This is a genomic window from Streptomyces hundungensis (genome assembly GCF_003627815.1).
GTDB lineage: Bacteria > Actinomycetota > Actinomycetes > Streptomycetales > Streptomycetaceae > Streptomyces > Streptomyces hundungensis_A.
The window spans coordinates 5317117-5544385 of sequence record NZ_CP032698.1 but is presented as its reverse complement, the minus strand read 5'-3'; the positions used below and the strand labels follow the sequence as shown (position 1 = coordinate 5544385).

The 227269-nt window shown below is 71.4% G+C and carries 201 protein-coding genes, 6 tRNA genes, 4 pseudogenes and 2 riboswitches (2 of these 213 running past the window's edge); of the genes and pseudogenes, 97 read left to right on the top strand and 114 right to left on the bottom strand.

Features of this window, described 5'->3' with window-relative positions:
• Both DWB77_RS24610 and DWB77_RS24605 read right to left on the bottom strand, forming a co-directional pair.
• On the bottom strand, positions 1–305 hold the 5' end (the start) of the coding sequence (locus DWB77_RS24610; RefSeq protein WP_120728200.1) for an ABC transporter permease. It extends 553 nt beyond the left edge of the window; 305 of the gene's 858 nt are visible here — the first part of the coding sequence; its start codon is at positions 303–305; the stop codon falls past the left edge of the window.
• Positions 306–313: 8 nt separating this feature from the next.
• Positions 314–2935: an alpha/beta fold hydrolase gene (locus DWB77_RS24605; protein WP_120723304.1), complete on the bottom strand. Its 2622-nt coding sequence runs from the start codon at positions 2933–2935 to the stop codon at positions 314–316.
• Between the two features lie 201 nt (positions 2936–3136).
• Between DWB77_RS24605 and DWB77_RS24600 the strand changes: the two genes are divergently transcribed.
• Positions 3137–4000 carry a hypothetical protein gene (locus tag DWB77_RS24600; protein ID WP_162952607.1) on the top strand — a complete coding sequence of 288 codons (864 nt, stop codon included), beginning with the start codon at positions 3137–3139 and terminating at the stop codon, positions 3998–4000.
• 42 nt (positions 4001–4042) lie between these two features.
• Here the strand turns inward: DWB77_RS24600 and DWB77_RS24595 are convergent, their stop codons facing one another.
• From DWB77_RS24595 to iolC, 9 genes are all read right to left on the bottom strand, one after another.
• The gene (locus DWB77_RS24595; RefSeq protein WP_120723302.1) at positions 4043–4813 is read right to left on the bottom strand and encodes a maleylpyruvate isomerase family mycothiol-dependent enzyme; all 771 of its coding nucleotides are present in this window, start codon (positions 4811–4813) and stop codon (positions 4043–4045) included.
• 135 nt (positions 4814–4948) lie between these two features.
• Entirely contained in the window at positions 4949–6346 is a 1398-nt protein-coding gene (locus tag DWB77_RS24585) for an APC family permease (RefSeq protein ID WP_120728198.1), read from the bottom strand.
• 341 nt (positions 6347–6687) lie between these two features.
• Entirely contained in the window at positions 6688–7254 is a 567-nt protein-coding gene (locus tag DWB77_RS24580) for a Fic/DOC family protein (protein WP_120723301.1), read from the bottom strand.
• Positions 7251–7610 carry a type II toxin-antitoxin system Phd/YefM family antitoxin gene (locus DWB77_RS24575; protein ID WP_120723300.1) on the bottom strand — a complete coding sequence of 120 codons (360 nt, stop codon included), beginning with the start codon at positions 7608–7610 and terminating at the stop codon, positions 7251–7253. The genes DWB77_RS24580 and DWB77_RS24575 overlap by 4 nt, the downstream gene beginning before the upstream one ends.
• 80 nt (positions 7611–7690) lie before the next feature.
• The gene (locus tag DWB77_RS24570) at positions 7691–9193 is read right to left on the bottom strand and encodes a CoA-acylating methylmalonate-semialdehyde dehydrogenase (protein WP_120723299.1); all 1503 of its coding nucleotides are present in this window, start codon (positions 9191–9193) and stop codon (positions 7691–7693) included.
• 14 nt (positions 9194–9207) lie between these two features.
• Complete coding sequence (gene iolD, locus DWB77_RS24565; protein WP_428985147.1) at positions 9208–11091, bottom strand: 3D-(3,5/4)-trihydroxycyclohexane-1,2-dione acylhydrolase (decyclizing); 1884 nt, start codon at positions 11089–11091, stop codon at positions 9208–9210.
• Positions 11088–11903 carry a 5-deoxy-glucuronate isomerase gene (gene iolB, locus DWB77_RS24560; RefSeq protein WP_120723298.1) on the bottom strand — a complete coding sequence of 272 codons (816 nt, stop codon included), beginning with the start codon at positions 11901–11903 and terminating at the stop codon, positions 11088–11090. Before iolB ends, iolD begins: the two co-directional genes overlap by 4 nt.
• Positions 11904–11919: 16 nt before the next feature.
• Entirely contained in the window at positions 11920–12807 is an 888-nt protein-coding gene (locus tag DWB77_RS24555; RefSeq protein ID WP_120723297.1) for a Cgl0159 family (beta/alpha)8-fold protein, read from the bottom strand.
• Positions 12804–13745 carry a 5-dehydro-2-deoxygluconokinase gene (iolC, locus tag DWB77_RS24550; RefSeq protein WP_120723296.1) on the bottom strand — a complete coding sequence of 314 codons (942 nt, stop codon included), beginning with the start codon at positions 13743–13745 and terminating at the stop codon, positions 12804–12806. Before iolC ends, DWB77_RS24555 begins: the two co-directional genes overlap by 4 nt.
• Positions 13746–14137: 392 nt before the next feature.
• On the opposite strand from iolC, the gene DWB77_RS24540 reads away from it, so the two are divergent.
• The 4 genes from DWB77_RS24540 to DWB77_RS24525 all read left to right on the top strand — a co-directional run bounded on the left by DWB77_RS24540 (position 14138) and on the right by DWB77_RS24525 (position 17015).
• A complete protein-coding gene (locus tag DWB77_RS24540; RefSeq protein ID WP_120723294.1) occupies positions 14138–15040 on the top strand; it encodes a sugar phosphate isomerase/epimerase family protein in 903 nt (300 codons plus the stop codon).
• A gap of 1 nt (position 15041) precedes the next feature.
• Positions 15042–16049, top strand: a complete 1008-nt coding sequence (locus DWB77_RS24535) for a Gfo/Idh/MocA family protein (RefSeq protein WP_120723293.1) — start codon at positions 15042–15044, stop codon at positions 16047–16049.
• Between the two features lie 242 nt (positions 16050–16291).
• Positions 16292–16492: a helix-turn-helix transcriptional regulator gene (locus DWB77_RS24530; RefSeq protein WP_120723292.1), complete on the top strand. Its 201-nt coding sequence runs from the start codon at positions 16292–16294 to the stop codon at positions 16490–16492.
• 211 nt (positions 16493–16703) lie between these two features.
• Entirely contained in the window at positions 16704–17015 is a 312-nt protein-coding gene (locus DWB77_RS24525; protein ID WP_120728195.1) for a heavy-metal-associated domain-containing protein, read from the top strand.
• Between the two features lie 637 nt (positions 17016–17652).
• On the opposite strand, the gene DWB77_RS24520 is transcribed toward DWB77_RS24525, so the two are convergent.
• Together DWB77_RS24520 and recD2 are read right to left on the bottom strand one after the other, a co-directional pair.
• Positions 17653–18951, bottom strand: a complete 1299-nt coding sequence (locus DWB77_RS24520) for a citrate synthase (RefSeq protein ID WP_120723291.1) — start codon at positions 18949–18951, stop codon at positions 17653–17655.
• A gap of 189 nt (positions 18952–19140) precedes the next feature.
• Positions 19141–21363, bottom strand: coding sequence for an SF1B family DNA helicase RecD2 (recD2, locus tag DWB77_RS24515; protein WP_120723290.1), 2223 nt, complete (start codon positions 21361–21363; stop codon positions 19141–19143).
• Between the two features lie 356 nt (positions 21364–21719).
• Between recD2 and DWB77_RS24510 the strand changes: the two genes are divergently transcribed.
• The gene (locus DWB77_RS24510; RefSeq protein ID WP_120723289.1) at positions 21720–22274 is read left to right on the top strand and encodes a DUF937 domain-containing protein; all 555 of its coding nucleotides are present in this window, start codon (positions 21720–21722) and stop codon (positions 22272–22274) included.
• A 141-nt stretch (positions 22275–22415) separates the two neighbouring features.
• On the opposite strand, the gene DWB77_RS24505 is transcribed toward DWB77_RS24510, so the two are convergent.
• Positions 22416–22658, bottom strand: coding sequence for a hypothetical protein (locus DWB77_RS24505; protein WP_120723288.1), 243 nt, complete (start codon positions 22656–22658; stop codon positions 22416–22418).
• Between the two features lie 194 nt (positions 22659–22852).
• On the opposite strand from DWB77_RS24505, the gene DWB77_RS24500 reads away from it, so the two are divergent.
• Positions 22853–24007, top strand: a complete 1155-nt coding sequence (locus DWB77_RS24500; RefSeq protein ID WP_120723287.1) for a CapA family protein — start codon at positions 22853–22855, stop codon at positions 24005–24007.
• A gap of 382 nt (positions 24008–24389) precedes the next feature.
• Here DWB77_RS24500 and DWB77_RS24495 read toward each other — a convergent pair whose 3' ends face one another.
• Positions 24390–25430 (bottom strand): LacI family DNA-binding transcriptional regulator, encoded by a 1041-nt coding sequence (locus tag DWB77_RS24495; protein ID WP_120723286.1) that lies wholly within the window; start codon positions 25428–25430, stop codon positions 24390–24392.
• Between the two features lie 213 nt (positions 25431–25643).
• Here DWB77_RS24495 and DWB77_RS24490 point away from each other — a divergent pair, with 213 nt between their 5' ends.
• The 5 genes from DWB77_RS24490 (at position 25644) to DWB77_RS24470 (ending at position 31092) form a co-directional block, all read left to right on the top strand.
• The gene (locus tag DWB77_RS24490) at positions 25644–26798 is read left to right on the top strand and encodes a Gfo/Idh/MocA family protein (protein WP_120723285.1); all 1155 of its coding nucleotides are present in this window, start codon (positions 25644–25646) and stop codon (positions 26796–26798) included.
• Complete coding sequence (locus tag DWB77_RS24485) at positions 26795–27949, top strand: dihydrodipicolinate synthase family protein (RefSeq protein ID WP_428985146.1); 1155 nt, start codon at positions 26795–26797, stop codon at positions 27947–27949. Before DWB77_RS24490 ends, DWB77_RS24485 begins: the two co-directional genes overlap by 4 nt.
• A gap of 44 nt (positions 27950–27993) precedes the next feature.
• Positions 27994–28791 carry a sugar phosphate isomerase/epimerase family protein gene (locus tag DWB77_RS24480; RefSeq protein ID WP_120728191.1) on the top strand — a complete coding sequence of 266 codons (798 nt, stop codon included), beginning with the start codon at positions 27994–27996 and terminating at the stop codon, positions 28789–28791.
• A gap of 126 nt (positions 28792–28917) precedes the next feature.
• The gene (locus DWB77_RS24475; protein WP_120723284.1) at positions 28918–29757 is read left to right on the top strand and encodes a VOC family protein; all 840 of its coding nucleotides are present in this window, start codon (positions 28918–28920) and stop codon (positions 29755–29757) included.
• A gap of 555 nt (positions 29758–30312) precedes the next feature.
• Positions 30313–31092: a sugar phosphate isomerase/epimerase family protein gene (locus tag DWB77_RS24470; RefSeq protein ID WP_120723283.1), complete on the top strand. Its 780-nt coding sequence runs from the start codon at positions 30313–30315 to the stop codon at positions 31090–31092.
• Between the two features lie 13 nt (positions 31093–31105).
• Here DWB77_RS24470 and DWB77_RS24465 read toward each other — a convergent pair whose 3' ends face one another.
• The 4 genes from DWB77_RS24465 to DWB77_RS24450 are packed head-to-tail and all read right to left on the bottom strand — an operon-like array spanning position 31106 to position 34993.
• On the bottom strand, positions 31106–32323 hold the full coding sequence (locus DWB77_RS24465; RefSeq protein WP_120723282.1) for an ABC transporter permease: 1218 nt from the start codon (positions 32321–32323) through the stop codon (positions 31106–31108).
• Positions 32320–33039: a helix-turn-helix transcriptional regulator gene (locus DWB77_RS24460; RefSeq protein WP_120723281.1), complete on the bottom strand. Its 720-nt coding sequence runs from the start codon at positions 33037–33039 to the stop codon at positions 32320–32322. Before DWB77_RS24460 ends, DWB77_RS24465 begins: the two co-directional genes overlap by 4 nt.
• A gap of 16 nt (positions 33040–33055) precedes the next feature.
• Positions 33056–33988: an alpha/beta hydrolase fold domain-containing protein gene (locus tag DWB77_RS24455; protein WP_120728189.1), complete on the bottom strand. Its 933-nt coding sequence runs from the start codon at positions 33986–33988 to the stop codon at positions 33056–33058.
• A 60-nt stretch (positions 33989–34048) separates the two neighbouring features.
• The gene (locus DWB77_RS24450; RefSeq protein ID WP_120723280.1) at positions 34049–34993 is read right to left on the bottom strand and encodes an EamA family transporter; all 945 of its coding nucleotides are present in this window, start codon (positions 34991–34993) and stop codon (positions 34049–34051) included.
• A 153-nt stretch (positions 34994–35146) separates the two neighbouring features.
• Here DWB77_RS24450 and DWB77_RS24445 point away from each other — a divergent pair, with 153 nt between their 5' ends.
• A complete protein-coding gene (locus DWB77_RS24445) occupies positions 35147–36052 on the top strand; it encodes a LysR family transcriptional regulator (RefSeq protein ID WP_120723279.1) in 906 nt (301 codons plus the stop codon).
• Here DWB77_RS24445 and DWB77_RS24440 read toward each other — a convergent pair.
• Positions 36042–36329, bottom strand: coding sequence for a DUF397 domain-containing protein (locus tag DWB77_RS24440; RefSeq protein WP_246033626.1), 288 nt, complete (start codon positions 36327–36329; stop codon positions 36042–36044). The two genes, DWB77_RS24445 and DWB77_RS24440, sit on opposite strands and share 11 nt — an antisense overlap.
• Positions 36316–37140 (bottom strand): helix-turn-helix domain-containing protein, encoded by an 825-nt coding sequence (locus DWB77_RS24435; RefSeq protein ID WP_120723278.1) that lies wholly within the window; start codon positions 37138–37140, stop codon positions 36316–36318. Before DWB77_RS24435 ends, DWB77_RS24440 begins: the two co-directional genes overlap by 14 nt.
• 114 nt (positions 37141–37254) lie before the next feature.
• On the opposite strand from DWB77_RS24435, the gene DWB77_RS24430 reads away from it, so the two are divergent.
• The 4 genes from DWB77_RS24430 to DWB77_RS24415 all read left to right on the top strand — a co-directional run bounded on the left by DWB77_RS24430 (position 37255) and on the right by DWB77_RS24415 (position 40939).
• Positions 37255–37476 (top strand): hypothetical protein, encoded by a 222-nt coding sequence (locus tag DWB77_RS24430; protein WP_120723277.1) that lies wholly within the window; start codon positions 37255–37257, stop codon positions 37474–37476.
• Positions 37477–37664: 188 nt separating this feature from the next.
• Positions 37665–38120: a carboxymuconolactone decarboxylase family protein gene (locus tag DWB77_RS24425; protein ID WP_120723276.1), complete on the top strand. Its 456-nt coding sequence runs from the start codon at positions 37665–37667 to the stop codon at positions 38118–38120.
• A 33-nt stretch (positions 38121–38153) separates the two neighbouring features.
• Positions 38154–38822 (top strand): NAD(P)-dependent oxidoreductase, encoded by a 669-nt coding sequence (locus DWB77_RS24420; protein ID WP_120723275.1) that lies wholly within the window; start codon positions 38154–38156, stop codon positions 38820–38822.
• 293 nt (positions 38823–39115) lie between these two features.
• Positions 39116–40939, top strand: coding sequence for a glycoside hydrolase family 3 protein (locus DWB77_RS24415; protein ID WP_174248615.1), 1824 nt, complete (start codon positions 39116–39118; stop codon positions 40937–40939).
• Positions 40940–41344: 405 nt separating this feature from the next.
• Here DWB77_RS24415 and DWB77_RS24410 read toward each other — a convergent pair whose 3' ends face one another.
• From DWB77_RS24410 to speB, 5 genes are all read right to left on the bottom strand, one after another.
• Positions 41345–42745, bottom strand: a complete 1401-nt coding sequence (locus DWB77_RS24410) for a S28 family serine protease (RefSeq protein ID WP_120723274.1) — start codon at positions 42743–42745, stop codon at positions 41345–41347.
• A 172-nt stretch (positions 42746–42917) separates the two neighbouring features.
• Complete coding sequence (locus DWB77_RS24405) at positions 42918–43304, bottom strand: hypothetical protein (protein WP_428985145.1); 387 nt, start codon at positions 43302–43304, stop codon at positions 42918–42920.
• Positions 43305–43643: 339 nt separating this feature from the next.
• Positions 43644–47387: an ABC transporter ATP-binding protein gene (locus tag DWB77_RS24400; RefSeq protein ID WP_162952606.1), complete on the bottom strand. Its 3744-nt coding sequence runs from the start codon at positions 47385–47387 to the stop codon at positions 43644–43646.
• A 97-nt stretch (positions 47388–47484) separates the two neighbouring features.
• Positions 47485–49161, bottom strand: coding sequence for a thiamine pyrophosphate-binding protein (locus DWB77_RS24395; RefSeq protein WP_120723271.1), 1677 nt, complete (start codon positions 49159–49161; stop codon positions 47485–47487).
• Between the two features lie 86 nt (positions 49162–49247).
• On the bottom strand, positions 49248–50213 hold the full coding sequence (gene speB, locus DWB77_RS24390) for an agmatinase (protein ID WP_120723270.1): 966 nt from the start codon (positions 50211–50213) through the stop codon (positions 49248–49250).
• 326 nt (positions 50214–50539) lie between these two features.
• Here speB and DWB77_RS24385 point away from each other — a divergent pair, with 326 nt between their 5' ends.
• From DWB77_RS24385 to tesB, 3 genes are all read left to right on the top strand, one after another.
• Positions 50540–52141, top strand: a complete 1602-nt coding sequence (locus DWB77_RS24385) for a helix-turn-helix domain-containing protein (RefSeq protein WP_120723269.1) — start codon at positions 50540–50542, stop codon at positions 52139–52141.
• Between the two features lie 68 nt (positions 52142–52209).
• Positions 52210–53367 carry an acyl-CoA dehydrogenase family protein gene (locus DWB77_RS24380; RefSeq protein WP_120723268.1) on the top strand — a complete coding sequence of 386 codons (1158 nt, stop codon included), beginning with the start codon at positions 52210–52212 and terminating at the stop codon, positions 53365–53367.
• Positions 53368–53404: 37 nt separating this feature from the next.
• A complete protein-coding gene (gene tesB / locus DWB77_RS24375; RefSeq protein WP_120723267.1) occupies positions 53405–54280 on the top strand; it encodes an acyl-CoA thioesterase II in 876 nt (291 codons plus the stop codon).
• Positions 54281–54582: 302 nt separating this feature from the next.
• Here the strand turns inward: tesB and DWB77_RS24370 are convergent, their stop codons facing one another.
• From DWB77_RS24370 to DWB77_RS24360, 3 genes are all read right to left on the bottom strand, one after another.
• On the bottom strand, positions 54583–55452 hold the full coding sequence (locus DWB77_RS24370; RefSeq protein ID WP_120728182.1) for an IS5 family transposase: 870 nt from the start codon (positions 55450–55452) through the stop codon (positions 54583–54585).
• A 600-nt stretch (positions 55453–56052) separates the two neighbouring features.
• On the bottom strand, positions 56053–56820 hold the full coding sequence (locus DWB77_RS24365; RefSeq protein WP_120728180.1) for a phosphatase: 768 nt from the start codon (positions 56818–56820) through the stop codon (positions 56053–56055).
• Between the two features lie 127 nt (positions 56821–56947).
• Positions 56948–57553, bottom strand: a complete 606-nt coding sequence (locus DWB77_RS24360; protein ID WP_120723266.1) for an SACE_7040 family transcriptional regulator — start codon at positions 57551–57553, stop codon at positions 56948–56950.
• 110 nt (positions 57554–57663) lie between these two features.
• On the opposite strand from DWB77_RS24360, the gene DWB77_RS24355 reads away from it, so the two are divergent.
• The 11 genes from DWB77_RS24355 (at position 57664) to DWB77_RS24305 (ending at position 71704) form a co-directional block, all read left to right on the top strand.
• The gene (locus tag DWB77_RS24355; RefSeq protein ID WP_120723265.1) at positions 57664–59271 is read left to right on the top strand and encodes a carboxyl transferase domain-containing protein; all 1608 of its coding nucleotides are present in this window, start codon (positions 57664–57666) and stop codon (positions 59269–59271) included.
• A gap of 86 nt (positions 59272–59357) precedes the next feature.
• On the top strand, positions 59358–61346 hold the full coding sequence (locus DWB77_RS24350) for an acetyl-CoA carboxylase biotin carboxylase subunit (protein WP_120723264.1): 1989 nt from the start codon (positions 59358–59360) through the stop codon (positions 61344–61346).
• Positions 61343–62281: a hydroxymethylglutaryl-CoA lyase gene (locus DWB77_RS24345; protein ID WP_120723263.1), complete on the top strand. Its 939-nt coding sequence runs from the start codon at positions 61343–61345 to the stop codon at positions 62279–62281. The genes DWB77_RS24350 and DWB77_RS24345 overlap by 4 nt, the downstream gene beginning before the upstream one ends.
• Before the next feature lie 2 nt (positions 62282–62283).
• Complete coding sequence (locus DWB77_RS24340; protein WP_120723262.1) at positions 62284–63444, top strand: acyl-CoA dehydrogenase family protein; 1161 nt, start codon at positions 62284–62286, stop codon at positions 63442–63444.
• Positions 63445–63536: 92 nt separating this feature from the next.
• The gene (locus DWB77_RS24335) at positions 63537–63734 is read left to right on the top strand and encodes a hypothetical protein (RefSeq protein WP_120723261.1); all 198 of its coding nucleotides are present in this window, start codon (positions 63537–63539) and stop codon (positions 63732–63734) included.
• A 136-nt stretch (positions 63735–63870) separates the two neighbouring features.
• Positions 63871–64905 carry an ABC transporter substrate-binding protein gene (locus DWB77_RS24330; RefSeq protein WP_120723260.1) on the top strand — a complete coding sequence of 345 codons (1035 nt, stop codon included), beginning with the start codon at positions 63871–63873 and terminating at the stop codon, positions 64903–64905.
• A 2-nt stretch (positions 64906–64907) separates the two neighbouring features.
• Positions 64908–65744: a siderophore-interacting protein gene (locus DWB77_RS24325; RefSeq protein WP_120723259.1), complete on the top strand. Its 837-nt coding sequence runs from the start codon at positions 64908–64910 to the stop codon at positions 65742–65744.
• 873 nt (positions 65745–66617) lie between these two features.
• Positions 66618–68066: a pyridoxal phosphate-dependent decarboxylase family protein gene (locus tag DWB77_RS24320; protein ID WP_120723258.1), complete on the top strand. Its 1449-nt coding sequence runs from the start codon at positions 66618–66620 to the stop codon at positions 68064–68066.
• Positions 68050–69345: a lysine N(6)-hydroxylase/L-ornithine N(5)-oxygenase family protein gene (locus DWB77_RS24315; RefSeq protein WP_120723257.1), complete on the top strand. Its 1296-nt coding sequence runs from the start codon at positions 68050–68052 to the stop codon at positions 69343–69345. Before DWB77_RS24320 ends, DWB77_RS24315 begins: the two co-directional genes overlap by 17 nt.
• Entirely contained in the window at positions 69342–69902 is a 561-nt protein-coding gene (locus DWB77_RS24310) for a GNAT family N-acetyltransferase (protein WP_120723256.1), read from the top strand. Before DWB77_RS24315 ends, DWB77_RS24310 begins: the two co-directional genes overlap by 4 nt.
• On the top strand, positions 69899–71704 hold the full coding sequence (locus tag DWB77_RS24305) for an IucA/IucC family protein (RefSeq protein WP_120723255.1): 1806 nt from the start codon (positions 69899–69901) through the stop codon (positions 71702–71704). Before DWB77_RS24310 ends, DWB77_RS24305 begins: the two co-directional genes overlap by 4 nt.
• 69 nt (positions 71705–71773) lie before the next feature.
• Here the strand turns inward: DWB77_RS24305 and DWB77_RS24300 are convergent, their stop codons facing one another.
• Positions 71774–73363, bottom strand: a complete 1590-nt coding sequence (locus DWB77_RS24300; protein WP_120723254.1) for a beta-N-acetylhexosaminidase — start codon at positions 73361–73363, stop codon at positions 71774–71776.
• Positions 73364–73721: 358 nt separating this feature from the next.
• Here DWB77_RS24300 and DWB77_RS24295 point away from each other — a divergent pair, with 358 nt between their 5' ends.
• Together DWB77_RS24295 and glmS are read left to right on the top strand one after the other, a co-directional pair.
• On the top strand, positions 73722–74003 hold the full coding sequence (locus DWB77_RS24295; RefSeq protein WP_100578421.1) for a hypothetical protein: 282 nt from the start codon (positions 73722–73724) through the stop codon (positions 74001–74003).
• A gap of 58 nt (positions 74004–74061) precedes the next feature.
• Complete coding sequence (gene glmS, locus DWB77_RS24290; RefSeq protein ID WP_120723253.1) at positions 74062–75879, top strand: glutamine--fructose-6-phosphate transaminase (isomerizing); 1818 nt, start codon at positions 74062–74064, stop codon at positions 75877–75879.
• Between the two features lie 104 nt (positions 75880–75983).
• Here glmS and DWB77_RS24285 read toward each other — a convergent pair whose 3' ends face one another.
• Positions 75984–76553, bottom strand: a complete 570-nt coding sequence (locus tag DWB77_RS24285; protein ID WP_120723252.1) for a GPR1/FUN34/YaaH family transporter — start codon at positions 76551–76553, stop codon at positions 75984–75986.
• Between the two features lie 166 nt (positions 76554–76719).
• A complete protein-coding gene (locus tag DWB77_RS24280; protein WP_120723251.1) occupies positions 76720–77241 on the bottom strand; it encodes a universal stress protein in 522 nt (173 codons plus the stop codon).
• 460 nt (positions 77242–77701) lie between these two features.
• Between DWB77_RS24280 and DWB77_RS24275 the strand changes: the two genes are divergently transcribed.
• The 4 genes from DWB77_RS24275 to DWB77_RS24260 all read left to right on the top strand — a co-directional run bounded on the left by DWB77_RS24275 (position 77702) and on the right by DWB77_RS24260 (position 80479).
• The gene (locus tag DWB77_RS24275) at positions 77702–78025 is read left to right on the top strand and encodes a hypothetical protein (protein WP_120728178.1); all 324 of its coding nucleotides are present in this window, start codon (positions 77702–77704) and stop codon (positions 78023–78025) included.
• 387 nt (positions 78026–78412) lie between these two features.
• On the top strand, positions 78413–79660 hold the full coding sequence (locus DWB77_RS24270) for a helix-turn-helix domain-containing protein (RefSeq protein WP_120723250.1): 1248 nt from the start codon (positions 78413–78415) through the stop codon (positions 79658–79660).
• A gap of 10 nt (positions 79661–79670) precedes the next feature.
• Positions 79671–80273, top strand: coding sequence for an oligoribonuclease (gene orn, locus DWB77_RS24265; RefSeq protein ID WP_120723249.1), 603 nt, complete (start codon positions 79671–79673; stop codon positions 80271–80273).
• Between the two features lie 133 nt (positions 80274–80406).
• A tRNA-His gene (locus DWB77_RS24260) sits at positions 80407–80479 on the top strand.
• An 86-nt stretch (positions 80480–80565) separates the two neighbouring features.
• Here the strand turns inward: DWB77_RS24260 and DWB77_RS24255 are convergent.
• Both DWB77_RS24255 and DWB77_RS24250 read right to left on the bottom strand, forming a co-directional pair.
• Positions 80566–81423, bottom strand: coding sequence for a helix-turn-helix domain-containing protein (locus DWB77_RS24255; protein WP_120723248.1), 858 nt, complete (start codon positions 81421–81423; stop codon positions 80566–80568).
• 14 nt (positions 81424–81437) lie between these two features.
• On the bottom strand, positions 81438–82193 hold the full coding sequence (locus DWB77_RS24250; protein ID WP_120723247.1) for a DUF6879 family protein: 756 nt from the start codon (positions 82191–82193) through the stop codon (positions 81438–81440).
• A 172-nt stretch (positions 82194–82365) separates the two neighbouring features.
• Between DWB77_RS24250 and DWB77_RS24245 the strand changes: the two are divergent.
• Positions 82366–82560 (top strand): annotated as a pseudogene (locus tag DWB77_RS24245) (hypothetical protein); the annotation flags it as partial.
• Positions 82561–82637: 77 nt separating this feature from the next.
• Entirely contained in the window at positions 82638–83123 is a 486-nt protein-coding gene (locus DWB77_RS24240) for a hypothetical protein (RefSeq protein WP_120723246.1), read from the top strand.
• Between the two features lie 6 nt (positions 83124–83129).
• On the opposite strand, the gene DWB77_RS24235 is transcribed toward DWB77_RS24240, so the two are convergent.
• Positions 83130–84161 carry a LacI family DNA-binding transcriptional regulator gene (locus DWB77_RS24235; protein ID WP_246033625.1) on the bottom strand — a complete coding sequence of 344 codons (1032 nt, stop codon included), beginning with the start codon at positions 84159–84161 and terminating at the stop codon, positions 83130–83132.
• 249 nt (positions 84162–84410) lie between these two features.
• On the opposite strand from DWB77_RS24235, the gene DWB77_RS24230 reads away from it, so the two are divergent.
• The 6 genes from DWB77_RS24230 to DWB77_RS37955 all read left to right on the top strand — a co-directional run bounded on the left by DWB77_RS24230 (position 84411) and on the right by DWB77_RS37955 (position 90094).
• Positions 84411–85733: an ABC transporter substrate-binding protein gene (locus DWB77_RS24230; protein WP_246033624.1), complete on the top strand. Its 1323-nt coding sequence runs from the start codon at positions 84411–84413 to the stop codon at positions 85731–85733.
• A 2-nt stretch (positions 85734–85735) separates the two neighbouring features.
• Complete coding sequence (locus tag DWB77_RS24225; protein WP_120723243.1) at positions 85736–86731, top strand: carbohydrate ABC transporter permease; 996 nt, start codon at positions 85736–85738, stop codon at positions 86729–86731.
• Positions 86732–86754: 23 nt separating this feature from the next.
• Complete coding sequence (locus DWB77_RS24220) at positions 86755–87570, top strand: carbohydrate ABC transporter permease (RefSeq protein ID WP_120723242.1); 816 nt, start codon at positions 86755–86757, stop codon at positions 87568–87570.
• A gap of 64 nt (positions 87571–87634) precedes the next feature.
• Entirely contained in the window at positions 87635–89038 is a 1404-nt protein-coding gene (locus DWB77_RS24215) for a GH1 family beta-glucosidase (RefSeq protein WP_120723241.1), read from the top strand.
• Positions 89039–89165: 127 nt separating this feature from the next.
• Positions 89166–89930, top strand: coding sequence for a MerR family transcriptional regulator (locus DWB77_RS24210; RefSeq protein WP_246033623.1), 765 nt, complete (start codon positions 89166–89168; stop codon positions 89928–89930).
• Complete coding sequence (locus DWB77_RS37955; RefSeq protein WP_162952605.1) at positions 89930–90094, top strand: hypothetical protein; 165 nt, start codon at positions 89930–89932, stop codon at positions 90092–90094. The genes DWB77_RS24210 and DWB77_RS37955 overlap by 1 nt, the downstream gene beginning before the upstream one ends.
• Before the next feature lie 161 nt (positions 90095–90255).
• On the opposite strand, the gene DWB77_RS24205 is transcribed toward DWB77_RS37955, so the two are convergent.
• The 3 genes from DWB77_RS24205 to DWB77_RS24195 all read right to left on the bottom strand — a co-directional run bounded on the left by DWB77_RS24205 (position 90256) and on the right by DWB77_RS24195 (position 94353).
• Positions 90256–91752: a cellulose binding domain-containing protein gene (locus DWB77_RS24205; RefSeq protein ID WP_120723239.1), complete on the bottom strand. Its 1497-nt coding sequence runs from the start codon at positions 91750–91752 to the stop codon at positions 90256–90258.
• A 535-nt stretch (positions 91753–92287) separates the two neighbouring features.
• Positions 92288–93667, bottom strand: coding sequence for a sensor histidine kinase (locus tag DWB77_RS24200; protein ID WP_120723238.1), 1380 nt, complete (start codon positions 93665–93667; stop codon positions 92288–92290).
• A complete protein-coding gene (locus DWB77_RS24195) occupies positions 93664–94353 on the bottom strand; it encodes a response regulator transcription factor (RefSeq protein ID WP_174248614.1) in 690 nt (229 codons plus the stop codon). Before DWB77_RS24195 ends, DWB77_RS24200 begins: the two co-directional genes overlap by 4 nt.
• 99 nt (positions 94354–94452) lie before the next feature.
• Between DWB77_RS24195 and DWB77_RS24190 the strand changes: the two genes are divergently transcribed.
• On the top strand, positions 94453–95031 hold the full coding sequence (locus DWB77_RS24190; RefSeq protein ID WP_120728174.1) for a hypothetical protein: 579 nt from the start codon (positions 94453–94455) through the stop codon (positions 95029–95031).
• Between the two features lie 54 nt (positions 95032–95085).
• On the opposite strand, the gene DWB77_RS24185 is transcribed toward DWB77_RS24190, so the two are convergent.
• Together DWB77_RS24185 and DWB77_RS24180 are read right to left on the bottom strand one after the other, a co-directional pair.
• Positions 95086–95943: a spermidine synthase gene (locus DWB77_RS24185; RefSeq protein ID WP_120723237.1), complete on the bottom strand. Its 858-nt coding sequence runs from the start codon at positions 95941–95943 to the stop codon at positions 95086–95088.
• Positions 95944–96185: 242 nt separating this feature from the next.
• Positions 96186–96635, bottom strand: a pseudogene (locus tag DWB77_RS24180) (hypothetical protein); the annotation flags it as partial.
• A 248-nt stretch (positions 96636–96883) separates the two neighbouring features.
• Between DWB77_RS24180 and DWB77_RS24175 the strand changes: the two are divergent.
• Entirely contained in the window at positions 96884–98389 is a 1506-nt protein-coding gene (locus DWB77_RS24175; RefSeq protein ID WP_428985144.1) for a hypothetical protein, read from the top strand.
• 567 nt (positions 98390–98956) lie between these two features.
• Here DWB77_RS24175 and DWB77_RS24170 read toward each other — a convergent pair.
• Complete coding sequence (locus DWB77_RS24170) at positions 98957–99562, bottom strand: histidine phosphatase family protein (protein ID WP_120723235.1); 606 nt, start codon at positions 99560–99562, stop codon at positions 98957–98959.
• 215 nt (positions 99563–99777) lie between these two features.
• Between DWB77_RS24170 and DWB77_RS24165 the strand changes: the two genes are divergently transcribed.
• From DWB77_RS24165 to DWB77_RS24135, 7 genes are all read left to right on the top strand, one after another.
• A complete protein-coding gene (locus DWB77_RS24165; RefSeq protein WP_120723234.1) occupies positions 99778–100677 on the top strand; it encodes a phosphatase PAP2 family protein in 900 nt (299 codons plus the stop codon).
• Complete coding sequence (locus DWB77_RS24160) at positions 100586–101887, top strand: hypothetical protein (RefSeq protein WP_246033622.1); 1302 nt, start codon at positions 100586–100588, stop codon at positions 101885–101887. Before DWB77_RS24165 ends, DWB77_RS24160 begins: the two co-directional genes overlap by 92 nt.
• A complete protein-coding gene (locus DWB77_RS24155) occupies positions 101878–103467 on the top strand; it encodes a hypothetical protein (RefSeq protein WP_120723233.1) in 1590 nt (529 codons plus the stop codon). Before DWB77_RS24160 ends, DWB77_RS24155 begins: the two co-directional genes overlap by 10 nt.
• Complete coding sequence (locus tag DWB77_RS24150; RefSeq protein ID WP_120723232.1) at positions 103464–104795, top strand: AAA domain-containing protein; 1332 nt, start codon at positions 103464–103466, stop codon at positions 104793–104795. The genes DWB77_RS24155 and DWB77_RS24150 overlap by 4 nt, the downstream gene beginning before the upstream one ends.
• A gap of 150 nt (positions 104796–104945) precedes the next feature.
• Positions 104946–105293: a hypothetical protein gene (locus DWB77_RS24145; RefSeq protein ID WP_120723231.1), complete on the top strand. Its 348-nt coding sequence runs from the start codon at positions 104946–104948 to the stop codon at positions 105291–105293.
• Between the two features lie 403 nt (positions 105294–105696).
• Complete coding sequence (locus tag DWB77_RS24140) at positions 105697–106296, top strand: bifunctional DNA primase/polymerase (protein ID WP_246033914.1); 600 nt, start codon at positions 105697–105699, stop codon at positions 106294–106296.
• Positions 106287–106360: transfer RNA gene (locus DWB77_RS24135), tRNA-Lys, on the top strand. Before DWB77_RS24140 ends, DWB77_RS24135 begins: the two co-directional genes overlap by 10 nt.
• Positions 106361–106431: 71 nt before the next feature.
• On the opposite strand, the gene DWB77_RS24130 is transcribed toward DWB77_RS24135, so the two are convergent.
• Positions 106432–107703: a M6 family metalloprotease domain-containing protein gene (locus DWB77_RS24130; protein WP_120723229.1), complete on the bottom strand. Its 1272-nt coding sequence runs from the start codon at positions 107701–107703 to the stop codon at positions 106432–106434.
• Positions 107704–108043: 340 nt separating this feature from the next.
• Here DWB77_RS24130 and DWB77_RS24125 point away from each other — a divergent pair, with 340 nt between their 5' ends.
• The gene (locus DWB77_RS24125; protein ID WP_428985143.1) at positions 108044–110077 is read left to right on the top strand and encodes a putative bifunctional diguanylate cyclase/phosphodiesterase; all 2034 of its coding nucleotides are present in this window, start codon (positions 108044–108046) and stop codon (positions 110075–110077) included.
• A gap of 78 nt (positions 110078–110155) precedes the next feature.
• Here DWB77_RS24125 and DWB77_RS24120 read toward each other — a convergent pair whose 3' ends face one another.
• On the bottom strand, positions 110156–111862 hold the full coding sequence (locus DWB77_RS24120) for a glycosyl hydrolase family 18 protein (RefSeq protein ID WP_120723228.1): 1707 nt from the start codon (positions 111860–111862) through the stop codon (positions 110156–110158).
• 429 nt (positions 111863–112291) lie between these two features.
• Positions 112292–113362, bottom strand: a complete 1071-nt coding sequence (locus tag DWB77_RS24115; protein WP_120723227.1) for an LLM class flavin-dependent oxidoreductase — start codon at positions 113360–113362, stop codon at positions 112292–112294.
• Positions 113363–113589: 227 nt separating this feature from the next.
• Here DWB77_RS24115 and DWB77_RS24110 point away from each other — a divergent pair, with 227 nt between their 5' ends.
• The 7 genes from DWB77_RS24110 (at position 113590) to DWB77_RS24080 (ending at position 119135) form a co-directional block, all read left to right on the top strand.
• Entirely contained in the window at positions 113590–114990 is a 1401-nt protein-coding gene (locus DWB77_RS24110; RefSeq protein WP_120723226.1) for an amidase, read from the top strand.
• Positions 114991–115066: 76 nt separating this feature from the next.
• Complete coding sequence (ehuB, locus tag DWB77_RS24105; RefSeq protein ID WP_120723225.1) at positions 115067–115945, top strand: ectoine/hydroxyectoine ABC transporter substrate-binding protein EhuB; 879 nt, start codon at positions 115067–115069, stop codon at positions 115943–115945.
• The gene (ehuC, locus tag DWB77_RS24100) at positions 115942–116601 is read left to right on the top strand and encodes an ectoine/hydroxyectoine ABC transporter permease subunit EhuC (protein WP_120723224.1); all 660 of its coding nucleotides are present in this window, start codon (positions 115942–115944) and stop codon (positions 116599–116601) included. The genes ehuB and ehuC overlap by 4 nt, the downstream gene beginning before the upstream one ends.
• Positions 116598–117248, top strand: coding sequence for an ectoine/hydroxyectoine ABC transporter permease subunit EhuD (gene ehuD, locus DWB77_RS24095; RefSeq protein WP_120723223.1), 651 nt, complete (start codon positions 116598–116600; stop codon positions 117246–117248). The genes ehuC and ehuD overlap by 4 nt, the downstream gene beginning before the upstream one ends.
• A 13-nt stretch (positions 117249–117261) precedes the next feature.
• A complete protein-coding gene (locus tag DWB77_RS24090) occupies positions 117262–118020 on the top strand; it encodes an amino acid ABC transporter ATP-binding protein (RefSeq protein WP_120728169.1) in 759 nt (252 codons plus the stop codon).
• A 211-nt stretch (positions 118021–118231) separates the two neighbouring features.
• On the top strand, positions 118232–118990 hold the full coding sequence (locus DWB77_RS24085) for an IclR family transcriptional regulator (RefSeq protein ID WP_120723222.1): 759 nt from the start codon (positions 118232–118234) through the stop codon (positions 118988–118990).
• A 71-nt stretch (positions 118991–119061) separates the two neighbouring features.
• Positions 119062–119135: transfer RNA gene (locus tag DWB77_RS24080), tRNA-Lys, on the top strand.
• A 133-nt stretch (positions 119136–119268) separates the two neighbouring features.
• Here DWB77_RS24080 and DWB77_RS37950 read toward each other — a convergent pair.
• Positions 119269–119565 (bottom strand): hypothetical protein, encoded by a 297-nt coding sequence (locus DWB77_RS37950; protein WP_162952604.1) that lies wholly within the window; start codon positions 119563–119565, stop codon positions 119269–119271.
• Between the two features lie 24 nt (positions 119566–119589).
• Here DWB77_RS37950 and DWB77_RS24075 point away from each other — a divergent pair, with 24 nt between their 5' ends.
• Together DWB77_RS24075 and DWB77_RS24070 are read left to right on the top strand one after the other, a co-directional pair.
• Positions 119590–120054: a group II truncated hemoglobin gene (locus DWB77_RS24075; RefSeq protein ID WP_120723221.1), complete on the top strand. Its 465-nt coding sequence runs from the start codon at positions 119590–119592 to the stop codon at positions 120052–120054.
• A gap of 102 nt (positions 120055–120156) precedes the next feature.
• The gene (locus DWB77_RS24070) at positions 120157–121764 is read left to right on the top strand and encodes an MFS transporter (protein WP_120723220.1); all 1608 of its coding nucleotides are present in this window, start codon (positions 120157–120159) and stop codon (positions 121762–121764) included.
• A gap of 154 nt (positions 121765–121918) precedes the next feature.
• On the opposite strand, the gene DWB77_RS24065 is transcribed toward DWB77_RS24070, so the two are convergent.
• The 5 genes and pseudogenes from DWB77_RS24065 to DWB77_RS24045 all read right to left on the bottom strand — a co-directional run bounded on the left by DWB77_RS24065 (position 121919) and on the right by DWB77_RS24045 (position 128026).
• Positions 121919–122857, bottom strand: coding sequence for an SGNH/GDSL hydrolase family protein (locus tag DWB77_RS24065; RefSeq protein WP_120723219.1), 939 nt, complete (start codon positions 122855–122857; stop codon positions 121919–121921).
• Between the two features lie 267 nt (positions 122858–123124).
• A protein-coding gene (locus tag DWB77_RS24060) for an IS5 family transposase (protein ID WP_246033784.1) occupies positions 123125–123933 on the bottom strand; the annotation gives its coding sequence in 2 pieces (ribosomal slippage) (positions 123125–123585 and positions 123585–123933; 810 coding nt in all).
• Positions 123934–124454: 521 nt separating this feature from the next.
• Positions 124455–125054 carry a lytic polysaccharide monooxygenase auxiliary activity family 9 protein gene (locus DWB77_RS24055; protein ID WP_120723218.1) on the bottom strand — a complete coding sequence of 200 codons (600 nt, stop codon included), beginning with the start codon at positions 125052–125054 and terminating at the stop codon, positions 124455–124457.
• A 249-nt stretch (positions 125055–125303) separates the two neighbouring features.
• Positions 125304–126653, bottom strand: a pseudogene (locus DWB77_RS24050) (SPFH domain-containing protein); the annotation flags it as partial.
• A gap of 29 nt (positions 126654–126682) precedes the next feature.
• Complete coding sequence (locus tag DWB77_RS24045) at positions 126683–128026, bottom strand: peptidoglycan-binding protein (RefSeq protein ID WP_120723216.1); 1344 nt, start codon at positions 128024–128026, stop codon at positions 126683–126685.
• 244 nt (positions 128027–128270) lie between these two features.
• Here DWB77_RS24045 and DWB77_RS24040 point away from each other — a divergent pair.
• Positions 128271–128344 (top strand) — tRNA-Lys (locus DWB77_RS24040).
• Between the two features lie 70 nt (positions 128345–128414).
• Here the strand turns inward: DWB77_RS24040 and DWB77_RS24035 are convergent.
• From DWB77_RS24035 to DWB77_RS23975, 13 genes and pseudogenes are all read right to left on the bottom strand, one after another.
• The gene (locus DWB77_RS24035) at positions 128415–129446 is read right to left on the bottom strand and encodes a glycoside hydrolase family 6 protein (RefSeq protein WP_120723215.1); all 1032 of its coding nucleotides are present in this window, start codon (positions 129444–129446) and stop codon (positions 128415–128417) included.
• Positions 129447–129799: 353 nt separating this feature from the next.
• Positions 129800–130483: a class F sortase gene (locus DWB77_RS24030; protein WP_120723214.1), complete on the bottom strand. Its 684-nt coding sequence runs from the start codon at positions 130481–130483 to the stop codon at positions 129800–129802.
• 1 nt (position 130484) lies between these two features.
• The gene (locus DWB77_RS24025; RefSeq protein ID WP_120723213.1) at positions 130485–131051 is read right to left on the bottom strand and encodes a hypothetical protein; all 567 of its coding nucleotides are present in this window, start codon (positions 131049–131051) and stop codon (positions 130485–130487) included.
• Between the two features lie 101 nt (positions 131052–131152).
• On the bottom strand, positions 131153–131932 hold the full coding sequence (locus tag DWB77_RS24020; protein WP_120723212.1) for an HAD-IIA family hydrolase: 780 nt from the start codon (positions 131930–131932) through the stop codon (positions 131153–131155).
• A gap of 203 nt (positions 131933–132135) precedes the next feature.
• Positions 132136–133212, bottom strand: a complete 1077-nt coding sequence (locus tag DWB77_RS24015; protein WP_120723211.1) for a 2-aminoethylphosphonate ABC transporter substrate-binding protein — start codon at positions 133210–133212, stop codon at positions 132136–132138.
• A gap of 135 nt (positions 133213–133347) precedes the next feature.
• Positions 133348–134145, bottom strand: coding sequence for an ABC transporter permease (locus DWB77_RS24010; protein WP_120723210.1), 798 nt, complete (start codon positions 134143–134145; stop codon positions 133348–133350).
• Positions 134132–134971, bottom strand: a complete 840-nt coding sequence (locus DWB77_RS24005; protein ID WP_120723209.1) for a 2-aminoethylphosphonate ABC transporter permease subunit — start codon at positions 134969–134971, stop codon at positions 134132–134134. Before DWB77_RS24005 ends, DWB77_RS24010 begins: the two co-directional genes overlap by 14 nt.
• A complete protein-coding gene (locus DWB77_RS24000) occupies positions 134964–136043 on the bottom strand; it encodes an ABC transporter ATP-binding protein (protein WP_120723208.1) in 1080 nt (359 codons plus the stop codon). The genes DWB77_RS24005 and DWB77_RS24000 overlap by 8 nt, the downstream gene beginning before the upstream one ends.
• Positions 136040–136750 (bottom strand): phosphonatase-like hydrolase, encoded by a 711-nt coding sequence (locus tag DWB77_RS23995; protein ID WP_281280028.1) that lies wholly within the window; start codon positions 136748–136750, stop codon positions 136040–136042. The genes DWB77_RS24000 and DWB77_RS23995 overlap by 4 nt, the downstream gene beginning before the upstream one ends.
• Positions 136751–136779: 29 nt before the next feature.
• Positions 136780–137910 (bottom strand): TIGR03364 family FAD-dependent oxidoreductase, encoded by a 1131-nt coding sequence (locus tag DWB77_RS23990; RefSeq protein ID WP_120723206.1) that lies wholly within the window; start codon positions 137908–137910, stop codon positions 136780–136782.
• A gap of 481 nt (positions 137911–138391) precedes the next feature.
• Positions 138392–139152, bottom strand: a pseudogene (locus DWB77_RS23985) (GntR family transcriptional regulator).
• Positions 139153–139223: 71 nt separating this feature from the next.
• Positions 139224–140039 (bottom strand): hypothetical protein, encoded by an 816-nt coding sequence (locus tag DWB77_RS23980; protein WP_120723205.1) that lies wholly within the window; start codon positions 140037–140039, stop codon positions 139224–139226.
• A gap of 272 nt (positions 140040–140311) precedes the next feature.
• Positions 140312–141412: an ROK family transcriptional regulator gene (locus DWB77_RS23975; RefSeq protein WP_120723204.1), complete on the bottom strand. Its 1101-nt coding sequence runs from the start codon at positions 141410–141412 to the stop codon at positions 140312–140314.
• A gap of 68 nt (positions 141413–141480) precedes the next feature.
• Here DWB77_RS23975 and DWB77_RS23970 point away from each other — a divergent pair, with 68 nt between their 5' ends.
• Positions 141481–142566, top strand: a complete 1086-nt coding sequence (locus tag DWB77_RS23970; RefSeq protein ID WP_174248613.1) for a Gfo/Idh/MocA family oxidoreductase — start codon at positions 141481–141483, stop codon at positions 142564–142566.
• Positions 142567–142688: 122 nt separating this feature from the next.
• Complete coding sequence (locus DWB77_RS23965) at positions 142689–143156, top strand: heme-degrading domain-containing protein (RefSeq protein WP_120728167.1); 468 nt, start codon at positions 142689–142691, stop codon at positions 143154–143156.
• A gap of 23 nt (positions 143157–143179) precedes the next feature.
• Here DWB77_RS23965 and DWB77_RS23960 read toward each other — a convergent pair whose 3' ends face one another.
• From DWB77_RS23960 to DWB77_RS23940, 5 genes are all read right to left on the bottom strand, one after another.
• On the bottom strand, positions 143180–144595 hold the full coding sequence (locus tag DWB77_RS23960) for a choice-of-anchor A family protein (RefSeq protein ID WP_120723202.1): 1416 nt from the start codon (positions 144593–144595) through the stop codon (positions 143180–143182).
• 375 nt (positions 144596–144970) lie between these two features.
• Complete coding sequence (locus DWB77_RS23955) at positions 144971–145828, bottom strand: fumarylacetoacetate hydrolase family protein (protein ID WP_120723201.1); 858 nt, start codon at positions 145826–145828, stop codon at positions 144971–144973.
• A gap of 133 nt (positions 145829–145961) precedes the next feature.
• Positions 145962–146717 (bottom strand): YidC/Oxa1 family membrane protein insertase, encoded by a 756-nt coding sequence (locus DWB77_RS23950; protein WP_120723200.1) that lies wholly within the window; start codon positions 146715–146717, stop codon positions 145962–145964.
• A 293-nt stretch (positions 146718–147010) separates the two neighbouring features.
• Positions 147011–147334, bottom strand: coding sequence for a DUF6412 domain-containing protein (locus DWB77_RS23945; RefSeq protein WP_120723199.1), 324 nt, complete (start codon positions 147332–147334; stop codon positions 147011–147013).
• Between the two features lie 46 nt (positions 147335–147380).
• Positions 147381–147914: a winged helix-turn-helix transcriptional regulator gene (locus DWB77_RS23940; protein ID WP_120723198.1), complete on the bottom strand. Its 534-nt coding sequence runs from the start codon at positions 147912–147914 to the stop codon at positions 147381–147383.
• Positions 147915–148022: 108 nt separating this feature from the next.
• Here DWB77_RS23940 and DWB77_RS23935 point away from each other — a divergent pair, with 108 nt between their 5' ends.
• Positions 148023–149405 carry an MFS transporter gene (locus DWB77_RS23935; protein WP_120723197.1) on the top strand — a complete coding sequence of 461 codons (1383 nt, stop codon included), beginning with the start codon at positions 148023–148025 and terminating at the stop codon, positions 149403–149405.
• Positions 149406–149466: 61 nt separating this feature from the next.
• On the opposite strand, the gene DWB77_RS23930 is transcribed toward DWB77_RS23935, so the two are convergent.
• Genes DWB77_RS23930 through DWB77_RS23920 form a run of 3 tightly spaced genes read right to left on the bottom strand, consistent with a single transcriptional unit; the run spans position 149467 to position 152006 of the window.
• Positions 149467–150966: a sodium:solute symporter family protein gene (locus DWB77_RS23930; RefSeq protein ID WP_120723196.1), complete on the bottom strand. Its 1500-nt coding sequence runs from the start codon at positions 150964–150966 to the stop codon at positions 149467–149469.
• Positions 150963–151175: a DUF3311 domain-containing protein gene (locus DWB77_RS23925; RefSeq protein WP_162952603.1), complete on the bottom strand. Its 213-nt coding sequence runs from the start codon at positions 151173–151175 to the stop codon at positions 150963–150965. The genes DWB77_RS23930 and DWB77_RS23925 overlap by 4 nt, the downstream gene beginning before the upstream one ends.
• Positions 151176–151184: 9 nt before the next feature.
• Positions 151185–152006, bottom strand: a complete 822-nt coding sequence (locus DWB77_RS23920; RefSeq protein WP_120723194.1) for a class E sortase — start codon at positions 152004–152006, stop codon at positions 151185–151187.
• Between the two features lie 116 nt (positions 152007–152122).
• Between DWB77_RS23920 and DWB77_RS23915 the strand changes: the two genes are divergently transcribed.
• The 3 genes from DWB77_RS23915 to DWB77_RS23905 all read left to right on the top strand — a co-directional run bounded on the left by DWB77_RS23915 (position 152123) and on the right by DWB77_RS23905 (position 154790).
• The gene (locus DWB77_RS23915; RefSeq protein WP_120723193.1) at positions 152123–153142 is read left to right on the top strand and encodes an SEC-C domain-containing protein; all 1020 of its coding nucleotides are present in this window, start codon (positions 152123–152125) and stop codon (positions 153140–153142) included.
• An 82-nt stretch (positions 153143–153224) separates the two neighbouring features.
• Positions 153225–154196 (top strand): NaeI family type II restriction endonuclease, encoded by a 972-nt coding sequence (locus DWB77_RS23910; RefSeq protein ID WP_120723192.1) that lies wholly within the window; start codon positions 153225–153227, stop codon positions 154194–154196.
• Positions 154197–154337: 141 nt separating this feature from the next.
• Positions 154338–154790, top strand: a complete 453-nt coding sequence (locus DWB77_RS23905; protein ID WP_120723191.1) for a very short patch repair endonuclease — start codon at positions 154338–154340, stop codon at positions 154788–154790.
• Between the two features lie 3 nt (positions 154791–154793).
• Here the strand turns inward: DWB77_RS23905 and DWB77_RS23900 are convergent, their stop codons facing one another.
• The 4 genes from DWB77_RS23900 to DWB77_RS23885 all read right to left on the bottom strand — a co-directional run bounded on the left by DWB77_RS23900 (position 154794) and on the right by DWB77_RS23885 (position 160078).
• The gene (locus tag DWB77_RS23900; protein WP_120728165.1) at positions 154794–155849 is read right to left on the bottom strand and encodes a DNA cytosine methyltransferase; all 1056 of its coding nucleotides are present in this window, start codon (positions 155847–155849) and stop codon (positions 154794–154796) included.
• Positions 155850–156101: 252 nt separating this feature from the next.
• Positions 156102–157937, bottom strand: a complete 1836-nt coding sequence (locus DWB77_RS23895) for a DEAD/DEAH box helicase (protein WP_120723190.1) — start codon at positions 157935–157937, stop codon at positions 156102–156104.
• Positions 157938–157943: 6 nt separating this feature from the next.
• On the bottom strand, positions 157944–159353 hold the full coding sequence (locus DWB77_RS23890; RefSeq protein WP_120723189.1) for a transcriptional regulator: 1410 nt from the start codon (positions 159351–159353) through the stop codon (positions 157944–157946).
• Positions 159354–159427: 74 nt separating this feature from the next.
• Positions 159428–160078 (bottom strand): hypothetical protein, encoded by a 651-nt coding sequence (locus DWB77_RS23885; protein WP_120728163.1) that lies wholly within the window; start codon positions 160076–160078, stop codon positions 159428–159430.
• 1108 nt (positions 160079–161186) lie between these two features.
• Between DWB77_RS23885 and DWB77_RS23880 the strand changes: the two genes are divergently transcribed.
• The 3 genes from DWB77_RS23880 to DWB77_RS23870 all read left to right on the top strand — a co-directional run bounded on the left by DWB77_RS23880 (position 161187) and on the right by DWB77_RS23870 (position 162487).
• The gene (locus tag DWB77_RS23880; RefSeq protein WP_162952601.1) at positions 161187–161636 is read left to right on the top strand and encodes a hypothetical protein; all 450 of its coding nucleotides are present in this window, start codon (positions 161187–161189) and stop codon (positions 161634–161636) included.
• A 186-nt stretch (positions 161637–161822) separates the two neighbouring features.
• The gene (locus DWB77_RS23875) at positions 161823–162107 is read left to right on the top strand and encodes a hypothetical protein (protein WP_120723187.1); all 285 of its coding nucleotides are present in this window, start codon (positions 161823–161825) and stop codon (positions 162105–162107) included.
• A 74-nt stretch (positions 162108–162181) separates the two neighbouring features.
• Complete coding sequence (locus DWB77_RS23870; protein ID WP_120723186.1) at positions 162182–162487, top strand: hypothetical protein; 306 nt, start codon at positions 162182–162184, stop codon at positions 162485–162487.
• 302 nt (positions 162488–162789) lie between these two features.
• On the opposite strand, the gene DWB77_RS23865 is transcribed toward DWB77_RS23870, so the two are convergent.
• From DWB77_RS23865 to DWB77_RS23845, 5 genes are all read right to left on the bottom strand, one after another.
• Positions 162790–164169 carry a DUF445 domain-containing protein gene (locus tag DWB77_RS23865; RefSeq protein WP_428985142.1) on the bottom strand — a complete coding sequence of 460 codons (1380 nt, stop codon included), beginning with the start codon at positions 164167–164169 and terminating at the stop codon, positions 162790–162792.
• 201 nt (positions 164170–164370) lie between these two features.
• Positions 164371–165048, bottom strand: coding sequence for a DUF1707 SHOCT-like domain-containing protein (locus DWB77_RS23860; protein ID WP_120723184.1), 678 nt, complete (start codon positions 165046–165048; stop codon positions 164371–164373).
• A 60-nt stretch (positions 165049–165108) separates the two neighbouring features.
• Positions 165109–166101: an ATP-binding cassette domain-containing protein gene (locus tag DWB77_RS23855; protein WP_120723183.1), complete on the bottom strand. Its 993-nt coding sequence runs from the start codon at positions 166099–166101 to the stop codon at positions 165109–165111.
• 18 nt (positions 166102–166119) lie between these two features.
• Positions 166120–167007, bottom strand: a complete 888-nt coding sequence (locus tag DWB77_RS23850) for an ABC transporter permease (RefSeq protein ID WP_246033620.1) — start codon at positions 167005–167007, stop codon at positions 166120–166122.
• Positions 167000–167800 (bottom strand): ABC transporter permease, encoded by an 801-nt coding sequence (locus DWB77_RS23845; protein ID WP_120723182.1) that lies wholly within the window; start codon positions 167798–167800, stop codon positions 167000–167002. The genes DWB77_RS23850 and DWB77_RS23845 overlap by 8 nt, the downstream gene beginning before the upstream one ends.
• Positions 167801–167961: 161 nt before the next feature.
• On the opposite strand from DWB77_RS23845, the gene DWB77_RS23840 reads away from it, so the two are divergent.
• Positions 167962–170667, top strand: a complete 2706-nt coding sequence (locus DWB77_RS23840) for a transglycosylase domain-containing protein (protein WP_120723181.1) — start codon at positions 167962–167964, stop codon at positions 170665–170667.
• 101 nt (positions 170668–170768) lie between these two features.
• Here the strand turns inward: DWB77_RS23840 and DWB77_RS23835 are convergent, their stop codons facing one another.
• The 3 genes from DWB77_RS23835 to DWB77_RS23825 form a co-directional block, all read right to left on the bottom strand.
• Positions 170769–171089: a DMT family transporter gene (locus tag DWB77_RS23835; RefSeq protein ID WP_120723180.1), complete on the bottom strand. Its 321-nt coding sequence runs from the start codon at positions 171087–171089 to the stop codon at positions 170769–170771.
• A 30-nt stretch (positions 171090–171119) separates the two neighbouring features.
• Positions 171120–171190, bottom strand: a riboswitch (guanidine-III (ykkC-III) riboswitch).
• A 56-nt stretch (positions 171191–171246) separates the two neighbouring features.
• Positions 171247–171579 carry a GroES family chaperonin gene (locus DWB77_RS23830; protein ID WP_114036654.1) on the bottom strand — a complete coding sequence of 111 codons (333 nt, stop codon included), beginning with the start codon at positions 171577–171579 and terminating at the stop codon, positions 171247–171249.
• 44 nt (positions 171580–171623) lie between these two features.
• Positions 171624–171944: a DUF3618 domain-containing protein gene (locus DWB77_RS23825; protein WP_120723179.1), complete on the bottom strand. Its 321-nt coding sequence runs from the start codon at positions 171942–171944 to the stop codon at positions 171624–171626.
• Between the two features lie 134 nt (positions 171945–172078).
• Here DWB77_RS23825 and bcp point away from each other — a divergent pair, with 134 nt between their 5' ends.
• From bcp to DWB77_RS23805, 4 genes are all read left to right on the top strand, one after another.
• Positions 172079–172546, top strand: a complete 468-nt coding sequence (gene bcp / locus DWB77_RS23820) for a thioredoxin-dependent thiol peroxidase (protein WP_120723178.1) — start codon at positions 172079–172081, stop codon at positions 172544–172546.
• A 141-nt stretch (positions 172547–172687) separates the two neighbouring features.
• Positions 172688–173347, top strand: coding sequence for an HNH endonuclease signature motif containing protein (locus DWB77_RS23815; RefSeq protein ID WP_120728159.1), 660 nt, complete (start codon positions 172688–172690; stop codon positions 173345–173347).
• On the top strand, positions 173344–173994 hold the full coding sequence (locus tag DWB77_RS23810) for an HNH endonuclease (protein WP_120723177.1): 651 nt from the start codon (positions 173344–173346) through the stop codon (positions 173992–173994). The genes DWB77_RS23815 and DWB77_RS23810 overlap by 4 nt, the downstream gene beginning before the upstream one ends.
• Positions 173995–174052: 58 nt before the next feature.
• Positions 174053–174136 (top strand) — tRNA-Leu (locus tag DWB77_RS23805).
• Positions 174137–174193: 57 nt separating this feature from the next.
• Here the strand turns inward: DWB77_RS23805 and rdgB are convergent.
• The 4 genes from rdgB to DWB77_RS23785 form a co-directional block, all read right to left on the bottom strand.
• A complete protein-coding gene (gene rdgB, locus DWB77_RS23800) occupies positions 174194–174796 on the bottom strand; it encodes an RdgB/HAM1 family non-canonical purine NTP pyrophosphatase (protein ID WP_120723176.1) in 603 nt (200 codons plus the stop codon).
• A gap of 37 nt (positions 174797–174833) precedes the next feature.
• Positions 174834–175208 (bottom strand): hypothetical protein, encoded by a 375-nt coding sequence (locus DWB77_RS23795; protein ID WP_120723175.1) that lies wholly within the window; start codon positions 175206–175208, stop codon positions 174834–174836.
• A gap of 116 nt (positions 175209–175324) precedes the next feature.
• Positions 175325–176074, bottom strand: a complete 750-nt coding sequence (rph, locus tag DWB77_RS23790; protein WP_120723174.1) for a ribonuclease PH — start codon at positions 176072–176074, stop codon at positions 175325–175327.
• A gap of 363 nt (positions 176075–176437) precedes the next feature.
• Positions 176438–176671, bottom strand: a complete 234-nt coding sequence (locus tag DWB77_RS23785; RefSeq protein ID WP_018517946.1) for a glucose PTS transporter subunit EIIB — start codon at positions 176669–176671, stop codon at positions 176438–176440.
• A 232-nt stretch (positions 176672–176903) separates the two neighbouring features.
• Between DWB77_RS23785 and DWB77_RS23780 the strand changes: the two genes are divergently transcribed.
• Positions 176904–178199 carry a PTS transporter subunit EIIC gene (locus tag DWB77_RS23780; RefSeq protein WP_120723173.1) on the top strand — a complete coding sequence of 432 codons (1296 nt, stop codon included), beginning with the start codon at positions 176904–176906 and terminating at the stop codon, positions 178197–178199.
• A 298-nt stretch (positions 178200–178497) separates the two neighbouring features.
• Positions 178498–179760, top strand: coding sequence for a PTS transporter subunit EIIC (locus tag DWB77_RS23775; protein WP_120723172.1), 1263 nt, complete (start codon positions 178498–178500; stop codon positions 179758–179760).
• A 69-nt stretch (positions 179761–179829) separates the two neighbouring features.
• On the opposite strand, the gene DWB77_RS23770 is transcribed toward DWB77_RS23775, so the two are convergent.
• On the bottom strand, positions 179830–181497 hold the full coding sequence (locus DWB77_RS23770) for an IS1182 family transposase (RefSeq protein WP_120728030.1): 1668 nt from the start codon (positions 181495–181497) through the stop codon (positions 179830–179832).
• 144 nt (positions 181498–181641) lie between these two features.
• Positions 181642–182394: an MBL fold metallo-hydrolase gene (locus DWB77_RS23765; protein WP_120723171.1), complete on the bottom strand. Its 753-nt coding sequence runs from the start codon at positions 182392–182394 to the stop codon at positions 181642–181644.
• 225 nt (positions 182395–182619) lie between these two features.
• Here DWB77_RS23765 and DWB77_RS23760 point away from each other — a divergent pair, with 225 nt between their 5' ends.
• Positions 182620–183072 (top strand): type II toxin-antitoxin system PemK/MazF family toxin, encoded by a 453-nt coding sequence (locus DWB77_RS23760; RefSeq protein WP_120723170.1) that lies wholly within the window; start codon positions 182620–182622, stop codon positions 183070–183072.
• An 87-nt stretch (positions 183073–183159) separates the two neighbouring features.
• On the opposite strand, the gene DWB77_RS23755 is transcribed toward DWB77_RS23760, so the two are convergent.
• The 10 genes from DWB77_RS23755 to clpS form a co-directional block, all read right to left on the bottom strand.
• The gene (locus tag DWB77_RS23755) at positions 183160–184110 is read right to left on the bottom strand and encodes a PLP-dependent cysteine synthase family protein (protein WP_120723169.1); all 951 of its coding nucleotides are present in this window, start codon (positions 184108–184110) and stop codon (positions 183160–183162) included.
• A gap of 1 nt (position 184111) precedes the next feature.
• Complete coding sequence (locus tag DWB77_RS23750; protein ID WP_120723168.1) at positions 184112–184390, bottom strand: MoaD family protein; 279 nt, start codon at positions 184388–184390, stop codon at positions 184112–184114.
• Positions 184391–184502: 112 nt separating this feature from the next.
• Complete coding sequence (locus DWB77_RS39320; protein ID WP_261710360.1) at positions 184503–184631, bottom strand: putative leader peptide; 129 nt, start codon at positions 184629–184631, stop codon at positions 184503–184505.
• Between the two features lie 66 nt (positions 184632–184697).
• Complete coding sequence (locus tag DWB77_RS23745) at positions 184698–185492, bottom strand: ABC transporter ATP-binding protein (RefSeq protein WP_120723167.1); 795 nt, start codon at positions 185490–185492, stop codon at positions 184698–184700.
• Positions 185489–186532 (bottom strand): FecCD family ABC transporter permease, encoded by a 1044-nt coding sequence (locus DWB77_RS23740; RefSeq protein ID WP_120723166.1) that lies wholly within the window; start codon positions 186530–186532, stop codon positions 185489–185491. Before DWB77_RS23740 ends, DWB77_RS23745 begins: the two co-directional genes overlap by 4 nt.
• A gap of 140 nt (positions 186533–186672) precedes the next feature.
• Positions 186673–187653, bottom strand: coding sequence for an ABC transporter substrate-binding protein (locus tag DWB77_RS23735; protein ID WP_120723165.1), 981 nt, complete (start codon positions 187651–187653; stop codon positions 186673–186675).
• Between the two features lie 38 nt (positions 187654–187691).
• Positions 187692–187817: riboswitch (cobalamin riboswitch) on the bottom strand.
• Between the two features lie 2 nt (positions 187818–187819).
• Positions 187820–188242: a Mov34/MPN/PAD-1 family protein gene (locus tag DWB77_RS23730; protein ID WP_120723164.1), complete on the bottom strand. Its 423-nt coding sequence runs from the start codon at positions 188240–188242 to the stop codon at positions 187820–187822.
• An 85-nt stretch (positions 188243–188327) separates the two neighbouring features.
• Complete coding sequence (locus tag DWB77_RS23725; protein ID WP_120723163.1) at positions 188328–189791, bottom strand: amino acid permease; 1464 nt, start codon at positions 189789–189791, stop codon at positions 188328–188330.
• Between the two features lie 320 nt (positions 189792–190111).
• Entirely contained in the window at positions 190112–190693 is a 582-nt protein-coding gene (locus tag DWB77_RS23720) for a DUF2017 domain-containing protein (protein WP_120723162.1), read from the bottom strand.
• Positions 190693–190998, bottom strand: coding sequence for an ATP-dependent Clp protease adapter ClpS (gene clpS / locus DWB77_RS23715; protein WP_053729472.1), 306 nt, complete (start codon positions 190996–190998; stop codon positions 190693–190695). The genes DWB77_RS23720 and clpS overlap by 1 nt, the downstream gene beginning before the upstream one ends.
• A gap of 236 nt (positions 190999–191234) precedes the next feature.
• Here clpS and DWB77_RS23710 point away from each other — a divergent pair, with 236 nt between their 5' ends.
• A complete protein-coding gene (locus DWB77_RS23710; protein ID WP_120723161.1) occupies positions 191235–192563 on the top strand; it encodes a nicotinate phosphoribosyltransferase in 1329 nt (442 codons plus the stop codon).
• A gap of 110 nt (positions 192564–192673) precedes the next feature.
• Positions 192674–193261, top strand: coding sequence for an isochorismatase family protein (locus DWB77_RS23705; RefSeq protein WP_120723160.1), 588 nt, complete (start codon positions 192674–192676; stop codon positions 193259–193261).
• A 30-nt stretch (positions 193262–193291) separates the two neighbouring features.
• On the opposite strand, the gene DWB77_RS23700 is transcribed toward DWB77_RS23705, so the two are convergent.
• Positions 193292–193591 carry a hypothetical protein gene (locus DWB77_RS23700; RefSeq protein ID WP_120723159.1) on the bottom strand — a complete coding sequence of 100 codons (300 nt, stop codon included), beginning with the start codon at positions 193589–193591 and terminating at the stop codon, positions 193292–193294.
• Between the two features lie 159 nt (positions 193592–193750).
• A complete protein-coding gene (locus tag DWB77_RS23695; RefSeq protein WP_162952600.1) occupies positions 193751–196141 on the bottom strand; it encodes an immune inhibitor A domain-containing protein in 2391 nt (796 codons plus the stop codon).
• A 419-nt stretch (positions 196142–196560) separates the two neighbouring features.
• On the opposite strand from DWB77_RS23695, the gene DWB77_RS23690 reads away from it, so the two are divergent.
• Complete coding sequence (locus DWB77_RS23690; protein WP_120723158.1) at positions 196561–196932, top strand: hypothetical protein; 372 nt, start codon at positions 196561–196563, stop codon at positions 196930–196932.
• Here the strand turns inward: DWB77_RS23690 and DWB77_RS23685 are convergent.
• Complete coding sequence (locus tag DWB77_RS23685) at positions 196918–197757, bottom strand: RDD family protein (protein WP_120723157.1); 840 nt, start codon at positions 197755–197757, stop codon at positions 196918–196920. The genes DWB77_RS23690 and DWB77_RS23685 overlap by 15 nt on opposite strands.
• Positions 197758–197902: 145 nt before the next feature.
• Positions 197903–199528 (bottom strand): RDD family protein, encoded by a 1626-nt coding sequence (locus tag DWB77_RS23680; RefSeq protein ID WP_120723156.1) that lies wholly within the window; start codon positions 199526–199528, stop codon positions 197903–197905.
• A gap of 384 nt (positions 199529–199912) precedes the next feature.
• Between DWB77_RS23680 and DWB77_RS23675 the strand changes: the two genes are divergently transcribed.
• Together DWB77_RS23675 and DWB77_RS23670 are read left to right on the top strand one after the other, a co-directional pair.
• A complete protein-coding gene (locus DWB77_RS23675) occupies positions 199913–201091 on the top strand; it encodes a glycosyltransferase family 39 protein (protein WP_120723155.1) in 1179 nt (392 codons plus the stop codon).
• A gap of 752 nt (positions 201092–201843) precedes the next feature.
• Positions 201844–202332 carry an SsgA family sporulation/cell division regulator gene (locus DWB77_RS23670; protein ID WP_120723154.1) on the top strand — a complete coding sequence of 163 codons (489 nt, stop codon included), beginning with the start codon at positions 201844–201846 and terminating at the stop codon, positions 202330–202332.
• A 187-nt stretch (positions 202333–202519) separates the two neighbouring features.
• On the opposite strand, the gene DWB77_RS23665 is transcribed toward DWB77_RS23670, so the two are convergent.
• Positions 202520–203887 carry an FAD-binding oxidoreductase gene (locus DWB77_RS23665; RefSeq protein WP_120723153.1) on the bottom strand — a complete coding sequence of 456 codons (1368 nt, stop codon included), beginning with the start codon at positions 203885–203887 and terminating at the stop codon, positions 202520–202522.
• 98 nt (positions 203888–203985) lie between these two features.
• Here DWB77_RS23665 and DWB77_RS23660 point away from each other — a divergent pair, with 98 nt between their 5' ends.
• On the top strand, positions 203986–205629 hold the full coding sequence (locus tag DWB77_RS23660; RefSeq protein ID WP_216826866.1) for a tetratricopeptide repeat protein: 1644 nt from the start codon (positions 203986–203988) through the stop codon (positions 205627–205629).
• Positions 205630–205747: 118 nt separating this feature from the next.
• On the opposite strand, the gene hppD is transcribed toward DWB77_RS23660, so the two are convergent.
• A complete protein-coding gene (gene hppD / locus DWB77_RS23655; protein ID WP_120723152.1) occupies positions 205748–206893 on the bottom strand; it encodes a 4-hydroxyphenylpyruvate dioxygenase in 1146 nt (381 codons plus the stop codon).
• A 121-nt stretch (positions 206894–207014) separates the two neighbouring features.
• Here hppD and DWB77_RS23650 point away from each other — a divergent pair, with 121 nt between their 5' ends.
• From DWB77_RS23650 to DWB77_RS23620, 8 genes are all read left to right on the top strand, one after another.
• Positions 207015–207500, top strand: a complete 486-nt coding sequence (locus DWB77_RS23650; RefSeq protein WP_120723151.1) for an Lrp/AsnC family transcriptional regulator — start codon at positions 207015–207017, stop codon at positions 207498–207500.
• Between the two features lie 25 nt (positions 207501–207525).
• A complete protein-coding gene (locus DWB77_RS23645; protein WP_120723150.1) occupies positions 207526–208173 on the top strand; it encodes an ABC transporter permease in 648 nt (215 codons plus the stop codon).
• Positions 208174–208273: 100 nt separating this feature from the next.
• A complete protein-coding gene (locus DWB77_RS23640; protein ID WP_120728155.1) occupies positions 208274–209476 on the top strand; it encodes an ABC transporter ATP-binding protein in 1203 nt (400 codons plus the stop codon).
• Positions 209473–210351 carry an ABC transporter permease gene (locus DWB77_RS23635; RefSeq protein WP_120723149.1) on the top strand — a complete coding sequence of 293 codons (879 nt, stop codon included), beginning with the start codon at positions 209473–209475 and terminating at the stop codon, positions 210349–210351. Before DWB77_RS23640 ends, DWB77_RS23635 begins: the two co-directional genes overlap by 4 nt.
• The gene (locus tag DWB77_RS23630) at positions 210351–211334 is read left to right on the top strand and encodes a glycine betaine ABC transporter substrate-binding protein (RefSeq protein WP_120723148.1); all 984 of its coding nucleotides are present in this window, start codon (positions 210351–210353) and stop codon (positions 211332–211334) included. The genes DWB77_RS23635 and DWB77_RS23630 overlap by 1 nt, the downstream gene beginning before the upstream one ends.
• A 138-nt stretch (positions 211335–211472) precedes the next feature.
• Positions 211473–212099, top strand: coding sequence for an ArsR/SmtB family transcription factor (locus DWB77_RS23625; RefSeq protein WP_120723147.1), 627 nt, complete (start codon positions 211473–211475; stop codon positions 212097–212099).
• A gap of 53 nt (positions 212100–212152) precedes the next feature.
• Positions 212153–212329, top strand: a complete 177-nt coding sequence (locus DWB77_RS37945) for a hypothetical protein (protein WP_162952599.1) — start codon at positions 212153–212155, stop codon at positions 212327–212329.
• Positions 212326–213663 carry an MFS transporter gene (locus DWB77_RS23620; protein WP_120723146.1) on the top strand — a complete coding sequence of 446 codons (1338 nt, stop codon included), beginning with the start codon at positions 212326–212328 and terminating at the stop codon, positions 213661–213663. Before DWB77_RS37945 ends, DWB77_RS23620 begins: the two co-directional genes overlap by 4 nt.
• Here the strand turns inward: DWB77_RS23620 and DWB77_RS23615 are convergent.
• From DWB77_RS23615 to DWB77_RS23600, 4 genes are all read right to left on the bottom strand, one after another.
• Positions 213596–214384: a S16 family serine protease gene (locus tag DWB77_RS23615; protein ID WP_120723145.1), complete on the bottom strand. Its 789-nt coding sequence runs from the start codon at positions 214382–214384 to the stop codon at positions 213596–213598. The genes DWB77_RS23620 and DWB77_RS23615 overlap by 68 nt on opposite strands.
• Positions 214385–214612: 228 nt before the next feature.
• Entirely contained in the window at positions 214613–215257 is a 645-nt protein-coding gene (locus DWB77_RS23610) for an IclR family transcriptional regulator (RefSeq protein ID WP_120723144.1), read from the bottom strand.
• Positions 215258–215746: 489 nt separating this feature from the next.
• On the bottom strand, positions 215747–217573 hold the full coding sequence (locus DWB77_RS23605) for a DEAD/DEAH box helicase (protein ID WP_120723143.1): 1827 nt from the start codon (positions 217571–217573) through the stop codon (positions 215747–215749).
• A 714-nt stretch (positions 217574–218287) separates the two neighbouring features.
• Positions 218288–219727 (bottom strand): MFS transporter, encoded by a 1440-nt coding sequence (locus tag DWB77_RS23600; protein ID WP_120723142.1) that lies wholly within the window; start codon positions 219725–219727, stop codon positions 218288–218290.
• A 203-nt stretch (positions 219728–219930) separates the two neighbouring features.
• On the opposite strand from DWB77_RS23600, the gene DWB77_RS23595 reads away from it, so the two are divergent.
• Positions 219931–220005 (top strand) — tRNA-Cys (locus tag DWB77_RS23595).
• Between the two features lie 12 nt (positions 220006–220017).
• Here the strand turns inward: DWB77_RS23595 and DWB77_RS23590 are convergent.
• From DWB77_RS23590 to DWB77_RS23570, 5 genes are all read right to left on the bottom strand, one after another.
• The gene (locus DWB77_RS23590; protein ID WP_162952598.1) at positions 220018–220407 is read right to left on the bottom strand and encodes a hypothetical protein; all 390 of its coding nucleotides are present in this window, start codon (positions 220405–220407) and stop codon (positions 220018–220020) included.
• A gap of 164 nt (positions 220408–220571) precedes the next feature.
• Entirely contained in the window at positions 220572–222869 is a 2298-nt protein-coding gene (locus tag DWB77_RS23585) for a hypothetical protein (protein WP_246033911.1), read from the bottom strand.
• Positions 222870–222904: 35 nt separating this feature from the next.
• Positions 222905–223297 carry a hypothetical protein gene (locus tag DWB77_RS23580; RefSeq protein WP_216826865.1) on the bottom strand — a complete coding sequence of 131 codons (393 nt, stop codon included), beginning with the start codon at positions 223295–223297 and terminating at the stop codon, positions 222905–222907.
• Positions 223298–223521: 224 nt separating this feature from the next.
• Positions 223522–225840 carry a xanthine dehydrogenase family protein molybdopterin-binding subunit gene (locus DWB77_RS23575; RefSeq protein WP_120723139.1) on the bottom strand — a complete coding sequence of 773 codons (2319 nt, stop codon included), beginning with the start codon at positions 225838–225840 and terminating at the stop codon, positions 223522–223524.
• Positions 225837–227269: the 3' portion of a 2Fe-2S iron-sulfur cluster-binding protein gene (locus DWB77_RS23570; RefSeq protein WP_246033619.1), read on the bottom strand. It continues 622 nt past the right edge of the window; only the last 1433 of its 2055 coding nucleotides appear in the window; its start codon lies off the right edge, out of view — the gene reads right to left on this strand; its stop codon occupies positions 225837–225839. Before DWB77_RS23570 ends, DWB77_RS23575 begins: the two co-directional genes overlap by 4 nt.

Genomic DNA, 227269 nt, shown 5'->3' with positions numbered 1-227269 from the left:
ACGGTGTCGCCGCAGAACAGCGCGACGGGCACCACCAGCAGGAAGCCGGCCGAGACGAAGAGGCAGGTCGCGGCGAAGTTGGCACCGGACGCGGTCGCCGTGTCCATCAGGGTGATGCGGCCGTTGCGACTGCTCGGGCTGCCGCCGATGGCGAATGCGACGATCAGGACGAACGGCAGCGCGCCGAGCACCGCGCCCATCACCAGGGTGCGCCGGCGCTTCAACTGCCGTACGGCCTCGACGCGCAGCGGCAGGGTATGCCGGGCGCGGTAGCCGGGGGCCGTCTCGCCCGCCGGGGACTCCATCAGGGTGCTCACGCGGAACCTCCGATCAGGGTGAGGAAGGCATCCTCCAGGCGGCGGTGCGGGCCGACACCGGTCAACTGCACGTCCAGGCGCAGGAGTTCGGCGATCAGCTCGGTGGTGGTGGCCCCTTCGAGGCGGACCAGGAGCCCGTCGTCGGTGCGCACCGCGGAGCCGACGCCGGCCAGCGCCGCCACCTTGTCCACGACGGCCTCGGCGACGGGTTCGGCGGTCGTGACGAGCACGGTGTCGCTCCCGCCCGTGATCTCGGCGACCGGTCCCGCCTGCACGAGCCGGCCGCGGTCCATCACCACCAGATGCGTACAGGACTGCTCGACCTCGGACAGGAGGTGGCTGGAGACGATCACGGTGCGGCCGCCCTCGGCGTAACGGATCATCACGTCCCGCATCTCGCGGATCTGCGGCGGGTCGAGCCCGTTGGTCGGCTCGTCGAGGATCAAGAGGTCCGGCATGGCGAGCATGGCCTGTGCGATGGCGAGCCGCTGGCGCATGCCCTGTGAGTAGGTGCGCACCGCGCGCTGGAGGGCGTCGCCGAGGCCGGCGATCTCCAGGGCCTCCTCGATGCGGGAGTCCTCTTCGGGGCGGCCGGTCGCCCGCCAGTAGAGCTCCAGGTTCTCGCGGCCGGAGAGATGCGGCAGGAATCCCGCGCCCTCGACGAACGCGCCGACCCGCGAGAGGACCGGCGAGCCCGGCCGGATGGCGTGGCCGAACACGCGGATCTCGCCGCCGTCGGGCCGGATGAGACCCATCAGCATCCGCAGGGTGGTGGTCTTGCCCGCGCCGTTGGGCCCGAGGAGGCCGAGCACCTGGCCCCGTTCGACGCGGAAGGACAGCTCGCGCACGGCGTACCTGTCGCTGGACTTGGCGTACTTCTTGCTCAAGTCGGTGATCTGGAGCGGCACTTGGGCAAGGTCCGGGTCGGGGGCCGGGGTGTGGGTGCGCCGGGTGATCAGGAGCGCGCCGCCGATCAGGGCCCCGGCGAGCGGCAGCCCCCACACCCACCAGGACAGGCCCGCCGACGCGGTGCGCGCGGCCGGCACGGTGGGCACGCTCAGACCGCCCGCGCCCAGGGCCACGGTGTACGTGGCGGGCGCGGCCGGGGAGGCGTAGCCGAGGTCGGTGGCGGCCACGACGAGGCGCAGCCGGTGTCCTGCCTCGACGTTGTGGTCGACGGCGGGCAGGGTCAGCTCGACGGTTCTGCCGTTCTTCGCGCCGTCGACCCGCAGCGGGGAGACGAGTTGGGAGGGCAGCACCTGCTGCTTGCCGTCGGGGCCGACGTCGTACACCTTGCCGAAGAGCACGGCCTCGTCGGCGCTGGAGGTGACCTTGAGGGTGACGGTGGGCGCGCCGGTGAGGTGGACGCCGGTGGTCAGGGGCGCCGTTTCGAACCTGGCGTACTGGCCGGGGAAGTCGAGCGAGAGGCCGACGCCGAGCGAGGAGAGGCCCCCGAGGCCCGCGCCGAGGCCGGGCACCGCGGAGATGGCGGGCGGGGCGCCGCCGGGCGGATTGTCGAAGCTCTGCTCGCGCCCGGTGAGCGCGAGGGTGTGCCGCCCACTTCCCAGACCGGGGTAGCTGTCACTGCTCGCGCCCCTCAACTGGGCCGATCCATCGGTGGAGTTGAGGCCCCCGGTGCGGGTGATGCGGAAGGCGGGGCCGGTGTCGGCGCCCTTGTCGTCCTTCAGATAGCGGTCGAACCACCGGGTGACGCGGGCCTGGGTGCGGCCGCTCTCGCGGTCGCCGCCGTCGTGGCCGCCCGCGATCCAGTCGACTGAGACGGGCGCGCCGTTGGCGGCGATCCGCTTCGCCATCGCGTCGGCCTGGCCGAGCGGGAACAGCGAGTCCGTCTGGCCCTGGACGATCAGCGCGGGCACCTTGATCCGGTCGCCCACGGCGGACGGGCTCTTGGACTCCAGGAGCTTCTCGGCCTCGGCGTCCGGCCTGCCGGCGGTGGCGACCCGGTTGTACAGGGCGCAGATGTCGGGCTCGAACTTCTGGCAGCCGCCGGCCGTGGAGACGAAGACCCCGGCCCACAGCTTCTTGTAGACGCCGTTGGGGAAGAAGACGTCCGACAGGTTCCAGTACGTCATCTCGGGGGCGATCGCGTCGACCCTCTTGTCGTATCCGGCGGCGAGCAGCGAGATCGCCCCGCCGTAGGAGACCCCGGTCACGCCGACGCGCGGGTCGCCCGGCGCGTCGAGCCGCACCTCGGGGCGGCGGGCCAGCCAGTCGATGAGCCGAGTGACGTCCTTGACCTCCGACTCCGGGTCGTTGAGGCCGATGTGGCCGGTGGACTTGCCGAAGCCGCGCGCGGACCAGGTCATGACCGCGTACCCGTCCCGAGCGAGCTGTTCGGCCTGGCCCCTCACCTCGTTCTTGCTGCCGCCGAAGCCGTGCCCGATCAGCACGGCGGGCCGCTTGTCCCGGGAGGTGCCCGCCGTGAAGAACGAGGTGTCGATCCTCGCTCCCGGCAGGTCGAGCACCACGTCCTCACGGTGCACGGCGGGGGCGCCCGAGGCGCCCGTGGCACTCCAGACGCCGGCGCCGGCCAGGGCGACGAGGGCGGTCGCCCCCGCGGCCACCCGCCATCGGCGTCCGCGCATGCTGATCTCCATCCCCCCACGGTATGCGTCCGCACCGACAACCGAAGCTGCCGGTGGGTGGAAGTGCGGGGTGTACCCGGGGAGTACGGGCGGCCGGCGCCGTACCGCGGCGGGAGTAGTCGGCTCTCCGGCCGCCCGCTCCGAGGGTTGTCGGTGCCGTTGGATACAGTCCGTTCTTCGCGTTGTATTCCGTGAGGGGTGGGGACCATGGGCATGCGTGCCTCAGGGGTGTGGCTGGCCGGAGCCGTGACGGTGGTGGTCGGTGTGACGGGGTGTTCGGCCGGCTCGGCGGTGGACACCGGCAAGAAGGCGGCGGGCAAGGCCGCGGGCGCGGCCGACCGCGCGAACAGCGCCGTGCTGGCCGCGCTGACCTCGGCGGGCGACCGTTCGCAGAAGGCCGGTTCGGCCGAGGTGACGATGACGACCCAGCTCCAGGGCCAGGCGGCGCCGACCACCATGTCGGGCACGTACTCGTGGGGCAGCGGCCTCGCGTTCGACGTCGAGGTGGACGCCAAGAGCCTGCAAATGCAGCAGCTCGTCTCGGACGGGACCGTGACGATGCGCTATGTGAAGGGCGCCTACTACTACGGCGTCGACGCGCAGCCGAGCGGCCCGCTCAAGGACAAGCACTGGATGAAGATCGAGGCCTCGGCGGTCCTCGGCGAGCAGGGTGAGGCCGCGGTCGCCAGCAGCGGCAACCCGACGGCCGGTCTGCGGTCCCTGCGCTACTCCAAGAACGTCTCCGAGGTCGGCAAGGAGACCGTCCTGGGCCGGGCGACCACGCACTACAAGGCGGTGCTGTCCAAGGACGACCTGGGCCAGGCAGGCAAGGTCCTGTCCGGCGAGGGCGACGGCAACCTGATGGGCCAGTTCACCGGCGGCGTCAGCGAGCTCGCCTTCGAGGTGTGGGTGGACGGCGACGGCATGCCGGTGCGCATGAACGAGCAGTTCGGCCAGGCGAAGGTGGCCATGGACTTCAAGAAGTTCGGGGCGACCAAGTCCGTCGAGGTGCCGCCCGCCTCGGACACGGCGGACATGACCGAGGCGATCAAGAAGCAGAGCGCCCAGGCGGGCTGACGGGCCCCGGCCGGGGCCCGCCGGACCGGTGTGGCGGGCGGGTCAGAACGCGGTCGTGGCCAGCCAGTGGTCGAACACGGCCGCCTCTCCGAGGATTTCGACGGTCGGGGTGTCGGTGGGCAGCCGCCGGTGGAAGACGCGCAGCACGTCGGTGAGGGGGCCGCGCACCGCGACCGTCGCCTTGGCGTGGGCGCGCCGCCAGGTGAAGCCCTGCTCGCCGATCTCGATGAGCCACTCGGCACCGGGGACGTCGGTCGCGTGCAGGTGCAGGGACTGGCCCGGCTCGCCGAGCGGCGCCTCGGACTGCTTGAACGACTGGACGAAGGTGATGAGGTCGAGCCATTCGTCGAGGGAGTCGGCCGCCACGTCGGCGGGCAGCGTGTAGGGGGCGCCCACCGTGCCGGCCGCGTCGGCGCGGTGCACGGCGGTCTCGTGGGTCATCCGGCGCGACCAGAACGAGGCGGTCGTCTCGCCCGCCCAGGACCACACCGACAGGTCGGGCCCGGCCTCGCGCAGGGCCGCGGCGCAGCTCTCGGCGCCCTCGGCGAGCCAGGCGTCCAGGGCGGCCGGATCGTCGCCCTCGGGGCCCTTGCCGCCGGGCACCTCCTTCGGCGGGACCGGTTCGGTGGCCTTGGTGCTCACGATGCGGCCGGCCCAGCGGTGGGCCCGGCCCACGTGCGTGGCCAGCTCGCGCAGCGTCCAGTCCGGGCAGGTGGGCACCGTCACCGAGAGGTCGGCGCCGGACAGGGTGGCCCTCAACTCGGCGGTCTGGCGGACCAGTTCGTCGCAGTATCTGTCGTGGTCGATCGTCATGCCGTCACCCTAGGCGCTGTCCGGCCGGCCCGGCCGGTCGCCGTGGGTGCGCCGGACGGGCCCCGAACCCAGGCCCGGGGCCGGCCCCGAACCCAGGCCCGGACCCGAACCCAGGCCCGGGGCCTGACCCCGGACTCAGGCCTGGGCGTCCTCGGGGATGCTGACGAGCCAGCGGGTCGCGCGGCGCGGCCGCAGGTAGAGCGCCCAGTACAGCGTGGCCGCGGCGGTGATGCCGCCGGTCCAGAGCAGGTACTGGGTCTCCTGCTGGGTGAGGATGTAGGCGAGTACGACGATGAGCAGGACCGGCACCGCAGGCCACAGCGGCATCCGCCAGGCCGGGACGTCCTTGTGGGCGCCGCGTCGGCAGAGCAGGGCGGCGACGGCGACCAGGAGGTACATCGCGGTGACGGAGACGCCGGTGACGCCGTAGAGGGTGTCGAGCTTGACGAAGCACAGGCCCGCGCCGGGGACGCCGACGAGGAGGGTGGCCACCCACGGGGAGCCGAACCGGCCGAGCCGGGACAGGCCCCGGTTGACCGGCTCGGGCCAGGCCTTGTCGCGGGCGGAGGCGAACAGGACGCGGGAGTTCTGGATGACCATGACGATGCCCGCGTTGATGATCGCGAGGGCGACGCAGAGGCTGACGAAGGTGCCCACCGCGGAGTTCGACCAGGCGGTGACCATCTCGCTGAGGTTGCCGCTGGTGAGGGCGGCGAGGTCGGGCGCGCCCACGGTGATGGCGACAACGGGCAGCAGGATCACGGCCGTTGAGATGGCGAGCGTGGCGAGCACGGTGCGGGCGACGTTGCGCCGGGGGTGCTCCAGCTCCTCCGAGAGGTAGACGGCGGTGGAGAAGCCCTGGGTGATGAAGAGGGCGATGGCGAGCCCCGAGATCACCATCATCGCGGTGACCGTGGAGGGCGCCCCGCTGTCGCCCGCGACCGAGCCGTGTACGAGGGCGGAGGCGCCGCGCTCGCTGTGGGCGAAGCCGAGTACGGCGACCACACCGGCCGCGATGACTTCGAGCACCAGGAAGATTCCGGTGATCCAGGCGTTGGCGCGCAGGTCGAGCAGGCCGGCCAGGGTGGCGAGCAGCATGACGCCGGCGCCCGCGAGGGGTGCGGGTATGTGCACGATCGGGGCGAGGTAGTCGGCGGTGCCCATCGCGATGACGGGCGGCACGATCATCACCACGAGCAGCGACAGCACGAACACCAGCCACCCCGCGAGGCGTCCCGCCATCGTCGACACCATTGCGTACTCGCCGCCCGCGCTGGGAATGAGGGTGCCCAGCTCGGAGTAGCAGAACGCCACGCCGATACAGAGCAGCGAGCCGATCGCGATGGTGAGCGCGGTGTAGGTGCCGAGCGTCGCGAAGAGGTCGGGCACGACGACGAAGAGGGTGGAGGCGGGCGTCACGCAGGACAGCGTGAGGAGGGTGCCGCCCACCACGCCGATGGACCGCTTGAGCTTTTGCGGGGTGGGGCCGGTCGCGGGGGCGAGCGCCTGGGGGGCGCTGAGCGTTTCCGTCATCGTGCGGTTCCGATCGACTGGTGCGGTTCCGATGCTCGGGAGCGGTATCGCCTCCATAGGCGGGTGGTGATGTGGTTCGGCGGCTCCCGGGTTGCCGATATGCAATCCTTCGAAGAACCGCAGGTCAATAGCTGGTTACCTGCGGAATCCGAAGATCCGGTACGTCCGCACGTCGGTTTTCGGCGTTAAGGACGTGTCAAGGCACCATGTTCACGGGGTGCGGGAACCGCAGCGCCCACGCCGAAGTTCGTCCGTAACTTTCCGCGGTACGGACGCCGCGGGCCACTCTCAGCCGCCCAGCGCGACCACCAGCGCGCGCACCGGGCCGGCCGGGTCGTGGCTCAGGGCCCCAGCAAGGCGGCCAGCATGCGCGACAACGGCCCGTTGTCACCCAGGTAGCTCTTGATGCTCGCGTACTCGTTCTCCGCGGGGTCCATGCCGGCCCAGTCCAGCTCGTACCCCGCGTCCGAAGCCAGTTGCGCACAGAAGGCGCGCTGGGTGCGGCCGTTGCCCTCGCGGAACGGGTGCAGCGCGTTCAGGTCGCCGTACAGCTCGGCAAGGGCGTCAGCGAACTCAGCGCGGCCCAGGCCCCGCAGGTGACCGGCGGACGCCAATCGCCCGAAGACCTCCTCGCCGAAGGAGACCAGGGTGGCGGAAGGACAGAACGGGGTGCGCTTGGAGATCTCCACCACCCGGAGTTCACCTGCCCACGGGTAGACAGCACCGAAGATCGCGACGTGGAAGGCCCGCAGATGCCCCAGGTCGTACGCCCCGGCCAGGGGACGCTCACCGAGCCGGACCAGTTCGGCGTGGGTGATGTCCGCCTCCGCCTGAGCCAACAGGTCCGGGTCGGTGAGGCCGAGCCGGTTGCGCAGCACCCCGCTCGGGTGGAGATAGGGGTCGATCACCCAGCCCGCCTCGCGGTCGCCGGCGCGGTCGAGTGACGCGCGACCGCCCGGGCCACGAGCTCATCGGCCGACAGCTGTCCGCTCACGTATGCCTCTGTGTCGCGCCCCGCTGCCTCGGTGACCGTCAGCCCCTCGGCCGCCAGCGAACCCGTGGCGGAGTCGGCGGCGGCCTGCCGGGCCGTTCGGCCACTCAGCCTCTCGAATGCCGCCACCGAGAGAAGCACTCCCTGGGGCCTGCGGTGCGCACCGATGAGGACCGGCTCGGCCGCCGCACCCTCGTGTTCCAAGTCGGCGAGCATCCGGGACAGCCCCACGCGTGCGTCGCTGACCGTGACGACGTCAGGAATCTTTTCCATGGGCCCATGCTACGTCGGCTGCCCCCATTCCTGTACTGAAATCTGTACAGGAATGGGTGCAGTCGTCGAGGGCCCCGCACTCAGTGGTTGCGCGGGAACCCCAGGTCGACGCCCGACGGGTCGTCCGCCGGGTCCGGCCAGCGGGTGGTGACGACCTTGCCGCGGGTGTAGAAGTGCGTGCCGTCGTTGCCGTAGACGTGGTGGTCGCCGAAGAGCGAGTCCTTCCAGCCGCCGAAGGAGTGGTAGCCCACCGGCACCGGGATCGGCACGTTGACGCCGACCATGCCGGCCTCGACCTCCAGCTGGAAGCGGCGGGCCGCGCCGCCGTCGCGGGTGAAGATCGCGGTGCCGTTGCCGAAGGGGGAGGCGTTGATCAGCGCCAGGCCCTCCTCGTACGTCTCGGCGCGCAGCACGCACAGGACGGGGCCGAAGATCTCGTCGCGGTAGGCGTCGGACGTGGTCGGCACGTGGTCCAGGAGGGACAGGCCGATCCAGTGGCCGTTCTCGAAGCCGTCGACCGTGTAGCCGGTGCCGTCCAGGACGACCTCGCAGCCCTGCGCCGCCGCGCCCTTCACATACGACGCCACCTTGTCGCGGTGGGCCGCGGTGATCAGCGGGCCCATCTCGGAGGAGGGATCGTTGCCGGGGCCGATCTTGATCTTCTCCGCGCGTTCGCGGATCTTCTCCACGAGCTCGTCGCCGATGGCGCCCACCGCGACGACCGCGGAGATCGCCATGCAGCGCTCGCCCGCGGAGCCGTACGCGGCCGAGACGGCGGCGTCGGCCGCCGCGTCCAGGTCGGCGTCGGGCAGCACCAGCATGTGGTTCTTGGCGCCGCCGAGCGCCTGGACCCGCTTGCCGTGGGCGGAGGCGGTGGCGTGGATGTGGCGGGCGATGGGGGTCGAGCCGACGAAGGAGACCGCCGCGATGTCGGGGTGGGCGAGGAGCGCGTCGACGGCGACCCGGTCGCCGTGCAGGACGGTGAAGACGCCGTCGGGCAGCCCCGCCTCGGCGAGGAGTTCGGCGATCTTCATCGACGCCGAGGGATCCTTCTCCGAGGGCTTCAGGATGAAGGTGTTGCCGCACGCGATGGCGATCGGGAACATCCACATCGGCACCATCGCCGGGAAGTTGAACGGGGTGATGCCCGCGACGACACCCAGCGGCTGGCGGATGGAGGCCACGTCCACCCGGCTGGAGACCTGCGTGGACAGCTCGCCCTTGAGCTGGGTGGTGATGCCGCAGGCCAGGTCGACGATCTCCAGACCGCGGGCGACCTCGCCGAGCGCGTCCGAGTGCACCTTGCCGTGTTCGGCGGTGATCAGCTCGGCGATGGCGTCCCGGTTGGCGTCGAGCAGGGCGCGGAACTTGAACAGCACGGTGGTGCGCTGGGCGAGCGAGGACGTGCCCCAGGTCACGTAGGCCGCTCGCGCGATGGCCACCGCCCGGTCCACCTCCTCGGCCGAGGCGAAGGCGACCTGGGTGGTGACGGCGCCGGTCGCCGGGTCGGTCACCGGACCGAAGTTGCCCGACGTGCCTTCGACGGTCTTGCCACCGATCCAGTGGTGGACGGTCTTCGTCATGTCCAAGTGCTCCTTCACAGATGGCGGCGTCGGGCGGTGACGTGCCGTTCGTACTCCTCGCGGGCCGCGACCGCCGACCGACGGGTCGCGGTCTCGGCCACGGGCACATCCCACCACGCCTGGGCGGGGGGCGGGCCCGACACTGTGTCGGGCGTTTCGGTCTCCACGTAGACACATGTGGGAACGTCGGCGAAGCGCGCACTGGTCAGGGCTTCCCGCAGGTCACGCACGGTGCGGGCGCGCAGGACCCGCATCCCGAGCGAGGCCGCGTTGGCCGCGAGATCCACCGGCAGCGCCGCGCCGCCGTACGTACCGTCCGGGGTCCGGAACCGGTACGCCGTGCCGAACCGCTCACCCCCCACCGCCTCCGAGAGCCCCCCGATCGAGGCGTACCCGTGGTTGTGGAGGATCACCACCTTGATGGGGATGTTCTCCTGCACGGCGGTGACGATTTCGGTCGGGTTCATCAGATACGTCCCGTCGCCGACCAGCGCCCACACCGGGCGGCCGGGCGCCGCGAGCGCGACCCCGATCGCCGCGGGGATCTCGTAGCCCATGCAGGAGTAGCCGTATTCGACGTGGTACTGGTCGCGCGAGCGGGGCCGCCACAGCTGGTGCAGGTCGCCGGGGAGCGAGCCCGCCGCGTTGATCAGGATGTCGTCCCCGGTGACCAAGGTGTCGAGTACGCCGAGGACTTGGGCCTGGGTGGGGCGCGCCGCGTCGGACGGCGGGGTGTACGCGGCGGTGACGCGCCGCTCCCACTCCCCTTTCAGCCGGGCGCACTCGGCTTCGTACTCATCCGGTACGCGATGCCCCTTCAGTGCCTCGTGCAGCATGACCAGTCCGGCGCGGGCGTCGCCGACGAGTTGCCGACCGCCCATCTTGTGCGCGTCGGCGGGCCGGATGTTGAGGTTGACGAAGCGGACGTCCGGGTGCTGGAAGAGGGTGGCGGAGGCGGTGGTGAAGTCGGTCCAGCGGGTGCCGATCCCCAGCACCACGTCGGCGGTGCGGGCCAGTTCGTCGGCGGCGGCCGTACCGGTGTGGCCGATGCCACCGACGGACTGGGGGTGGTCGTGGGCCAGCGCGCCCTTGCCGGCCTGGGTGGCGGCGACCGGGATGCCGGTGTCCGCGGCGAAGGCGTCGAGGACGTCCTGCGCGCGGGCGTGCCGCACCCCGCCGCCCACGACGATCAGCGGCCGCCGCGCCTGCCTCAACTCGTCCGCCGCGATGATGAGTTCGGAGGTGTCGGGCGCCGGGGCCCGTACCGGCCACACCCGTTCCCGGAAGAACTCCTCGGGCCAGTCGTACGCCTCGGCCTGGACGTCCTGCGGCAGTGCGAGCGTGACCGCGCCGGTGTTCGCGGGGTCGGTGAGGACGCTCATCGCGTTCAGGGCGGCCTGGATCAGCGCCTCGGGCCGCGAGACGCGGTCGAAGTAGCGCGAGACGGGGCGCAGGCAGTCATTGACCGACACATCGCCCGCGTACGGGACTTCGAGCTGTTGCAGCACGGGGTCGGCGGGGCGCGCGGCGAAGGTGTCGCCGGGCAGCAGCAGGACCGGCAGATGGTTGACGGTGGCCAGGGCGGCGCCGGTGACCAGGTTGGTGGCGCCCGGGCCGATGGAGGTGGTCACCGCGTGCGTGGAGAGCCGGCCCGACTGGCGGGCGTAGCCGACGGCGGCGTGCACCATGGCCTGCTCGTTGCGGCCCTGGAAGAAGGGCATCGCTTCGCGCCCGGCTTCGAGCAGCGCCTGCCCGATCCCGGCGACGTTCCCGTGCCCGAAGATGCCCCAAGTCGCCGCGATCAGGCGGTGGTTGACGCCCTCGTACGAGGTGTACTGGCGGGCCAGGAACGCGATCAGCGCCTGGGCGGTGGTGAGGCGGCGCGTGGTGGCGCTCACTGGTATCCCTCCCTGTGGTCGGGGTGGAAGGAGATCTTCCACTCCCGTTCCGGTCCCGGTCCCGCCATCACGTTCAGGTAGTACATGGCGGTCCCTGGCCGGGCGATCGACGGTCCGTGCCAGCCGTTGGGCACGAGCACCGCGTCACCGGCGCGGACCTCGGCGAGCAGCTCCGCGCCGCCGTCGCGGGACGGCGAGATCCGCTGGTAGCCGTAGCCGTCCGGATGCTCGAACGCGAAGTAGTAGATCTCCTCCAACTCGCTCTCGCGGCCCGGCAGATGCTCGTCGTGCTTGTGCGGCGGATAGGAGGACCAGTTGCCGCCGGGCGTGATGACCTCGACCGCGATCAGCCGGTCGCAGTCGAAGGCGTCCGCGGCGGCGAAGTTGCGCACGGTGCGCGCGCAGTTGCCCGAGCCCCTCGTCTCGACGGGCACCTCCGGCGCGGAGCCGCGGCGAGCGGGGAGTCGTCGCTCGCACCGCGCTCCTGTCAGGGCGAAACGGCCTCCCGCGCCGGAGGAGATCAGGGCGTCCGCGTCACGCGGTACGTAAGCGAAGTCCGTGGGGCCCTCGAACACATCGGTACGGCCGCGCAGTTGGAATTCCTCTCCCCGCGTGCGCACCGTGCAGCCACCGCTGAGCGGCACCACGAGCCACTCGCTGTCCCCGGCGGCCAGCTCGTGCGTGCCCCCGGGCGGCAGGTCGAGCACGCGCAGGGACGAGTGGCCGAGGGCGCCCCGCTCCGGGCCGATGGCCAGGGCGTACGCGTCGCGGGCGCTCTCCCCCGCCCGTACGAGCAGTTCTCGTTGATCCATGTCCGATCCCTACCCCTTACAGCAGACCGACGGCGGTATCGACGGCCGCCGCGACATCGCCGTCGGCCGGATAGAGCAGCGACCGCCCGGCGACGAGCCCCTGCACGGTGGGCAGCCGCAGCGCCCCGCGCCACTTCTCGAAGGCGGTGTCCTGGTCGTCCCCCAGGTCGCCGCCGAGCAGCACCGCGGGCAGCGTACTGGCGGCCATGACCTCGGCCATGTCGTCGGGGTTCTCGGTGACGGGCACCTTCAGCCAGGTGTACGCGGAGGTGCCGGCCAGGCCCGAGGCGATGGCGATGGAGCGGGTGACTGCTCCGGCGGACAGGTCGGTGCGGATCCCGCCCTCGTGGCGGTGGCAGATGAACGGCTCGACGAACACCGGCAGGCGCCGCTCGGCCATCGCGTCGATGGCGCGGGCCGCGGTGTGCAGCGTGTCCAGCGAGCCCGGGTCGCGGTAGTCGATGCGCAGCAGCAGTTTTCCCGCGTCGAAGCCGAGCCGCTCCAGGTCCTGGGCGCGGTGGCCGGTGAAGCGGTCGTCCATCTCGAAGGCGGCCCCGGCGAGGCCGCCGCGGTTCATGGAGCCGATGACGACCTTGTCGTCCAGGGCGCCGAGCAGCAGCAGGTCTTCCAGGACGTCGGCGCCGGCCAGCACCCCGTCCACGCCCGGCCGCGACAGGGCGAGACACAACCGGTCGAGCAGATCGCCCCGGTCGGCCATGGCGAGCCCGTCGGCGCCGACGCCGAGCGCGCCGCGCGCCGGATGGTCCGCCGCGATCACCATCAGCCGCCCGCCGTCACCGCGCAGCAGCGGTCGGCGCACCCGGCGCGCGGCGGCCTCGGCGACCGCCTCGGGGTGGCGGGCCCGGATCCGCGCGAGGCCCGCGGGGCCCAGCCCGGCGCTCACGCCCGCCCGCCTTCCAGGACGCGCTCGACCTCGGCGGGGTACGGCATGGCGGAGGAGCAGGCGAGCCGGGACGCGACGATGGCCCCGGCGGCGTTGGCGTACCGCATGACGCGCTCCACCTCCCATCCCGCGAGCAGCCCATGACAGAGCGCCCCGCCGAACGCGTCGCCCGCGCCAAGGCCGTTGACCACGTCGACCGGCACCGGCGCCACCTCGACGGCCGTCCCGTCCCGGTGCACGGCCAGCACGCCCTTGGGTCCCTGTTTGACGACGGCGAGCTCGACTCCCGCGGCGAGCAGCGCCTCGGCGGCGGCCCGGGGCTCCCGCTCTCCGGTGGCGACCTCGCACTCGTCGACGTTCCCGACGGCGACGGTGGCGTGCGCGAGCGCGGCACGGTAGTGGAGCCGGGCGTCGTGCGGGTCCGCCCAGAACATGGGCCGCCAGTCGAGGTCGAAGACGGTGGCGCGGCGGGCCCCGCCCGGCTCCCTCCCCCGCGCCCGCAGCGCGGCCAGCGTCGCCGCCCGGCTGGGCTCCGCGCACAGCCCCGTCCCCGTCATCCAGAAAATCCTCGCCGCGCGGATCGCCCCCAGGTCCAACTCCCGTTCCCACAGCTCCAGATCGGGCGCCTTGGGTAGCCGGTAGAAGTAGAGCGGGAAGTCGTCCGGCGGAAACACCTCGCAGAACGTGATCGGTGTGGGCAGCCCGTCGACCGGCGTCACCCAGCGCGCGTCCACCCCCAACTCGCCCAGTTCCGCCCGGAGATACTCCCCGAAGGGATCACGCCCGGTGCGCGTGATGACGGCGACGCGCCGCCCGAGCCGCGCCGCGGCGACCGCCACGTTGGAGGGCGAGCCGCCGAGGAACTTCCCGAACGAGCTGACCTTGGCCAGCGACACCCCGGTCTGCAACGGGTAGAGGTCGACCCCGATCCGCCCCATGGTGATCAGGTCGTAGGGGGCGTCACCCGAGGCCCTGTCGCCCTCGGGCCCGGCACCCTCGGGCTCGGGTCCGGCACCCTCGGGCTCGGGTCCGGCACCCTCGGGCTCGGGTCCGGCACCCTCGGGCTCGGGTCCGGCACCCTCGGGCTCGGGTCCGGCACCCTCCGGCTCGGGGCCGGCACCCTCCGGCTCGGGGCCACGGCCCCCACTGCCGCGCTCGCTGCCGTACGGAGCCTCGTCCATGCACGCCCCCTCGGGTCGCCCGGGTCGCCCGGGTCGCCGCGTCGCCGGTTCCCCCAGGTCTAGCCCCCCGCTCCCACCCCTGTCAATCTTTGTCCTTACATTCGGACGTGACCTTGACACCTCTCGCGGGCCCCCGGAAGGCTGGTCCCATGACGACGGCGAAGACCCGCATCCGGATCGGTTCGGCTCCCGACTCCTGGGGCGTCTGGTTCCCCGACGACCCTCGCCAAGTCCCCTGGCGGCGCTTCCTCGACGAGGTCGCGGGCGCGGGCTACCGGTGGATCGAACTCGGACCGTACGGCTATCTCCCCACCGATCCGGCGCGCCTCACCGAGGAGACGGCCGTACGGGAGCTGCGGGTCTCGGCCGGGACCGTCTTCACCGGCCTGCACCACGGCCCGGCGGTGTGGGAGAAGACCTGGGCGCACGTCTCGGACGTGGCGGCGCTGGCCCAGGCAGTCGGCGCCCGGCACCTGGTGGTCATCCCGTCCTTCTGGCGCGACGACAAGACCGGCGCGATCCTGGAGGACAGCACCCTGACCGCCGCGCAGTGGCGCGACCTCGCCCGCCAGACCGAGCGCCTGGCCCGCGAGGTGCGGGACCACTACGGCCTGCGCGTGGTGGTGCACCCGCACGCGGACACCCATATCGACAGCGAGGAGAACGTGGCCCGCTTCCTGCACGCCACCGACTCCGACCTGGTCTCGCTCTGCCTGGACACCGGCCACTACGCCTACTGCGGCGGCGACAGCGTGAAGCTGATCGAGACGTACGGGGAGCGGATCGGCTACCTCCACCTCAAGCAGGTGGATCCGGAGGTGCTGGCTCAGGTGCGGTCCGCCGGAACGCCGTTCGGGCCGGCGGTCGCCCAGGGCGTGATGTGCGAGCCGCCGCACGGGGTGCCCGCGCTCGAACCGGTCCTGGCCGCGGCCCAGTCCCTGGACGTCGAGCTCTTCGCCATCGTCGAGCAGGACATGTATCCCTGCGATCCGGACAAGCCGCTGCCCATCGCCGAGCGCACCCGCGCCTTCCTGCGTTCCTGTGGGGCCTGAGATGAGCCTGGGCATCGCCGTCATCGGCACCGGCCGGATGGGCGCCGACCATGTGCGCCGCATCGACTCCGTCATCGGCGGCGCGCGCGTCGCCGCCGTCGCCGACCTGGACGCGGACCGGGCGCGCGAGGCGGCCGCGGGCATCGAGGGCTGCTCCGTGCACACGGACCCGGCGGCCGCGATGGACGCGCCCGGCGTGGCCGCGGTCCTCATCGCCTCCTCGGGCCCGGCCCACGAGGCCGCCCTCCTGGAGGCCTTCGCGCGCGGCCTGCCCGTCCTGTGCGAGAAACCGCTCACCCCCGACCCGGCCGGCACCCTGCGCGTCATGGAGGCCGAACTGCGGCTCGGCCGCCGCCTGGTCACGGTGGGCTTCATGCGCCGCTACGACAGCGAGTACCAGGAGCTCCAACGCACCTTGGAACAGGGCGAGTTGGGGCGGGCGCTGATGCTGCACTGCCGCCACCGCAACGCCCAGTCGCCGCCCTTCTTCACCACCGAGATGCTGATCCGCGACTCGGTGGTGCACGAGGCGGACGCCACCCGCTGGCTGCTCGGGCAGGAGGTCACCGCCGTCCAGGTGCTGCGCCCGCGCCCCTCGTCGGGCGCGCCGCAGGGGCTCGGCGACCCCCAGCTCGTCCTGTTCGAGACGTCCGGTGGTGTCGTGGTCGACGTCGAGATCTTCGTGAACTGCGGCTTCGGGTACGAGGTGCACTGCGAGGCGGTCTGCGAGCGCGGCACCGCCTCGATCGGCGCGGGCTCCGGGCTCGTCACACGCGGCGCGGGGCGTGCGGCCCGCGCCATCCCCGAGGACTTCACGGTCCGGTTCGCCGAGGCGTACGACCGTGAGGTACGGGCGTGGGTGGACGGGATCCGGCGGGGCCGCGTCGAGGGGGCGAGCGCCTGGGACGGATATGCGGCGGCGCTGGTCTGCGAGGCCGGGGTGCGGGCCCAGGAGTGCGGCGAGCGGGTCGGCGTGGAGCTGCCGGAGCGCCCGGCGCTGTACGCGTAACGCCGGGCGTTCACCCATTTGCCCCAACCGCCCACTACGCCACATCCGTTACAAGGATCCGCCTCCCGTCACACATGTCTCGGTTACGCGGGTCTTGCGTCACAGGCGGTCTACAGGAGCCCCCCTGGCCTCACTCTCCGTCGTTCAACGGGCACAGGCTGAGTGATCGCCAAGCGAACGCGGCGCAGCTCCCCCGACGGCTTTCCGGCCGCCGCTGCGGCGCACGCAGGGAGGTGCCTTGCATGACCGACCGACGGCTCTGGTCCTACAAAGAGATCGCCGCGCACATCCGGGTGCAGCCGGACACCGTGCGCTCGTACCGCAAACACGGACTTCTTCCGGCGCCGGACCTGGTGGAGAACGGCAAACCGTACTGGTTCGCGGACACCATCCGCACCTGGGTCGCCCGGCGGCCCGGCAACCGTGGCCGCCGCGCCGATTGAACGGGCACACCGGGACGGGCGCTCCGTCGTTAACACCGCGCGCACCCGCGTCATCCGGCAACCAGCACGCGCCCACGCGCCACTCCGGGCGCCGACGACGCTCGCGCAATACCCCCCAGGGGTATAGTCTGCTGTGCGTGAGGGCGGCGCGGCCGCACCGTGGCCCCCCTGATGCACCATGGATCCGTACGCCCGTGAAGAGGAGAACGCCATGACCGCCGAGACCGAGACCCCCGTCGCCGCGACCGGTTCCTGCTGCTCGCCCGCCGGTGCCTGCCACGGCGGTGAGGCGGCCGACGTCCAGGTGGGCGCCGTCACCACCGTCTACCGGGTCTCCGGGATGAGCTGCGGCCACTGCGAAGGCGCCGTGTCCGGCGAGATCTCCGAGATCGAGGGTGTCGCTTCGGTGAAGGCCGTCGCCGCCACCGGCGAGGTCACCGTGGTCTCGGCGGCCCCGCTCGACGAGGAGGCCGTCCGTGCCGCCGTCGACGAGGCGGGCTACGAACTGGTCGGCCTCGCCTGAGCCGCCACCCCCACCCCTCCCGTCCGGCCGCCCCCACCAGGGCGGCCTTTTCGGGCATTCGACCCCATCACGACCGGGCCGCCACCGCCCGTGCCGACCCGCCGAATTCGATGATCGCGGGCGGAACTATGGCGCTCGGCTCCGTGTTCGTGGTACCCAACTGCCTATGGTTGCGTTCCTTCACCTGACCTCCACAAAGAGATCTAGATCACAGAGGTTTTGAGGTAACCATCGGGAGGGGTCGGGAGTCTAAGTGGGCGATGCCACGGATGTCTTGGGGGACGTCCATGGAATGTCTTGGGGGACGTTCCAGGCAACGCGTTGGCCGGGGCACGTACGTCGGGAGCTTTGAGCGGCCCACCCGACAGGTACGTACCCCGGCAGACCGCCTAGACCCCCGGCTCGGATCCCGTGGGGGGAATCCGCACCGGGAAACAGGGAAGCGCCCCGACTGCCGACCCGTGGGGGGATCGGCAGCGGGGCGCTTTCCGACTTTCTGGAGCCGAACTCCCGGCGTGTTACCGGGGGTTCGGGCACGGCCGAACGGTCAGCGACCCTCGACCGGCACGAAGTCCCGCAGGACCTCGCCCGTGCTGTGTCAGCCCGGGGATAACCCCCGGACCCCCAGCAGTCCGGCTCAGCGGCCCTCGACCGGAACGAAGTCCCGCAGTACCTCGCCCGTGTAGATCTGACGCGGGCGGCCGATGCGGGAGCCGGGCTCCTTGATCATCTCGTGCCACTGGGCGATCCAGCCCGGGAGGCGGCCGAGGGCGAACAGGACCGTGAACATCTCGGTCGGGAAGCCCATGGCGCGGTAGATCAGACCCGTGTAGAAGTCCACGTTCGGGTACAGGTTGCGCGAGACGAAGTAGTCGTCGCTCAGCGCGTGCTCTTCGAGCTTCAGCGCGATGTCGAGCAGCTCGTCGGACTTGCCGAGGGCCGAGAGGACATCGTGCGCGGCGGCCTTGATGATCTTGGCGCGCGGGTCGAAGGACTTGTACACCCGGTGGCCGAAGCCCATCAGGCGGACGCCGTCCTCCTTGTTCTTCACCTTGCGGATGAAGGAGTCCACGTCGCCGCCGTTGGCCTGGATGCCTTCCAGCATCTCCAGGACGGACTGGTTGGCGCCGCCGTGCAGGGGACCCCACAGGGCCGAGATGCCGGCCGAGATCGACGCGAACATGTTGGCCTGCGAGGAGCCGACCAGACGCACGGTGGAGGTCGAACAGTTCTGCTCGTGGTCCGCGTGCAGGATGAGCAGCTTGTCCAGCGCCGAGACGACGACCGGGTCCAGCTCGTACTCCTGAGCCGGCACCGAGAACGTCATGCGCAGGAAGTTCTCGACGTAGCCGAGGTCGTTGCGCGGGTAGACGAAGGGGTGGCCGATCGACTTCTTGTACGCGTACGCCGCGATCGTCGGCAGCTTGGCGAGCAGCCGGATCGTGGAGAGGTGGCGCTGCTTCTCGTCGAACGGGTTGTGGCTGTCCTGGTAGAACGTGGACAGCGCGGAGACCACCGAGGACAGCATCGCCATCGGGTGGGCGTCCCGCGGGAAGCCGTCGAAGAACCGCTTCACGTCCTCGTGCAGCAGCGTGTGGCCGGTGATCTCGCTCTTGAAGCTGGAGAGCTGGTCGACGGTCGGCAGCTCGCCGTTGATCAGCAGGTAGGCGACCTCGACGAAGGTCGAGCGCTCCGCGAGCTGCTCGATCGGGTACCCGCGGTAGCGCAGGATCCCCTGCTCGCCGTCGAGGTAGGTAATGGCGGATTTATAGGCGGCTGTGTTGCCGTATCCGCTGTCGAGGGTGACCAGCCCGGTCTGGGTTCGGAGCTTCCCGATGTCGAAGCCCTTGTCGCCGACGGTGCTGTCGATCACCGGGTAGGTGTACTCGCCATCGCCGAACCGCAGTACTACAGCGTTGTTCGCGTTCTCGCTCACGTCATCCCTCACCGACGTAGTGCCTCTTCTTCGAGGTGCCCTGACTGTCTCTACCATCCCCCATTTGGCTCAGCAGAGTGCACTCGGGGTCGCCCATTGGGCTTATTCACGGCACTCAGTGCCGTCAACCTGCTCATCCTGCCCCCTTCGCACCAGTTAGGAAAGTCCGGGGGAGTTCGGGGTGATGATTCACACCAAATGCCCCCCTGCCAGCCGGTGAGCGAGTGCGGTACAGCGTCTGCCGGCGGAAACGGTACGCACTGCCTGTCCGATCGCCTTGCGGGACCCGACCAGGACGACGAGCTTCTTGGCGCGGGTCACCGCCGTGTAGAGCAGATTGCGCTGGAGCATCATCCAGGCACCGGTGGTGACCGGGATGACGACCGCCGGGTACTCGCTGCCCTGGGAGCGGTGGATCGTCACGGCGTAGGCGTGGGCCAGCTCGTCCAGCTCGTCGAAGTCGTACGACACCTCCTCGTCCTCGTCGGTACGGACCGTCAGGCTCTGCTCGTCGAGGTCGAGCGCGGTGACCACGCCGACGGTGCCGTTGAAGACGCCGTTGGCGCCCTTCTCGTAGTTGTTGCGGATCTGGGTGACCTTGTCGCCGACGCGGAACACCCTGCCGCCGAACCTCTTCTCCGGCAGGTCGGGCCGGGCGGGGGTGATCGCCTGCTGGAGCAGGCCGTTGAGGTGTCCGGCGCCGGCCGGGCCCCGGTGCATGGGCGCGAGCACCTGGATGTCGCGGCGCGGGTCGAGGCCGAACTTCGCGGGGATGCGCCGGGCGGCCACGTCCACGGTGGTGCGGCCCGCGTCCTCCGTCTCCTCCTCGACGAAGAGGAAGAAGTCGTCCAGGCCCGAAGTGAGGGGGTGGGAGCCGGAGTTGATGCGGTGGGCGTTGGTGACGACGCCGGACTCCTGTGCCTGCCGGAAGATCCGCGTCAGCCGCACCCGGGGCACGGGGCCGCCCTCGGCGAGCAGATCGCGCAGCACCTCCCCGGCACCGACCGACGGCAACTGGTCCACGTCGCCGACCATCAGAAGATGCGCGCCGGGGGCCACCGCCTTGACGAGTTTGTTGGCGAGCAGCAGGTCGAGCATGGAGGCCTCGTCGACGACGACCAGATCCGCGTCGAGCGGACGGTCCTTGTCGTACGCCGCGTCGCCGCCCGGTTTCAGTTCGAGCAGGCGGTGCACGGTGGAGGCCTCGGCGCCGGTCAGCTCGGCCAGCCGCTTGGCGGCCCGGCCGGTCGGCGCGGCCAGCACCACCTTGGCGTTCTTGGCGCGGGCCAGCTCCACCACCGAGCGCACCGTGAAGGACTTGCCGCAGCCCGGCCCGCCCGTGAGCACGGCGACCTTGCTGGTCAGGGCCAGCTTGACCGCCTCCTGCTGCTCGGGCGCGAGCTCGGCCCCGGTGCGCCCGGCGAGCCAGCGGAGCGCCCTGTCCCAGTCGACGTCGGCGAAGGACGGCATCCGGTCCTCAGCCGTCCGCAGCAGCCGCCCGATCTGGGCGGCCAGGGACAGCTCGGCGCGGTGGAACGGCACCAGGTAGACGGCGGCGACGGGCTCGCCCCCGTCCGGCCCCGGGACCCTTTCCCGCACCGCGCCCTCCTCGGCGATGAGCTCGGCCAGGCACTCGATGACCAGCCCGGTGTCGACCTGGAGGAGCTTGACCGAATCCGCGATCAGCCGCTCCTCGGGCAGGAAGCAGTGCCCCTGGTCGGTGGATTGGGACAGCGCGTACTGGAGGCCCGCCTTGACGCGCTCCGGGCTGTCGTGCGGGATGCCGACGGCCTGGGCGATGCGGTCGGCGGTGAGGAAGCCGATGCCCCAGACGTCGGCGGCCAGCCGGTAGGGCTGGTTCTTCACGACGGAGATCGAGGCGTCCTCGTACTTCTTGTAGATGCGGACCGCGATGGAGGTGGAGACGCCGACTCCTTGCAGAAAGACCATGACCTCCTTGATGGCCTTCTGCTCCTCCCAGGCGGCCGCGATCTTCTTGGTCCGCTTGGGGCCCAGGCCCGGCACCTCGATCAGGCGCTTCGGGTCCTGCTCGATGATGTCGAGGGTGTCGGCGCCGAAGTGGCGGGTGATCCGGTCGGCGAAGACCGGGCCGATGCCCTTGATCAGGCCGGAGCCGAGGTAGCGGCGGATGCCCTGGATGGTGGCGGGCAGGACCGTCGTGTAGTTCTCGACGGTGAACTGCTTGCCGTACTGGGGATGGGAGCCCCAGCGGCCCTCCATGCGCAGCGACTCACCGGGCTGCGCGCCGAGCAGCGAGCCGACCACGGTGAGCAGATCGTTGCCGCCCCGGCCGGTGTCGACCCGGGCGACGGTGTATCCGCTCTCCTCGTTGGCGTACGTGATCCGCTCCAGGACCCCTTCCACCACCGCCATACCCGTGACACTGGACATGCCCCGACGCTACCGCCCCGCACTGACAACGCGGGCAACGAGGCTGCACGGCAAGGGAGTCCAGGACTTCACGGGAGGTTCGACCGGGAGCTTCAGCAGGACGTTCGAGGAGGATGTCGGAGCAGGACGTTCGAGGAGGACGTCGGAGCAGGAGGTTCAAGGGGGCCCGGCCCGTCGACCGGGCCCCTTGATTTCCCTCCCCGTCGGCGCTTCCCGAAATCCCCCCGGATCCCTCCCCTGAAGCACCGACGCACCTTAAGACTTCCGTCACCGCCCGAGGGTTGCACGACTGCGGGGGGTAATTCTTCCGGAAGCTCGACATGCCGACGGAGCGGGCCGAACGTAGCGTTTCCGGCATGAGCGACAATCCCTCTCCCGCCGCCGACCGTCAGCCCTCCGATCCCTCCCTCCACCAGGACGTCCTGGACGAGCTGGGGGACGACGGGCTCCAGCGGGTCGCCGGGCTGCTCGGCACGGACGCGGCCGGCGCGCGGGACATGGTCGGTACGACGATGTCCACGCTGTCGGGCGGGCTGCCGCCCGAGGACCACGAAGAGGTGAGCCGGGCGGTGTCGGAGGCGGCCGCCGAGGCCCCGCCGCAGGAGGCCCCCTTGCAGGGTGTGGCCACGCTGGGCGGCGGGCTCGGCGGAATGCTGAGCGGCGGTCTCGCGGCGGGCGTGCTGGCGAAGGTGGCCCGACCGGTGGCGAACGTGGTGGCCAAGAAGACGGGCCTGCCGCCGGCCACGGTGGCCAAGGCGCTGGAGGTGGTGCTTCCGGCCGCCCTCGCGGTCCTGACCAAGCGGGCGGCGTCGAAGTCGTCCGGGCAGGGCGGGGCCGCCGGTGGGGGCGGGGGTGGCGGCCTGGGTGGGCTGCTGTCCAAGATCTTCGGCGGTGGGGGCGGAAGGAAGTAGAGCGGCGCGGCCGTCCGGCGCCGGCCGCCCAGGGCCAGCACCCCGCCTTGGTCCCTCAACTGCCGTACTAAATAGGGGTGTTGAAGTCGGAACCGGCCGCGCGGGCCGGGCGGGGTGCCCGGCCCGCGCGCACTCGGGGGGTCAGGTTCCGCTTCCGCGCAGGAATGCGTCTCCGTGTGCGGTGATGTGCGCCTGTACGGCGGTGAGGGCCTGCTGCGTGGCCTCCGGGGAGCCGCTGCCGTGCCGCTCCGCGTAGTACGCCGCGCCGAGTCGCTTGAGCAGATCGTTGCCGGCCCGCTGCTGCTGGACCTCGTCCACCTTCTGCTTGCCCTGGTTCAGCGCGCTCTGCGCCTGCTCCTTGGCCCGGTCCAGAAATCCTGACATGACCGCCTCCGATCGTGATCGTTCCCCGTCCTGGGATCACTTCCCCCAAGCGGGTCGCACATGCTCCTGCGTACGCCCGATCGGCCCCGGGCCGCGGTAGGGGCAGAGCCGCGCCGGGGCGGACCGGCGCACGGGGAAGGGCGAAGGGCACCCCGCACCCCGGTTCGCACGCCCGCGCGAATACCCTGAGCCGCATGCCCGCCCCCGCCCGCCCCAGGGCCCTCAGCCGTCACACTGCCACCGCCCGGGCCTGCGCCCTGGTGCTGGGCGTCCTGTCGGCGGCCACGTCGGTCACGGCGTGCTCCGGGTCGTCGTCGCCCGCGCCCGCGTCCGCCGCCGAGCGGTCCGCGCCGGTGAGCCCCGAGGCGGCGCCCGCCGTCACGGCCGTGCCCACGCCGGACCTTCCGGCGGGCACGATCACGCTGGCGTTCGGCGGGGACGTCCACTTCACCGAGCGGACCGCGTCCCGGCTCGCCGCCACCCCCGCCGACCCGGCCCTCGGCCCGATAGCCAGGACCGTCGCGAGCGCCGACTTCGCGATGGTCAACCTGGAGACCGCGATCACCACGCGCGGCGCGGCGGAGCCGAAGCTCTACCACTTCCGCACCCCGCCGTCCGCGCTCACCGCGCTGCGGGACTCGGGCGTCGACGCGGTGTCGATGGCCAACAACCACGCCGTCGACTACGGCCCTGCGGGCCTTGCCGACACCCTGGACGCCGTCCACCACGCCCCCATCCCCGTCCTCGGCATAGGGGCCAACGAGGCCGAGGCGTACAAGCCGTACGTGAAGGAGATCCGGGGCGTGAAGCTCGCGGTCCTCGCGGCGAGCCAGGTCATGGACCTGACGAACGACAAGTTCCGGGCCGGGCCGAAGAAGCCGGGCATCGCCTCCGCGCTCGACGCGGCCAAGCTGGTCGCCGCGGTGAAGCGGGCGAAGGCGCGGGCGGACGTCGTCGTGGTGTATCTGCACTGGGGCACCGAGGGGCAGAGCTGCCCCGGGGCGGAACAGAAGTCCATCGCCGCGAAGTTGGCGGCGGCGGGGGCGACGGTGGTGGTCGGTACGCATGCGCATGTGATGTTGGGGTCGGGGATGTTGGGCTCGTCGTACGTCAACTACGGGCTCGGCAACCTGCTTTGGTACGGGACGTCGCCTTATCCGCACTCCAATGACAGTGGGGTCGCTACGGTGACGGTGTCGGGGGGGCGGGTGGTTGGGCAGGGGTTTGTGCCGGCGGAGGTTGATGGGCGGGGTGTGCCGATGCCCCTTCAGGGGGTGGGGGCCAAGGCGGTCCTGGACCGCCTCGCCGCCCTCCGCCCCTGCGCGTCCCTGACCCCGGCCCCCCACTAACAGCTCCGCCCAGCCCGGGGATTTGCCCCCGCAGCGCCCCACCCCCTGGGGCTCCGCCCCAGCCCCCGAGCCCCTTTGCCCACCCACCCGCCCGTGCAGCGGGTTGGTTGGTTCCGGCCCCTGGGGCTCCGCCCCAGACCCCGTTCGCGCCTTAAGGGCGCTCGTCCTCAATCGCCGGACGGGCTGAAGATGTCCATGCTGGCCCGCACCGAGCATTTAGGGGCGCGGGGAACTGCGCGAGAAGCGGGCACGGTCCGCACACGACCGAGGGTTTGGGGGCGCGGGGAACTGCGCGATCAGCCACGCACGGTGTGAGGATGAAAGGGGGTTTGGGGGCGCGGGGAACTGCGCAAAAGGGCCCCGCGCCCGGGCGTTCCCGGGGTTAGGGGCGGGGCGGGGTTGTGGAGGCGCGGGACATCAGTTCGCCGTGGACCGTCGCGATACCCCCCGGCGGCGCAACCTCCACCCCCAACGCCAACCGCCCCGCCCGAACCCCCACCTCGTACAACGGCAACCGCACCGTCGTCAGCGCCGGCACCGCATCCGCGCTGAAGGGGAGGTCCACGAAGCCCGCCACCGAGACGTCCTCGGGGACGGAGAGCCCCCGGTCCCGCAGCGCCGCGCACGCGCCCAGCGCGACCGTGTCGTTGGCGGCCACCACCGCCGTCAACTTCGGCTCCCGACGCAGGAGTTCGAGTACGCCGTCGTACCCGGAGCGGCGGTCGTAGGAGCCGTGGACGACCAGGTCGTCGAGGGTCAGGCCGGCCACCGTCCACGCGGCCCGGTGGCCCTCGAGGCGGTGCCGGGTCGTGGTGCGCTCGGTGGGGCCGCCGACGTAACCGATCCGGCGGTGGCCGAGGCCGATGAGGTGTTCGGTGACGCGCCGGCCGCCGCCCCGGTTGTCGAAGGCGAGGGTCGCGGTGACGCTGTCGCCGGGCAGCGGCGGCCGGCCGCACAGCACGATCCTGGTCCCCGCGTCCGCGAGCCGCGCGAGCTTGGCGCTCACCGCGGCCTGGTGCTCGGGGTCTTCGAGCGCCCCGCCCGTGACGATGACGGCCGCCGCGCGCTGGCGCTGGAGCAGCGTCAGATAGGTGAGTTCGCGTTCCGGTGAGCCGCCCGTGTTGCAGATGACGGAGAGCTTCTCGCGCGCCCCGCGTTCCTCGCCGATCGCGGCCTGCGCGGCGCCGGCCATGATGCCGAAGAACGGGTCGGCGATGTCGTTGACGAGGATGCCGATCAGGTCGGAGGTGGCCGCGGCGAGGGAACTGGCGGGCCCGTTCAGGACGTAGTCGAGCTCGTCGACCGCGCGCAGCACCCGCTCCCGCGTGGCCGCCGCCACCGGGTAGTTGCCGTTGAGCACCCGCGAGACGGTCGCCGGGGACACCTGGGCCCGGGCCGCCACATCCGCCAGGGTCGCTGTCATCTCTGCCTCCGCACCTGTCGCGCCGTGACGAGCCCCATGCCGTCATCGTCGAAGTCATAGTCATCGTCGTCGTCATCGAGGTGAACGGCGGGCGCGGGGGCGCGCCGTTCGGCCCTCGGCCTCTTGTCGAGGCGCAGTGCGCAGGCTAGCGTCCCACCCTGTAGAAAGCGCTTGCTATGCGGTTGGGTCTCGGCACACACCCGGAGGGATCAGATGACGGAACGCAGGACCGTGCGGATCGCCATGAACGGCGTCACCGGACGCATGGGGTACCGCCAGCACCTCGTACGCTCCCTCCTCGCCCTGCGCGAGCAGGGCGGTCTCGACCTCGGTGACGGCACCACGCTGTGGCCCGAGCCGGTGCTGGTCGGCCGTCGTGCGCACGTACTGAAGGCGATGGCCGATCAGCACGGCCTCACCGAGTGGTCGACCGATCTGGACGCGGTCCTCGCCGATCCGGGCATCGACATCTACTTCGACGCCCAGGTGACATCGGCCCGCGAGGAGGCGATCGGGAAGGCCATAACGGCCGGAAAGCACATCTACACCGAGAAGCCCACCGCGACCTCACTGGCCGGGGCGCTCGGTCTCGCCCGGCGCGCGCGGGAGGCCGGCGTCAAGCACGGCGTCGTCCAGGACAAGCTGTTCCTGCCGGGGCTGCTGAAGCTGAAGCGCCTGATCGACGGCGGCTTCTTCGGCCGGATCCTGTCCGTGCGGGGCGAGTTCGGCTACTGGGTCTTCGAGGGCGACTGGCAGCCGGCCCAGCGCCCGTCGTGGAACTACCGCCGCGAGGACGGCGGCGGCATCGTCGTGGACATGTTCCCGCACTGGGAGTACGTCCTGCACGAACTGTTCGGCCGGGTCACCTCGGTGACCGCGCACACCGCCACCCACATCCCGCGCCGCTGGGACGAGCACGGCGAGCCGTATGCGGCGACCGCCGACGACGCGGCGTACGGGATCTTCCAGTTGGAGGGCGGTGCGGTCGCGCAGATCAACTCCTCCTGGGCGGTACGCGTCAACCGCGACGAGCTCGTCGAGTTCCAGGTGGACGGCACCGAGGGCTCGGCGGTCGCGGGGCTGCGCAACTGCCGTGTGCAGCACCGCAGTTCGACGCCCAAGCCGGTGTGGAACCCGGACCTCCCGGCGACCGTGTCGTTCCGCGCGCAGTGGCAGGAGGTCCCGGACAACGACGTGTTCGACAACGGGTTCAAGGCGCAGTGGGAGCTGTTCCTGCGCCATGTCGTGCTCGACGAGCCCTACCGCTGGGACCTGCTCGCCGGGGCGCGCGGCGTCCAGCTCGCCGAGCTGGGACTGCGCTCCTGCGCCGAGGGCCGCCGCCTGGACGTGCCGGAGATCGCCCTGTGAGGCCGTTGCTGCTGCCGCGCCCCGACGGCACGACCGTGCGGTACGAGCCCCGGGCGGACCCGCTCTCCCTCGCCCCGGGCCCGGCGCCCCTGTCCCGTACGGTCTTCTCGGCCGCGCATGTCGTCGCCGACCCGTACGCGGACGTCTCGCCCGACTCGCCCGCCGCCGTCGACTGGGAGGCCACGCTCGCCTTCCGCCGCCATCTGTGGGCGCACGGCCTCGGCGTCGCGGAGGCGATGGACACCGCGCAGCGCGGCATGGGCCTGGACTGGCCGGCCGCCGCCGAGCTGATCACCCGAAGTGCCGCCGAGGCCAAGGCGGTTGGCGGCCGCATCGCGTGCGGCGTGGGGACGGATCAGCTCACCTCGGGCGATGTGGCCCAGGTGACGGCGGCGTACGAGGAGCAGCTCGGTCTCGTCGAGGGTGCCGGGGCGCAGCCGATCCTGATGGCCTCGCGGGCGCTCGCGGCGTCGGCCCGCTCCCCCGAGGAGTACGTCTCCGTCTACACGGACCTGCTCCGCCAGGCGTCCGGGCCGGTGATCCTGCACTGGCTGGGCCCGATGTTCGACCCGGCGCTGGACGGCTACTGGGGCTCGACCGACCTGGACGCGGCGACCGAGACCTTCCTGGAGGTCATCGCCGCCCACCCCGACAAGGTCGACGGCATCAAGGTCTCCCTCCTCGACGCCCGCCGCGAAGTGGAGCTGAGGCGTCGCCTCCCGGACGGCGTACGGTGCTACACGGGAGACGACTTCCACTATCCCGAACTGATCGCGGGCGACGAACAGGGCTTCAGCCACGCCCTGTTGGGCATCTTCGACCCGCTCGGCCCGCTGGCGGCACGGGCGGTACGGGCCCTGGACGAGGGCGACACCGATGCCTTCCGCGCCCTCCTCGACCCGACGGTCGAACTGTCCCGGCACCTGTTCGAGGCCCCGACCCGCTTCTACAAGACGGGTGTGGTGTTCCTGGCGTGGCTGGCCGGCCACCAGTCGCACTTCACGATGGTCGGCGGTCTCCAGTCCGCCCGCTCCCTTCCGCATCTGGCGCGGGCGTACGAACTGGCCGACGGGCTCGGCCTGTTCCCGGACCCGGCCCGCGCGGCGGCCCGTATGACGTCCCTCCTGACCGTGCAAGGAGTCCCCCAGTGACCGCCCCACCTCCCGCTGTCTCCGTCCGCTTCAGCATCAACCAGATGACGGTGAAGCAGCTTTCCCTGCCGGGCCTCGTGGAGGCGTGCGTACGGCTCGGCGTGCGCGGGGTCGGCCTGTGGCGGGAGCCGGTGGCGCGGTACGGGCTCGACGCGACGGCAAAGCTGGTGCGGGACGCCGGAGTCGAGGTCACCTCGCTGTGTCGCGGCGGCTTCCTCACGGCGGCCGACGCGGCCGGGCGGGCGGCGGCCATCGCCGACAACCGGGCCGCGATCGACGAGGCGGCGACGCTGGGCACCGACACCCTGGTGCTCGTCTCGGGCGGTCTGCCGCCCGGCTCCAAGGACCTGGCGGGCGCGCGGGAGCGGATCGCCGACGCGCTGTCGTCCCTCGCCCCGTACGCCGCCTCGCGCGGGGTGCGTCTCGCCATCGAGCCGCTGCATCCGATGTTCGCCTCGGACCGCTGTGTGGTGTCCACCCTCGACCAGGCGCTGGCGATCGCGGAGCGCTTCCCCGCGTCCCAGGTGGGGGTGGTCGTCGACACGTACCACGTCTGGTGGGACGACCGGGCCCCGGCGGCGGTGGCCCGTGCGGGGGCGGCCGGGCGCATCCACGCCTTCCAACTGGCGGACTGGGTCACGCCGTTGCCGGCGGGGGTGCTGAACGGGCGGGGTCAGCTCGGGGACGGTTCGGTCGATCTGGCGCGGTGGCGCTCGCTGGTGGACGCGGCGGGGTACCCGGGTCCGATCGAGGTGGAGCTGTTCAACGACGCGCTGTGGGCGGGCGACGGGGTGGCCCTGCTGGAGGAGACGGTCCGGCGGTTCGGCGAGGTGCTCGCTTAGCCCGTGCGGTCGCCTGTCACGGCGCCGCCCCCGGAGTGTCACCTCAGTGTGGTCGTACGCGGACGTAGAGTGCCGCGCATCAGGCCCGGCCGTGGCACACCGCACAGGACACAGGAGTCGATCGACATGCCCGAGTACCCGGAAGGCGCCCCCTGTTGGGTGGACGCGATGTTCACCGACCTGGAAGCCGCCAAGACCTTCTACGCCGAGGTCCTGGGGTGGACCTTCGGCGAGGCGGCGAGCGAGTTCGGCAGCTACACGCAGGCCTACTCCGACGGCAAGGCGGTCGCCGCCGTGGTCCCGCCGATGCCGGGCGCCGACGCCCCCTCTCAGTGGTGCCTGTACTTCGCCTCGCCCGACGCCGCGGCCACCGGCGAGAAGATCAAGGCGGCGGGTGGTGAGCTGCTCATGGAACCGATGCGGGTCGGTACGTTCGGCACCATGTTGATCGCGAAGGAGCCGAGCGGTGCGGTGTTCGGCGTCTGGCAGCCGGGCGATCACCGGGGCTTCGAGAAGACCGGGGAGCCGGGGGCCTTCGCCTGGGCGGAGGTCTTCACGCGGGACGCGGCGGCGGTGGACGGCTTCCTGCCCCGGGTCTTCCCCTTCCAGGTCCAGACGATGGACATGAGTGACGCGGGTGAGGGTGAGGGTCCGGGTGGGGATGGGGGTGCGGGTATGGATTACAAGGTCTTCGCGCTCGGTGCGGGGGAGCCGGCGCTGGGGCGGATGGTCATGGGCTCCGAGTTTCCGCCGGAGGTCCCGTCGTACGTTCAGGTCTACTTCGGTGTCCCGGACTGTGACGAGGCGGTTGCCGCGGTGCGGCGGTTGGGGGGGCGGGTTCACTTCGGGCCGGTGGACAGCCCGTTCGGGCGGATGGCGGCGGTGGCGGATGCACAGGGGGCGGGGTTTGCGGTTATTGACATGGCCAAGCGGGTTGGAGCCGCCCCGAAGATGACCCCTGCGTAGCCCCCCTTTTCCCCGTGGCTCCGCCCCGGCCCCCGGGCCGTGTTTTCCCACCCACCCACCCGTGCAGCGGGTTGAACCGGCTGAGCCCCTGGGGCTCCGCCCCAGACCCCAACGCGTTTGCCCACCCGCCCGCCCGTGACGGGGGTTGGATGGCCCGGGCCTCCTGGGGCTGCGCCCCAGACCCCCGCGGGGGCTCCGCCCCCTGCACCCCCGTTCGCGCCTGAACGGCGCTCGTCCTCAATCTCCCCCAAGGCCTTAAGGGCCAGGGGGGACCCCCATGACAGGCTGAGGTGCTGGCCAGCACCGAGTAGCTAGGGGCGCGGGGAACTGCGCGACCAGCCACGCACGGCCCGAGGACGAAAGCGGGTTTTGGGGGCGCGAGGAACTGCGCGAGAAGCGACCACGGTCCGCAGACCGAAGGGCCTTTAGGGGCGCGGGGAACTGCGTGACCAGCCACGCACGGTGCGAGGACGAAAGGGGGTTTTAGGGGCGCGGGGAACTGCGCAGAAAGTAAGCGCGGGGCGCACCCTCCCCCCAAGAAGAAAGGCCCGCCCAATGAAGCTCGCCCTCTCCACGCTCGGCCTGCCGGGCATACCGCTCGCCCAGGTCGCCCGTCTCGCCGCGCGGGCCGGGTTCCACGGGGTCGAGCTCCGGGTCCACCCCGAGGCCCACGTCCACCCCGGCCTCGACGCCGGCCGCCGCAAGGCCATCGCCGCCACCTTCGAGGCGTCCGGCATCGAGATCCTCGCTCTCGCCGGCTACGCCCGCGTAGCAGACCCGGATGATGACAGCGATTTGCATCAACTGATCGGTCTGACACGGGATTTGGGGGCCGCGCACCTCCGCGTCTTTCCCGGCGGGGCGGGCTCGCGCGGCGATGACGACACCGCCGTCCGTCGGCTCACCGACGCCTCCCACCTCGCCCGCGACAGCAACATCCGCATCCTGCTGGAAACCCACGACTCCCACCGCACGGGCGAGGCCGTCGCCCGGGTCCTTGACCGGGTCGGCGCGGATGCGGACGGCGTCGGTGCGCTGTGGGACGTGATGCACACCTGGCTCGGCGGGGAGAGCCCGGGCGAGTCCTATCGGCATCTCGCGCCCCACCTCGGCTACACCCAGGTGAAGGACATCGCGTCCGCCGAGGACACGACCCCGCTCCCCCTCGGCGCCGGCGTACTCCCCCTCGCCGAGTGCCTCGCCCTGCTGCCGCCGGACGGCTGGGTGTGCTGGGAGTACGAGAAGCGCTGGTATCCGGAGGCCGCCCCACTGCCCGGACTCCTACGCGCGGGGCGGCGATACCTGACGTCGATCACCCCGGGCGGTGAGGGGTGAGGGCCGGGCCGGTCTACTCCGTGTGCAGCACCGAGGCGATCGTCATCCGGGCCGCCGAGCGGGCCGGTACCAGCGCGCCGAGGACGGCGATCAGTACGCCCGCCAGGAGCATCGCGGCGAGTTGCGGTGCGTGCCACACGTCCTTCATGGACTCGGGGAAGGCGACCACTCCGACGTGGTCCACGACCAGGCGGTGGGCGGCGATGCCGAGCGGAATGCCGAGCAGCCCGCCGACCGCGCCGAGTCCGGCGACCGAGGTCACCGTCATCAGCACCACCTGCCGCGGGGTCATCCCGATCGATTTGAGCATGCCGAGGTCCCGGCGCCGCTCGCGGATGTGCAACAGGACGGTGTTGAAGACGCCGAGCGCGGCGACGGTGGTCAGGAGCGCCGTGAACACCGTGGCGAAGGCGATGACGGTGGCCGTGCCGGCGTTGCCCTGGTCCAGTACCGACGCGTGCAGGGCCGGGTCGAGCGCCGCGACCTTCTCGGCGTAGGCGCGGGCGTCGGCGCCGGGGGCGAGCCGCACCGTGTACTCGGTGGCGCCGACGCCCGGCGCGAGTTCACCGTACGTTGCCCAACTCGCCTCCACCGCCCGGGCGTTGCCCTCGATGACCTGGCCGACGACGGTCGCGGTGACCTTGCGTCCGTTGAGTTCCAGGGTGACCCGGTCGCCCAGCTTCAGCCCGCGCTGGGTCAGGAACGCCGGCCCGGCCACGATCTCACCCGCCGCGGCCGGTGCGCGGCCCTTGACGATGGTGTGGTCGTACAGGGAGTTGTCGCCGCGGTAGAAGTCGGCGAAGACGGGCAGCGTCTGCCCGGTCATGCTCGCCTGGGCCAGCGCGCGGGCCCGTACCCCTTCCGCGTCCGGGAGGGATCGCAGCCGCTCCTCGATCTCCGGGTCGCTGAGCCGGGGCCGGGTCCGGTCACCGTCCGTGCCCGCGGTCGTCACATGGATGCGGGCGCCTCCGTCCTCCCGTCCGACGTTGCCGTACGCCACCAAGGTGCTGGTCAGGCCGGTCGACAGGGTCACCGTGGTGACGCCGAGGACGATGGCCGCGAGGGTGAGCAGGGTGCGGGCCGGGCGGGCGAAGGGCTGGCCGAGGCCGAGGCTGACCGGGCGCGGCAGCCGGGTGCCGCCGAGGATGCGCTGGATGCGCAGGCCGCGCCCCCTGCGCGTTGCCGCCTTCGGCGCGGGGGCGGCATCGGATTGCCGCCTTCGGCGTCTCACCGTGGCGGCGTGAGGGGGGCCAGGACGCTGGGTGGTACCGCGTCGGCGGCGGCCGAGCCGAAGAGCAGGTCGGTCATGTTGTGCGGCTGGGCCTGTTCGCCGGTGGGGGCCGCCGCCGCGATCCGGTCGAGACGGAAGCCCCGGCCGGCCCGGCGTGTGCGGCACCAGGCGATGAGGTACCAGCGGCCGTCGACGACGAGCAGCCCGGCCGGTTCCACGACGCGCTCGCTTTCGTGCCCCGCCGCATCCGTGTAGGACAGCCGCAGCGCCCTGTCGTTGGCGAGGGCCTCCTCCACCGCGGTACGGATCGCGCAGTCGCCCTGCGTCGGCACGGTGACGATCCGCGCGGCGAGCTGTCGGGCCGCCGCCGAGGCGGGGCCCGCCATCGCGGCCACGATCTTCTGCGCCGCGGTGCGGGCCGCGCCGGCGTAGGGGGTCAAGGCGCCGGCCGCGGCGAGCGCGGCGGTCAGCGCCGAGGCTTCGTCGGCGGTGAGGCGGATCGGGGGCAGGGTCATCTCCGGGTCGATCGACCAGCCGCCGCCCCGCCCGGGTATGGCACGCACCGGGACGCCGGTCCGCATCAGGATCTGGAGGTCGCGCTGTACCGTGCGCGTGCTGACCTCGAAGCGGGTGGCGAGCGCCGGGACCGTCAGCGGCCGCGGCGCCGCCGCGCGCAACTCTTCCACCAGCGCGTACAGCCGGGCGGTGCGGTTCATGGCGCCGACGCTACCGTCACGCGGAGGCCAGGAAATCCCGCTCTCGCCGCAGTTCCCGCTCGGTGATGGTCAGGGGGAAGAGGGTGAAGCCGTGCATCGCGCCGGCGACGACGCCGAGCTCCACGGCCGCCCCCGCCGCCTGCCAGCGTGCGGCCAGGAACAACGAGTCGTCCAGCAGGGGATCCTCGGTGCCCACGACGATCCGGGCGGGCGGCAGCCCTGCCAGGTCCGCGAAGAGGGGTGAGATCTCCGGGTTACGGCGCTGCTCCTGACCCATCCCCGGCGTGAACAGCTCGTAGCTGCCCCGGACCGCGTCGGTGTTGCTCAGCAGCGCCCGGGGGCCGAAGCTGCGCTGGCTTGGTGTCATGGACAGGTCGTATGGGCCGAAGAGGAGATGGGCCGCCCGGAACGCGCCGGTGATGCCGTGCCGGTCGCGAAGGCGCAGCAGCGTCAGGAGGCTGAGGTGGGCACCGGCCGATTCGCCGCCGATCAGCAGCCGTTCGGTGCCGAACTCGGCCGCGGCGTGCCGCACCAGCCATCGCGCGGCGATTTCGCAGTCGTCAGGCCCGGCGGGGAAGGGGTGTTCCGGTGCGAGGCGGTAGTCCACGCTCACCACGGCCAGCCGTGTCTGCTCGGCGAGGTGCCAGAGCCGCTCGTCCTGTCCGTCAGCGGACCCGAACGCCCAGCCGCCTCCGTGGAGGTGCAGATACACGCCGTCGACCCGGCCCGGCACGAAGACCCGTACCCTCACTCCGCCCTCGACGACGCGGTCCTGGCCGTGCGGCAGTCGCACGGGTGGAGTGTCGCCGCCGAGCCGGTCGCGCCGCAGGAGAGCCAGCGTGGCCGCGCTCGGCGTCCGCCCGCGAGCCGGACGGCTCGCGGCGGCAGCCTCGAACTGCTCGTTGAAGGCCAGGGTTTCGGGGAGGCAGTCCTCATCGGTGATCGTCATGCCGTCGACCGTCGCAGCCGCCCGCGACAACGCCCTGTCACCCTTTCCGTGTGTACTGCGTCACGCTTCCGCCGTCCTCCCGGCGCGACGCGTCCGGGCCACTCGGGATCCGCCCCGGACCACCGCACCCGGGACTTCGGTACCAGGCCGCTGCGGCCGGGACAGCGAGGTGAGCGCCACCCCGCCCACGAGCAGCGCCGCCGCGCACCACCGCAGCGGCGTCACCGACTCGCCGAGCAGCACCGCCGCCGAGGACATGCCGAACACCGGCACCAGCAGGCTGAACGGCGCCACGGACGACGCCGGGTAGCGGCGCAGCAGCATCCCCCACGCCCCGAAGCCGAACACCGTGCTGATCCACGCCACGTACACCAGCGCCCCCGCCCCGCCCCAGTCGAACCCCGCCAGCGCCTCGGCGTCCCGCGACGGGCCCTCGAACAGCAGCGACAACGCCAGCAGCGGCAGGACGGGGACGACGGACACCCACACCATGAAGTTCAGCGCGTCGGGCGGCGCCGCCCTGCGGGTCAGGACGTTCGACACGCCCCAGCACGCCGCCGCACCCACCGTCAGACAGAACCCGAGCAGCGGCCCGCCCGATCCCTCGTCGACCCCGGCCACCACGATGCCCACCAGCGCCACCGCCATCCCCAACAGCCTTACGCCGCCCAGGCGTTCACCCAGTACCGCCATCGCCACGACCGCCGTGAACACCGCCTGCACCTGAAGGACCAGCGAGGACAGACCGGCCGGCATCCCCTGGCTCATCCCGATGAACAGCAGCCCGAACTTCGCCACCCCCAGCACGAGCCCCACCGCCACGATCCACTTCCACGCGACCTTGGGCCGCCCCACGAAGAACACGGCGGGCAGCGCCGCGACCAGGAAGCGCAGGGCGGAGAAGAGCAGCGGCGGGAAGTGGCCGAGCCCCACGTCGATGACGACGAAGTTGACTCCCCAGACGGCGGCGACGAGCACGGCGAGCATGATGTGTACGGGACGCATGCGTCGAGGATCACCGCCCCGGACCATTCAGCACCAGCGCGGATTCATTGATGATGGGATGAAGCGCTGCTTAATCCGCGCGATCCACCTGATCTGCTTGATCCGCTTGATCCGCTTGATCCGCTTGATCCACGCCCCCTGGAGTGAGGTCCCGTGCTCGATCTGGCCCGGCTGCGCGCGCTGCACGCGGTCCACGTCCACGGCTCGGTCGCCGCCGCTGCCGCCACGCTCGGCTACACCCCGTCCGCGATCTCCCAGCAGATCTCCAAGCTCGAACGCGAGACCCGTACGACCCTCCTTGAACGCCGGGGCCGGGGCATCGCGCTCACCGAGGACGCACTCCATCTCGTCTCCGCCGCAGGGGAGTTGATGGCGATCGTCGAGCGGGCGGAGATCACGCTCGAAGAGCGGCGCGGGCTGCCCACCGGCGATCTGACCATCGGCGCCTTCGCGACGGCCGCGCGCGGACTCCTCCCCACGGCCCTCGCCGCCCTGGCCGGCCAACACCCCACCCTGCGCACCCGATTGTCCGAAGTGGATCCGCACGTCTCCGTCGACCTGGTCGCCAAAGGTGTCATCGACCTCGCCGTCGCCCACGACTGGGACATCGCGCCGCTGCCCGCGCCCGAGGGTGTCGAGCACGCCCACATCGGCGACGACCTCTGCGACGTACTGGTCCCGGCGAACCACCCCCTCGCCACCCGCCCGGCCATCGTCCGCGCCGACCTCGCCCACGAACCCTGGATCTGCCAGCCGCCCGGCTCGGTCTGCCACGACTGGCTCGTCCGCACCCTGCGCGCCGACGGCCACGAGCCGGAGCTGCGCCACCAGGCCGCCGAGTACCACACCCAACTCGCTCTGGTGCGCGCGGGTTTGGGCATCGCCCTCATACCCCGCCTGGGCCGGGGACCGCTCCCCGACGGCGTCGTGGCCCTACGCCTCGACCCGGTCCCGACCCGCCACGTCTACGCCCTGTGGCGCACGGGGGCGGCCCGCCGCCCCGCGATCACGGCGACGGTCCACGCCCTCCGGGCAGCCTGGGACTCCCTCAGCGGTTGAGCGCCCCGCCCTTGACCGCCCCCACGAACGCGCCCCACGCCTCCGGCCCGAACACGACGGCCGGCCCGGTCGGATTCTTGCTGTCCCGCACGGGTACGCACGTGGCGCAGGAGTCGCTGAACTCCAGGCAGTCGCCTCCACTTTCACCGCTGTACGTGGACTTCCGCCAGACCTCGCTCACTTCGAGACACTGGCCGCTGTCGCCGCCGCTGTAGCTGGACTTCCGCCAGGCGGGCAGCACCGAGGCGTCGGGGATCATGTGTTCACTGCGCTTCATGCGCGTAATCCTCCGCTATGGACCGCATCAACGCCAGAGACCTGGTGTGCGACAACGCGTCACCCAGGGCGTGATCGTAGACTTCCTGGCATTGCCGCACCACGGACGGCAGTTCCCAAACCCTGCCGCTCTTCAGGCCCTCCACATACGCGATGGGCGGTAGGTCGCTGAACCACAGCAGCGACACATGCCCTTCCAACACGGCGTGCGCGCCTGCGTCGTACGGCAGTACGTGGAGACGAATGCGCCGGCTTTCACCCAGAACCACCAGGTGCCGAAGCTGTTCGCACATCACGGCCGGGCCGCCGATGCGGCGTCGCAGCACCGCCTCATCGAGCATCGTCCAAACCACGGGCTTGTCGAAGTCGTCCAGAACCTGTGCGCGAGCCAGCCGTGCCGCGAGGAGCCTGTCGCGCTCCTCGTCGTCCTTGGGCGGGTGGCCCGAGCTGAGCACCTCGCGCGCATACGCCTCCGTCTGGAGAAAGCCCGGCACGAGCTTGGGCGCGTACTGGCGAATCAGAATCGCCTGCTGCTCGAACTCCAGCGCCTCCGCGAAGTGTTCAGCCACCTTCGGGCCGTCCAGTGACGGCAGGAACCGCTCGAAGAAGCCCCCCGTCCCCAGCACTATGTCGAGCCGCCGCGCGTCCGCGATGTCCGGTCGGCGGCGGCCCGCCTCAATATGCGCGATGTGCGTGCGCGACATCACCGCACGTTGACTGAGCTCCTCCTGGGTGAGTCCGGCCGCCTCGCGCCGGGCCCTGAGTTCCTCGCCGTACTTGATACGGGACACCGGGTTGTCCTCGATGGCCATGCCATCAACTCCCTTACTTGCAGGCCGCGTTGTCACGCTCCGTGGACTGTTCAGCGTAGGGAACGTCACGCCACTGTGTGAGCGAAACGACACACACAGTGAGAGGCAGTTCCCATGGAAGCCCACGACGTGGGGACGTACGTCGTCCACACCGGTACGGACGTGTACGGCCCCGGGAAGGTGATCGGTACGGACGGTGACTGGCGGCGGGTGCGGTTCGTGTACTTCGTCGCGAGCGTCGCCGTGGGTGATCTGCGGGCCGCCTCCGCGCGGGAGGAAGAGGAGGTGTGCGCGTGGCTGATGGAGAAGGCCGCCCGTCATGGGGGCAACTGGTAGCGGGACCCGCGCTGGCGTTGCGGGTGTCGCGGGACGGCGGGGTGACGTGGGAGCCGTACGTCATGCCGCCGCCCGGGCAGTGGGAAAGAAGTTCGGCCGGGCTGTCACATCTCCGTACTCCCGCGGGTCAGGGCAGTGAAAGCCAACGAGAAGCAGGCACATCGCCCCGGCACACAGGAGTCGCAGCCATGCAGGCACGTATGAAGAGCCCCGCGCACGTCATCCCCAGCGCGATGCCCGCCATCCTGGACATTCTTGAGGCCGCGAAGCAGGGCGGGGTGGCCGGGTCCACCCTGGAACTGGTGCATCTGCGGGCCAGCCAGATCAACGGCTGCGCCCCGTGTGTGTACGGCGGCATCACCAGCGCCCGCAAGAACGGCGTGGACGAGGACAAACTGGCCACCGTCGCGACCTGGCGGGAGTCGCCGTTCTTCGACGACGCCGAGCGCGCGGCTCTCGCGCTCGCCGAGGCCTCCACTCGGCTCGCCGACCGTCCGGACGCGGTCTCCGACGAGGTGTGGGACGCGGCGGCCAGCCACTACGACGAGAAGGGCCTCGCCTCGCTCGTCCTCATGATCGGCGTGACCAACCTCTTCAACCGGCTCAACGCCACCACCCGTCAGATCGCTGGGGGAACCTGGTAATCGCCGGGCCACGGGGAGTACGGACACACACCCATGAAGCTGACCATTTTCGCGGCGAGCGGCGGTATCGGCCGCCTCGCCGTCCAGCAGGCGGTCGCGGCGGGCCACGAGGTGACCGCGGCGGTCCGCGACCCGGCCAAGGTGACCTGGGACGAGGTCCGTACGGTGGCCGTCGATCTGTCCCGGCCGGACCCGGACGCGCTGAGTGAGGCGCTGGCCGGGGCGGACGCGGTGCTGTCCGGTCTCGGGGCCGCCACCAAGGCGGACTTCGGTGTCGCCGAGCGCGGCACCCGGGCGATCTGTGAGGCGATGCGCGCCACGGGGGTGCGCCGCATCGTCGTCATCAGTGCCGCGCCGATCGGCACCGTACCGTCGCCGGGGCGGCCCAACCCGCCCCGGCACGACCCGGGCGACGCGTTCATGCAGCGCAGCGTCGCGTATCCGATCGTGAAGGCGATCCTGAAGAAGCGGTACGCGGATCTCGCGCGGATGGAGGACGTGCTGCGCGCGAGTTCCCTGGACTGGACGGCGCTTCGGCCGCCGCGCCTCAACGACAAGGCTCTGACCCGGCGTTACCGCACCGAGGTGGGGCGCAATGTGCGGGGCGGCGGGATCATCTCGCGGGCCGACGTCGCGCACTGCATGCTGGAGATCCTGGACGACCCGGCGACGTTCCGTCAGACGGTCGGCCTGTCCGACTGAGGCTCCTTCTTCTGTGAGGCCACGCCGCCGGTCGCGGCCAACTCCGGTTCCCCATGCGGAAGTTGAGGAATGAGCGGCGGGCCGATCCGAACCCGTCGCCATCGGTGCGTGAGGTCCCCCTGACCGCACCGATGGCGGCGTCTCACTTCACGGCGACGCCGGACGGCGCGGTGCGCATAGCCTTGACCGGCAGTAACTTTCCGGATATCGGTTCAGTTTGGAAGTTTCTTCCAAATCCCGGGTTCCCTGGATCCCACCCGGTTCCCAGGGCGCCACCGCCGGAAGGAGCGCACGTGCAGCACCGCACCTCAAGACGCAGCCTCCTCACCTCCACCGCCGCCACGGCCGTCCTGGCCGCCCTCGGCCTCCCCCTCCCCGCCCACGCCCTCGACGCCCCGGCCGCCGCCGGCCGCGACCGCGGGCTGCGTGCGCTCATCGCCCGCATGTCGGTCGAGGAGAAGATCGGGCAGCTCTTCGTCATGCGGGTCTACGGGCACTCCGCGACCGCGCCCGACCAGGCGGACATCGACGCCAACCTGCGCGAACTCGGGGTGCGTGACGCAGCCGAGCTCATCGCCAGGTACCACGTCGGCGGCATCATCTACTTCTCCTGGGCGCACAACACCCGCGACCCGCACCAGATCGCCGAGCTGTCCAACGGCATCCAGGCGGCCGGGCTCGCCCAGCGCGTCCCGCTGCCGCTGCTCATCGCCACCGACCAGGAGCACGGCGCGGTGTGCCGGGTCGGCAAGCCCGTCACGCTGTTCCCGGGCGCGATGGCGATGGGCGCGGGCGGCTCGGCGCGCGACGCCCGCACCCTGGGCCGCATCTCGGGCGCGGAGCTCGCCGCGATCGGCATCCGGCAGGACTACTCCCCCGACGCCGACGTGAACGTCAACCCGGCCAACCCGGTGATCGGCGTACGGTCCTTCGGCGCGGACCCGGCGGCCGTGGCCCGCATGGTCGCGGCCGAGGTGCGCGGCTACCAGGAGTCGTCCGTGGCGGCCACCGCCAAGCACTTCCCCGGACACGGCGACACCACCGTCGACAGCCACACCGGCATCCCCGTCATCAACCACAGCCGCGCGGAGTGGGAGCGGCTGGACGCGCCGCCGTTCCGGGCCGCGATCGCCGCCGGGATCGACGCGATCATGACGGCGCACATCCAGTTCCCCGCGCTCGACCCCAGCAACGACCCGGCCACCCTCTCCCGTCCCATCCTCACCGGCATCCTGCGCGAGGAGCTCGGCTTCGACGGCGTCGTCATCACCGACTCCCTCGGCATGCAGGGCGTACGCGACAAGTACGGTGACGACCGGGTGCCCGTGCTGGCCCTGAAGGCGGGCGTCGACCAACTCCTCGACCCGCCCAGGCTGGACGTGGCCTTCAACGGCGTACGGGCGGCCGTGGCGAGCGGTGAGCTGAGCGAGGCGCGGCTCGACGCGTCGCTCCTGCGCATCCTGCGGCTGAAGGAGCGGCGCGGGCTGTTCGCGCGGCCTTACGTCAGCGTGCGCGGGGTAGGCCGTACGGTCGGCACCCGGGCGCACTTGCGCGCCGCCGACGAGATCGCCGAGCGCACCACCACCCTGCTCGCCAACCCGCGCGGGCTGCTGCCGCTGTCCCGGCGCTCCCACCGGCGGCTCCTGATCGTGGGCGCCGACCCGGCCTCCCCGTCCGGCACGACGGGGCCGCCCACGTCGGTCCTGGCCGCGGCCCTCGCCGAACTCGGCTTCCAGACCACGGTGTTGCCCACGGGGACGCTGCCCTCGGCCGCGCAGATCGAGGCGGCGGTGGCGGCGGCGGTGGGGCGGGACGCGGTGATCGTGGGCACGTACAACGCGGGGGCGGGGGGTGCGCAGAGTCGGCTGGTCGCCGCGCTGGGGGCGAGTGGGGTGCCGGTGGTTCATCTTGCTCTGCGCAACCCGTACGACGTCGCGTACCTCAGCGGGTACGGGGCGTCTTTGGCGACCTACTCCTGGACGGATGTCGAACTCCGGGCGGCGGTGCGGGTGTTGACGGGCCGGGCCCGTCCCCGCGGTCACCTCCCGGTGGCCGTGCCCCGCCCCGACGACCCCGCGAGCCCCCTCTACCCGGTGGGCTACGGCCTGACGTACTAACCGGGGCTCCGCCCCAGACCCCGGGGGGCTGCCCACCCACCCGCCCGTGACGGGGGTTGAACGGTCCGGCCCCTGGGGCTCCGCCCCAGACCCCGTTCGCGCCTAAAGGGCGCTCGTCCTCAATCGCCGGACGGGCTGTAGGTGCCCCAGCACCGAGTAGTTAAGGGCGCTCGTCCTTAATCGCCGGACGGGCTGAGGTGCTGGCCGGCACCGAGTAGCTAAGGGGCGCGGGGAACTGCGCGACCAGCCACGCACGGTCCGCGGACGAAAACGGGTTTCTTGGGGGCGCGGGGAACTGTGCGAGACGCGGGCACGGTCCGCAGGCCGAAAGAGGGGTTGGGGGCGCGGGGAACTGCGCGGATCGGGGGGGCCGAGGGGGCCCCGGGGTGCCGGGGCCCCGGGGGGTTAGGGGTGGAGGGTGGGTTCGCGGGTGGTGGGGGTCGCGTCCAGCTTCGCGTCGAAGGGGGCCCGAACCGCCCCCGCTCCCACCCCCGCCCACCGCAGAATCGACGCCGTCGCCGCCGCCTTCTGATCCGCCGGCAGCTGCGCCACCTTGGAACCGTGGTTGCCCCCCGCCACCGTATAGACGTAGGAGTCCCGCGCCCCCGCTCCCAGCGAGAACCGCTCCGCACCCCACGGGTCGTTCTGCCCGTACACGTACAGCATGTGGTCGGCGTGGTGCTTGACCCACGAGTCGACGTCCCGCATCGCCCAGGGCTGGAACCGCATCGGGATGTCCCGCGGGACAAAGTTGCGCGGCGGCTGGTAGCCGTAGCGGCTCAGGTTGCCGAGCCAGGGCTGCTTGATGGTGGGCGAGCCGAGCTGCGTACCGGCCTGGTAGTAGTACGCCGTGTAGGGGGCAAGACCCTGGTCGGTGTAGAAGGAGAAGCCGGAGATCGTGTCGACCGAGTCCCAGATCGCCTGGTCACTGGCGTGCGCCGGGTCCGCCGGGAGCGTGTCGCACTCGGCGAGCAGGTGGTACTGCCAGAAGCCCCAGACGTAGTCGAGCACGACCGCCTCGTACGCCTTGTCGAGGGTGCCGACCGTCGCGAAGGTGTAGCCGTTCGCGGCCGCGTACTCCTGGTACTTCTTCTCCAGGGACTCCCGCCGCACCAGCGCCTGGCGCTGCACGCCCTCCAGCTTGTCGCGGCACTCCTTGGTGCCGACCGTCCGGAAGAACCGGTCGTAGGCCGAATCCTCGTTGTTGACCACGTCGTTGGGGGCCACGTACGCGACCACCCCGTCCATGTCACGGGGGTAGAAGCGCTTGTAGTACGTGGCCGTCATACCGCCCTTCGAGCCGCCGGTGGTCAGCCAGTTCTTGGAGTACACCGGCTTCAGGGCCTGGAAGATCGCGTGCTGGTCGCTGGCCGCCTGCCAGATGTCGTCCTTGGACCAGTCGGTGGGCGTGGGCCGCGACTCGGGGAAGAACCGGTACTCGACGGAGACCTGGTTGCCGTCGACGATCGCCGTCGGCTCGGAGCGGCCGGGGTTGGTGGAGACCTCGTAGCCGCTGGTGTACATCACCGTCGGCCGGGCGGTGTCCTTGTGCAGCACGGTGATCCGCTGCTGGAAGGTGGCCCGGCGGTACGGGTTGTGGTGGTCTACGGGCTGGGTGAAACTCAGCACGAAGTAGCGGTAGCCGTTGTACGGCTTCTCCGCGATGAGGCTCACCCCGGGTATCGCCAGGATGCGGTCCTTGATGTCCGGCTCGGCGGCGGTGGCCGCCCCGGCCGTGGCTCCCGTCGCGGCGATCGTGCCTGTCAGCACGACCAGCGACAGCAGCCATCTGAGCGCCTTGCGCATTCACACTCCCCTGTGGGGCCCCTGTGGGCTCGGAACGTGGCCCCGCGAACCTAGCCGGGTCAACGCCCGGCCCGCCAGACCTGGTTGGGCCCCACAGTGGATCTTCACAGGTGGGCCGGTCCGGTCGCCCGGACCTCGCCCGGCCGACCCGGCCCTTCCACACGCTCGGCCCTCAGCAGACCCAGCCCGTCTCGGCCGAGCTGCCCGATATCGACCCGGTCGCGCGGACGCAGCGGTTGCCCACGTGCACGGTGACCGGGCCGGCCCGTTGCGTATAGGCGCCCGAGTCGCCGGCCGGTGCGCCGCCCCGGGCCTGGATCGTCACCGACATCTGGCGCCGCGGCCCCGGGCTCTTCGCCTCGGTCACGGCGCAGGCGTACCCGTTCCCCTTGTACAGGCGCAACTCCCCCGTGCTGAACCCGACCGTCTTCACCGGGCGCCCGGCGCAGGCGGCCGCGGCGTCGGCGCTACCGCTGGGCGGGCCGAACATCAGGAGGCTGCCGGTCGCGGCGAGCACCGCGAGGGTTGGGGCCGGGTTGCGTTTCATCCCACCGAACACGCTTGCGTCCTTCCGTCACGTGCGCGTATGTGGGGAGGGACGCGTAATGTCACCCGACGGTTCTCCCCCGCCCCCCCTTCTACACCCGGTGCGGCCCGCCCTTCGCGCAGTTCCCCGCGCCCCTAAAAACCCCGTTTTCGGCTGCGGACCGTGGGTGGCTGGGCGCGCAGTTCCCCGCGCCCCTAACTACTCGGTGCTGGCCCGCGTCGGCCACCTCAGCCTGTCCGGCGATTGAGGACGAGCGCCCTTAAGGCGCGATACGGGGTCTGGGGCGGAGCCCCAGGGGCCGGAGCCAACCAACCCCCGTCACGGGTGGGTGGGTGGGCAAACCCCCCGGGGTCAGCCGGGCGTGGGGGTTGGTTCGGGGGTGGAGGTGAAGGTGTGCCACAGGCGGGCGTACTTGCCGTCCAGGGCAAGGAGTTCGGCATGCGTGCCGTCCTCCACCACCCGCCCCTGGTCCATCACGACCACCCGATCCGCCCGCGCCGCCGTCGTCAGCCGGTGAGCGACGACCAGCGTGGTGCGCCGCCCGGTGAGCCGTTCGGTCGCCTGGTTGACCTGGGCCTCGGTCGCCAGATCGAGCGCGGCCGTCGCTTCGTCGAGCAGCAGGACGTCGGGGTCCACCAGCTCCGCCCGGGCCAGCGCGATCAACTGCCGCTGCCCGGCGGACAGATTGCGTCCCCGCTCGGCGACCTCGTGGAGGTAGCCCCCGTCGAGCGTCGCGATCATGTCGTGGGCGCCGACCGCCCGCGCCGCCGCCTCCACCTCGGCGTCGCTCGCGCCGGGGCGTCCGTAGGCGATGGCGTCGCGGACCGTGCCGGGGAAGAGGTACGCCTCCTGCGGCACCACCCCGAGCCGGTGCCGGTAGGCGGTGATGTCCAGGTCGCGCAGGTCGGTGCCGTCGGCGGTGACCCGCCCGCCCGTCGGATCGTAGAAGCGCGCCACCAGCTTGACGAGGGTGGACTTGCCCGCGCCCGTCTCGCCGACGAAGGCGACGGTCTGCCCGGCGGGTATGCGCAGGTCGACCCCGCTGAGCGCCTCCTCGGGCTCGTCGCCCGAGCCGTCGGCGGACCCGTACGCGAAGTCGACGTTCTCGAAGGCGATCTCGCCGCGCAGCGACAGGACGTCGAGCGGCGCGGCCGCCTCGGAGGTGGACGTCTTCTCCTGGAGGAGTTCCTGGATGCGTCCGAGCGAGACGGATGCCTGCTGGTAGCCGTCGAAGACCTGCGAGAGCTGCTGCACGGGGGCGAAGAACAGGTCGATGTAGAGGAGGTAGGCGACGAGGGCGCCCGCGGTGAGGGTGCCGTGGTCGACCCGGCCCGCGCCGACGATCAGTACGGCCGCGGCGGCCACCGACGACAGGAGCTGCACGAACGGGAAGTACACCGATATCAGCCACTGGCCGCGCACGCGTGCCTGGCGGTAGTGGTCGCTGCGCTCGGCGAACCGCCGGGCCCCGTCGTGCTCGCGCCGGAAGGCCTGCACGATGCGCAGGCCCGACACCGACTCCTGGAGGTCGGCGTTGACGACACCGACCCGCTCGCGGGCCAGTTCGTAGGCCTGGACGCTCTTCTTGCGGAAGAAGTACGTGCCGACGACCAGCAGCGGCAGCGTCGCGAAGACGACGAGGGCGAGCTGGAGGTCGATGACGAGCAGCGCGACCATGATGCCGAAGAAGGTGACGACGGAGACGAACGCGGTGACCAGGCCGGTCTGGAGGAACGTGGCGAGCGCGTCCACGTCCGTCGTCATGCGGGTCATGATCCGCCCGGTCAACTCCCGCTCGTAGTAGTCGAGTCCGAGCCGCTGGAGCTGGGCGAAGATCTTCAGGCGCAGGGTGTAGAGGACGCGTTCGCCGGTGCGTCCGGTCATCCGGGTCTCGCCGGTCTGGGCGAGCCACTGGATGACGACGGTGAGCAGCGCGAGACCGGCCGCCGCCCACACCGCGCCGAGCGCGAGCTTGCTGACGCCCTGGTCGATGCCGTGCCGGATGAGGACCGGAAGCAGCAGTGACATCCCCGCGTCGATGGCGACGAGGAGCAGCGAGACGAGCAGGGGGAGACCGAAGCCGCGCAGCAGCCTGCGCAGGCCGTAGGAGTCCTCGGGCTGTACGGCCCTGGCCTCGTCGATGTCGGGGGTGTCGGTGGCGGGCGGCAACGCCTCGACCTGGGCGAGCAGTTCGGGGGTGGCGGGCATGCCGCCGGGGGCGGCGGATTCGGGCTTCTCCTCGCGCACCCACAGGGGCGGGGTGATGCCGCGCTCGGCGTCGAACTCCGCGTCCAGCTCGTCCCGTACGGAGTGGTCCTCCTCCTCCACGGCGGGGGCGGTGGGGGTGTGGCCGGGCGACACCGCGCCGAGTTCGTCGGGGTCGGTGAGCAGCCGGCGGTAGAGGGCGCTGTCGCGCTGGAGTTCCTCGTGGGTGCCGATCGCGGCGAGGCGTCCGGCGTCGAGGACGGCGATGCGGTCGGCGAGGCCGAGGGTGGAGCGGCGGTGCGCGATGAGCAGGGTGGTGCGGCCGGCCATGACCGACGCCAGCGCCTCGTGGATCTCGTGCTCGACGCGGGCGTCGACGGCGGAGGTCGCGTCGTCCAGGACGAGCAGCCGGGGGTCGGTGAGGATGGCGCGGGCGAGCGCGATGCGCTGGCGCTGGCCGCCGGAGAGGGTGAGGCCGTGCTCGCCCACGGTGGTGTCGTAGCCCTTGGGCAGCTCGCTGATGAACCCGTGCGCCTGGGCGGCGCGGGTGGCCTTCTCGATCTCGTCCTGGGTGGCGTCCGGCTTTCCGTACGCGATGTTGGCGCGGACGGTGTCGGAGAAGAGGAAGGAGTCCTCGGGGACGAGTCCGATGGCGGCGCGCAGCGAGGAGAGCGTCAGCTCGCGCACGTCGTGCCCGCCGACGAGTACGGCGCCGTGCGAGACGTCGTAGAAGCGGGGCAGCAGCATCGAGACGGTGGACTTGCCGGAGCCGGAGGCGCCGACCACGGCGACGGTCTCGCCGGGCCGGATGTCGAGGGAGAACCCGTCGAGCACCGGCCGCTCGTCGTCGTATCCGAAGCTCACGTCGTCGAATTCGACGGTGGCGGGGGCGCTGGGCGAGAGCTCCTTGGTGCCGTCCTGGAGGGAGGGTTCGGTGTCGATGAGCTCCAGGACGCGCTCGACACCGGCCCGGGCCTGCTGGCCGACGGTGAGCACCATGGCGAGCATCCGGACGGGTCCGACGAGCTGGGCGAGGTAGGTGGAGAACGCGACGAACGTGCCGAGGGTGATCTCGCCGCGGGTGGCGAGCCAGCCGCCGAGCGCCAGCATGGCGACCTGGCCGAGCGCGGGGACGGCCTGGAGGGCGGGCGTGTAGCGGGAGTTCAGCTTGATGGTGCGCATCCGGCCGGCGAACAGGCGCCGTCCGACCTCCCTCAGCTTGCCGGTCTCCTGGTCCTCCTGGCCGAAGCCCTTGACGACCCGGACCCCCGACACGGCGCCGTCCACGACCCCGGCGACGGCCGCCGCCTGGCCCTGGGCGTACCAGGTGGCGGGGAAGAGACGGGTGCGGCTGCGCTTGGCGATGAACCACAGGGCGGGTGCGACGGCGAGGGCGACGAGGGTCAGCAGCGGCGAGAGCCACGCCATGATCACGACGGAGATCACGAAGAGCAGGACGTTGCCGATGGTCATCGGCAGCATGAAGAGCAGACCCTGGATGAGCTGGAGGTCGCTGGTGGCCCGCCCCACGACCTGCCCGGTGGACAGCTCGTCCTGGCGGCGCCCGTCGAGCCGGGTGATCGTGCGGTACATCTCGGTGCGCAGGTCGTGCTGGACGTCGAGGGCGAGGCGTCCGCCGTAGTACCGCCGGATGTAGGTGAGTGCGTACACCACGACGGCGGAGGCTATGAGCAGCCCGGTCCACACGGCGAGCGAGCGCGTGTGGGCGCCGATGACGTCGTCGATGACCACCTTGGTGATCAGCGGGACGAGTGCCATGACGGCCATGCCGGCGAGCGAGGAGCCCAGCGACAGCGCCACATTGCGCCGGTAGCGCCAGGCGTACCCGGTCAGCCTGCGCGCCCACCCCTGTTGCGCACCCTCCGTCACGACATTCCTCCCGTTGGTACCTGCCCTGCCGCAAGCCCCAACACGGCCGACCTCGGATTTCATCCCGCCGTAACGGACGCGGGCCGAAAGGACCAGGTCACCGGTGGGTCGGCTCGAACATCCTCAGGACGGCGGACAGCACGACCACCGAGGGCCCGGGCTCGGCCAGGGCCTTGGCCAGGTCGGCGGCGAGGGTGTCGGGGGTGGTGCGGACGGCCGGGACGCCGAAGGACTCGGCGAGGGCGACGAAGTCGGGGCGGGCCAGTTCGGTGGCGGTGGCCGTGGCCTCGCCGAACGCGTCCGTCATGTAGGCGCGCAGGATGCCGTAGCCGCCGTCGTCGACGATCAGCCAGGTGACCGGCAGACCGTACTGCTTCGCGGTGGCGAGCTCGGCGATCGAGTACATGGCGCCGCCGTCGCCCGACACCGCGAGGACGGGGCCGCTCGGGTCGGCGACGGCCGCGCCGAGGGCGGCCGGGAAGCCGTAGCCGAGGCCTCCGGCGCCCTGGGCGGAGTGCATCGCGCCGGGCCACGCCGACCAGGCCCAGTAGGTCAGGATCGTCATGTCCCAGAAGCTGGGCGCCCCGGCGGGCAGCGCCTCGCGCACGGCGGCCAGGATCCGCCGCTCCTCGCCGAGGTCCTGCGCGTCGAGGCGGGCCCGGACCTTGTCCAGGAGGGTCCGTACGCGTTCGGCGGCCGTCGGGTCGGTGCGTTCGGGCACCGTTTCGAGCAGGGCCTGGAGGGCGGTGCGGGCGTCGGCGTGGATGCCGAGCGCGGGGTGGTTGGACTCCAGTTTGCCGAGGTCGGCCTCGATCTGGACGATCCGGCCGCGCGGCTTGAACGTGTGGTAGTTCGAGGAGAGTTCGCCGAGCCCGGAGCCGACCACGAGCAGGACGTCGGCGTCCTCCAGGAAGTCGGTGGTGTGCCGGTCCTCCAGCCAGGACTGGAGCGAGAGCGGGTGTTCCCAGGGGAAGGCGCCCTTGCCGCCGAAGGTCGTCACGACCGGCGCGTCCAGGCGTTCGGCGAGCGCGCGGAGCTTGCCCGAGGCGTCGGACCGTACGACCCCGCCGCCGGCGATGATGGCCGGACGCTCTGCGGTGGCCAGCAACTCGGCGGCCACGGCGGTCAGTTCGGGGCGCGGGACGATCTCTTCGGGGAAGGCGTCCATGGGGGTGACGACGGGCAGCACCGTCTCGGCGAGCAGCACGTCCTCGGGGATCTCCACCCACACCGGGCCGTGCGGGGCGGTGAGCGCCGACTCCCAGGCCGCGGCGATCGCGGAGGGGATCTGCGACGGGGCGCGCACCACGTGGACCGACTTCACGACGTCACGGAAGGAGGCCTGCTGGTCGCGCAGCTCGTGCAGATAGCCGTGGCGCCCGCCCCCAACTCCCGCCGTGGGGACCTGACTTGAGAGGGCGATCACCGGGGAGGATGCGGCAGCCGCCTCCTGGAGGGCGGCCAGCGAGGTCAGCGCGCCGGGGCCGGTCGACAGGAGCAGCGGGGCCGCCTCTCCGGTGATCCGGCCGTACGCGTCGGCGGCGAAGCCCGCGTTGTTCTCGACCCGCAGCCCCACATAGGTCAGGTCCGAGCGGCGCAGCGCGTCGAACATGCCGAGCGCGTGCTGGCCGGGCAGCCCGAACACGGTGGTCGCGCCGAGCCCGGCCAGCGTCTCCACGACCAGGTCGCCGCCGATGCGGCCGGGCGGCGGGTTCAGGGCGGCCGCGGTCTGCGCCGCGGTGGGGCGCAGGACGATGTCGTGGTCGTGGGTCATCGCGCGTCCTTCGTCCGGGGAACTCGGCCTGCTGTCTGCCGCCCGGCGGGCCGGAAAGCGGGCTCCGCCGGGCTGCTCCCAGCTTCTCAGGCGCGGGACGCGGCGATCTGCCGGGACATGATCGTGGTCAGCTCGTACGCGGTGTGCGAGGCGGCCACGCTGGTGATCTCGGCGTGGTCGTAGGCCGGCGCGACCTCGACGACGTCGGCGGAGACCAGGTTGCAGGAGGCGAGGCCGCGCAGGATCTCCAGGAGCTCGCGCGAGGTCATGCCGCCGGCCTCGGGGGTGCCGGTGCCGGGCGCGTGGGCCGGGTCGAGGCAGTCGATGTCGATGGAGATGTACAGCGGGCGGTCGCCGATGCGCTGGCGGAGCTGGTCGGCGACCTCGTCGGCGCCGCGCCGGTAGACATCGGCGGAGGTGACGATGCCGAAGCCCATCTTCTCGTCGTCGGTCAAGTCCTGCTTGCCGTAGAGCGGGCCGCGGGTGCCGACGTGGGAGAGCGCCTCGGTGTCGAGGATGCCCTCCTCGACGGCCCGGCGGAACGGGGTGCCGTGGGTGTACTCGGCGCCGAAGTAGGTGTCCCAGGTGTCGAGGTGCGCGTCGAAGTGGAGCAGCGCGACCGGGCCGTGCTTCTTGGCGACGGAACGCAACAGCGGCAGCGCGATGGTGTGGTCGCCGCCGAGCGTCATCATCCGGGCGCCGGTGCCGAGCAGGTCGTCGGCGGCGGCCTCGATCGTCTCGACGGCCTCGTTGATGTTGAACGGGTTGGCCGCGATGTCACCGGCGTCCGCGACCTGGGCGAGCGCGAAGGGCGAGGCGTCCTGCGCCGGGTTGTACGGGCGCAGCAGGCGGGAGGCCTCGCGGATGGCGTTGCCGCCGAAGCGGGCGCCGGGCCGGTAGGAGACCCCGCTGTCGAAGGGCACGCCGACGACGGCGACATCGGCGGTGCCGACCTCGTCGAGGCGGGGCAGCCGGGCGAAGGTCGCGGGTCCGGCGTACCGCGGGATGCGGGACGAGTCGATCGGACCGCGCGGCGTTTCGTTGCTGCTCATCTGAAGTGCCCTTCGTTGTCGGCGAGTTGGGGCGGCACGGGGGCCGCCGGTCCGGCGCGTGCGGCGGGGTTTCGGCGCGTGCGGCGAGGTGACATGCGGGGCCCGGCCCCGCGCCCCGGCTGCCGCCGCCCGGCCCAACCCTGAACGGCCGGTCGGCTCGCCCCGAGTAACCGGTCGGCTTGACCCGAGCAACCGGTCGGCTTGACCCGAGCAACCGGTCGGCTGACCCCGAGTGGCCGGTCGGCTCGACCCTAAGTGGTCGGACAGCTCCATTGAAGTGTACGTTTCCTCCACTTCTCACGCCCTCCAGGGATGGATCGTCCACCATGCCGGAACCCACCGCCCAGCCGACCCAGCCCACACCTCCCACCCCTCCCATCGCCCTTGCCGCGCTGCTGGCCCGCGCCGACCTGGGGCTGCGGCAGATCGCCGGGCCGCCGGACGCCACCATCCGCTGGGTGCACACCACGGAGATGGCCGACCCGTACCCGTATCTGCTCGGCGGGGAGCTGCTCATGACGGCGGGGGTCCAGCTCGGCGACCCCGAGCTGTATGTGTCCCGGGTCGTGGCGGCGGGCGCGGCGGCGCTGGGCTTCGGGGTGGCGCCGGTGTACGACGCGGTGCCGCCCGCCCTGGTGGAGGCGTGCGCCCGGCACGGCCTGCCGCTCCTTGAGGTGCCGCCGCAGACGACGTTCTCCGGGGTGGCGCGGGCGGTGTGGCTGCTCATGGCCCGGGCCCGCGAGGACGAGCTGCGCCGCGTGAGCGAGGCCCAGCGGGCGCTGGCCGCGGCGGCGTCCCGCCCCGACCCGGTGCGGGGGGTTCTTCGGGTGCTGGCCGGGCGGCTCGGGGGGTGGGCCGCCCTGATGACCCCGGAGGGGGTGGTGCTCGATGCGGCGGGGGGTGCGCCCTCGGCTGTGGTGGGGGTGGGGGTGGAGGGGCTGGTGCGGGTGGTGTCGCCTTCGGCGGACGGCGAGGACAGGCGACCCAACTCGGCCCCTCCGGCGTTTGAGGAGCGGGGGTCTGGGGGTAGGGCCCCCGGCGCTCCCACCGGGCCGCGGCCGACGAACGCACCCCCGGAGGGTCTCGGGAGGGGGCGGGGTGGGGAGAACCCGCCGAAGGCGCCCGCGCACGCGCACCCCCTCACCGCCACCGACACCCTCGGCGACACCCACCTCGCCGCCTACGCCCTCGCCGAGACCACGGGAACCGCCCTCGCGATCGCCACCCCGCACCGCGCCCCCGGCGACCACACCATCGCCGGCGTCGCGGCCGTCCTCCTCGCGCTGCTCACCGCCGGACGGCCCGGCGCGGACGAGGCCGCCCGTTCGGCCGCACTGGTGCGCATGGTGCTGGGCGGCGCCCCGGGGGACCTGGCAGCGCTGCTCGGCGAAGGGCCCTGGGTCGTCGTGCACGCCCGGGGTCAAGGGGCCCCGCCCGATCTCGGAACCCCCCTGGTCGACGCGGCCGGGCAGACCGTACGCGCCCTCGCACCCGCCGACCGCGAGGTCACGACGCACCCCGGCTGGACCCTCGGCGTCAGCGCCCCTGCCGCGCTCGACGGCCTGGCGGTCGCCGACCTCCAGGCGGCCCGCGCCCTGGAGCGCGCCGAGGCGACCCGAACCCCGCTCGCCCGGCACCGCGCCGCCGGGTTCGGCGCACTGCTCGACCCGGAGGAGGCCGCCGCGTACGCCCGCGAACTCCTCGCCCCGCTGAGCGGCCCGCTGCGCGCCACCTTGCGCACCTGGCTCTCGCTGCACGGGAGTTGGGACCGCAGCGCGGTGGCGCTCGGGGTGCACCGCAACACCGTCCGCCAGCGGATCGGCCGCTGCGCCGCGCTGCTCGGCACCGATCTCGACGACATGGACGTACGTACCGAACTCTGGCTGGCGCTCAGAAGTGCCGAGGCTCACTCTGGACAGTGCCGGTGACCGCCGGGTAACTTCGTATTTCAACCTGAGCAAGCGCTTAGCCGAATTGTGAGCCGAGGAGGGCGACCGTGCGCCGTACGGTATTCAACGAAGACCACGAGGCGTTCCGGGAGACCCTGCGCGCCTTCATCGAGGCCGAGGTCGTCCCGGCGTACGACGAGTGGTTCGCGCAGGGCATCGTGCCGCGCGAGTTCTACTACAAGCTCGCCGAGCTCGGCATCTTCGGCATCCGCGTGGACGAGGAGTTCGGCGGCGCCGGCATCGACTCGTACAAGTTCGAGGCCGTGATGTACGAGGAGACGGCCCGCGCGGGCGTCCAGTTCGGCGGCTCCGGCGTGCACGTGCTGCTCGGCCTGCCGTACATCAAGATGCTCGCCACCGACGAGCAGAAGAAGCGCTTCCTGCCGAAGTTCGTCTCCGGCGAGGAGATGTGGGCGCTCGCGATGACCGAGCCCGGCACCGGCTCCGACCTCGCGGGCATGAAGACCACCGCCAAGCTCTCCGAGGACGGCACGCACTACGTCCTCAACGGCGCCAAGACCTTCATCACCGGCGGCGTCCACGCCGACCGCGTGATCGTCTGCGCCCGCACCGACGCCCCCTCCGCCGAGGACCGCCGCCACGGCATCTCGCTGTTCGCGGTGGACACCAAGTCCGAGGGCTACTCGGTCGGCCGCAAGCTCGACAAGCTCGGCCTGAAGACCTCCGACACCGCCGAGCTGGCGTTCGTCGACGTGAAGGTGCCCGTCGAGGACCTGCTCGGCGAGGAGAACAAGGGCTTCTACTACCTCGGCCACAACCTCGCCTCCGAGCGCTGGGGCATCGCGTTCGGCGCGTACGCGCAGGCCAAGGCGGCCGTCCGGTTCGCCAGCGAGTACGTGCGGGACCGCACCGTCTTCGGCAAGCCGGTCGCCTCGTTCCAGAACACCAAGTTCGAACTGGCCGCCTGCCAGGCCGAGGTGGACGCCGCCGAGGCGGTCGCCGACCGCGCCCTCGAAGCCCTGGACGCGGGCGAGCTGACGCCGGCCGAGGCCGCCTCCGCGAAGCTGTTCTGCACCGAGGTCGCGCACCGCGTCATCGACCGCTGCCTCCAGCTGCACGGCGGCTACGGGTTCATGAACGAGTACCCGATCGCCCGTCTGTACGCCGACAACCGCGTGAACCGGATCTACGGCGGCACCAGCGAGATCATGAAGTCGATCATCGCCAAGAACATGGGCCTCTAGGCAGGTCCTGGCGCCGGGTTCGGGTACAACTACCTTCATGCATCAGGCACTTGAGAGCCTCCTCGATCTGCTCGACCTGGAGCGGATCGAGGAGGACATCTTCCGCGGCCGGTCCCGCTCGGCGCTCATCCCGCGCGTCTTCGGCGGCCAGGTCGCGGCGCAGGCGCTGGTCGCCGCGGGCCGCACCGTGCCCGCCGAGCGGACGGCGCACTCGCTGCACGCCTACTTCCTGCGGGCCGGCGACCCGGGCGCGCCCATCGTCTACACCGTCGACCGCATCCGTGACGGCGCCTCGTTCACCACCCGCCGCGTCGTCGCCATCCAGCACGGGCAGCCGATCTTCCACCTCTCGGCGTCGTTCCAGCGGTACGAGGAAGGCATGGAGCACCAGGCCGCCATGCCGCCCGCGCCGGACCCGGAGTCGCTGCCGACGGCCGCCGAGATGCTGCCGCGATACGCGTCCGCCTTCCGGGACGAGGGGGTGGTGGATCGCCTGATCGAGGCCCGCGCGGCCGTCGACCTGCGGTACGTGGACGCGCCGCCGTGGGCGAGCGTCGGCACCCCGCGCGAGCCGCGCTCCCAGGTGTGGTTCCGCACCAACGGCAAGCTCGCCGACGATCCGCTGCTGCACGTGTGCCTGGCGACGTACGTCTCCGACATGACGCTGCTCGACTCGGTGCTGCTCGCCCACGGGCGGGGCGGGTGGGCGGTCGGCGACGTGGTGGGCGCCTCGCTCGACCACGCGATGTGGTTCCACCGGCCTTTCCGGGCGGACGAGTGGCTCCTGTACGACCAGGAGTCCCCGTCTGCGTCCGGGGGGCGGGGGTTGGGCCAGGCTCGGATCTACACGCAGGACGGCCGCCTGGCGATCACGGTCATCCAGGAGGGCGTAGTCCGAGTCCCCCGCCCTTGACCCCGGGCGCCCCCGGGGAACCCCCTTCCGCGCAGTTCCCCGCGCCCCTAAAACCCGTTGTCGTCTGCGGGCCGCAGATGGCTGGTCGCGCAGTTCCCCGCGCCCCTAAACCCACTCGAACCTGCGGGTCGTGGTCGCTTCTCGCGCAGTTCCTCGCGCCCCTGAAAACCCGCTTTCGTCTGCGGACCGCGGGTGGCTGGTCGCGCAGTTCCCCGCGCCCCTAAACCCTCCCGACCCTGCGGGCCGTGGTCGCTTCTCGCGCAGTTCCCCGCGCCCCTTAGAGGTCGTTTTCTCCCGGTGTTTCATCCTGAAATGGGTGGTTGATTGTCGTTTGCCGGGTCGCGCCAGGAGATGGTGCTCTCGCCGGTGAGGCGTCGGGCCATCAGGTCCGTCATGGCCAGGTGGATCATGGCTTCGGAGCGAGCTGTGCGGGTTTCGTAGTCGCGGGCCAGGCGGCGGTGGAGCATCAGCCAGCCGTAGGTCCGCTCGACGGCCCACCGCTTCGGGATCGGGGTGAATCCCCTGGTCCCGGGGGTGCGGGCGGTGATTTCCATGTCGATGCCGAGGGTGGCGGCGTGCTCGACGAAGTGCTGGCGATAGCCGCCGTCGACCCAGACCTTGCGGATGCTGGAATGCTCGGCGGAGACCTGGTCGAGGAGTTGAGTGCCGGCCACGGAGTCCTGCACGCTGGCCGCGGTGACCAGTACTGCGATCAGGAGGCCGATCGTGTCGGTCACGATGCTCCGTTTGCGGCCCACGATCTTCTTGGCGTTGTCCGTGCCCTGGCTCGTGGCGGGAACGCTGGTGGAGGTCTTGACGCTCTGCGCGTCGATCACGCACGCTGACGGCTCTGCGTTGCGGCCCTCCCGTTGTCGCACCAACTCCCGCAGCAGGCCGTTGAGCTGGGCAAAGATGCCGTCGGACTGCCACTTGGCGAAGTAGCCGTAGACCGTGTTCCAGTTCGGGAAGTCGTGCGGCAGGTAGCGCCACTGCACCCCGGTGCGGTCCACATACAAGATCGCGTTCATGATCTCGCGCAGGTCATGCTCGGGCGGCCGGCCAAATCCCAGGGCCCGGCCGTGGCGCTCGTAGCGCCACACGGACAGTACCGGCTCGATCAACTCCCAGCGGGCATCGGACAGATCACTCGGATACGCGCGACGGTCGGTCATGACATGGAGATAGCGGCGGTCGGGGGCGTGCGCCCAGGCGTGCGTCCTGCTGAGCTGATGCACGGAACAAGTTCAGGCGTCCTGGGATGAGACAGGCGCAAGCCGACTCCGGCCCCGGACGCCACACCACCTACCTCTGCAAGCACGACCAACTCGGCAACCTCATCCACACCGATACATCAGCGGGTGCAATCCCGAAGTTACCGCCGCATCAAAGGAGAAAACGACCTCTTAAAACCCGTTTTCGACTGCGGACCGTGCGTGGCTGGGCGCGCAGTTCCCCGCGCCCCTAAACCCTCTCGACCCTGCGGGCCGTGGTCGCTTCTCGCGCAGTTCCCCGCGCCCCTTAAAACCCGTTTTCGTCTGCGGGTCGTGCGTGGCTGGGCGCGCAGTTCCCCGCGCCCCTAACTACGCGGTGCGGGGGCACCTTAAGCCCGTCCGGCGATTGAGGACGAGCGCCGTTAAGGCGCGATACGGGGTCTGGGGCGGAGCCCCAGGAGCCCCAGAACCATCCAACCCCGGGGCACGGGCGGGTGGGTGGGCGAGGTGCCCGGGGTCTGGGGCGGAGCCCCAGGGGCCGGAACCGACCGACCGGGGGGGTTACGACAGGCCCGCCGCGTCCAGGAGGTACGCCGTCATCGGCTCGTAGAACCGCGGATCCACCACATGGTCGTCCAGGGGAACCGTCACCTGGAGCGTCCCCTCCGCCTCCGCAAGGAACAACGCGGGGTCATTACTGTCCGCGTACCCCACCGCATCAACCCCCCGCTGCCCCGCACACCCCGCCCACCCGTGGTCGGCCACGACGAGGTCCGGCGGGGTCTCCAGCGCGTCCAGGATCGCCCGCATGGGCTCCGGCGAATGGGTGTGCCACAGCGACGCACCCCGCTCGAAGACGGCGACGTCGGCGAACTGGACGACGTACCCCTCGTCCGCGGTGAGCCCACCCGGAATCCGTACGATGTCGCAGCCCGCGGAGCGCAGCGCGGCCGCCGTACGGCTGTGGACGTCGATGAGCGCGCCCGGGTGCCCGGTCGCGAACAGCACCCGCTCCCGCCCGGCCGCCGCCTTGCGCAGCCGCGCCGCCATCCGCTCCAGGCCGTCCACGGTGAGCTCGGGGTCGATGGTGTCCTGGCCGGTGCGGTGCCCGGGGTCGTCGACGACGCCGCAGCGCTCGGCCATCACGGCGAGCACGTCCTGCTCGTCGGTCCAGCGGTCCCCCAGCTCCAGGCCCAGCCAGTAGTGGCGGTCGCCGTTGGCGAGCCTGCGGTAGTGGGAGAGGTTGTTGTCGCGGGGCGTGGCGACGTCACCGGCGATACGGGTGCGGACGAGGTGGTCGACAAGGGCGGCACGGCTGGGTATCGGCATGTTGCCCATTCTGCCCCGCCGGGGCCGGTTGCGGCCGTCGCGTCCCGAGCCCCGGACGCGTCCACCCCGCGCGCGGAACCCGCTCGGCGCCCTGCCAGCGGGAGCGACCCCGCGTACCGGAACCCGTTCAGCGTCCCGCGAGCGGGGCGAGCGAGGCGAACGCCCCGTGCGCCAAGCGGCGCAGCAGCGTCTCGGTGGCGGCGCGGCCGGGCAGTCCGCTGCCGTACGAACCGAGGTGCGGGGTGGAGTTGAGCAGGCCGAACACGGCGTGCACCGCGCCGCGCACCTCCGCCTCCGCCACCGCCGGGTACAGCTCGCGCACGACGCCGACCCACAGCTCGACGTACTGGCGCTGGAGCTGGCGCACCAGCTTGCGGTCGCTGTCGCGGAGCCGGTCGAGCTCGCGGTCGTGCAGGGTGATCAGCGCCCGGTCGTCGAGGGCGAAGTCGATGTGTCCGTCGATAAGCGCGCCGAGCAGCCGCTCGGGGTCGCCCGCCGCCTCGGCGACCCGCTTGCGCCCGCCGTCGTAGAGGCGCCCGCTGATGCCGACGAGCAGCTCGGCCAGCATCGCGTCCTTGCCCGCGAAGTGCCGGTACAGGCCGGGGCCGCTGATGCCGACGGCGGCCCCTATCTCATCGACGCCGACGCCGTGGAAGCCGCGCTCGGCGAAGAGCCGGGCGGCCTCGCGCAGGATCTGCTCGCGGCGGGTCGGTGCGTCGGTACGGGTGCTCATGGGAATTCATTCTAGACAACGCGGTTAGCGCTCGTTAACCTGAAGGAAATGAGTTAACGGTCATTAACCTTCCGTTGACTTCGCGCGTACGGGCAAGGGGGCTCGACACGATGCAGCAGGCACCGGTCCTGGGGAGTGCGGCGGATCCCGCCTCCGCGGCCTGGCGGGCCAATGAGGCGGCGCACCGCACGCTGGGCGAGGAGCTGCGGGCGAGGCTCGCCGCGGCCCGGCTCGGCGGCGGCGAGCGGTCCCGGCAACGGCACGTCGCGCGCGGCAAACTGCTGCCGAGGGACCGGGTGGACACGCTGCTCGACCCCGGCTCGCCCTTCCTCGAACTGGCCCCGCTGGCCGCCGAGGGGATGTACGGCGGGCAGGCGCCGGCCGCCGGAGTGATCGCCGGGATCGGGCGGGTGAGCGGCCGCGAGTGCGTGATCGTCGCCAATGACGCCACCGTCAAGGGCGGCACGTACTACCCGATGACGGTGAAGAAGCACCTGCGGGCCCAGGAGGTGGCGCTCGAGAACCGCCTCCCCTGTCTCTACCTCGTCGACTCGGGCGGTGCGTTCCTGCCCATGCAGGACGAGGTCTTCCCCGACCGCGACCACTTCGGGCGGATCTTCTACAACCAGGCCCGGATGTCCGGCGCGGGCATCCCGCAGATCGCGGCAGTCCTCGGCTCCTGCACGGCAGGCGGCGCCTATGTGCCCGCGATGAGCGACGAGGCCGTGATCGTCCGCAACCAGGGCACCATCTTCCTGGGCGGCCCCCCGCTGGTGAAGGCGGCGACCGGCGAGGTCGTCACGGCCGAGGAGCTCGGCGGCGGCGAGGTGCACGCGAAGGTCTCCGGCGTCACCGACCACCTGGCCGAGGACGACGCGCACGCGCTGAGGATCGTCCGCAACATCGTGGCCACCCTCCCCGAGCGTGGCCCGCTGCCGTGGTCGGTGGAGCCGGCCGAGGAGCCCAAGGCCGACCCGTTCGGGCTGTACGGCGCGGTGCCCGTCGACTCGCGCACCCCCTATGACGTACGGGAAGTGATCGCCCGGGTCGTCGACGGCTCGCGCTTCCAGGAGTTCAAGTCGGAGTTCGGTCAGACGCTGGTCACCGGGTTCGCGCGGATCCACGGGCACCCGGTGGGGATCGTCGCCAACAACGGCATCCTGTTCTCCGAATCCGCCCAGAAGGGCGCCCACTTCATCGAGCTGTGCGACCAGCGCGGCCTCCCGCTGGTGTTCCTCCAGAACATCTCGGGCTTCATGGTGGGCCGGGACTACGAGGCGGGTGGCATCGCCAAGCACGGCGCGAAGATGGTGACGGCGGTCGCCTGCACGCGGGTGCCGAAGCTGACCGTCGTCGTCGGCGGCTCGTACGGCGCGGGCAACTACTCGATGTGCGGCCGGGCCTACAGCCCCCGCTTCCTGTGGATGTGGCCCAACGCCAAGATCTCGGTCATGGGCGGCGAGCAGGCCGCGTCCGTCCTCGCCACCGTCAAGCGCGACCAGTTGGGCGACGACTGGAGCGCCGAGGACGAGGAGGCCTTCAAGGCTCCCATCCGCGAGCAGTACGAGACGCAGGGCAACGCCTACTACGCGACGGCCCGGCTCTGGGACGACGGGGTGATCGACCCGGTCGACACCCGCCAGGTGCTCGGCCTCGCCCTGACCGCCTGCGCCAACGCCCCGCTGACCGACCCCGCCTTCGGCGTCTTCCGGATGTGACGGTCGTGATGGCTGAGACATCCACGACGGCACCCGCGACGGCACCCGCGTCGACTTCCACCTCGACTTCCCTGGTGAGGGCTTCCATGTTCACGACAGTGCTCGTCGCCAACCGGGGCGAGATCGCGGTCCGCGTCATCCGCACCCTGCGGCAGCTCGGCATCCGCTCCGTCGCCGTCTTCAGCGACGCGGACGCCGAGGCGCGCCACGTCCGGGAGGCGGACACGGCGGTACGCATCGGCCCCGCGGCGGCCTCCGAGAGCTATCTGCGCCCGGAGCTGCTCATCGAGGCGGCGCGGCGCACCGGCGCCCAGGCCGTCCACCCGGGCTATGGCTTCCTCGCCGAGAACGCGGGCTTCGCCCAGGCCTGCGCCGAGGCAGGACTGGTCTTCATCGGGCCGCCGGCCGAGGCGATCTCCCTCATGGGCGACAAGATCCGCGCCAAGGAGACCGTGCAGAAGGCGGGCGTCCCGGTCGTGCCGGGCTCCTCGGGCAGCGGCCTGAGCGATGCCCAACTGGCCGACGCGGCACGGGAGATCGGCATGCCCGTGCTCCTCAAGCCGAGTGCGGGCGGCGGCGGCAAGGGCATGCGTCTGGTGCGCGAGGAGGCGCTGCTCGGCGACGAGATCGCGGCCGCCCGCCGCGAGGCGCGCGCTTCGTTCGGCGACGACACGCTGCTCGTGGAGCGCTGGATCGACCGTCCCCGGCACATCGAGATCCAGGTCCTCGCCGACAACCACGGCCATGTGATCCATCTCGGCGAGCGCGAGTGCTCCCTCCAGCGCCGCCACCAGAAGATCATCGAGGAGGCGCCCAGCGTGCTGCTCGACGAGGCGACCCGCGCGGCGATGGGCGAGGCGGCCGTCCAGGCGGCCCGCTCCTGCGGCTACTCGGGCGCGGGCACGGTCGAGTTCATCGTGCCGGGCAGCGACCCGTCCTCGTACTACTTCATGGAGATGAACACCCGCCTCCAGGTCGAGCACCCGGTGACCGAGCTGATCACCGGTGTCGACCTGGTGGAGTGGCAGCTGCGGGTCGCCGCAGGCGAGCAACTCCCGTACGAGCAGAAGGACATCACCCTCACCGGCCACGCCATCGAGGCCCGCCTCTGCGCCGAAGACCCCTCGCGCGGCTTCCTGCCGTCGGGCGGTACGGTCCTGGCGCTGCGCGAGCCGCAGGGTGACGGAGTGCGGACGGACTCGGGCCTGAGCGAGGGCACCGAGGTCGGCAGCCTGTACGACCCGATGCTGTCCAAGGTCATCGCGTACGGCCCGGACCGGGCGACCGCGCTGCGCAAGCTGCGTGCCGCGCTCGCCGACACGGTGACCCTCTGCGTGCCCACCAACGCGGGGTTCCTGCGCCGCCTGCTGGCCCATCCGGCTGTGGTGGCGGGCGAGTTGGACACCGGCCTGGTCGAGCGCGAGGCGGATTCCCTCGTCCCCGACGGCGTCCCCGAGGAGGTGTACGCGGCAGCGGCGGCGGTGCGGCTCGACGCGCTGCGGCCGGCGCCCACCGACGGCTGGACGGACCCGTTCGCGGTGCCGAGCGGCTGGCGCATGGGCGGCGAGCCCAAGGCCCTGGCCTTCCCCTTGCGCGTATCGGGGCTCGAACCCGTCACTCACCCGGCGCCCACCACGGCGCGAGTCACCGCCGACCGGGTCACCGTCGAACTCGACGGCCTCACCCACACCTTCCACCGGGCCGGCGCCTGGCTCGGCCGGGACGGCGACAGCTGGCACGTCACCGACCACGACGCCGTCGAGGCCGCCCTGAGCGGCCGGACGCACGGCGGCGCGGACACCCTTGCCGCGCCCATGCCGGGCACGGTCACCGTCGTCAAGGTGGCGGTCGGCGACCAAGTGGACGCCGGGCAGAGCCTGTTGGTGGTCGAGGCGATGAAGATGGAGCACGTCATCTCCGCGCCGCACGCGGGCACCGTCACCGAACTCGACGTCACCCCCGGCTCGACCGTGGCCATGGACCAGGTCCTGGCCGTGGTCACCCCCGCCGTCCAGGAGAGCCCCCAGGACAGTTCCCAGGACAGCTCCCAGAAGAGCCTTGAGGAGTCCTCATGACCGACCTCCCCATGGTCGTACCGGCCGAGGGCCTCCCCGCCCGGGTGCGCATCCACGAGGTGGGGGCGCGCGACGGATTGCAGAACGAGAAGACGGTCGTGCCGACCGAGGTCAAGGCCGAGTTCGTGCACCGCTTGGCCGCGGCGGGTCTCACCACCGTCGAGGCGACGAGCTTCGTGCACCCCAAGTGGGTGCCCCAACTCGCCGACGCGGAAGCCCTGTTCCCGATGCTGGGCGATCTCGACGGCGTGGCGCTGCCGGTCCTGGTGCCGAACGAGCGGGGCCTGGACCGGGCGCTCGCGCTCGGCGCCACCCGCATCGCGGTGTTCGCCAGCGCGACGGAGTCCTTCGCCAAGGCCAATCTGAACCGCACCGTCGACGAGTCGCTCGCGATGTTCGAGCCGGTCGTCGCCCGCGCCAAGGCGGACGGGGCGCATGTGCGGGGCTATCTGTCGATGTGTTTCGGCGACCCCTGGGAAGGCGCGGTGCCGGTGGCGCAGGTGGTGCGGGTCGCCAAGGCCCTCATGGAGCTGGGCTGCGACGAGCTGAGCCTCGGTGACACCATCGGCGTCGCCACCCCCGCCCATGTCGGGGCGCTGCTCACCGGCCTCAACGACCGGTCGATCGCGACCGACGCCATCGGGGTGCACTTCCACGACACCTACGGCCAGGCGCTGGCCAACACCTTCGCCGCGCTCCAGCACGGAGTGAGCACCGTGGACGCCTCGGCGGGCGGCCTCGGCGGCTGCCCCTACGCCAAGTCCGCGACCGGAAACCTCGCCACCGAAGACCTCGTGTGGATGCTCCAGGGCCTCGGTGTCGACACCGGGGTCGATCTCGGCCAACTCACCGCCACCAGCGTGTGGATGGCCGAACAGCTGGGCCGCCCCAGCCCGTCCCGCACCGTACGTGCCCTCTCCCACCAGGAGTCGTAGCCATGCCCCTCGACCACCGTCTCACCCCCGAGCACGAGGAACTCCGCCGTACCGTCGAGGAGTTCGCGCACGACGTCATCGCCCCGAAGATCGGCGACTTCTACGAGCGCCACGAGTTCCCGTACGAGATCGTCCGCGAGATGGGCCGCATGGGCCTGTTCGGGCTGCCCTTCCCCGAGGAGTACGGCGGCATGGGCGGCGACTACCTGGCGCTCGGCATCGCCCTCGAAGAGCTGGCCCGGGTCGACTCCTCGGTGGCCATCACCCTGGAGGCGGGCGTCTCGCTGGGCGCGATGCCCATCTTCCGGTTCGGCACGGAGGAGCAGAAGCGCCAGTGGCTGCCGAGGCTGTGCTCGGGCGAGGCGCTGGGCGCGTTCGGCCTGACCGAGCCGGACTGCGGCTCGGACGCGGGCGGCACCCGCACCACCGCGGTGCGCGACGGCGACGAGTGGGTCATCAACGGCTCGAAGTGCTTCATCACCAACTCCGGTACGGACATCACCGGTCTGGTCACCGTCACCGCGGTCACCGGCCGCAAGGACGACGGCCGCCCGCTGATCTCCTCGATCATCGTGCCGTCCGGCACGCCGGGCTTCACGGTCGCGGCCCCGTACTCGAAGGTCGGCTGGAACGCCTCGGACACCCGCGAGTTGTCGTTCTCGGACGTCCGCGTCCCGGTGGCGAACCTGCTGGGCGAGGAGGGCCGCGGGTACGCCCAGTTCCTGCGCATCCTGGACGAGGGCCGCATCGCGATCTCGGCGCTCGCCACCGGACTCGCGCAGGGCTGTGTGGACGAGTCGGTGAAGTACGCCAAGGAGCGGCACGCGTTCGGGCGGCCGATCGGCGACAACCAGGCGATCCAGTTCAAGATCGCCGACATGGAGCTGCGGGCGCACATGGCGCGGGTGGGCTGGCGTGACGCCGCGTCCCGGCTGGTGCACGGCGAGCCGTTCAAGAAGGAGGCGGCGCTGGCGAAGCTGTACTCCTCGACGGTGGCGGTGGACAACGCCCGCGAGGGCACGCAGATCTTCGGCGGCTACGGCTTCATGAACGAGTACCCGGTGGCCCGCATGTGGCGGGACTCCAAGATCCTGGAGATCGGCGAGGGCACGAGCGAGGTGCAGCGCATGCTGATCGCCCGTGAACTGGGGCTGCCCGCCTGACCCTTCGCACCTCCTGGGCCCCGGGTCCCCCGATGGAGTGGTGGCGCCCGCGTCGCCACCGCCGCGGGGACCCGGGGCCGCACCCTGTCAGGGTGACTCCCCCGAACTGCCCCACCTGCGCGAGCCGTACACCGCTGTGGAAGGACACCTCGGCCACCGCGCCGGGCGCCGCCGACCGCTGGCACTGGCACTGCGGGAGCTGCCGGCGCAGCTATGAGCCGAGCCCCTCGCACAAGGTGCGGTTCACCTACGCGCCGCTGCGTCGACAGGCGTCCCTGCTGGGGAGGTAGCAGGCCGCGACGGCCGTCCGCGCCGAAGCGGGGTGCCGGGCCCGACCACTGGACAAGAGATCAGGTTAGGCTAACCTATCTTCGCACCCCGTCAGTGGCCGGTCACCGGCACGTACGTATGAGAGCGGACACCGTCATGCCCCACGCCCGAGCGTCCCTTCCCACCCGTCGCGGCCTGTTGGCCATGGGCGGCGCGATCGGCATCGGTGCCGCGCTGGCCGCCTGTGGCGGCGGCGACAAGAAGAGCGGATCGGCGGACGGCGCCACGGGGGCCGCGAAGTCCGGGCCCTGGTCGTTCAAGGACGACCGCGGTCAGACGGCCCAGACCAAGGCCGCCCCCAAGAACATCGTCGCCTTCACCGGCACCGCCGCCGCCCTCTTCGACTACGGGATCACGGTCAAGGGCGTGTTCGGGCCGACGAAGACCAAGGACGGCAATGCCGATGTGCAGGCCGGCTCCCTCGACATCAGCAAGGTCGAGGTCATCGGCAACACCTATGGCGAGTTCAGCGTGGAGAAGTACGCGGCGCTCCAGCCCGATGTGCTGATCACGGACATGTGGCAGAAGGACGTCCTCTGGTACGTGCCCGACAACAGCAAGGACAAGATCCTCAAGCTGGCGCCGAGCGTCGCGCTGTGGGCGGCCGACCAGAGCATGCCCGCCGCCCTCCAGCGCCGCGCGGACCTCGCCAAGTCCCTCGGCGCGGACCTGAACGCGAAGAACGTCACCGACGCCAAGGCCGCCTTCGAGAAGGCCTCCGCACGGCTGCGCGCCGCGGCCAAGGCGAACCCCGGCATCAAGGTCCTGCTCGGCTCCGCCAGCCCCGACCTGTTCTACGTCTCCGAGGCCAAGCGCAGCTGCGACACCCGGTACTTCCAGGAGCTGGGCGTCCGGTTCGTCACCCCGAAGGTCGACTCGCAGGGCTTCTTCGAGTCGCTCAGCTGGGAGAACGTCGGCAAGTACCCCGCCGACCTGATCCTCATGGACAACCGCACCGGCACGCTCCAGCCCGCCGACCTCGGCTCCAAGCCGACCTGGGCCCAACTGCCCGCCGTCAAGGCGCACCAGGTCGTGCCGCGCCTGACCGAGCCGATCTACTCCTACGCGCGCGTCGCCCCCATCGTCGACGCGCTCGCCCAGGCCATCGAGAACGCGAAGAAGGTCGCCTGACGATGCCCGCACCGGCCGAGACCGCCATCGCCCCCTTCCGCCTCTTCGATCTGCGCGTGGTACGGGCCCGGCGGCTCGGCCGTTCGCTGATGCGGGTCACCTTCGGCGGCTTCGGCGACGAGGACCTCTCGTCGTTCGCCGCCGGGGGCCGCGACCAGAGCCTCTCCCTCTTCCTGCCGCACCCAGGCCAGGAAGCACCCGTCCTTCCGCCCGTCGACGACGCGGACGGCTGGTGGGCCGCCTACCGCGCGCTCCCCGACGGCATACGGGCCGTCATGCGTTCGTACACGGTCCGGGCGCAGCGCCGCGCTCCCCTGGGCGGGCCCGGCGAGATCGACATCGACTTCGCGCTGCATGGGGACGGCGGGCCGGCCTCCCGCTGGGCGCGTTCGGTGCGGGCCGGTGGCCGGGTCACGGTGCTCGGTCCTGCCGTCGCGGACAACACGGCGGTACGTTTCCGACCGCCGGCCGGGACCGACTCCGTCGTCATCTGGGCCGACGAGACGGCGCTGCCCGCCGCGGCCGGCATCCTCGAATGGCTGCCCTCCGGGCTGCCCGCCCAGGTCTGGATCACCGCGCCCGCGACGCCGGAGGCGCTGCCGCGGGTGACGGCGGCGGACGCGCGGGTGACGTGGCTGCCCTCCGTCTCCCCCCTGGACGCGATCCGCTCGGCCCCCCTGCCCGGGGCCTCCCCCTACGTCTGGATCGCCGGGGAGGCGTCCCATGTACGGTCGTTGCGGAGGCACTTCGTGGGGGAGCGGGGTTTGGAGCGGGGGCGGGTGACGTTTGTGGGGTACTGGCGGCGGGGCCGCACGGAAGACGACCTCCGCGCAGCCTAACCAGCCCCCTCCGGGGCTCCGCCCCGGGCCCGTTCCCCCACCCACCCGCCCGTGCGGCGGGTCGGCCGGTTCGGCCCCCTGGGGCTCCGCCCCAGACCCCGAGCCCCTTTGCCCACCCACCCGCCCGTGACGGGGGTTGGTTGGTTCCGCCCCCTGGGGCTCCGCCCCAGACCCCGAGGCCCTTTCCCCACCCACCCGCCCGTAAGCGCAGGGTTCGATGGCCCGGGCCTCCTGGGGCTCCGCCCCAGACCCCGTATCGCGCCTTAAGGGCGCTCGTCCTCAATCTCCCCCAAGGCCTTAAGGGCCAGGGGGACCCCCATGACAGGCTGAGGTGCTGGTCAGCGCCGAGTAGTTAGGGGCGCGGGGAACTGCGCGAGACGCGAGCACGGTCCGCACATGACCGGGGGTTTAGGGGCGCGGGGAACTGCGCGACCAGCCACGCACGGCCCGCAGACGACAGGGGGTTTAGGGGCGCGAGGAACTGCGCGAGACGCGACCACGACCCACAGGTCGAGAGCGGGTTTAGGGGCGCGGGGAACTGCGCGACCAGCCACGCACGGCCCGCAGACGAAAGCGGGGTTCAGGGGCGCGGGGAACTGCGCGACCACCAGCCACCCACGGTCCGCACACGACCGGGGTTTTGGGGGCGCGGGGAACTGTGCAATAGGTGGGCCCGTGCTCCCCGGGGCAGGGCAACATCCCTGCCCGTGACGCGAGTTCAGCCGCACCACCCAACCCCGGCCGCACCCCAACGTGACCCTCCCCGAACCGACCAACCCCGCCGAACGGGTGGGCGGGTGGGCGAACCCCCCGCCTTGAGGGCAAACTTAGGTTAGGCTAACCTCACTTCCAGACCCCGACCCCGGAGGACCCATGCGTGCGCACCTGCTCAACGACACGACCGCGGAGCACTACCGCCGCTCCGTGACCGAAGGAGTCGAGCGGGTGGCGCGCAAACTCGCCACGACGCGGCGGCCGTTCAGCGGCGTCGGCGTGGACGACCTCGCGCCCGTCATCGACCGCATCGACCTCGACGCCCCGCTCGGCGACACCTCCGCCGTGCTCGACGAGCTGGAGGACGTCTACCTCCGCGACGCCGTCTACTTCCACCACCCCCGCTACCTCGCCCACCTCAACTGCCCGGTCGTCATCCCGGCCGTCCTCGGCGAGGCGGTGCTGTCCGCCGTCAACTCCTCCCTCGACACCTGGGACCAGAGCGCCGGCGGCACCCTCATCGAGCGGCGCCTCATCGACTGGACCGCGGGGCGGATAGGCCTGGGGCCCGCCGCCGACGGCGTGTTCACCAGTGGCGGCACCCAGTCCAACCTCCAGTCGCTGCTGCTCGCCCGCGAGGAGGCCAAGACCACCGACCTGGCGCGGCTGCGCGTGTTCGCCTCCGAGTGCAGCCACTTCAGCGTGCAGAAGTCCGCCCAACTCCTGGGCATGGGGCGGGACTCGGTGGTGTCAATCCCCACCGACCACGACAAGCGGATGCAGACCCTGGCCCTGGCCCGCGCCCTGGAGCGCTGTGTGAGCGAGGGCAATGTGCCCATGGCGGTCGTCGCGACCGCCGGCACCACCGACTTCGGCTCCATCGACCCGCTGCCCGGGATCGCCGAGCTGTGCGCCCAGTACGGGGCGTGGATGCATGTGGACGCGGCCTACGGCTGCGGTCTGCTCGCCTCGCCGACCCCGGCCCGCCGCGCGCTGCTCGACGGCATCGAGCGGGCCGACTCCGTCACCGTCGACTACCACAAGTCCTTCTTCCAGCCGGTGAGTTCGAGCGCCGTTCTGGTCCGTGACGCGAGCACCCTGCGCCACGCCACGTACCACGCCGACTACCTCAACCCGCGCCGCGCGGCCGAGGAGCGCATCCCCAACCAGGTGGACAAGTCGCTCCAGACCACCCGCCGTTTCGACGCCCTGAAACTGTGGATGACCCTGCGCACCATGGGCGCCGACGGCCTCGGCTCGCTCTTCGACGAGGTGTGTGAACTGGCGGAGCAGGGCTGGCAGTTGCTGGCTGCCGACCCGCGCTACGACGTCGTCGTTCAGCCCACCCTGTCCACCCTGGTCTTCCGCTACATCCCCGCCACCATCACCTCGCCCGCCGAGATCGACCGGGCCAACCTCTACGCCCGCAAGGCGCTGTTCGCGTCCGGTGAGGCCGTCGTCGCCGGGACCAAGTCCGGTGGCCGCCAGTACCTGAAATTCACTCTGCTCAACCCCGAGACGGGCGTCGACGACATCGCCGCCGTGCTCGATCTGATCGCCGGCCACGCCGAGCAGTACCTGGGAGAGAACCTTGTCCACGCGTCCTGAAACCCCCGGCACCGGTGAGGCGTACGACTTCATCGGGATCGGGCTCGGCCCCTTCAACCTCGGCCTCGCCTGCCTCGCCGAGCCCATCGAGGAACTGAACGGCCTCTTCCTGGAGACCAAGCCGGACTTCGAGTGGCACTCGGGGATGTTCTTGGAGGGCGCGCACCTCCAGACCCCGTTCCTCTCCGACCTGGTCACCCTCGCCGACCCGACCTCGCCGTACTCCTTCCTCAACTACCTGAAGGAATCGGGCCGGTTGTACTCGTTCTACATCCGGGAGAACTTCTATCCGCTGCGCACCGAGTACAACGACTACTGCCGCTGGGCCGCCGCGAAGCTGAGCTCGGTCCGCTTCAACCGGACCGTCCGCGAGGTGACGTACGACGAGAGCGACCAGACCTACCTCGTCGCCACCACCACCGGCGAGGCCTACCGCGCCCGGCGGCTCGTGCTGGGCACCGGCACTCCCCCGCATCTGCCCGAGCCCTGCCGCGGCCTGGGCGGGGACCTGCTGCACAACTCCCGCTACCTGGAGCACAGGGAAGCGCTCCAGAAGAAGCAGTCGATCACGGTCGTGGGCTCGGGCCAGTCGGCCGCGGAGATCTACTACGACCTGCTCTCCGAGATCGACGTCCACGGCTACCGGCTGAACTGGGTGACGCGCTCGCCCCGCTTCTTCCCGCTGGAGTACACCAAGCTCACCCTGGAGATGACGTCCCCGGAGTACATCGACTACTTCCACGCGCTGCCCGAGGCGACCCGCTACCGGCTCGAATCGACGCAGAAGGGCCTGTTCAAGGGCATCGACTCGGAGCTGATCAACGCCATCTTCGACCTGCTGTACCAGAAGAGCCTCAAGGGTCCCGTCCCCACCAGACTTCTGTCCAACTCGGCGCTCACGGCGGCCGGTTACGACACCACCAGCGGTACGTACACGCTGGGTCTGCGCCAGGAGGAGCAGGAGAAGGACTACACGCTCAGCACCCAGGGCCTGGTGCTCGCCACCGGCTACCGGTACGCCGAGCCGGAGTTCCTCGCGCCCGTCTCGGACCGGCTGCGGCGCGACGGCCGGGGGCGTTTCGACGTGGCCCGCAACTACTCCATCGACACCACCGGCCACGGCGTCTTCCTCCAGAACGCCGGGGTGCACACCCACTCGATCACCTCGCCCGACCTCGGCATGGGCGCCTACCGCAACGCGTACATCATCGGCGAGCTGCTCGGCCGTGAGTACTACCGGGTCGAGAAGTCCATCGCCTTCCAGGAGTTCGCCATATGAGCCCCCAGACCTCCCTCGGGTCCCTCACCTTCCGCCCGCTCGACCCGCTCAGCGACGCCGAGCTCGTGCACTCCTGGGTGACGCACCCCAAGGCCGCGTTCTGGCTGATGGGGGACGCCAAACTCCAGGACGTCGAGCGCGAGTACATGGCGATCACCGCCCATCCGCACCATCACGCGCTCATCGGCCTGCACGAGGGCGAGCCCGCCTTCCTGATGGAGCACTACGACCCGCGCCACGTCGAACTGGTCGGCCTGTACGAGCCGTTGCCGGGCGACGTCGGCATGCACTTCCTGGTCGCGCCCACCGAGGCACCGCTGCACGGCTTCACCCGAGCCGTCATCACCGCCGTGATGGAGGAGCTGTTCGCCGACCCGGCGACCGAGCGCGTCGTCGTCGAGCCGGACGTCGCCAACACGGCGGTGCACGCCCTGAACGAGGCCGTCGGTTTCGAGATCGCCGGGCGCATCGCCAAGCCCGAGAAGGACGCCTATCTGTCCTTCTGCACCCGTGAACAGTTCCGTACGGCCCTGGCCCGTAAGGCGGCAGCACGATGACCATCGACACCGCGGTCACCCACCTCACCCCCGAGCTGTGGGCCGAGGCCAACCGGCTCCTGATCCGCAAGGCGCTCGCCGAGTTCGCCCACGAGCGCCTGATCACCCCCGAGCCGCTCGGCGACCCCCACGCTTCCAGCACCACCACCCGGCCGGGGGAGGCCCCCTTCCGGGTCCGCGCCGACGAGGGCCCGGTCGAGTACCGCTTCACCGCCTCCCGGCTCGCCCTCGACCACTGGCAGGTCTTCCCCGAGTCGATCTCCCGCCACGACGGGGAGCGCGAACTGCCACTGGACGCGCTGGACTTCTTCCTCGACCTGCGCTCCTCGCTCGGTCTGAGCGACGCCATCCTGCCGGTCTATCTGGAGGAGATCTCCTCCACGCTCTCCGGCACCGCCTACAAACTGACGAAGCCTCAGATCACCTCCGCCGAGCTGGCGCGCTCCGGCTTCCAGGCCATCGAGACGGGCATGACGGAGGGCCACCCCTGCTTCGTCGCCAACAACGGCCGGCTCGGCTTCGGCATCCACGAGTACCTCGCGTACGCCCCCGAGACCGCGAGTCCGGTGCGGTTGCTGTGGCTGGCGGCCCGCCGCGACCGCGCCACCTTCACGGCGGGCGCGGGGCTCGACCACGAGACGCTGATGCGGGACGAGCTCGGCGGCCCGGCCCTGGACCGGTTCGCCGCCCAACTGGCCGATCGCGGCCTGGACTCGGCTGACTATCTGCTGCTCCCGGTGCACCCCTGGCAGTGGTGGAACAAGCTGTCGGTCACCTTCGCGGCCGAGATCGCCCAGGAGCGTCTGGTGCTGCTCGGCGAGGGCGACGACGACTATCTGGCCCAGCAGTCGATCCGTACCTTCTTCAACACCAGCGACCCGGCCAAGCACTACGTCAAAACGGCGCTTTCGGTCCTCAACATGGGCTTCATGCGGGGGCTTTCGGCCGCGTACATGGAGGCGACGCCCGCCATCAACGACTGGCTCGCGGGCCTGATCGCCGCCGACGACACCTTCCGCGCGGCCCGGTTCTCGATCATCCGCGAGCGGGCGGCGATCGGCTACCGCCACGAGCAGTACGAGCGGGCCACCGACCGCTACTCCGCCTACCGCAAGATGCTGGCCGCGCTGTGGCGCGAGAGCCCGGTGCCGTCCCTGGAGCCGGGCGAGCGGCTCGCCACGATGGCCTCCCTGCTGCACGTCGACCGCGACGGCGCCTCGTTCGCGGGCGCGCTGATCGCCGAGTCGGGCCGCGCCCCCGCCGAGTGGCTGCGCGGCTATCTGGACGCCTATCTGGTGCCGGTGCTGCACTCGTTCTACGCGTACGACCTGGTGTTCATGCCGCACGGCGAGAACGTGATCCTGGTGCTCGGCGAGGACGGCACGGTCTCGCGTGCGATCTTCAAGGACATCGCCGAGGAGATCGCGGTGATGGACCCGGACGCGGTCCTGCCGCCGGCCGTGGAGCGGATCCGTGCGGACGTCCCCGAGGAGCTGCGGCTCCTGTCGGTGTTCACCGACGTCTTCGACTGCTTCTTCCGCTTCCTGAACGCGGCCCTGGCGACCGAGGGGATCCTGGAGGAGTCGGTGTTCTGGCGGACGGTGGCCGAATGCGTCACCGCCTACCAGGACTCCCACCCCGAACTGGCCGACCGGTTCAAGCAGGACGACCTGTTCGCGCCCGACTTCGCGCTCTCCTGTCTGAACCGTCTGCAACTGCGCGACAACGCCCAGATGGTGGACCTGGCCGACCCGGCGGGCGCCCTCCAGCTGGTGGGCACGCTGGCCAACCCCATCGCCTGAGCGATGGGACGGACGCGGGGCCCGGTTCCGTCACAACCGGGCCCCGCGTCCTTGGGTGAACGCTGGGAATCAGACCCAGGGCACCAGCGGCGAGCGGTAGTAGGCGATGCCGAGCGCCGCCATCCGCGGCCCCTGCTGGGCCAGGCGCACCTTGTAGGACGCCCAGTCGTGCGTGGACGCCGGTGACCAGCCGATCTCGGCGATCCCCTGGAGCCGCGGGAACGCCATGTACTCGATCTGCGCGCTGGTGGAGAGCGTCTCCGACCAGATCGGCGCCTCCACGCCGAGCACGGCTTCGGCGGGCACGCCCTCGACGAAGGTGTCCGGGTCCCACTGGTAGGACTTGTCGACCTCGACGTACCCGGCCCAGTTGGTGCCGAGCGGGGACTTCGCGTCGTACTTCATGTCGAGGTAGGCGCGGTTCGCGGGCGACATCACCAGACGGGTGCCGGCCCGCGCCGCGGCCGCCACCTCCGCCTCGTTGCCGAGCGTGCCCCAGTACTGGGCGACGGCCCCCTCCACCGGGTCCGCCTCGACGATCTGGTGCCAGGCCATCACGGTCTTGCCGTACTTGCCGACGACCGGCTGGGCCCGGTCCATGAAGGTCTCGTAGTCCTCCTTCGAGGTGGACTGCGCCTCGTCCCCGCCGATGTGGACATAGCGCCCGGGGGTGAGGGCGGCGATCTCGCGCACCACGTCGTCGAAGAACCTGTACGTCACGTCCTTGGGGACGCACAGCGAGCTGAAGCCGACCTTGGTGCCGGTGTACAGCGGGGGTGCGACGCCGTTGCAGTTGAGCTCGGCGTAGGAGGCGAGGGCCGCGTTGATGTGTCCGGGGGTGTCGATCTCGGGCACGACCTCCATATAGCGGGAGGAGGCGTGGGCGAGGATCGCCTTGTAGTCGTCCTTGGTGTAGAAGCCGCCCTTGGCGCCGCCGACCTGGGTCTGGCCGCCGTAGGGGGCGAGCCGGGGCCAGGAGTCGACGGCGATCCGCCAGCCCTGGTCGTCGCTGAGGTGCAGATGCAGCTCGTTGATCTTGTAGAGGGCGAGCTGGTCGATGTAGCGCTCGACCTGGTCGACGGTGAAGAAGTGCCGGGAGACGTCGATCATCGCGCCGCGGTAGGCGTAGCGCGGGAAGTCGGTGACGGTGCCGCCCGCGACCTTCCACGGTCCGCTCTGCTTCGTCCTCTTCTCCACGTTCGCCGGCAGCAGCTGGCGCAGGGTCTGGACGCCGTGGAAGAGGCCGGCCGGCTCGTTGGCGGCGATGGTGAGCGAGCCGCCGCGCGAGGTGAGCCGGTATCCCTCGTCGCCGAGGGCGTCGTCGTCGGCGCCCAGCAGCAGTCTGATGCCGTCGTCGCCCGCGGCGGCGGTGACCGGCAGGGCGTACCCCGTGGAGGGGCGCAGCACGCCCGCCAGGTAGTCGCCGATCCGCTGCGCCTCGGGGGAGCCGCCGCTGACCCTGATCGGGGTGGCCGCGGCGATGGTGTACGCGGTGCCGCCGGCCGAGACGGAGGCGGGGGCCGGCACGATCTGGCCCAGCGGGCGGGGTGCACCCGCGGCGGGGGCCGCGGAGGCTCCGACACTGGTGAGCCCGGCGCCCGCCACCAGAACCAGGGAGCCGAGGAGCCGGGCGAATGTCCTGCGCTGTCTCTGTCTCACAAGCGGTTCCCTTCCAAGGGGTCGCGCAACTGTGGGGGCTGAGCAACCGAACACTTTCCATGGGACCCGCGGACCCGGCCGGGGTCAAGACGGCGACCGGTGCGGCAGGGACTTCGGTAGCTCGATCATGGCCCGGGGATGTGGGGGGCCAACCGCGCCGGGCCGAAAATCATCCGGAAGGACGGCACCGGCAGGCGCGCGACCGAGAACCGCGTTCGACCCCGCCCGGCCCTTCGGGGTCCTTTCCTGGCCGTTTCCGGTCCCTTCCTGGTCCAGACCAGATGCGTGATCATGCGAATCCTGCCCGGAATCGGGCAGGATTCTTGCGTACGGTCCCGATAGCCCGCAATATCGACGGGTGCTCGAACGCCGCAACCCGTCGTCCCACGACGACCTCGTAGATCATCTGGTGCGCAGCACCGCGCTCCAGCGCGGTGAGGCGGCCCGGGTGGTGCTTGAGGTGCTGGCGTACTTCGACGAGACGTACGAGGAATTCGTCCGTCGGCGCCACCGTGAATTGCAGTCCGGTGGGGCCGTCAACGCGGAGATCTTCGAGCGGATCGCGGCCGAACTGCCGCACCGCGCCGTGGCGCCACCGGAGCTCTCGCTCCGGCAGCTGCGCCGCATCGTCTACGGCTGAGGCGCGGCCGGGCACATCTGGGCTTGAACTTGTACGTCGATGGAGGGGCAGAGACTCTATGTGCGGAATCGTCGGTTATATCGGTAAGCGTGATGTCGCGCCGCTGCTGCTGGAAGGCCTGGCGCGGCTGGAGTACCGGGGTTACGACTCCGCGGGCATGGTCGTCAACACCCCCAAGTCCGGGGCCCTGAAGATGGTCAAGGCCAAGGGTCGCGTCCGTGACCTGGAGGCCCGTGTCCCCAAGCGCTTCGCCGGCACCACGGGCATCGCGCACACCCGCTGGGCCACGCACGGCGCCCCGTCCGACGTGAACTCGCACCCGCACCTCGACCCCGAGAACAAGGTCGCCGTCGTCCACAACGGCATCGTCGACAACGCGGCCGAACTGCGCGTCAAGCTGGAGGCCGAGGGCGTCGTCTTCGCCTCCGACACCGACACCGAGGTCATCACCCACCTCATCGCCCGCTCCGCCGCCGACTCCCTGGAGGAGAAGGTCCGCGAGGCGCTCAAGGTGATCGAGGGAACCTACGGCATCGCCGTGATGCACGCCGACTTCGCCGACCGCATCGTGGTGGCCCGCAACGGCTCCCCGGTGATCCTCGGCATCGGCGAGAAGGAGATGCTGGTCGCCTCCGACGTCGCCGCGCTGATCGCCCACACCCGCCAGGTCGTCACCCTCAACGACGGTGAGATGGCGACCCTGAAGGCCGACGACTTCCGGACGTACACGACCTCGGGCACGCTCACCAACACCACCCCCGAGACCGTCGAGTGGGAGGCCGCCTCCTTCGACATGGGCGGCCACGACACGTACATGCACAAGGAGATGAGCGAGCAGGCCGAGGCCGTCGACCGCGTCCTGCGCGGCCGCATCGACGACCGGTTCTCCACCGTTCACCTCGGTGGCCTGAACCTGGACGCCCGCGAGGCCCGCGGTGTGCGCCGCATCAAGATCCTCGGCTGCGGCACCTCGTACCACGCCGGCATGATCGGCGCCGGTCTCATCGAGGAGCTGGCCCGCATCCCCGCGGACGCCGAGCCGGCCTCCGAGTTCCGCTACCGCAACCCGGTCGTGGACCCCGACACCCTCTACATCGCGGTCTCCCAGTCGGGTGAGACCTACGACGTGCTTGCGGCCGTGCAGGAGCTCAAGCGCAAGGGCGCCCGGGTGCTCGGCGTCGTCAACGTCGTCGGCTCCGCGATCGCCCGCGAGGCGGACGGCGGCACCTATGTGCACGCCGGGCCCGAGGTCTGCGTCGTCTCCACCAAGTGCTTCACCAACACGGTCGTCGCCTTCGCGCTGCTCGCCCTGCACCTCGGCCGCATCCGCGACCTGTCGGTGGCCGACGGCAAGCGGATCATCGAGGGTCTGCGCAAGCTGCCCGGCCAGATCGAGGAGATCCTGGCCATGGAGCCGGAGATCGAGAAGCTGGCCCAGGAGTACGCGGGCGCCCAGTCGATGATGTTCATCGGGCGCGTGCGCGGCTACCCGGTCGCCCTGGAGGCCTCCCTGAAGCTCAAGGAGATCTCCTACATCCACGCCGAGGCCTACCCCGCCTCCGAGCTGAAGCACGGCCCGCTCGCGCTGATCGAGCCGGCGCTGCCGACGGTCGCCATCGTCCCCAACGACGACCTCCTGGAGAAGAACCGCGCCGCCCTGGAGGAGATCAAGGCCCGCAGCGGCCGCATCCTCGCCGTCGCGCACCAGCACCAGGAGAAGGCCGACCACACCATCGTCGTGCCGAAGAACGAGGACGAGCTGGACCCAATCCTCATGGGCATCCCGCTCCAACTCTTCGCGTACCACACGGCGTTGGCGATGGGCCGCGACATCGACAAGCCGCGCAACCTGGCCAAGTCGGTCACGGTCGAGTAGTCCGTACGGACCGCGTCACGCAGCAGAAAGGGCGGCCCCTGCCACACGGCGGGGGTCGCCCTCGTGCGTGCCCGCGCTGCCCACGCACTGGCACGCGCGGCCGGTCAGCCGGTGGCCGTCACCCCCCGGCCGGCGGCGCGTCGGGGCAGGGCGGTCGGCCACTTGGCGAGCGCGGCCGTCGCCCCGTACCAGGCCACGGCGCCCGCGACCACGGCGACCCAGCCGGCCACCTTGGCGAGCGAGGAACTACCGGCGAACTGGCCGATGGCCAGCAGCACCAGGGCGAGGAAGAGCAGTCCGTAGGTGCCCTGCCGCAGGAGCCCGGTACCCGCCGCGCCGGCGGCCAGGCTGAGCGCGAGGAGCGCGAACAGGACCAGGAAGAGGCCGGCGGCGTTGGACGAGAACTTGGTGTCCGCGCCCGCGGCCCAGGTGAACCAGAAGGCGCCGAGACCGGCGAAGGCGGTGCCGGTGAACGCGTCCTGGTCGCGGAAGGCGAGGACGCCGAGGACGAACAGGCCGATGCCGCCGATGTAGGTGGCGATCGAGACCGAGTCGGCCACCGTCACGCCGTCGATCACGCGGGTGGTGCCGAGGCCGAAGGCCAGCAGAGTGAGTCCGAGTGCGAGATGGCCGAGCGTGGAGGTGGTGCTTCCCGCGGGAACTTCGTTGTCCACGGCGGGCTCCCTTCATGTGCCGTTGTGCTGCTTCCCAGCGACACTTATCTACCCTTCACAAGGGCACATTCCACCCCTACGCGAGGGTAGATTCCCCATCCGCGTACGGGAGTTGACGGCACGTCAGCCAAACATGGATCCCGGTCTCAACCGGGACAACGCCCGATTACGGGATGACGACGACGGGCCGCTGTGCGCGGCGCGCGAGCCGGCCGGCGACCGAGCCGAAGATCCGCCCGACGATGCCGTGCGTGGAGCCGACGACGATCGCGTCCGCCGCGTACTCGCGCCCGACCTCTTCCAGCTCGTGGCAGATGTCGCCGCCGCGCTCCACCAGGATCCAGGGGACCTCGGCGAGATAGTCGGCGCAGGCGAGTTCGAGCCCGAGGACCTCGGTGCGGTGGTCGGGCACGTCCACGAAGACGGGCGGCTCGCACCCCGCCCACACCGTGGTGGGCAGCCGGTTGGCCACATGGACGATGATCAGCCCCGAGCCGGAGCGCTTGGCCATGCCGATGGCGTACGCGAGGGCCCGCTCACTGGACATCGAGCCGTCGAAGCCGACGACGACGCCATGACGGAAGGCGGGGTCGCAGGAGTGACGTGGTTCTGTCGCCGCCTGGAGGTCCGACGTGGGGTCGGCTACCTGCTTGCGGTCCGCGGGTTCGGAGAATTCGTGACCGGCCATGGGTGTCTCGGCGAAAGAGATCCTCAGTCGAGGGACAGCGGGGACTGGTGAGCAAGAACGAGTCGACGACGGAGCGGTGCCCGGGGGGAGCTGTGTCCGGGAATCATCTTCCCAACCCGATACCCCCAAGGGTACGGCGACACTCCTCTCCTGCCCAGAGGCCGCCGAACCTACTCGGCGTTCCCCGGAGCATGCACGAGCCCGCCCCGGATGGCAATGCCCGGTGCCCTCTACAGCGGTCCCCGCCGGGTCGTCCCCGCACCCCGTTGGATGATCTTCCAGTGACCGGAGCGGGCGCTGTCGCGTTAGCCGGACGATCATCCCGACCCCGATCAGGAAGCACCTCCTCGTGCCCCCTCCCCCGGTCGTCCACCCGTCCACCCCGGCCGCGCCGACCGGCGCCCGCCGCCGACCCCCCGGACCCGCGCCCGCGGCCGAATCCGTACGTACCGCCCGGTCCGTGAACGCCGAACCACTCTGCTCCACCACCGCCCGGCCCGCGGCCGATTCGGCGGACGACCTCGTGCGCTGGGCCGCCTTCAGCTGTGTGCTGGTGCCCGTGGTGCTCGTCGTCTACGGGTCCTCGTTCGCGGGGGCGACCGGCTCCGCCCTGGGGCTCATGGCCGTGACCACGGTGTGCCGGCTGCTGCTGCGCCAGTCCGAGCGGGCGGCCGCCGAAGAGCGGGCCCGGCGGGCGCCCGTGACACCCGGTCGGCATGGCCGAGGAGCCCGGAGCGCGCATCACAGCGGGCGGCACGGGGGAGGCTGTACACCCCAGGGGTGAACTGGCCGCACACCTGGACCCATACGTTTTCGGCCAAGTTCCCCGGAGGGGGGATTCCGCGGCCAAATGGCCTGCCAACCCCCTTGCCACCAGGGAGGAAAGGCCCATTGCGGCCTCTGGCACCATACGGGTACGGGCCATCCCCACGAGGCCCACTTCCCCTACGGGGCCCACGGGTGAAACGCTTTGTGATCGAAAGCTTCGCGCCAAGTTGCCTTGTCGACATAGCGCTGGGTGCCGGACTTGTCACGCCGGCACCACGGGACGCAGTAGATTCGATCATGCGTATCGAAGGCTGGGGACTCGTGCAAAACCGAGGGGAAAAGTGCAGGAGCGACAGGCCCGACAAGAACGGGGAGCCGCGAACACCGAGGGGGGCTTAGCGCCATGACCCAGGACTCCGCTGCCGCATCACCGGAGACCGCAAGGAAGCTGGCCGGCCGCCGACGCCGGGAAGTTGTCGCCGTACTGCTGTTCAGTGGCGGCCCCATTTTTGAAAGTTCCATTCCGCTCTCCGTGTTCGGAATCGACCGACAGGACGCGGGAGTTCCGCGTTACAGACTGCTGGTGTGTGCCGGTGAGGAAGGACCCCTGCGGACCACAGGGGGACTCGAACTCACCGCGCCCTACGGTCTGGAAGCGATCAGCAGGGCGGGAACGGTGGTGGTGCCCGCGTGGCGTTCCATCACCTCCCCGCCCCCGGCGGCCGCGCTCGATGCGCTGCGCCGCGCACACGAGGAAGGGGCAAGGATCGTCGGGCTGTGCACCGGCGCGTTCGTGCTCGCCGCGGCCGGTCTGCTCGACGGCCGCCCGGCGACGACGCACTGGATGTACGCGCCGACACTGGCCAAACGCTATCCATCAGTACATGTGGATCCGCGGGAGCTCTTCGTCGACGACGGGGACGTCCTGACGTCGGCCGGAACCGCGGCCGGAATCGATCTCTGTCTCCACATCGTGCGGACGGACCACGGCAGCGAGGCGGCCGGTGCGCTGGCCCGCCGACTGGTCGTGCCACCCCGTCGCAGCGGTGGGCAGGAGCGCTATCTCGACAGGTCTTTACCTGAGGAGATCGGCTCCGACCCGCTGGCCGAGGTCGTCGCCTGGGCGCTGGAGCACCTCCACGAGCAGTTCGACGTGGAGACCCTGGCCGCGCGGGCGTACATGAGCCGCCGCACCTTCGACCGTCGTTTCCGCTCGCTGACCGGGTCGGCCCCCCTCCAGTGGCTGATCACCCAGCGGGTCCTCCAGGCCCAGCGCCTGCTGGAGACGTCCGACTACTCCGTGGACGAGGTGGCGGGCCGCTGCGGCTTCCGCTCCCCGGTCGCGCTGCGCGGGCACTTCCGCCGCCAGCTCGGCTCGTCCCCGGCGTCCTATCGCGCGGCCTACCGGGCCCGTCGTCCGCAGCCGGAACCCAGTGCGGGTCCCGTCGCGGTGCCGATGCCGTCTCCGGTACCGGAAACCGTCCCGTCCTCGGCGCTTCCCCAGGTCAGGCGGACGGCGGCGGCCAGTGCGGTGGTGGGGCCCACAGCGACCTCGCACACCGCCGAATCCGGGAAGCCGAGCTCCGATCTGTACGCCTCCGGGTACGCCGGTGGCCGTCCGAGTCTGCCCGGCCAGCGGAGCGCCCCGTAGGGTGAGGCACATGAACGACCGCATGGTGTGGATCGACTGCGAGATGACCGGGCTCTCGCTGACGGACGACGCACTCATCGAGGTGGCCGCACTGGTCACCGACTCGGAGCTGAACGTACTCGGTGAAGGGGTGGACATCGTGATCCGTCCCCCCGACGCCGCGCTGGAGACCATGCCGGAGGTGGTGCGCGCCATGCACACCGCCTCCGGGCTCCTCGACGAGCTGGCCGGCGGCACCACGCTGGCCGACGCCGAGGAGCAGGTCCTCGCGTATGTACGGGAGCACGTCAAGGAGCCGGGCAAGGCGCCGCTGTGCGGAAACTCGGTCGGTACCGACCGGGGCTTCCTGCTGCGGGACATGCCGAGCCTGGAGTCCCACCTCCACTACCGGATCGTGGACGTCTCCTCCGTGAAGGAGCTCGCCCGCCGCTGGTATCCGCGGGCGTACTTCAACAGCCCCGACAAGAACGGCAACCACCGGGCGCTGGCGGACATCCGCGAATCCATCGCGGAGCTCCGCTACTACCGGGAGGCGGTCTTCGTGCCGCAGCCCGGCCCGGACTCGGACACCGCGAAGGCCATCGCGGCGAAGTACGTCCTGCCTGCGGAGTAGCCCTCCGCGGGGGGTTCGGGAGGGCGCCGCGAAACGTGTGCGCGAGCACCCTCCCGGACCATGTACACTTTTTCTCGGCCGGTAGGGAAGCCCCCAGGGACTTCCCAAGACCACAACAGTCCGGTCGCGCATGGTGGGTATAGCTCAGATGGTAGAGCACCTGGTTGTGGTCCAGGATGTCGCGGGTTCGAGTCCCGTTACTCACCCTGAAGGATGAGGGCCCGCTCCGGGAAACGGAGCGGGCCCTCTTCGCGTTCCGTCGGCGCCACCGGGTCGGTGTGCCCTCACGCGGTCAGGGTTCGATCAGTGCGCTCTGGGCGCGAGCGATCAGGCGGTGTGCCTCGGCCCCGTGGACCGCGGATGCACACAGTGTCCGCCACACACGCAGATAGGTGGCCACGCTGTCGGCGTCATCGATCCACAGCTCGGCGTGCCAGTCCTCCACGACCACGAGGCGCTCGTCGTAGACCCAGAAGCTGTTGCCCGGCCAGATCTTCAGCGGCGCCGCGAAGGGGACGATGCCGAGTTCCACGGTGTCCAGGCCGATGACACCGGCGAGGTGGTGCAGTTGGGCGGCGAGCACGGCCGGTGGACAGACCAGGGACCGCAACGCCCCTTCCCACATCATGATCCGGTAGACGCGGCCCGGTCGATACAGCCCTTCCTGCCGCTGGATCCGGGCGCGCACGGCGTCCTCCGTGTCGCGCGGTGATCGCATCAGGTCGGCGTGTCGGTTGAAGGTGTGCCGGGCGTATTCGGGGATCTGCACCATGCCGGGGATCAGAACGTTCTCCCAGATGGTCAGGACACGGGTGCGGTCGTGCTCCACGGTGACGGCGTCCTGCACGGGCCGGTGCCCTGCGGCCAGTTGGCGACGCCATGACCGGATGTGGGACTCGAAGCCCCGCAGCCGGGCGATCAGTTCGTCACCGGCGCCGGGCTGCCCCGTTCCGGCCGCCCATGCCCGCAGGTCTTCGGCCGTCGCCGTCTGCTTGCCGTTCTCCAGCTTGCTGATCTTGGCCTTGGTCCATCCCGATCCGAGCCGTTCAGCGAGCCGCGTACCGGTGAGCCGGCCTCCAGGTGCCGTGAGGCGCAGTTCCCGGAGCCTGAGCCCGAGCTCCTCACGTGCCTTCTGATAGTCCGTGCTCACCGGTACTCACCTGCTTACCCCTCCTTCGCAGCCAGCTCAGCCACGAATCGCTCGTTCGGAACGGCGTAGTGCTGTGCCACGTCACGCAGCCGGTTGTACTGGTTGACGCGTGCCGGTTCGGTGATCAGCTCGACTCCCGTGAGGTTGTCGTCGTCATCGAAGAGGCACAGCGCGACGATGTGGGAGTCGAAGATCCAGAAGTCCTCGTCGGGGAGGTTGGCACGCTCGGCGTCGGCGCGCCACATGTTCCGGACCTCCTCGCCGAGCGCGGCGTTGTGCTCCGCGTACGCCAGCAGGAACCTCTGGCCCTCGGTCGGCGGGTCGTCGACGATGCGGACACGCCCCACGTACGCGCCGTCCCGCGTCTTGGCGCCGATGGTACGAGCCCATGGTGAGTCCACGTCCCAGGTCAGGGTCTCGCCCCGGACGAATTGGGCGTAGGTGTCGCAGGCCCGGTCCACCGCATAGCCCTTGCGCATCTCCAGATGCCAGGCGCTGTGCCGGAAGTTCTCGAACATCCGGGCAAACGTGTCCGGGTCGAGGATGCGCGGCTCGGGGTCCCGCTCCTTGGGGCCGAAGTCCATCAGCGTGTTGCGCGGCACCACGATCGGGATCTCGTCCTCGTCCAGGTGCTGGAGCTGGGCCAGGTCGTCGGGGTCGGTGAGTCGGGGGCCGTGCACGATGACCTCACCGGTGTCCAGGTCCTCGTGCACGGCGGGGCAGGAGCCGCCACCACTGCCGGTGCCGTTGAAGCGCAGCCGTCGCGCCATGATCAGTTCCTTTCGTCGGGGACTGATCCCGTAAGCATTGCGCAGTCCAACTCCCTTTTGCCGCAACCGACTTGGCCCGCACGCATAACTTCGCGCAACTCCGCTCAGCGGTCAAGAAACTTCGAGCAACTCGCCGGGGGTGGAGCCACTCCCCCGCCCTACCTTTCGGTGCATGGGTACGAACCATTCGCCCGAGCTGGGCGCCTGCCCCCACACGGCAGTTGAAGCACTGAAGGCGGCCCTGGGCCAGTCCGGGATCGTCCTTCCCTCCCTCGGCATCGACGACGGATCGTCACTGGGCCTGGTCAACCTCGGACGCGTGCGCCCCGACGTCGCGTTGCGTCTAGCGGCTCTCCTCGGCGAGGGGCCCGGCACACGGCCCGGACCCGACAGGGCGCCGGAGGCACGGCCGGCGGGCACCGCCTCGCCCGGACCGGAGGGGCCGTGAGCATCGCGCCCGAAGCCGTGCGGAGAGAGGCCGTTGCCGCGTGGCTGGCCGGGAGTCTCAACCGGCCCCGCAACGCCCACCAGGAGTGGACCGCCTACGGCGTCGCCCTGCTCGCCCTGGGGCGCCGCTTCTCGGCCGTACGCCTCGCCGAGGAGCTGGTTCGCGCTGCTGCCCGGAGCACGGATACCGCGGCTGTGAACAACGCCCTGCACGGCCCCGTCATCCACGACCCGCGCGGGCAATGGTTCTACGCGCTGGTCCCGTCGGCGCCGCCCGTCCAGGATCTGGGCCCGTATGCGGCCCACCTCGGGCTCGGCTGCTACCTCGGTGTACCCCGCGTCAGCGACAACCGGCCCGACCGCCTGGCCAGCTACTGGGTCATCCCCCCGTCGGCGCCGGGCGCGCTCTGTGATCCGGATCGGGTCATCGGGCTCATCGAGGCCGGTTCGGCAGCGCTCGGCGAGGGGGGCGCGTCGGGATGAAGTGGCCTACGAAGACTCCCGCACCACCAGCTCCGTCGGCAGCACCAGCCGGGGTCGGGTGGGTTCCGGGGTGGTTATCTCCGTGAGGAGCAGCGTGGCCATCGCTCGGCCCATTTCCTCGATCGGCTGGCGCACGCTCGTCAGTGGGGGGTCCATGTGGCGGGCTATGGACGAGTCGTCGAAGCCGATCAGGGCGGTGTCCTCGGGGATGCGGCGGCCGTGGTCGCGCAGGACCTGGCGGGCGCCGGAGGCCATCACGTCGGAGGCGGCGAAGACCGCGTCGAGGTCGGGCGCGCGCTCAAGGAGCTCGGTCATCGCCCGGCGCCCGCCCTCCTCGGTGAAGTCGCCGTGGGCGGTCAGTTCGCTCAGGCCCGCCTCCGTAAGGGCCGCCCGGTAGCCGTCCAGGCGGCGGCGGGCGCCGTACACGTCGAGGGGGCCGGTGATCGTCGCTATGCCGCGCCGGCCGCGCGCCAGCAGATGGGCGACGGCGGCGCGGGCGCCCTCGAAGTTGTCGGAGTCGACGGAGGCGAGCGGTTCGTCCTCGGAGCGCCGGCCGCTGATGACGACGGGGATGCCGAGCTGTTCCAGGAGGTCGGGGAGCGGGTCGTCGGCGTGGACGGAGACCAGCAGGACGCCGTCCACCCGGTTGGAGGCCAAGTACTGGGCCAGTCTGCGCCGTTCGCGGTCGCCGCCGACCAGGGTGAGCAGGAGCTGCATCTCGGTGTCGGCGAGCGCCGCGCCGACCCCGCGCACGATGTCGGAGAAGTACGGCTCCGCGAAGAAGCGGGCCTCGGGCTCGGGGACGACCAGGGCGATCGCGTCGGTGCGGTTGGCGGCGAGCGCGCGGGCGGCGCGGTTGGGTACGTAGCCGAGTTCGGCGACGGCGGCCTCGACGGCGGCGCGGGTCTCCTCGCTGACCCGGGGCGAGCCGTTGATGACCCGGGACACGGTGCCCCGGCCCACGCCGGCCCTGACCGCCACTTCTTCGAGGGTGGGCCGCCCCGCGCTCCGGCCCCTGACCGTGCGAGCTGCTGTCACGTCTGCCTCCCCAACTCGCGCAACTCCGGTGAAAATAACAGCCCCCGCCGGACCGGGAGCGTCATCCCCAGTCATTGCGCGGTCCCTTGACAGTCCAACAGGGAGCCGCGACCCTTCAACACATCACGACTGGGAGCGCTCCCACAGTAGTAGGTCCCTACACCTTTCGCATCCCTTCCGCCCGCGCCCGGTGTCAACCCGCTGGATGTGGACGACAGTTGGAGGAAGCACATGCGCACGCGTACACGTATGTCCAGACGTCTCGCGGCTTTCGCGGCGGTGGCCGCGCTCGGCACCGGGCTGCTCGCCGGATGCGCCGACGACGGCGCGTCCCCGGCGGCGGACGGCCCCTCCGCGGGCGGCGGGGGCGGGGGCGGCGCGAAGACGACGCTCACCGTCGGCGTCTTCGGCGCCTTCGGCCTGAAGGAGGCCGGGCTCTACGACGCGTACATGAAGCTCCACCCCGACATCGAGATCAAGCAGACCTCGATAGAGCGGAACGAGAACTACTACCCCCAGCTCCTGACCCACCTCGGCTCCGGCAGCGGGCTCGCCGACATCCAGGCCGTCGAGGTCAGCAACATCGCCGAGGTGACCGCGACCCAGAGCGGCAAGCTGGAGGACCTGTCGAAGGCGTCCGGCGTGAACAAGGACGACTTCCTGCCGTGGAAGTGGGCCGAGGCCACCACCAAGGACGGCAAGACGGTGGCGCTCGGCACCGACACCGGGCCGACCGGCATCTGCTACCGCAAGGACCTGTTCGCCAAGGCCGGTCTGCCCACCGACCGCGAGGCCGTGGGCAAGCTGTGGGTGGGCGACTGGAACAAGTACCTGGAGGCCGGGCGCCAGTACAAGGCGAAGGTGCCGTCCGGCGCCGCCTTCGTCGACTCGGCCTCGGGGGTGCTGAACTCGATCACCGGGTCCAGCGCCACCCGCTACTACGACGCTGACGGCAAGGTCGTCTACAAGACCAACCCGGCCGTGAAGCAGGCCTGGGACACCGCGGCCGCGTTCGCCACCGGCGGGCTCACCGCCAAACTCCAACAGTTCCAGCCCACTTGGGACCAGGGCTTCGCCAACGCCTCCTTCGCCACCGTCTCCTGCCCGGCCTGGATGCTCGGCTACATCCAGGACAAGGCGGGCGCGTCCGGCAAGGACCAGTGGGACGTGGCCGCCGCCCCCAAGCCGTCGAACTGGGGCGGCTCCTTCCTGACCGTCCCCTCGGCCGGCAAGCACAAGGCGGAGGCCGCCAAGCTGGCCGCCTGGCTGACCGCCCCCGCCCAGCAGGCCACCCTCTTCGAGAAGCGCGGCAGCTTCCCGAGCGCCAAGGCCGCCTACGGGCTGCCCGCGGTGGCCAACGCCAAGCACGCCTACTTCGGGGGCGCGCCCATCGGCCAGATCTTCGCGAAGGCCGCCGAGGGCACCCCGGTGCAGACCCTCGGCCCGAAGGACCAGATCATCCAGCAGAACCTCTCCGACGTCGGCATGCTCCAGGTCGACCAGAAGGGCACGTCGCCGCAGCAGGGCTGGCAGGCCGCGGTGAAGGCGATCGACAACGCGCTGGACCAGTGACGATGGCGAGCGACGCCACCACCGCCGTGCCCTCCCCCGGCCCCGGGCAGGAGGGCACGGCCCCCGCCCGGGCCCGCGCCGAGGAGCGCCGCAGCCGCCGCTACCGGCGGGACATGCGCTGGAGTCCGTACGCGCTGATCGCCCCGTTCTTCGTGTTCTTCGCCGCCTTCGGCGTCTTCCCGCTGCTCTACACCGGCTGGGCCTCACTGCACCAGGTCGAGCTGACCGCGCCGAACGACATGACGTGGGTGGGCCTGCGGAACTTCTCGCGGCTGCTCTCCGACGACTTCTTCTGGAACGCGCTGCGCAACACCTTCACCATCGGGGTGCTGTCCACGGTGCCCCAACTGCTCGTCGCGCTCGGCATCGCGCATCTGCTCAACTACAAGCTGCGCGGCTCGATGTTCTTCCGGGTCGCCGTGCTCACCCCGTACGCCACCAGCGTGGCGGCGGCGACCCTGGTGTTCGTGCTGCTCTTCGGGCGCGACTACGGAATGATCAACTGGGCGCTCGGGCTCGTCGGGTTCGACCCCGTGGACTGGCAGAACGGGAGCTGGACCTCCCAGCTCGCGGTCTCCACCATCGTCATCTGGCGGTGGACCGGCTACAACGCGCTGATCTATCTGGCCGCGATGCAGGCAGTGCCGGTCGATCTGTACGAGTCGGCGGCCCTGGACGGCGCCTCGCGCTGGCAGCAGTTCCGCCATGTGACGATCCCCGCGCTGCGGCCGACGATCCTGTTCACCACGGTCGTCTCCACCATCGGGGCGACCCAACTGTTCGGTGAGCCGCTCCTGTTCAACGGCGCCGCGGGTGCCACCGGCGGCTCGGACCACCAGTTCCAGACGCTCGGCCTCTACCTGTACGAACAGGGCTGGGTGAATCTGCACCTGGGCCGGGCCTCGGCGATCGCGTGGGCGATGTTCCTGATCCTGCTCCTCATCGGCGCGGTGAACTGGCTCGTCTCCCGCGCCTTGCGTAAGGGGGAGACGAGTTGAGGGCCCAGCGCGCCGGCCGCCAGATGTACGGCGGCCGCCTCACCTATGCGGTACTGATCGTGTTCACCGCGGGATCGCTGTTCCCGCTCATCTGGACGGCGATCGCGGCCTCCCGCACCAACACCCGGCTCGCCCAGACGCCCCCGCCGTTCTGGTTCGGCGGGAACCTGTTCAAGAACCTCCAGATCGCCTGGACCGACGCCAACATGGGCACGGCCCTGCTCAACACCACGATCGTGGCCGGTTCCATCGCGGCGGGCACGGTGTTCTTCTCCACCCTGGCCGGCTTCGCCTTCGCCAAGCTGCGCTTCCGCTTCAAGAACCTGCTGCTGGTCCTGGTGATCGGCACGATGATGGTGCCGCCGCAGCTCAGCGTCGTACCGCTGTACATGATGGTGGCCAAACTGTCCTGGACCGATCAGCTCCAGGCCGTCATCCTGCCCACCCTGGTCAGCGCGTTCGGGGTGTTCTTCATGCGGCAGTACCTCGTGGAGGCGCTGCCCACCGAGCTGGTCGAGGCCGCCCGGGTGGACGGGGCGAGCAGCTGGCGGGTGGTGTGGCACATCGTGTTCCCCGTGGCCCGGCCCGCGATGGCGGTGCTCGGGATGCTGACCTTCGTGATGGCCTGGAACGACTTCTTCTGGCCGATCATCGCGCTGACCCAGAACGGCAGCCCCACCGTCCAGGTGGCCCTCACCGGTCTCGGCCGCGGCTACATCCCCGACCAGTCGGTCATCATGGCCGGCGCCCTGCTCGGCACGCTGCCGCTGCTGCTCGCGTTCGTCCTGTTCGGCCGGCAGATCGTGGGCGGCATCATGCAGGGCGCGGTCAAGGGCTGAGCGAGCCACAAGGGCGAGCGGCTCGCCCAATCCCCCCTATTCCTCCGCACGTTGGGAGTGTCGTATGTCCGACCGCTTTCCGCCCGGGTTCCTCTGGGGCGCCGCCACCTCCGCCTACCAGATCGAGGGGGCGACGGCCGAGGACGGCCGCACCCCCTCGATCTGGGACACCTTCAGCCACACCCCGGGCCGCACCGCCGACGGCGACACCGGCGACCGCGCGGTGGACCACTACCACCGGATGCGCGAGGACGTCGCGCTGATGGCGGAGCTCGGCATCACCTCGTACCGCTTCTCCGTGTCGTGGTCACGGGTGCAGCCCACCGGGCGCGGGCCCGCCGTCCAGCTCGGGCTCGACTTCTACCGGCGTCTGGTCGACGAGCTGCTCGACCACAACATCACGCCCGCGCTCACCCTCTACCACTGGGACCTGCCGCAGGACCTGGAGGACGCCGGCGGCTGGCCGGCCCGCGACACCGCGCTGCGCTTCGCCGAGTACGCCACGCTCGTCGGGGCCGCGCTCGGCGACCGGGTGGAGCGGTGGACCACCCTCAACGAGCCCTGGTGCAGCGCCTTCTTGGGGTATGCCTCCGGGGTGCACGCGCCGGGGCGCACCGAGCCGGCCGCCTCCCTGAGCGCCGCCCACCACCTCAACCTGGCGCACGGACTCGCGACATCGGCCCTGCGCTCCGCGATGCCCGCGCGCAACCAGATCGCGGTCAGCCTCAACTCGGCCGTCATCAGGCCCCGTTCACAGGACCCGGCCGACCTGGAGGCGGTCCGCCGGATCGACGACCTGGCCAACGGCGTCTTCCACGGGCCGATGCTGCACGGGGCGTACCCGAGCAGACTGTTCGCGGACACTGCGTCCGTCACCGACTGGTCCTTCGTGCGGGACGGCGACCTGCGCGCCATCCACCAGCCGCTCGACGCGCTCGGCCTCAACTACTACACGACCTCCCTGGTGTCGGCGGGTGCAGCCGGTTCCGGCGCGGCCCGCGCCGACGGGCACGGCGCGAGCGCCCATTCGCCCTGGCCGGGCGCCGAGTCGGTCGCCTTCCACCAGCCGCCGGGCGAGCGCACCGCGATGGGCTGGACCATCGACGCGTCGGGCCTGTACGACCTGCTGCTTCGCTACACCAAGGAGGTGCCCGGACTGCCGCTCCTGGTCACCGAGAACGGCGCGGCCTACGACGACAAGCCGGGCCCCGACGGCTCGGTGCACGACCCGGACCGCATCCGCTATCTGTACGACCACCTCGCGACGGTGCGCCGGGCGATGGAGGCGGGCGCCGATGTGCGGGGCTACTACCTGTGGTCCCTGATGGACAACTTCGAGTGGTCGTACGGGTACGGCAAGCGGTTCGGCGCGGTGTACGTGGACTACGAGACGCTGGCCCGCACCCCGAAGTCCAGCGCCCACTGGTACGCGGAGCTGGCCCGGACGGGCGAGCTGCCCGAGGTGTGACCGGGCCGACGCGGCGGGCGGGGACGGGGGGGCCGGGGCGGGGGCCGGGAACGGTGGGGACGGGGGGCCGGGGACGGTGGGGCCGGGGGCTTGAACCTCACGCGGCGTGAGGATGCACAGTGGCTCCATGAGCGAATCCACGTGGAAGGTGGGTCCCCTGGCGCAGGCGTGCGGGCTCACCGTCCGCACCCTGCACCACTGGGACACCATCGGGCTGCTCTCGCCGTCCCGCCGCACCGCCGGCGGGCACCGCGAGTACACCGGCCACGACATCGAGCGGCTGTATCAGGTCCTCGCCCTGCGCAGCCTGGGCCTCGGCCTCGACACCATCGCGGTCTGCCTGGACTCGGGGGTCGACCCGACCCGGGTCCTGCGCGACCACCGCGAGAGCGTCGAGGCCCAGCTCACGGCGCTGACGAACCTGCGGGACCGGCTCGTACGCATCGAGGAGCAGGCGGCGGACGGCTCGGCGCCGACGACCTCGGCGCTCATCGACGCGCTGCGCGCCACGGGCGCCGCGAGCCCCGGCGCCGACCAGGCCCTGCGCCGCCACCTCGACGACGACCAGCTCCAGGCACTGGGCGCCCACAGTGCGGCCGTCGGCCCGGCGGCGCACTACTTCCTGGAGGTCGAATGGCCCGAACTGTACCGGCGGGCCGAGGAGTTGAGGCGATCGGGCGTCGCGCCGAGCGATCCGCGCGTCCGGGGGCTGGTGGCCCGGATGGACGAGCTGGGCGCACTGTTCGGCGGCGGCGACCGGACGCTCTCGACCGGCGTACGCTCCGCCTGGCGCGAGGACCCGGCGGCACTCTCCGGCGACACGTCGGCGCGGCCGGGCCAGTGGGACGACCTCGCGGACTATCTGGACGAGGCCCGGAAGGGGAGGAAGTGATGGGCCGGTACTCGCTGTTGCCGTTCGTGCTGATCACACTGCCGCTGGTGTGCGTGCTCGCGCTGTTCGGGGTGATCGGATGGGACGTGGTGGTGGGGGTGGCGATCGCGACCGGCGTACTGGCGCTGGTGGCGCGGGCCCTCGGGAGGACGTCCGGGCGCTGAGTGCTGGACGCGTCGTGCTGGGCGCTGTGTGCTGCGCGGGGGGCGTTGGGTGCTGGACGCTGGGCGCGTCCCGGCCGGGGTGGGGGTGTGCCCGGCCGGGACGCGGGCTTGCGCGCGGCCCGCGCGTACTCCCGTCCACGCGTACGGGGCTGCTCGTACCGCTACTTGTAGGCGCCGAAGGCCGTGGTGAAGGCGAGCGGGGCCTGGGTGATCGAGGAGCAGGTGGGGTCGGCGGAGTTCTTGGCGCCGCCCGGGCACTGCTGGTCGCGGGCGGCGGACCACATGGAGAGCCTGCCGATCCCCTTGGACTTGGCGAAGTCCACGAGCTCGGTGGCGTCGGCGACCGTGAACTTCTCGACGTTGACGTCATTGACGCCGATCATCGGCGTGACGGCGACGGCGGCCCACGCGGCGGCGTCGCTCAGACCCAGAACTCCCTTGATCTGGGCCTGGGTTGCCGTGGCGGCCTGGATCGCGTAACCCCCCATGTCGCCGCTGTAGGAGGGCCCGTAGTCCATCGCCATGATGTTGACGGCGGACACCTTGACGCCGTTCTTCTTGGCGTCGGCGACGAGGTCCACCCCGGGCTGGGTCAGGCCCTCCGGCATCACCGGCAGCGTGAAGGACACGTCGAGGCCGGGGTGGGAGGCCTGGAGCTTGGCGATGGCCTGGGCGCGACGGGCGTTGGCGGCGGTGTCCGGCAGCGCGGCGCCCTCGATGTCGAAGTCCACCTTGGTGAGCTTGTACGCGTCGATGACCTTGCCGTACGCGGCGGCGAGCTCATCGGCGCTCTTGCAGACGAGGCCGAGCTCGGAGCCGGAGGCGCCGCCGAAGGAGACCCGGGCGTCGCCGCCCTTGGCGCGCAGCGCGCCGATCCCTGCGGCCACCTTGTCGTTCGCCAGGTCGGTGACGCCGCCCCAGAGCGGGGTGCAGCCGCCGCCGGAGGTGATGAAGGCGAGGGTGAACTCCTTGACGCCGGTCTTCTCGGCGGTGCCGAGGATGTCGTACGCCGGGTAGAGCGAGGTGTCGACGTACGGCGCGAACCGGGCCCCGCTCGCGGTGCCGCCGCCTGCGGGCTTGCTCGGGGTGGGTATCGCGGTGGCGGGCTTCGACGGCTGGGCGGTGGGCTTGGTGCCGGCCGGCTGCGAGGGCTTGGGGGTGGGCTGTCCGGTGGGGCGGCCGCTGGGCTCGGGGGTGGCGCCGGTGTCGACGGAGCACTTCTCCTGGTTGATGAGACAACCCGTGGGGTCGCCTGCGGTGCCGCTCGTGGAGGTGGCGCTCGTGGAGGTGACGAAGCCGACGGTCACCGAGGCTCCGGGGGCGAGGCCTTCCTTGGCCCAGCTCGGGGGCTTGACGGTGACGTGCGAGCCCTTGACGCTCTGGTCGCCGTTCCAGAGGGAGGAGAGGGTGGTGCCGGCGGGGAGGTCGAACTCCAGGGTCCAGTCGGGGAGCGTCTTGCCGGAGTCGTTGGTGATGACGTACTGCCCGGTGTAACCACCGGTCCAGCTACTGGTCCTGGTGTACGCGGCGCCGACCGAGGCGGCCTGTGCGGTGCCGGTGAGCGCGAAGGCCGCGCCGCCGACGATCGCGGCGGCGACCACCGCGCCGATCGCCTTGGTCTTGGCGCTCGCCCTGCGCCGGTGCGTTCTGCTGCCCATGCCGTGCCTGCCTCTGCGTTGCGGGGGGGTGTTTCGGGGGTGCGGGGTGCACGCTAGCGGCGGGGGGTTGGACAAATTGCCCTTCCCGGGCGGGGGTTGGGGATCTTAGGGTGGGCTTAAGGATGCGATCGGAGCAGGTTAAGCCACTCCCACCCTGGCCCCGGGCGTTTGCCCACCCACCCGCCCGTGCAGCGGGTTGAAAGGTTCGGCCCCTGGGGCTCCGCCCCAGACCCCGACGCGTTCGCCCACCCACCGCCCGTGCAGCGGGTTGAACCAGCTGAGCCCCTGGGGCTCCGCCCCAGACCCCGTTCGCGCCTAAAGGGCGCTCGTCCTCAATCGCCGGACAGGCTGAGGTGCCGGCCAGCACCGAGTAGTTAGGGGCGCGGGGAACTGCGCGACCAGCCATCCACGGTCCGCAGACGAAAACGGGTTTCTTGGGGGCGCGGGGAACTGCGCAAAAGCCGCCACGGGCCGCAGGATCGAGGGGGTTTGGGGGCGCGGGGTACTGCGTACCCCGCGCCGAGGGGGGGCGTGGCTAGGCCGGGGTGGGGCGGCGGGGGCGGAGGCGGTGGCTTCGGCGGGGTGGGGTCGCGCGGCCGAGGCCGATCCAGAGGCGGACCTCCGTGCCGCCCAGCACCGAGTGCCCGATCCGAACGTCCCCGCCCGTCGACTCCGCGACCCGCCGCACGATGTCCAGGCCGAGCCCCGTGGACCCGGGACGCCCCCCGCTGTTGCCCCGCGCCAGCGCCGCCCGGGGGTCGGAGATGCCCGGCCCCGCGTCGGAGACGAGGACGATCACCGCGTCCTCCCCGTTGTGGACGTCCACCGAGAACGCCGTCCCCTCCGGCGTGTGCCGGAACACGTTGCCGAGCAGCGCGTCGAGCACGGCCACGAGGTCGGCCCGGGCCACCGGGATGCGGACCGGCCGGTCGACTCCGGCGAGCCGGACCTCGCGGCCCTGGTCCTCGGCGAGCGCCGACCAGAACTCCATCCGTTCCCGGATGACCTCGCAGGCGTCGCACCCCGCGCCCGGCCCTGCGGGCTGGGTCTTGGGCTTGGCCTCGCGCGCGGTGCGGATGATCGTGTCGACCTCGCGCTCCAGTTGCTCGACCGCCGCCCGGGTCTGGTCGGCCGCGGGGCCGTCCCCGAGGGAGGCCGTGTTGAGGCGGAGCACGGTCAGCGGCGTACGCAGCCGGTGCGAGAGGTCGGCCGCCAACTCCCGCTCATTGGCGAGGAGTTGGACGACCTGGTCGGCCATGGAGTTGAACGCGGCGGCCGCTCGGCGCAGTTCGGTCGGCCCCTCCTCGGGGACCCGGGCCCCGAGCTTGCCCTCGCCCAGGTCCTGTGCCGCGCCCGCGAGCCGCTGGGCCGGGCGGACCATGCGTACGCCCAGACGGTCGGCGACGGCCACGGAGCCGATGATCAGCCCGATGCCGACCCCCGCCAGGACCAGCCAGGCCGTCGCGACGCCGTTGGTGACCTCGGCCTCCGGCACGAAGACCTCGACGATCGCGATCTGGCCGGAGCTCAGCGCGGTCGGCTGGAGCAGGGTGGAGCCGCCCGAGACGTCGGAGATGGAGGCTTTGATGACCTTCCGGGTCGTGTCGAGGTCCTCGTCGGAGGCGCGTCGGCGTCCGATCTCCACCGGCGCGCTGCCCGGCACGGCCGGGTCCGCCGGGACGTGCACGGCCATCCGCCCCTCGGCGCCGGACTGGGTGGAGGCGACGGCCCGTTCCAGGGCGTCGCGGCCGGTGGTGATGGACAGGGTGGGGCCGATCGCGGCGGCCTGCCGCTCGGCGTTGGAGAACGCGCGGTCGCGGGCCATCTCCTTGATGACCAGGCCGAGCGGGACCGCGAAGGCGACCACGACCATGACGGTGACGGCCAGGCACACCTTGACCAGCGCCCACCTCATCGGGGTGGCTCCAGCTTCACGCCGACGCCGCGCAGGGTGTGCAGATAGCGCGGCTGGGCCGCGGTCTCCCCCAACTTCCGCCGCAGCCACGACAGATGGACGTCGATGGTCTGGTCGTCGCCGTACGACTGCTGCCACACCTCGGCCAGCAGCTCCCTGCGGGCGACGACCACGCCGGGCCGTCCGGCGAGGAAGGCGAGCAGGTCGAACTCGCGCCGGGTCAGGTCGAGCCGTACGCCGTCGAGTTCGGCCTGGCGGCGCAGCGGGTCGACGCGGAGCCCACCGACCTGGAGCACGCGCGAGGGCGGTTCCGCGTCGGCCGTGGCGCGCGCCCGGCGCAGTACGGCGGCCATCCGAGCGGAGAGGTGTTCCACGGAGAACGGTTTGGTGAGGTAGTCGTCGGCGCCGTCGTTGAGCAGCCGGACGATCTCGCTCTCGTCGTCCCGCGCGGTCGCGATGATCACGGGTACGTCGGTGATGCCGCGCAGCATCTTCAACGCCTCGGAGCCGTCCAGATCGGGAAGGCCGAGGTCCAGGATGACCACGTCGAACCGGAAATGGGCCACTTCGCGCAGCGCCTCAAGTGCCGTGCCGACGCTCCGTACCGTGTGGGAGGCCTCGGTGAGGTGGCGGATGAGGGCGGAGCGGACAAACTGGTCGTCCTCGACCACGAGCACACTTGCCATGGGCCGCACCGTACGCCATCCGGAGGACCACAGTCCCCCGAGGGAGTGGAGTCGGCGGCGGTGGGACACGGGTGGGGCGCGTGGTGCAGTATGGCCCGGATGCACAGAGGACTCGTACACGGTTTGGCGTGGTCGCTCGCTACCGGAGCGGCGGTGACGCTCTCCTGGTGGGGTGTCCACACGGTGATGGCCGGCACGGCGTACGACCCGCCCCGCGCCCTGCCGATCAGCGGTGACGCGCGCATCGAACAGGGCTCGCGGCCGGATGCCTCGTCCACACGGCGGCCCAGGGAGAGCCCGTCCCCGTCGTCGTCGGCTCCGGCGAAACCGACGAAGGGCACCGCCGCGAGCGACAAGCCGTCGAGCAGCAGCTCCTCGTCGCCCGGGTCGTCCGGCGCCCCCAAGTCGGCCTCGATGTCCGGCACTTCGGGCACTTCCGACGACTCGGCCGATTCCGGCGCGGTGCGGGGTTACAACGTCGCGGGCGGGCGAGTCGTCTTCGACCTCGGGGACAGCTCGGCCCAACTGGTCTCGGCGACGCCCGCCTCGGGCTGGCGGATGGAACGCTGGATCCAGACGCAGTGGATACGGGTCACCTTCACGCGCGGCAGCGAGACCGTCTCGGTGTTCTGCACGTGGAACGGCCATCCGCCCATGGTGGAGATCAACAACACCTGACCGCCCGGGCGGCCCGCCCGATGCTGGAGATCACAAACCCCCCGACCCGCCGCCTCATCGGAACGCCGAGGCGGGTGGGGCCGGTGAGGGCTTGGCGCTCGCGTCGCTCACCGCCACCGCCCCGCCGGTGAAGTCGGCGAGCTCGCGTCCGTGCTGGACGCGGCCGGGGTGCGGGTCGCTCGCGATCCGCCGGGTCAGCTCGGCGACCGGCAGCGCCGCCGCCGAGCACACCAGGACCGCGTTCCCGAACCGTTTGCCGCGCAGCACCGTGGGGTCGGCGGCGAGCGCGAGTTCGGGGAAGACCCCGGCGGCGGTGGCGATCTGGCCCCGCAGATGCGCGAGCGGCGGCCCGTCGGCGAGGTTCGCGGCGTACGTACCGCCCGGCTTCAGCACCCGCCGTACGTCCGTGAGGAATTCGGTGCTGGTGAGGTGGGCCGGGGTTCGGGCCCCGCTGAACACGTCCGCGATGACGAGGTCGGCCCAGGCGTCGGGGAGCTTGGCGAGCCCGGCGCGGGCGTCCCCGCCGCGTACCCGGATCCGCGCCCCGGGGTCCAGCGGCAGCTCACGGCGTACGAGCTGGACCAGCGCGGCGTCCAGCTCGACTATCTGCTGGGTGGAGCGGGGCCGGGTGGCCGCGATGTAGCGGGCCAGGGTGAAGGCGCCGCCGCCCAGGTGCAGGACGTTGAGGGCCTGGCCGGGCGGGGCGGCGAGGTCGATGACGTGGCCGAGGCGGCGCTGGTATTCGAAGGTGAGCCGGCCCGGGGCGTCGAGGTCCACGTGCGACTGGGGCGCCCCGTCGAGCAGCAGCGTCCACCCGCCGGAGCCGTCCCGGTCGGGTATGAGTTCGGCGAGGCCGCCGTCCACCGTCTCGACGACGGGCTCGGGCCCGCGTCGCCTGCTGCTCTTCGCCATCCGGCCATTATCGACCGGCCGGACGGGGGCCGCCTTCCCGGGTGGGAGCGGGTGGGCGGCCTTCGGCCCGCCCGGTGGAGCGGGTGCCGCCTTCCCGGGCGGGGTCCGCCTCAGCGACCTTGGGGGAGCCGGGTTCCGTCCGCCTGCCGGATTGCGTCGGCCTGCCGGGCCCGGGCCCCGTCCGCCCGCCGGGTTCCGTCCGCCCGCCGGACTCCGTCCGCCTGCCGGATTGCGTCGGCCTCTCTGATCCCGTCGGCCGCCTCGATCATTCGGGCCGCCTCACCGAGGGCCGCGCGCAGCAGGCCCGGGTCGGTGACCTCGGTGGTGTTCGGCGGCAGCAGCCAGCCCGATCCGGTGACGGGTGGCGCGACGGGCAGCCCCTCGATGCGCAGCCCGCGCCCGTTGGTCTCCGTACAGGCGCTGCCCGGCACGTCCCAGGCCGCCGCGGTACCCGGCGGAACCAGGAAGCCGAGGGTGTCGCAGGTTCCGTCGTGCAGCACGGGCCCGACGGCGGCGGGGGTTTCGCCGCGGCGGATGATGTCGACGGCCTCAAGTCCCTGCCGGGCGGGCACGGTCACCAGGTCGCAGGGCTCCTCGGGGGCGCACCCGGTGGCGGCCGGCGGGGCGCTCGCCTGCGCGGAGTGCGGGGTGCGGACGGCCGTCGTCCGCGTACCGGAGACGGTGAAGTCGATGGCGGTGTCGGTGTTCACGCAGTCCTCCACAAGGCAAGCCCGCCGCGTCGCTGCGGTGTCTGGCGCTCTCCACATGGTTCAACGCCCTTGCGCGTCAAGGGGAACGGCGGCACGCCGCCGCAAAGGATGGCAGTTCATGGCGGATCAGGGGTGAGATATCCCTTTTGTAGGCAAACACTGTGTGAACGCGCCATCACAGCCGGTACGTTTTTGCTCCGCCACACCCCGCCGGAGAGAGCTGTCCAGCCATGGCGCCGTCACCAGATCCCCAGGCAGGCCCCCGGGTGAACGCACGGACCCCGCGCCCCCCGGAGCGGCTCGCGCGCGAACCCAACGCCGCCTTCCGGCAGTTGAGGGGCGCCCGCTCGCCGGGCGAGTTCGCGGCCTCGGTCCGCCGGGCCGCCCGGGAGATCGGTGAACAGGTCGCCTGCGACGCGCGTTATATCGGGCGGGTGGAGAACGGCGAGATCCGCTGCCCGAACTATGCGTACGAAAGGGTCTTCCGGCACATGTTCCCGGGTTTGACCCTGGCCGACCTGGGGTTCTCGTCGAGGGAGACGGTACGCGGGCGAGGAGCGCGCCCCCTGTCCGCCGCACCCCCGCTCCCCTCTCTCTCTCCGCTCCACGTCGCCCCCCGCCCCGCCGAGTGCCCGCCCGACCCGTCCCCCGCCCCCTCGCACGATCCGTCCCCCGCCTTCTCGCACGATCCGTCCGACGACCACCACAACCCGTCCCATGACCACCAGAACCACGAGGAGAGCGACGTGCTGCGTCGCGCATTCATGACGGGCTCCACCGCCACGGTGGCGGCCGTCTCGCTGGGCCTCGGCCCGGTATCCGCCCATGCCGTCCAGCGCGTCGGCGAGGCCGAGGTGAGCGCCGTCGAGGAGGCGGTGCGCAGAATCAGGCTCCTGGACGACCGGCACGGCGCGGACGGCCTCTACCAGCGGGCCGCCCAGCCGCTGCGCACCGCCTACGCCCTGCTCGACGCGAGCGCGTCCCGGCGCTCCACGCAGGAGCGGCTGCACTCCGGCGCGGGTGAACTCGCCATCTCCGTAGGCTGGTTGGCGCACGACTCCGGCCGCTTCGGGGAGGCCCGCTCGCACTACGCGGAGGCGCTCGCCACGGCCCGGCTCGCCGGGGACCCCGCCCTTGAGGCGCACGCGTTCTGCAACATGTCCTTCCTGGCCAGGGACATGGGCCGGCCGCGCGAGGCGATGCGGGCGGCGCAGGCCGGCGAACGCGCGGCCCGGACGCTCGGCTCCTCGCGCCTGCTGTCCCTGCTCGCGCTGCGCGAGGCCGGCGGCTGGGCGGGGCTCGGCGACCGTTCGGCCTGCGAGGAGTCGCTCTCGCGGGCGCACTCCCACTTCGCACGGGGCGCCTCGGGCGCCGACCCCGAGTGGATGAGCTTCTTCGTCGAGGCCGAGCTGGAGATGCTCCAGGCGCAGTGCTTCTCCGCGCTCGGCGACTGGGCCCGGGCGGCCCGGCATGCGCGGCGGGCGGCGGCGGTGCAGGATCCGCACTTCGCGCGGAACCTGGCGCTGTACCGGGCCGAGCTCGCGGACGATCTCGCGCGGGCGGGGGCGCCGGCGGAGTCCGCGGCGGTGGGGCAGCAGGTGCTGGACCTTTTGAACCAGGTCCAGTCCACTCGCATCCAGGCGATGCTGGCGGACACGTCGCGGATTTTGGCGCCGCATCGGGCTTCGCCGGAGGTGGCGGCGTTCTTGGAGCGGCGCGGCTCGGTAGCGGTGTAACCGCCCCCTCCCCCAGCCCCTCCGGGCTTCGAAACCCCCTCCGCAGCACCACCCATGCCCTTTTGCGCAGTTCCCCGCGCCCCTAACCCCGCCTTCGTCCGCGGGCCGTGGTCGCTTGTCGCGCAGTTCCCCGCGCCCCCAAGAAAACCCGTTTTCGGCTGCGGGCCGTGCGTGGCTGGTCGCGCAGTTCCCCGCGCCCCTAAACCCTCTCGGTCCTGCGGGCCGTGGTCGCTTCTTGCGCAGTTCCTCGCGCCCCTTCAAACCCGTCTTCGGGCTGCGGGCCGTGCGTGGCTGGGCGCGCAGTTCCCCGCGCCCCTAACTGCTCGGTGCGGGCCAGCATCGGCCACCTCAGCCCGTCATGGGGGTCCCCCCTGGCCCTTAAGGCCTTGGGGGAGATTGAGGACGAGCGCCGTTCAGGCGCGAACGGGGTCTGGGGCGGAGCCCCAGGGGCCCGGGCCATCCAACCCCCTGCACGGGCGGGTGGGTGGGCAAACGGGGTCGGGGCCAGCCAATCCCCCGCACGGGCGGGTGGGTGGGCAAGCGGGGCCGGGGCTGAGCCACGGGGGCTCAGCGTTCGAGGTGGCCCGTGTCGTTCCACCGCTCAACCGCCGGCTCCCCATACGCCCACCCCAGCACCGACAGCGACGTCGGATCAAGCCGGATGCGCGCAGCGAACGCAACCTCCTCGCCCAGCCACCGCGCCGCGATCACCCGCAGAATGTGCCCGTGGGCGAAGACCAGCACGTCCCGCCCCGCAGACCGCGCCCACGCCACCACCTCGTCCGCCCGCGCCGCGACCTCCGCAAGGGTCTCCCCGTCCGGCACCCCGTCCCGCCAGATGAACCAGCCGGGCTGCCGCGCCTGGATCTCGGGCGGCGCCATGCCCTCGTACGCGCCGTAGTCGTACTCCATGAGCGCGTCCCACGGCTCGGCCCGCTCCCCGAACCCGGCGAGCTCGCACGTCTCGGAAGCCCGGACGAGGGGGCTGGTGCGGACCTCCACGCCGGGCAGCCCGCCCCAGGGTTCGCGGTGCAGCCGCTCCCCGAGCAGCTTCGCTCCGCGCCGGCCCTCCTCCAGGAGGGGGATGTCGGTGCGGCCGGTGTGCTTGCCCGCGAGCGACCACTCGGTCTGCCCGTGCCGGGCCAGCAGGATGCGCGGTGCGGCGGCTGCCATGGGTGCTCTCTCCCGATTCCGTACGAAATGTTCCATAAGCATCTTCTCGCAGCCCTGACGCACCCCAGACGCAACCAGTGGCCTGATCTGCGCGTCTGACCCGAACACCGGGGTGCTGCGCGAAGGCGATCATTTACACCGTACGGTTGAACGCACGTCTAAAACCCGGAGGCCCCCCGTGGGCAGCCCGAGGATCAGTTGGGGGAACCTGCCGGATGCAGCCGCCGCAGCACGCCACGCGACCGCGCTGGTGGACCGAACTGCCGTTGATCGCGCTCGTGTACGCGGTGTACTCGCTGGGACGGTTGATCGTACGGGGCGACGAGGCGAGGGCCGTCGAGCACGGGCTGTCCATCCTGCGCCTCGAGAAGGCGTTCCACCTCAACGCCGAGCACCCGCTGAACCGGCTGTTCACGCACACCCCGGCGCTCGGCATACCCGCCGACTTCGTGTACGCCTCGCTGCACTACCTGATCACCCCGGCCGTCCTGATCTGGCTGTTCCGCCGCCGCCCCACCCAGTACCGGGCCGCCCGCGGCTGGCTGATGACGTCCACCCTGCTCGGCCTGATCGGCTTCACGTTCCTGCCGACCTGCCCGCCCCGGCTGCTTCCCGCAGTGCAGGGCTTCACCGACACGATGGCCCAATACGGCTCGTACGGCTGGTGGGGCGGCGAGGCCAGCGCCCCGCGGGGGCTCGGCGGCATGACCAACCAGTTCGCCGCGATGCCCAGCCTGCACGTGGGCTGGGCCCTGTGGTGCGGGGTGATGCTGTGGCGCTTCGGCGGCAGCCGACTGACCCGGATCCTCGCCGTCGCGTACCCGCTGACCATCACGTTCGTAGTGATGGGAACGGCCAACCACTATCTGCTGGACGCGGTCGCGGGCGCCGCCGTGATGGGTCTCGGCCTGCTGCTCTCGCGTCCCCTGCTGCGGTTCGCGGAGCGCGTACGGACCCGTTTCACACCCGCCTCTCGGGCCACCGGCGCCCCGATTGTCAGTGCCGGATGCGAGACTTCGGCGGGTGAGCGAATCCCTGGGCAGCGGACCTCGTCCGACACCCGATCGGACACCCGAGCAGAAGCCGGCGACAGCGCTGCGTCGACGGCTCGCTGAACTGCGCGGCCCGGCCGTCCCGGCCCGGCCGCTGGACGCGCGGGCGCTGGCGGCCCTCGCCGCCAACCCGGGCTGCCGCAGACGGGCGCTGCTCGACGGCGCGGGGGTGGACAAGGGCGCGCTCGCCGAGGCGATCGGCTCTCCGTCGGCCGCCTTCGGCCAGTCCCAGTTCGCGTTCATGCGCGGCAACGCCTTCGAGGCGAAAGTGAAGGGGGACGGCGGCGCCGAACTGCTCCGGCTGCTGCACGAGCGGATGGGCGCGGGCGCCGAGCCGCCCCGGGACGCCTCCTCCCCCGACCTCGCGGCGGCCGGCCCCGAGGGCCGCGCGGCCCGCACCTCGCTCGCGCTGCGCGAGGCGACCGCGGCCGGGGCCTGGGCGTTGCTCGACCATCCGATGCTGGCCCTGGAGGTGGCGGGCTCCCCCGCCTATCTGGAGCCGGACGCGGTGGTGGTCCACCCCGACGGCCGCTGGACGGTCGTCGAGATCAAGTCCTTCCCGATGATCGACGCGGCCGCCGACCCGTCGAAGGTGGGCGCGGCCGCCCGCCAGTCCGCGGTGTACGTGCTGGCTCTCGAGCGGGTCGCGGCGCTGGTCGAGGGTGCCGCGGTGGACCACTCGGTGCTGCTGGTCTGCCCCAAGGACTTCTCCAACCTGCCGACCGCCTCGGTGATCGACGTACGCAAGCAACTCTCGGTCACCCGGCGCCAGTTGACGCGTCTCGCCCGGATCGAGGAGATCGCGGACGCCCTGCCGCCGGGCACCACGTTCGACCTCGACGGCCAGTCCGGCGCCGCGCTCGCCACGGCGGTCGAGGCGGTCCCTGCGGTGTACGCGCCGGAGTGCCTGGCCGCCTGCGAGCTGGCCTTCCACTGCCGTCGGCGCGCCCGCCAACAAGACGCCGTGGCCGCGCTCGGCCGCTCGCTGCGCGGTGAGCTCGGCTCCCTGACGACGATCGGCGAGGTCCTGTCGGCGGCCCGCGGCGAGTCGGGCGACCCCGTCGACCCGACGGTGGCCGCGGTACGCCGCGCGGCCGCCCTCCGCGCGGAGGCGCTCGCCGGCCCACCCGGGACGAACGTCTGCGCCCCGCGCACGCCCACCGGCACCGGCACCGGCACCGACCCGGACTCCCCCAGTACGGACGCGGGCCCCACCGCGGCCCGCGCGGATGGCGCCGCCGCGCGTACGGAGGCGGGCCTCCCATGTCGTTGATCTCCACGCTGGCCCGTCTGGAGGCCGTCGAGTCCGGGCGGGCGCAGCCCCTGACCACCGTGCGCCACCGGCATCTGAGCGAGCGGCCCCTCGTGTTCGTGCCGCTCACCACGGCGGGCGAGGCCGGGGCGCCGCTCGGCGCGCTCGTCGGCACCGATCGCGCCGATCCGACGCTGCTCGTGGTCCCCCAGCCCCGCGACCGCGATCTGCGCTTCACCTTCCTGGCCGACCTCGCCGAGGCCGTCCTGCCGTACCTGGAGGCGTACGCCGACGATGTCGAGCCGGCCGAGCGTTCCGAGACGGATCCGGAGACCGGCAAGAAGACCAAGGTCGAGGTCGAACTGTGCGCGGACGCGCCGCAGTTGATCGTCCCCGGCCGGGCCGGCGTCGACTTCGTACGGCTGCTCGGCCGCTCCATGCGGTTTCGCCGCACCGCCGAACAGGACCCGGACGCGCCCTATCCCGCGCCGCCCCGCGTTCCCCTGCTCGGCCGCTGGTTCACGCACTACGCCGAGCGCGCCCGCACCCCCGGCTCCGCGCTGCTGCTCGCCGCGACCGACCTGCTGGGCCGGCACTGGGCGACCGGCCAGTCCAGCCTGGAGGACCAGCACCTGGGCGCCCTGCTCGCCTGGATCGACCCGCCCGAGGGCGAGTCGGGGGCCGAGGCCGCGCTGCGGGCCGAGCTGGCGCGCGGCGCGGACGGCCAGTTGCTGTGCCCGCCGGCCGGCCCGGCCACCGACCCGGCGTTCGACAACCGGCTGCTCGCCCCGGCCGTGGAGCGCTACGACCGGGCCCGCCAGGCGCTCCAGGCGGCCGAGGACGGCCTGCTGGCCGACGAGCACCTGGGTCGACTGACCGTTGCGGAACGGGAGATCCGGCGCCTGCTGGCCGCCCAGCTCATGCCCACCTGGTCGGCGGTGTGGCACGCCCTGGACCTGTTGCGGGAGCTCCCCGAGGGCGAGCGGGCGGCCGCCCGCTGGACCAGCGACCGCTGGTCGTTCACCGGCCACCGGGACCGGATCGCCGCGGGCGAGCCGCCCCAGCCGCGCCGCGACGACGCGGTGACCGCCGCCACCAAGCTGCTGCGCCGCGAGCGCGCGCAGGCCGAACTCGAAGCGGGCGAGGCCCTCGACGACCCGCTGGTGATGGCGGGCCGGCGGCTGGCGGGCGAGGCGTTCGCGGGCGAGGTCGTCGAGGTGACCCCGGCGTGGTCGGAGTCCAAACGCCCGAGCCCCCGCCCCCTGCTCACCCTGCGCACCGACGACGCACCGCACCTCGCCGAGGGCGCCAAGGTCTACCGGACGCTCGACGGCAAGCCGCAGAAGGCCGAGTTCGTGGCGTACGAGCCGGGCGGCGCCGTGGTGCTGCGCGTCCTGGACAAGATGGGGCGCGCCAAGGAACCCGCGCCCGGCTCCGTCCCCGGCAAGGGCGACCGGATCTGCTGGACCCTGTTCGAGCACGAGCAGCGCGGCGCCCCCAAGCTGCCCGACCCGGAAGCCACCCCCTGGACCCATGGCGGGCCGCCCGGTTCCGCCACCGCCGAGCGCCCCGATCCGCCGACCTCCGAGGACCTTCTGTGACCGCCTTCGACCCGGCGGCGGCAGCGGCCGCGGCGACCGACGCGATCCTCGCCGACACCCTGCACGGCTCGGCGCGCGGCATCGTCGTGGACTCGCCGCCGGGCGCCGGCAAGTCCACGCTCGTGGTGCGCGCCGCGCTCGAACTGGCCGCCGCGGGGCGCCCGTTGATGGTGGTGGCCCAGACCAACGCCCAGGTGGACGACCTGGTGGTACGCCTCGCGGAGAAGGCCCCCGACCTGCCGGTCGGCCGGCTGCACAGCAGTGACAGCGACCCGTACGACAAGGCTCTGGACGCGCTCGACAACGTACGCAAGTCGTCGAAGGCGGGTGACCTCGCGGGGCTCTCCGTGGTGATCTCGACGGCGGCGAAGTGGGCGCATGTGAAGGACGTCGAGCCGTGGCGGCACGCGATCGTGGACGAGGCGTACCAGATGCGCTCGGACGCGCTCCTCGCGGTGGCCGGCCTCTTCGAGCGGGCCCTGTTCGTGGGCGACCCGGGGCAGCTCGACCCCTTCGCGATCGCGGACGCCGATCAGTGGGCGGGGCTGTCCTACGACCCGTCGGCGAGCGCCGTCACGACGCTGCTCGCCCACAATCCGGAGCTGCCGCAGCACCGGCTGCCCGTGTCGTGGCGGCTGCCGGCGTCGGCGGCACCGCTGGTGTCGGCCGCGTTCTATCCGTTCACGCCGTTCCGCAGCGGCACCGGCCCCGAGGACCGGCGGCTGTCGTTCGGCGTCGCCTCGGACGGCTCGGCGCCGGACCGGGCGCTGGACGAGGCGGCCACGTCGGGCTGGGCCCTGCTGGAACTGCCGGCCCGGCACACCCCGCGCACCGACCCGGAGGCGATCGGCGCACTCGCCCAGGTCGTACGCCGGCTCCTGGACCGGGGCGGGGTGGCGACCAGCGAGCGCTCGCCGGAGCCGGCCCCGCTCACCGCGGACCGGATCGCGGTCGGCACCGCCCACCGCGACCAGGCCGCCGCGATCCGGGTGGCGCTCGCGGAGCTGGGGGTGACGGGGGTGGCGGTCGACACCGCGAACCGGCTCCAGGGCAGGGAGTTCGACGTGACGGTCGTGCTGCACCCCCTGTCGGGCCGCCCGGACGCGACCGCCTTCCACCTGGAGACGGGCCGCCTGTGCGTACTGACCTCGCGCCACCGGCACGCGTGCGTGGTGGTGTGCCGCGCGGGCGTGAGCGACCTCCTGGACGAACACCCCTCGACGGAGCCGGTCCAACTGGGCGTGACGGTGAAATTTCCGGACGGGTGGGAGGCGATGATGGCGACGTGGGACCACCTCTCCCACCACCGCGTGGCATGGACGCCCTGACCGCCGGACGGAGTCCGGCACGCCGCCACAGGCGGCCGACGGACGCAGCCCCGGCAGCCCGTCGAAGGCCCCCTTGCGCCGGGGCGGGACAATGGACGGTGGCCGGGGCGCCCTGACCCTGAGCGTCGACCTGCCCCTGGGAGGACAGACATGGCGGAGCACGAGCGGAACGAGGAGCGGCAGCGGCTGAGGCCGGCGCCGCTGCTCTTCGAGCCTTCCGAGGCCACCGCCGACCCGGAGCACTTCTTCGACCTGGAGTCCATAGAAGATCCCCGGGCGCTCCTGAGCCGTTCCACCGAGCTGGCCCTCGCGTTCCGGGCCGCGGCGGACCGGGCCGTCGAGTTCCAGGCGATCGCGGCGGCCCAGCTCGCCGACCCCCGCCGCTTCGACCGGCTGACCCCCGCCGACGTGGCGGAGCGGGCCCAGTGGACCGAGGACTACGCGAAGAAGATGATCGAGTTCGGCCGTGATCTGATGCGCTCGGGCGACATTCCCTGAGGCTCCGGGCGCGCCCCGGGCGAGCCGGTCCCGGTCCAGCGGGACCACGGGCAGCCGCCCCGGCCCCCTGGCATATGCCGGGGCGGAATGCCGGGGCGCAAGATACGCCCTCCCGCCCCGCCCTGTCCCGGTTTTTGCCAAGCCGCCGGGGCGGAACGTGGCCGCCCGGTAGACGTAGAGCATGAGCAGTGACAACGGCAGGGGAAGCGGCGTTCGGGAGACGGCCGGCGGTGGTGGGCCACTGACCGCGGTCGGCGGGCGCGGCGGGCCGACCGAGGGCGGCCGCGCGGCCGGCGCGGGCGATGTCCGGCGCCACGCGGCCGGTACGGACGTCGTCCCGCCCCGCGCGCCCGGCGTTGGCGTCCGCGGCGGACCCGTCAGGGGTGGGGACGACCTCGACGTCCTGCGGCTCCTGCGGGACGAGGGCGGCCATCAGGCCGGCGAGGTGACCGCGGCGGGCGCCGCCTGGCTGTCGTCGGCGGCCAGCCACCCGCGCAGCACTCTCGCCCTGTGGGAGGGCCGCCCGACCGCCCCCGGGGTGCTGCCCTGCGGCACGGTCTTCGACGTGGTGAACGTGCCGTCGATCTTCGGGCGCCGGATGCTCGACCGGCTGTGGGCCGAGGGGCCCGGGTCGGGCCCGGTAGCGATCCACCGCGGGCGCATGCTCCTGTTCGCCGCTCCCGGCACCGCGCAGCGCCTGCCCTCGCTCCTGGAGTGGGAGGAGTGGCACGGCAGCGACGTCCCCGTCCCGCCGCTGCTGTGTCACGGCGCGGGGGACGCGGTCACCGTGCCGGCCCTGGTCCGCCCGGACCGCGAGAACCTGGGCGCGGCCCGCTGGCTGGTGGCCCCCGACACCCGCCGCCCGTGGCTGCCGGGGCCCGACGTCCTGCTGTGGGCCTGCGTCCGGGCCGCCAGGAACGAGGCCACGGACCCTCCCCGGATATCGATTTTTCCTCGCGCGGATCAGGGTGCTAATGTCTACGACGTCAGCAGGCGCCGCTAGCTCAGTTGGTTAGAGCAGCTGACTCTTAATCAGCGGGTCCGGGGTTCGAGTCCCTGGCGGCGCACCGACGGAAGAAGCCCCTCGCGCGAGCGGGGGGCTTCTTCGTGTCCCGGTCGGGGCGGTGACGGCGGGCTCTCAGTAGGAGACCTTGACCGTCCAGGCGCCCGATTTGGTCCGTCCCTCGGCCTCGATGCGGATGCCCTCGCCGGGCACGGTGAACGTCTCGCCGAGCGCGATCGGGGCGTCCGCGAGCGCCGGGTGGACCGACCTCTCCCAGCACGCCTCGGTGTCGGGGTGCGCGTCGAGCACCTCGACCGGGCCCCCGCCGGACGCCGACCCGCTGCGGACCCGGTAGACGAGCAGCCCCTGGCTGCAACTGGCCCGGTCCAGGCCACCCGAGTCCCGCACCTCGATGGCGATCGCCCGGTCCTCGCCGGTACGGAGCACCGCGAGGCGCTTGCCGGTGAGGCCCGCCGTGGCGAGGGAGGCGGACAGCGGTTCCAGGGTGAACCGGCTGGTGCCGTCGCCCGTCACACAGGTGACCTCCTGCCGGTCCAGCCAGCCCAGCTTCCACTTCTGCCAGCCGAACAGGTCGGGTGCCGTGCCGAACTGGCTGCCCATGACGTCCCAGTCGCCGACGTAGGTGTCCCAGTCGCCGTTCTTGCCGTCCTGCGGCCGGTGGTAGAGGTCGGGCAGGTCGAAGACGTGCCCGGTCTCGTGTGCCAGCACGTTGCGGTCCGGCGGGTGGTGCTCGAAGACGGTCACCACCCGGTTGATGTCCCGGCCGTCCGCGCGGACGGGCCGGTCGAAGTTCACGACCTTCGTGGCGTCGGAGTCGACGCCGGGCGCGTCCGGGTCGGCGACCAGATAGACGATGTCGAACGTCGAGAAGTCGACCGTGGCGTCGGCGGCCCGGATCGCGTCCGTCAGATAGCGCGTGCGCTGCCCGGGGTCCCAGTCACGCTGTATGCGGTACGAGGTCGACGCGGCCGGCATCCGCACCCAGTGCCGCTGCGGCTGGGCGTTGAGGCGGAACTTCCCGTACGAGGCCTGGTCGAAGAAGCGGCTGGTGGCGGGGAAGTAGTCGGCGACCAGGTCGTCGGGGGTGACGGCCGGCTTCGAGTCCGGGAAGGAGAGGAAGACCATGCCCGCGTTGAGGGTGCGCACGGGGCGCGGGTAGGCCGGGTTCCAGGTGTCGACGCCGAGCGAGTGGTGGGCGTCGGTCCTGGGCAGGGCGCACGGCACCGCCGAGTTCGCCGCGACGGCCGGTCCGGACACCAGCGAGATGGCGGCGAGCGCCGCGAGGGAGGTGAGCGCCGCCACGGCACCGCGCAGCCGGGCGCGCTCCACTCCCCCGGGTGTCTGCTGACGCTGCACATCGACCTCCGGGGACGGGATGCGGGACATCCCACCCACTTTGTGCAGGTTTCGACCGATACGCCCTGTTTCCCTGCCCCGGAAGGGTGAGAGGGCCGACACCCCGATGACTTACGCAAAGTCACGACCGATCACCGGCGGCCCGATCCCGGCCACACCCGCGCAGAAACGATCGGTCAACGATCGACACGGGACTCCAGGTGCGCTTGATCACGACGACGAAGCTGGATCGCGCATTGCGCCAGCCTCTATGATCGGCACACTTTCCAGCGTGGATCCGGCCTCACCGGGCCGTCGTCCACCCCGGCCGAAGACCCCGAAACACTCCGTACTACCTCTGCACAACTTCGATGCACTGCGGGAGCCAGCGGTGAGCGGAACCTCCGAAGGACCGGGCCAAGGGCCCGGGACCATCCGGCCGCCCGTCACAGAGCGTCATACGGACCGGATCGCGGGCGCCCTGGCGGACCGCCCCCCGGAACGTGCCGGAAACCCCCTGACCGAGCACCCCCCGAAGCAGGACGACCCCGCGCCGGACGCCAGTAGGCGCGCCGGCGCTCGAAACACGCGGCCCGCCGAACTCCTCGGCGATCAGCAGGCCGAGCGGCACGTGCCCTCCCCTTCCGAACTGCGCGACTACCGGGCCGCGTTCAACGCCGCCCACCTCGCGATGGCCGTCGTCGACCGCGAGGGCACCGTCGTCGCCGCCAACGACGCGCTCGCCGAACTCCTGGGCACCGACCCGGACGCGCTGTGCGAGCAGGACGCAGCCGACCTCGTCGACCTCGCCGCCGACAACCGCGCCTGGCACGCCTACCGCGAAGTGCTGCGCGGCGCCCGCACCCGGTTCCGCTGCACCCGCCGCCTCAAGCACCCCGACGGGCGCTCGCTGTGGGCGGAGGTGACCGTCGCACCCGTACCGGACAGTTCCACCGTGCTGCTGTCGATCGGGGACATCAGCGACCGGCGCGAACTCCAGGCCCGCCTTCGCCACCTCCAGATGCACGACCCGGTGACCCGGCTGCCCAACCGCACCCTGTTCTTCGAACGGCTCACCTCCGCCCTCGAAGCGTCCGCGTACGACGACGGCGGCACCGGCCGCATCGGGATCTGCTACCTCGACCTCGACGGGTTCAAGGCGGTCAACGACACGCTCGGCCACCGGGTCGGCGACCGGCTGCTCAGCGCGGTCGCGGCCCGCCTCACCGAGTGCGCCGACCAGTCCGGGTATGCGCGCGGCGGCCATCTGGTGGCGCGGCTCGGCGGAGACGAATTCGCCGTACTCGTCGAGGACTCGACGGGTACGGAGCAACTGGCCGAGCTGGCCCGCTCGGTCCTGGACGCGCTCCAGCAGCCCTTCGACCTCGCGGGCCAGCGCCTGTCGGTGTCGGCCTCGATCGGGGTGGTGGAGCGGGCCAGCGCCGGCACCACGGCGACCGGTCTGATGCAAGCCGCCGACACCACGCTGTACTGGGCGAAGGCCGACGGCAAGGCCCGCTGGACCCTCTTCGACCCCGAGCGCAACGCCCACCGCATGACCCGCCAGGCGCTGTCCTCGACGCTGCGACCGGCCGTGGAGCGGGGCGAGTTCACGCTGGAGTACCAGCCGTTGGTGGGAATGGCCGACGGGGTCGTGCACGGCGTCGAGGCGCTGGTCCGCTGGAACCACCCGCAATTCGGGACGCTTCCGCCGAATCGGTTCATCGGAATTGCTGAAGAAGACGGCTCGGTGGTGCAGCTCGGCCGCTGGGTGCTGCGCACCGCCTGTCGGCAGGCCCGCCGCTGGCAGCTCGCGCATCCCGATGCGCCGCCGGTCTTCGTCAGCGTCAACGTCGCGGTGCGCCAGGTGTGGGACTCCGATCTGGTGGCGGACGTGGCGGAGATCCTCGCGGAGACCCAACTCGCGCCGCATCTGCTCCAGTTGGAGCTCACCGAGTCCGCGGTGATGGGCTCGGCGGGCCGCCCCCTCCAGGCCCTTCAGGCCCTCTCCGACATGGGCGTGCACATCGCCATCGACGACTTCGGGACCGGCTACTCCAACCTCGCCTATCTGAGCCGGCTGCCCGTCTCCGTCCTCAAGCTCGACGGGTCCTTCGTGCGCGGCTTCCAGTACGACGAGGGCGGCGCCCACCCCAACCCGGCCGACGAGACCATCGTCGAGGCGCTGGTCCAGCTCGCCCACCGGCTCGGGCTCACCGTCACCGCCGAGTGCGTGGAGAGCGCCGAACAGGCGGCCCGGCTCGCCCGGATCGGCTGCGACACCGGGCAGGGCTGGTTCTACTCGCGGGCGGTCACCCCCGACCGGATCGCCAAGATGATCGCGCTCAGCCCACAGAAGGCCAGCCCACAGAAGGCCAGCCCACAGAAGGCCGGCCCGCAGAAGGCCAGCCCGCAGAAGGTCTGAGGCCTCGGCGACGTACGGCCGCCCCGCTCCTCCACAGGGTGAGGAGCGGGGCGGCCGCGTGTGCGGGGGCGGATCGGGTCAGCAGGCGCCGAGGTCCTGCCAGACGCCCCACTGTCCGGTGGTGCCGGGCTGCTCGCCCTTGGTCCACCACTGGGCCTTCCAGGTGTGACCGCCGTAGGAGACCTGGTTGCCGCCGGTGTAGGTGGCGGCGCTGTCCCAGGCCGCGGCGGCGCAGCCACCGGGGGTCGGGGACGGGCTGGTGGGCGCGGTCGGGGTCGGCGACGGGGAGGTGGGGGCCGTCGGCGTCGGGTCCGGCGTCGAGGACGGCGAGGAGCCGACCGCGTCGGAGATCTGGCCGAGCAGGGTCGCCTTGTCGTCCAGGCCGAGCAGGCTGTACATCATCGCGCCGGCCAGGCCCCGCTGGTGGCCGTAGTCCGCGCGGGCCTGGATGGACTGCTTGTCGAGGCCGGTGAAGAACTCGCCGTCCTTGTAGAAGTACGAGGCCTTCGCGTCGGCGTCCCAGAAGGTGGTCGCCGGGTTGTCGACGATGCCGCCGAGCTCCTTGTAGAGCGCGGTGCCCGCGACCTGGCTGGTGGGACGGGCGCCCGACGGTCCGGTCGCGCTCTGCCCGAGGCCGTTGTTGGTCGCCGGGACGCCCTTCCAGCCGCGGTAGTAGAACTCGTACCCCAGCGTGATCTTGTTGGCCGGGAAGCCGCCCGCTATGCCGTAGGCGGGGTTGCCGTCGATCCAGGAGTCGATCGCGTTGGAGATCGAGTACTTCTGGGTGCCGGGCTTGATCACGTCGGTGGGGTCATTGGCCGGTGACACCAGCGGGGACTGGTGGTAGGCCGGTCCCGTCGCGTTCCAGGCGCCGTGCATGTCGTAGGTCATGATGTTCGCGTAGTCGAGGTACGCGCCGATCTTGTCCGTCTCGATGTTCTTGATCTTGTCCTGGCCCGCCGGCAGCGCCGCCGTCAGGAGGTAGTGCTTGCCGCCGTGCGCGGTTCCGTACGCGTCGAGCTGCTTGCGGAACTCGGCGAGCAGGGCGGTGTAGTTGGCCTTGTCCTCGGCGCCGTAGTGGTTGCCGAGGTGGCCGTCGGGCGAGCCCGGGTACTCCCAGTCGATGTCGACGCCGTCGAAGATCCCGGCCGCCGCGCCCGCGCCGCCGTACCCGCCGTCGACGGGCAGGTTGCCGGCGATGTACTGGTCGATGCAGGAGGAGACGAGCTTCTTGCGGCTGGCGTCGGTGAGCGCCGCGTCGTGGAAGTACTTGGAGTACGTCCAGCCGCCGATCGAGATGTTGATCTTCAGCTTGGGGTACTTCGCCTTCAGCTGCTTGAACTGGTTGAAGACGCCCACGATCGGCTGGTTCCAGGTGTCGGCGACGCCGCTGACGCTGTCGGCGGCACCGAAGGACTTCTGGTAGTCGGCGAACGAATCGCCCGCCCCGTCACCGGCGTTGGCGTTGTTGTCGTCGCCCGCCGCCTTGTTCGCCTCGAAACAGGTGAGATTGGTGGGGTGGATGTTGCCGAACGAGTAGTTGATGACGTCCAGTTTGCCCGCGATGCCCCGGGTGTCGAGGTGCTTGGGGTAGAAGGCGTTCCCGTACACGCTCCACTGGTCGTAGTACGCGATCTTCACGCCCCCGGTCGAGGGTGCGGCGGCGCTCCGGGCGGCGTCGGCGGCGGACGCGGACGCGGTGCCGAGGCCCGCGAATGCGGCCAAGGCGCCTGCGGCGAGCGCGGCGGTGCTCAGGGCGGCGACAAGGGGTCTGCGGCGGTGCAAGACGGCCTCCGGGGGGGGTGGGGCGCATGGGGGTGCGGGGATGGGCGGTTGGAGAAGTGATAGCGACCGTGTGCTGGCCGCGTCAATGGTCTGAACCAAATTGAGGACTAGACCAATCAGCCAACAAACGCGCCTGTCAGCCCCCCACCGCCCGCCCCTGCGGGCCGCCGCCGCCCTATACCACCCCCAACCTTTCACCTCCCCCACCCCGCCCGAGGGGGCCCCTTCGGGCGGGGGCAGCCCCAACCCCGCCAGGGGCACCTACGGCAGGGGGCAGCCCCAACCCCCTTAGGGGCGCGGGGAACTGCGCGAACGGCCGACGGCGGCGTTCAGACGAACCCGAAACAGGCGGGAGCGAACCCGCAGACCGTGCGGGGCTGGTCGCGCAGTTCCTCGCGCCCCTAAGGGGGTTGGCAGAGTCGAGCCCCCCTAGACCGCCGGAGGCATGTCGTAGGCGTTGGCGATCAGGTCGTAGGAGCGGACCCTCGCCTCGGGGCCATGCGCATTCGCCGTGAGCATCAACTCATCCGCCCCCGTCCGCTTCTGGAGCCCGTCCAGACCCGCCCGCACCTCATCCGCCGTCCCGGAAATCACGTTGGACAGCCAGCTGTCGACGAACTCCCGCTCCAGCGCGCTGAATTGGTACGACTCGGCCTCCTCAGGCGTGGGGACCAGCCCGGGCCGCCCCGTGCGCAGCCGGACCATCGACAGCGCGTTGGTGAGCGTCTGGCGCCTCGCCTCGCGCTCGTCGTCCGCGGCCAGCGCCGAGACCCCGATCACCGCGTACGGCGCGTCCAGAAGCTCCGAGGGCCGGAACGAATCCCGGTAGAGGTCCAGCGCCGGAACCGTGTTCGCCGCCGAGAAGTGGTGGGCGAAGGCGAAGGGAAGCCCGAGCGTGCCGGCCAGGCGGGCGCTGAAGCCGGAGGAGCCGAGCAGCCAGATCGGGGGGCGGGCGGCGGGGCCCTGCACGGGACCCGGCACCGCGTGGATCCGGGCGTAGGGGTGCCCGTCGGGGAAGTCGTCGTCGAGGAACCGGGTCAGCTCGGCGAGCTGCTGCGGGAAGTCCTCGGCGCCCTCGTTCAGCCGGTCCGTGCGGCGCAGCGCCGCGGCCGTCGCCCCGTCGGTGCCGGGCGCCCGCCCGAGCCCGAGGTCGATGCGGCCCGGCGCCATCGCCTCCAGCGTGCCGAACTGCTCGGCGATCACCAGCGGCGCGTGGTTCGGCAGCATCACGCCGCCCGAGCCGAGCCGGATGCGCGAGGTGTGGGCGGCGAGGTGGGCGAGGATCACGGCCGGCGCGGACGAGGCGACGCCCGGCATGGAGTGGTGCTCGGCGACCCAGTGCCGGTGGAAGCCGCGCCGCTCGGCGAGCTTCGCGATCTCCACGCTGGTGCGCAGGGCACGGTTCGCGGTGTAGCCGTTGCCCACCGTGACCAGGTCGAGCACGGACAGGGGTACGGGTGCGGTTCCGGCCGCCGTCCCTCGAATCGCATTCACATCCACCGGTCCGCGCCTCCAGTTCGTCTCGTCGGGTTCGTCCCGTCGGGTTCGTCCCGTCCACGCGCGGTGCGCCTGTGCGCCGTGCGCGGAATGCTGTCCACCACCAAACAGGAGGCACTCTCCGTTTTATTCCGGGACGGGACCTCCCCAGGGCCGGCAGCCGCCCCCCGCGGCAAACCCGGCGGCACCCGGCCATGTGAGCGGACGCCCGCATGGGTACGACCCCAGGCATGACCGAGCCGAGCGAACTCATCGACATGACGGCACGTCACCTCCTGTCCGGCTACCGGGCGGGCACCTTCTCCCCACTGGACGCGACCCGGGCGGTCCTGGCCCGGATCGAGGAGGTGCGGGGCCGCCTCAACGCGTTCGTACGCGTCGACACCGAACCGGCCCTGGCCCAGGCCCGCGCCGCCACCGAGCGCTGGCGGGCGGGAGAGCCCGTGGGGCTCCTCGACGGGGTGCCGGTGTCCGTCAAGGACACCCTGCTCCAGGCCGGAGGCCCGACCCTGAAGGGCTCCAACACCACTTCCGAGCGAGGGAGTTGGCACGAGGACGCGCCCTCGGTCGCACGCCTTCGCGAGCATGGGGCGGTCCTGGTCGGCAAGACGACCACCCCCGAGTTCGGCTGGAAGGGCGTCACCGATTCGCCGCGCACCGGCGTCACCCGCAACCCGTACGACCCCGCGCGGACCGCGGGCGGCTCCAGCGGGGGCAGCGCGGCGGCGGTCGCGGTCGGGGCGGCGCCCCTGTCGCTCGGCACGGACGGCGGGGGCTCGATCCGCATCCCGGCCTCGTTCTGCGGGGTGTTCGGCCTCAAGCCGACGTACGGCCGGGTCCCCCTGCACCCCGCGAGCGCGTTCGGCACCCTGTCGCACGTGGGCCCCATCGCCCGGGACGCGGCGGACCTGGCGCTCCTCCTCGACGTGATCAGCGGGGCCGACCACCGCGACCCGACCGCCCTGGAACCCCCGGCCCACTCCTGTGCGGCGGCTCTCGCCGAGGACGCGGCGGCCGGTGTGAAGGGGCTGCGCATCGCCTACTCGCCCTCCTTCGGCGGCCAGGTCGCGGTGCGCCCGGCGGTGGCCGCGGCGGTGCGGGCCGCGGTGACCCGGCTCGCGGAGCTCGGCGCGTACGTGGAGGAGATGGACCCCGACTTCGCGGACCCGATCGACGCCTTCCACACCCTGTGGAACGCGGGGGCGGCCCGTCTGGTCGCCCAACTGAGCCCAGGACAAAGGGCGTTGCTCGATCCGGGGCTCCGCGCCATCGCGGCCCGCGGCGCGCGGCTCTCCGCCCTCGATCTGCTCGCCGCCCAGGAGGCCCGGATCGAGCTCGGCCGGCGCATGGCCCGCTTCCACCGGCGCTACGACGTCCTCGCGACGCCGACCCTGCCGATCACCGCGTTCGAGGCGGGCCGGGAGGCGCCGGCCGGCCCGGGGCCTCAGCGCTGGACGGGCTGGACGCCGTTCACGTATCCGTTCAACCTGACCCAGCAGCCGGCCGCGACGGTCCCCGTCGGCACGGACGCGGACGGCCTGCCCATCGGCCTCCAACTCATCGCGGCGCGCTACGGGGAGCGGGCCGTGCTGCGGGCCGCGGCGGTCTTCCCCGCCGCCCCGCGCGGGTGAGCCCGGCGGGCGGACCCGCGCACCACCCCGAAAACTGGGGGGCATGGGCCGAGTAAAGGGGGGTAGCCGCGCCGCCATGGCACGAGCTACCTCACGCCCCAGACCCTCCATACCCAGGCGCACCCTGCTCACCGGGGCCGCCGCCGTCGCGCTCACCGGCGCGGCCGCCTGCTCCCGCGTCCCGCAGGGCGACGCGCTCGCGCGCCTGAAGTCGCGGGGCTCGGTACGGCTCGGTATCGCCGGCGAAGTCCCGTACGGGTATGTGAACGAGCAGGGGGAGTTCACCGGTGAGGCCCCCGAACTCGCCAAGGTGATCTTCAAGCGGCTCGGCATCGGCCACGTACAGCCCGTGGCCACCGACTTCTCCTCGCTCATCCCCGGCCTCAACTCCCAGCAGTTCGACGTCGTCTCCGCCGGGATGTACATCAACAAGGAACGCTGCGCCCAGGTCCTCTTCGCCGACCCCGAGTACCAGATGCTGGACGCCTTCCTCGTCCGCAAGGGCAACCCCAAGAACCTGCGCGGCTACGAGGACGTGGTCCGCGCCAAGGCGCGGTTCGCGACCGGCACCGGGTACGCCGAGATCGGCCACGCGGTCGCCGCCGGCTATCCCGAGAAGGACATCGTCATCCTCCAGGACCAGGTCGCGGGCTTGAACGCGGTCGAGTCGGGGCGCGTCGACGTGTTCGCGGGCACCGCGCTCACCGTGCGCGAGGTCGCCAGGAAGAGCGCGAAGGCCGAGGCCACCGAGGCGTTCGCGACCGTCGTCGACGGCAAGAAGAAGATCGACGGCGGCGGCTTCGCCTTCCGCCCCGCCGACGGCGCGCTGCGCGACGCCTTCAACGCCGAGATCCACCGCATGAAACGGAGCGGCGAACTCTTCCGGATCCTGAAGCCCTTCGGCTTCACCCAGGACGAGATGACCACGCTGACCGCCAAGGAGCTGTGCCGATGACGGCGGGACTGTGGCAGCACTGGGTGCTGCCGGGCATCTGGATCACCCTCCAACTCACCGTCTACAGCTCGGCGTTGGCGGCCGTCGTCGCCTTCGGGGTGGGCCTGGCCCGCACCCACCGCTCGCGCCTGGTGCGCTTCCTCGCGGCCGCGTACACGGAGATCTTCCGCGGGACCTCGGCCCTGGTCCTGATGTTCTGGCTGTTCTTCGTGCTGCCGCCGCTCGCGGGATGGCAGCTGGTCCCGATGTGGGCGGCGGTGCTCGCGCTCGGCCTGTCCTACGGCGCGTACGGCGCGGAGATCGTGCGCGGCGCGCTGAACTCGGTGGCACCGGCCCAGCGCGAGGCCGGCATCGCGCTCAGCCTCACCCCCTGGCAGCGGCTGCGGCTCGTGCTGCTGCCGCAGGCGGTGCCGGAGATGATCCCGCCGTTCTGCAACCTGCTGGTCGAACTCCTCAAGGGCACCGCCCTGGTCTCGCTGCTCGGGGTGGGCGACGTGTCCTTCGCGGCGTATCTGGTGCGCCTGGCCACCCAGGACAGCGCCCAGATCTACTCGGTCACCCTCGTCATCTACTTCGTCCTCGCCTTCGCCATCACCCGCGGCATGAAGGCTCTCGAACGCCGCACCAAGGCGAATCTGGGGGTGAGCACACCGTGAACTGGGACTGGTCCGCCGTCTGGGACTTCATGCCGCGCTTCGGGGACGGCGTGCTCACCACGCTTCAGATCCTCGCGCTCGGCTCCCTCATCTCCTTCTCCCTCGGCCTGGTGTGGGCACTGGCCTTCCGGGCCCCGAGCCGCTTCGTGCGCTGGCCGGTCAACCTGATCACGGAGTTCATCCGCACCACCCCCCTCCTGGTGCAGCTCTTCTTCCTCTTCTTCGTGCTGCCGGAGTGGGGCGTGAAGTTCTCGGCCCTGACCACCGGCATCCTCGCGATCGGGCTGCACTACTCGACGTACACCGCACAGGTCTACCGGGCCGGCATCGACGCCGTGCCCAAGGGCCAGTGGGAGGCGGCGACCGCGCTGAGCCTGCCCGCGCACCGCACCTGGTTCGCGGTGATCCTGCCGCAGGCCGTCCGCCGCATCGCGCCCGCGCTCGGCAACTACGTCATCTCCATGCTCAAGGACACCCCGCTGCTCGCCGGGATCAGCGTCCTGGAGATGCTCCAGCAGTCCCGGCTCGCGGGGGCGAGCACCTTCCAGTACACCGAGCCGCTGACCGTCGTCGGCGTCGCCTTCATCCTCATCGCCTATCCGGCTTCGCTGTTCGTACGATCCCTGGAGCGCCGCCTTGTCCGCTGACACCCAGATCGAGATGCCCGTGCAGAACAAGACCGGCGCCGAACTGATCCGCTTCGAGAACGTCACCAAGCGCTTCGGCGACAACACCGTCCTCGACGACCTCTGCTTCAGCGCCCGCAAGGGCAAGCACGTCACCCTGATCGGCCCCTCGGGCTCCGGCAAGACCACGATCCTGCGGCTGCTCATGACCCTGGAGACCCCGGACTCGGGCACCATCCAGGTCAACGGGACGCGCCTTTACCCGGCCGGCGAGAAGGAGCGCAGGGAGGCCCGCAAGAAGATCGGCATGGTCTTCCAGCAGTTCAACCTGTTCCCCAACATGAGCGTGCTGCGCAACATCACCGAGGCGCCGGTGCGGGTGCTGGGCCTCTCCGCCGACGAGGCCGAGGAGCGGGCGCGCGAACTGCTCGACCTGGTGGGCCTCGGCGACAAGCGGGACGCCAAGCCCGCCCAGCTCTCCGGCGGTCAGCAGCAGCGGGTGGCGATCGCGCGGGCCCTGGCGATGCGCCCGGAGGTGCTGCTCCTGGACGAGGTGACCTCCGCGCTCGACCCGGAGCTGGTCGCGGGCGTATTGGACCTGCTGCGCGACATCGCCCGCACCACCGACATCACGATGCTCTGCGTCACCCATGAGATGAGCTTCGCGCGGGACATCTCGGACGAGGTGATGATGTTCGACGCGGGCAAGGTCATCGAATCCGGTCCGCCCGAGAAGATCTTCGGCGACCCCGACCACGAGCGCACCCGGGAGTTCCTCGGCGCGATCGCCTGACCACGCGCCGTGCACGGCGCTGACCTCACGTTCCGGCCATCCGAGCGCCCCCCGATCGTGCCTCTGGCATATGCCACGGTGGCGCGTCCCAGCACAGAGCCCTGGAACGCGCCACCAATCTTGTCAACACCCCCACCAGAAACGGGTCTTGGCGGCTATCGTGGAACGGCAGACCTGCCACCTTCGCAGCTCGACCTGCTAGGGGGAATCCGTGGCGCTGAAACCAGAGCCCACCGCGCCGTTCCATTCGGTGCAGTACGTCCTGCGGGTGCTCGAGGCGATTTCCCGGCACGGCAGTGGCGTCACCGACGTCCAGATCGCCCGCGAGACGGGTCTGCCGACCGCCCATCTGACCTCCATGCTGCTGATGCTGCGCCGCGAGGGCTATGTCGAGCAGGTGGCCGACGGCGCCTATGTGATCGGCGACTCGATGGTCCTGCTCGGGTCGGGCGCCACCCGCCAGGAAGCCCTGGAGACCAAGCTCCAGGAGACCCTCACCTCGCTGCGCGACTCGGTGGGCGCGGCGGTCTACATCAGCCGGTACATCGACGGCGAGGTCAAGATCACCCAGTACGCGGACGGGCCGCGCGCGCCGAAGGTGAACGAGTGGGTCGACTTCAAGTCGGCGGCGCACGCGAGCGCGGTCGGCAAGTGCCTGCTCACCCAGCTCGACCAGAACGGCCGCCGCGACCACCTCTCCCGCCACAAGATCGCCCGGCTCACCTCCCGGACGATCACCAGTGAGCGGGTCCTGTTCTCCAAGCTCGACAGCCAGCCCGCCACCGTGCCCGTCCTCGACCTCCAGGAGTACGCGGTCGGCACGGTCTGCGCGGCCGTTCCCCTGACGGCGGGCTCGGCCGTGGGATGCCTGGCCCTGTCCCTGCCGATCGAGCACGCCCACCGGCTCCGCGCCGCAGCCGACACCCTCAACCGCCGGGCCGCCCCCGTGGTGCTCTCCCTGGCCATCTGAGCGGCCCGCACGCCCGGCCGGGGTGGTCGGAAGCACCCTGCGGGAGCAGGTAGTATTTTCTCTGTCAGCAGGCGCCGCTAGCTCAGTTGGTTAGAGCAGCTGACTCTTAATCAGCGGGTCCGGGGTTCGAGTCCCTGGCGGCGCACGTCTGTGACCAGGGCGTTCTCCCTTCGGGGAGGACGCCCTTGGTCCTTTTCGGGGCGAGTGCCCTCGCCCCGAGCCGGTGCCCGTGCCTTCGCCCCGAGCCGGTGCCCGTGCGTTCCCTTGCCGAGGCCGGTCTAGCCCGGGCTGAAGCTGACCCGGACGGCCGCGTCCGCCGGCAGGACGAGCACGCTGCCGGAGGACGGCTCCCAGTCCCCGGGGATGAGGAACATCCGGCCGTTGGATTCCGCGAGAAGGCGCAGCTCCTGGTAGCGGAACCGGAACCGTTGGCGCGGGTCGGTCGCAGCCAGGGTCGTCTCGCGTACGCGACCCCGCGCCCGGCGCCGGTCACGCCCCTGGCGAACGCGGGGACTTCGCGCGGGCTTCCCCGTACGCGTGGTCGAGGCGCGTGTGACGCTGGGCGCCCTGGACACCACCGCTTCCCGGAGGGACCCGCAATGACGCAGACCCCGTACGCCTGGATGGGCGGCCAGGCCGCCCTGGAGCGCCTCACCGAAGTGTTCTACCGGCAGGTCCACAAGGACCCCCTGCTCGCTCCGGTCTTCGCGCACGCGAGTCCCGAGCATCCCCATCTCGTGGCGGTGTGGCTCGCCGAGGTGTTCGGCGGGCCGGCCGAGTACAGCGCGCAGCACGGCGGCCACGCCCACATGGCGACCATGCACAAGGGGCACGGCGTCACCGAGGAGCAACGTCGGCGCTGGGTCGAGCTGTTGATGGACGCCGCCGACGAGGCGGAGCTGCCGGACGACCCCGAGTTCCGTGCCGTCTTCGCGTACTACATCGAGTGGGGCACCCGGATGGCACTGGTCTACTCCGGCCCCAACCCGCCCCCGGCGTCGGCCGACGTACCCGTCCCGAAGTGGGGCTGGAACCAGACCCCACCCTGGGAGCCGGCCGGCTGACAACGGAAGATTCCGCCGCATAAAGGACCGTCGACACGATCCATACGAACGTCTTAAACGCTAGTACTAGACAAGCGTTTAAGACGCTCGTACATTGCTGTCATGACGAACGCGACGAGCACCACAGCGAGCACCACCACCGGCGCGGGACTGCGCGCCGGGCGCAGGGAATGGACGGCCTTCGTCGTCCTCCTGCTGCCTCTCCTCCTCGTTTCGATGGACGTCTCCGTCCTGTACTTCGCGCTCCCCTCCATCAGCCGCGAGCTCGACCCCTCCGCCACCCAGCAGCTGTGGATCATCGATGTGTACGCCTTCGCGCTCGCCGGGCTGCTCATCACGATGGGCTCGCTCGGCGACCGGATCGGCCGCCGCAAACTGCTCATGATCGGAGCCGCCGCCTTCGGTCTCGCCTCGGTGACCGCCGCGTACGCCACCAGCGCGGACATGCTCATCGCCTCCCGTGCGCTGCTCGGCGTCGGCGGAGCCACCCTGATGCCCTCGACGATGGGCCTGGTCCGCAACATGTTCCGCGACGACAAGCAGCGCGGGCAGGCCATCGGCATCTGGTCCGGCGCGATGGCGGGCGGGATCGCGCTCGGCTCGGTGCTCAGCGGGGTCATGCTGGAACACCTGTGGTGGGGCTCGGTCTTCCTGATCAACGTGCCCGCGATGGTGCTGCTCCTGATCCTGGCGCCCCTGCTGGTACCGGAGTTCAAGGACCCGGCCCCGGGCAGGTTCGACCTGCTCGGCGTGCCGCTGTCGATGGGCGCGGTGCTGCCGGTGGTGTACGGGCTCAAGGAGTTCGCGGTCGACGGCTTCTCCACGACGAGCACGGTCTGTGTCGCGGTGGGCCTGCTCCTCGGTGCCGTGTTCGTACGCCGTCAACTCACCCGGCGCGACGCGATGATCAGCCGTGAACTCTTCCGCCCGGGCCGTGGCTTCGGCGCCGCGATCTCGCTCAACAGCGTCGCCGCGTTCGCCATGATGGGCTCGGCCTACTTCACCACCCAGTACCTCCAGTCGGTGCTCGACATGAGCAGCCTGCGGGCCGCCCTGTGGAGCGTCGCCCCCTCGCTCGCCATCGGCGCCACCGCCCCGGCCGCGTCCGCCGTGGCGCAGAAGGTGAACCGGGCCTACGTCATCGCCGCCGGCTTCGCCATCGGCGCCCTCGGATTCGCCCTGATGGCGCTCGCCGGAACCGACTCACTGTGGACGGTGCTGGCCGGCACGGCGGTCATGGGCATGGGCATCGTGACGGTGATGGCCCTGGTCTCCGACATGGCCCTGGCCTCCGCCCCGGCCGAGAAGGCGGGCTCGGCGGCCTCGCTCCTGGAGACCGGCCAGGAGTTCGGCGGGGCGCTCGGCATGGCGGTGCTCGGCTCGATCGGCACTGCGGTCTACCGCTCCGACATGCCCGCCTCGGCCCCGGCCGCGGCCCGCGAAACCCTGGGGGCGGCCGTCGCCGGCGCCGACCGGGCACTGGCCACCGTCGCCAGGGACGCGTTCGTGGACGGCATGCAGTACGCGGCCGTCGGCGGCACGCTGCTCCTGGTGCTCGCGGCGGTGCTGGCGGCGGGGATGCTGCGGGGCCCCGCGGCGGCGGCGAAGGCGGCGGCCGAGGCGCAGGGGGAGGCGCGGGGGGAGGCGCGGGGTGAGGCCGTGGCGGGCGAGGAGGTTGTCGGGGGCCGGGTCGCGGAAGCGGTGAGGTGACCGCGCGGACGCGCCGCCGTACCTGCCGCCGTACCTGCGCCGTACATCCCGCCCGTACATCCCGAAGGGCCGGTCATCTCCGCGATGACCGGCCCTTCGGGATACGTAGCGCCTAAACACGCCCAAACGCGTCCACTAGGCCACGCGCCTGGCCTCAACTACCCAACATGCTAAGGACAGTTGCGGCCTGGTGATCGGCGCCGAGACGGTTCGGGTGGAAGGAGACGGCGGGCCCCACCGGGTGGGTGGAGAGCGGCAGTAGACCCTCGACCCACCTGATGCCGTCGGGCGCGCACACGTCGTGGCCCACACTCCCCCGGTACGTGTCGACGAAGGTGGCCCCGCCCTCGCGCGCGGCGGAGGCGAGCATGCCGTTCAACTCCCTGAGCCGGGCGCCGAACCAGGCGAGGTCCTCGTCGAGGATCGGCACCACCGGGTAGCACCCGTGGTCGTCGGCGACCCCGGCGAGATAGTCCACGACCAGCACGGTGGCCCGGGGCGAGCGCTGGTGAATACCCGCCAGCACGCCACTGATCCGGGACTTGGCGCCGGCGATCCGCTGGGACATCAGATCCCTGCCACCGGGCCCGGCGAACCTCGTCCGGCACGGCTGGGCCAGCGGGGCGGGCAGCGGGTTGAGACACCCGAGAGCGGTGTCGGCGAGACCGACGTCATTGCCGCCGATGCCGACGGTGACGAGGTCGGTGGTAGGGGTGAGCCGGTCGAACTGGGCCGGGTTCACGCCCTGCGCGAGCAGCGGTACGTGGCCGACGTTCTGCGGCGCCGTCATCTCCACGGTGGTGGCACCCCCACACGTGGCATCCCGAAACACCCGCACGCCGAGCCGGGCGGCAACCTGCTTGGGGTAGTTCCAGGCGCTCTGGGCACAGCCGGAGGGGGCGTAGGTGTGGTCGATCCCGAGCACGGTGACATCGGCGGACCAGGAGTCGCCGAGGGCGACGTATTCGTGGAAGTCGGGGGTGGGGCTGATGTGGGGGGTGCTGGGCAAGGGGATGGCCGGGGCCGGGGTGGGGGTGCTCAGGAGGGTGGAGGTTGCGGTGAGCAGGGCGGTGAGGAGGAGGCGGGGGTTCACGGTTCCATCCACGCATTGGGGTGGGGGGTGTGGGGGGATGCTTGCGCACAATTCACCCGTTCCGGGCAGTGTGCGGGGTGCCCTCCGGTCCCTTCCGCCTGTGGGTCGTGCGGGGTTGCTTGCGCAGGGCCCCGCGCCGCCCCTGAACCCGCTCTCGACCTGCGGGCCGCCCGCTTTTTGCGCAGTTCCCCGCGCCCCTTAACCCTCCTTCGTCCTCACACCGTGCGTGGCTGGTCGCGCAGTTCCCCGCGCCCCTAAGAAGTCATCTCATTTGGCGAGTCGGCGGTAGCAGATGAGGGTGCAGGCGATGCTGGTGAAGGCGAGGAAGTGGTCGGCCTTGCGTTCGTAGCGGCGGTGGAGTCGTCGGCAGCCGGCGAGCCAGGCCATGGTGCGTTCCACGGTCCAGCGGTGGCGGCCCAGCCGTTGCGAGGACTCGACTCCCTTGCGGGCGATGCGGTGGGTGATGCCGCGTTCGCGTAACCATTGCCGCAGGTGGGCGTAGTCGTAGCCCTTGTCGGCGTGGAGTTTGCTGGGCTTGCGGCGGCGCGGGCCGCGGCGCGAGCGGATCGGCGGGATGCCCTTCACGAGCGGGATCAGGGCCTGACTGTCGTGCAGGTTGGCCCCGGAGATTCCGACGGATATGGGCAGACCGGACCGTTCGGTGATCAGGTGGATCTTCGAGCCGTACTTGCCCCGGTCGACAGGATTCGGACCCGTCAGGTCCCCCTTTTCAGGGCCCGCATGTTCACCGAGTCGATCGCGCACCTAGACCAGTCCAGTTCGCCGCGGGCGCCGAGTTCGTCGAGGACCAGGCGGTGGAGCTTGGCCCACACTCTGGCCTTCGACCACTCCGAGAACCGCCGGTGGGCGGTCGCTCCGGACGGCCCGAACGACGCCGAAGGCAGCTGCTGCCAGGTACAACCCGACGTGGCCACGAAGACAATCGCGGCCAGCACCTCCCGGTCCCCGTGCCGACGCCGACCACCGCCCTGCGGCCTCGACGGCGCCTCCGGCACCACCCGCTGGAACAACTCCCACAACTCGTCCGGCACCAGACGCTCAACGATCCCCACCATGACTCACAGAATACCGAGTCGCCCAAATGAGATGGCTTCTAAAAGCCCTTCGGCCTGCGGGCCGTGGTCGCTTCTCGCGCAGTTCCCCGCGCCCCTAAAAGCCCTTCGGTCTGCGGGCCGTGGTCGCTTTTCGCGCAGTTCCTCGCGCCCCCAAGAAAACCCGTTTTCGTCTGCGGACCGTGGGTGGCTGGTCGCGCAGTTCCCCGCGCCCCTTAACTACTCGGTGCTGGCCAGCACCTCAGCCCGTCCGGCGATTGAGGACGAGCGCCCTTCAGGCGCGATACGGGGTCTGGGGCGGAGCCCCAGGGGCCGGAACCGACCAGCCCCCGTCACGGGCGGGTGGGTGGGCGAAGTGCCTGGGGTCTGGGGCGGAGCCCCAGGGGGTCAGCCTGTTCAACGCGCTGCACGGGTGGGTGGGCGGGCGGACCCCCGGGGTCTGGGGCGGAGCCCCAGGGGGCCGAACCGTCCAACCCGCCGCACGGGTGGGTGGGTGGGTGGGCGAACCCCCCCGGGACGGGACGTCAGAGCTGGACGTCCGAGCACGCGTAGAACGCGTTACCCGTATCCGCAATCGTCCACACCGCCACCACCACATGCCGCCCACTCCGCCCCGAGGGAATGACCCCCTGGTGCGACAGCGTGCCCGGCGGCTGCTTGCCGCCATACGGCACGATGAGGAACGGCTGCGTGTCGAGCGCCGCCCGGGTCAGCTTCTGGGCCGGGTTCCAGCCCTGCTTGGTGAGGTAGTAGCGGAAGTCCGTCGTCGCATGACGCGCGGTGAACTGCCAGCGGAACGTGTAGCTCTGACCACCCGTCAGCTTGGTCGTGGGCCACCCCGTACCGCCCCGCGGGTCGTCCAGCTCGGCGAATCTGCTGTTGCCGCCGGCGCATATCGCACCGTCGGGGGGTCCGCCCGCCGGGAACCCCTTGGGACCTTCGACGGATTGTGGCTCCCACTGGATGTCGCCACACCCACTGACCGTGCCGTTGGCACAGAGCTTCTGTCGGCTGATCGGCTGGTCGGTGTAGCCGTGGCTGCTCGCACTGCCGGTCGCGAGCAGGGACACGCCGGCGACGGCGAGCCCCACCACAGCGGCACCGAGCCGCTGCTTCTTTCGCATGCTGTCACTCCTGGAGAACGTGGGGGAGTTCCGGGGATGGAGCTGCACGCGCGCGGTAGTTCAGGTTCCGGTCTAGACCAAGTACCAGATTATTGATGGGAGTTGGACGTGTCCAGGCCAAGAACACAACGAGATGAGTCCGAAGGAGCACACCCACCCAGCCGAGGCCGAACACCCGGCCGGGGCGGACCGCCGCACCCCCCAGCCGAGGCAGAACCCTCCGAGGAGGCGCGGCCCACCCCTCACCCCTCACCCCTCCCCCGCCCCCCTCCCCGTGTAGAAGGCCACCGTCAGGTCCTTCACCAGCGCCTTGCGCTCGTAGGCGTCGAGTTCCACCAGACCTCGCGAGGTCAGCCGGTGGACGGTGTCGTCCACCGCGTCCACCACCGAGGTCAGCACCGCGTCCCGGTGCCGGGCGTCGATGGCCGCGACCCGCTGGCGGCGCATCGCCGCCGCCACCTCGGGCGCGTACTCGATCCGGGTCGGCTGCGCCGAGTACAGCTCGATGCCGACCGGTTCCGTCTCCGATTTCAGTACCCGGGTCAACGCGTCCCCGACGGCCTCCACGTCGCGCAGGGTGGGGGCGTCCTCGTGGAAGGCGTCGGCGGGGAGCTGGGAGAGCACCCGGGCCATCGCCGCCTCGACCTGTTCGCGCAGATACCTCTCGTGGTCGGCGACGGCGAGCGTGGCCCGCGCGGTGTCCCGGACCCGCCACACCACCAGCACCACCACCCGCAGCGCCGTGCCGTTGGCGTCGACCACCCCCAACGGCTCGCTGCGCCAGTGCCGGAGCCGCAGGTCGACCCGGCGGCGAAGCAGCAACGGGCTCATCCACACGAGGCCGGTGCGCCGCACGCTGCCCCGGTAGTCGCCGAACAGCGACAGCACCCAGGCATGGCCGACCTGGCCCCGGCCGAGCCCGCCGAAGGCGAGGACCATCACGCTCACCCCGACGGCGAGCAGCCCCCACTGTTCGAGCCGGATCCCCCGGTACGGGTACGCGGGCAGCCGCAGCAACACGGCGAGGCCCGGGGGCAGCACACCCGTCCAGCAGAGCACCGCCGCGCAGCCCGCCAACGCGAGGAGTCCGACGGCGACGGCCACCGGGCCGGCCACCACGGGGCCCGGCCGCTCCGCGATCCGGGGGTCGACGGGCGTCGCGGGTCTGGCCGGCGCGGGGACCGCGGCCCGCGGCCCCGCCTGCCGGGGCGGCCGCGCACCGGGCCGCGCGCCTGACCGGGCGGCCGGCGCCCCCGGACCCGGCCGCTCCCCGCCCCCGAGGCCCGTACCGACCACGTCGGCGCCGGCGCCCGGCACGAGCGGGACGGGCCCGGTGTCGTCGCGGAACAGCAGGTGCACCGGGATCTCGGCCGTGTTCTCACTGCGGATCACCGCCACCCTGCGCCCGGCGTCCACCGGAATGAGCGCGGGACCAGGAGGAACCGCGGGGGCGGCGGGCGCGTCGGGGACGGGCGCGGTCGGGGTACGGGCGGCGGTCGTCGAACCCTGCTCCCCCACACCGGAGTTGGCGAGCTGAGGCAGCGAAATCCGCGCCCCCGCATCCACCCCACCCGCGTCCCCACCCACACCGGGCTCGGGATTGCTCTGCATGCTCATGTTTCCCTCCGTCATGCGAAGAGCCGCCGCCAGGTCTCGGGGCCCGGGTAGCCGTCCGCCTCCGCGCCCGACCAGCCCTGGGCCCGCTGGAACGCCTCGACGTTGCGCCGGTCCGCCTCGCCCCAGCGCGGCCCGGGGCCCGAGGTGTAGTACGTGCCGAAGCCCTTCGCCACGAGCCGGCGCCCGAGCTGGGTGACGTACGGGCTCTCCTGGCCGGGGCGGAAGTAGCTCGGGCCAGGATAGGCGGGGCGCGTCGGCTGGGCGGCCGGAACGGCGGCGGGTGCGGGAGGCGGGGCCTGGAGGGTCGCGGGGATGTCCCGGCCCGCGCCCTGGACGAGCAGCGCCCAGGTCCGCGCCCCGGGGATCCCGTCGGCGTCCGCCCCGGTCCAGCCCTGGGCCTGCTGGAAGGCCCGGGTCGCGTTCTGGTCGGCCGGGCCCCAGCGAGGTCCGGGGCCCTCGGTGTAGAAACGGCTTCCGCCGCGCTTGACCAGCATCTGGCCGACCCGTGTGACATGGCCGTTGACGGCGCCGGGCCCGAACTTCGACGCTCCGGGGAACGCGGCGGCCGAGCTCGCGGTGTCGGCGACGGGCACCGCTCCGCCGGTGGCCGTCGCCACGGCCTTGTACCGGTAGGGCACGTAACTGGCCGAGTCCTTCCAGTACGCGTACGGCGTGGCCTGCTCGCGGGCGTGGGGCGGCGTCTGTTCGTAGGCGGTGTAGTAGGCGTGCGTGGCGTCGGTCCAGCCGCCGAAGATCACGACGTGTGAGCCCTTGTTGGGGTTGGCGGGGTTGTGGAAGAGCAGGATGTCGCCGGGCTGGAGCTCGTCACGCGTTATCCGCACCGCGAACTTCGCCAGGCTTCCCGTCCACTCGTTGGTGCCGAGGTTCCATGCCATCGACACGAAGCCCGAGCAGTCCTGGCGGTAGCCGTCGCTCCAGTACGCCTCCATGTTGTACGGCACCGCGGCGGTCACCCAGGTCTTGGCCCGGTTGATGATCTCGGCCCGGGTGATGGGCGCCAGCGTGGCGGGCTGGTCCGCGGGCCGGCCCGGCGCGCCGTGCAGCCCGCCCCGGCCGCCCTGCTCGGTGGGGGGCCCGGGGTCGGCGGCCCTGTTCGCGCCCGGGCCGTCGGGCACCGGGTGGGGGCTGGCCGCGGCCGCCGTGCCCGTGCTCAGGACCACCGACGCGGCGGTGGCCGCCAGCAGCGCGCGCCGGGCGCCGCCGCTCGCCGCGGGGTGGCCGCCGTCCCGCACCGGGAGCAGCCGGCTCCGCCGCCGGTCGGCGCAGCCGGGGCAGCCGCACGCTCCGGCGGGCTCGTACTCCTCGAACACCGGCCCCGGTGTACTGGCTTCCATGCGCTGCCCCTCCGCTCGTTCCGTTCTCGACGACGTCGACCGTCTTGTCCGCCGACCGTCTTGTCCGCTGCCTTGTCCGCTGCCTTGTCCGCTGCCTTTTCCGCGCTTCGGCCGGGACCGAGGCGTCCCGACTGTCCGCACATGTCGCATTGTGATGGAACGAAAGGGATAAAACGAACATCTGACAGCGTGGCGCTGGTCAAAACCACCCTCCGGAGTCCGGTAAAGTTTTCCAGGTCAGCAGGCGCCGCTAGCTCAGTTGGTTAGAGCAGCTGACTCTTAATCAGCGGGTCCGGGGTTCGAGTCCCTGGCGGCGCACGCACCACCGAGGCCCCCTCGCTCAGGCGAGGGGGCCTCGGTCGTATCCCGGTGCGGACGGCGCCGGCCGTCAGCGCGAGTTGCCCGCCAGGGCCAGGGCGTACTCCGGCCACCAGGCACCCGCGGGCGGCCCGCCCCGGCACGGCCCGTCGGACTCCCCCGGGCGCTTCGCCCACACGTACGCGTCGATCACGCCGCTCGCGGTGTCCGTGGTCGGGCGCTCGCCGAGCGCCCGGCCCGGCGGGTTGCACCAGTTCTCGGCCGGATCTCCCTCGGTGTACGGGCCGTTTCCGTTGCGGCTGGTGTCGATCACGAAGTGCTTGCCCCCGACCTTCGCGGAGAGGCGCTCCCCGAACTCCCGGCTGGCCCCGGTGGTCTGGAAGTTGGACACGTTGACCGCGAACCCGTCGGCGCTCTGGATCCCGGCCCGCCGCAGCGGCTCGTCCAGGGCGTCCGGGGAGCGCCATCCCGCGTTGCCCGCGTCCACGTACACCTTGGTCGCGGGCTGCTGCTTGAGCCGCTCGACGGCCGCCTTCAGCAGGGCGTACCGCGCCGCGTGGAACGGTTCGGGGGTGCAGCCGTCGACGAGGTGCAAGATCGCGTCCGGTTCCAGGACCACCATGGTGGGACGCTCGCCGATGCCTCGGGCCACCTGGTCGACCCAGTCGCGGTAGGCGTCGTCGTCGGGGGCGCCGCCCCGGGAGAACTGGCCGCAGTCGCGGTGCGGGATGTTGTAGAGGACGAGCAGCGCCATCCGCCCGGCCTTCGCCGCGGCCCCGGTGGCGGCGCGCACCGCCCCTTCGGGACGGTCGCCCGCGATCCACGCGCCGACCGGCTGCTCGGCGATCTTCCGGATCAGCGCCGCCCTACCGTCGTCCCCGGCGCGGGTGTACGCGGCGAGCTGGTGGGCGGCCTTGGTGTCCGGGTCGACCCAGAACGGGCCGCCGGACACGGCGAGCGGGGTGGAAGGGGCGCTCGCGGCAGCCGGGGTGTGGCCTTCGCCGGAGCCCCCGCACCCGGCGGCCAGCAGGGCGGTGGCCGCGGCCAGGCCGCCCGCCCGGATCGCGGGCCGCCTTCCGCGATGCGTCCAACTTCCGTACATGCAGGTCCCCTTGAGAAGGTTGAGTCCGTCATTGACCGGGTTGGGCGCCTCCGTCGCCGCGCGGTCGTGGACCGGGTACGGCTCGGCGCGCCCGTCGGACGACTTGGCGTTATCTGGACCTAGGCCCGGGGCGCGCGGCCGTCCTAGAGTGGTGTGGGCGGCCTCCGCCCCGGTCGTCTCATGACCTCCCGACCCCACTGAGCCTCCCGCGACAGTGCCGGGCTTCTCCCGCAGCCCGCGCGCCGGCGGTCGAGGACCGGCCCGGCCGGCGGCTCCGGGGGGAGCGGACCTTCGGCCGGGCCCGGTGCGGCGGGATCGTCCGCCTCCGGCGCCTCGCGGGTCCCACCGGGCGGTCAGGGCTGCGGCGGCTTGGCAGGGGCCGGATCCCTCGCGTCGGTCAGATAGGCCGAGACGACCACGTTCGCCGTGTACGCCTTGGTCGTGCGGTCGTACGTTCCGCCGCAGGTGATCAACCGCAGTTCGGCGCGGCCCGGCTGCCTGGGCCCGTACACCTGGGCCGCGTCGAAGTGGCTGCGGGGGAAGACCTGGACGTCGTCGATGGTGAACTCGGCGATCGTGCCGTCGGCGCCGGTCACCTTGACCTGCTGGCCGGGGCGGACCGCGCTCAGGCCGTAGAACACGGCGGGCCGGCTCTCGGTGTCCACGTGCCCGACGAGCAGGGCCGCGCCGGCCTCGCCCGGCCGGGTGCCGCCGCCGAACCAGCCGACGGTGCCGGCCTGGGCGTACGGGGGCGGGTCGACCGCGCCGCCGGAGTCCAGGCCGCGCGGCACGACCGGCGCGGCCACGCCTATGGAGGGGATCTCCACACGCTGCGGCGTGGCGCCCTTGAGCGGAGCGTGGGCGGGCGGCAGCGGTACGCCGAGCGGCCGGCCCACGGCGGCTATGTCACCGGTGATGGGTGCCGAGGTGCTGCCGGGGCCGTTGGTGACGTCCCGGCCCCACAGCCACAGGCCGAGCAGCAGCACGGCCCAGGCGAGGCCGGTGACCAGCCGCCCACTGCTCCGTGCCGAGGACATGTCAGTCGCCGCCGCGCCGGCGCCGTACGCTGCGCGACGCCACGGCCACCGCCGCGACCGCCGCCAGAGCGAGGCCGATCACCGCGTGCCGGGTGCCGGGGCCCTGCTCCTTCGGCTCCTGCGCGGCGAGCGTCGCCGCTCCTCCGCCGCCCGCGTGCACGGGCCGGAACGGAGTGGGGCGGGAGTGGTCGTCGTGGTGGTCGCCGTGGTGGTCGCCGCGGACCACGGTGAGCCGGCCGCTCGCCTTGCCGTGGCTGTCCTTGCAGGTGACCCAGACGTCGTAGTCACGGTCCTGCGCGTCCGAGCGGATGTGGGCCTTGGCGAAGAGACCGCCGTCGCCGGCGCGGTCGAAGCGGACCTCCGAGTCGAAGGCGTCGGACCCGCCGACCGCCTCGTGGCCGCTGCACACACCGACCCTCAGCTCCACCTCCCCGCCGGGGGCGATGGCGCCGGGGGTCACCCGCACCGATCCGTGCGGCTCGGACTCGGCCACCGCGGGGGACGCGGGCAGCACGGTCAGGGCGGCGGCCGCCACGGCCGCACACAATGTGATGGGACGGATGCGCATCGTGAACCTCCTGTACCCGAGATTCCCGCCTGCTCGCGCATTCCGCATCCCGAGGGCGTGGCGGCTGGGCCGGACGGACCAACCACCACGCCCCCGGAAGGTCAGACCAGCTTCACCAGGTCGGCGATCGAATCGACGATCTTGGACGGCCGGAACGGGTAGGACTCCACGTCCGCGGGCCGGGTGAGCCCGGTCAGGACCAGGAAGGTCTGCATGCCCGCCTCCAGGCCCGCCAGCACATCGGTGTCCATCCGGTCGCCGATCATGGCGCTGGTCTCGGAGTGCGCGCCGATCGCGTTGAGGCCGGTGCGCATCATCAGCGGGTTGGGCTTGCCCGCGAAATACGGCTTCTTGCCGGTCGCCTTGGTGATCAGTGCCGCGACCGCGCCGGTGGCGGGCAGCGGGCCCTCCTGGCTCGGCCCGGTCTCGTCCGGGTTGGTGCAGATGAACCTGGCCCCCGCGTTGATCAGCCGGATCGCCTTGGTGAGCGCCTCGAAGCTGTACGTACGGGTCTCGCCGAGGACGACGTAGTCCGGCTCGTGGTCGGTCAGGACGTATCCGATGTCGTGCAGCGCGGTCGTCAGGCCCGCCTCGCCGATCACGTACGCGGTGCCGCCGGGCCGCTGGTCGTCGAGGAACTTCGCGGTGGCGAGCGCGGAGGTCCAGATGTTCTCGACCGGCACGTCCAGACCCATCCGCATCAGACGGGCGTGCAGGTCGCGCGGGGTGTAGATCGAGTTGTTGGTGAGGACGAGGAAGGGGCGGCCGGACTCCTTCAGCGTCTTGAGGAAGGCGTCCGCACCCGGGATGGGGGTGCCCTCGTGGATCAGGACACCGTCCATGTCGGTGAGCCAGGATTCGATCGGCTTGCGCTCTGCCATGGGTGCGGACTCCTGCGTTCTGCGCGGTCTTCTCGCGCTGATGAGCTTTCAGCTGGGGACTCCGGCGCACCGCACTGTGCGTTGCCGGCGCCCCCAGCCTAGTCAGGAACCCCCGATCCCGACCTGGCCGATCACGCTTCGGCTCAGCGCTTGTCGGCTCTGCTCTTGGTGGCTCAGCGCCTGTCGGTTCAGCTCCTGGTGGCTCAGTTCTTGGTGGCGCTCTTCCAGGCGTCCACGTACTGCGGCAGGTTCTTCGCGATGTCCATCCAGTCCGGCTGGAAGACCTCGACCCCGCGCATCAGCTTGGCGAGCTCGACCGCGGTGGCGTCGGTGGCCTTGATGTCGGTACGGGAGGCGAAGCCGCCGCCGATCTCGCTGACCTGCTTCTGGGCCTGCTCGCTCAGCATGAAGTCGAGGAGCTTCTTGCCGTTGGCGCTGTGCGGGGCGTGGGCGACCAGGCCGGCCGCGTAGGGCAGGCCGAAGGAGGACGGCTTGGCGCCGCCGGAGGTGCCGGGGAACCAGATGCCGAGGTTGGGCATGGTCCGGGACTGGGCGTGGTTCATCTGCACATCGCCGTTGGCGGCGAGCAGTTCGCCCTTGTCGACCTTGGGCGCGAGCTTGCCGGTGGAGGAGGAGGGGCCGACGTTGTTGGCCTGGAGCTTGCGCAGGTACTCCATCGCGGCCTCCTTGCCGCCGAAGTCGTGCATGGCCTTGATGAGCAGGGCGGTACCGTCGCCCGCGACACCGGGCGTGGAGTACTGGATCTTGTTCTTGTACCGGGCGTCCAGGAGCTCCTCCCAGTTCTTGGGGGCCTCCTTGAGCTCCTTCTTGTTGTAGATGAACCCGAAGTAGTTGTTGACGACCGAGGTCCAGGTGCCGTCGGGCGACTTGGCCCCGCCGTCGACCTTGTCGGCGCCCGCCGGTACGTACCTCTGGAGCAGCCCCTTGCCGTCGGCCTGCTGGATGAACGGGGGCAGGGTGATGAGGAGGTCGGCCTGGGTGTTGGACTTCTCGCGCAGGGCGCGCTGCACCATCTCGCCGGAGCCGCCCTCGACGTACTGGACCTTGATGCCGGTCGTCGCCTCGAAGTCCTTGAAGACCCGGTCGTACCAGCCGTCGCCCTTCTCGCCCTTGAGGCCGTCCGCGCTGTAGACGGTGACGGTCTTCGCGTTCTCGTCGGCCGAGGAGGCGCCCGAGCACCCCGAGAGGCCGGCGGCGAGGACGAGGCCGGTGGTGACGGCGGCGAGCGGCTTGAGTACGGGGAGAAGGTTTCTGGGCATGGCGTTCGGGGCTCCTGGTCAGGTGGGCGACAGGTCAGGGGTCAGCGAGCGGGTCGGCGAAGGCGGTGCGTCAGCGGGTCGGCGAGTCGGCGAAAGCGCGGCGTCACCGGGGCACCCGGTCACCGGGTCGCCCGGTCACCGGTACGAGGCCTTGGTGCGGATGCGGGAGACGCCGAGCAGGACGAGCAGCGTCGTTGTCATCAGGACCACGGCGAGGGCCGCGCCGGTGAAGAGGGAGCCGCGGTCGGTGGCCGCGAAGATCCGCACCGGGAGGGTGGTCCAGTCCGGCGGGTAGAGCATCACGGTGGCGCTCAACTCACCCATGGACAGGGCGAAGCAGAGCCCGGCGGCCGCCGTCAGGGACGGCAGCAGCAGCGGCAGCTTCACGCGCCACAGCACCTGGTGCGGCCGCGCGCCGAGACTCGCGGCGGCCTGCTCGTACATCGGGTCGAGACGGCGTACGGCGGCCGAGACCGACTGGTAGGCGAAGGCGGTGACCAGGACGGTGTGGGCCAGGATCACGATCTGGCGCGTCCCGTTGAGCAGGACCGGCGGCTCGGAGAACGCGACGAGCACGGCGAGGCCGACCACCACCGACGGCACCGCCACCGGCAGCACGAACAGGGCGTCCATGAACCGCCGTCCGCCCGTGCCGAGGGCGGCCGCGGCGAGCGCCGCCCATGTGCCGACGACGAGTGCGAGGACGCTCGCGGTGAGCGCGGTGACCAGGCTGGTGGTGAGCGCCTGGAGGGACTCCCCGGTGGTCGCCGCCGCGTAGTGGCCGGTGGTGAACCCGGAGGGCAGGGCGCCGGACCAGTTGGTGGCGAACGACGCGGCCACCACGACGAGCAGCGGCAGCGCGAAGACGGGCAGGAAGAGGACGAAGAAGACGGTTCGCGCGGCCCATCGGCCGCCCCGGCTATGCACCAGCACGGCGGCTCACCACCCGGTAGAGGCCGTACAGGCCGACGGAGATCACGATGTTGACGACGGCGACGACACAGGCGGCCGGGTAGTCGGATTCCAGGATCGCCTTGCCGTAGACGAGCATCGGGAGCGTGGTGACGCCCTTGGCGCCGGTGAACAGCACGATGCCGAACTCGTTGAGACACATCACCAGGACGAGCGAGCCGCCCGCCGCGAGCGCGGGCAGCGCCTCGGGCAGGATCACCCGCCGTACGATCCGGGCCGGGCGCGCCCCCAGCGAGGACGCCACCTCGAGCTGAATGGTGTCCAGTTGGGAGAACGCGGCGAGCAGCGGTCGCATGACGAACGGGGTGAAGTACGTGATCTCCGCGAGCAGGACGCCCCAGGGGGTGGTCAGGAACTGGAAGGGCCCTGTCCCGGTCGTGCCGGTGACGTCGCTCCACAGCCCGTTGGCCATGCCGACGGTGCCGTAGACGAAGAGCAGGGCGAGCGTGATCAGGAAGGACGGGAAGGAGAGGAAGACGTCGATGAACCGGGCCACCACCTTGCCGCCGGGGAACGGCACGAACGCGATGACGAGCGCGAGCACGAAGCCCAGCACGACGCATCCGGCGCTCGCCCCGACCGCGAGCCACACGGTGGTGCCGAGCGCGTCACGGAAGGCGGCCGAGGCGAAGACGTCGGTGTACGCCTGGAGTGAGGTGCCGCCGGTGTCCGGGGAGAGGGACTGGCGCACCACCAGGGCGAGGGGGTAGAGGAAGACGGCCGTCAGCACGGCGACGGGAACGAGCGCCCAGAGCGCGGCGGGGGCCGGGCGGGCGGGGCTAGCCATGGGAGACCCCCGCGGCCAGCAGCACCGCGTCCTCGCGGGCGAAGTGCAGGGTCACCTCGTCGCCGATGGCCGGGGTGACCTTGAGTTCGCGGACGTCCGCCTTCACGCGGTGCCCGGCGACATCGACGTACAGCCGGTGCGTGGAGCCCCGCCACTGCACCTCGGCGACCGTGCCCCGCAGCGCGTTGGGTCCGGCGCCGAGCCCGACCAGGTGCGGGCGCACGCACAGGGTGGCGCTCGACCCCCACGCGGCCTCGTCGGTGGCCACCGAGAGTTCGGTGTCGCCGAACAGCACCGAGCCCGAACCCACCCGCACCGGAAGGAGGTTGGCGTTGCCGACGAACGACGCCGTGAACTCCGTACGGGGCCGGCGGTAGAGGTCCTGCGGGGTTCCGCAGTCCTGGAGGCGGGCCTTGTCCATGACGGCGATGCGGTCGGCCAGGGTGAGCGCCTCCACCTGGTCGTGGGTGACGTACAGGATGGAGACGTCGGGCAACTCCCGGTGCAGCCGGGCGAGTTCGGCGAGCATGCCGGAGCGGAGCTGGGCGTCGAGCGCGGAGAGCGGTTCGTCCAGGAGGAGGACGCCGGGGCGGATGGCGAGCGCGCGGGCGATGGCGACGCGCTGCTGCTGACCGCCGGACAGCTCGCGCGGATAGCGCTTGGCGTAGCCGTCCATGCCGGTCATCGCGAGCGCCTCGGTGACCCGCGCCGCGATCCCCGCCTTGGGAACCCGGTGCGCCTTCAGGCCGAACGCGACATTGTCCTCGACCCTCATGTGCGGGAAGAGCGCGTACTGCTGGACGACCATGCCGATGCCGCGCCGGTGGGGCGGCAGACGGGTCACGTCGCGGTCGCCGAGGAAGATCCGCCCCCGCACCGGCTGGACGAAGCCGGCGACGGCGCGCAGCGCGGTGGTCTTGCCGGATCCGGAAGGCCCGAGCAGGGCCATGACCTCGCCGGGCTCGACGCTCAGGTCGAGCGAGTCGAGGACGACGGCGTGCTGGTAGGCGACGGTGACGCCGTCGAAGCGGATGCCGCCGCGTGGCGCACCCGGCGAGGCGCTCCCGCTCACTGATTCGCCTCCAACTCGGCTATCACGTCCGGGAGTTCGGCGACAGAGACCAGCACATGGGTGGCGCCCGCCGAGAGGAGGGCCGGCTCGTCGTGAGCGCCGGTCAGCACGCCCGCGACCACGCCCGCCCCGGCCCGTACACCGCTGAGCATGTCGTACGAGGTGTCGCCGGCCACCGCGACGCGGCGCACCGAGTCGACCGCGCCGGTGCGCAGGAAGGCGCTGAGCACCATGTCGGGGTAGGGGCGGCCGCGGCCCCCGGCGTCGGCCGGGCACAGGGTGAGCGGGACGAGGTCCCGCCAGCCGAGGGCGGCGAGGATCGCGTCCTGGGTGGCGCGGGCGAAACCGGTGGACAGCACCACGGTCCGACCCTCGAACCTGAGCCGCTCGACGGCCTCGCGGGCGCCGGGGACGGGGGCGAGGAGCCCGCCGTCCACGAGCGAGCCGTATGCCTCCTCGAAGGCGGCGTTGGCGGCCTGCGCCTTCGTCTCGTCGCCGAAGAGGTGACGGAAGACGGAGATCTTGGATTCGCCCATGGTGGCGCGGACGTGATCGAGCATGGTGGCGTGCTCGGCGGAGCCGGGCTCGACGCCCAGGCGCGCGGCGGCGCGAGCGAAGGCCCGCTCCACGAGCCCGCCGTCGGCGACGGTGGTGCCCGCCATGTCAAGGACGACCAGACCGTATGTGCTCACTTCACTTGCGTTCACGCCACTTGCGTTCACTTCACTCAACTCCCTCACCAGTCCAGCTCGTTGGCGGTCTTCTCGGCGATGGCGGGCGAGCAGGTCATGCCGCGTCCGCCGGGCCCGGTCACCAGCCACACCCCGTCCCGCACCTGTTCGCGGTGGACGACGCGCGAGGTGTCGGTGCACTGGGCGTAGACCCCGGCCCAGCGCCGCTCGATCCTGGGCAGCGGACGCCCCAGGAAGGACTCGACGACCCGCACGAGGTGGTCGTACGGCTCCTCCAGCACGTCGAAGGCGAAGGGGTGCTCGTACTCGTGGGTGTCGCCGATGGTCAGCCCGCCGTCCGCCCGCTGCACCATCAGGAGCTGCATCCGGTGCGCGGCGGCGAGGGGGTCCTGGGCCTGCCCGGCGTTGAGCGCGTCGAGCGCCTCGCTCGCGTACGCCGGGTAGTAGCGGAAGCTGTCGGCGTCCGCGAGTGAGGTGGTGAGCGGCTCGCCGAGTGGTGCGGTCTGCATCATTTGCAGGCGTACGCGGCGCACCGGCAGGTCGGGGGCGAGTTCGCGCATGAGCCCCCCGAGCCAGGCGCCGGTGCACAGGACCACTCCGTCGCCGCGGTGCGTGTCGCCGTGGTCGTCGCGGACGGCGGGCCCGCTCGGCCCTTCGGTGACGTCCCGTACTTCCCGTCCCCCCAGGAAGGTGTACCGTCCCGACGCCAACAGGGCTTCTTGCAGGGCGAGTTGGGCGGTGCGGGGTTCGACGGCGGCGTCGCGCTCGCACCACAGGGCGGCGGTTAAGTCGCCCCGCAGGGCCGGGTTGAGGGCGCGGGCCCCGGCGGCGGTGACGATCCGGTAGCCGCGGGCATCGGCGTCCGCGCGGGCCACGGCGGCCTCGGCGACGGCCACTTCGAGCTCGGTACGCAGGGGGGTCAGCGAGCCGTTGGGGCGGAAGCCGAGCCGGGGTACGCGCTCGCCGATGCCCTCCCACAGGGCGCGGGCGCGCAGCGCGGTCTCCAGCTCCTCGCCGCCGGCGCGGCCGCTGACCCATATCTGGCCGAAGTTGCGGAGCGAGGCTCCGCGCGGCTGGGTCTCGCGCTCGATGTGTACGACCTCGTGGCCGCGGTGCACTGCGTGCCAGGCGTGCATGGTTCCCACCACGCCGGCTCCTACGACGATGACTCTCACGACGGCCACGCTCCTTGGACAGGGTGTCCCGGGCCGGTCCCCCCGGCGACGGGTCGGTGAACGGGTCCCCAAGTCTGGACTAGACCCGTTACCTGGACGTTACCAACCGGGGGGCGGGGCTGGCTGGCCCGGGGCGCCCTGGGGCTCCGCCCCAGACCCCGTTCGCGCCTCAAGGGCGCTCGTCCTCAATCGCCGGACGGGCTGAGGTGGCCGATGCGGCCCAGCACCGAGTAGTTAGGGGCGCGGGGAACTGCGCGCCCAGCCACGCACGACCCGCAGACGAAAACGGGGTTGCCCTGGGGCTCCGCCCCAGACCCCGTTCGCGCCTCAAGGGCGCTCGTCCTCAATCGCCGGACGGGCTGAGGTGGCCGATGCGGCCCAGCACCGAGTAGCTAGGGGCGCGGGGAACTGCGCGAGAAGCGACCACGGCCCGCAGGATCGAGGGGGTTTAGGGGCGCGGGGAACTGCGCGGAAAAGACCGCTAGCGGGCCAGGTGGGTGGTGAAGGAGAAGCGGTCGCCGCGGTACAGCGTCCGGACCCGCTCGAGCGGCACCCCGGCCGCATCCCGGGAAACCCGATGGATGAGCAGCATCGGCAACGCAGGAGGCGTACCGATGAGCAACGCCTCCCGAGGCGTCGCCAGCACCGTCTCGATGCGCTCGTCGACGTCCCCGAGCGCCAGGCCGAGCCGATCGCGCAGATAGGCGTAGAAGGAGGAGTCCGGCTCGAACTCCGTGTCCAGGTCGGGCATCCGGGACACCGCCGCGTACGTACTCTCCAGCCCCATCCGCTCGTCGTCCGCGAGCAGCACCCGCTCCATGTGCCACACGGGCTCCCCCGCCGGAGCCCGGTCTCGGCGGCGAGCGCGGGCGGGCAGGGGAACCGTTCGAGGGCGATGAGGTGGCGGCCGGGCGTACGGCCCTGGCGGCGTACGCCCTCGGTGTAGCTGGCCAGCGACAGCGGCTGCTCCAGTTTGGCGCCGGCCACCACCGTGCCCCGGCCCTGACGGCGCAGCCTGCCTTCGAGCAGCAGCTCGCGCAGCGCCTGGCGCACGGTCTCCCGCGCGACCTCGTACCGCAGCGCCAGATCCCGCTCGGTCGGCAGCGCCTGCCCCTCCTCCAACTCGTCGATGAGCAGGGCCACTTGGGCCTTGACGGCGTAGTACTTGGGGATGCGTCCATGGTCCGGGATGCCGGAGCGGATGGGGGCGCCGGGGGCCTGGTTCTCCGGGTAGCCGGTCAGGGAGTCGTTCGGGTTTTCCACGGGCTCGATGCTCGCACGGGCAGGTGAACGGCCGGGGCGGTGCCCACCGTTCAGCGGCGCCGGGTACGCGGTCCTCGCGCCGCCACGACCAGGGCCGCGCCCGCGAGGAGGAGGACCGCTGCGGTGAGGGCGAGGCCGGCCAGCGCGCTGCCGCGGCCGGTCTCGGCGAGTTCGGTGTCGATCCGCTCCAGCAGATCGCCCTCGGGCACGATCGCGAACCGGTAGTCGCCGGACTCCCCCACCCACTGCCCGTTGCTGCCCCGGCGTTGCACGATCGCGGCGTTGGCGGTGACCCGGTCGGCCACGGCGTCGGCGCCGAAGCCGAGGCGCACCGGCACGGTGAGGGTCTTGCCCGCGCCGATGGTGAACCCGGGGAAGCCGTCGTCGAAGACGCCGATGTGCTCGTCCTGGTCCGTCCCGAGGAAGGTGACCGGGTGCTTGCGGCCGGTGGCCGGGTCGTCGAAGTCCATCCGCAGCTGGGAGTTCTTCAGGGTGCGGTCCCGGTCGACCAGGACGAGCACGGGGTGGATGGCGTCGCAGGTCTCGCGCGAGGTGTTGGTCAGGTCCAGCGACCAGCTCTGGCTTTCGTCACCCGGGTGGTACTCGGCCGGCCCCCCGTGGATCTTGGTGTCCAGCGGGAACGCGGTGCCGGTCCGGCTCGCGCACAGCGGCAGCTTCGCGGAGAGCGGCGGGTCGACGGGCATCGCGGCGACGACCGGCTTGCGCGGCGCGAGGTCGTGACGGCCGGGCGGCAGCCCCCCGTCGTCGGCCGCGGCCACCCCCGCGAGCGGGGCGATGGTGGCGGCGACCACTGCGGTGACGAGGGCAGTGCGCGGTCGCAGTCGCGGTCGCAGTCGCAGTCGCATGAGGGGCCTTTGCTGCTCGCGGGTCGGCTCCGGTCGAGCCCGTTGTGGTCGGTTCCGGCGGTTTTCGGCGGGTTCCGTTCGAGTCCGTGTCGGTCGGTCCGGTCGTGGAGCCGCGAGCCTTCCACGTCGCCGCCCACCACCCCGCGCGCCACGTCCGGGTCGGCCCCGGGCGCCCGGGAAGACCGCCCTATCAGCCCAACATCGTCCCGTCATACGGACGTGCGCAGGCCACGTGGCGTGTGGGGACGGGACGCTGCCGCGTCCACCCGTCCCTACGGCTGGGGATACGCCACGTTCGCCCGCCCGAAGACGGGGACGAGCACGAGCTGGGCCGCGCCCTCGGCCACGGCGTGCGGCCCTCCCGCGGCGGGGCCGACCGGGATCGCGGGGGCGCCGCCGCGCCGGGCGCGCTCTTCGACGACCGCGCCCACACCCCGTACGAACGTGTCCTGGTCGGCGGTGACGGTACGGCCGCCGAGCAGGATCGCGTCGATGTCGAGCAGCCCGACGAGGTTGGCGGCCCCCACGCCCAGGAAGCGGGCCGCCGCCGCGATGTCCCCGCGGGCGACCGAGGCCAGACAGAGCGCCTCGATGCAGCCGCGTCCGCCGCAGCCGCACACGGGCCCGCCGAGCAGGATCGTCTGGTGCCCGAACTCTCCCGCCCCTGTACGGGCGCCGCGGTGCACGGCGCCACCGAGCACGAGCCCCGCGCCGAGTCCGCTGCCCAGGTGGATGTAGGCGAACGAGCCCGCCCGGCCGCCGGCCCGCAGGGCCAGACCGAGGGCCGCGGCGTTGGTGTCCTTGTCCAGGACGACCTTCCGGCCGAGCCGGTCGGCCAGCGCGTCGCGCAGCGGGAAGCCGTTCCAGTGCGGGAAGCCGGTCACCCGGTGCAGCACCCCGCTGTCGTGGTCGAGGGGGCCCGGCATGGCGACGCCGACGCCGAGCACCCGCCGCCCGCCGGTCAGCGCCTCGGCCTCGGCGGCCGCGGTCTCCACCACGTCCGAGGGCTTGGCGCCGAGGTCCAGCGGCACGGTCCTGGCGCCGACCAGGGTGCCCGCGAGATCGACCAGGACGGCGGTCAGCTCGTCGCGGTCCAGGTGCAGGCCTATGGCGTGCGCGGCGGAGGGCACCAGCTTGAGCACGGTGCGCGGCTTGCCGCCGGTGGAGGCGCGGCGGCCCGCCTCGGTGGCGGTGCCCTCGTCCCGCAGCCGCCCGGTGATCTTGCTGACGGCCTGCGGGGTGAGCCCGGTGCGCTCGGCGAGTTCGAGCCTGCTGATGCCGTGCTCGCCCGCCGCCCGCAGCAGGTCGAGGACGAGCGCGGCGTTGTGGTTGCGCAGGGCCGGCAGGTTGGCGCCCGTAGTGCTCGTGTTCACCGAACCATTGTCCCTCTTGCTTGCACTTTGGCAACAGCATTGCTTAAGTGGATGCCATGAAGGATCCCATGAACGCTCCCCAGACCGAAGGCCTGCGCGTGGGACTCGTGGGCTACGGCCTCGCGGGCTCCGTCTTCCACGCCCCGCTGATCGCCGCGACCGAGGGCCTGGCCCTGGACACCGTCGTGACCTCGAACCCGGAGCGCCGGGCGCAGGCCCGCGCCGAGCACGGAGCCGCGCTGCGCTTCGCGGACTCCCCCGAGGAGTTGTACGACGCCGGCCTCGATCTGGTCGTGATCGCCTCGCCGAACAAGACGCACGTGTCGATCGCGACCGGCGCCCTCAAGGCGGGCCTGCCGGTCGTGGTCGACAAGCCGCTCGCCGGTACGGCGGCCGAGGCGCGCGACCTCGCCTCTCTCGCCGAGGAGCGCGGCCTGCTGCTCTCGGTCTTCCAGAACCGTCGCTGGGACAACGACTTCCTGACCCTCCAGCGGCTGATCGCGGACGGCGAGCTCGGTGAGATCCAGCGCTTCGAGTCGCGGTTCGAGCGGTGGCGGCCGCAGCCCAAGGGCGGCTGGCGCGAGTCGGGCGACCCCTCGGAGATCGGCGGTCTCCTCTACGACCTGGGCAGCCATGTCGTGGACCAGGCGCTGGTCCTGTTCGGCCCGGCGCTGCGCGTCTACGCGGAGGCCGACGTACGCCGCCCCGGCGCCCAGGCCGACGACGACACGTTCATCGCGATCACCCACGCGAACGGCGTCCGCTCGCACCTGTACGTCAGCGCGACCACCGCGCAACTCGGCCCGCGCTTCCGGGTGTTGGGGTCATCGGCCGGATATGTGAAGTACGGCCTGGACCCGCAGGAGGCGGCGCTGCGCGAGGGCGAACGACCTTCGGCGGGCAAGCCGTGGGGCGTGGAGCCCGAGTCGCTGTGGGGCCGGATCGGCTCCGGCGAGTCCCCCCTGACGGGCGGCGGCGACCCCGTGAAGACGGCGCCGGGCGACTATCCCGCGTACTACGCCGCGATCGCGAAGGCCCTGCGCGAGGGCGGCGAGCCGCCGGTCACCGCCCACGAGGCCGCGGCCGCCCTGGACGTCCTGGAGGCGGCCCGCCGCTCGGCCCGCGAGGGCGTGACGGTGGAGCTGGCGCTGTGAGGGCCCACGCCACGACGGCGAAGCCGCAGACCGCGGAGGGCGCGAGCGTGAGCGGGAATCGCGCCGAGGGCGCCCCGGCCACGGACGCGACGCCGGCGGGCGGACCACCGGCCGCCGACCCGGTGGCGGCCCTCGAAGCCGAGCGCGAGCGCCTCGTCCTTAGCCGGTTCAGCTACGAGGACGCCTGGCAACTCGGCCTCCTGCTGCGCGAGTTGGCCGTGGAGCGAGCGGCTCCGGTCGTGATCGACGTACGGCATGGAGCACGGCAGGTGTTCCGGTGCGCGCTGCCCGGATCCAGCGCGGACAACGACGCCTGGATCGACCGCAAGCGCCGGGTGGCCGAACGCTACGCGGCCCCGTCGTTCCTGGTCGGCGCCCGCTTCCGCGCCAAGGGCACCACCTTCGAGGACGCGTCACGCCTGGACCCCAACTCCTATGCCGCACACGGGGGTTCGTACCCCGTGTCGGTCGAGGGCGTGGGGATCGTCGGGACGGTGACGGTGTCGGGCCTGCCGCAGGCGGAGGACCACGCCCTGGTGGTCGAGGCGCTGACGCGATGGGTCAACACCCGCGACCACCAGGGCGGTTGAGAAGCGCGAGCCAATCCCGGCTCTCAGTGCCCCTTCCGTAGCCTCCTCAGACCCTTGGGCTTGCGGGTCACGGCCAGGGTGGCGCCGCCGGCCGCGACGAGCGTGACCGCGATCCCGCCGATCACCATCGTGGTGCCGGAGGGGGTCCCGGTGTCGGGGAGTTCGCCTCCGCCGTCGCTCCCGTGCCCGCCGGAGTCACTGCCGCCGTCGTTCCCGCCCGAGGCCCCGCCGGTGTTCGTGCCCTCGGAGTCCGTGGGGCTCGGGGTCGGCGGTTCGGGGGTCGGGGTGGGCGGTTCGGGCGTCGGCGGCTCGGGGGTCGGTGGGTCGGGGGTGGGCGTGGGCGGTTCGGGGGTGGGCGGAGTGGGGGTCGGCTCCTCGCCCCGGCAGCCGGGCAGGTCCCCGTTGAAGGGGTAGGCGTGGATCTCCTGCCCGCCGCCCCCTCCCACCACGGAGGTGTGGACGAGCGAACCGACCGTGAAGAAGCGGCCGTTGAGCCCGGGCAGCGTGACGGTCGTCGTGCTGTCACCGTTGCCGACCAGAACGCTGCCGGAGAACTGCCCGCTGCCGCGCAGCCGTACCGTTTCGGCGTCGGGGAAGTTCCAGAGCAGCCGGTCGCGGAGCGCGGCCGGGAGCATCCCCATGTAGGTGTTGATCTCGCGTACGTCGCCGGTGAGGTTGACCAGCACGGTGGCCCCGGCCGGGATGCCGGTGAACAGGAAGCCCTGCGCCCGGCCGCTGGGACCGGTGAGGTCGAAGTCGACGTTGAAGACCTGGAGGGGGGACTTCCCGTCCCCGGTGAACAGGGTCTCGTTGCCGTTGTTCCTGGCCGTGCCGGTGGCGTGCCGCGGCTTGCCGTCGACGTAGGCGTAGCAGTGGCTCGCGGCGGCGAGGTTCGGCTTGAGCCGGGCGTACGGGGCGGCGGCGTCGGGGTCGTGGACGGTCCGGGGCCGGACGGTTCCGGTGAGCGTGCCGCCGTGGCGTACGACGCCGAAGACCGAGCCCTCCTCGGCGAGCAGGCGCTGGCCGGCTGCGACGACGACGTCCTGGCCGGTGGTGAGGAAGTCGGTGCCGTTGTCCGGCGGCACGCGGGAGCCGACGCCGGCTACGCCCACGTTGTAGACCTGGGAGACCCCGGTCGCCTTGTGCTGGTCGAACTTCCCGAGGACGACGACCTTGCCCTCGGCCTCGGCGGCGGCCTGACGCACGAGGAAGTCGCCGCCGACGAAGACGTTGATGTTGTTGTCCCGCCCGGCGAGCGACCCGTTGTTGGGGTCCGGATACGGCACGACCGGGCAGTGGCTGCCCTTGCAGGGCCCGAGCCCGTCCGGCAACGGATCGGCGAACCCGAACGTGCCCATCGCCCCGACCACCACGGCCGCCCCCACGACAACGGCCGAGGCGGTGGCGGCCCTTTTCCGAATCCCTGGCGTATTTCGCATAGACGCAATATGCGAACTTAACCCCGGTCTTCCCCCGAGACACGCACAAACCGGCCCCCGTCCGGCGGCACGCCGGGCCTGCGGGGCGGGAAGGGATGCCCGCCGGGGGCGGGCGTCACGACCACCGGGGGCCGGCCGCCAACGAAAGCGACACCACCCACAGGTGCCGAACCAGCCAACCCCGCCGAACGGGCGGGCGGGTGGGAAGGGGGCCCGCCGCAGGCGGGCGTCACGACCACCGGGCGGCAGCCGCCAACGGGACAGCACCACCCACAGGTGCCGAACCAGCCAACCCCGCCGAACGGGCGGGCGGGTGGGAAAGGGGCGAGGGCCGCCAGGCCCAAGCCCCCCCCAACCCCCCACCCCCCGGAGGGCTCACGCGTCTTTGAACCCCTGCCGCTGCCGCCCCAACCCCGCAACCTCAAGCTCCACAACGTCCCCCGCCCGCAGATACGGCTTGGGCTCGGGCTGCCCCATGGCCACCCCCGCGGGCGTACCGGTGTTGATGACGTCGCCCGGGTACAGCGTCATGAACTGGCTGACGTACCGGACGACCTCCGCGACGGAGAAGATCTGCTGCGCCGTGGTCCCGTCCTGCTTGAGCGATCCGTTGACCCAGAGCCGCAGCGAGAGCGCCTGCGGGTCCGGGACCTCGTCCCGGGTGACCAGCCACGGCCCGAGCGGGTTGAACGTCTCGCAGTTCTTGCCCTTGTCCCACGTGCCGCCGCGCTCGATCTGGAACTCCCGCTCGGACACGTCATGCGACACCGCGTACCCGGCGACGTACGCCAGCGGGTTCTCGTCGTCGCTCACGTAGCGCGCGGTGCGCCCGATGACGACGGCGAGTTCGACCTCCCAGTCGGTCTTCACCGAGCGGCGCGGCACGAGCACCGTGTCGTGCGGTCCGACCACCGTGTCCGCCGCCTTGAAGAAGACGACCGGCTCGGCCGGGACCGCCGCGCCGGTCTCCTCGGCGTGGTCGTGGTAGTTCAGCCCGATGCACACGACCTTGCCGATCCGCCCCACCGGCGGCCCGACGCGTACGCCCGGGTCGTCGAGCGCGGGCAGCGCGCCGGTGTCCGCCGCGGCCCGTATCCGGTCCAGTGCGGTTTCGTCGGCGAGCAGTGCGCCGTCGATGTCCGCCACTAGGCCGGACAGGTCCCGTAGGGTCCCGTCGGCGTCGAGAAGCGCCGGGCGCTCCTGTCCCGCGTCGCCTACTCGCAGCAGCTTCATGGTCAGTCTCCCTTGGTCGAGCCGGGCCCGGCCGATGGGTAGCGGCCATCGGAGGATCGTCCGATCCTCCAAGGTGTACGTCCACTCCGCAAGACCCCGTTCACAAACTGGACCGTAACCAGGGTCATGGCTGCTATACGGCGGCGAGCGCGGGCAGCGTGTCCTTGTAGAGGAAAGCCCGCTCGACGGCGGTCCAGGTAGTGCTGGTCACCACGTAGAGCGCGGCGGCGAGCGGCACCACGGCGACGGTGAACAGCGTGGCGAAGGAGAGCAGCGGCATGAACTTGTTCATCGCCGCCATCCCCGGCACCGCTTCCTGCCCGCCCGGCGCGGCGACGGGGTTGGCCGCCATCTGCCGCTTCATCCGGCGGTAGTTGAAGCTGGCGACGGCCGCGACCACCGCGAACAGCACGACGTACACCAGGCCCTGCGGTCCGAACGCCCCGCCGTGTGCGAGCGCGTCCGTCCAGCATCCGCCGAGCGGCGCCCTCAGGAGGGTGTGGTCGAGCAGCGCGTTCGCCCGGCCGCCGATCTCCGCGCTGGAGAACAGGTGGTAGAGCAGGAAGAAGGCGGGCATCTGGAGCAGGCTGGGCAGACAGCCCGAGAACGGCGACACCTTCTCGGCGGCATGCAACTCCATGATCGCCTTCTGGAGTGCCTTGCTGTCCTTGCCGTGCTTCTCGCGCAACGCCGCCAGCTGCGGCCTCAACGTGGCCTGCGCTTTCTGACCGCGCGCTGCCTGCCGCGACAGGGGGTGAACAGCGAGACGTACAAGAGCAGTGAAGAGCACGATCGCGGCAGCCGTCGACGCACCGTGGAAGGCGGGTTCGAGCAGGGCGGCCAGGTGCTCGGTGAGGCTCGCGAAAGCGCTGAAGAGGGACGTGAACATGAGGAACCCCTCCGGGGGTCGGGTCTCGTCAGGAAGGACACGGGTGCGCGGGGCACACGACGCACGCAGGCACGTGGCAGCGCGCGGTGGCGCAAACCGGAAGGCGCCTGTCGGCGCACGGTGGCGCACACGGAAGGCGCCTGTCGGGCGCACGGTGGCGCACACGGATGAAATGCGTATCGGCGCGCGATGGCGCACACAGATCAGGTGCCTGTCGGCGCACGATGGCGCACACGGATCAGGTGTGTATCGGCGTGACGAGCCGGGAGGAGCGGGGTGTTGGGCGGGTGCCCCTACGCGGCCGTCGGGACGAGAGCCCCGGGCGCTCGGGGCCGCGGCCGCCCGGAGGCGTCGGGGTCGCGCTGCGCGAGGAAGGCGGTACGCCGTTCCCGGTCGCGGATGGCGGTGCGCACCCGGGTGCGCGGCACCTGCGGCACCGCGCGCGAGGCGAGCGTCGCACACACGGCGAGCGCGGAGCCGGCGGCGGCGGTCGCGGCGAGCGCGACGGCGGCCGAGAGCATCCCGCCCTCGATGAGGACGGCCTGGGCGAGCAGGAAGAGGAGCAGCCCGAACAGGGGCCGGGCAAGCCGTGCGCACCGCGCGATGACGCCGCTCATGCCGCCTCCCTCGGTCCCTCGTCCGCCGCCGTTTTCCTTCCAGCCGTTATACACGACGTTCGAACAGCGGCTGAAGCAGCCGCCTGGGCGCCCGCAGCGCGCGGCTCACCGGATCCTCGCCCGGACCGAGCCCGACGCCGGGCCGCATCTCAACGTCCTCGGGGTCGACGACCCGCCCGCACGCCCGGCACTCCCCGTACGTCCCGAGCTCGGTCCCGCACTCGGCGTGGTGGAAGGTCCGCATCGGCCGCGCGTCGGGGTTGACGGCCCGCCCCCAGACCCCGAGCGCGCGCACCGTCGGCCACAGCGCCCGCCCGAGCTCCGTCGGTACGTACTCCTCGCGCGTCGGCGCCTCCTGGTAGCGGCGCTTCTCCAGGACCCCGGCCTCGGTGAGCGTCTGGAGGCGGGCGGCGAGCACGGCGCGCGGGATCTTGAGGTGGACCAGGAAGTCGTTGTAGCGGCGCACCCCGTAGAGGGCGTCCCGCACGACGAGCAGGGTCCAGCGCTCACCGATGATCTCGAGCGCGCGAGCCACGGAGCACTCCTGCGCGGCGTAGTCGTAGTCCTTGCGGAGAGCCATGGGAGCAGTCTACCGAAGTGGGTTCAGTGAAAGAACCTTCGGTGCTAGGGTCGGCGCCGCGGGTTGGCTGAATAGACCCGTCCCTGATTCCGCCTCCACGAGGACGTCATGACGCAGGCCATACGCCCCACCGCCCCCACCCGGCCCACCGGAGCCGGGGCCACGGCGCGCCCCGGCGCCACGCTCGCCGTCACCAGTGCCGCCACCCTGGTCGCGCTGATGAACTACACCGCCCCGATGCTGACGCTGCCGGACATGACGGCGTCCTTACACACCGCGCTCTCCGCCCAGGCCTGGCTGCTCAACGGCGCCCCGCTCGGGCTCGCCGCGCTGCTTCTGATCGCGGGCAGCCTCGCCGACGACCACGGCCGACGCCGCGTCTTCCTGGTCGGCACCCTCGCCCTCGGCATCACCATGGCCCTCGGCGCGCTCGCCCCCACCACCTTGACCTTCACCCTCGCCCGGGTCGCCCAGGGCATGGCGTCCGCCGCCATCCTCACGAGCAGCCTCGGTCTGCTCGTCGCCGCCTTCCCGGCCGGTCCCGCCCGCATCCGCGCCACCGGCGTGTGGGGCGCCTTCGTCGGCGGGGGCACCGCCCTCGGCCCGCTCCTCGCCGGCGCCCTGACCTCCCTCAACTGGCGCTTCGTCTATGGCGTGTTGGCCGTGGCGGCGCTGGCGACCGCCGGGTTCGCGCTACGCGCCCTCACCGAGTCACGGGCCCCGCGCGGCGGCCGACCCGACGTTCCGGCCGCGATCACCCTGGCCCTCGCGTTCACTTCCCTGATCGGCGCGCTGACCCTCGGCCGTGACGGCTGGCTGCGCCCCGGCGTGCTCGCGCTCCTGGTGGCAGCCGCCGTCCTCACGACCGCGTTCGCCCTCGTGGAGCGCCGCGCCACCAGCCCCATGATCGACCTGGCGCTCTTCCGCCGCGCGGATTTCCTGGTGTCCTCGGCGGGCGCCCTGTTCACCGGCCTCTCGGTGATCGGCTTCTTCAGCTATCTGCCCGCCCTGCTCAGCCGGGCACTGGGCACCTCGCCGATGACTTCGGCCTGGCTGTTCGTGCTGTGGTCGGGCTCCGCGTTCGTGGTGGCGCTCCAGACCAGGCGCCTGGCGGGTCGCGTCACCGCCCGCCACCAGCTGGCCATCGGCTTCGTCCTGCACGCGGTCGGCGCGCTCGCGATGCTGGGCGCCCTCGCCGCCGGGCCGCTGCCGCGCCTGATCCCGGGCCTGGTGATCGCGGGCATCGGCAGCGGTCTGCTCAACGCCGCGTCCCCCCGCCTCGCCGTCGAATCGGTGCCCCCCGAGCGCGCGGCGATGGGCTCCGGCGCCAACAACACGGCCCGCTACATCGGTTCGTCGGCGGGCGTCGCCCTCACCATCGCGGTGGCCCCCGCGGGCCCGGACACGGTGATCGTGGTCTCCGCGTCGCTGGCGGCGGCGGCCGCGCTCCTGGCGATGGTGCTGCGCACCCGCCCCCGCCCCCGCCCCTGAGTTCCGGGCCCGCTCACGTCCGCACCGGCGCGCGTCCCCCAAATCGAGGCCGCGCACCCGCTCACGTCCGTACCGGCGCGTCGTACTCCTCATGGATCGGATCACGCGCCAGTACGTCGTCACCGACCGGCACCGCCTGTTTCGGCCCGAGCAGTGAAATGGCCACCGCCACAAGGAGGTTGAGGCCGAGCGCGATGATGCCGGCGTTGACCCCCCACACCGGATCGTGGTCGGTGAAGACGCATCCACAGACCGTCGCCACCCCCACCGCGAGCCCCGCGAGCCCGCCCACCAGGGTCAACTTCCGCCACACCAACCCCAGGAGCAGCATCGGCAGGAGTTGTGCCATCCCTTCGTAGGAGATGAGCGAGAGCCGCACCAGGGTGTTGGGCACGGTGTACGTCATGAGCAGCGCGAGCGCCCCCGCGACGACCACCACGACCTGTGAGGCCGCCTTCTGCCGCTCCCTCAGGCGGGGCACGAGCGAGAGCACGCTACGACCCCACATCGTGCCGATGACCAGCATGAACACGGCCATCGGCACGATGGAGGAGAGCGCCGCGGCCACGCCGACGAGCCCGACGGTCCAGGCGGGCAACGAGTCGACGACCAGCTTGAACAGAGCGAGATTGGAGTCGGCCCCGGCCAGCCCCGGCACCACGAAGATCGCGGCCATTCCGAGCAGCATCGGCACGAAGAGCAGCACGTTGTAGGCGGGCAGCAGCATCGCGTTGCGGCGGAGCGCGTCGGCGTTGCGGGCGCCGAGGTATCCCGCCACCGTGGTCGGGAAAATGACGACGGTGAAGGAGTTGAGCACGGACGTGGTGGCGAACCACGCCTCCCCAAACGCTCCGCCGTGGCCCGGCAACGTGAGCCAGTCGCTCTTCTCGTTCACGATCCGGTCGACGAAGTCCCCGTAGCCGTCGAAGTAGTGCAGCGGCACATAGATCGCGAGGAAGGCCAGGGTGGCGATGACCAGGACGTCCTTGAGCACGGACACCCACGCGCTGCCGCGCAGCCCGCTGACGACGACGAACCCGGTGGTGACGGCGAAGGCAATGAAATAAGCCCAGTTGAGGGAGACGGCCCCGTAGGAGATCGTCGAGACGACCACGCCCATGCCGGTGATCTGCAACTGGATGTAGGGCAGCAGAAACACGGTGGCGAGGAGCGCGACGAGCGCCCCCACCCAGGGTTTCCCATACCGGTGGGCCACCATGTCGGTGATCCCCACCAGACCGTGCTTCTTCGCGTACGCCCACAACATGGGCCCGACCACATAGCCCACCGCATAGCCGCACGACATATAGGCGACCACATACAGCACGGGGGCGCCGTAGTTGTATCCCCAGCCCGCGGCACCCAGATAACTGAAACTGGTGTAGCTCTCGCCCGCCATGAGCACCCAGATGAATACGGTCCCCAGACTGCGCCCGCCGACCGACCACTCGGCGAGCCCGCCCCCTCCGCCTCCGCGCCCGCGTACGGCGAACAGTCCGAGGGCGACCGTGCCCACCATGAAGACACCGAAGATGGTGGTGGCGACAGCGGCGTTGCTCATCGGGCCCCGGCCTTCCCGCGCCCCCGGGTGTCGCCCCGCCAGGTGAGCCAGATGGCGAGCGGGGTGGCCAAGGTGGCGATCAGCAGCCAGAAGAAGAGGAAGGGCAGCCCGAACACCACGGGCCGTACCTTGTTCACGAAGGGCAGCGCCCCCAGGTACAGCAGATAGGGCACCCCCAGCCAGAGCACATGAGATCGACGACGTCGCATCCTTGAACGCTAGCGCGGCCGACTTCCCCGCAACTTGCCCCACACCACCAGCCGGTAGGTGGAGGTGAACTCGGGGGTGCAGGTGGTGAGCGTGAGGTAACGCCCGGGCGCGCTGTACCCGTACGAGGGCTTGACATCGCTCCGGGGAACGGCAGCTATGGTCCCGCCGTCGCGCGCGGAGGTCTGGGGCAGCACCGAATCAACCACATACGTGAAGACGGTGTCCCGGGTCTCGACCACCACCTCGTCCCCCGCCCGCACCGCGTTGAGGTGACGAAACGGCTCCCCATGGGTGTTGCGATGCCCGGCGAGCGCGAAGTTCCCCAGCTCCCCCGGCTGGGCGCTCTGCGCGTAGTGCCCCACATACCCCTTGTCGAGGACGCCGGCCTTGCTGATGCCCTGCGCGACGGGCACGGTGACCCCGATGCGCGGAATCCGCAGGACGGCGTACGCCTGGTCCCCGCGCGGCCCGCCCTTCGCACCGGAGGCGCCCGTACCGGCGGAAGGGGCCTCAGGGGCGGCCCCCTCCCCGACGGCGACCTGCTCCTCCGTCGGGTCCGCCGAGGCCTTGGGCCCCGCGCCGCCGCCGGCCGGCGGCACCGCCTCGTGGAGCCGCCCCCCACCCTCCCCCCACTGCTCCTCCAGGGCGTGGACGGTGCGGCCGGCCTCGGCGCGGGCCTCGCGATTGGTCCACCACAGCTGATGGGCGACGAGCAGCAGGACCAGGAGTCCGAGCGTCACGGCGAGCTCGGCGCCCGCCCACAGCCCCCGCGCCGTCCACACCCGCCGCCCGCGCCCGCCCTGCACCCTCACCGGTATCCCTGTGCGCACGGGCGCAGGGTAGGCGGCAGGCCCACAACTCACCAGGCCCGCAACGTGACGGACTCGACCCACCAGGCCCCAAAGCGCCCTCCGCCGGGCCCCCGTACAGCAGTACGGTGTCCCTCATGCGCCCCGACACGCCTGCCGATCACCTTGCCGAAGCCGAGCGTCTGCTGCGCACCGCGACGCAGTACCCGGAGGACCAGGAGCCCCTGCTCCTCCAAGCCGCGGCCCACCTGGAGCTCTCGGGCGACCGCCCCAGGGCCACCACGCTCTACGACCGTCTGCTGTCCTCGTCCTCCAAGGTGGACCACCCCCACCTGGTGAAGGCGTTCAAGGCGGCGAACCTGTGGGAGTACGGCCACGAGGCCGAGGCCCGGGCCATCATCGAGGGCATCCGGGCGGCCGCCCCGCTGGACCCGGCGGCCTGGGGGATCGTCGCCGAGACGCTGGAGGCCCACGACGAACTGGACCTGGCCCACGCCTCGCTGACCACCGGGCTGACCCTGCTGGGCGTCGCGGAGGCGGCGGTCGACCCCGCGGGCATCCCGTACAGCACCCAGTCCCTGCTGACCACGCGCCACCGGGTACGCCGGCTGCTCGCCCTGCCGCACGACACCTGGGACACCCTCGCGGACGAGCTGCACACCGCGCCGATCTCACTGGACGAACTCCACGACCCCAAGCGCCTCTGGTCCCTGGGATCCGAGGACCCCGCGGAACTCCAGGCCGAACTGGCCCGCCTGCGCGCCGAGTTGGGCAACTACCGCCTCGCCCTGTCCCGCCCGTTCCCGGTGGCGGTCCTGCACTGGCCGGAACGGGAACTGGACGAACTCCTCGCGGCGTACCCGGAGCTCCAGTCCGAATACCCCACCCACGCGGCCCACTTGCTGGACATCGAGGCGTCCCTGCGCGAACTGGCCGCGGCCGGCACCCCCAACCTCGGCATCGTGACGGCCACGGTCCCCTCCTACGAGGCCTTCGCCGCCTCCGAATCCTCCTCCCCCGCCAACGCCGACCTCCTCCCCCAATACGCCACCACCCTCGCCGCCCGAGCCCGAGCCACCTCCTGGCCCCCCAGCCGAGGCGCGGACTGCTGGTGCGGCTCGGGGGTCAACTATGGGGATTGCCACGGGAAGGGGTGAGATATCAGGCCCTTCACCACACGGCTCTCACCCGACCCCAGTGCTCCAACGCCGAACGACGATAAAGAACGAGGTCTGCCCGTTGCTCCCCCTCGATGTCGCTGCCGCGGCCAACATCCAGTCGCAGCTCCTGTTACGGGAGGACGCTGAACTAGCCGCCGTATACGAGCAGCTGCGCCGGCTGGACCCCACCGGCCAGCGTTTCGCCACAGTGCTCCGCGACACGATCGACCAACTGCTCAATGGCGAGGTCACCGGCCGATACGACTGGAAGACGCTCTTCAAAACCGAGAAGACCCATGCCGGGACGGTCGTTGAGATCAACCTCCAACGCGAGTTCGAGTTCGATGACGGCGCGAAGATGGACTACCGGATCGCAGAAATCGATGTCGACTGCAAGTACTCCCAGCAGTTCGGCGGCTGGATGATCCCGCCCGAAGCCAAAGACCATCTGTGTCTGCTCGTCTGGGCAGACGACTATAAGAGCCAGTGGAGCGCCGGGCTCCTGCGGATAAAGCAAGAGTGGCTGAACACGGGCAACAACCGGGACATGAAACTCACCATCAAGGCGGAGCACCGGAGCAAGATCCTCTGGCTCTGGCACAGCGCCCCGCTCCCGGAGAACATCTTGCTGCACATGGCGGATGAGGACCGGCAGGCCGTTCTCGCTCCCAGCTCTGGGCAGGCCCGCCTCGATGAGCTGTTCCGCCGGGTCCAGCGGCGGCGGATCGGACGCAATGTCGTGCGCTCTGTCGCCCGGCAGAAGGACTACATGAAGCGCGTGCGCGGCAATGGCGGATCTAGAACGACTCTCGCCAGAGAAGGCATCTTGATCATGGGGGACTACGACAGCCATAAGCAGGTAGCGGCGAAGCTGAACGTGCCGGTACCTGGCGAGGGAGAGTTCGTGAGCGTCCGTGTGGCGGAAGCGAGCGGCCAGGACGGCTCGCTTCCGAGCGTCATGCTGGACGGGAAGTACTGGGCCGTAGCAACAGCCGCAGACGTCCCGCAGCCAGCGCCCTCACTGCCGACCCACACCAGGCGAGCCCAGTAAAGCCTGGAAACACACCCGGCCAGCTGTGGAACCCCGCCCGACGGCGCCGCGGCGACAGCCCGGCATCATGTATCCCAGCAGACAGACCAGTCAGCGCCCAGCCAGTGGCGGGCGTAGCCGACACAGTGAGCGTTAGCGACCATGACAGACGACTGGAGCCCGCCCCCTGGGTCCTGGGCATCCTCCGCGGGGCGACGCCGCAACATGCAGGCGATCCGGAGCAGGGATACCAAACCCGAACAACTCATTCGGCGGCTGGTCCACGCCCAGGGGCTTCGCTACCGCGTGTCAGCGAAGCCCCTGCCAGGACTCCGCCGTACCGCGGACATGGTGTTCCGTCCGGCAAAGGTCGCCGTCTTCGTTGACGGCTGTTACTGGCACGGGTGCCCTGAGCACTACGTGCCGCCCAAGACGAACCCCGGCTACTGGTCCCAGAAAGTAGCCGGGAACATGAACCGCGATCGTGACACCGACCAGCAGTTGCTCGCCGCTGGATGGACAGTGCTCAGATTCTGGGAACACGAATCACCCGAGGACTGCGCGGTGCGGATCGCGGCTACGGTGAGCCGACTGAAACCCCCGGGGAAAGGCTGACGTTCAGCTGTTTTCCGCTCGCGCTGCCGCTTCGAATGCCGCGTAGATCTGCTCGCCAACGGCCCGTGCCACAGGCGGCGGAAACGCGTTTCCTACCTGTCGGTATGCGGCGGTCTTGCGCCCAAAGAAATTCCATTCTTCGGGGAAACCCTGAATGATGGCGGCTTGCTGGACTGTCAGTTTGGGGCCGGCCGCTGCGAAGAGGTCGCGTTCCTTGTCCTTGAGTTCCTCAGGGTCGTTGGCGACACCGAGGCCACAGACTCCGAGGTCTGACCACGCGCGCTTGGCACGGGTAGGGCCGAGATCTGCGCCTCCGTGCTTCCTCGATCCCCCGACGAGCGTCGGCGCGACCCCTTCAAGAGCCCGCTCATACCACGCCTTGAAAGCCTTCTCGGCTCGCGGGTCGTCCGCCACGTCATCAAACCGGGCACGCATCGTGTCGTGAAGCGCTTCCCCGACGCTGACTTCCGGGACGACAGCTGGCTTGGCGTGTTCGAAGTACTTCGCGTACTCGGGCTTCATCGCGACGAGAATCGCCCTGGGCCGCAACTGGGGGACTCCGTACCTCCTCGCCTCCAGCACCTCCCAGTAGCACTTCTCGTAGCCCATGGTTTCCAGCTGCTTGATGATCTCTTCGCGATAGTCAGCGAACTTCGGGTCGACGAGACCGCGAACGTTCTCAATCATCACGGCCTTCGGTTCCAGCTGGTCGACCAGTTCCAGCATGGTGGGAAACAGGTCTCGCTCGTCATCCCGTCCGAGCTGCTTGCCTGCCGCCGAGAAGGGAGGACACGGAACTCCGCCCGCCAGCAAGTCCAGCTCGCCCGGCTGAAGCCCGAGTTCCTTCGAGTCGAACGCTCTGAGATCGGCCTGGATGACACGGCAGCCCGCCCATTCCGCGTCTGCCTGCGTGTTGTCCTTCAGTGTCTGGCACGCGTCTTTGTCGATCTCGATCAGAGCGACATGCTTGAAGCCAGCTTGGTGAAGCCCGACAGCCTGCCCGCCCGCTCCAGCACAGATCTCCACCGACGAGTACTTGAGCGCGTTCGTGCGGACCATGTCCACTCACTTTCCAGTCGACCAACAGTGGACACACAAGCGATCCACTATCACAGAGGGTGACAGACCCCACTGACAACCAGACCAGTTTGCCGCACGCCACAGTGTTCCCTGAACACTCCCCGGGCTCCGGAAGACACGTGAGGCTGCGGGCGCCGCCGCCGAGCAGCACAGCTGCCACCGGTCACTGTGGCCGCAGCGGTACGGCGAGACCTTTCCCACCGAAGGCAGATGTCGGCACGACAGCCTGTCTCACTTGTGAGCGAGCGCCTTCAGGTGCCCCAGCAGTGCCTGCACGTCCAGCGCGTCCATACCTCCGGCCACCGCAGGCTCTTCTTCCAGGTCAGCTAGCTGGTGAACGGCGGGGTCATCGAGAATGCGCCCCATAAAGCTGACCTTCTCCTCCAGGCGCTTCGCGACGACCTCGTCGACCGTGCCGCTGGCCGCCAGGACCGTTACACGCGTCTCCGTCCCGGGAGCCAGCCCCAGCCGGTGGATGCGGTCCAGGCTTTGCAGGAACCGGCCGGCCATGAAGTCGCGGTCCACATATACGGCGTCATGACAGTCGTGGTGAAGGCTGATGCCCTCTCCCAGGGTGGCCGGGTTCGACAGCAGCACCAGGCATTCAGAATCTTCCCGAAAACGCCGGATCTGCTCGTCCCGGTCGGGGGTGCCGCCGTGCACAACCGCGGGCTGGTACTCCGCGAACATCTTCTCCATCGTGGTCAGACTCCGTACGAACGTCGTCCAGACCAGCGTCTTGCGGCCGAGCGCGGCATTGGCCGCCACAAGGCTGAGCGCCTCCGCATACTTCGGTGAAAGTTCATAGCTCGGCAAATCCCGAAGGAGCTCATACAGAGAGTCACCCTTCGGCACTTCCAGTGGCGGCACCTGATAGGAAAGCGGCTCATACCGGCTGGCACCGGCATGAAGAAGGGCCGGACTTGTCGCGGCCATCAAAAGCCGCAAAAGGGCTCTGCCAAGAGCGTCAAAGTCGTCCCGGGAAGCCTCTGCCCGGGCCGTGAACCGGCCCACAAGTGCGTCGTAGATCTCGCGATGCAGAGGGGGCAGATCCACGTACCTGATCTTCGTGACCACGGGCGGGAGGCCTAGCTCACGCTTGGTCGTGCGGGTGAAGAGCGGCCGGAGCACCTTGCTGGCGTGTCCGAGGTCGCCGCCTCCCACGGCACTGGTGACCACGCGGCGGCCATGTCCTGGCCAGACGAACGACAGGAGGTTCTCCAGATCGCGCGCGCCATTGGGAGCGGGGGTGCCCGTCAGTATCAGGCGCTTACGGGCCAGCGGCCCCAGGGCCATACACGCACTGCCATAGATGCCCTGCACCCCGAGTTTCATCCTGTGCGCCTCATCCAGAACGATCATGGAAGGCGCTGCGCGCAGCCAGGCGGCCAGGGTGGCCAGAGAGCGGTCGAGACGTTCGTAGTTGACGATGAGCACCTCGGTGCCCAGATAGGGACGCTTGCCCATCACCTCCGTTGCCGGAGGCGTCTCGAAGCACTCCGCCGCCTCGAACTGCCAGGCCTCGTAGGCTGACTTAGGGCTCACGACCAGGACTCGGCTGACCTCGCCGCGCTCCCTCAGCGCCGCGTAGACGGCCAGGGCCACGCGCGTCTTGCCGGCGCCGGGCACGCTGAAGTTGGCGCTGTGGCGCATGGAGAGCAGGTAAGCGATATCGCGGCACTGAAAGGGCGTTAGTCCAGCCCGCCATCCGGAGCCCAGGAGGGCTCGGACGTCCTCCTGCGCCACCGAGGCCTGCCTGGTCAGACCTCCGTCATGCAGGGACTGTTCGGCGATCGCAGCGTCGTCGAGTACACCTCCCACCAGTTCCGCGAGGGCTACCTCCCACTCGACGTCCTCGGGTGAGGGCCACGCTCCCAAGGCGTCGAGTCCAACGAGAAAATCATCGAGAGCGATCTCGGTTGCGAGGGGCTCCCGCTGGCCGCCCGCGGGAAACTGAGCGGCCAGCTGGGCCAGGTCCTTCTGGTACGGCGGCTCAGCGCGGAGGACGGCCTTTGTCCGGGTCACGTCGAACCCGATCCACAGGGACGGTTTCCCCCCAGCAGCCATCGGCCCTCATTCCTTCTGGCTCATCACGTCAAGCAGCCAAGCGATGCCCTCACCGGGCTCAGAGATACTACGAGCGCTCTGTGCTGCCAGCCTGCCGAGGGTCTCACGCAGTTTGACCACGGCCTCGTCAAGAGCTTCCTCATCCAGGCTCCGGGATGCGCGTGACATCACCAGATCCGTAATGCACTGCTCAAGGTCCTGGCAGGCGTCGTTGATACGGTCTGGCGCTGCCTGCTTGCGCTTGCGCACTCGCGCGTCCTTGCCCGCCGGTTCCAACGCGCTTTCGACCGCCTCGCGGGCAGTCCGGAACGTGGCAGAAGCCGCGATCACCCGGTCGGCAGCAACCGTCTCCGCCGTCCCCGCAATGGCCTTGGCCTTGAGCACGGAGTCCGTGAGTGCCTTCGCGGCCCCGACCTTCGGGTCGGCCGCGCGCACCGTCCGGCCGAGTCCGGGAATGGCCACCGCCGGCGCAGTTGCGGCCTGGTTCAGTTCCTCGGGCAGACGTTTGTCGAGATACCGCGCCTTGAAGTCGGGCTCGATGAGCCGGACATCCGTCTTGGAGAAGCCAAGCAGGATGGCCGCGAGCCGGCTCTCCTTGAGCAGATCCGCGTTCTCCCGGCTGACTGCCGACTCTTTGACGTAACGCCTGTGGAGCTCGCGCAGCTTCTCCTGGTGGTCTTCGAAATCAAGGAGGCGCAGCGCCGCGTCCCCGTCCCGGCTCCGCTCGATCAGGTCGCGAAGACAGGCCAGAATCCACAGGTCCTGCTCGCAGGTTGCCGTCCTGATCCTGAAGTCCCTCGCGATGTCCGCAGGCTGACGCCCCAGGTTGAACTGCTCGTCGACGGCGAGGAGCCTGTTCACATACGAGTACTCACGTCGGTGGTCCCTGCGCAACTGCAAGGACAGCTCAACGGCATCGACATCGGCCCACGTACAGGACTCAGGCAGCACACCAACCCGGATATGGGGCACGCCCAGCTCCACCAGGGCGGCCCGCCGGGTGTTGCCATTGACCAGCACCCCGTCCCGGGTGATGAGACCCGGGTCGGTCTGCTTGAAGTCCTGAAGACTGTCCCGGAGAACCTGGTAGTCCGGGTCCTCCTTGGAGGGGTCAGCCGGCAGTGCCTTGAGCAGGTGGTGGAGGTATGCCTGGCTGGCGGGGCTCCAGGGGTCCACGTCCAACTGCCGGTCTCGTGCCGGGTCGTAACTGCGCTGAGCCCGAACGCGGTGAGTTCCGGGGTTGTAGTAGAGGTCGGAGACGGGCATGTTGATGACTTCCACATGCAGCGGCACACCCCGCCACTCGACAGTCAAAGTCTCCTTGGCGCCGGCCGCGGAGGCGGCCTCTGCCAGCCGCTGGCGGACCCGTTCCTGGTTCTCCTCCGCCTGCGGCGGCCTTCCGAAGTCCTTGCTCATGTCTCTCTTTCTCGGGCCAACATAAGGGGCAGCTAGCGCCCGTCTGAGCCGCCGTGCTCCGCACGGTCGTCCGCCTAGTCGGCGCCTTCGGCATCCAGCGCCTGCCGGATCTTGTGCCGTGACTCCTCAGGGAGCGATCGGTACTCAGCCCACAGCCTCTCTACCGGGCTGAACGGACGCCGGTCATCAGCCACCCAGCCGGCCAGAACCCGTCGCTCAAGCCTGCCGAGCTGGCGCACGCCCGTCAGGACGTCGGCCGGATCAGCAGTGAGCTGACGCCCGCCCACCCGGCAGCGGTTGCACTCCGTCACCAGCTCCACCTTGCTGGTGCCATCGTCCTGCCGGACCTGACGTCGGGCGATGTCCAGTTGTGCGGCCTCGTAGGTGCCGGCATAGGACTCGCCACCGGAGATCCCGCAGGACCTACAGAAGTTCCCGTCCCTGGCCATGATCTCGCGACGCTGCGTGGCGGTGATCGGAGCCGCCGCCTTGGTACGCCCCTTGCCAGGTTCCCAGACCGCCTCGCCCTGCCGGACAAAGCGCTGCTCGTAGGGCTCCAGGCTGACGTCCTCACGATTTGTATGGATTTGCCACCCGTGGTCGCGCAGATCACGCATGCGCCGGTCGATCTGCGACACCCCCGGGAAGGCCTGACGCAGCTCATCCTTCGTGAAGACGCTTCCTTCACCGATGACGGTCACCAGCCAAAGGCCAGCACGCTTCATGGTGCCGATATTTTCGTCTGTCCATGACGGCAGCACGACGACCGCCCCCTTCCTCGAAAGAGCAGAACGTGGAGCACAAGCACCCCCAGAGTGCTCTCATTTATCCCTGCTCCCGAGATCGGAGGCAAGCGTCGCAGGGCGAATCCTGTTCATCGATCCGCGCACAGACGGCTATTGACTGGCGAGACTCAATGATGTAGATCCACTCGATTATCTGGCTTCGGGACAGGGACCCGTAAACCAGGACACATTGATGTTTTCCCTAGATGTGCCGCCCCACGTCGCCACCCCGACCGGCAGCGCTGATCCAGCACGCGGAACAGCCTCACCCCCGTGAGCCCAGCCTGATCGGCGCGCCGCGCACAGACAGCAGCGCTCTAACCTGGCGTTTTCCGCGACACTAGGAGCCGAGAGCCGACCGGCGGGACCAGAGCGGGGGACCGGCGAGCGCTTGGTGGACGCAGCACAAACCGCGTATGCCGACGGAGAGCCGACTGGCTGCGACGCGCAGCGGAATGGGCGAGCCAGGAATCAGCCGGCCTTCCATCCCTCTTTCCGCAGGCTGTGCCGTTCACGACGAAGAACCCAGGACTAGCGGAATTAGAAGTTCCGCTTCTCACGTCGCTGGGTCACTATCACAAAAGAGCCAGCACCGAGCGGAAATCAGCCCAATCTTCTGATCGCGAGGGACCGAACAGAACACGGGTTGACTTTTCCCGACACATGGTCGAGCTTGATCACGACATCCAGCAAAAGTGGTCCCCGGTGACCCATACAGGACGTTCCCGTCCGCGAAATGAGCAAATCCAACCAGGTTGGTCAACAGCCACCGCTTTCGAATTGAGGTTCGGTGCCACCCCGAGGGAAAATCGCCGCCGAGTTCCATCCTGACGCCACGCCCAAAATGCAGGAATGCGCCACCATGGTGCGATCGTTATGTGCGCAGCCGCTGGAGACCTTCCGCAGTTACCGCAGGATCGCGCAGGAGGTTCCTATCGCCCCCTCAGCGCTCTCGACGTACATGAGCGGTCGGGTCGTACCGCCCCCGGACGTGGTCACACGCCTCTGGGCAATCACGGTCGAGTGCGGCGGCTACGCCCCAGAGGGCGTGGCTTCGCTGGACAGCGCACTGGAAATCTGGCGTGAAGCCTCCGTGTCCCGGCAGGGTTTGGGGGAGGATGCGGTGCCCTCCCAGATCGCCCGCTTCCAGGCAGCCCGGCGGCGCCAGTCGGGAATGACCCCGCCGCCTCGACCCGCTGAGGCGTCGGCCCCCACCCCCATCGCTGACGATGCCATCCGGCACCTGAAGGCCGGCCGCGAGAGCGATGCCCTGTCGTTGCTCTGGCACATCGGACAGACCCACACTCCCGGCGAGATCCGCGATGTGGTGGCCGCCTACAGCGTCGCTCGCGAGACGGAGGCGGCTGACGCCGTCCTGGCCGCCGCCTCCGGGCGCCGCACCGAAGACATCCTCCGCATCACGGCTTCCCTTCTGGAAGCCAAGCGGTACAGCGACGCGACCGCTCTCGTCGATGCCGCTGTGCAGCGGATCGGCTGACCGGCGTTGTCCGATGCCACCGTTCCGGTCCCACCAGCGCGGGAAGCTGCCAGGACCGCCGGGTCCGGGCCGCCGTGACCGCCGCCCGGCACAAAGAGTGACCCGCTGCTCCGAGGTTTGGAGACGCACGGAGCAGCGGGCACTGCGCCCCGTATTTCCATCCGTGTGCACAGAGGAAAGGACGCTATGACCAACAATGACATGCCCTCGGGGGACCGCGCCGCTAGCGGACAGGAGCCGGCGCCCCGGCCCGCACCCCGCGGGGACCAGGCCACCCCCGGTGCGGAGACGCGAGGACCTGCCTTCCCGCGCCCTGCGCTCGCGCCGTACTTCTCACTGGGAGGGAGCCAGGTGCTGGCCTACGCCATCCTCTCGGGCCGGGGCCCCGACGACCCGAACCACCTGTGGGCCATGGTCATCCTGTGCGTCGCGGGGTCTGCCTGCGAGGCCTGGGTCCGCCGCCGGCAGTAGCGCGGCGGGCCCGCCGCGAGCCGCGAGACGCCATCCCGCTAGCCTCAAACAAACCGCACGACAGGAGGCAAACCATGGCGAAGGTTCCCGCGGCTGTGATCGCGGCCGGAGGGCTCATCGGGGGGTATGGGGTGGCCCGGTGGACCAAGAAGCGGCCCCTTGGTGGGGTGGCGCTTGCCGCGGCCGGGGCGGTGGCGGCTCGGCAGTGGCAGCAGGCCGCCGGGACCAAGGCGGCCGTCGGGCTGACCGGCGCCTACGTCGCCGCGTTCGCCGGGTCCCACCCGCTCGCCAAGAAGGTCGGCGCCTGGCCCTCCGTGTTCGGCGTGGCCGGCACGGTCGCCCTCGCCTCCTGGGTCGTCACCCGTAACTCCGGGCAGTAGTCGGGGATTTGGGGCGAAGAAACTTCCCACGTCGTTGAGTGGGAGCCGTCCCGGGTCCGTATATAGGGGGGCCTCCCCACGGCAGTCGGGTGCGTGGCCGCACACAGCAGGGACAGGCAGTGCGGCCATGCGTCCGACGGGCTCATCCCCCAACCCGGCCCGCTTTCAGCGCCGCGATCCTGGCCCGGGTCGCGTTCCCCGGGCACACCGCCCTGGGGGCCGCAATCCCGGCCCCACCCCCGGCCCGCCCTCAGCGCCGCGATCCGACCCGCGCCCCCCGCCCCGCGGTCATCGCTGCCCCCCTACCCCCCCACCGCCCGCGACACCGTATAGATCACCAGCCCCGCCAACGCCCCGACCACCGTCCCGTTGATGCGGATGAACTGGAGGTCGCGGCCGATGTTGGCCTCGATTTTGCGGGAGGTGTCGTTCGCGTCCCAGGAGGCCACCGTGTCCGTGATCAAGGACGTGATCTCGGCGCGGTACGTGGACACCACATACGCCGCCGCGTCCTCCAGCCAGCCGTCCAGCTTGGACTGGAGGCGGGGGTCCGTCGACAGGCGGGTGCCCAGGGAGAGCAGGGACGCCTTGGCGCGCAGGCGCAGTTCGCTGTGGTCGTCCTCCGCCGCCGCGATGATCATGGAGCGTACGGCGGACCACGCCGAGGCGATGATGTCCTGCACCTCGGGGCGGGCCAGTATCTCCGACTTGAAGCGCTCCACCCTGAGCCGGGTCTCCGAGTCGCTCTGGAGGTCCACCGCGAAGTCCGCCAGGAAGCGGTCCAGTGCGCCGCGCGCCGGATGGGCCGGCATGTCGCGCATCTCGGTCACGAAGCGCAGCAGCTCCCGGTAGACGCGCTCGCCCACCTTGCGGTCCACGAAGCGCGGGGTCCAGCCGGGAGCGCCACCCTGCACCGCGTCCATCACCGAGTCGCCGTGCAGCACCAGCCAGTCGTGGGCGCGTACACACACCAGGTCGACGGCCTTGCGGTGGCTGCCGTCCGCGACGATCTTCTCCAGCGCCTTGCCGAGGCCCGGCGCTATCTCCGCCGCGTCCGCCCGGCGCGTGATCGCCTCGCCCACCACCGCCTGCACATCGGCGTCCCGCAGCACCGTCAGCGCCCCGCGCAACGCGGTGGCCAGCTCCGATGTGACCCTCTCCGCGTGCTCGGGCGCCGCGAGCCAGGTGCCCAGGCGGCGGCCGATGCCGAGGGCCTGGAGACGGGTGCGGACGACGTCCGTCGACAGGAAGTTCTCACCCACGAACGTGCCGAGCGAGGCGCCGAACTGGTCCTTCTTGTTCTGGATGATCGCCGTGTGCGGGATCGGCAGACCCAGCGGCCGGCGGAACAGGGCGGTCACCGCGAACCAGTCGGCCAGCGCGCCCACCATGCCCGCCTCCGCGGCCGCCGCCACATACCCCGCCCAGGCGCCCGCGCCCGAGCGGTCCGCCCACGTGGCGAGGCCGAAGACGACCGCGACCAGAAGCAGAAGGCCGGTCGCGGTGGCCTTCATGCGGCGCACACCGCGCCGCTTCTCCTCGTCCGCGGCCGTATAGGCGAAGGGGGACGAGCGGGGCGTGCGCGCGGACCCGTCCGCCGCGACCGCCACCTCGGCGTCCGGCCCGGACCCCGGCCCCGGCCCCGTCCCCGGCCCCGTCCTCGTACGTTCCATTCGCTCCACCTGTCCGCGCGTACCCACGCCCCGCTCGTTCACGTCCCCGTACGGCCGACCGGCCGGTCATGGCCCTTCCGTACGACCTCTGTGCGACCTCTATGACCTCTACAGGAAGTACTCGCGGCGTGCCCGTTCAGTTCCCGTGCGCACGTACGACCACTCGTTCGCGTGGCCCAACCCGGCCCGCCCAACCCGTGTCGGCCCCGCTCACCCCAGCTCCTTGCGCCCCCCGCCCTCCATCCGCTCCAGCCGCTCCCGTTCCCGTTCCGCCCGCAGCCGCTCCCTCTGTGCCTTCCTCGGCTTGCGGTCCACGCCGATTCCGCCCAGCAGGGCGAACGCCACGATCGTGACGTGCGGGGAGCCCGGCGTGCCCTCGCCGTTGGCCTTCGAGCCGCCCACCGCGCCCATGATTCCGAAGCCCTTGACCTGGACGGCGAGCTCCGGCGGTACGGTAACGCCGATGCCGCCCATGACCGTGAAGATGCGGAGCACCGTCTCGCGGGCCTCGAAGCGGGCCTCGCGCAGGTCGATGTCGCCGCCGCCCCACATCGCGAACGCGGTGAACTTCCTGGCCACCGTCCAGGTGCCCTTGCGGCTGAAGCCGCCCCACAGGGCGAAGCCTCCTTTGGAGGTGGGCGCGTGACCGATGCGGGAGGGCCAGTGGACCTCCGCCTCATCCTCCGGGCGGCGCACGGCGCGGGCCGCCGGGCCCGGTGTGCCCGGCGCCGGCAGGTCGCGCACCAGCGGCTCCAACTCCCCGTGCGTACGCGCCGTGTACGCTGCCTCCAGGCGCTGCTCGAACTCCTCCATGTCGAGACGCCCCTCGGCCAGCGCGTCCCTCAGCGACTCGGCGACCCTCTCCCGCTCGGCGTCCGATGCGCGCATCTCCGGCGGCCCACCCCTAGGTTCACTCGTCATGGTGTGAAGCCTAGTGAAGGCCTCCGGCTAAAGACCCCGCCCCTCGTACATGCGCGCGATCACGGCCTCGATGTCCGGCTCCCGCACCGACAGATCCACCAGCGGGTACTCCTGCGCGATGTGCGCGACCAGCGGCGCCGCCGACGCGGACGCCGGGAAGGAGAGCCACTGGCGGGGCCCCTCGACCTTCACCACCCGGGCCCCTTCGACCCGTACCGGCGGGATCTCGCGCTCCAGGTCGACCACCAGGGTGCGTTCGCTCTCGCCCGCCTCGTGCAGTCCCGCGAGCGCCCCGTCGTACATCAGACGGCCCTGGTCGATCACCATCACGCGTTGGCAGAGCTGCTCGATGTCGGTCAGGTCGTGGGTGGTCAGCAGGATCGTGGTGGCGCGCTCGGTGTTCAGGTCGCGCAGGAACTCGCGCACCTTCGCCTTGCTGATGACGTCGAGGCCGATCGTCGGCTCGTCGAGGTACAGGACGTCCGGGTCGTGCAGCAGGGCCGCCGCGATGTCCCCGCGCATCCGCTGACCCAGGGAGAGTTGGCGTACCGGAACGTCCAACAGAGCGCCCAGGTCGAGGAGTTCGACGCAGCGGTCCAGGTTCTCGCGGAAGCGCGCGTCCGGGATGCGGTACATCCGGTGGGCAAGCCGGTAGGAGTCGTACAGCGGCAGGTCCCACCACAGGGTGGTGCGTTGGCCGAACACCACCCCGATGCGCTGGGCGAGCCGGGTGCGCTCGCGCGAGGGGTCGAGGCCCGCGACCCGCAGTCGGCCCGCGCTCGGCGTGAGGATGCCCGTCAGCATCTTGATGGTGGTGGACTTTCCGGCGCCGTTCGGGCCGATGTAGCCCACCATCTCCCCGCGCGCCACCCGGAAGCTGATCCCGTCCACCGCCCTGACCTGCCGCTTCTCGCGACGCAGCCGTCCTGCTTTGCGACGTACGTCGAAGACCTTCTCCACGCCGTCGAGTTCGATCAGACCGCGGTCCGGGCCCGTCACGTCAACTCCCTTGTCCGTCATACGAGTTCGAACCCATCGTCAGCTCCCTGTGCTGCGGTACGAACGAAGCCCCACCCGCCACGCCCGGCCCGACAGCACCAGACAGACCGCGGCGACCAGCGGGGGCGCGAAGGCGAGCCAGGTCGGCAGGTCCAGCGGGTAGGGACGGCCCAGGATGTACAGCGCGGGCAGCCAGTTCACGAACGCCAGCGGCAGGATGTAGGTGACCCCGCGCACCATGTCCTTGGCGAACACCGTCGGCGGATACTGGAGCAGCGTCTGGCCGCCGTAGGTGAACGCGCTCTGGACCTCGGCCGCGTCCTGCGCCCAGAACTGGAAGGCCGCGCCCACCACGAACACCGCGCAGAAGATCCCGGTGCCGCTGAGCAGCGTCACCGGCACGAGCAGCACCTTCGCGACCGTCCAGTGCACGTCCAAAGCCGCCAGCGAACCGGCGAGGACCAGGAGGCCCTGAAGGAGCCGGCCCAGGCGCTGGAGGCCGAAACGGTCGGCGGCGACCTGGGCCAGCACCGGCGCCGGGCGCACGAGCAGGGCGTCGAGCGTGCCGTCCCGCACCCGCGCGCCCAGCTTGTCGATCGAGCCGAGCAGCGCGTTCGCGAGCCCGAACGCGGTCGTCGACGTGCCGTACAGGAAGGCCACTTCGGCGAAGGAGTACCCACCGAGCGAGCGGACCTGCGAGAACATCAGGACGATCACGACGAAGTCGAAGGCCGTCACCAGGAAGTTCCCGATCAGCATCATCACGAACGACGCCCGATAGGCGAGTGTGGAGCGGATCCACATCCCGGCGATCATCGTGTACGTGGCCCACACGCCCAGCGGCGCCCGCCGTTCCCTCCCGGGGTCGGCCCACCCTGAACCCCGTACGGGGTCGGCCCTCCCGGAACCCCGCACCGGCTCAGCCACCCTGAACCACCACCCTGCGCACCGCCGCGGACTGGAGCAGCCGGCCCGCGCCGAGCAGCGCCGCCGCCCAGCCGAGCTGGAAACCGTAGGCGCCGAGCAGTCCCCAGCCGTGGTGGCGGCCCAGCAGGACATCCACCGGGATCTGGAGCAGCGAGGACCACGGCAGCGCGCGGGCCACCTCGCCGAGCAGCCCGGGGAAGGCGTTGAGCGGCAGCAGCATCCCGGAGAAGAACAGGCCCGCGATCGAGACCAGCGCGGCGACGCCGGCCCCGTCGAGCAGCCAGAACGCCGAGAGCGCCACCAGGAAGCGCAGCGCGAAACTCACCACCACGCCGAACAGGACCGCGAGGAGGAAGGCGAGCCACGTCCCCGGGTTGATGGGCAGCGCGAGATCGAAGAACAGCGCGCCGAAGGCGAGCGGCACCACACCGCGCCCAAGGAAGTGGAAGAGCGCCCGGCCCAGATCGGCCGACAGCCACCACAGCTGGAGGTCGGCCGGACGGTAGAGGTCGATCGCGATGTCACCCGTACGGATGCGTTCCACCAGCTCGTCCGCGAAGCCTCCGCCGAACAGGTTCACCGTCATCAGCATGGCCTGGCTGACCCACACATAGGTGAGGGCCTGGGACTGGTCGTAGCCACCGAGGTTGGGGCGCTGGTTCCACAGGGCTATATAGGTGTAGGCCACGATCACGCCGAAGACCGTGTTGGTGAACACTCCGGCCGCGGTGGCGACCCGGTACGTCGTATAGCGCCGGAACCCACCCGCCGCCACGACCCCGTACAGCCGCACGAAACGTCCCCTCCCGCAGTCGACACCGAAGCGCGGGAGCCTAGCCCAGCCGCACGGCCCTTCGCGACGGAATTTCCGTGACGCGCCATGCAATATGTCCTTACAGCGTGGATCACCCCATACGTTCCGCACACGACCCGAGACGCGACGGCCGGAGAGACATGAGCGACGACGAGCAGCCGGAGCCCCCCGAGCCCAGGCGCGAGCCGCCGCGGACATGGACGCCCCGGGACCGCACGACCGGCTCCGGCGGCGTCGAAGGCCCCGGCCGGTTCGACGGCCCCGGTCGATCCGACGGCCCCGGTCGATCCGAGGGGCCCGGTCGATCCGAGGGGCCCGGTCGACCCGAGGGGCCCGGTCGACCCGAGGGGCCCGGCGAGGTCGGAGGCTCCGGCGAGTTCACGGGCTCCGGCCCCGGCGGGCCCGCAGGCCCGGAGACACCGCCCGGGCAGGGCGCGTCGGCCGGCCAGAAGCGGCCCAAGCGCACCGGATGGCGCCGCTTCGTACCCCGCTGGCGTCTCGTGCTCGGCCTCTTCCTCTTCTGCGCGCTGCTGCTCATCGGCGGATTCATCGCCGGCTACATGCTCGTGTCGATCCCCGCCGCCAACGCCGGGGCGACCGCCCAGTCCAACGTCTTCCTCTACGCCGACGGCACCCAGCTCGCCTCGGACGGCGAGGTCAACCGCGAGAACATCCAGCTCGCCCAGGTCCCGCTCACCGTGCAGCACGCCGTACTGGCCGCCGAGGACCGCGACTTCTACTCCGAGCGCGCCGTCGACCCCAAGGCGATGGTCCGCGCCGCCTGGAACACCCTCACCGGCAAGGGCACCCAGGGCGGCTCCACCATCACCCAGCAGTACGTCAAGAACTACTACCTCGGCCAGGAACAGACCATCACCCGCAAGGTGAAGGAGTTCTTCATCGCGATCAAGCTCAATCGCGAGGAGAGCAAGGACGACATCCTCGCCGGGTACCTCAACACCAGTTACTTCGGCCGCAACGCCTACGGCATCCAGGCCGCCTCGCAGGCGTACTACGGCAAGAACGTCGAGAAGCTCACCACCGGCGAAGGCGCCTACCTCGCCTCCCTGCTCAACTCCCCCAGCGCGTACGACGTCATCGCCCACCCCCAGAACAAGCCGCGTGCGCTGGCGCGTTGGAACTACGTCCTGGACGGCATGGTCAAGAAGAAGTGGCTCGGCGCCCCCGAACGGGCCGCCACCACCTTCCCCGTACCCGCGAAGGCCAAGGCCCGGGCCGGCCTCGCGGGCCAGCGCGGCTACCTGGTCGAAGCCGTCAAGGACTACCTCACCAGCAACAAGATCATCGACGAGAACACCCTGGCCACCGGCGGCTACCGCATCACCACCACCATCCAGAAGGACAAGCAGGACGCCTTCGTCAAGGCCGTCGACGACAAGGTCAACTCCAAGCTGAGCAGCGTCCGCAAGGCCGACCGCAACGTACGCGTCGGCGGCGCCTCCATCGACCCGGCCACCGGCAAGGTCCTCGCGATGTACGGCGGCATCGACTACACCAAGCAGTACGTCAACAACGCCACCCGGCGCGACTTCCAAGTGGGCTCCACCTTCAAGCCGTTCGTCTTCACCTCAGCCGTCGTCAACGACTCCAAGACGCAGGACGGCCGCCCCATCACCCCCAACACGGTCTACGACGGCACCAACAAGCGCACCGTGCAGGGGTGGAAGGGCGGCTCGTACAGCCCCGCCAACGAGGACGACGCCTCCTACGGACAGATCACCGTGCGCACCGCCACCGACAAGTCCGTCAACGCCGTGTACGCGCAGATGGCCGTCGACGTCGGGCCCAGCAAGGTCAAGCAGACCGCGATCGACCTCGGCATCCCCGCCGACACCCCCGACCTGACCGCGTCCCCCTCGATCGCCCTGGGCCCGTCCACCGCGAGCGTCCTGGACATGACACAGGCGTACGCCACCCTCGCGGGCCACGGCCGGCACGGCACCTACACGATGGTCGAATCCGTCAGCAAGGACGGCGAGAAGACCGAACTGCCCGCCCAGGACGCCGAACAGACCGTCAGCCGCGAGGCCGCCGACACCACGACGTCCATGCTGCAAAGCGTCGTCGACGGCGGCACGGGCACCGCCGCACAGGCCTCCGGGCGGCCCGCCGCCGGCAAGACCGGAACCGCCGAACAGGACAAGGCCGCCTGGTTCGCGGGCTACACCCCGGACCTGGCCACCGTGGTCGCCGTGATGGGCGCCGACCCCGACACCGCCGTGCAGCAACCCCTGTACGGGGCGCTCGGCCTGCCCCGCATGAACGGCGGCGGCCCGCCCGCGCAGATCTGGGCCCAGTACACCAAGGGCGCCCTCCAGGGCAGCGAGGCCAAGGACTTCGACCTGGAGCTCCAGGAAGGCGCCACCACCCCCGTCGAACCGCCCACCCCCAACCCGTTCCAGTCCCCGACACCCGGCCGCGACCAGGGACAGACCCAGGGCCAGGACCAGGGCCGCACCCAAGGACAGGACCAGGGCCAGACCGGCGGCCGCAACCAGGGCCAGAGTCAGGGCCAGAACCAGGGCCGCACCCAAGGACAGGACCAGGGCCAGACCGGCGGCCGCAACCAAGGGCAGACCCAAGGTCAGGACCAGGGCCAGACCCAAGGCGGCGCCGACAACGGAGGCACCGTCAACGGCGGCCAGAACCAAGGCCCCACCCAAGGCCAGACCCAAGGTCAGACACAGGGCCGGGACCAGGGACAGACCCAAGGCCAGACCCAGGGCGGCACCGACAACGGAGGCGCCAACGCCGGCACGATCGAGGGACCGGGCGGCACCCCCAACGGCCTCGCCGACCGCCCCCGCGGCTGGCGAAGCCACTAGCGCCCACACGCCCTCACTTCACGGCGTAGCCACCAGCGCCGAACACGCCCTCCCCGCACAACGCCGCCCCGGCCCCTTGACACGGGCCGGAACCCAACGCCTCAATGCCCGCTCGTCGCCTTCAACCCCACGACGGCGACGAGCAGCAGGCACACGAAGAAGATCCGGGCGGCGGTGGCCGGCTCACCGAGCACCACCATGCCCAGCACCGCCGCGCCGGCCGCGCCGATCCCCACCCACACGCCGTACGCGGTACCGATCGGCAGCGTCTTCGCGGCCTGCGAGAGCAGCACCATGGAAGCGACGATCCCCAACCCGGTGAGCACACTGGGCAGCGGGCGCGAAAACCCGTCGGTGTACTTCATCCCGATCGACCAGCCCACTTCGAGCAGACCGGCGACGACAAGCAGAACCCAGGCCATGAGGACCTCCGAGACGCGGAACGGAACACGGGTGCGTCGTCTTGTCCTGACCCGGTACGACGCGTCTCGTCGGGGTCCCTCCACCGTAACAAAGGGCATGCGAAAGGGCCGGTGACAACGGTCACCAGCCCTCGCGTACGCTCAGTCGGCCAGAGATCTACAGATACAGCCCGGTCGCGTCCACCGACACCCGCTCGGACGCCACGGCGTGCAGGTCCCGCTCCCGCATCAGGACGTACGCCACGCCCCGCACCTCGACCTCCGCCCGGTCCTCGGGGTCGTACAGGACCCGGTCGCCCGGCTCCACGGTGCGCACGTTCTGGCCCACCGCGACCACCTCCGCCCAGGCGAGGCGTTTGCCGACGGCGGCGGTCGCCGGAATGAGGATGCCGCCGCCCGAGCGCCGCTCGCCCTCGGGCGTGTCTGACCGGACCAGCACACGGTCGTGCAGCATCCGGATGGGCAGCTTGTCGTGGGTGTTCTCGCTCACGGGGTCGAACCTACCCGCACCCGCGACCGCCGTACGCCGAAGGGTCAGGCCCGACGCTTCCTCGCCGACAGCGCGAGCAGCCCCACCAGGCCGACCGCGACGAGCGCGACCGGCAGGATCCGCTCCACCCGGGGCGCCCCCTCCTCGGACACGAACTGCGCCTTCACATCGCTCACCGCGCGGTTCACCGCGACGTACGCGCGCCCGGCCGTGTGGTCCACGGCCGAGGCGAACCTGGCCTTCGCGTCGCCGACGATCGTGGACGGGTGCAGCCGCACCCCGATCTCGTCGAGGGTCACCGCGAGCTGGTCCCGCCGGCTCCTGATGTCCGCCTCGATCTGCGCAGGGGTCCTGGCATCCGACACTGCGCCGCCTCCGGTGGTCGTATGGGGTCATCCGTCATCCACAGTCTGTCAGTTCCGCCGCTCATGCACTGTCACAGGCCCCCATTAGGCTCTGTCGGTGTACGCCACCCCCTCGGCCACTTGGAGAAAACCCCATGAGCGAGCGACTTCAGCCCGGCGACACCGCCCCCGCCTTCACCCTGCCCGACGCCGACGGCAACGAGGTCTCGCTCGACGCGTACCGGGGCCGCAAGGTCATCGTGTACTTCTACCCCGCCGCCCTCACCCCCGGCTGCACCAAGCAGGCCTGCGACTTCACGGACAACCTGGAGCTGCTGGCGGCCGCCGGGTACGACGTCGTCGGCGTCTCCCCCGACAAGCCGGAGAAGCTCGCGAAGTTCCGCGAGCAGGAGTCCCTGAAGGTCACGCTGGTGGGCGACCCCTCCAAGGAGGTCCTGGAGGCGTACGGGGCGTACGGCGAGAAGAAGCTGTACGGCAAGACGGTGACGGGGGTCATCCGCTCGACGGTGGTCGTGGACGAGGCGGGGAAGGTGGAGCGGGCCCTGTACAACGTCAAGGCGACGGGCCATGTAGCCAAGATCATCAAGGACCTGGGCATCTGACCCCGCCCCCGTCCCCTTTTCGGAACGACCCTGCCCGCCCGCAAGCGGCCCGGGTCGTTCCGCATTTCGGGGGTGACCGTCCGGAATGCGGTTCGTTACTCCGTACGGGGCTGCGAACGTGTGGCCGGGACGGAGGGGAACGTGGGCACGAGCGCGTACACCCGGGAGAGGCTGGCCGACGCGGCCGCCTCCTCCCGCACCTTGTCGGAGGCGCTGACCAGGCTGGGCGTGGACCCGAGGAGTGGGTCACGGAGGTACATACGCGAACGGATGCGGAAGCTGGGCATAGACACCGCGCACTTCGAACGCGAGGGTGCCCGCTGGACACGGGAGGTTCTTGAGCCGGTGGTCGCGGCTTCGGCGAGCGTGTGTGAGGTGCTGCGCCGACTGGGGCTCGAAGTGGTCGGCGGTCATCACACGAACATCAGCAGGCGCATCAAGGCGTACGGCATAGACACAGCTCATTTCGGGCCCCCGGCGCGCACCGAGAAGATGCGGAACAACCGTCGTCGCCGGACCCCCGAAGACATCCTGCGGGTGGACCTCTCCGCGCACGCTCGACGGACGCCCAGCACCCGCCTCAAGCGGGCACTCCTGGAGCTCGGCATCACGGAGTGCTGTGCGTTGTGCGGCATCGGGGCCGTCTGGCAGGGGCACGCGCTACCGCTCGAGGTGGACCACATCGACGGCAACTGGCGCGACAACCGCGCGGAAAATCTCCGGCTGCTCTGCCCCAACTGCCACTCCACTACGGACACTTACCGTGGTCGCGGCAAGGGCAGGCAGGTGAACGCACCTTGAGCGCGCCATCGGGATACACGCGCGAGCGGCTTGCCGAAGCAGCCCGATCTTGCGGAGACATCGACGAGGTCATCGCCTTCTTCGGCACCAAACCCTATGGGTACCTCGCCCGCTACCTGAGGCGGCGCTTCGAGCACTTCGGCATCGACATCTCGCATTTCAGACCGAGCGGCAGGCTGCCTCGGCCCGCGGAAGGGGAACTGCGGCAGGCAGTGCGCGACTCGACCACCATCGCCGCCACCCTCCGACGGCTGGGTCGCCCGGACAACACGCGGCAACGAGCTCTGCTGCGGCAGTGGATCACCGAGGAGCAGGTGGACACCTCGCACTTCCTGGGACAGGCCCACCAGCGCGGCAAGCCCGGCCCAGCCCTTGTGAAGGCCGCCGAAGACGTCCTCGTGAAACACGACCGGGGTCGGCGCAGCCAGGCGGCGGCCCTCCGTCGGGCGCTGCGCGCCATAGGTGTGCCGGAGGTGTGCGCGGGCTGCGGCACGGGACCCGAGTGGCTGGGCAGGCCCATGACGCTGGAGGTCGACCACATCAACGGTGACTGGAGCGACGACCGGGCTGAGAATCTCCGGCTCCTCTGTCCCAACTGCCACGCGATCACCAGCACCTGGTGCCGAGGAGGACGCCGCAGCGCCTGATCCGACACCGGCCCCATCCACCGACCGGCGCCTCCCCCGGTACCATGGCTGGCGTCTGGCGGCGGTGGTGCAATGGCGACACAGCAGACTTAGGATCTGTGGCCCGTGAAACGGCTTGAGGGTTCGAATCCCTTCCGCCGCACAGCGAACGGCCTGCGCATTGAGGGATCGATGCGCAGGCCGTTTCGTTTCCAGGGACTCACCCCACCAGTTCCCGCACCACCGGCACCAGCGCTCGAAACGCCTGCCCGCGGTGGCTGATCGCGTTCTTCTCGTCTGCCGTCAGCTCCGCGCACGTGCGGGTCTCGCCGTTCGGCTGGAGGATCGGGTCGTAGCCGAAGCCGCCCGTGCCGGCGGGGGCGTGGCGCAGGGTGCCCAGGAGGCGGCCTTCGACGACGCGTTCCGTGCCGTCGGGCAGGGCGAGGGCGGCGGCGCAGGCGAAGTGGGCGGCGCGGTGTTCGTCGGCGATGTCGGCGAGTTGGGCCAGCAAAAGGTTCAGGTTGGCCTGGTCGTCGCCGTGGGTGCCGGACCAGCGTGCGGAGAAGATGCCGGGGGCGCCGCCCAGGACGTCGACGCAGAGGCCGGAGTCGTCGGCGACGGCGGGCAGGCCGGTGGCCTGGGCGAGGGCGTGTGCTTTGAGGAGGGCGTTCTCGGCGAAGGTGACGCCGGTTTCCTTGACGTCGGGGATCTCGGGGTAGGCGTCGGCGCCCACGAGTTCGTGGGGGAGGCCGGCCGCGGCGAGGATGGCGTGGAGTTCGGTGACTTTGCCGGCGTTGCGGGTGGCGAGGATCAGGCGGGTCATGCCCCCCAGTATCGGGGGGTGGGCGCGGGCCGGTGTCTCAGGGCGTGCAGACCTTGCCGACTTCCTTGGCCGCGTCGGTGACGCCGCTGATGTCGGGGGTGTTGTCGCCGTTCTTGATGGCGGTGCGGACGTTGTCGACGGCCTTGTCGAGGTCGCCGACGGCTTTGGAGAGGTCGGCGTTGTCGGTCTTGTTCTTGAGGGACGACAGTTCTTTGTCGATGTCGTCGAGGGCCTGGTCGGCCTGGGCCGGGTTGTCGGTGGCGTTGTTCACGGCCTTGCCGAGGTTGCTGACGCTGCTGCCGATGGCGTCCGCGGTGTTGACGCAGTCGATGGCCTTGTCGATGGCTCCGCAGCCCGCGGTGACGGTGACGGCCAGGGCCGCGGTGGCGAGGGCGAGCATGGTTCGGCGCATCGGTCGGGTCCTCCCCCGGGTGTTCCGGAACGGGTTCCGGAAGGACGGACGGGCGCACGGTTGGCCCGTACGCCCGTACTCGTGGTGACGCGGGGAGGTTCCCCCTGGTTGCCTCTTTATGGTGCGGGCTGCTCGCCGGAGACCGCGGCCAGGGCGCGGAGTTGGAGGGCGGCGAGGTCGGCGCAGCCTCCGGTGGCGAGGTCGAGGAGGGCGTTCAGTTCCTTGCGGTCGAAGGGCTCGGCCTCGGCGGTGCCCTGGACCTCGACGAAGCGGCCGTCGCCGGTGCAGACGACGTTCATGTCGGTGTCGGCGCGGACGTCTTCCTCGTAGCAGAGGTCGAGGAGGGGGGCGCCGTCGACGATGCCGACGGAGACGGCGGAGACGGTGCCGGTGAGGGGCTTGCGGCCGTGCTTGACGAGCTTCTTGCCCTGGGCCCAGGTGATGGCGTCGGCGAGGGCGACGTAGGCGCCGGTGATGGCGGCGGTGCGGGTGCCGCCGTCGGCCTGGAGGACGTCGCAGTCCAGGACGATGGTGTTCTCGCCGAGTGCCTTGTAGTCGATGACGGCGCGCAGGGACCGGCCGATGAGGCGGGAGATCTCGTGGGTGCGGCCGCCGATCTTGCCGCGGACGGATTCGCGGTCGCCGCGGGTGTTGGTGGAGCGGGGCAGCATCGAGTATTCGGCGGTGACCCAGCCTTCGCCGCTGCCCTTGCGCCAGCGGGGGACGCCTTCGGTGACGGAGGCGGTGCAGAAGACTTTGGTGTCGCCGAAGGAGATGAGGACGGAGCCCTCGGCGTGCTTGCTCCATCCGCGTTCGATGGTGACCGGGCGGAGCTGTTCGGGGGTGCGGCCGTCGATTCGAGACATGCCCTTGAGCCTAGGCGATGGGGTGGGGGCGGGTTCCCCCGTCTCCGGGTATACGAGGGCTCCCGGTGGGCGGCGGCTCCGCGTACGGGCCGGGGCCGGGTGCGGAGCCGGGGCCGGGTACGGGGGGGCCGGGTGCGGGGCCGGGTGCGGGGCCCGGGTTCCAGACTCCCTGCGTGCCGGAGGGTCTCGGCTGGCGGGCTCCCGGTATGCGGGCGAGCTCGCGGCGGGCAGGCGCGGGCTCCCGCCGTGCGGGCGGGCTCCCCGCGTACGGAGCTTCCCGGCGCCCCCGACTCCGGACGCGCGGCCCGGGTACGCGAAAGGCCGGCCCCGGGGGGCCGGCCTCGGCGGTGTGGGTTCAGCGACTCACATCATGTCTTCGATGTCCGCGGCGATGGGGTCCGCGTCGGTGCCGATGACGACCTGGATGGCGGTGCCCATCTTGACGACGCCGTGGGCGCCGGCGGCCTTGAGGGCGGCTTCGTCGACCTTGCTCGGGTCGATCACTTCGGTGCGCAGGCGCGTGATGCAGCCTTCGACTTCCTCGATGTTCTCGATACCGCCGAGGCCGGCGACGATCTTCTCAGCCTTGCTGGCCATGTGTCTCTCCTGGTTCTTGAAGAACGCTGTGTCGGCCCACGGTAGGTCCGCTTTGTCACGGTAACCCACGTTTGGCCCAGCTATGCGCGCGGGCGCAAGGTGCCTGGCCAAGGATGGCGAGCACCGGAGCCGTGTCGTGCCAGGGGCCCGCTCCGGACGATACCGCAACTGGTCTACACCAGTGTGCAACGACCGCCCGAACCGGCTTGTTCCGCAGGCCTGGAGGTTGCCGATGAGTGCCAGCAGCGCGGCCGCAGTGCCCCAGCCCAAGTGGTGGAACGGGCTGTTCCAGGGCTTGCAGAAGATGGGCCGCAGCCTCCAGCTGCCGATCGCCGTGCTGCCTGCGGCGGGCATCCTCAACCGGCTCGGCCAGGACGACGTGTTCGGCAAGACCGGGCTCGGCTGGGACGACGTCGCCAAAGTGTTCAAGGGCGCGGGCGGCGCGCTGCTCGATGGTTCACTGGGGCTGCCCCTGCTGTTCTGTGTGGGCGTCGCGATCGGCATGGCGAAGAAGTCGGACGGCTCGACCGCGCTGGCGGCGGTGGCGGGTTTCCTCGTCTACTACGGGGTGCTCCTTCAGTTCCCCAAGGACTGCGCCGCGGGGGCGAAGTTCCTGGCCGGCGCCTGTATCGCCAAGGACGGCTCGGCGGTGCTCGCCACGTACCAGAATCCGGGGGTGTTCGGCGGCATCGTGATGGGGCTGCTGACCGCGTACTTCTGGCAGCGGTTCCACCGCACGAAGCTCGTGGACTGGCTGGGCTTCTTCAACGGGCGCCGGCTGGTGCCGATCATCATGGCCGGGATCGCGATCGTGTTCTCCGTGCTGTGCCTGTGGGTGTGGCCGCCGGTCGGTGACGCGCTGACCAGCTTCAGCAAATGGCTCGTGGATCTCGGTGCGGGCGGGTCCGGCATCTTCGGTGTGGCCAACCGTGCGCTCCTCGTGATCGGTCTGCACCAGTTCCTGAACACCTTCATCTGGTTCCAGTTCGGCGACTTCACCAAGGCGGACGGGACGATCGTGCACGGCGACATCCCGAGGTTCCTCGCGGGTGACCCGACGGCCGGTCAGTTCCAGACCGGTTTCTTCCCGATCATGATGTTCGCGCTGCCGGCCGCCGCCCTGGCGATCGCGCACTGCGCGCGGCCGCACCGCCGCAAGGAGGTCGGCGGCATGATGCTGTCCGTGGGCCTGACCTCGTTCGTCACGGGTATCACCGAGCCGATCGAGTACTCCTTCGTCTTCATCGCGCCCCTGCTGTACGTGATCCACGCGTTGCTCACGGGCGTTTCGATGGCGGTGAGCTGGGGGCTCGGCATCAAGGACGGCTTCAGTTTCTCGGCGGGCCTGATCGACTACGTCATCAACTGGAACCTCGCGACGAAACCCTGGCTGATCATTCCGGTGGGGCTGTGTTTCGCCGTCGTGTATTACGTGGTGTTCCGTTTCGCGATCACCAAGTTCAACCTGCCGACTCCGGGGCGGGAGCCGGAGGAGGACGAGTTGGAGAAGGAGAACGTCAAGGCGTAGTCGGCGCGGGTGTTTTGGAGGCCCTCGGACCCTGTGGTCCGGGGGCCTTCGGCATGTCCCGAAGGCCTTGCGCGGACAACGAATTGGTCACGGCGGCGGTCCGTGTCGCGGTGATTGCCGGATATGGCTCAGACCACAAAAAACGAAGGTTCCTTATCTATCCCTCACCGTGCTACAACTGGTCTACACCACTCATTGGTGTAGACCACGCGGGCTTGACCGCGTTCCCCTGAGACGCCGCCGTCCCCCCGTAGTTTCCCATGTCCCCGGGCGGCGCCTTGCCTACTGGAGGATGTTGATGAGTACGGCCACCGCTGCGGCGGCGCCCGCGAAGAAGCGGGGATCCGGCCTGTTCCAGGGTCTGCAAAAGGTCGGCCGCAGCTTGCAGCTGCCGATCGCGGTGCTGCCGGCGGCGGGCATTCTGCTCCGCCTCGGCCAGGACGACGTGTTCGGCAAGGACGGCCTCCAGTGGGGCACGGTCGCCAAGGTCTTCGCGACCGCCGGTGACGCGGTCTTCAGCAACATGCCGCTGCTGTTCTGCATCGGTGTCGCGATCGGCTTCGCGAAGAAGGCCGACGGCTCCACCGCTCTGGCGGCCCTGGTCGGCTTCCTGGTCTACAAGAACGTGCTGACCGCGTTCCCGGTGACCGACGCCGTCGTCAACACGACCGCCAACAAGGGCGTGGACGTCGCGGCGACGTACAACGACCCGAAGGTCCTCGGCGGCATCATCATGGGCCTGATATCGGCCGTGGTGTGGCAGCGCTACCACCGCACCAAGCTGGTGGACTGGCTCGGCTTCTTCAACGGCCGCCGCCTCGTCCCGATCCTGATGGCCTTCATCGGCACCGCCATGGGTGTGCTGTTCGGCCTGATCTGGGGCCCCATCGGCGACGCCATCACCTCGTTCGGCGAGTGGATGACCGGTCTGGGCGCCGTCGGCGCCGGCATCTTCGGCGTGGTCAACCGCGCCCTGCTGCCGGTCGGTATGCACCAGTTCGTGAACACGGTCGCCTGGCAGGAGATCGGCACCTACACCGACTCCTCCGGCGCCACCTGGCACGGTGACGTCCAGCGCTTCATGCACGGCGACCCGACGGCCGGCCAGTTCATGACGGGCTTCTTCCCGATCATGATGTTCGCGCTGCCCGCCGTGGCCCTCGCCATCACGCACTGCGCCCGTCCCGAGCGCCGCAAGGTCGTCGGCGGCATGATGATGTCCCTCGCGCTGACCTCGTTCGTCACCGGCATCACCGAGCCGATCGAGTTCGCGTTCATGTTCATCGCGCCGGTCCTCTACGTGATCCACGCGGTCCTGACCGCCGTCTCGATGGCCGTCACCTGGGCGCTCGGCGTGCACCACGGCTTCACCTTCTCGGCCGGTGCGATCGACTACGTGCTCAACTGGAAGTTCGCCACCGACCCCTGGATGATCATCCCGATCGGTCTGGTCTTCGCGGCGATCTACTACGTGGTCTTCCGCTTCGCGATCACCAAGTTCAACATCCCCACCCCGGGCCGTGAGCCCGAGGAGGAGATCGAGGACCTGACGAAGGCGTAAGCCTCGCCGCAGCCAGACGAAGGCCCCCGGAACCCAACGGGACGCTGTTGGTTAATTCGGGGGTTGGTCCTACTTCGCCCCGCCGAGCATGAGCTCGGCGGGGCGAAGTGCTGCGAAGTAGCTGGTGCGGGTGCGGGCCCGGGGTGTGTCGGTGAGGTGGGCGTCGATGCGGGCGAGGTTGATCGCGGCGCCGGTGAGCTGGTGCTGGAGGCTGGTTTTCGCGAGGCCGCGGTAGCGGGATCTGCGCAGGCCGCAGCGCTGGACGGCCTGGGAGATGGTGCCCTCGACTCCGGCGCGGGTCTTGTAGCGGTCCTTCCAGGTGTCGGTGTCCTGCTCGGCGCGGGCCTGGCGGAGCGCTTGGTGTTCTTCGCGGGGCCGCAGGGTCAGGCGGCGGCCGGCGCTGGAGGTGGTGCACTGCTCACGGACCGGGCAGGGACGGCACTGGCCGCCGTTGAAACGGACCCGGATCACGGGGGTGCCTTCGGGCGAGCGGTCGGGATTCCAGCGGGTGGTGGTCTCCCCGCCGGGGCAGGTGACCTGCTCGTGGTCCCAGTCGATGGTGAAGTCGTCGCCGGTGAAGCCGCTGTTCGCGGTGGTCTGGTGGCTGACGACGCCAGCGACCGGCCCGGTGAGCGTGATGCCGTACTCGCGGCGGGCCTGCACGAGCAGATGTGCGTCGACGTATCCGGCGTCGACCAGATGCTCGCCGGGCAGGCGCCCGTCCTGGGCGAACTGGGCGTGCACGATATCGGTCATCGAGATGTCGGGAACCGTCGCCACGGTGGTGGCCACGTTCGTGATCAGGTTCGGGATGTCCGGCTCGCAGGTCTCGGTGAGGTGGACCTTGTATCCGTCCCACATGGTGTCGCGTTTGACGCTGCCGCGTGCTTCGGTGTCATAGGGCGTGACCAGGCGTGTCGCGCCCGGCGGCCGGTCTTTTGGGTCCCGCCGCCTCACCTCGCCCTCCACCTGCTGGAAGTGCTGGACCCAGACCTGGCGCAGGGTTTCCACCTGCTCCAGCGCGCGCGGTTCTCCGGGTGCCCCGGGTGAGAAGACGGCTTCGAGCAGTCGTGTCCCGTCCCGCCCGATTCGCAGGCCCAGCTCGTCTCGTTTGGCGCGGGACTTGGGGAAACGGGAGTCCTCGGCCCTGGTGGCGTAGTGCTTGAACCAGTCCGGTTCCGCCACGGTCAGCAGCCAGTCGGGGGCGGCCTGGGCAATCTCGTTGAGCGCCGCCCGCAGGGTCTCGGCGACCTGCTCCAGCCAGCACAGCTGACGGGCCGCGGACTGCACATGGGTGGAGTCGGTCCGTGCCCGGCCGGCGGTCTTCAGCAGCCCGCTTTCCCCGGCCGCGGCCAGGATGCTATCCAGTACCCGCCGCCCGGCCTCCGCTTTCACCAGGCGGTCCCGGAACTCCGACAGTACCGAGAAGTCGAACCCAGGATCGCTCAGTTCCAGCGCGAGCGCGTACTTGAAGTCGATCCGCGCCCTCACCGCCTCCGCTGCCTGCCGGTCGGTGAGTCCCTCCACGAACTGCAACACCAGCACGAGCGCCAACCGGCCTGGTGACCAGGCGGGCTTCCCCCGCGCAGGGAACAGATCCGCGAACTCCTCGTCACGAAACAGCGGCCCCAGCTCGTCCCGGACCCGGATCGCCAAACTCCCCTTCGGGAACGCGGCCCACGCCACCCGCACCGTTTCTGCCGGAATCTCCCCCGACTCCATCGGCTGCATCGACATCGACATCCACCCCACACAACAACGTCGGCCTTCAAGACCACAACCGGGTCTTGAAGGCCGACGTCACGCGAACCCCCGAATTAACCAACAGTGTCCCCAACGGTTCCGGGGGCCTTCGCGCGTGCCAGGAGAGGTGGCGCGAGGTCAGAGCTCGTACACCGCGCCCGGCGCGGCCAGTTCCGTGGGGCCGGAGTAGACCGCGCGGGCGTCCGCCAGGTTGGCCTCGGCGTCCGTCCACGGCGGGATGTGGGTGAGGACCAGACGGCCCGCTCCGGCGCGCGCCGCGTGTTCGCCGGCCTCGCGGCCGTTGAGGTGCAGCGCCGGGATGTCTTCCTTGCCGTGGGTGAAGGACGCCTCGCACAGGAACAGGTCGGCGCCCGCGGCGAGTTCGTCCAGGGCGGCGCAGGGCCCGGTGTCCCCGGAGTACGTGAGGGCGCGACCGGCGTGCTCGACGCGGATGGCGTACGCCTCGACGGGGTGGCACACCCGTTCCGTACGCACCGAGAAGGGGCCGATGTCGAAGGCGCCCGGCTTCAGGGTGTGGAAGTCGAAGACCTCGCTCATCGAGGACGCGGAGGGCGTGTCCGCGTAGGCGGTGGTGAGGCGCTGCTCGGCGCCCTCCGGCGCGTACACCGGCATGGGGGCGCAGCGGCCGCCCTCGTGGCGGTAGTAGCGGGCGACGAAGTAGCCGCACATGTCGATGCAGTGGTCGGCGTGGAGGTGGGACAGGAAGATCGCGTCGAGGTCGTACAGGCCGATGTGGCGTTGCAGCTCACCGAGGGCTCCGTTGCCCATGTCGAGGAGCAGCCGGAAGCCGTCTGCTTCGACGAGGTAGCTGGAACAGGCCGATTCCGCGGAGGGGAACGACCCGGAGCAGCCGACGACGGTGAGCTTCATGGAGCGTGAACCTCCGGAAAGCGAGCGGGGCCAGGCGAAGCCTGTCGTTGAGGGGGGCGGGCGGGGGCCGCGGGAGGGCTGCGGTGGGTCGAGCGTAAGGCGCGTCAAGGCCCCTCGCTCCTTTGGAGCGGGCCGTTGTGGGGGAACTCACCTGCGCTGTCACCGGTTCGGATGGTGTTGGCATGGAGCGCGCGCGGGGGGTGGTGCGCCGGTACCGTCTGGGATATGGACACGTCGTGGTGGCCGGCGCTGGGGGCCGTGGTGGCGCTCGCGCTGGTCGCGGCCCTCATGGACGGGCGCGGGCGTGCGCGGCGCGGGCCGGGTGGGCGAACGCGCCCGCCGGCCGGTCCCGGGCGTGCTCCCGGCCGGGTGCCGAGGGCCGGGGAGATCTGGTGGGCGCTGGTGCCCTACGAGGATGTTCCTGGCGGCAAGGACCGTCCGTGTCTGGTGCTGCGGGTGCGGGGGGACACGGTGAAGGTCGCGAAGATCACCAGCAAGTACCACGACGAGCGGGCCGGGGTGATTCCGCTGCCGCCGGGCACGGTGGCCGACGCGCACGGGCGGCCCAGCTTCCTGGAGACCGACGAGCTGCGCGAGGTCGGTGTGTGGGCGTTCCGCCGGCGGGTGGGCGTGGTGGATCCGACGCTGTGGGACCAGGTCCGCCATCTGGCGGGGTGAGCGGGCCCGGTTCACCTGGCGGGTGAGCGGGCCCGGTCCCCTTCGCCGTGCTGTCGTGCGGGCCGGGTCAGGGGGCCGGGCGGTGGTTCAGGCCCACAGTTGGCCGTGCAGGGTCTCGATGGCGGCCTCGGTGGTGGGGGCGGTGTAGACGCCGGTCGAGAGGTACTTCCAGCCGCCGTCGGCGACGACGAAGACGATGTCGGCGGGGGTGCCCGCCTTGACGGCCTTCTTTCCGACGCCGATGGCCGCGTGCAGCGCGGCGCCGGTGGAGACGCCCGCGAAGATGCCCTCCTGCTGGAGCAGCTCGCGGGTGCGGGTCACCGCGTCGGCCGAGCCCACCGAGAAGCGGGTGGTGAGCACCGAGGCGTCGTACAGCTCGGGCACGAAGCCCTCGTCGAGGTTGCGCAGCCCGTAGACGAGGTCGTCGTAGCGGGGTTCGGCGGCGACGATCTGGATGCCGGGGACGTTCTCGCGCAGATAGCGTCCGACGCCCATCAGCGTTCCGGTGGTGCCGAGGCCCGCGACGAAGTGGGTGACGGAGGGCAGGTCGGCGAGGATCTCGGGGCCGGTGGTGGCGTAGTGGGCGCCGGCGTTGTCCGGGTTTCCGTACTGGTAGAGCATCACCCAGGAGGGGTTGCGCTCGGCCAGTTCCTTGGCGACCCGCACCGCCGTGTTGGAGCCGCCGGCCGCCGGGGACGGCACGATCTCGGCGCCCCACATCGTGAGCAGGTCGCGGCGCTCCTGGGAGGTGTTCTCCGGCATCACGCACACGATGCGGTAGCCCTTGAGCTTGGCCGCCATCGCGAGGGAGATGCCGGTGTTGCCGCTGGTGGGCTCCAAGATGGTGCAGCCGGGTGTCAACCGGCCGTCCTTCTCGGCCTGTTCGACCATGTGGAGGGCCGGCCGGTCCTTGATGGAGCCGGTCGGGTTGCGGTCCTCCAGCTTGGCCCAGATCCGTACGTCGTCCGAGGGGGACAGGCGTGGGAGGCGGACCAGGGGGGTGTTGCCGACCGCGGCGAGCGGGGAGTCGTAGCGCATGTCAGACGGATCCGCCTGCGACCGCGGGCAGGATCGTGACGTTGTCGCCGTCGGAGAGCTTGGTGTCGATGCCGTCGAGGAAGCGGACGTCCTCGTCGTTGAGGTACACGTTCACGAAGCGGCGCAGGTTGTCGCCGTCCACGATGCGCTCGCGGATGCCGGTGTGGCGGGCGTCGAGGTCGTTCAGCAGGTCGGCGAGGGTGGCTCCGCTGCCCTCGACGGCCTTGGCGCCGTCGGTGTAGGTGCGGAGGATGGTCGGGATGCGGACCTCGATGGCCATGGCGTGGGCTCCTGATCGAAAGGGAGAGGCAGGTGGGCGCGGCTCGGGCTCGGGTCCGCGCGCCGCACGCCCAACGGCGTGCGGTGGTGCGTTGGTGCGGGGGTGCGCGGCGTCAGAGGGCGGCGGCGCGGGCCGTACAGATCGCGCTGGCGAGGCGGCACAGGTCGACGTGCAGCCGCGCCACGAGCAGCAGGGCGGGGCCGCTGCTCGGCGTCTTGTCGCTCACGTCGTTCGAAACCATGGGGTCATCGTATAGATTCCCGGTCCGCTTCCAGGAATGTGATCTCGAATCCTGGACTGATCTTGCTCAGGATGTGGTCACCGCCCGGGTCGGCGGCAGGTAGACGACGGTGGGTGCGCCGGTGGCGGGGTGGATGCCCACCTCGGCGTCCACCCCGTAGACGGAGCCGAGGAGCTCCTTGGTGAGGACGTCGGCGGGCGGTCCTTCGGCGACGATCCGCCCGCCGGCGAGGACGCAGATGCGGTCGCAGAAGTACGCGGCGAGGTTGAGGTCGTGCAGGGCGAGCAGGTTGGCCGTCCCCAACTCCCGTACCAGGGACAGGACTTCGAGCTGGTAGCGGATGTCGAGGTGGTTGGTGGGCTCGTCCAGGACGACGACGTCCGGCTGCTGCACCAGGGCCCGGGCGACCAGGGCGCGCCGGCGTTCGCCGCCGGACAGCGACGGGAAGGGGCGGGCCGCGAGGTCGGCGATGCCGACGCGGGCGAGCGCCTCGCGTACGAGGGTGGCGTCGGCGGCGGTGTCGGCCTCCCAGAAGCGGTGGTGCGGGGAGCGGCCCATGGCGACGACCTCGGTGACGCTCAGCTCGATGGCCGCGGCGTCGGTGTCCTGGGGGACGGTGGCGATGCGGCGGGCGCGGGCCCTGACCGGCATGGCGTGCAGGTCGGCGCCGTCGAGCAGGACGCGGCCGGTGGTGGGGCGCAGGGTGGCGTAGACGCAGCGCAGCAGGGTGGTCTTGCCGCTGCCGTTGGGGCCGACCAGGCCGACGGTCTCGCCGGCGGCGACGCTCAGGGTGATGTCGTGGAGCAGTTCGCGGCCTTGGGGCGTGGTGTACGAGAGCGACTGGGTGCGCAGGGTCGTCATGCGGGGCCGCCTTCCGCGCGGGCGCCTCGGCCGCGCAGCATCCAGAGGAAGAAGGGCCCGCCGGTGAGCGCGGTGAGCACGCCGACGGGGATGTCCTGGGGGGCGGCGACGGTGCGGGCCGCGAGGTCGGCGAGGACGAGGAAGGCGGCGCCGCCGAGCGCCGCGACGGGCAGCAGGGTGCGGTGGGCGGCGCCGACCACCATGCGGGCGGCGTGCGGCACCATCAGGCCGACGAAGCCGATCGCCCCGCTGTAGGCGACGAGGACGCCGGTGAGCAGGGAGGCGAGGACGAAGACGGCGGCGCGGAAGCGGCCGGTGTCCAGGCCGAGCACGGTGGCGCCCTCCTCGCCGACGAGCAGCAGGTCCAGCGGGCGGGCCAGGGTGATCAGGACGAGGGTGCCGAGGGTGAGGGCGGCGGCGGGCAGGGCGAGCATGTCCCAGCGGGCGCCACCGAGGCCGCCGAGCGTCCAGTGCAGGACTTCCTGTACGTGTTCGGCGCGGGCGGAGGTGACCAGGATCAGGCTGGTGAGCGCGGACAGGACGTAGGAGACGGCGACTCCGGCGAGGACCAGGCGGCCGCCCGTCAGGGACCCGGCGCGCCGGGCCAGGGCGTACACGAGGACCAGCGCGGTGAGCGCTCCCGCGAAGGCGGCGGCGGGCAGGGCGACGGTGGTGGCCGCCCCCGCGCCGACCCCGAGGACGATGACGGCGACGGCTCCCGCGGAGGCTCCGCTGGAGACGCCGAGCAGGAAGGGGTCGGCCAGCGGGTTGCGCACGAGGGCCTGGAGGACGGTGCCGATGACGGCGAGCCCGGCCCCGGTGACGGCGCCGAGCACGACGCGGGGCAGCCGTACGTCGAGCACGATGGCCCGGTACGGGCCGGGTTCGGCGGCGCCGGTGACGATGTCCAGCACCTGGCCGGCGGGGATCCGCACCGAGCCGAGCGCGAGCCCGGCGAGGGCTGCCGCCAGCAGGACGAGGACGAGGCCGCCGAGCAGCGCGGGGTAGCGCAGACGGGAGCCCGGCCGGGTCCCGGTCACCGGCCCTGGCGCGCCAGGCTGTCGGGGCCCGCTCGCTGGCTCTGCCCCGCCCGGGCGTCGGAGCCCGGTCACCGGCCCTGCCGCGCCCGGCTGCCGGGCCTCGCTCGCTGGCGCTGCCCCGCCCGGGCGCCGGGTCCCGGTCACCGGCCCTGGCCCGTCCGCAGTTGCGAGGCGAGTTTCGCCACCGCGTCCGGTGCTCGGACGCCGGTCACCATGTCGGACAGCGGCAGCACGGCGAAGCTGTTGTTCTTGATGGCGGGGACGGAGGCGAGGGCGGGGTCGTCGCGCAGGCGCTTCTTCTTGGCGTCCACGCCGGTGCCGCCGTAGTCCAGGATCAGGATGGTCTCGGGGGCGCGGGCGACGACGTTCTCCCAACTGGCGTCGCCGAAGGACTTCTCCTTGAGGTCGTCCGCGAAGACGTTGCGACCGCCCGCGCGCGTCACGATGTCGTTGCCGATGCCCTTGCCGCCCACCGTGAACGCGGTCTTGTCGCCGCTGTCGTAGACGAACACGGGGCGCGGTGCGGCGCCCTCGCGCGCCGCCCGGGTGCGGGCGTTGGTCGCCTCGGCGGACCGTATCCAGGCCTCCGCGCGGTCGGGTACGCCGAAGGTGCGGCCCACCTCGCGGACCTCCTGGTACACGTCGTCCATGGTCGTCGCCGCGCCCTTGGGGCAGTTCTCCACGTTGAGGCGGGAGGTGATGCCGCTCTTGGCGAGGGTTTCGCGCGCGCGGCCCTCGTTGGCGGCGAACGCCGAGGCGTAACCGCCGTACACATGGTCGGGGTTGGCCGACAGGAGCTTCTCGTAGGAGGGGTAGGCGTCCGCGAGGACCGGCACCGAGCGGTAGTCCGCCGCGTACTTCGGGGCGATCCTGTCGTCCAAGTAGGCGGTGCCGACGAGGGACTTGGCGAGGCCCAGCTCCAGCATGACCTCCGTGGCGTGCTGGTTCATCGTGACGACCCGCTCGGGGGGCGCGGTGTAGGTGGTGGTCACCCCGCAGTTGGTGACCGTGTAGGGGAAGCCGGGCGCGGGGGCGCCCTTGGCCTCGGGCTGCGCCGGGGTGGTGCACGCGGCGAGCGGGAACAGCAGGGCGGCGGCGAGTGCCGCGCGGCGCCAGGGCATGGCTGAGCTCCTCCGAGGGGATTTCCACGTCCCCTGTCGTCGGGAGAAGGCGGCAGGTCAGTTCCTGGCTTCCGGCGCCGGGGCTCGTCCTCGGGGCCGGTCACAGTGGCGGGACCGTGCCGGATTCACACCGGCTTCCTGGGTCCTGCCGCCCACAACGTCATGATCAGTATGCCTCGACGACCTGGACGTCTTCCTCCGTGATCACGCCGTCCACGATGCGGTACGAGCGGAACTGGAACTCCCCCGCGCCGTCCGTGTCCGCCGTCGACACCAGGACGTAGTGCGCGCCCGGCTCGTTCGCGTACGTCACGTCGGTGCGCGAGGGGTAGGCCTCGGTGGCCGTGTGGGAGTGGTAGACGATCACCGGCTCCTCGTCGCGGTCGTCCATCTCGCGGTACAGCTTCAGCAGGTCCTGCGAGTCGAACTCGTAGAACGTGGGCGAGCGGGCCGCGTTCAGCATGGGGACGAAGCGCTCGGCGCGGCCGGTGCCCGCGGGGCCGGCGACCACACCGCACGCCTCGTCGGGGTGGTCGGCGCGGGCGTGCGCGACGAGCTGGTCGTACAGGGCCTGGGTGAGGGTCAGCATGTCGGCAAGGATAAGCATGCGGGCCGCCGCGTATCGAGTGTCGATACGAGACGGCCCGCATGGTGAGAACTTGCAGGTCAGCGCGCTAGCTGCGCTTCGCGAACGCCTTGTTCTCGGGGTTCTTGGCCTTGAGGACCAGGTAGGAGACGCCCAGGATCAGGGCCCACAGTGGCGCGCAGTACAGCGAGACGCGGGAGTCCTTGTCGATGCCCATCATCACGATGACCATGCCGATGAAGAGCAGCGCGAACCAGCTGGTCCACGGGGCGCCGGGGGCGCGGAAGGTGGACTGCGGGAGTTCGCCGCGGTCGGCCTTGGCGCGGTAGCGGATCTGGCAGACCAGGATCATGATCCAGGCCCACATGCCGGAGATGGTGGCGAAGGAGACGACGTAGTCGAACGCCTTGCCCGGCGCGACGTAGTTGATCCAGACGCCGACCAGCATGAGGGCGGCCGAGACCGTGGTGCCCACCAGCGGGGTGCCGCTCTTGGTCAGCTTGGTGAAGACCTTCGGGCCCTGGCCGTTGAGCGCGAGGTCGCGCAGCATGCGGCCGGTGGAGTACATGCCCGAGTTGCAGGAGGACAGCGCGGCGGTCAGCACGACGAAGTTGACGATGCCCGCGCCGATGCCGAGGCCCATCTTCTGGAAGGCCGCGACGAAGGGGCTCACGCCCGGCTGGAACTCGTGCCACGGGACGACCGAGAGGATCATGATCAGGGCGCCGATGTAGAAGACGGCGATGCGCCACGGCACGGTGTTGATGGCCTTGGGCAGGGTCTTCTCGGGGTCCTTGGACTCGCCCGCGGTCACACCGACCAGCTCGACGGCGAGGAAGGCGAACATGACGATCTGGAGCGTCATCAGCGTGCCGCCGATGCCCTTGGGGAAGAACCCGCCGTCGTTCCAGAGGTTGGCGACGGTGGCGGTGTCCGCGGCGTCCGAGAAGCCGACGGTCAGGATGCCGGCGCAGATCAGGATCATGCCGACGATGGCGGTCACCTTGACCATGGAGAACCAGAACTCCAGCTCACCGAAGAGCTTCACGGAGATGAGGTTCACGGCGTACAGGATGAGCGTGAAGATCAGCGCGTAGGCCCATTGCGGGATGCTGCCGTGGGTCCAGAAGGACATGTACTGGGCGGCCGCGGTGACTTCGGTGATGCCGGTGACGACCCAGAAGAGCCAGTACGTCCAGCCGGTCACGAAGCCCCAAAACGGGCCGACGAACTCGCGGGCGTACTCCGAGAAGGAGCCCGACACCGGGCGGTACATGAGCAGCTCGCCGAGCGCCCGCATGATGAAGAAGATCACCAGGCCCGCGATGGCGTAAGCCAGGATGAGGCTGGGGCCGGCCTTGGAGATGGCCTTGCCCGCGCCGAGGAAGAGGCCGGTGCCGATGGCACCGCCGATCGCGATCATCTGGATCTGCCGGGCCCCGAGGCCCCGCTGGTATCCCTCGCCCGAGCCTTCGCCCGGAGCCTGGGCGGTCGCCGCGGCCTCATTGCCGGCAGGACGCTCGTCGTGCTGGTCGACCTGCGCTGAGGTCATGGTGGTGCGCCTTTCTCCATGCTGACCCGTCCGCCTCGGTCACGAAGCGACGGATCAGGTCCTGATCCCCCCGGATGTGGATGGAGTGCCACCGGCGGTCTGCCGGTCGAAGCGCCCCCGGGAACATGGGTGGCGTACCCCGGGTGGTCGTGAAGATTTATCACGGCCTTACGGGTGATCCCCAGCGGGGTCTGTGGCAGGGACCACAGGAAGAAGCGGACAAAGGTCCTTCAACATGACAAAGCAGGTCGATGTGGTGACACGATCGTTATACGGATTTGAGCGTTCGCTGAGCGAACGGCCCCGAGACGGTCGATCGCTCAGGACATGAGCGTGTCGATGAGTGTTTCCTGGAGCACACCGAGCCACAGATAGGCCATCACCATCGGCTTGCGCGGGTCGTCGTCCGGCAGCCGGTAGAGCTCGCCGCTCTCGTCCTCGTCGGTGATGTCGAGGCGGGTGGCGATGGTCAGACGCAGGTCGTTGAGCGCGCCCAGCCAGTGCCGCGAGTCGTCGGCGGCCAGCTTCAGGACGGCTCCGCCGTCGCCCCGCGGACTCAGCGCGTCGAGGCCGTGCACGACCGCGAGGGCGTCGTCGCGCTTGCGCGCGCGCAGGTCGTTCTCGGTGAAGCGCCTGAACTCGGCCGATTTGGCGCGCAGTTCATCACTTTCCTCGCTCGCGTACGCCTCGGGGAAGAGGCGGGCGAGTGCCGGGTCGGCGGGCGGCTCGCTCGGTCCCTCGGCGAACAGGGCGGCCAGCGGGTCCTCGTCCTCGGCCGGCGCCCGGCCCGGCCCGATGAGTTCGAGGAGCTGGACGGCGAGCGAGCGCAGGATGGCGATCTCGACCTCGTCGAGCGCGACGGCCGCGCCGCCGCCGGGCAGCGGCTCGAAGTGGCCGGCCATCAGCCGCGGTCCTGCGTCAGCGTCGCCCACAGGCCGTAGCCGTGCATCGCCTGCACATCGCGTTCCATCTCTTCGCGGCTGCCGCTGGAGACCACGGCCCGTCCCTTGTGGTGCACGTCGAGCATCAGCTTGTGGGCCTTGTCCTTCGAGTAGCCGAAGTAGGACTGGAAGACGTACTGCACGTAACTCATCAAATTGACCGGGTCGTTGTGCACGAGCGTCACCCAGGGCACATCGGGTTCGGCGACGGGCCGGCTCGACTCCGCCGACTCGGGGCGTTCGATCTCTACGGGGGCGACACTCACGGCTCTGGGCGACCTGTCTTTCACTGCCGGGGGTCCGGGGGGTGGCCCCCGGGAATCACAGCCACGGCCTCCATGCTGCCACCCGCGGCGGGTCATCGCACAAACGGGCCCCTAGAAATCGTCAAAGTGACGAGTATTCGGGGTAGCATCCCCCACAGGCCCCCGCTCCCGGGGCCGGTGCCCCGATCCCCGGCCGGCGTGCGCCCGGCCCGGACGAAAGTGCGAGGTAGCTCGCTGTGAATGCTGCGGACCTTGGGCTGCCGGTGGACGTGCCGTCGACCGCGCTCTTCACCGACCAGTACGAGTTCACGATGGTCCAGGCCGCCCTCAAGGCCGGCACGGCCGGGCGGCGCTCGGTCTTCGAGGCCTTCACCCGCCGCCTGCCCGAGGGCCGCCGCTACGGCGTGGTCGGCGGCATCGGGCGCGTCCTGGACGCGGTCGAGAACTTCCGCTTCGACGCGGGCGTGCTCGGGTTCCTGCACGACCACTCCATCGTGGACGAGCCGACCCTGCGCTGGCTCTCCTCCTACCGCTTCAGCGGCGACATCTGGGGCTACCCCGAGGGCGAGGTCTACTTCCCGGGCTCGCCGATCCTGCGCGTCGAGGGGTCCTTCGCCGAGTGCGTGCTCCTGGAGACCGTGATCCTCTCGATCCTCAACCACGACTCCGCGATCGCGGCCGCCGCCTCCCGGATGTCGACGGCGGCCGGCGGGCGCCCGCTGATCGAGATGGGCGCGCGCCGCACGCACGAGCTGTCCGCGGTCGCCTCCTCGCGCGCCGCCTACGTCGGCGGCTTCAGCTCCACCTCGGACCTGGCGGCCGGCTTCCGCTACGGCATCCCCACCGTCGGCACCAGCGCGCACGCCTTCACCCTGCTCCACGACAGCGAGCGGGACGCCTTCCGGGCCCAGGTCGACTCGCTGGGCCGCGGCACGACCCTGCTGGTCGACACGTACGACGTGGCCGAGGCGGTGCGCACCGCCGTGGAGATCGCCGGGCCCGAGCTCGGCGCGGTCCGCATCGACTCCGGCGACCTGCTCCTGGTGGCCCACCGGGTGCGCCAGCAGCTGGACGACCTCGGCGCGACCGCCACCAAGATCGTGGTCACCTCCGACCTCGACGAGTACGCCATCGCCTCGCTGGCCGCGGCCCCGGTGGACGCCTACGGGGTGGGCACCCAGCTCGTCACGGGTTCCGGGCACCCGACCTGCTCCATGGTCTACAAGCTGGTCGCCCGCGCGCAGTCCGCCGACCCGAAGGCGCCCCTGATCTCGGTCGCCAAGAAGTCGCTGGGCGCGAAGTCCTCGGTGGGCGGCCGCAAGTGGGCCGCGCGCCGCTCGGACGCGTACGGCATCGCCGAGGCCGAGGTCATCGGCACCGGCGCGGTGCCGGCCGAGCTCGTCGAGCGCCAGCTTTTGGTGGAGCTGGTCAAGGGCGGCACGGTGGTGGCCCGCGAGCCGCTGGACGCCGCCCGCGCGCGGCACATCGACGCGCTGGCCGCGCTGCCGATGTCCGCGGGCCAGCTCTCGCGCGGCGAGCCGGTCATCCCGACCGAGTACGTCTGAGGCCGGCGGTGGGATTTCCGCCCCCGTTTGCCCCCTGCCGTGCGCCGGACGAAGTCTCTACGCTCAAGGAACAGCCCGGTCCCGGGCCCGTAGACCGAAGGACAGCCGACATGCACCGCGCCTTGATCGTCGTGGACGTCCAGAACGACTTCTGTGAGGGCGGCTCCCTCGCGGTCGCGGGCGGTGCGGACGTCGCCGCCGCGATCACCGACCTCGTGGGCCAGGCGGCCGGGTCCGCCTACCGCCATGTGGTGGCCACCCGCGACCACCACATCGACCCCGGTACGCACTTCTCGGCCACGCCCGACTTCGAGCACTCCTGGCCGCCGCACTGCGTGGCCGGCACCGAGGGCGTGGGCTTCCACCCCAACTTCGCTCCCGCGGTGGCCTGCGGGGCCGTCGACGCCGTCTTCGACAAGGGCGCCCACGCGGCCGCGTACAGCGGCTTCGAGGGGTTCGACGAGAACGGGGTCGCGCTGGCGGAGTGGCTGCGGGCGCGGCAGGTGGCCGAGGTCGACGTGGTGGGCATCGCCACCGACCACTGTGTGCGGGCCACCGCCCTGGACGCGGTGCGGGCCGGTTTCGTCACCACCGTCCTGCTCGACCTCACGGCCGGGGTCGCCGAGCGCACCACCTCGCTGGCGCTTGAGGAGATGCGGACGGCGGGCGTCGGCCTGTCGGGCAAGCCCGTGGTCTAGCCGGGGCCGCGCGCCACGGGCGGGGCGCCGCTAGCGCAGCAGCGCCCGTATCGGGTGCCAGAGCTCCTCGGTGGTCTCCGGGGCCGTGCGCCACAGCAGGCCGTCGGGGTGGTGCAGGACGGCGGTGATCTCGTCCAGCGTCGGCGGCTCGGTCTGGCCGCGCAGATAGACCGCGCGCAACCCGAGGTTGCGGAGCCTGGTCAGGGCTCGGGCGCGGTTGACGGCGTGCACCAGGACGCGCACGTCACTGCCGGGCGCGGCCGGGTTCGGCAGCGTGAGGGCGACGACCACGCTGCCGCCTGGCAACTTGCAATAACCTCCGCCGGGCATGCCGGACCACTCCCCCTGCAAGACGCTGTGTCGGGCCCCGCGACCGGTGCCGCGCCGACCCCACTGTCAATAAGGACTCGTAGGACGCACCTAAACACGATCGGCCGCCGCCCGCTAGAGGGCGACGGCCGATCATGGTTTGACCTGCGGGTTCAGCAATTACTTGGTGGAGGTGCCGACCTTCACCGTGATCGTCTGACCGTTCCACGGCTGGTCGACGATCGAGATCCGCGTCTTGGTGTCAGGAACCTTGACGCTGCCCGTCGGGTTCTCGGCGTACCAGTACGTGCCCTGGTGGTCGTCGAAGACCGGGACGCCGGCCTGCGACTTGATCTTCGTCGCCACGTCCGCCTTGTGCAGCGTGAAGGCGTCCGTCCGGTACTGGCTGAACGGCGCGTCGAACGGCTGGATCTTGTTGCGGAGCAGCGTGCCGTCGGCCCACTTGAGCGGCTTGGCGTGCGCGTCGACCGGCAGGATCAGGCCCTGGCCCGGGTGGGCCGAGACGTTGTTGTCCTTCTGGGAGGTGTCCCAGAGCCAGATGAGCAGGCCCCGCTGGTACGGGTAGTGCTCGACCCAGCTCGGACGGGTCGTGGAGAAGCCGAAGTTGTACGGGCCGACCTTGAGGGTCGTGTCGTACGAGACGTACTGGCGGTTCTCCGCGAGGTAGTACTGCGGGTAGTCGTTGGTGAAGGACTCACCGATGCGGGTGAAGTTCTTCGCCGCCCAGCCGTTGTCGCCGGCCTCGGCGCCGTCGGTGACCACCGCGGTGCCGTCGGCGGTGACGCTGATGGCGTCGGCGGTGAAGCCCTTGCCGCCCGCGCCGCCGTCCGTCTGGTAGCGGAAGCGGAGCTGGATCTTGTGGCCCGCGTACTGGTCGAGCGGGTACGAGAGCTTCTTGTACGCGCCCGAGGCGTCGGTCAGGGCCGGCTTGTCGCTGGAGTCGCGCGTGATGGCCTTGCCGTCGGCGGTGCCGTCGATCGCGTTCCAGCTGGCGCCGTCGTCCGTGGAGACCTCGGTGTAGAGGAAGTCGTAGTCCTTCTCGATGTCCCACCAGCCCGAGAGGTCCAGGGACGCCTTGGACTTGCCGGTGAGGTCGACCGAGCGGGTCAGGGTGTTGTTGAGGTTGTCACCCATGCCGCTCCACCACTGCTTCGAACCCTCGACGGGCTTGACGACGGTGGTGGTGACTTCCTTCTTGGGCAGCTCGACGACGAGCGCCTGGTTGTTCTTGGTGTTGTACTCCGAGACGCCCAGCTTGGCGGTGATCTTCGAACCCGCCTTCACCGAGGCGTAGTCGAGCCAACCGAGCTGGAGCTTGTCCCACGCGGTCATGTCGCCGGGCAGGTCGCCGATGGAGTCCTTGCCGGTGCCGAGCCAGGAGCCCGCCGACATCAGGGACCAGAAACCGACCGAGTTCTCGGCGGTGTTGGTGGTGTCGTAGAGGTCCGGCAGACCGAGGTCGTGGCCGTACTCGTGCGCGAAGACGCCGAGGCCGCCGTTCTCCGGCTGCATCGTGTAGTCGCCGACCCACATCCCGGTGTCGCCGATCTGGGTGCCGCCGGCCTTGTTGTTGGCCGGGCCGGTCTTGCCCGCGTCCGTGCCGTAGGCGTACCAGCGGTGCGCCCACAGGGCGTTGGTGGCCTGCGCGCCGCCGCCCGCGGACTCGTCCTCGCCGGCGTGCACGATCTGGAAGTGATCGATGTAGCCGTCGGGCTCGTTGAAGTTGCCGTTGTTGTTGTAGTCGTTGCGGTCCCACTGGTCGTACTGACCCAGGGTCGCCTTGATCTGCGCGTCCGTCTGGCCCTTGGCCTTCTGGTCGGCGACCCAGGCGTTGACGCCGTCACGGACGGTGTCCCACACGTTGGCGCAGTTGGTCTGGCCGCAGTAGTTGGAGCCGTAACGGGCCTCGTTGTACGGGATCTTGACCCAGTCGGTGACCTGACCGTCGACCGAGTAGCGACCCGAGGACGTCTTCTCGTAGTACGTCTTCAGCGAGTTGACGTTCTTGCCCGTACCGAAGTACAGGTCCTGGAAGTGCTTCTGGTTGTAATCCGCCTGCCAGGCCGTCGAGTTGTCCTTCGAACGGTCCGGCTTGGCTATCTGGTTGTGCGCCGGGCCGGGGGTGCCCCCGTACTTCGGCTGCGGCGGCTTGGGGCCGTCGGGGCCGTCCGGGTCGTACATCGTGGTGTTGTCGACCTGGTCGCCGAACTCCACCAGAATCGTGAAGATCTTGTCGGTCTTCTCGCGGCCGAGCTCGACGTACTTCTTGTCGCTGAGCTTGACCACGTCGGAAGCGCCGCGCTTCTCGACCTTCTTCTTGCCGGAGATCACCTGCTCCAGCGCCGCCTGGCGCTGCTGGGCCTGCTGGTCGCTGAACGGGCCCTTGAGGTTGTGCTCCTGGCCGTTGGCCCTCGACGGGTCCTGGCGCTGAACGGGCGCCGGGGCCTTCGAGTCGGCCTGGGCCGTGGCGTATGCCGAGCCCGTGGCGCCGGCCGTGGCGAGGGCCACGAGCACGGCGGCGGCTCTGGCCGCCCTCCTGCTGCTGGTCACTTGACGTTTTCCTCCCCCGCGGCCGGCACGAACCGGGGGGTGAGGGGCTGGTTCCGGTGCTCGACACGCGTCTCAAGTGACGACATTGGACCGGAGTTACCAAGGAAAAGACAGATCTTGACTTGTTCGTGCCAAGTACATTATGCAGAAGTGGAGTTCCGCTATCCGAACGTGACGGATGTGGTAACAGACCGGGACATCGGGTGCACACATCTCGACATCCGGACGGGGTCGCTTCGGGGAATGACTCCGTGCGCCCCCTGTGCACCGGCACCGTGGGTTAGGTCACGCTTACCAACAGTTCCGCTCGGGCATGGACCGACGTAGAGTCGCTTGGCAGTGCGATCCGGTGGCCCGCCGCCGGTTGAGAACGGTCGAGAGGCTCACCCCCTATCCGAACCATGAGGACGGATAACGCCATGCCGCGTCCCACTGCCGCACAGCTCTCCTACGGTTCGGCCACCGTCGTCTTCTCGACCGTCGCCATGCTGTTGCTCTCCCGCACCGAGTCCGGCGTCGGGGTGGCGGTCATCGTCCTCGCCGCGCTCCTCCTCGGCCTGCTCGTCGCCGTGACGGTCCCCATGCCACTGGCCCGCCGGACGCGCGCCGATGCGCACGCCAACGCCGACGGCCGCACGGTCCCGGCCGCGGGTGCGGCACCGGTGAACCGTGCGGCCGTCGTCGAGACGTCCGCCGCGGGGGCCGCCGCCTCGCCGTCGGGGCAGTGGGGAAGCGTTCCGGCCCCTCGCGAGCGGCGGGCGTCGACCCGCCAGCACTCACTGCGGAGTTGAGACCACCACCGTCTTGCCGGCCTTGTCGTGCCAGCCCTGTCGGTACGGCTTGTCCGTCACGATCGTGATGCCCAGGATGATGTCCCACAGGCAGTAGCAGCAGAGCACGAACGGCGCCCACAGCACGGCCGCCCGGGCGAGCGCCGCGTTGGTGGTGGGCACGCTCCCGTCGTTGAGCATCGCGACCCGCAGCCCCAACAGCTTCTTGCCGAGCGTCTGCCCGGACTTCGACACCATCAGGGTGTCGTAGCCGATGTAGACCACGAGCGTGATCAGCAGCCAGAGCAGTCCGCTGCCGGAGTACGCCTTGCTGATCACCTCGGTACCGGAGTCGCCGTTGTCCGAGGTGGAGATGACGACCCGGTTACTGGTCGCCCACTCGATCAGGCCGAGCGGGATCGCGATGATGAGGAAGTCGATGAAACGGGCCAGGAACCGCTTGCCGAAGTCGGCGAGCGGCGGCATCCCGGCCAGCGGGTCGACACCGCCGTACTGACCTCCGTAGGGGTCGGAGGGCGGTGGCGGGGCGCTGCCGTACGGCGAACCGCCACCGGGGGGAGGCGGCCCGCCGTACGGGCCACCCGCGCCGGACCGCGGAGGCGGGGCGCCGTACGGGCCACCCGCGCCGGACGGCGGAGGCGGGGCGCCGTACGGGCCGTCACCGCCGGACGGCGGGCCCGCACCGTAGGGGGAGTCACCGGGCGGCCGTCCCGGGGGCGGCTGCGTGCCGCCGTAGGGAGAACCGCTCCGCGGAGGCTCTGACGGCTTCTTGAGGAACGGGTCGTCCTCGGGCGGCTGACCGGGCGGCGGCTGATCGGTACTCATGCCGGTAGTGCAACGCGCGCGCGTGGCGACCGCGACCGGAGGGACGCCGTTCGGGGGAGGCTCGCCCCCCGCCCCCGAAGAGGCCGGCCCCTCCCGCGGACCCCGCCCCCCACCCCCCGCGCCGCGAACGGGCCGGGGCTCGGAGTCATCCCTGCGCCACGAAGGTGTGGGCCGCCTTGTCGTGCCAGCACTGGCGCCAGGGGCGGTCGAACAGGCACCACGCGACGTTGACCACGCCGATCACGAGCAGCCCGAGCACACCGTGGACGAGCCAGCGGCGCACCGCCTGGCCGAACGTCGGCGGCTCGTACGACTCGATGCCGCGCACCTGCACCCCGCACAGCCTCTTGCCGAGCGTGCGGCCCCACTTGGCGGTGGGCAGCGCCTCGTACAGCAGGCCGAGGAGGAGGAACGCGCCGAGGACGATGCCGAGGAGGCCGGCCGTCGTGCCGTCCAGGAGGTAGACGGTGACCGTCTGCCCCGACAGCTTCGCCGCGTCGATCTTCTGCTGGACGTGGTCGGCGACCCGGGCCAGGAGCGGTACGGCGAGGCCCGCGACCAGGGCGCCGAGCAGCGCGGTGTCGACGAGCCGCGCGATCAGCCGTCTGACCAGGCCGGCGGGTCTGGCCGAGGCCTGCTCCCGGGCGGCCCGCAGGAACGGGTCGTCGACCGGGGGCTTCCACGGTACGACCGGCTCCTGCGCCTGCGCGTCGGGCTGCGCGAGCCGGTGCACCTGCTGCGCCCAGGACGCGGCCCCTCCCCCGGGCCCGTCCGTCATCGGCGACCCGGGTAGGCCGGGGTGGGGCTCGACGGGACCGGGCTGGGCGGGCTGGGCGGGCTGGGGCTGTGGGGTCGCGGGCGCGGAGTACGCGGGGCTTGTCGGCGCGGCGACGACGGGGTCGGCGGGGGTGGGCAGTTGGGGCCGTACGGGAGCCGGCTCGACGGCCGTCGGCGGCACGGTCCCGGCGAACGGGGCGGCCGGCTGGATGGGCGGGGCCGACTGGATGGGCTGGGCGGGTCGCGCGGCTCGGGCCGAGTTCGCGGAGTGAGCGGAGGGTGCGGGGTGCGCGGCGTTCGCAGACTGGGCGGCGTTCGCAGACTGGGCAAACTGGGCGGACTGTTGAGGGCTCTGGTGCGGCACGGTGCCGGCGGGCCGCGCGGGGTCCCCGAAGGGACCGGTCGAGGAGCCGGTCGAAGGGCCGGTCGAAGGGCCGGTCGAAGGGCCGGTCGAAGGGCCGGTCGAAGGGCCGGTCGAGGGGCCGGTGGAGGGGCCGGTCGAGGGGCCGGTGGGCGTGGGCCGTGCGGGCTCCGCGCGGCGGGGGTCGGGCAGACGGCGGGGGTCGGGCAACTGCCGCGGGTCGGCCGACTCCGGGAGCGCGCGCCCATCGACCGACTGGCCCCAGGAGACCCGACGGTCCTGGTCGCCGCCGAAGCCGGACTGGTGGGCGGCGTCCGCGTGCCAGGCGGGCTGCGGCGCGGCGGAGCCCTGCGCGGAGGCGGGCGAGGCCTCGGGCTCGTCGAGGAAGACCGGGCCCGTCTCCTCGGCGAGGGCGGCCGTGACGGGCGGCGCGGCGGCGAGCGAGGGGGCCGGGGCGGGGGTGGCGCCGAGCGGCGGGGTGGGCGGCGCCTCACCCGCGGCGGGGGCCGGCCGGCTCGTGCCGGGCACCCAGGAGACCCCGTTCCAGTACCGGACATATCCGGGAATGGACGGGTCCGGGTAATACCCTTCCCGGGCTCCGCTCCCGTCGCTGTCAGAAGGAACCGTCGCCATGTCCCCAACTCCGTTTCGATCCACCACAGTTGACCTCTGCCGCGGAACACCGGCCGGACCGGGTGCCGACCGCGCGCTTCCGCTTGTCCCAGGAGGACATTAGGGCCTGCTCGACGGGTCCCGCCGAACCGTGGTGCCCCGGTACGTGCCGGACGCCGCCCAGCACGTCGAAAACCCCGGCGCCCGACCGGTCCCGTCGGAGCGACCCTAACCAAGAACCCGGGGCCCGGTGGGGGGAAGCCGGGCAGGAAGCCCGCGTACGAGCGATGCGCGGGCCGCGTGTGATACCGGACCGGGCCGCACGGCGGGGGTGCGCCGGTGCGTACAGTCGTTGCGGTTCGAACTGGTGCACCCGGCCCGGTCGGTCAGGAAGGCGAGTGGGCGATGAGCGTGGGGCTTGGCCCGACCGGCCGCGGCGAACGGGCGGCCCTCTCCTCGGCGGCCCTCTCCTCAGCGGCGCCCGTGGCACGGCGCGCCTGGTCGGCGGTCGGAGCCTTCGCCGCGATCCGCGCGCTCGGCCTCCTCGCCCTCGTCCTGTGGTCCCGGGCCAACGACAAGGACGCCCACGCGTTGCTGTCGGCGCGCTGGGACTCGCTCTGGTACGTGCGGGTCGTGGAGTCGGGTTACGACTTCACGCTGACCGCGCCCGACGGCAGGGTCCTGTCCGACCTCGCGTTCTTCCCGCTGCTCCCCTGGCTCGAACAGGCCCTCGCCGCGGTGACCCCGCTCGGCCCCGGCGACGCGGGTCTGCTGGTCAGCGCGGTCGCGGGACCGCTCGCCGCGTGGGCCCTGTATCTGACGGGCCGTCACCTGCACGGTCACCGGGCCGGGCTGCTGCTCGCGGCGGTGTGGGCGGCCGTTCCGGTCGGGATCGTGCAGTCGATGGCGTACAGCGAGGCCCTGTTCACCGCGCTGGCCGCCTGGGCGCTGTACGCGGTGCTCCGGCGGCGCTGGGTCGAGGCCGGGCTGCTCGCCTCCCTCGCGGGGCTCACCCGCCCGGTGGGACTCGCGGTCGCGGCCGCGCTGTGGGCGGGGGCCGTCGTCGAGGCGCGACGCACCCGGCGCGTGGACGCGCGGCTGCTCACCGGGGCGGTGCTCGCGCCGCTCGGCGCGGCCGGCTATGTGCTCTGGGTCGGCGCCCGGCGAGGAAGCGTCTTCGGCTATCTGCACGTGCAGGCCGAGTGGGGCAACGGCTTCGACGGGGGCCTCGCTTACGGGAAGTTCATCGTGGACCACCTCGGCGGCTGGCCCGTCGTACTCGCCGGGCTCGGCATGATCGCGGGCACGGCGCTGGCGCTCTGGGCGTACGGGGCGTGCGTGCGGGGCGGCCAGCCGCTGCCCCTGCTCGTCTACACAGGCATCGTCATGGCCCTGGCGCTGTGCTCCTCGGGCTACTTCGGCTCCAAGCCGCGGTTGCTGCTGCCCGCGTTCCCTCTGCTGCTGCCGGTGGCGGTCGCGCTTTCCCGAATGCGGGGGGTGGGGGCGGTGGGGGTGGTGGGGGCGCTGTCGGTGGCGTCGGCGGTATACGGCGCAACCTGGCTAAACGGCTCGGGGCCCCCGTAACGGCGGGCACCCCCAACCCTGCGCCCGCGCCCCCGGCCCCCTCCCGCGCCGCTAGCCCCCTCCCGCGTGCGGGCCCTGCCCGGGCCTCGCGCCCCCGGCCCCCTTCCGCGTGCGGGTCCTGGCCGCGCCTCGGCCTCCAACCCCTTCCGTGTGCGGGCCGCATGGGGCTGGTCGCGCAGTTCCCCGCGCCCCCAAAACCCCCTTTCGTGTGCGGGCCGTGGTCGCTTCTCGCGCAGTTCCTCGCGCCCCTAACCCCGTTCTTGGCCTGCGGGCCGTGGTCGCTTTTGAAGAACCCGTTTTCGTCTGCGGGCCGGGGGTGGCTGGTCGCGCAGTTCCCCGCGCCCCTTAAGTGCTCGGTGCTGGCCGGCACCCCAGCCCGTCATGGGGGTCCCCCCTGGCCCTTAAGGCCTTGGGGGAGATTGAGGACGAGCGCCGTTCAGGCGCGAACGGGGGTGCAGGGGGCAGAGCCCCCGCGGGGGTCTGGGGCGCAGCCCCAGGGGCCGAACCCTTCAACCCGCCGCACGGGTGGGCGGGTGGGAAAACCCGTGGGGTCTGGGGCGGAGCCCCAGGGGCCGGAACCAACCAACCCCCTGCACGGGTGGGCGGGTGGGCGGACCCGCCGGGCTTGGGGCGCAGCCCCAAAAAACTTACCCGGAGTCGCGTAATGCCCGCCCCGCAACCCGCTCTCACCCGATACGGCCCACCCCGGGCTCCCGTACCGCCCCGTACAGGGAAGAGAAGAGGGACGCCACATGCAGACCGTCGTGGAACGCGAACTGGAGCTCAAGCTGGTGCTGTCGCCCGAGCGCAGCATCCCCGTACCGGCCCGGCTCACCTACCGCACCGACGACCCCTACGCCGTGCACATCACCTTCCACGTCGGCTCGGAAACCCCCGTGCACTGGACCTTCGCGCGCGAGCTGCTCGTCGAGGGGGTGTTCAGGCCGTGCGGGCACGGGGACGTACGGATCTGGCCGACGAAGGTGGAGGGGCGCAACGTGGTCCTGATGGCGCTGAGCTCACCGGACGGCGACGCGCTGCTGGAGGCGCCGTCCGCCCAGGTCTCGGCGTGGCTGGAGCGGACGCTGCGGGCGGTGCCGCCGGGGTCCGAGACCGAGCGGCTCGGCATCGACGACGGCCTCGCCGAGTTGCTGGCGCCGGCCACCGGACGCGGCACCGACGAGCTGTGGCTGCGCGACCCGTGGCCCTCGGACGAATCCCGCCCGGAGGACGGCGCGTGAGGCCGCGGGCGCAGAACAGCCCGCCCGGCCCGAGCAGACCGAGCGGGCCGACAACGTACTCAGTACGAATCGCACCCCAAGGACGGCCCGTGACGGCCCGGGCACAGATCAGCTCGCCCGGCCCAAGCGGACCGAACACGTACTCAGTACGAATCGCACCCCAAGCACGCCCCCCGCGGACCCGCGCTCAGAACAGCTTGCCCGGGTTGAGCAGGCCCAGCGGGTCGAAGGCGTGCTTGACCGCGCGCTGCATCTCGATGCCGACCGGGCCGAGCTCGCGGGCCAGCCACTCCTTCTTCAGTACGCCGACGCCGTGTTCACCGGTGATGGTGCCGCCCAGTTCCAGGCCGAGCGCCATGATCTCGTCGAACGACTCGCGGGCGCGCCGCGACTCGTCCTCGTCGGCGGCGTCGAAGCAGACCACGGGGTGGGTGTTGCCGTCGCCCGCGTGCGCGCAGACGCCGATGGTCAAGTCGTACTTGGCGGCGATCGCCGATGTCCGTTCGATCATCGCGGCGAGCTTCGATCGGGGAACGCACACGTCGTCGATCATCGTGGCCGATTTGATCGTTTCGAGGGCGGTGAGCGACAACCGGCGTGCCTGGAGCAGCAGTTCGGACTCGGCCGCGTCCTCGGCCGGGACCACCTGGGTGGCGCCCGCGGCGGTGCACAGCTCGGCGACGGCGGCGAGGTCGGCCGCCGGGTCCGGGGTGTCGAAGGCGGCGAGCAGCAGCGCCTCGGTGCTGTCGGGCAGGCCCATGTGCGCCATGCGGTTGACGGCTTGGATGGTGGTGCGGTCCATGAGTTCAAGGAGGGACGGGGTATGGCCCCGCTCCATGATCCGTACGACGGCATCGCAGGCGGCCGCGGCGGTGGCGAACTCGGCGGCGAGCACGAGTTGGGGCGGCGGCGAGGGCCGCAGCGCGAGCACCGCTTTGACAACGATGCCGAGGCTGCCCTCGGAGCCCACGAACAGACGGGTCAAGTCGTATCCGGCGACCCCCTTGGCGGTGCGCCGGCCGGTGCTCATCAGCCGCCCGTCGGCGAGCACGACCTCCAGACCGAGGACGTACTCGGCGGTCACCCCGTACTTCACACAGCACAGGCCGCCGGACGCGGTGCCGATGTTCCCGCCGATGGTGCACATCTCCCAACTGGAGGGATCCGGCGGGTAGTAGAGCCCCAGCTTTTGGACCTCGCGCGACAGGACGGCGTTGATGACGCCGGGCTCGACGACCGCGACCCGGTCGACCGGGTTGACCTCCAGGATGCGGTCCATCTTGACCAGCGACAGGACGATGCAGCCGTCGCTGGCGTTGGCCGCGCCGGACAGGCCGGTGCGGGCGCCCTGCGGCACCACGGGCACGCGCAGCGCGGTCGCCGTGCGCATCACGTGCTGGACCTGCTCGACGGTGCGGGGCAGCACCACCACGGCCGGGGTGCCCGCCGCGCAGAAGCTCGCCATGTCGTGGGCGTAACCGCCGGTGATGTCGGGGTCGGTGATGACGGCGTCCGCCGGGAGGTGCTCCCGCAGCCGTACGAGAAGATCGTCCATCCCCTCAGCCTGGCACCCGGGGCCATCGGTGTGAACCCTTTCCCCGGCCGGTCGGGCGGTGCGCGGTGCGCTCTTCGTATTGACGCACAGTGAGCGCCATGGAGATCGCGAAGACCGAACAGGATGCGGACGCGGCTCGGCGGGCGGCGTGGCTGTCGGCCTCGGCCGCGGCCCGGCGGACCTCCCCCCGGTCGGGGCCGCCCAAGGCTCTGAAGCGGGCCGTACGGGTGGCGCTGGCCGCGGGCGTGCTGATCGGTGGCGTCGTGCTGATCATGCCGGACGACCCGGGCCCGAAGGCGCCGCCACCCGCGCCCGGCCCGGCGGCCCGGGCCCTGACGGCGGTGACCGGTGGGGCGCCCGCCTCGGTGGCCGATGTGACGGCGCTGATCACCGACCGGGCCGCCTGGGTGCGCACCCACCCCAAGGACGAGGCGTCCTGGGCGGTGCTCGGCTCGGCCTATCTGGAGCGGGGGGTGCGCGGCGCGGACTCCTCGTTCTATCCGCGCGCCGAGTGGGCGCTGCGGCGTTCGCTGGAGGTGCGGCCCAAGGACAACCTGGACGCCGAGATCGGGCTCGCGGCCCTCGCCAACGCGCGGCACGACTACGCGGCGGCCCGCACCCTGGCCGAATCCGTACGCGCCCGCAAGGCGGACCGCTGGACGCTGTACCCCCCGCTGATCGAGGCGTACAACGGACTCGGTGACGCGAAGGGCGCGGCCAAGGCGGTGGAGCGGTTGCTCGAACTGCGCGACGGTTCGGCCGCGTTGACCCAGGCCGCCGAGGTCTACCGGGCGCACGGCTGGCGCGAGGACGCCTCGGTCGCCCTGGACGAGGCGGTCGCGCACGCCACCTCGCCCGTGCAGAAGGCGGCCTCGCTGGTGGCGGCGGGTGACCTGGCGTGGGAGCGGGGCGAGCCGGAAGCGGCCCTCGCGCGCTACGAGGCGGCGCTGCGCACCGACCCGGGCGCGCACGCCGCGCTCGCGGGCCGGGCGAGGGCCGGGGCCGCGCTCGGGAAGAAGGCCGACGCCCAGCGCGACTACCTGGCGGCCGTCGCGGTACTGCCTCGCCCCGAATACCTGCTGGAACTGGGCGAGTTGTACGAGTCCCAGGGCCTGGACGGGGATGCGCGCACGTGGTTCGACAAGCTCCAGGAGCTGGCCGCACGCGACGGCTCCAACGGGGTGGACGACGCTCTGGTGCTGGGCCGGTACGAGGCCGATCACGGGTCGGCGCACGCGGCGGTGGACCGGCTCGAAGCCGAGTGGAAGGCGCATCCGAGCCCGGCCGTGGAGGACGCGCTCGGCTGGGCGATGTACCGGGCGGGCGAGTCGGAGGAGGGCCTGACGCATGCGAAGAAGGCGACCGACTCCGGGGTACGCAGCGCCCTGTTCTCCTATCACCAGGCCGTGATCGAGCGGGAGTTGGGGCAGTCGGGCGCGGCGCGGCGTCATCTTCAGGACGCGCTGCGCACCAATCCGTACTTCTCGCCGGTGCTCGCGCCGAAGGCGAAGGAGGCGCTCACGGCGCTCGGCGAGCCGCCGGAGGGCGGCCCCCGGGACATGTACGGCCATGTGGCGGCCGCCGCATCGGGGTCGGGGTCGGGTTCCGGCTCCGGTTCCGGGGGCGAGAGCTCCGCGTCGTCCGACGCGTCGTCGAACCAGTCCGGTCAGTCGAGCCAGGGGGCCAGGCGGCCCGCCAAGCCCCGGCCCGCCAAGCCCGCGAAGCCCTCGCAGCGGCGCTGACGGCGGCACCGGGCGGGCTCGAAGACAGCGGCAAGACAGCGGCCCCACGGGTCAGGTCCGTGGGGCCGCTGACTCATGACGGTAACTCAATTACCGTACGGACGCGCGAGGTTGCAGGTCAGAGGTTGCCCCGCAGCTCCTGCTCCCGCTCGATCGCCTCGAACAGGGCCTTGAAGTTGCCCTTGCCGAATCCCATCGAACCGTGCCGCTCGATCATTTCGAAGAAGACGGTCGGGCGGTCCTGCACCGGCTTGGTGAAGATCTGGAGCAGGTAGCCGTCCTCGTCGCGGTCGACCAGGATCTTCAGCTCGCGCAGCGTCTCGACCGGCACCCGGGTCTCGCCGGCCCACTCGCCGAGGGTGTCGTAGTACGAGTCGGGGGTGTCGAGGAACTGGACACCGGCCGCGCGCATGGCGCGGACCGAGGCGACGATGTCGTTGGTGGCCAGCGCGATGTGCTGGACGCCGGGGCCGCCGTAGAACTCCAGGTACTCGTCGATCTGCGACTTCTTCTTGGCGATGGCCGGCTCGTTGAGCGGGAACTTCACCTTGAGGGTGCCGTCGGCGACGACCTTCGACATGAGCGCGGAGTACTCGGTGGCGATGTCGTCGCCCACGAACTCCTTCATGTTGGTGAAGCCCATGACGTTGTTGTAGAACGCCACCCAGTCGTTCATCTTGCCGAGTTCGACGTTGCCCACACAGTGGTCGATCGCCTGGAAGAAGCGCTTTTCGACCGGCTCGACCATCGGCGCGGCCGTGACGAAGCCCGGCAGGTAGGGGCCCTCGTAGCCGGAGCGCTCGACCAGGGTGTGCCGGGTCTTGCCGTAGGTGGCGATCGCGGCGAGGACGACGGTGCCGTGCTCGTCGGAGACCTCGTGCGGCTCCTGGAGACCGGTGGCGCCGTGCTCGGTGGCGTACTTGTACGCGGCCCGCGCGTCCGGCACCTCGATGGCGAGGTCCACCACGCCGTCGCCGTGCTCGGCGACGTGCTCGGCCAGGAAGCGGCCCCGCTCGCTGGTGGCCTTGATGACGGAGGTGAACACGAAGCGGGCGGCGCCGCTGGTCAGCACGTAGCTCGCGGTCTCGCGGCTGCCGTTCTCCGGCCCGGAGTACGCGACCAGCTTCATGCCGAAGGCCGTCGAGTAGTAGTGCGCGGCCTGCTTGGCGTTGCCCACGGCGAAGACGACCGCGTCCATGCCCTTCACCGGGAAGGGGTCGGCCTGCCGCGCGGTTTCGGGGGTGTGATCGATGGTCTCAGTCATGGAAGGAGGGTCGCCCCGGGTGGCAGGCTGCGCAATAGTTTGCATTTTCACTGGTCAGTCTGTGCAGTGGAGAGCCAGGATGGGAGGGCGTTCTGTACATGATGACCATCCGGAGGCGGGCATGGCGATCGATCATTTGGACGGGCGGCTGATCGTGCTGCTCGCCCGGGAGCCCCGGATCGGGGTCCTGGAGGCGTCCCGCCGGCTCGGGGTGGCGCGCGGCACGGTCCAGGCGCGGCTCGACCGGCTTCAGTCCAATGGAGTCATCCGGGGCTTCGGCCCGGACGTCGACCCGGCGGCGCTCGGCTATCCGGTCACCGCGTTCGCCACGCTGGAGATCAAACAGGGCCAGGGGGCGGACGTGCGGGCCCACTTGGCGTCCGTGCCGGAGGTCCTGGAGCTGCACACCACCACCGGCCACGGCGACATGCTGTGCCGTCTCGTGGCCCGTTCCAACGCCGATCTCCAGCGGGTGATCGACCGGGTTGTCGGTTTTGATGGCATTGTCCGGGCCTCCACGGCGATCGTCATGGAGAACCCGGTCCCACTGCGGATCATCCCGCTGGTGGAGCAGGCGGGTCAGGACTCCGTGCCCGGCGGGGGCTGACCGAGGACCGACAGGGGTTGAGCGCGTGGGCTTCTGGGACTATCTGTCCAGCCGGCACCAACAGCTGCTCACCGACGCCCTCCAGCACGCGAGCGCCGTGTTCCAGTGCATGGTGATCGCCACCGTGCTCGGCATCCTCATCGGGGTGGTGACCTACCGCAGCGGCTGGGCGGCGGCCCTCGCGATCACGTCCACCTCGACGGTCCTGACCATCCCCTCGCTCGCCATGATCGGTCTGCTGATCCCGCTGGTGGGCCTCGGGGTGGCGCCCACCGTCGTCACCCTGACGCTGTACGGGCTGCTGCCGATCGTGCGCAACGCGATCGTGGGCCTGCGCGGCGTCGACCCCTCGCTCGTGGACGCCGCCAAGGGCATCGGGATGTCGCGCCCCGCCCGGCTGCTGCGGGTCGAACTCCCGCTGGCCTGGCCGCCGATCCTGACCGGCATCCGGGTCTCCACGCAGATGCTGATGGGCATCGCGGCCATCGCAGCGTACGCCTCGGGCCCCGGGCTCGGCAACGAGATCTTCCGCGGGATCGCCTCGCTGGGCAGCGCCAACGCCATCAACCAGGTGCTCGCGGGCACCCTCGGCATCGTGGTGCTGGCCCTGCTCTTCGACGCGGCGTACGTACTGATCGGCCGTCTCACCATCCCGAGGGGGATCCGTGTCTGAGCGATCCGAGTCCGAGCGATCCGAGTCCGAGCGATCCGAGTCCGAGCGGTCCGAGTCCGCCGGCGCGTCGACCGCGAAGGCCTCGACCTCGGGGGCCTCCATTCAGCTGGAGGAGCTCACCAAGCGGTATCCGGGCAGCGCGGAGCCGGCCGTGGACAGCGTCACCATGGAGATCAAGGCGGGCGAGACCGTCGTCTTCGTGGGCCCCTCGGGCTGCGGCAAGTCGACCACCCTCAAAATGATCAACCGGTTGATCGAACCGACATCCGGTCGCATCCGGATCGACGACGAGGACGTCACCGACATCGACCCGGTGAAACTGCGCCGCAAGGTCGGCTACGCGATCCAGTCGTCCGGGCTCTTCCCGCACATGACGGTCGCCGAGAACATCGCGCTCGTCCCGAAGATGGTCGGCTGGTCCAAGGCCCGGGTGAAGGACCGGGTCGAGGAGATGCTGGACCTGGTCGGGCTCGATCCGCGCGAGTTCCACGGCCGCTATCCGCGCCAGCTCTCCGGTGGACAGCAGCAACGGGTGGGCGTGGCACGGGCGTTGGCGGCCGATCCACCGGTGCTCCTGATGGACGAGCCGTTCGGCGCGGTCGACCCGATCACCCGCGACCACCTCCAGGACGAGCTGATCCGCCTCCAGCACGAGCTGCACAAGACGATCGTCTTCGTCACCCATGACTTCGACGAGGCGATCAAACTGGGCGATCGGATCGCGGTTCTGCGCGAACGCTCACACATCGCTCAGTTCGACACTCCGGAGGCCATTCTCACCAACCCGGCGGACGACTTCGTCTCCGGGTTCGTCGGCGCGGGCGCCGCCCTCAAGCGCCTCAACCTCACCCGCGTACGGGATGTGGAGATGGCCGAGTTCCCCACGGTCACCGTGGACGACCCGCCCCAGTCGATCTTCAACAAGCTCCGCAGCGGCCCGCACAACGAACTGCTCATGCTGGACCGCAGGAACCGCCCCTACAAATGGCTGCGGCGCGGCGACCTGATGCGCGCCAAGGGCTCGCTCGCGCGGGCCGGGCAGATGGTGCACGACACCGTGACCCGGGGCGCGACGCTGCACGACGCCCTGGAGGCCGTGCTCATCGACTCCGGCGGCCGGGTCGCGGTGACGGGGCGGCGCGGCGAGTACATCGGCGTGGTCGACATGGAGACCCTGATGAACTCCGTGCACGAACTCCTGGAGGCCGACCGGCTCGCGGCCATCGAGCACCAGCACGACCTCGAAGAGCTCCGCCACCACCAGACGGAACAGGAGCTGGAGGGCGGTGCGACGCAGCCATGACGCCCAGGAGCCCCGCCCCCGCCGAGCGTCCGCCGGGTGAGCACGAGGTCGGTGGCCACGCCTTCCGCGACGAGTTGCCCGGCCCGCTCGACGAACCCGAGCCCGAACACGAGACCGGCCCGGCGCCGGACCGGCCGGCCCGCCGGATCACCTGGCGCAAACTGGCCTTCCTGCCGGTCGTGCTCGCGGTCGTCCTGGTGATCACCTACCTCTGGATCACCCATGTCCACCTGGACACGATCGCCAAGAACTCCCTGAACAACGGCAACGTCCAGCTCCGGCTCTGGCAGCACGTGAAGCTGACCGCCATCTCCACGTTCTGGGTGCTGCTCATCGCGATCCCGCTGGGCATCGCGCTCACCCGGCGCGGGGTGAGCCGGGCGGCGCCCCTGGTCACCGCGATCGCCAACATCGGCCAAGCCACCCCCGCCATCGGCCTGTTGGCGCTCCTGGTGATCTGGCTCGGCATCGGGCCCGGCACGGCGATCGTCGGCATGGTGATCTACGCGGTCCTGCCGGTGCTCTCCAACACGGTGGCCGGGCTGCGCGCCATCGACCCCCAACTGGTCGAGGCGGCCCGGGGCATCGGCATGTCGGCGCCCGGCACCCTGGGCAAGGTCGAACTGCCGCTGGCGGTGCCGCTGATCCTCGCGGGGGTGCGGACCGCGCTGGTCCTGAACGTGGGCACCGCCACGCTCGCCACGTTCGGCGGCGGGGGCGGCCTCGGGGACCTGATCACCTCCGGCATCCAGACCCAGCGCATGCCGGTGCTGGTCCTCGGCTCGATCCTGACGGTGGCCCTGGCCCTGCTCGTGGACTGGCTGGCTTCGCTGGCCGAGATCGCGCTGACCCCGCGCGGACTGGAGGTGGAGTGATGCGGCACCCGCGTACGGCACTGCTCGCCGCCTCCGGCTCGCTCGCCCTGCTCGCCGTGGTGTCCGGCTGCGGGCTCAAGTCCGGCTCCCCGCTGGTGGACGACGTGCTGCCCGGCTCGATCGGCAAGGGCCTGCCCCTGAAGGGCGCCTCCCTGACGGTCACGTCGAAGAACTTCAGCGAGAACATCGTCCTGGGCCAGATGGTCGGCCTGGTCTTCAAGGCGGCCGGCGCCGAGGTCCTCGACCGGACGAACCTGCCGGGCTCGATCAGCGCCCGCGAGGCGATCGCGAAGGGCGACGCCGACGCGATGTACGACTACACCGGCACCGCGTGGATCACCTATCTGGGCAACAGCAAGCCGATCACCGATCCGGGGGCGCAGTGGCGGGCGGTGCGCGACGCCGACCTGAAGAACGGCGTGACCTGGCTGCCGCAGTCGACCCTGAACAACACCTACTCGCTGGGGATCAGCCAGGCCAACAACGCCAAGTACCACCTCAAGACGCTCTCGGACGTGGCCGCCCTCGCCAAGAAGGACCCCTCGGCGGTGACGATCTGCGTGGAGAACGAGTTCGCCTCGCGCGAGGACGGGCTGCCCGGCATGGAGAAGGCGTACGGGATGACGGTCCCCGCCTCCAACATCCAGAAGATGGACGCCGGGATCATCTACACCCAGGTGTCCAAGTCCAACTCCTGCCTGCTCGGCGAGGTGTTCACCACCGACGGTCGCATCCAGGCGATGAATCTGGCGACCGTCCAGGACGACAAGCACTTCTTCCCCAACTACAACGCGGCGCCGGTGGTGCACAGCCGGACGTACGAGAAGTACCCGGCGATCGCGGCCCTGCTCGACCCGCTCAGCGCCAAGCTGACGACCGGGATCGCCCGGCAGCTGAACGCCAAGGTCGACGTGGACGGCCAGGACCCGCACGACGTGGCGCTGGAGTGGCTGGTGCGGGAGGGGTTCATCAGGAAGGGGTGAGGCCCGGGCCGCCGGGCCGGGGCGCGGGGCCAACCGCAAGCCGGAGCGCGGGGAGCCGGGCGTGCAAAGCACTCGATGCAAAGAAGTTCATGCAAAGAAAGCGTTGCAAGGGTCTCTTTGCAGAGCTATCTTGGGGCCATGCCCGAGAACAAGCGGTCCGCCGCCCCGCCCCCCGAGAACCCCGCAGGGGAGCGCATCCTCGACGCGCGCTCCCTGCGCGGCCTGGCGCACCCCCTGCGCATCCGGATCCTGAAGTCGCTGCGCCATGACGGGCCCGCGACCGCCTCCCAACTGGGCGACCGGCTCGGCGAGTCGAGCGGCGCGACCAGCTACCACCTGCGCCAGCTCGCCACGCACGGCTTCGTCGAGGACGACCCGGCGCGCGGCAAGGGGCGCGAGCGCTGGTGGAAGGCCGTGCACAACGGCACTTCGTTCGCCGACGACCTGCACACCAGCAGCGACCCGGAGGTGCGGGGCGCGGCCAACCTGTTCCTGCACGAGATCGCCGGCATCCACACCCAGGAGCTCTCGACCTGGCTCGCCACCATGCACGACTGGCCGGAGCCGTGGTCCACCAGCGGCGACCTGAGCGACTTCACCCTGAACCTCTCCCCCGCCCAACTCCACGAGCTGAACGAGAAGTTGCACGCCGTGGTCGAGTCGTACCGCACCCTCTCCCCGGGCCCGGGCGCGCCGTCGGACGCCGAAGCCGCCCAGGTCCGCGTGCATCTCCACTCCTTCCCGCGCGGCAATCCGTCCCGCTGAACCCGGCCCCCGCACGCTCACCGTCTCCCGCCCCGCCCGAAGGGACCCACGCCGTGCACAGCGACATCCACCTCCAGATGCACCACCAGCGCGCCACCGAGCTGGCCGCCGAAGCGCGCGCCACACTCCCCCGCGAGCGGCACCTACGGGCCCAACTGGGCTGGCTACTCGTCGAGTTGGGGCTGCGCCTGACCCAGCAGGCACCGCGGCACCGAGCCCGCCTCGCATGAGCGGCCCGGGGGGACACCGCGACCGCAGTGGCCCGGGAGGACACCACGACCGGGGGCCGCTCACGGCCGTACTCACCGCCAACGCCATATCCGCGAGCGGCAGTTCACTCACCCTCATCGGGGTGCCGTGGTTCGTCCTGGAGACCACCGGCAGCCCGGGCCGGGCCGGGGTCGTCGCGTTCTGCGCGACGCTGCCGATCGTCGTGTCGGCCCTGGTCGGCGGCCCGGTCATCGACCGCGCCGGGCGCCGCCGGGTGTCGGTCGGCTCCGATGTCGTGTGCGGGCTCGCGGTCGCCGCGATCCCACTTCTGCACCAGGCCGGTCTGCTCGCGTTCTGGCTGCTGTGCGCCCTCATGGCGCTCGGCGGGCTCGCCCACACCCCGGGCGTCACCGCCCGTTACGTCCTGCTCCCGGACCTGGCGCGCCGGTCCGGCACCACCCTGTCGCGCGCCGCGAGCGGCTACGACGCCGTCGCACGCGGGGCCCGGATGACCGGCGCGGCCCTGGCCGGCGTGCTCATCGCGCTGACCGGCGCCGGGAACGTACTCCTCGTCGACGGCGCGACCTTCGCCGTCTCGGCGGCGCTGGTCGCGGCCGGCCTGCGCCACGTCCCCGAGGCCCGGCCACGGCGCGACGCCCCACCGGTCTCCGTACGCACCTACAAGGCCGAACTGCGCGAGGGATACGCCTACTTGGCGCGCACCCGGCTGCTGATCGCGGTGGTCGCCATGGTCATGCTGATGAACGGAACCGACCAGGGCTGGAACGCCGTACTGCTCCCCGTCCACGCCGAGCGCCACCTGGGCGGCGCGCCCCAACTCGGCCTGCTCGCCGCCCTGTTCGGGGCGGGAGGACTGTCCGGCGCGCTCCTGTACGGCCTGGTCGGCCACCGCTTCCGGCGCCGCACCGTCTTCTCGGTCTGTGTGCTGCTGTGCGGGGCACCCCGGTACGCGGTCGCGGCGCTGACCGGCACCACCCTGCCGCTGGCCGCGACGATGGTGGTGGCGGGACTCGCGAGCGGCTCGCTCAACCCGATCCTGACGACGGTGATCTACGAGAAGGTGCCGGACGCGCTGCGCAGTCGGGTCGCCGGGGTGCTCACGGCGGGCTGCGAACTGGCCATGCCGCTGGGCGGGCTCGCCGCCGGTTTCCTGGTGGAGAGCGCGGGGTTGCGCGGCGCGCTCCTGGTGGTCGGCGGGGTGTATCTGCTGGCGACGCTGAGCCCGCTCGTCTTCCCCGCGTGGAAGGACATGGACGCGGGCGCGGTCAGCAGGACGGGACCGGGTCGCCCTTCCGCAACGCCTGAAGCGCGGACACCGCACCCTTCAGCGTAGTGACGGGGATCAGGCGGAGCCCCTTGGGCAGTTCGGACTCGGCGTCCGAGCACTCCCCCTTCGGCACGAGGAAGACGGTCGCGCCGTCCCGGGCCGCGGCCTGCGTCTTGAGCGCGACCCCGCCGACCGCGCCGACGTCCCCGCCGCCGGTGATCGTCCCGGTGCCGGCGATGGTGCGGCCGCCGGTGAGGTCGCCTCCGGAGCCGTCGCCGTTCAGCTTGTCGATGATGCCGAGCGTGAAGAGCAGCCCCGCGCTCGGGCCGCCGACGTCGGCGAGGTGCAGCTCGACCTTGACCTTGTCGGGGCTGAGGCCGAGGTAGCCGAGCGCCGCGACGGAGGCGGCGTCCTGCGACTGCTTCATCTGCGCCTGGTTGTGCGCGGAGATCTCCTTCTCGCTGCCACCGCCCGGATAGACCGAGCCGCGCGGCATCACCGCCCGGTCGGTGCGGAACCAGCCGTCGACGACATCGCCGATGCCGACGTCCGCGGTGGGCCCGGTGGCCACGATGGTGGTCATCCGCAGCTGCCCGCTGGTGGGGCGGGTGGGCGCGCCGGAGATGGTGATCACCGGCTTGCCCTCGTCGTTCCCGAGCACGTTCGCGGTCGGCCCCGGCTGGGCCACCGCGAACGGCAGCGGCGCGAAACAGGCGACGGCGAGCAGCGCGACGACCGGTGCGGCGCCGATGGCGAGGTTGCGGAGGCGGGAGTGACGAGTGAGCACGGCTCCAATCTATCCGTACGCACCCGGCCGCCCCGGACGCCCCCGAAAGCCGGGCGACGCGGCTCAGCGCGGGGCGTCGCACCGGGCGGGCGCGGTCCAGCGCAGGGCGTCGCACCGGCCGGGCGCGGTCCAGCGCAGGGCGTCGCACCGGGCGGGCGCGGTCCAGCGCAGGGCGTCGCACCGGGCGGGCGCGGCTCAGCGCGGGGCGTCGAACGTGACCGGCGCGGCTCAGCGCAGGGCGTCGGCGACTTCCTTCGCCGCGTCCACGACCCGTGGCCCGACCCGTTCGGGTACGGCGTCGGCGAGCATCACCACGCCCACGCTCCCCTCTATCCCGGTGACTCCCACCAGCGGCGCCGCGGCCCCGCTCGCGCCGGCCTCCAACTCGCCGTGGGTGAGGGTAAAGCCGGGCTCGGCGAGCGCCCCGGCCTGGCGGGCGGAGAGGATCGCCCGGCCGGCCGCGCCCTTGTCCAGGGGGTGGCGGAACCCGGCCCGGTAGGCCACGTGGTAGTCGGTCCAGGTCGGCTCGACCACGGCCACGGCGAGCGCGTCCGAACCGTCGACGAGGGTGAGGTGGGCGGTGGCCCCTATGTCCTCGGCGAGCGAGCGCAGCGCGGGCAGCGCCGCCTCCCGCACCAGGGGGTGCACCTGGCGGCCCAGGCGCAGCACGCCGAGCCCGACCCGGGCGCGGCCGCCGAGGTCACGTCGGACGAGGGCGTGCTGCTCCAGGGTGGCCAGCAGGCGGTAGACGACCGTGCGGTTGACGCCGAGTTTGGTGGACAACTCGGTGACCGTCAGACCGTGGTCGGTGTCGGCGAGCAGCTTGAGGACGCGTAGTCCCCGGTCGAGCGTCTGGGAGGTCTCCGCGGTCACGACACCCACTCCTTAAGTGGCGAGTCGCGGCGGCACTCTCACGTGGTTCGCGGCGCCGGTCCCATCGGCATCGCGCGCAGAGCCCGCCGGCGAGGCCAAAACACCGGCTGCGCTCCGCGGCGACGCTGCCACGGGGCGTTTGCATGGCGGGGACAGTAGCGAGCGGATACCGCTCAGCGGAAGACCTCGTCCAGAATCCGGGCGCGAGCAGAATTCCGGAGCCCGCGGAATGGGCTGAGCATCCCCGGCAGATGGACAAATGATGACCCGTGGGGGATGAATTTGATCCCGTTCGATCCCCTTCGGGACCTAAGTCCTTCCGAGCGGCGACCTCGGGCGACCGTGATGGATTTGCCGGGTCATTACCGTGGCGGACGGTCGGGGGCGTCCGTGGGGGCCGCTCCTCGCACCCGTCCCGATGCCCCGGGAGCGAACGGGGCCCGGCGTCGCACGCCGGACCCCTTCGCCTTGTACGCCGTGGGGGGCCCGCTACTTCATGCGGGTCGCCCACTCCTGGACCTTCTTGATCCGCTCGCGGAGCTGTCCCGCCGTGGCCTCCGCGCTCGGCGGACCGCCGCACACCCGGCGCAGCTCGGTGTGGATGACGCCGTGCGGCTTGCCGCTCTGGTGGACGTAGGCGCCGACCATCGTGTTGAGCGACTTGCGCAGTTCGAGCAGTTCCTTGTGCGAGACGACGGGGCGCCGCTCGGCCGGCATTTCGAGGAGATCGGCCTGCTCGGCCGGCTTCTGGCGGCTGTGCGCGATCTGCCGGGCCTGCCGCTTCTGGAGCAGCATCTGCACCTGGTCGGGTTCGAGGAGCCCGGGAATGCCGAGATAGTCCTGCTCCTCCTCGCTCCCCGGGTGGGCCTGCATGCCGAATTCGGCGCCGTTGTACATGACCCGGTCGAAAACGGCGTCGGATTCGAGGGCCTCGAAGGGGAGCATGTCGTCCCCGGTGTCCTCGTCCTGCTCCCTGTTCGCCTCGTCCATTTCCTGTTCGGACTCGGCGTAGGGGTCTTCTTCCTCGCCGTCCTTCTTCGGCTTGTCGAGCACGTGGTCGCGCTCGACCTCCATCTCGTTGGCGAAGCCGAGGAGCATCGGAATGGTGGGCAGGAAAACGGAAGCGGTCTCGCCGCGCCGCCGTGAACGCACGAAGCGGCCGACGGCCTGGGCGAAGAACAGCGGGGTGGAAATGGTGGTGGCGTACACCCCGACGGCGAGGCGCGGCACGTCGACGCCCTCCGACACCATGCGCACGGCGACCATCCACCGGTCGTCGCCCTCGGCGAACTCGTCGATCCGCTTGGAGGCGCCGGTGTCGTCGGACAGCACGACGGTCGCCTTGGAGCCGGTGATCTCGCGGATCAGTTTGGCGTAGGCGCGGGCGGAGTCCTGGTCGGAGGCGATGACGAGCGCGCCGGCGTCCGGGATGGCCTTCCTGACCTCGGTCAGGCGCTGGTCGGCGGCGCGCAGCACATTGGGCATCCAGTCGCCGCGCGGGTCGAGCGCGGTGCGCCAGGCCTGCGAGATGGCGTCCTTGGTCATGGGCTCGCCGAGCCGCGCCGCGATCTCGTCGCCGGCCTTGGTGCGCCAGCGCATGTTGCCGCTGTAGCTCATGAATATGACCGGCCGCACGACACCGTCGGCGAGGGCGTTGCCGTATCCGTAGGTGTAGTCGGCGGAGGAGCGCCGGATGCCGTCGTTGCCCTCCTCGTACGTGACGAAGGGGATGGGGTTGGTGTCCGACCGGAACGGGGTGCCGGTGAGCGCGAGCCGCCGGGTGGCCGGGTCGAACGCCTCCAGGCAGGCCTCGCCCCACGACTTGGAGTCACCGGCGTGGTGGATCTCGTCGAGAATGACCAGGGTCTTGCGCTGCTCGCACCGGTTGCGGTGCAGCATCGGGCGTACGCCCACACCGGCGTAGGTGACGGCGACGCCGTGGTACTCCCTGCTGAGCGGCCCGGCGCTGTAGTCCGGGTCGAGCTTGATGCCGACCCGGGCCGCGGCGTCCGCCCACTGCTTCTTGAGGTGCTCGGTCGGCGCGACCACGGTGATCTGCTGCACCACGTGGTGGTGCAGCAGCCACGACGCGAGCGTGAGCGCGAAGGTCGTCTTGCCGGCGCCGGGCGTCGCGACGGCGAGGAAGTCGCGCGGCTGCTCCTGGACATACCTCTCCAGGGCACCCTGCTGCCAGGCTCTCAGCTTGTTGGCGGTGCCCCAGGGGGCGCGGCCGGGGAAGGCGGGTGAGAGGTGGTGGGAGGCGGTAGTAGTCACGGTCTCCGGTTCGGGGCTCTCGGTGTACGGGATCACGGGCATCCGGGGCGGGGCCCGGCGGGCTGCCGAGCGGGGTCCGCGTCTGCCCGGGCGGGCGCGGAACCGACTCGTACGTACGACAACCGGGCCACCTTACCGGCCCGGGCCGGCCCCGAGGCGTCTCCCCACCCACCCGCCCGTGCCGGGGGTTGGTTGGTTCCGGCCCCCTGGGGCTCCGCCCCAGACCCCGTTCGCGCCTGAACGGCGCTCGTCCTCAATCGCCGGACAGGCTGAAGGTGCCCCAGCACCGAGCAGTTAAGGGGCGCGAGGAACTGCGCGACCAGCCACGCAAGGCCCGCAGCCGAAAACGGGTTTTTGGGGGCGCGAGGAACTGCGCGAGAAGCGACCGCGGTCCGCAGGTTCGAGCGGGTTTTGGGGGCGCGAGGAACTGCGCGAGAAGCGACCGCGGTCCGCAGGTTCGAGCGGGTTTTGGGGGCGCGAGGAACTGCGCGAGAAGCGACCGCGGTCCGCAGGTTCGAGCGGGTTTTGGGGGCGCGAGGAACTGCGCGAGAAGCGACCGCGGTCCGCAGGTTCGAGCGGGTTTTGGGGGCGCGAGGAACTGCGCGAGAAGCGGGCACGGTCCGCAGCTTCGAGCGGGTATAGGGGCGCGGGGAACTGCGCAACCAGCACCCCGGCCCGCAGGACCGAGCGGGTTCGGACCCGGCGAGGCCGACCCCGGCGCGGCAGGGGCGGGCGTCAACACCGCCAAACCGGGCGTCAGCCCACCCGTACCCGCCCCGCCACCCACGTCCCACACAGCGCCACCCCCGCCATCGGCAGGAACACCGCCAGGAAGGCACCCGGGTGCGAACCCGTCGGACCCGACACCGAGCCACCTCCGAGCGCCGCGAACGCCGCGCCTCCCGCCGCCAGCAGCAGCGCGTTGGACAGCCCGTCCGAGATCTGGAGCGCGGCGGAGTTCGCGCCCGCCTCGTGGGGCGCCGAGAGCTTCAGGAGCAGCACGCTCGTCGAGGTGATGACCATGCCCATGCCGAAACAGCCGACGCCCCACGCCACCGCCACCACCCACACCGGCACCGCCGCGACCAGCACGCTCGGCGCGAACACGATCGCGAGCGCCACCAGGACCATGCCGACGACCATCATCCGTTCCCGGTACGCCTCCATGCGGGGCCGCGCCTGGACGGAGGAACCCACCGCCCAGGTGACCCCGCCGACGGCCAGCGAGAGTCCGGCCATCGTGGGGGTGAGCCCGCGCTGGGTGACGAGCATCAGCGGCACGAACGACTCCGCCACGACGAACGACCCCGCCGTGATCCCGCGCAGCAGCACCACGGAAGGCAGCCCGCGCGCCGCGCGCCAGGTGCCGTGCGGAAGGAGCGCGCGCCGGCCCGCGACGGCCGGCCCGAGGAAGGCCACGCCCGCCGCGAAGGGCAGCACGGAGAGCCATCCGAGGTCCTGCCCGGCGTACTGCAAGAGCCCCGCGCCCACCGAGATCGCCAGCGCAAGGCCGATGCGGCGGCGGTCGAAGGGCTCGACGGGCGCGGACGGATCGGCCGGGCCGGACGCCATCCGCCGCGTCGCGGGCAGCGCGAGCGCCAGCGGGAACACCACGAGGGCCGGGATCCCGAGGAACACCCAGCGCCAGCCGAGCTGTTCGGTGACCGCGCCCGCGACGAGCGGGCCGACCACGGACGGCACGACCCAGCCCGCCGCGAACGCCGCCATCATCGTCGGCTGGAGGCGGGCGGGGTAGGCGCGGCCCATGACCACGTACAGGGCCACGATCACCAGACCACCGCCGAGCCCCTGTACGGCGCGGCCCGCGATGAACGTCCACATGTTCAGCGCGGTCCCCGACCACAGCAGCCCCGCGGCGAACCCGCTGATCCCGACGCCGAGCGGCCCGAGCGGCCCGCGCCGGTCGGCCCACTGGCCCGCGACGACCATCCCGAACAGGCTCGTCGTGAAGTACGCGGAGAAGGCGAAGGCGTACAGCGACACCCCGTCGAGGTCCCGCGCGGCGACGGGCATCGCGGTGGCCACGGCGGTCGCCTCGAAGGCGATGAGCAGCACGACGGTGACAATGCCCATGCTCAGCGCGCGATGCTCACGCCCCAGGATGCCGCCGCCCTCGTCGCCCTCGGCGCAGGGGTGGCCGGCCACGCGGACATCGGACGGTTCAAGGGCGCTCATCCGCCCACATTAAGAGCCACACCCCGCTCCGCCCCCTGCCGAAAGGCCGACTGCGCCGCGCCGATCGTCCCCGTCGTATGACATGGGTGTGACGCCCGATGAACCCCCGTGAACACAACATGGCAGTCCTATTGCACCCCGCCCCTTTCCCTTCCCCCGCCCCGGACACCCCCCTAAAGTCATCAGTACGCACCAACCGACACGGCCGTGTGCCCGAGTGGTTCAGGGACTCGCCTGCAAAGCGAGTTACGCGGGTTCGATTCCCGCCACGGCCTCCAAGCCCTTTTTCGCTAGCGGCACTTGAGTCTTTGCTTCGCGAAGTGGACGTACTGCCGCATCAGGGTGGTGAGCACGTCCCGGGTCCGCTGCGTCTCAGGCGCCCGGTCCGCCGTCAGTTGCAGCTCGATGTACTTGGCCGAGGCCGGCAACGTCGGCCCCCTGGCAACGTCCGGGCGGCCGCACTCGAATACGGCGGCGGCGTCTCCGCCCCAGACGAACGCCTCGTCACCCGCCTCGATGCGTGTACCCAAATGGCGTGCCGAGTGGTTCCAATCCGTGCCTTTTCCACTCCTCCGGAGTTCGGCCCAGGCTATGAACCGTGCGTCGTTGTCGACGCGCACCGTGCAGTACGTGGTTTGGTCCGTGGGAGCAAAGACGTCGAAGGGGCGATTGTTTTCCACGGTCGTGGCGTCACCCGTAGGCACTATCGGGGCAACCGCGCTGCCCGCGAAGGCTCCCCAGCACAAGCTCTTCGGCAGGCTCGGCACCGGTGAGTCGGCCGAGCAGCCCGCCATGGCCCACACCGCCGTAAGCACAGACACGAAGCCCGCCCCTCGACCACGCCTCACTTCGCGCCACCGGGAGGCGTGGCGCTGGCCACCGCCGAGCGGCCCGCCGAATAGGCGACGGAGATCGAAGAGGACGCGACCCCCTGGTATTCGCGGTTTTCCCGTTCGGCGAGGCCGACGCTGTTGCCGGCCGCCCTCACCGCGCCTGCCGCCGACTTCTTCGCCTTGCCCTCGGCCGCCGCGTAAGCGTCGGCCGCCTCTTGGCTCGCCTCGCCGGACGAGTCCTTCTGCCTGTTCTCGACAAGGGACTCGGTGATGTCTTCTTGGAGCCATTCCACGGCGTCACCGCCGACCGGCAGCAGCTCGATGTATTTGGCGCCGACCGAGTTGAGGATTCGGTTCGTCCAGTCCGCCTTGTTCTGCACGGCATCGTTGAAGGTCTTGTCGGTTTCCGCGTGCTTCTCATAGATGGCCTGCACACGAGCCTCAGCCATCATTCCCGCGATCTCCCCACCCGGGTGAACCGCGTTGCGCACGGCTTCCCCCACATCCCCATGGTTTTCCGGGTACGCGAAGACATCGCGTACGAGCAATGTCGTATAGGCCTGCTGAGCGTTGGTGATCGCGCCGTACGCATCGGGATCCTGTGCGACGGCGCCGAGGAAATGCGCGACTCGCCCGGAGTTGACGAAGTCCGCCAGCACCCCGAAAGGCTTCGCCTGCCCCGCGCCGTTTTCCGCCGTCGCCTGCAAGTCGGGCATGTACTCCGCCGCCATGTTTCCCAAGTTGCCCGAAAGCCCCTCCAACTTCCCCGGTGCGCCGTCTTCACCTGTGACCAGGGCGGGGTCGGATCCGATCTTCGCCACGACCTTCTCCATCACGCTCGCCATCGCCGCCGTATGCTCCACCGGCTTCGCCGCCGTGTCGCCGGGGGTGCGGCCCGTCGTGGCCGCCTCGATCGCGTTGCCCAGGGCGGACTGGTACGGGGTGCGGGCGTCGGGGCGGGCGTCGTACAGGTCGTCGCCCGGGCCCTTGTCCAGCAGGTAGTCGACCATGCCGAGCGGCGCGGATGAGGCGTCGCCCGCCGCCTTCGTCAGCACCGGCTTGTCGTCCGCGGTGATGATGCCGTTGCCGTCCGAGTCCTCCCGCACCGCCTCGTTGAAGAACTCCGCCGACACCCGCGGGTTGTTGCTCATGGACGTCATGAGGCCGGTCAGGGGGTCGAAGCCGCGACCGCCGGTCTTGTCGAGGTTGAGGGACATCGCGTTGTCGTACGGCACGCTCTGCTGGAAGAGCTTCGGGTTCTGGTGTTCGAAGCCGACCATGTCGCGGGCGATCGGCAGCAGGAACTCCTTGTCGTACGTGCCGTGCCGCAGCAGCGCGCCCAGCGCCTGGTAGCCGTACACCCGCGCGCCGGGACCCGCGAAACCCCCGACGTCGATGGGCCGGCGGCCCGCCCGCATCAGGTCGGTCGTCCAGGCGGGCGGGAGGTGGCCGGTGGTGTGCGGGTTGGTGGCGAGGCCCAGCATCGGGCCCAGGTCGGCCTGGACGTGGCGGACCATCGTCGCGCGGTCCAGGCCCGCGGCGCCGAGGCCGGTCGCGTCGAGGGAGAGGCGGGCGTAGAAGTCCAGGGTGCCCTGCGGGCCGAGACGGCCGTAGAACGCGGTGGAGAACTCCGGGTCGTGGGCGTTGGCGTCCAGCAGGGTCTGGAGCTGCTTCAGCTCCTCCACGTTGCGTGCCGTGCCGCCCTCGCCGGTGACCTGTCGCGCCAGGTCGACCGCCCGCCCGGCTTCCTCGTCGTCGAGGGAGGCGTACCGGGGCGCGGTGAAGTCGTGCGCGTCGGGGGCGTTCGCCGCGAGGGCCCCGCGCAGTGCCTGGTCGGCGGCGTCGCAGGCAGCGACGAGCGCGTCGACCTTGTGCTGCCAGGCGGCGACGTTCGCCTCCTGCGTCTTGAGCGCCTTCGGGAAGTCGACGTCGGGGTCGTGCCGCGCCGCCGCGTCGTCGACGAGCGGCTCGCGGGCCGCGACCCGGCCCCGCGCGTCGACGACGATGCCGTTGCCCCGAGCGCCGTCCACGATCGCCTGGAGCCCGTCCTTCGCCTTCTTGAACTCCGTGTACGCGTCCAGGAGAAGGCGGTGCGCCCCTTCGGCCTCCTTCTCCGCGTCCGCGAACTCCTTCACCGTCTTGACGATGAACGCGCGGGTGACCCCGGCGTTCACCCCGGCCCATCTGGCCGTCTCGGCGTGCACCCGCAGGCCGTCGTGGGCCTCTTCGGAGAGCTCCCTCAGCTTGGCCGTCATCTCCGACCAGGCGTCGACCGCCGCCCCGAGCTTGCCGACCGGAGCGTTCAACACATCGGCGTACGTCAACAACGTCCCTGCTCCGCCCGCTAGTTGATGTAGTCACTGAGTACGGACACCGCGGTCAGCGAGCCCCGCACGCGCGCGTCGTCCTTCGCGTGCTGGGCGGTCGAGTGGTCGAGGTGGTTGGAGATCTGCGCGCAGGCGTCGCGGAGCGTCGTGTACTGGCTCTGCCAGGTGTCGTGGAGCCTCATCAGGGCGGCGCCGCTGGTGAAGTTGTCCGCGCTCAGGGCGCGCGCCGCCTCGAAGGTGGCCGCCCTCGCGTGGTCGCCGTCGCGACGGAAGCCGTCGTACAGCTTGTACGCGTCCGAGCCGATCAGCCCGAGGTCGTCGGCGTGGGCGACGAGATCGCCACCGTCCGCCCCCGGCGCCCCCTCGACCCCACGGGTCCCCTGCGTTCCTGCTGCCGCCCCTGACGCCATGCCCAACTCCCGTACCCCGCACGTCGGTTACCGTCCCTGCGCCAGCAGCGTACGGTACGCGGACCGTCACGGTATGGCGTCGAGGGGTGGTCGGGAACGATGGACGGGGCGGGGCGGAGGCGCTCGCATCCCCGGCGTCACCCCGCCGAGGGAACGGCGCGCGCCCGGACGGGAGCGGGCCCGGCCGCACGGGAGCGGGCCTGGCCGGGGGAAACCGCGCGCGCCTAGCCCTGCTGGACCACCGCCGCCTGGGGCCGGATCGGGAGGCGGTTGACCGGTCGGCCGGTCGCGGCGCGGACCGCGGAGGCGATCGCGGCCGGGCAGGTCACGACCGGGACGGCGCTGGCCGCCTTCGCGCCGAAGGGGGCCACCACGTCCCGCTCCTCGACCAGCTTCACGATGCGGATGTCGGGGGCGTCCAAGGCGGTCGGCAGCGCGTAGCCGGTGAGGTCGGGGTGGCGGATCCGGCCGCGTACCGTACGGAGGTTCTCGGTCAGGGCCGCGCCCACGCCCTGGGTCACTCCGGCCTCGATACGGGCCGTCAACTGGCGGGGGTTGAGGATCCGGCCGACGTCCTGGGCCACCGCGAGTTCGACGACCCGGACGGAGCCCAGCTCGATGTCGACGTCCACGACGGCGCGGATCGCGCAGAACGCGAGGCCCACGAACGCGTCGCCCTGGCCGGTCTCGTCGAGCGGCTCGGTGGGGTGCGGGCGGCACTGGGCGGTGGCCCACAGCTCCTTGCCGTCCATCGCCTCGGTGACCGTGGTCGACAGGACGCCGTCGTACGAGGTGATCTTGCCGTCCGCGATCTGGAGCAGCTCCGTGGACATGCCGAACTTGTGCGCAAGCGGCTGGAGCAGCTGGGTGCGGACCATCTTGGCCGCGCGTTCCACCGCGCCGCCGGAGACCCAGGTGTGCCGGCCGTGGGTGGCGGGGCCCGCCGGGGGCTGGTCGGTGTCGACCGGCGCGACGTGCACCTCTTCGATGCCCAGGGTCTCCTGGACGATCTGGCGGGCGAGCGTGGTGAAGCCCTGGCCGGTCTCGACGGCCGCGCAGATGACCGTGGCGACGCCGTCGTGGACCTTGACCGTGGCCGTGGAGACCTCGTCGGTGCCCTCCGCGCCGAGCATGTGCACCATGCCGAGCGCGTAGCCGACACCGCGCCGCACCGCGTCCGGCTCGCCCGCGCCCTCGGGCCCGCCCGGCAGCAGCCAGTCGTCCTCGGGGGCGTCCTTGGGGAGGGTCGGGAGCGGGAAGTCCCGTACCGCGCCCAGGAGTTCGGCGACCGGCGCCGGGCAGGTCACCGTCTGGCCGGTGGGCAGCAGGTCGCCGGTGGCGAGCACGTTGCGCATCCGCAGCTCGGCCGGATCGATGCCCAACTTGGCGGCCAGCTTGTCCATTTGGCCCTCGTAGGCCGCGCACACCTGCATCGCGCCCTCGCCCCGGACATGGCCGGACGGCGGGTTGTTGGTGCGCACCGCCCAGCCCTCGACAAAGGCGTGCGGCACGACATAGGGCCCGCAGGCGAACGCGACGGCGGCGGCCAGGGATTCGGCGGACGCCTCGGCGTAGGCGCCCGCGTCGAGGAGGATCTGCGCCTCGACCTTGACCAGGCGGCCCTCGGCGTCCGCGTGGTGGCGGTAGCGCAGCAGGGTGGGGTGGCGGTGGGCGTGGCCGAGGAAGGACTCCTCGCGGGTCGCGGTCAGCTTGACCGGGCAGCCCGTCTTCAACGCCAGCAGGCCGAGCGGGAGTTGGAAGCCGAGGTCCTCGCGGTCACCGGTCGCGCCGGGCACCCCGGTGACGACGACCTTGACGCGATCCGGCTCCAGACCGAAGCAGACGGCCGCCGCGTCGCGGTCGCCGTGCGGGTCGGTGGAGGCGGTGTACAGCTCCACGCCGCCGTCGGGGCGCGGCACGGCGAGGCCGGCCTCGGCGCCGATCGGGGCCGGGTCCTGGCGGCCGATCCGGTACAGACCCTCGACCACCACGTCGCCGGTGACCTCGGGGTCGCCGTACTGGAGCGGGATGTGGCGGATCAAGTTGCCGTCGGGGTGCAGGGGTTCGGCCGTGAACGCCTTCTCCGGGTCGGTGACCGGTTCGAGCACCTCGTACTCAACGGCGATCGCCGCGGCCGCCAGGCGCGCGGTGTCCGGGTGGTCGGCGGCCACGGCGGCGATGGGCTCGCCGTGGTGGCGTACGTACTCGGCCGCGAAGACGGGACGGTCGGCGATGCGGCGGCCGAACGCCGGGTCGCCCGGCACGTCGGCGTGGGTCACCACGGCCCGTACGCCCGGCATGGCGGCGGCGGCCGCGGTGTCGATCGAGACGATCCGGGCGTACGCGTGCGGGGCGCGCAGCACGGCCGCCCACAGCAGGCCCTCGGCCCACAGGTCGGCCGCGTAGGGGAAGGTCCCCTCCGTCTTCGCCCGCGCGTCGACCGGCGCGAGCGACGCGCCGATCCCGTGTGCGGGCGGCTGCTGCTCCGGCCCCGCCACCGAGGTGGCGCCTTCGACCGTCGCGGTGGCTGCGTCGTTGCTCACGCCATGCCTCCGTCGTGCGTGTGCGGGGGCATGGCGCTGCCGGCCCCGGGGGGTGCCTGGTGCGGAATGCGGGCCTCTTCGGCCAGGGCACCGGCGGCCTCGCGGCCCGCCACCACGTCCTTCACGGCGTCGAGCACGCCGCGGTAGCCGGAGCAGCGGCACAGGTTGCCGCAGAGCGCCTGGCGCGTTTCGAGCTCGGTGGGGGCGTGGTTGCCCTCGAGGAGGTCGTGCACGGTCATGGCCATGCCGGGGATGCAGAAGCCGCACTGGACGGCGCCGCACTCGGCCAGCGCGCGCTGCACGTCGGAGGGTTCGCCGTCGGTGGCGAGCCCCTCGACGGTACGCACCTCACTGCCGGCGGCGGTCGCCGCGGGCACCAGGCAGGAGGCGACGAGCCGCCCGTCCACCTGGACGTTGCACGCCCCGCACTCGCCCTGCGAACAGCCGTCCTTGGCCCCGGCGAGCCCGAGCCGCTCGCGCAGCACGTACAGCAGCGACTCCCCCACCCAGGCCTCGGTCACGGGGCGGTCGGCGCCGTTGACCCGCAACACGTAGGAGGCGCGGGGGTGTTCGAGGTCCGGCGCGATGGTGACGGCGGGGGTCGGCTCGGCATCGGGGGTGGCGTCGCCGGGGTCGGTCCCGAGGTCGATTGCGAGGTCGGTCCCGCGGTCGGTTCCTGATGCCCCGGAGGGCGCGGGGGTGTCGGTGGTGCCGGTCGCGTCGGGGGCGTCGGTGGGCTCGGGGGTCCCGGGGAGGGCCGCGGTTTCGGCCCCGGTTCCGGTTCCTGTTCCGGGCGCGAGCTCCGCCTCGGGTGCCCCGGCCAACTCGGCCAACTCGGCCAATACGGCCGCCTCGGACATACCGTGGGATTCCGGTACGGCTTCGGCCAGGGGCTCGACGGCGACGAGCTCCTCGGGGAGCGACTCCGGCGCAGTCGGCGCCGCCGGGGACTCGGGCCGCGGTTCCGACGCGGGGTGGGGCTGGGGGTGGGGCCGGGACTCGGGTACGGAGGCGGGGGCGGGCATCGCGCCTGCCTCCGCCACGTCATGGACGTCCGGTACCACCGGCGCGTGCGCCGCCGAGGGCGCCTCCAGCGCTCCCGGGAGTACGGGGACTTCTGAGGCGTCCGGGGCGAGCGGGGCGTCCGGGGCCTCGTGAGGGTGGACGTCGTGGTGCACGTCAGGGCGGACGTCGTGGTGCACGTCCAGGGCGTTCGCGGGGTGGTCGGCCGCGAGGGGCGCGTGCCCCGGCGTGGGCGCATGGGCCTCGGGCGAGGGGACCGGCAGCGGCTCCTGCGCGGGGTCCGGCAGGGGCTCCTGCGGGGGCTCCGGGAACTGGTGGGCCCAGGGGGCGGGGGCGCCGCCGGGGAGGGTGGCGGGCGGGGTCGAACCCCACTGCTCGATCAGCGCGGAGGTCGTGAACTCGCCCG

Coding starts and splice junctions, on each gene's coding strand:
- DWB77_RS24605 (WP_120723304.1), bottom strand. CDS start 2,935: ATGGAGATCAGCATGCGCGGACGCCGATGGCGGGTGGCCGCGGGGGCG.
- DWB77_RS24600 (WP_162952607.1), top strand. CDS start 3,137: ATGCGTGCCTCAGGGGTGTGGCTGGCCGGAGCCGTGACGGTGGTGGTC.
- DWB77_RS24595 (WP_120723302.1), bottom strand. CDS start 4,813: ATGACGATCGACCACGACAGATACTGCGACGAACTGGTCCGCCAGACC.
- DWB77_RS24585 (WP_120728198.1), bottom strand. CDS start 6,346: ATGACGGAAACGCTCAGCGCCCCCCAGGCGCTCGCCCCCGCGACCGGC.
- DWB77_RS24575 (WP_120723300.1), bottom strand. CDS start 7,610: ATGGAAAAGATTCCTGACGTCGTCACGGTCAGCGACGCACGCGTGGGG.
- DWB77_RS24570 (WP_120723299.1), bottom strand. CDS start 9,193: ATGACGAAGACCGTCCACCACTGGATCGGTGGCAAGACCGTCGAAGGC.
- iolB (WP_120723298.1), bottom strand. CDS start 11,903: ATGGATCAACGAGAACTGCTCGTACGGGCGGGGGAGAGCGCCCGCGAC.
- iolC (WP_120723296.1), bottom strand. CDS start 13,745: ATGGGGCGGATCGGGGTCGACCTCTACCCGTTGCAGACCGGGGTGTCG.
- DWB77_RS24540 (WP_120723294.1), top strand. CDS start 14,138: ATGACGACGGCGAAGACCCGCATCCGGATCGGTTCGGCTCCCGACTCC.
- DWB77_RS24535 (WP_120723293.1), top strand. CDS start 15,042: ATGAGCCTGGGCATCGCCGTCATCGGCACCGGCCGGATGGGCGCCGAC.
- DWB77_RS24530 (WP_120723292.1), top strand. CDS start 16,292: ATGACCGACCGACGGCTCTGGTCCTACAAAGAGATCGCCGCGCACATC.
- DWB77_RS24525 (WP_120728195.1), top strand. CDS start 16,704: ATGACCGCCGAGACCGAGACCCCCGTCGCCGCGACCGGTTCCTGCTGC.
- recD2 (WP_120723290.1), bottom strand. CDS start 21,363: ATGTCCAGTGTCACGGGTATGGCGGTGGTGGAAGGGGTCCTGGAGCGG.
- DWB77_RS24510 (WP_120723289.1), top strand. CDS start 21,720: ATGAGCGACAATCCCTCTCCCGCCGCCGACCGTCAGCCCTCCGATCCC.
- DWB77_RS24505 (WP_120723288.1), bottom strand. CDS start 22,658: ATGTCAGGATTTCTGGACCGGGCCAAGGAGCAGGCGCAGAGCGCGCTG.
- DWB77_RS24500 (WP_120723287.1), top strand. CDS start 22,853: ATGCCCGCCCCCGCCCGCCCCAGGGCCCTCAGCCGTCACACTGCCACC.
- DWB77_RS24495 (WP_120723286.1), bottom strand. CDS start 25,430: ATGACAGCGACCCTGGCGGATGTGGCGGCCCGGGCCCAGGTGTCCCCG.
- DWB77_RS24490 (WP_120723285.1), top strand. CDS start 25,644: ATGACGGAACGCAGGACCGTGCGGATCGCCATGAACGGCGTCACCGGA.
- DWB77_RS24480 (WP_120728191.1), top strand. CDS start 27,994: ATGACGGTGAAGCAGCTTTCCCTGCCGGGCCTCGTGGAGGCGTGCGTA.
- DWB77_RS24475 (WP_120723284.1), top strand. CDS start 28,918: ATGCCCGAGTACCCGGAAGGCGCCCCCTGTTGGGTGGACGCGATGTTC.
- DWB77_RS24470 (WP_120723283.1), top strand. CDS start 30,313: ATGAAGCTCGCCCTCTCCACGCTCGGCCTGCCGGGCATACCGCTCGCC.
- DWB77_RS24460 (WP_120723281.1), bottom strand. CDS start 33,039: ATGAACCGCACCGCCCGGCTGTACGCGCTGGTGGAAGAGTTGCGCGCG.
- DWB77_RS24455 (WP_120728189.1), bottom strand. CDS start 33,988: ATGACGATCACCGATGAGGACTGCCTCCCCGAAACCCTGGCCTTCAAC.
- DWB77_RS24450 (WP_120723280.1), bottom strand. CDS start 34,993: ATGCGTCCCGTACACATCATGCTCGCCGTGCTCGTCGCCGCCGTCTGG.
- DWB77_RS24440 (WP_246033626.1), bottom strand. CDS start 36,329: ATGAAGCGCAGTGAACACATGATCCCCGACGCCTCGGTGCTGCCCGCC.
- DWB77_RS24435 (WP_120723278.1), bottom strand. CDS start 37,140: ATGGCCATCGAGGACAACCCGGTGTCCCGTATCAAGTACGGCGAGGAA.
- DWB77_RS24430 (WP_120723277.1), top strand. CDS start 37,255: ATGGAAGCCCACGACGTGGGGACGTACGTCGTCCACACCGGTACGGAC.
- DWB77_RS24425 (WP_120723276.1), top strand. CDS start 37,665: ATGCAGGCACGTATGAAGAGCCCCGCGCACGTCATCCCCAGCGCGATG.
- DWB77_RS24420 (WP_120723275.1), top strand. CDS start 38,154: ATGAAGCTGACCATTTTCGCGGCGAGCGGCGGTATCGGCCGCCTCGCC.
- DWB77_RS24410 (WP_120723274.1), bottom strand. CDS start 42,745: ATGCGCAAGGCGCTCAGATGGCTGCTGTCGCTGGTCGTGCTGACAGGC.
- DWB77_RS24395 (WP_120723271.1), bottom strand. CDS start 49,161: ATGACCCACGACCACGACATCGTCCTGCGCCCCACCGCGGCGCAGACC.
- speB (WP_120723270.1), bottom strand. CDS start 50,213: ATGAGCAGCAACGAAACGCCGCGCGGTCCGATCGACTCGTCCCGCATC.
- DWB77_RS24385 (WP_120723269.1), top strand. CDS start 50,540: ATGCCGGAACCCACCGCCCAGCCGACCCAGCCCACACCTCCCACCCCT.
- tesB (WP_120723267.1), top strand. CDS start 53,405: ATGCATCAGGCACTTGAGAGCCTCCTCGATCTGCTCGACCTGGAGCGG.
- DWB77_RS24370 (WP_120728182.1), bottom strand. CDS start 55,452: ATGACCGACCGTCGCGCGTATCCGAGTGATCTGTCCGATGCCCGCTGG.
- DWB77_RS24365 (WP_120728180.1), bottom strand. CDS start 56,820: ATGCCGATACCCAGCCGTGCCGCCCTTGTCGACCACCTCGTCCGCACC.
- DWB77_RS24360 (WP_120723266.1), bottom strand. CDS start 57,553: ATGAGCACCCGTACCGACGCACCGACCCGCCGCGAGCAGATCCTGCGC.
- DWB77_RS24355 (WP_120723265.1), top strand. CDS start 57,664: ATGCAGCAGGCACCGGTCCTGGGGAGTGCGGCGGATCCCGCCTCCGCG.
- DWB77_RS24350 (WP_120723264.1), top strand. CDS start 59,358: ATGTTCACGACAGTGCTCGTCGCCAACCGGGGCGAGATCGCGGTCCGC.
- DWB77_RS24345 (WP_120723263.1), top strand. CDS start 61,343: ATGACCGACCTCCCCATGGTCGTACCGGCCGAGGGCCTCCCCGCCCGG.
- DWB77_RS24340 (WP_120723262.1), top strand. CDS start 62,284: ATGCCCCTCGACCACCGTCTCACCCCCGAGCACGAGGAACTCCGCCGT.
- DWB77_RS24330 (WP_120723260.1), top strand. CDS start 63,871: ATGCCCCACGCCCGAGCGTCCCTTCCCACCCGTCGCGGCCTGTTGGCC.
- DWB77_RS24325 (WP_120723259.1), top strand. CDS start 64,908: ATGCCCGCACCGGCCGAGACCGCCATCGCCCCCTTCCGCCTCTTCGAT.
- DWB77_RS24320 (WP_120723258.1), top strand. CDS start 66,618: ATGCGTGCGCACCTGCTCAACGACACGACCGCGGAGCACTACCGCCGC.
- DWB77_RS24310 (WP_120723256.1), top strand. CDS start 69,342: ATGAGCCCCCAGACCTCCCTCGGGTCCCTCACCTTCCGCCCGCTCGAC.
- DWB77_RS24305 (WP_120723255.1), top strand. CDS start 69,899: ATGACCATCGACACCGCGGTCACCCACCTCACCCCCGAGCTGTGGGCC.
- glmS (WP_120723253.1), top strand. CDS start 74,062: ATGTGCGGAATCGTCGGTTATATCGGTAAGCGTGATGTCGCGCCGCTG.
- DWB77_RS24280 (WP_120723251.1), bottom strand. CDS start 77,241: ATGGCCGGTCACGAATTCTCCGAACCCGCGGACCGCAAGCAGGTAGCC.
- DWB77_RS24270 (WP_120723250.1), top strand. CDS start 78,413: ATGACCCAGGACTCCGCTGCCGCATCACCGGAGACCGCAAGGAAGCTG.
- orn (WP_120723249.1), top strand. CDS start 79,671: ATGAACGACCGCATGGTGTGGATCGACTGCGAGATGACCGGGCTCTCG.
- DWB77_RS24250 (WP_120723247.1), bottom strand. CDS start 82,193: ATGGCGCGACGGCTGCGCTTCAACGGCACCGGCAGTGGTGGCGGCTCC.
- DWB77_RS24230 (WP_246033624.1), top strand. CDS start 84,411: ATGTCCAGACGTCTCGCGGCTTTCGCGGCGGTGGCCGCGCTCGGCACC.
- DWB77_RS24225 (WP_120723243.1), top strand. CDS start 85,736: ATGGCGAGCGACGCCACCACCGCCGTGCCCTCCCCCGGCCCCGGGCAG.
- DWB77_RS24220 (WP_120723242.1), top strand. CDS start 86,755: ATGTACGGCGGCCGCCTCACCTATGCGGTACTGATCGTGTTCACCGCG.
- DWB77_RS24215 (WP_120723241.1), top strand. CDS start 87,635: ATGTCCGACCGCTTTCCGCCCGGGTTCCTCTGGGGCGCCGCCACCTCC.
- DWB77_RS24210 (WP_246033623.1), top strand. CDS start 89,166: ATGAGCGAATCCACGTGGAAGGTGGGTCCCCTGGCGCAGGCGTGCGGG.
- DWB77_RS37955 (WP_162952605.1), top strand. CDS start 89,930: ATGGGCCGGTACTCGCTGTTGCCGTTCGTGCTGATCACACTGCCGCTG.
- DWB77_RS24205 (WP_120723239.1), bottom strand. CDS start 91,752: ATGGGCAGCAGAACGCACCGGCGCAGGGCGAGCGCCAAGACCAAGGCG.
- DWB77_RS24200 (WP_120723238.1), bottom strand. CDS start 93,667: ATGAGGTGGGCGCTGGTCAAGGTGTGCCTGGCCGTCACCGTCATGGTC.
- DWB77_RS24195 (WP_174248614.1), bottom strand. CDS start 94,353: ATGGCAAGTGTGCTCGTGGTCGAGGACGACCAGTTTGTCCGCTCCGCC.
- DWB77_RS24190 (WP_120728174.1), top strand. CDS start 94,453: ATGCACAGAGGACTCGTACACGGTTTGGCGTGGTCGCTCGCTACCGGA.
- DWB77_RS24185 (WP_120723237.1), bottom strand. CDS start 95,943: ATGGCGAAGAGCAGCAGGCGACGCGGGCCCGAGCCCGTCGTCGAGACG.
- DWB77_RS24175 (WP_428985144.1), top strand. CDS start 96,884: ATGGCGCCGTCACCAGATCCCCAGGCAGGCCCCCGGGTGAACGCACGG.
- DWB77_RS24170 (WP_120723235.1), bottom strand. CDS start 99,562: ATGGCAGCCGCCGCACCGCGCATCCTGCTGGCCCGGCACGGGCAGACC.
- DWB77_RS24165 (WP_120723234.1), top strand. CDS start 99,778: ATGCAGCCGCCGCAGCACGCCACGCGACCGCGCTGGTGGACCGAACTG.
- DWB77_RS24155 (WP_120723233.1), top strand. CDS start 101,878: ATGTCGTTGATCTCCACGCTGGCCCGTCTGGAGGCCGTCGAGTCCGGG.
- DWB77_RS24145 (WP_120723231.1), top strand. CDS start 104,946: ATGGCGGAGCACGAGCGGAACGAGGAGCGGCAGCGGCTGAGGCCGGCG.
- DWB77_RS24130 (WP_120723229.1), bottom strand. CDS start 107,703: ATGTCCCGCATCCCGTCCCCGGAGGTCGATGTGCAGCGTCAGCAGACA.
- DWB77_RS24110 (WP_120723226.1), top strand. CDS start 113,590: ATGACCGAGCCGAGCGAACTCATCGACATGACGGCACGTCACCTCCTG.
- ehuB (WP_120723225.1), top strand. CDS start 115,067: ATGGCACGAGCTACCTCACGCCCCAGACCCTCCATACCCAGGCGCACC.
- ehuC (WP_120723224.1), top strand. CDS start 115,942: ATGACGGCGGGACTGTGGCAGCACTGGGTGCTGCCGGGCATCTGGATC.
- DWB77_RS24090 (WP_120728169.1), top strand. CDS start 117,262: ATGCCCGTGCAGAACAAGACCGGCGCCGAACTGATCCGCTTCGAGAAC.
- DWB77_RS24075 (WP_120723221.1), top strand. CDS start 119,590: ATGACGCAGACCCCGTACGCCTGGATGGGCGGCCAGGCCGCCCTGGAG.
- DWB77_RS24070 (WP_120723220.1), top strand. CDS start 120,157: ATGACGAACGCGACGAGCACCACAGCGAGCACCACCACCGGCGCGGGA.
- DWB77_RS24055 (WP_120723218.1), bottom strand. CDS start 125,054: ATGCGAAAGAAGCAGCGGCTCGGTGCCGCTGTGGTGGGGCTCGCCGTC.
- DWB77_RS24045 (WP_120723216.1), bottom strand. CDS start 128,026: ATGGAAGCCAGTACACCGGGGCCGGTGTTCGAGGAGTACGAGCCCGCC.
- DWB77_RS24035 (WP_120723215.1), bottom strand. CDS start 129,446: ATGTACGGAAGTTGGACGCATCGCGGAAGGCGGCCCGCGATCCGGGCG.
- DWB77_RS24030 (WP_120723214.1), bottom strand. CDS start 130,483: ATGTCCTCGGCACGGAGCAGTGGGCGGCTGGTCACCGGCCTCGCCTGG.
- DWB77_RS24025 (WP_120723213.1), bottom strand. CDS start 131,051: ATGCGCATCCGTCCCATCACATTGTGTGCGGCCGTGGCGGCCGCCGCC.
- DWB77_RS24020 (WP_120723212.1), bottom strand. CDS start 131,932: ATGGCAGAGCGCAAGCCGATCGAATCCTGGCTCACCGACATGGACGGT.
- DWB77_RS24015 (WP_120723211.1), bottom strand. CDS start 133,212: ATGCCCAGAAACCTTCTCCCCGTACTCAAGCCGCTCGCCGCCGTCACC.
- DWB77_RS24005 (WP_120723209.1), bottom strand. CDS start 134,971: ATGGCTAGCCCCGCCCGCCCGGCCCCCGCCGCGCTCTGGGCGCTCGTT.
- DWB77_RS23980 (WP_120723205.1), bottom strand. CDS start 140,039: ATGCGACTGCGACTGCGACCGCGACTGCGACCGCGCACTGCCCTCGTC.
- DWB77_RS23970 (WP_174248613.1), top strand. CDS start 141,481: ATGAACGCTCCCCAGACCGAAGGCCTGCGCGTGGGACTCGTGGGCTAC.
- DWB77_RS23960 (WP_120723202.1), bottom strand. CDS start 144,595: ATGCGAAATACGCCAGGGATTCGGAAAAGGGCCGCCACCGCCTCGGCC.
- DWB77_RS23955 (WP_120723201.1), bottom strand. CDS start 145,828: ATGAAGCTGCTGCGAGTAGGCGACGCGGGACAGGAGCGCCCGGCGCTT.
- DWB77_RS23950 (WP_120723200.1), bottom strand. CDS start 146,717: ATGTTCACGTCCCTCTTCAGCGCTTTCGCGAGCCTCACCGAGCACCTG.
- DWB77_RS23945 (WP_120723199.1), bottom strand. CDS start 147,334: ATGAGCGGCGTCATCGCGCGGTGCGCACGGCTTGCCCGGCCCCTGTTC.
- DWB77_RS23940 (WP_120723198.1), bottom strand. CDS start 147,914: ATGGCTCTCCGCAAGGACTACGACTACGCCGCGCAGGAGTGCTCCGTG.
- DWB77_RS23935 (WP_120723197.1), top strand. CDS start 148,023: ATGACGCAGGCCATACGCCCCACCGCCCCCACCCGGCCCACCGGAGCC.
- DWB77_RS23930 (WP_120723196.1), bottom strand. CDS start 150,966: ATGAGCAACGCCGCTGTCGCCACCACCATCTTCGGTGTCTTCATGGTG.
- DWB77_RS23925 (WP_162952603.1), bottom strand. CDS start 151,175: ATGCGACGTCGTCGATCTCATGTGCTCTGGCTGGGGGTGCCCTATCTG.
- DWB77_RS23915 (WP_120723193.1), top strand. CDS start 152,123: ATGCGCCCCGACACGCCTGCCGATCACCTTGCCGAAGCCGAGCGTCTG.
- DWB77_RS23905 (WP_120723191.1), top strand. CDS start 154,338: ATGACAGACGACTGGAGCCCGCCCCCTGGGTCCTGGGCATCCTCCGCG.
- DWB77_RS23900 (WP_120728165.1), bottom strand. CDS start 155,849: ATGGTCCGCACGAACGCGCTCAAGTACTCGTCGGTGGAGATCTGTGCT.
- DWB77_RS23895 (WP_120723190.1), bottom strand. CDS start 157,937: ATGGCTGCTGGGGGGAAACCGTCCCTGTGGATCGGGTTCGACGTGACC.
- DWB77_RS23890 (WP_120723189.1), bottom strand. CDS start 159,353: ATGAGCAAGGACTTCGGAAGGCCGCCGCAGGCGGAGGAGAACCAGGAA.
- DWB77_RS23885 (WP_120728163.1), bottom strand. CDS start 160,078: ATGAAGCGTGCTGGCCTTTGGCTGGTGACCGTCATCGGTGAAGGAAGC.
- DWB77_RS23875 (WP_120723187.1), top strand. CDS start 161,823: ATGACCAACAATGACATGCCCTCGGGGGACCGCGCCGCTAGCGGACAG.
- DWB77_RS23870 (WP_120723186.1), top strand. CDS start 162,182: ATGGCGAAGGTTCCCGCGGCTGTGATCGCGGCCGGAGGGCTCATCGGG.
- DWB77_RS23860 (WP_120723184.1), bottom strand. CDS start 165,048: ATGCGCGCATCGGACGCCGAGCGGGAGAGGGTCGCCGAGTCGCTGAGG.
- DWB77_RS23855 (WP_120723183.1), bottom strand. CDS start 166,101: ATGACGGACAAGGGAGTTGACGTGACGGGCCCGGACCGCGGTCTGATC.
- DWB77_RS23840 (WP_120723181.1), top strand. CDS start 167,962: ATGAGCGACGACGAGCAGCCGGAGCCCCCCGAGCCCAGGCGCGAGCCG.
- DWB77_RS23835 (WP_120723180.1), bottom strand. CDS start 171,089: ATGGCCTGGGTTCTGCTTGTCGTCGCCGGTCTGCTCGAAGTGGGCTGG.
- bcp (WP_120723178.1), top strand. CDS start 172,079: ATGAGCGAGCGACTTCAGCCCGGCGACACCGCCCCCGCCTTCACCCTG.
- rdgB (WP_120723176.1), bottom strand. CDS start 174,796: ATGACCCGCCTGATCCTCGCCACCCGCAACGCCGGCAAAGTCACCGAA.
- DWB77_RS23795 (WP_120723175.1), bottom strand. CDS start 175,208: ATGCGCCGAACCATGCTCGCCCTCGCCACCGCGGCCCTGGCCGTCACC.
- rph (WP_120723174.1), bottom strand. CDS start 176,074: ATGTCTCGAATCGACGGCCGCACCCCCGAACAGCTCCGCCCGGTCACC.
- DWB77_RS23785 (WP_018517946.1), bottom strand. CDS start 176,671: ATGGCCAGCAAGGCTGAGAAGATCGTCGCCGGCCTCGGCGGTATCGAG.
- DWB77_RS23780 (WP_120723173.1), top strand. CDS start 176,904: ATGAGTGCCAGCAGCGCGGCCGCAGTGCCCCAGCCCAAGTGGTGGAAC.
- DWB77_RS23775 (WP_120723172.1), top strand. CDS start 178,498: ATGAGTACGGCCACCGCTGCGGCGGCGCCCGCGAAGAAGCGGGGATCC.
- DWB77_RS23770 (WP_120728030.1), bottom strand. CDS start 181,497: ATGTCGATGCAGCCGATGGAGTCGGGGGAGATTCCGGCAGAAACGGTG.
- DWB77_RS23765 (WP_120723171.1), bottom strand. CDS start 182,394: ATGAAGCTCACCGTCGTCGGCTGCTCCGGGTCGTTCCCCTCCGCGGAA.
- DWB77_RS23760 (WP_120723170.1), top strand. CDS start 182,620: ATGGACACGTCGTGGTGGCCGGCGCTGGGGGCCGTGGTGGCGCTCGCG.
- DWB77_RS23755 (WP_120723169.1), bottom strand. CDS start 184,110: ATGCGCTACGACTCCCCGCTCGCCGCGGTCGGCAACACCCCCCTGGTC.
- DWB77_RS23750 (WP_120723168.1), bottom strand. CDS start 184,390: ATGGCCATCGAGGTCCGCATCCCGACCATCCTCCGCACCTACACCGAC.
- DWB77_RS39320 (WP_261710360.1), bottom strand. CDS start 184,631: ATGGTTTCGAACGACGTGAGCGACAAGACGCCGAGCAGCGGCCCCGCC.
- DWB77_RS23745 (WP_120723167.1), bottom strand. CDS start 185,492: ATGACGACCCTGCGCACCCAGTCGCTCTCGTACACCACGCCCCAAGGC.
- DWB77_RS23735 (WP_120723165.1), bottom strand. CDS start 187,653: ATGCCCTGGCGCCGCGCGGCACTCGCCGCCGCCCTGCTGTTCCCGCTC.
- DWB77_RS23730 (WP_120723164.1), bottom strand. CDS start 188,242: ATGCTGACCCTCACCCAGGCCCTGTACGACCAGCTCGTCGCGCACGCC.
- DWB77_RS23725 (WP_120723163.1), bottom strand. CDS start 189,791: ATGACCTCAGCGCAGGTCGACCAGCACGACGAGCGTCCTGCCGGCAAT.
- DWB77_RS23720 (WP_120723162.1), bottom strand. CDS start 190,693: ATGGCCGGCCACTTCGAGCCGCTGCCCGGCGGCGGCGCGGCCGTCGCG.
- DWB77_RS23705 (WP_120723160.1), top strand. CDS start 192,674: ATGCACCGCGCCTTGATCGTCGTGGACGTCCAGAACGACTTCTGTGAG.
- DWB77_RS23700 (WP_120723159.1), bottom strand. CDS start 193,591: ATGCCCGGCGGAGGTTATTGCAAGTTGCCAGGCGGCAGCGTGGTCGTC.
- DWB77_RS23690 (WP_120723158.1), top strand. CDS start 196,561: ATGCCGCGTCCCACTGCCGCACAGCTCTCCTACGGTTCGGCCACCGTC.
- DWB77_RS23685 (WP_120723157.1), bottom strand. CDS start 197,757: ATGAGTACCGATCAGCCGCCGCCCGGTCAGCCGCCCGAGGACGACCCG.
- DWB77_RS23680 (WP_120723156.1), bottom strand. CDS start 199,528: ATGGCGACGGTTCCTTCTGACAGCGACGGGAGCGGAGCCCGGGAAGGG.
- DWB77_RS23675 (WP_120723155.1), top strand. CDS start 199,913: ATGAGCGTGGGGCTTGGCCCGACCGGCCGCGGCGAACGGGCGGCCCTC.
- DWB77_RS23670 (WP_120723154.1), top strand. CDS start 201,844: ATGCAGACCGTCGTGGAACGCGAACTGGAGCTCAAGCTGGTGCTGTCG.
- DWB77_RS23665 (WP_120723153.1), bottom strand. CDS start 203,887: ATGGACGATCTTCTCGTACGGCTGCGGGAGCACCTCCCGGCGGACGCC.
- DWB77_RS23660 (WP_216826866.1), top strand. CDS start 203,986: ATGGAGATCGCGAAGACCGAACAGGATGCGGACGCGGCTCGGCGGGCG.
- hppD (WP_120723152.1), bottom strand. CDS start 206,893: ATGACTGAGACCATCGATCACACCCCCGAAACCGCGCGGCAGGCCGAC.
- DWB77_RS23650 (WP_120723151.1), top strand. CDS start 207,015: ATGGCGATCGATCATTTGGACGGGCGGCTGATCGTGCTGCTCGCCCGG.
- DWB77_RS23635 (WP_120723149.1), top strand. CDS start 209,473: ATGACGCCCAGGAGCCCCGCCCCCGCCGAGCGTCCGCCGGGTGAGCAC.
- DWB77_RS23630 (WP_120723148.1), top strand. CDS start 210,351: ATGCGGCACCCGCGTACGGCACTGCTCGCCGCCTCCGGCTCGCTCGCC.
- DWB77_RS23625 (WP_120723147.1), top strand. CDS start 211,473: ATGCCCGAGAACAAGCGGTCCGCCGCCCCGCCCCCCGAGAACCCCGCA.
- DWB77_RS23620 (WP_120723146.1), top strand. CDS start 212,326: ATGAGCGGCCCGGGGGGACACCGCGACCGCAGTGGCCCGGGAGGACAC.
- DWB77_RS23605 (WP_120723143.1), bottom strand. CDS start 217,573: ATGCCCGTGATCCCGTACACCGAGAGCCCCGAACCGGAGACCGTGACT.
- DWB77_RS23600 (WP_120723142.1), bottom strand. CDS start 219,727: ATGAGCGCCCTTGAACCGTCCGATGTCCGCGTGGCCGGCCACCCCTGC.
- DWB77_RS23580 (WP_216826865.1), bottom strand. CDS start 223,297: ATGGCGTCAGGGGCGGCAGCAGGAACGCAGGGGACCCGTGGGGTCGAG.